Origin of the sequence: Tepidibacillus sp. HK-1, from assembly GCF_001748485.2 — a bacterium.
GTDB classification, from domain to species: Bacteria; Bacillota; Bacilli; order Tepidibacillales; family Tepidibacillaceae; genus Tepidibacillus_B; species Tepidibacillus_B infernus.
The window spans coordinates 1-169,775 of the sequence record NZ_BDGM02000004.1 but is presented as its reverse complement, the minus strand read 5'-3'; the positions used below and the strand labels follow the sequence as shown (position 1 = coordinate 169,775).

Below are 169,775 nucleotides of genomic sequence, written 5' to 3'. Positions count from 1 at the left end.
CGCAATTTGGTAAGGTAATGGCTGAACTCGGTATAACTCATATCAAAGCAATGACCCCGCAAGCCAAAGGGCGTATTGAACGTCTTTGGGGTACTTTTCAAGACCGTTTAGTTATCGAACTTCGATTACTTGGTATTTGCACTTTGGAAGAGGCCAATCGAGTACTTCCAGAACTGATCCAAAAACATAATCAAACTTTTGCTATTAAACCCCAGGAAGCTGGGTCTGCCTACCGTCCTCTACCTGAGGGGATGAATTTAGAGTATATCTTTACTGTTCGAAGCTACAGACAAATTGGGTCAGGCCAAACCATTTCCTATAATGGGAAGTGGCTCCCTTTGGTATGCTGACCCGTTAGAGCACCCCTACAGGGGTGTTTTCCCCTGTAGGGTCAGTATTGGGTTTCCAAAGGGAGCAGAGCCTCGCCGTCAAGGGTGGGTGGATATTATATACTAATACGCTAATAATTAACCAAGGAATATGACATTTTCATAGAACAATTAAGGTGACATTTTCACTGACGATTGACATTTTTAATTCCAAGGTTTCTGACGATGAAAATAGGGAGACCAAAAACAGCCTCCCTACTTGGTATAAATTTGGGTTTTCCCCAAAAACTATTGACGTAATTGACGTAACACAGTTTGTAGGATCCCACCATTGCGATAGTATTCTACATCTACTACACTATCTAAACGAGTTAATACTTCAAATTCAAATTGGCTGCCATCTTCACGTGTTCCTACAACCTTTAGCATTTGGCCAGGTTTTACATCATTGTCTAAACCAAGAATATCAAAGGTTTCTGTGCCATTAAGATTTAAGGATTTCCAGCTTTGACCGTCGACAAATTGAAGTGGTAATACACCCATACCAACCAAATTACTACGATGAATTCGCTCAAAGCTTTCAGCAATGACTGCTTTCACGCCTAAAAGGTTCGTTCCTTTTGCCGCCCAGTCACGGGAACTTCCAGTACCATATTCCTTACCAGCTATAACGACCAATGGAATTCCAGAAGCTTGATACTTCATTGATGCATCATAGATCGACATCACTTCATTGTTTGGTAGATATTTGGTTACTCCTCCTTCTGTTCCTGGAGCAACTTGGTTACGAATACGGATATTTGCAAAAGTACCTCTCATCATCACTTCATGATTACCACGACGGGAACCATAGGAGTTAAAGTCTTTTGGATCCACTCCATGTTCAATTAAATACTTACCAGCAGGACTATCTTTCTTAATATTCCCTGCAGGTGAAATATGGTCTGTAGTCACAGAATCACCAAGTAAAGCAAGTACTCTTGCTCCTTTAATTTCTTGAATATCGTCAAGCTCTGGGCTTAACCCTTCAAAGAATGGAGGATTTTGAATATAGGTCGATCTTTCATCCCACTCATAAAGTTTTCCTTTTGGAACCTCAATTTTGTTCCAACGCTCATTTGCTGTAAAGACTGAGCTATATTGTTTGCGGAAGATTTCTGGATTCATTGATTTAACGATCGCCTCTTGAATTTCTTGATTTGTCGGCCAAATATCTTTTAAATAAACAGGCTGATTGTTTTGATCATAGCCAATTGGATCTTTTGTTAAATCAATATCTACCGTTCCAGCTAACGCATAAGCAACAACTAATGGTGGTGAAGCAAGGTAGTTTGCTTTTACTTGTGCATGAACACGTCCTTCAAAGTTACGATTGCCTGAAAGGACAGAAGCAACCGTTAAGTCATTTTCTTCAATTGCTTTACTTACTTCATCTGGCAAAGGACCACTGTTACCAATACATGTGGTACAACCATAGCCAACAATATCAAAACCTAATGCTTTAAGGGATTCCATTACTCCAGCATTATTTAAATAGTCAGCAACGACTCTTGACCCTGGAGCTAATGAACTTTTAACATAAGCTGGTTTTCTTAGTCCGCGTTCAACAGCTTTTTTGGCAACAAGTCCAGCACCTAACATTACACTTGGGTTAGATGTATTGGTACAGCTAGTAATGGCAGCGATTACAACAGATCCAGTGCCCAACTGAGTCTTTTCGCCATTTGGATGAGTTACTTCAACTGTTTTCTCAATGTCACTATCAGAAAGGCCTAAACCACCTTTATCAATCGGGTTACGAATCGCTTTATTCCATGCTTCCTTCATCTGAGCCAACTCAATGCGATCTTGAGGACGCTTTGGACCTGCTAAGCTAGGAACAACAGTAGATAGATCGAGTTCAAGCGTATCTGTAAAAACTGGGTCTTCCATTCCATCAGTACGGAACAAGCCTTGTGCTTTTAAATAGGCCTCAACAAGATTAATTAACTCTTCATCACGGCCTGTTAGTCTAAGATAATTTAAGGTTTCATGATCTACTGGGAAGAATCCCATAGTTGCACCGTATTCAGGAGCCATATTTGCCACTGTTGCACGGTCAGCAAGACTAATATTACTTAATCCATCCCCATAGAATTCAACAAATTTTCCAACAACGCCTTTTTTACGGAGCATTTCGACAACAGTTAGTGCTAAATCGGTTGCTGTCGCTCCCTCTGCTAATTGACCTGTCAACTTAAAACCAATTACATCTGGAGTGACAAAATATAAGGGTTGACCAAGCATTCCTGCTTCTGCTTCGATACCGCCAACACCCCAACCAACGATTCCTAAACCATCGATCATAGTGGTATGGGAGTCAGTACCCACTAAACTGTCAGGGAAAACAATCGTTTCACCATTTTCCTCTTTTGTCTGAACCACTTTTGCCAAGTACTCAAGGTTTACTTGGTGGATGATCCCTGTTGCTGGCGGTACAGCTCGGAAATTATCAAATGAATCTTGTGCCCAACGCAAAAATTTATATCTTTCTTCATTACGTTCAAATTCAATGTTCATATTGTATTCTAATGCATCTTCACTACCAAATCGATCTACCATGACAGAATGATCAATGACTAGATCTACAGGTACTAATGGGTTAATTTTTTCAGGATCCCCACCTACATCAGCCATCGCTTTGCGCATCGCTGCTAAATCAACGACTGCAGGGACACCGGTAAAATCTTGTAATACAATACGAGCTGGTTTAAATGGAACTTCTTTATCCTTTCCAGCCCCTTTGTCCCAATTTGCTAGTTGCCTTACATGTTCTTCTGTAATTGCTTTTCCATCAACTTGACGTACGGCTGCCTCAAGCAATACCTTGATGGAAAATGGAAGTTTGGATACCTGTCCTATTCCTTTTTCTTCAAGGGCTTTGAGAGAATAGTATTTGTACGTTTTATCTCCTACTTGCAATTCGGAACGAACAGTGAACACATCTTGGTTTGCCATAACCGCTTTCCCTCCCTGATTAAACTTTGAAAAGATTAGTTTTACTGTATGAAACTAAGTTTCTTTTCTATCTGTATCGACTATATTATACATGTTTTTTGGCAATTCGGACATATCTTTTTTTTCATAATTTTTATTTTTCCAATATTCTTTACGCTTTTATATCGTTTCTGTATAATTTTTATTAGTGAAAACTAAATTTTATACTATAAAACTTAGTACTCAATTGATAGTGATTGGAGCGAACGAAATGGAAGGGCAACCATCGGAAAAAAAATCAACGGTTCGGGCAGTAGAACGTTCATTAGATATTCTTATGTGTTTTGTGGACGAAACAGAATTAAGTCTAACTGAAATAGCAAAACGAATCGCTCTCCATAAAAGTACGGTATTTCGATTACTTCATACGCTAGAACAAAAAGGGTTTTTAATTCGCAATCCAGAGACAGAAAAATATCGTTTAGGCTATCGAATCTGGGAACTCTCTTCAAATCTAATGGGATTAAACGACCCTGCCACTCTTTTATTACCGGAAATGGAGCAATTAAGAGACTTACTTGGAGAAACGATTAGTCTATATGTTAGAGATGGTTATGAGAGGATTAGAATTCAGTCAGTAGAAGGAAATCAATCGATTCGTAGAGTTGCCCCAATTGGTGCAAGGATGCCTCTTTCCGTTGGTGCCTCGAGTAAAATTCTACTTGCTTATGAAGATTTAATAACTAAAGAAAGTCTTCTGAAGCAACTTGAAACATTGTATGGCATAAACACCAATCTCTTTAAACAACTTCTAGAAAAAATAAAACAAAATGGTTATGCTACTAGTTTTGAAGAACGAGAAACAGGGGCAGCCGCGATTTCCGTCCCCATTTTTAACCGTTCTGGCAAATTAGTTGCAGCCCTTTCAGTGTCAGGTCCAATCAATCGGCTAACTCTGACTAAAATGAAGGAAATGGTTCCAATCTTAAAAGAAACCGCCGTCAATATGGGAAAAAAGGTGAGGTAACTATGAAAATCTTCCTATCATCGATAAAAGGATAGCCAATCCGCTTCCAAAGACTGAACTAACAAAATTGACCAGATCATTATTCATCCATCGCCAGCCATGGTGATGGATAGTTTTCTTATGGCAATGTTCTTCCTTTTCTGTTACCTTCCCGCATACTTGACAGAGATAATGTGCTTGAACAGTTGCTCCCAATACACTATCAAATAGTGCCCCAGCAACTCCACTTAAGCCTGTAATTAGCAAAAAAGGAACCGACCCGATGACTAAGGAACGATGTTCAATCCATAAGAGGAGCAATGCTATAATACTAATAAAGAAGGAACCACTGATAGAGCCAACCACGCCTAATGCAGAAACCGCTCCAGATGTCCCTTTCTCTACCTTCTTTCCATTTAAAATAAAACGTGGTTTTACTTTACTTAATACCCCAACTTCTGTTGCCCAAGTGTCTGCATTGACTGTGGCAATCGTGGCCACAAAGCCAATATAAATCCAGTCATCTTGTAAAAAGTAGCCTAAGATTGCTAAAATTGCAGCCCATCCCCCATTCGCTAATGCTTGCCATACATCCCTATTCCCTGTTTTTTCAAAAACTTCTGCGATCGGATCTTTTTCTCTTTTGCGGTAGAAGGATAGCAGACTTGAAGAAACAAAAAAGAAGATGAGTAAAAGATACCAACTCATTTGTTGCCCAAAACCAAAAATAGTAGTTCCAGTTAAAACTGCACCAACCACTCCACTTTTGGACAATGCTTGCTTTTTAAACCCTATATAACCAGCGATAGAACTAAATAAAAATCCTAAGATAAACATTTTCATTTGTGTTTCTCCCTTCTACCCGTTAACACTTATCTCACTTTATTAATTCAAACTAATTGTCTATTCTATTAGTCTATCTATCTAAAATAAAAGATTTTATCCCAAGGTTAGACATCAACTGCTTTAGCTCTTCAGCCATCATTTCATTCGTTCTAAAATCACTAAATCACTTGAACATTCACTCCACCCATATCCCAATCTATCATAAGAAATGACGGATGTGAACTGAGCGACTTTGGGTTGAACTAATCTTAAAAATCATTAATTATTTCATTAACAGTAAAAATCCGCATGAAACCTTGGCTATTGCTATAATTTGGATTATATATAGCCAAACATGTTATCATGCGGAAAAATGTAAGCGTAAATAGCTTAAGGATGTTTTATTTTCTTGTAGGTATAACTGCACCCTTTGATGCTGATTCTACATTATTACGATACTGAAACAAGTATCCAGTAACATTTTCATTAAAATTATATCTTTTATCCGATTTCATACGTGCGCTAAAATCTACATCCAGTGCATCAATTCGACCTTTATTAACATCTACAGAAATAAGATCTCCATTTTTTAAATATGCTATTGGTCCATTATCTGCGGCTTCTGGGCAAATATGCCCGACAAAACAACCATTATTAGAACCAGAGAATCTCCCGTCTGTAATCACACATACTTTATCTCCTAGGTTCATTCCTACCAAAAGTTTCATAGCCTTATACATTTCAGGCATTCCGGGTCCGCCTTTAGGTCCTTCATTCCGTATTACAACAACTTCTCCCTCTTTTACTTCACGGTTTCTAATTCCTATAAGTGCCTCTTGCTCACTTTCATAGATTCTCGCAGGCCCGGTAAAGCTTAGCGCATTTTCGGGGATAGCTGATGGCTTCGTAACTGCACCATCTGGAGCTAAATTCCCATTTAAAATGGCAATTCCTCCATGTATATGTGCCGGTTGATCGATAGTATGGATGACATCATGGTTATAGTTTTTACATGTCTTTAAGTTTTTCCCAATTGTTCTAGTTGTACAGGTCAGGCAATCTAAATTTAACTGCTCCTTTAATTCGTACATTACAGCCTGAACACCACCAGCTTCATAAAAATCTAGAAGTGTATATTTTCCAGCAGGAATCATTGCTACAAGGTGAGGAATATTTTTACTGATTTCGCCAAACTCAAAAATATCCATATCAATCTCTGCTGCATAGGCTAATGCCAAAAGATGTAAAACAGTATTTGTAGAACCACCAATAGCAGAATTTACTTTAATTGCATTTTCGATTGCTTTTTTGGTAACGATATCTTTGATATGGATATCTTTTTTAATTAGTTCCATAACCGTTTTTCCGCTTTCATAGGCTACACTCAAACGTCTACTATATACGGCGGGAATAGCTGCACTGCCAGGCAGAGATATTCCCATTGCTTCAGCAAGGCAACTCATCGTGTTTGCTGTTCCTAGCATTGCGCATGAACCGATTGTTGGAACAGCATTATTCTCTATCCAGTCGAATTGTTCTTGATCAATAATTCCGGCCTTCAAGGCGCCTTCTGACTGCTGAATAAAGGAATGATCGATAAATTCGCCGCCATATGGGTTTCCTTCTACCATATGTCCTGGCAATGTTGGACCTCCGTTAACAAAAATTGTCGGAAGGTTTACCCGCATTGCACCAATCAGCATTCCTGGAATAATTTTATCGCATGATCCCAAAAGGACAAGACCATCGAGCCTGTGTGCCTCCACCATAGCCTCGATATCATTTGCGATCATTTCTCTAGTGGGCAGGATATATTTCATTCCCTTATGCCCCATCGCAATACCATCGCATGCGCCGATTGTACCAAACTCTACAGCCATACCTCCCCCAGCTGAAATCCCCTCTTTCACCCGCTGAGTCATTTGTTTTAAAATTGCATGTCCCGGGCATATTGAGTTAAAAGAATTTACGATTCCAATAATTGGCTTTTTTAATTCATCGTCACTGAAACCGCTGGATTTATAAAGAGCTCTTACATTTGCCCATTCCGGACCCTCTAAAATATCGCGACTCCTCCAAAACATGTTTTTACCCCTTTTTCTGAATGTTATAAACAAATAGATTAAATCAAAGATGCATATTTAAGAATGGTTAGTAATTCTTGCCTCTTTTCCTCACTTAAAGGTCTAGCAGGCGGTAAAACATAAGTAGAAATATCAATTCCTCTCATTTTTGTCGCTTCTTTAACCACGTTCACAAAAGGGGAATCTAACTTATACATTAGCGGTAAGAATGCTAATCTTTGATGTAATTCAATCGCCTTCTTAAAATCTTTATTTTGAAAGGCTTGGTAGATACCTATAGTTAATTCTGGCGCAAAATTTCCACTAGCCGAAATCGCCCCATCACCACCAAGTGAAAGGGTATTTAATAAATGATCATCAAAACCAGCCAAGACTGAGAAGTATGGATATTTTGTTTTAACTTTTAATATCATCTCACGAATATGCCCTGCAGTATCTACGGTTTCTTTGATACCAACAATATTGGGGTATTTTTCAACTAGCTTTAAAACGATCTCTGGGGTTAGATCCTGTCCTGTTAAATTTGGGAAATTATACAGAAGAATTGGAAGCTCTGTATTGTTTGCTATATCGCCATAATGATCTAATAAATTCCTATCAGTTAATGGCCAATAATAAGGGTTAATTATAACAACACCGTCTGCTCCAATTTCTTTAGCATGTTGATTTAATGCTATTGTTTCACGAGTATTTGTTCCGCCTGTTCCAATTAAGACAGAGACTCTTCCATTGACATAGTTTGTAGCGAATTCAGCAACTTCTTTACGCTCCTCAAAAGACATTTGGCTGAATTCTCCACCACTACCTAAGAAAAATAGTCCGTTTACTCCTGATTCGATTAAGAAATCAATAAGTCTTCCCATTCCTTGGCGGTCAAGCTGTAATGAATCATCAAAAATCGTTGACACCGGAGGGATTACACCATAGAACTTCCTTTCCATTCTCCTCACTTCCCCTACTCTTTATCTTTTAGATCTAGCTTATTTCTTAATTCCCGATTGACTAAATAAGTTGGGAAATATCCAGATAATACATCTGCAACGTTCTGAGCTGTCTTACGTTTTAATTCAATTTCAGACTCCTCCGAGTACCAGGCTACGTGAGGAGTAATAATTACATTTTCCATTTTCAAAAGTGGATTATCTTCTTGGATTGGCTCGAATTCTAATACATCTAATCCTGCTCCCGCAATCTTTCCTTCTTGTAATGCACGAATTAAAGCTGCTTCATCAATAACAGATCCACGGGCCGTATTTACAATAAATGCTTCTTTTTTTGCAAGATTAAATTGCTCATCACTAATCATGCCTCGAGTACTATCCATCAGTGGAGCATGGACCGATATGTAATCTGATTGTTTAAAGAGATCATTTAATTCAACAAGCTCAACGTTAAGACCTTTTGCTACTTCTACTGGAACATATGGATCATACGCTATGATATTTAAACCAAATGCTTGGGCTTTCTTTGCTAAGGTTTGTGGAATTCGACCTAATCCTACTAATCCTAATGTTCTTCCTCTTAAACGGAAAACAGGTTTCCCTAAATTGAAATTCCAAACGCCATTTTTCACTTCATGATTTAACTTTACTACTTTACGTGCAAGTGCCAATAATAAAGCAAAAGCATGATCCGAAACCTCATCCATGGAATAATCGGTTACGTTACCAACAACAATTCCTTTTTCAGTAGCCACATCCAAATCAATTGTGTTGACGCCTACACCATAGCGAGCAATGACCTTACAATTTTCAAGGTTTTCAATTACTTTTCGTGTGATTGGTGCATATTGATTGATAATTCCATCTGCATCTTTACATGCTTCAATGACCTCTTCTTCTGTCTTACATTGAACAGCGACAAATTCCACATCTAAAGAAGCGAGTACTTCCTTTTCTGGCTCAAGTGTTTGAAACTCAAAATCTGTAACGACAACTTTAAACTTCTTCAAACTTTTCCAACTCCTTAAAGTAAAATTTTCATCTCCATTAGCCTAATAAATAAAGCAATGGGGAAATGGTTAAAATGCTAAGTAATGTTGTAATGAGTGTGATACTAGAAACCAATTCAGGCTCTGTATCGAATTGTAAAGCATACATCACTGTGTTCACCGCAGAAGGCATGGCAGATGTGATCACCAAAACTTTTTCAAGTAAAGGATCCATCGTCATAAATTGAACGATGAGATAAGCAATCAAAGGGGACAAGAACAGTCGAATAACAACACCAACCGTAACCTTTTCCCACTGAAAATCCTTTAGTTGAATAACTGCAAGCTGCATACCTAAAATCAGCATCACAACTGGAATCGTGGCATCTGCCACTAAATCAATTGCAGATAATATATTTTGGGCGATTGGAACATGTAACAATTGAAATCCGATTGCGATCACTACTGCATATGTGGTTGGCATTGCCAAAACCGATTTTACTGCTGTTTTTATTCCTGCTTTTCCTCTGGCAGCATAATAAACACCAAAGAAATTCATCATGATGGCATGTAATACTAATAAAGAAACCGAATAATGGAATCCAGCCGTACCATATGCAAACAAAATAATCGGTGCACCGTAATTCCCTGAATTCATGAAAGCAGTAGATAAAATCAAACCACTTTCCACAGAACGAGGAGTTTTCCGAATTAAGGTATATCCTTTCGTAATGAAAATAAGTAAAAACATGAGAATAAAAGAAAAAATGACAATGTTCATATATTGGATATTCAGTTGCGTTTTATAAAAAGTTAGAAATACAAGACCGGGAATCAAGATATAGAGTGCAAAAGTTGAAATCGCCCGAATGTCTAATTTTTTCCATTTTTGAAACCCGAACCCGGCTATGAAAATCAGGAGTACGGGCAATACGACCTCAACAAATATTTTCATCTGTTATTACCACTCAGCTACCGTTCCATCGGCATGTCGCCATACTGGATTTTTCCAGTTGTGTCCAACCTCTGCCATCTTCTTTACGTATTCCTCATTTACTTCAATCCCTAAACCAGGTCTTTCAGGAATTTTTACAAACCCATCCTTATATTCGAAAACAGAACGATCGACAATATAATCTAATAAGTCGTTGTCTTTGTTATAATGAATGCCTAAGCTCTGTTCCTGAATAAACGCGTTATGAGAAACCGCGTCCACCTGTAAAGATGAAGCAAGTGCGATTGGACCGAGTGGACAATGAGGAGCTAATGCAATATCATACGCTTCTGCCATCGTCGCAATCTTACGTACCTCAGTAATTCCTCCTGCATGTGAAAGATCAGGCTGAATAATATCAACATATCCCTCCGCAAGGATTCTCTTATAGTCCCAACGAGAAAACATTCTTTCCCCTGTTGCAATTGGAATATTGGAGTGATTCGCAATATCTCGTAATGCATCAAGATTTTCTGCTAGAACAGGTTCTTCAATAAACATTGGACGGTATGGTTCTAATTCCTTTGCAAGAATTTTTGCCATTGGTTTATGGACACGCCCATGGAAATCAATTCCAACACCAAAATCTTTGCCCCCAACTTCACGGACTGCGGCAATACGTGCAACAGCTTGGTCGATTTTTTCATAGGAATCAATATACTGTAATTCTTCTGTCGCGTTCATTTTAACAGCAGAAAAGCCAGCTTCCTTTGCTGCTCTAGCTGCTTCAGCTACATCATTTGGTCGGTCTCCTCCTATCCAACTATACACACGAATCGAGTCGCGAACAGAACCCCCTAGTAACTGATAAATAGGAGCATTATGATATTTCCCTTTGATATCCCAAAGTGCCTGATCAATACCAGAAATGGCACTCATCAGAATAGGGCCACCACGGTAAAATCCCGCACGATACAATACGGTCCAATGGTCTTCAATTTTAAGTGGATCTTTCCCTATTAAATAGTCACTTAATTCAGCAACCGCAGCTTTCACTGTACTTGCTCGACCTTCAACTACTGGCTCTCCCCAACCTACGATTCCCTCATCTGTCTCGATTTTTAAAAATAACCACCGAGGAGGAACAAGGAACGTTTCCATCTTTGTGATTTTCATTAAATTACTCCTCCCCACGAGCTTTCTTTATGAGTTTGACGAATTGTTCAGCAGTTTCTGTTAATACCTCATACCGTTCTTCAGCAATTGCCTGCTTGTTTAGTAGGGTTCCCCCTACCCCAACAGCTACAGCACCATTTTTGATAAATTGCTCGACATTATCTAAGGAAACACCACCAGTTGGCATCATTGGAATATGTCCAAGTGGTCCTTTTAATTCACGGAGGTAATTCGGTCCTAGTGAGCTTGCTGGGAAGATTTTAAGTAAATCCGCTCCAGCTTGATATGCTTTTACAATTTCAGTTGGTGTCATTACACCTGGAATTGATATTTTCCCATAACGAATAGTCAATTCAATCGTTTTTTCATCAATAATTGGTGAAAAAATAAAATCTGAACCTACATCTATTGCTGTTTTTGCAGTTTCTGCATCAAGTACGGTTCCAGCACCAACAAGTACCTTTTCTCCAAATTCCTGTTTTATCTGCTCAATCATTCTAAATACACCAGGAGTGTCAACCGTAATCTCTAATGCTCCAACACCTCCCTCTACAAGAGCTGCAGCAATCGATTTAATCTGGGAAGGTTTTGGTCTACGAATAACAGCCACTAATCCTGAATCCATTAGACGTTGTAAATTTTTTAACTTTTCCACAATAAATACACCTCTTTATCTTTTAACATCTTGTAAATCAGTGCGACCCTTTATCATTTGCTCAACCTCGTCATTAGAAGGAAGACCTTCTACATCACCGTTAACCCCAACAACGATAGCACCAACAGCATTTCCACGTTTTACTGCTTGAGCTAGAGGTTCATTACGTAAAATACCACTAATAACACCTGCAGCAAAACCATCTCCTGCCCCAACAGGGTCAACAATTTGTGTTACTGAAAAGCCTTCTACATAACCTTTCTCATCATCTGTTTGATAATATGCGCCTTTTTCCCCAAGCTTAATAATGATCGTTTTGCCTTTACCAATAGATAATTCATTTGCAATTTCTTCTGGTGTAATCTTTCCAGTCAATAACTCTCCCTCATCTAAACCAGGGAGAATAATATCAGCTGCTGCTGCAATTTTTGTTAATACTTCTTTTGCTTCATCTTTATCCCATAATTTAAGACGAATGTTAGGATCAAAGGAAATGATAACATTATGTTTCTTCGCTATTTCAATTGCCTTAAAAACAGTATCTCGACTTGAATCACTTAAGGCAGGAGTAATTCCAGTTAGGTGGAGGATTTTTGCACTGGCAATATAATCTTCATCTAAATCAGTTGAGTTTATTAAGCTAGCTGCAGAATTTTTACGATAATAGAAGACACGAATATCAGTTGACGAACGTTTTTCCTTAAAAAATATCCCTGTAGGTGCCTCGTTCGTATAAATACAACGTGAAGTATCAACTCCCTCGCCGCGAACAAACTTCTGAATATAGCGACCAAAAGGATCATTACCTAGCTTACTAAACCAACCGACAGTGTGACCTAGTCTTTGTAGACCAATTGCTACATTTGATTCGGCTCCCCCAATCTGCTTTATAAATTTATGATTATATTCTAGAGGAAGCATCTGTTCAGGGTTAAATAGAACCATTGTTTCACCGAATGTTACTACATCGAATCTTTTCATAAATAAAGTCCCCCATATCTATCATTATGTCTATTTATAAAAGAAAACTATTCTTCAGAATAGGTTTGGAATTACCAAAGAAATCCATGGAACGAAAAGCATGATGATTAGCCCAAGTATTAAAGTTAGGACAAATGGGAAGATTGATTTCGATACCCGTTCAATTGAGAGTCCAGAGATACCTGATGCTACAAAAAGATTTACTCCAAGAGGTGGTGTCATCATGCCAATTTCAGCACCAACTACTAGTAGAATACCAAAATGAATAGGATCAACACCTAATTGCGTAAGCACTGGCAAAAATAACGGTGCTAAAATAATAATGATCGACAAAGTCTCCATAAATGTTCCTACAAATAATACGAGTGCAGTGATTAATAAGAGAATAATATATTTATTATCAGACATTCCTAAGATTAGATCAGCTAATTGATTAGGTACTTGATACATGGTAACTAATTTCCCAAATGCCGTTGCAGTACCAAGAATAATCATAACGGAACCTGTAATCATTGCAGATGAAATAAGTGTTTTAGGTAGATCTTTCCATTTTAACTCTTTATATATAAATAGACCAACTATTAAACCGTAAACAACTGCAATAACAGCAGATTCAGTTGGTGTAAATACACCACTATAAATTCCCCCAAGAATTATGACTGGTGCCATTAACGCCCAAAAGGCTTCTTTTGAAGCTTTTAGTAGCCTACTTAAACTAAATTTCACACCAGTACCAACATAACCTCTTTTTTTAGAAGTATAATAAATTAAAATAATCATTAATCCTGCTAAGAAAATACCTGGCACAAATCCAGCTAAAAACATATCTCCAATTGAAACACCTGTCACAACACCATATATAATCATTGGAATAGATGGAGGAATGACGATTCCCAATCCACCACCTGAACCAGCAACAGCTGCTGCAAAATCTTTACTGTAACCTCTTTTGATCATTGCTGGAATCATAATGGAACCAATTGCTGCTACAGTGGCAGGACTAGATCCAGAGATTGCAGCAAAAATAGCGCTCGATAAAATTGTTACAATCCCGAACCCACCTGTAATATTCCCCATCATTTCTTGAGCAACGTTAATAATTCTTTTAGATAATCCACCCGTTTCCATTAAGGCTCCTGCCAAAATAAAGTAAGGAACTGCCATGAGAGGGAATGAATCAACCGCAAGGAATGATTGCTGGGCAATAAATGATGCCGGAATACCTCCAACAAATAACGCAGCAACTGTCGCAATGCCAATTGAAAAAGCAATTGGAATTCCAATTAATAATCCAATAATTAACGTTACACCTAGCACAACTGATGCAGACATATACTCACCCCTCTATCGCTCTTTGAAGTTTTTCTTCATCTGTTAAATCTGTATCACTACGAAAACGTCCTACTATTCCTTGTAGCACACGAAATGCAATTAAGAAAAATCCAAAAGGAATAATTATATACACTAACCCCATTGGTAACTGAACTGCCGGGGATAATTGTCCATGACCAGAAATCAACACAACTAAATTATAGCCATAATAAGCAACCAATAATGAAAATGCAATCCATAGTAAATCAGAAAGTAAACCAAACCATTTTGAAACCGCTCTTGGAAATAATTGATCGATAATTTCAACACGAATATGACGACGGTGTTTTGCAGCCATTGCCGCGGAAATATAAACTAACCATACAAATAAATAACGTGATATTTCTTCAGACCAACCTAATGATAGATGAAAGACAAAACGGGACAAAACTTGTACAAATGTTAATATGACCATTAAAGAGAATAAAACGACGACAATTGATTCTTCAAAATAACGGTCAATCTTTTTAAGTATTGACATCGATATTTTCCTCCCTTCAAAAGGATCCGTATACTTACCCAAATCTTAGAGAAAAGACGGGAAGGGTCGCTTCCCGTCCTATCCTTAAATTTTTCACTCTTAAAATTACTTACTAGCTTCTTCTACAGCAGCTTTTACTTTTTCAATAACGTCTTTACCGATTTTATCAGCGAATTTCTCAACTGCAGGGTCAGTAATAGCTTTCATTTCTGCACGATCTTCTGGAGTCACTTCAGTTACAACCATACCTGCTTTCTTTAAGTCTTCAAGGTATTTTTGATTTGCTTCGCGAACTAATTGTCTCTCATAGTCTCCAGCTTCTTGAGCAGCTTTAACAAGGATTTGTTGTTCTTCTGGAGTGGATTCATCCCAGAACTTTTTGCTCAATAATACAACGAATGGACTATAAACATGATGAGTAGTAGAAAGATATTTTTGTACTTCATTAAACTTTTGTAAGTAGATTGTTGCAACAGGGTTTTCTTGACCGTCAATTGTTCCTTGTTGCATAGCAGTAAACACTTCAGCAAACGCCATTGGAGTTGGGTTTGCACCTAAGGCTCTAAATGCTTCCAAATGAAGTTGGTTTTCCATTGTACGAATCTTTAAATCTTTAAAATCTTTTGCACTAGCAACAGGAACTTTATTATTTGTTAAATCACGGAATCCATTTTCCCAGTAAGCTAATCCTACCATACCTTGAGCAGGTAACTTATCTAATAATTCTTTTGCGATATCGCTTTCAAGTAAAACTTTGTCAGCAACTTCTTCACTTGGGAAAAGAAATGGAATATCAAAAACAGAGAATTCAGGAACAAAGTTTGCAATAGGTGCGGTAGACGGAATTGTCATTTCTTGAGTTCCTAATTGTAACGCTTCCATCATTCCGCGGTCGTCGCCTAATTGGCTACTATGATATGTTTCAAATTTAATAGAACCGTTTGTTTCTTTTTCAACAATTTCTTTCATTTTTAATAAAGCTAAATACTGAGGATGTTTGTCATTAAGACCAATACCAGCACGAATAATCCTTGCTTTCCCAGCCTCTTTACCACTATCTGCTGTTTTGGTTACTTCACTAGACCCACAACCTACAAGTGATAATGATACAAGTACTAAGGCAATCATTAAAGATAATAACTTCTTAAACATAGATAAATTTCCCCCTTGTGTAAGTAATTAGTTATTACTAAAAAACTTTAAGTTATGATGATTATCCGTTTCGTAACCCTTTACAAAATAAAGAACAATATCTTTTGTTAATAATTATCTTTTCTAGCTAATGTTGAATCTCTTAACAGTAATGTTGGCTGAAAACGATAAATTTGTGGCTGTGAATTTTCAATCTCTGTTGTATTAATTCTTTTTAATAGGATTTCAGCAGCTTTCTTGCCCATTTCAAAAGTTGGTTGTGATATTGTCGTTATTGCAGGGTCAAAAATGTTAGCAAACGGAACTTCATCAATGCCGATAACCGACAAATCCTTAGGAATTTTAAACCCCTTTTCTTTTACAAACTTTAGAATCTCCAAAAGGGATCGATCATTCCCGGCAATCAGTGCGGTAGGCGGTTTCTCCAATGTAAACATTTTTTCAAGCCCATAATAAATCCTGTCAATCTCCAGCCCCTTAACATAACTTTCATTTATTGTGAGATTATACTTTTGAAGCGCTTTCTTGTAACCATTTATTCTCTCAATACGTGGAGTTATATTGTTTTCAAGAGTAGGAGTAATAATCCCAATTTTTTGATGACCATTTAGTACAAAATGTTCTACAGCTAACATTGAAGCGCTTTCATTGTCAAGTAAAATTGTATCTACATTAACTTCTTTCACAATTCGGTCAACAAAAACGATAGGATATTGCTCATTAACCATTGATTGGTACAAATCAATATTTCCGCCTGTAGGAAAAATGATTATTCCATCGACCTGCTTTGCTCTTAACATGTTAATATAATTTTGTTCCTTATGCGGATCATCATCTGCATTGCATACAATCACATGGATTTCATTTTCATGACAGGTATCCTCAATTGCACGAATGACTTGGGTCGAAAAAGAATGGAGAATATTCGCAACAATTACACCGATTGTTGAGGTTCGCTTTTGTTTCAAACTACGAGCCACTATATTGGGTTGATAAGCTAACTGACGAATGGCTTGTTCAATCCTCAGTTTTGTTGCTTCCCCCATATAGTCATATCTTTTATTTAAGTACTGAGATACTGTGCTCTTTGAAACATCAGCAAGCTTGGCTACATCGGCCATCGTTACTCTCTTCATAGTAATCTCCCTTAAATAAATCGATTTACTAAATCGGTTTAGTAGCTTTATGATTTTAGTATAATAAAAATGTAAGCGCTTTTCAATACATTTTTTTATACTTTAAGTGAGATTGAGAGTAAATTTATTTTCACTACATTTATATTATCAAAAAAAATTCAATCAGTCGATTGTTTTATGAAAATTTTTTTATAATAAAAATGATAATATAAATCCAAGTTTCACTTATAACTTATCTGTATATAAATCCCTTATTTTTCCATTTCGACTCAATCTTTTTCTAAAAAATGAAAAGTCCGTGAAAATTGCAGCCAATGGAAAATAACTCTTTGTTTTTTTGCCTTTACACTTTACAATGGAAATACAGAGGTAATACATACAACTTTAGACAATACCCAGAGGAGAGTCGTCTATGAAAAAACTTGCTAAAACGAAAACCACTATTTGCCTGTTATTTCTATCTATCATCTTTATATTGACCTCTTGTTCTCCCAGTAATTTATCATCTAGCTTTATTTCTGACAAAAAAGATGTAGGAAAACAAGTAACCAGTAAAGAACAAGGCAATACAAATCAAGAACAAACTACTAAAGATGAAAATGATCAAAACAATGGAACCGACCAAAGTGAAAATATAGACCAACCTACAACCCCTGAGCCAACAAAACCAGCTTTTACCTTTGAATATCCAGATGCTGTTCGTGGAATCTATGTTACTGCCCATTCTACTGGAAGCTCCCGTTTCCCTAGCTTACTCTCTTTAATTGACAAAACCGAATTAAATACCATGGTGATTGATATTAAAGATGATTACGGCAATATTACATTTAAACCTGATCATCCAGCTTTTGAACCTTATAGTAAAACTATTATTAAAGATCCTAAGCAGTTAATAAAGACGCTTGAAGAACATAAAATTTACCCTATTGCGAGAATTGTTGTCTTCAAAGACTCTACCCTAGCAAAAATGAAACCAGAATTATCCTTTATTGATAATGGTTCTGTATGGAAAAATGGTCGTGGGGAATCCTTTGTCAATCCATTTCTTAAAGAGGTTTGGAAACATAATGTTGAAATCGCCAAAATGGCTGTTGAATTAGGCTTTCAAGAAATTCAGTTTGATTACGTAAGATTCCCTGAAGGCTTTGAAAAACGCGATAAAACACTAACATATTCAATGGGTGAATACAAAGGTCGTAAACCAACTAAATTTATCGAAATAGAAAAGAACTATCAAAAACAACTTGAAGATTACAATCAAAAGTTAGAAGAATTACAAGCAGGTTATGATCAATTGGTTGAAGAACAAAACCAATTAAAAACAACACAAGCAACAGAAACAGAAATTAAAAAACTAGATGAAATGATTACAATAAAGGAACAAGAATTAAAAGAGTTACAAAGTAAAAAACCAATTGGTCCTGTGTTTACAGATCGTGAGCGAGCTACTCAATTACGTGTAGATGCAGTTACTGATTTTGTCACATATGCAAAGAAAGAATTAGAACCTTACAACGTGAAAGTAAGTGTTGACATTTTTGGCTATTCTGCTACCCTACCTGAAGCACCAGGAATTGGCCAAAACTTTAGTAAAATTAGTAGCAATGTAGATGTGATTAGTTCAATGATTTATCCTTCCCATTGGGGACCAGGTTATTTTGGAATTAGTAAACCCGACTTATACCCATACCAATTAGTTACTGAATATACAAAAAAGGAAAATGAGGTTTTAGGTAAATTAGGGGATAAGAAACCTGTTTCCCGCCCTTGGATTCAAGATTTTACTGCTTCATGGCTAGGAAAGGGAAATTATAAATCCTATGGCAAAAAAGAGATTGAAGAACAAATTAAAGCTTTAAAAGACAATGGAATAAATGAATTTTTAATTTGGAATGCTTCGAACAAATATACACCAAACGTAGATTATACACCGTAGGCAAACCCAAAAACAACAAAACGAGACCAATTATAGGCTCGAAGAAAGACATGGATGACGGAGCAGATTTGCAAAATACAATTCTCTATTATTATTCCAAACCATTTAAATCAACTTGATTTGGCAAAACAAATTTATAATTTTCTTGTTCAAGCTTGTTTAAAATTTGATCTAATGCTTTGGCAGTGACCTCTTTATCATGCATTAAGATATTTGCTCCATCATGGATCGTCGAAACTGTCTGTTTTACCACATCTTCAGGATTTTTTAACTCCCAATCTAAAGAACCAACACTCCAATTCATCGGTTGCATCTTCTCTTCTTTTAACACCTTATAAGTTTCTTCTGAATAAATGCCAAATGGTGCTCGGAAGTACTGAGGTTTTTCCCCTGTAATACTTACAATTAAATCATTCAATTTGACAATCTCATTCCTAGTTTGTTCTGGAGTCAGATTTCTTAAATTATTATGTTCCCATGTATGGTTGCCAATGAGATGACCGCGTTTTTGGATCTCCAATAAATTGTTTTTAAACTTTTCTGCTTTCTTCGGGCTTGGTTGATAATTGTACCCGTAATTAAAACCATTAATAAACCAGATAGCTTTTGCGTTATATTTATCTAATACATTTAATATTTCTATTGTATTGTCTCCAACTGGCCCATCGTCAAAAGTAAGTAAAACGATCTTTTGTTCTGTTGGTTTATTTGCTTGGATTTTAAATGTTTTTGGATTGACGACATAAACATTTTGATCAGTTTGCGTTTGTTGATTTACTTCTTGACCTTTTCCTTGATTACTAGCCTGATTATTTTCTTCTTCAGTTACTTGATTTGTTTGTTTATTTATTTGTCCTTTGTCCGTTTCTACTGTTGAATTCTCATTTTCCTTCGGTTGAACTGGAGCTGTCGTATTGTTAGAGCAGGCAGACAAAAACAGGGTAAAGAGTAGGATAAAAAGTAGCAGATGTTTTTTCATGGTGTTTCTCCTCTCAACTAAGTATGTATGTGTTGTCTACTCTATTTTAGCACAAGGAAGTATTTCCCATTGTAAAAATTTTAATGATTTTTTCATTATATAAATGAAAAAGAGTAGCACTTGAAAAATGCTACTCTTTGAGATGTTACCTTGTTGTAATGTTCATTAAAATTTTTTTAATTAAAATTTTAAATTATAAAATGCTTGTTTACCACCAAAACGGCTGATGTAGGATAATTCATCTTCGATACGAAGTAATTGATTGTATTTTGCCACACGGTCAGTACGGGAAGGTGCACCTGTTTTAATTTGACCTGCATTGGTTGCAACCGCAATATCAGCAATGGTGGAATCTTCAGTTTCACCAGAACGGTGAGAAATTACTGCTGTGTATCCTGCCCGTTTTGCCATCTCAATGGCATCGAAGGTTTCAGTTAATGTCCCAATCTGATTGACTTTAATAAGAATGGAATTACTTGTTCCCATTTCAATCCCTCTAGCTAAACGTTCGGTATTTGTAACAAATAGATCATCGCCAACCAATTGGACTCTTTTACCCAAACGTTCAGTAAGCTTCTTCCACCCTTCCCAATCATCTTCAGCAAGACCATCTTCGATTGAAATGATTGGGTATTTGTTTAATAAATCTTCATAGAAGTCGATCATTTCGTCAGTGGTTTTTACGACACCTTCCCCTTCCAAATGATACTTACCATCTTTGTAAATCTCAGTTGAAGCCACGTCTAATGCAAGATAAACATCTTCGCCTGCTTTATAGCCTGCTTTTTGAATCGCTTCAAGAATGGTTGTAATGGCTTCTTCATTCGATGAAAGGTTTGGTGCAAAGCCACCTTCATCACCAACTGCAGTATTTAAACCTTTTGCTTTCAATACTGATTTTAAGTTGTGAAAAATTTCAGCACCCATCCGTAATGCTTCACGGAAGTTTTCAGCACCAACTGGCATAACCATAAATTCTTGAATATCTACGTTATTATCTGCGTGTTTACCACCATTTAAAATATTCATCATTGGTACAGGAAGGGTTTTTGCATTAAATCCACCTAAGTACGCATATAAAGGAACCCCTAATGCATCAGCAGCTGCTCTAGCTACAGCTAAAGAAACACCAAGAATTGCATTTGCTCCTAGTTTCCCTTTGTTAGGTGTACCGTCTAATTGAATAAGAAATTCATCAATGCCCACTTGGTCAAGCGCATCCATACCAATAACCTCAGGTGCAATAATGTTATTTACATTTTCAACGGCTTTAAGTACCCCTTTACCAAGATAACGGTCTTTGTCCCCATCTCTTAATTCTACCGCCTCATGGGCACCAGTAGATGCACCTGAAGGAACAATCGCTCTACCAAAGGCACCAGATTCTAATACCACTTCAACTTCTACCGTTGGATTTCCGCGTGAATCTAATACTTCGCGTGCATAAACATCAGCAATAATTGTCACAATCATACACTCCCTATAAAATAATTGATTTTCCTGTCATCGCCTCAGGCTGTTTTATACCCAATAACTTTAACATCGTTGGTGCTACATCTGCAAGTACCCCACCATCACGTAATTCAACACCTTTTTTCGTTAAGATAAAAGGTACTGGATTTGTTGTATGTGAAGTAATTGGATTTCCTTTGTCATCAATCATGTGATCAGCATTTCCATGGTCAGCAATCACAATGGTTACTCCCCCTTTTGCAAGGATTGCCTCCACTACTCTACCCAAATTCTCATCTACCGCTTCGATTGCCTTGATGGTGGGTTCCATCTTGCCTGAATGGCCAACCATATCTGGGTTTGCAAAATTGAGAATGATCACATCATGGTTTTCAGCTTCTATTTCTTTTACAACTGCATCAGTCACTTCATAAATACTCATTTCAGGTTTTAAATCATAAGTTGCAACCTTTGGTGAAGGAATTAAAATCCTTGTCTCACCTTCAAATTCGGCTTCACGACCTCCACTAAAGAAATAGGTGACATGTGGATACTTTTCAGTCTCGGCAATCCGTAATTGCTTTAATCCTTCACGACTTACGATTTCTCCAAAGGTATCATCCAAGTTCGTAGGCTTATATGCAACATAGCCTCCTACTGTCTCACTAAAATGTGTAAGAGTCACATAATATACATCTTTGGGGAAACTAGGACCTCGATCAAATCCGCGAAAATCACTGTTCGTAAACACTTGCGAAATTTGAATCGCACGGTCTGGTCTAAAATTAAAGAATATTACTGCATCTTCTGATTCAATTAATCCTACTGGTTTATCATTATCATCTACAATGACTATAGGCATAACAAATTCATCAAATACGCTTTTTTCATAGGACTCGCGAATTGCCTTGATTGGATCTGTATAATGTGGGCCATCTCCATAAACCATGGCACGATAAGCTTTTTCAGTTCGTTCCCAACGCTTATCACGGTCCATTGCATAATAGCGCCCTTGAATGGTTGCGATTTGTCCAACTCCAAGTTCATTCATTTTTTCTTGAAGCTGGCGAATATATTCAATCGCACTATCTGGTGCAACATCACGTCCATCAAGGAATGCATGAACAAAAACTTGCTTTACCTCTTCCTTTTTTGCTAATTCTAATAGAGCAAATAAATGATCGATGTGACTATGCACACCACCATCAGATACTAAGCCATACAAATGCAACTTTTTGTTTTTTTCTTTTACGTGCTTTATTGCATTGAGAAAAACTTCATTTTGGAAGAAAGTACCTTCTTCAATTGACTTTGTGACTCTTGTTAATTCTTGGTATACGATCCGCCCTGCGCCAATATTTAAATGACCTACTTCCGAGTTTCCCATCTGCCCATCTGGTAAGCCAACAGACAACCCACTCGCTCCAAGTTGAGTATGTGGGAATTCACTCCAATATCGATCAAAATTAGGTTTTTTTGCTTGAGCTATCGCATTTCCATTAACTTCATCACGTAGTCCAAACCCATCTAAGATGATAAGTGCTACTGGTTTTGGTCGAGTCATCTCGGGTTCACTCTCCATTCTATTGTTCGTTTGTTTTCGCACCCTTAACTAACGCCATAAAGGAGTTAGGTTCTAAACTTGCCCCTCCGACCAATGCTCCATCAATGTCTGATTGAGCCAGAAAAGAGACTATATTCTCTGGTTTCACACTTCCCCCATATTGTATGCGAACCTCGTTAGCCACTTGTTGATCATATTGATCAGCAACGACTGAGCGAATATAGCTAATCACTTCATTTGCATCTTCTGCTGAAGAAGACTTTCCTGTGCCAATAGCCCAAATTGGCTCATAAGCAATTACGAGTTGTTTTACCTGTTCCGAGGAAAGTCCAACTAAAGCTTTTTCCGTTTGTTCTTTCACGATTTCTTTTGTTTTGCCTGCTTCTCTTTCTTCTAACTTCTCTCCGACACAAACGATCGGTGTAATTCCATGCTTATAAGCAGCATGAACTCTTTTGTTTACCGTTTCATCTGTTTCACCAAACATTTCTCGACGTTCAGAATGACCGATAATGACATATTGAACATCTAACTCTTTTAGCATCAAAGGGCTAATTTCACCGGTAAAAGCTCCATTGTCTGCCCAATGGATGTTTTGAGCCCCAATTTTAATTTGACTTGGAAGAGAATCCTTTAATATAGCTAAATCCGTATAGGGCACACATAATACTGCTTCAACACCGTCAACAGAGAAATCTTTGACTTGCTCAATAAAGGATTTCGTCTCAGCTCTATTTTTATTCATTTTCCAGTTTCCTGCAATAATTGGAGTGCGCATTTGATCACCTATTCCTTATCATTTAATGCTACAACACCTGGTAGTTCTTTACCTTCCATAAATTCCAAGGAAGCACCGCCACCAGTAGAAATATGAGTCATTTGATCGGCTAAACCTGCTTTTTCAATCGCTGCAGCAGAATCACCACCACCGATAATGGTCGTCGCATTTGTATCTGCCATTGCTTGGGCAATTCCATTTGTACCTTTAGCAAATCGATCCATTTCAAAGACCCCCATTGGTCCATTCCAAACCACTAATTTGGAATTTAGAATCACCTCACGATATAATTCTACTGTTTTTGGACCAATATCTAGAGCTTCCCAATCAGCCGGAATTTCTTTAATATCCACGATTTTTGTATTTGCTGTTTCGGAAAAATCATCAGCAACAACTGCGTCTACTGGCATCAAAAAGCGGACATTATTTTCCTTTGCTTTTTCGATAAAAGACTTCGCCAAATCTATTTTGTCTTCTTCTAATAGAGATTTTCCGATCTCATATCCTTGTGATTTGATAAAGGTATAAGCTAATCCTCCACCGATGATTAGGTTATCTACCTTCTCTAATAGATTTTCAATTACTCCGATTTTGTCCTTTACTTTTGCACCACCGATAATGGCTGTAAAAGGACGCTCAGGGTTGGATAAAGCCTTACCTAAAAACTCGATTTCCTTTTCCATTAAAAATCCTGCCACTGCTGGAAGATATTTAGCAATTCCTTCAGTTGATGCATGTGCACGATGTGCTGCACCAAACGCATCATTTACATAGACATCAGCAAGTTCTGCAAAAGCTTTGGCTAATTCAGCGTCGTTTTTCTCTTCTCCTGGATAAAAACGGACATTTTCAAGAAGAACAACATCGCCTTCATTCATCTGATTGATCAAAACTTTTACATCATCACCAACTGCTTCATCAGTTTTCTTTACTTCTTTACCCAGTAGTTCAGAAAGCCTTATCGCAACAGGGGTAAGCCGCATTTCCTCTACTACTTTACCTTTTGGACGGCCTAAATGGCTAGCTAGTATTACTTTACCACCTTGTTCCATGATATATTGAATCGTCGGAAGTGCTGCACGGATACGTGTGTCATCAGTGATCACACCATCTTGTAATGGGACATTAAAATCGACTCGACAAAAAACCTTTTTTCCTTTTAGATCGATATCACGAACCGTCTTTTTGTTCATATGTATCCCTCCTATATGCAGGAAGGGAGAATTTAATCATTCTCCCCTTTAATTGTTAAAACCTGACTCTGACTTTTCTCTGATTAAATACCTTTTTTTGCAATATATGCAGCTAAATCGACAACACGGTTAGAATATCCCCATTCATTATCATACCAAGAAACCACTTTAACCATGTTTCCTTCCATTACCATGGTTGACAAAGCATCAATAGATGAGGAATGTGGATCATGATTATAGTCAATCGATACTAATGGTTCTTCGGAGTATTGTAAAATACCTTTTAGTTCTCCCTCTGCAGCTGCCTTCAATGCTCCGTTTACTTCTTCAACGGTAACATTCTTATCTAATTCAGCAACTAAGTCAACAACAGAGACGTTAGGAGTTGGTACACGCATTGCAAATCCGTTTAATTTTCCTTTTAATTCTGGTAATACAAGAGCAACTGCTTTAGCAGCACCTGTCGTTGTCGGAATAATCGATTCAGCTGCTGCACGAGCACGACGATAATCCTTATGTGGTAAGTCTAAAATTTGTTGGTCATTGGTATAAGAGTGTACAGTTGTCATTAAACCGCGTTTAATACCAAATTTCTCATGAAGAACTTTGGCAAATGGTGCTAAACAGTTTGTTGTACAAGAAGCATTTGAAATCACATGGTGGTTTGCAGGGTCATATTTTTCTTCGTTAACTCCCATTACAATTGTGATATCTTCATTTTTTGCTGGTGCAGAGATAATCACTTTTTTAGCGCCTGCTTCTAAATGTTTTGCTGCATCTTCACGATTTGTAAAACGTCCAGTTGATTCAACGACTAATTCTACTCCAAGCTCTTTCCATGGTAATTGCGCTGGATCTCTTTCAGCAACAACTTTTACTAATTTACCATTTACTTTAAAGCCACCTTCAACGACTTCGACGGTTGCATCCAGTTTACCGTGAACTGAATCATACTTTAATAAATGAGCTAGCATCTTTGCATCGGTTAAATCGTTCACAGCAACAATTTCAATTTCAGGATGATTTAGAGCTGCTCTAAAAACATTTCTTCCGATTCGGCCAAAGCCGTTAATACCTACTTTAAGCATAATATTTCCTCCTCATTCTGTTTTTTATTGTTATTATGAAGAAACAATACTTTTCTAATCACCGACAAAAGTGATGAAAAGTAAAGTTTCAAATAAACAAGCAAGCAAGCAAGCAAAAAACTAAAATGTTTAAATGCAACTTATATTTGTTGTAAAATCTCTCTAGCTGCTCCCTCATCAGTTACTAAAATGGGTTTTAAATTATGTCTAAGTACAGAAAGAATGGGATTGGCTTTACTTTTACCACCAGCAACAGCAATCATGTGAGGAATATGCTGTAGATCATCTAGGGTAAGACCAATGGTTTTCATTTTATAGACAATTTTACCTTCTTGATCAAAGTAATAACCAAAAGCTTCACCTACGGCATGTTTTTCTTCTAGTAAATCTAGAATTTCCTTTGGTACATTTCGCCGAATTGCCATAGTGTTAGCTTGCCCTATCCCGTGAATAACCATTCTTGAAGAACGTATAACACTGAGTAATTCCTTTACATAATCCTCATTCATTAAAGAATGATAAGTACTTTCACTTAATTGTTCTGGCACATGGAGTAAACGATAAGAACCGTTGGTTTTTTTTGCCATAGTCGATACCAAGGTATTTGCTAGGTACTCGTGATTCTCTCCCATTCCTCCTCGCGCAGGAACAAATAAGACAGAAGGCAATGGCGGTTGTTCAGGCATCATATAAGCGACCTCCGCAATTGTTGATCCTCCGGTTAAAGCCACAATATCCTTTTCATTTACCAATTGTCGAATAAGCTGAGCAGCAGCTCTTCCCATTTCTTTTTTAACCAATTCGTCTTCATCTGCGTTCCCTGAAATAACAACCACTTCAGGAAGCTGCAATTTTTCTTTTAATTGCTGTTCCAATTGATAAAGACCAAATAAATTTTTGATATATGGGGATACTTCTTCTAGAACTTCGTATCCTTCTTGACTTACTTTCATGCCACTTGTTTCTACATCGATTAAACCTTGTTGTTTCAAAAAATCAATTTCGGCTCTCAATATTCGTTCAGTAAAACCTAAAGATTGAGACAAACTTCGTCTTCCTATCGGTTGCATCAAGGATATATGATGTAGAACCTTATAACGTTTTTGCATTATTTCAAGTACATCTGGTACTAATTTCATTTGGAGTTGTAATAAATCCAAGACGAATACTCCCCTTTGGTCTAAAATAGTCCCACCTTTACATATTATGTCCCGCAGACTCCAAAAAAAATTCACTTCCCTTATATAATCATAACGAGAAATGAATAAAATCGCAACCCCATTTTCAAAATCTTTTACGTTTTGAAGAAGACAAGATACCTAGTTCATCCCGATATTTGGCTACTGTCCTTCTTGAAATTTCAATCCCTTCTTGTTGTAATAACTCCACAATTTTTTGGTCAGATAGTGGTTTTTGTTTATTTTCCCTCTCGACCACTTTCTTTATTAATTTCTTAACATTTTCAGCGGATGTCACTTCACCACTACTTGTTGTTACCCCAGTATTAAAGAAATATTTTAGCTCAAAAATACCAATCGGGGTCTGAACATATTTTTGATTGGTAGCTCTACTTACTGTAGATTCATGGACACCAATTTCTTCTGCAATTGTTTTTAATGTTAAAGGTTTTAACTGTTTCGTTTCAAAAAACTGCCTTTGATATTTTAAAATGGCATTTGTTACTTTATATAAAGTATTACGCCTCTGTTCAATACTTTTAACTAACCATTCTGCTGCATTAAGTTTGTCTAATATATATTTACTTGCTTCTCCTTCTTGCCCATGAGTTTGAATGTATTGCCTGTAGTATGAGTTAATTTTAAGCCTTGGTACTAAGGTATCATTTACAATGACGATATATTCCCCCTCTATCTTTTCAATTGTAATATCAGGAAGGATATATCGAGCTGTTCCATTTTGAAAACCATAGGCTGGTGAAGGATTTAATGTTTTAATAAAATCAGCACATTGTTGCACCTCAAGCAAACTAATCCCAAGGGCTTGTGCGATTTTTTGAAACCTTTTCTCTCCTAAGTCAGTTAGATGATGACTAACTATTCTAATCGCTTTCTCATCAATCGGATCCATCTTCTTTAATTGGAGTAACAGGTTCTCTTGTAAATTTCTTGCCCCCACACCTAGAGGTTCTAAAGAATGGAGTAGAGTTAGAGCTTGTTCAATTTCAGATAGATTTACTTGAAGTTGTTTGGCTAAATCAATTAATGGAATTGTTAAATACCCAGAATCATCTAAATTACCAATAATAAATTTCAAAATGTGAAATTGTCTATTGTCAATCGCTAAAAAGCGCGCTTGTTCTAACAAATATTCTTCTAAAGTAGCTGTAGGAGTCGCAATGCGATCCCAAATATTAAACTCCTCCTCATCAGCCTTCATAACACCAAATGATTTACGGCTGTTTTGGTAAAAAAACTCGTAGCGTTCCATTTCTTTATCTTCTATATCAAAAACAGGGTTTTCTACAATTTGTTGATGTAGATATTCTGTTAATTCTATGGCTGGAAATTGCAGGATCGTGATCGCTTGACGCAATTCAGGTGTCATGATTAACTTTTGAGTTTGTTGTTGGTATAAACCATAACCTAGTTGCATGATGATCCCCTACTATCTTGATTTATTTACTTTATAAAGGTATAATATAATTTGCATTTGCGCTCGTAGCTCAGTTGGATAGAGCACTGGCCTCCGGAGCCAGGTTTTGCGGGGGTTCGAGTCCCTTCGAGCGCACCATTGACAATTCTTCGCACTACGTCGATTGTACATCATTGTTCGAAGAAAATTGTAGTACTGTTAAGTGCACCATTATTAATTCAAACCTTCAATGGAAGGTTTTTTTATTTTCCTTTTTTAAAAACGTATTCAAAAATACTACCTAAGTTTATTTTAACAGAAAACGGGTAAACTAAGTGAAGGAAAATGATTGAAACTTATTGTTTGACCTTTTTTGACCATTGAGGTATGATATGAATAGGTTGAGCATATTTTATTGATAATGATTCATTGAGAGGAGGACTTTAGATTATGAGTTACTTTATTCCTTATGTCATTGAACAAACAAACCGTGGGGAAAGAGCCTACGATATCTATTCCAGATTATTAAAAGATCGAATTATCTTCTTAGGAAGTCCAATTGATGATGCGGTAGCAAACTCAGTTGTTGCCCAACTTCTGTTTTTGAATGCTGAAGATCCTGAAAAAGATATTAATTTATATATCAATAGCCCTGGTGGATCGATTACAGCAGGTATGGCTATTTATGATACGATGCAATTTATTAAACCAGACGTATCCACAGTAGCCATTGGTATGGCAGCATCAATGGGAGCCTTCCTATTAACTGCAGGTGCAAAAGGCAAACGTTATGCTTTACCAAATGCAGAAGTGATGATTCATCAGCCTTTAGGTGGTACCCAAGGGCAAGCAAGTGATATTGAAATCCACGCAAAACGAATCATCGAGATGAAGAAAAAATTAAATGAGATTTTGGCAGAACGTACAGGTCAACCTCTAAAAAAAGTGGAAAGAGATACAGACCGTGATAATTTCTTAACTGCTGAACAAGCCAAAGAATATGGTCTAATTGATGACATCATTACCACCATTCCGAAATTAAAGTAAAAGGGTTTATATATTCCAACGCGCTCCGTTGTCCGTGTATTTCTCTTAATGAAAAATAAGGTAAGAAATACACTCCCAAAAGTCGCTGCTTATGGAATATACAAACCCCGAAATGATAGAGGAAAGCGCCACAGGTTATTTTCATGTGGCACTTTTTTTATGTTCATCTATTCATTTTCAAAATTAAATAATGGTGTACTTAAGTACCTTTCTCCAGTGTCTGGTGCAATCACAACGATATTTTTCCCTTTGCCAAGACGCTTTGCAACTTGTTTTGCTGCATAGACTGCGGCACCAGAAGAGATTCCTATCAAGATCCCTTCAGTTCGTGCTATTTCTCTTGCTGTATTAAAGGCTTGTTCTGTTGTCACTTGAATGATCTCATCATAGATTGCAGTATTTAAAGTATCAGGTATAAAACCAGCACCTATCCCTTGAAGCTTATGTGGACCGGGATTTCCTCCAGATAAAACTGGAGAATCTGTTGGTTCAACTGCTACTATATGTATAGTTGGATTCTTTTCCTTTAAGACTTCCCCAACTCCTGTAATGGTTCCACCTGTTCCAATCCCAGCAACAAACCCATCAATTTTGCCATCCATTTGCGAATAAATTTCTTGGGCAGTATTTAATCGATGAGCTTTTGGATTGGAAGGATTTTCAAATTGCCTAAGTAGAAAATACCCATGTTTTTTAACCAATTCGTTTGCCTTTGTTATGGCCCCTTTCATTCCTTCTGCCCCAGGGGTAAGCACCAACTTCGCACCATACGCGCGTAACAAATTTCTTCTTTCTATACTCATCGTATCTGGCATCACAAATATAGCACGATATCCTTTTGCAGCAGCAACCATTGCTGCACCAATTCCCGTATTCCCACTGGTAGCTTCAATAATCGTATCTCCCGGTTTGATTTTTCCTTCTGCTTCGGCATCTTCGATCATTTGTAGAGCAATCCGATCTTTTACACTTCCACCAGGGTTAAAAGATTCTAATTTAACAAAAATATTGGCATCGTCATCTCCAACATGCTGCAATTTAACTATTGGAGTGTTCCCAATCAATTCCGAGATATTTTTTACAACATTCACGTTTACAAGTCTCCTTTTTTATAGTTTGAGGTTATTAGTATAGTAAGACTTCTATGATTCTATGTCAATTTCATGACCTCCTTGGAAGCACAATCCGAAAACTTTCGTGGATCCCATGGATATGAAAAATGAGCTATGACGATTTCATCACAGCTCATTACATTTTTAATACCTTAGCTTTCTTTACTTAATAAAGTCGCTAAGTTTTCTACAGCTTGCTCTTCATCGGAACCATCGGCAATAATCGTGATTTCTGAACCACTGTTAATGGCCAAGCTCATAATTCCCATAATACTTTTTGCATTTACTTTCTTATCTTCTTTTTCTACGAAAATATCTGAGGAAAACTTATTTGCTTCCTGAACAAATAATGCTGCAGGTCTTGCATGTAAACCCGTCTTTAATTGAACTGTTACTTTTTTAGATATCACAAAAATCCCTCCAATTAGATCCATTTTCTATATTATACATGGAATTACAAAAATATTACAAATCTGCTTTAAGTTTATTTGCAATTTCTTCTATTTTTCTTAAACGATGATTGATTCCTGACTTACTTACTTTTCCACTAGGAATAAGATATCCCAGTTCAGCAAGGTTTAATTCTGGATATTGTAATCGAACTTCGGCTACCTCCTTTAATTTTGTGGGAAGGTTTTCAAGTCCCATTATTTTATCGATCAATCGAATATTCTCTATTTGTCTCATTGCTGCACCAACTGTTTTGTTTAAATTGGCTGTTTCGCAATTTACAAGACGATTTACGGAATTTCTCATATCTTTTACAATACGTATATCCTCGAATTTGAACAAAGCTTGATGTGCGCCAATAATATTTAAAAACTCCGTTATTTTCTCCCCTTCTTTAATGTACATAAAATAACCCTTTTTTCTTTCAATCCACTTTGCATTTAAGTCGAATTCATTCGCTAGTTGGCACAAATCTTCAATATGCTCTTGATAGCTAGAGGAAATCTCTAGATGATAAGAGGCACTTTCAGGATGATTCAGAGATCCACCTGCAAGAAAAGCACCTCGCAAATAAGATCGCTTACAACATTCATTTTGGATAATCTCACGCTTAATACCGGGATAAAAGGAGAATCCCTCTTCTACAATCGCTAACTTTTTTAGCACCATTTCTACTTGCTGAGGAACTCTAACCACATAAATGTTGTTCTTTTTCAATCTCATTTTTTTTCGAACCAATAATTCAGCATGAAGGTGAAAGATTTGTTTAATCATCGAATAAATTTTTCTTGCAATTGCAGCATTTTCGGTCAAAATATCCAATACAACCTTTTGATTCGTTAATTGAACACTACCGTTCATTCTAACAAGAGCGGATAGTTCAGCAATCATGCAAGAATCATCTTCACCATTTACATAGGTTAATTCTTTTTTTGTTTCGGCGGCAAAGGACATTGTGACCACCTCAATCCTGAATCCTCAATTGCCAATTTAATTACGTCGTTATATTTGATGATGCAAGATTTTTATAATACTTTTGCTAAGTTTCTCAGCATCATGTCTTAAATAGGTATGATAATTAACAAAAGATTCTGCAACGACACGATAACCTGCTTGTGTAAGAAGTTGTTTATCAGAAGCCACTGGAATTGCATTCTCTGCCCGATATTGTTGCTTAATCTCTTCAGAGATTTCCCCTTCATTAACGATAACATAATCGATAAATTTTTGGCCAACATGTTCTTCAATCGCATTCACATGATCAACGGCAGAATAATGATCTGTCTCACCAGGTTGAGTCATTACATTACAAATATATATTTTTTTAGCTTTCGTTGAAAGAACTTCTTCCTTTATGCCATTAACCAAAAGATTCGGAATAACACTCGTATATAAGCTTCCAGGCCCGATGACGACAGCATCTGCTTGCTGAATAGCCAATATCGCATCTTCTAACGGTTTTACATCAGTAGGATTGATAAAAACTCGCTTAATCCCTCGATTTTGTGCGGCTAATGGTATATTAGATTCCCCATTTATGATAGTTCCATCTGTTAATTCTGCAGATAAATGGACCTTTTGCAGGGTTGCAGGTAAAACCTGTCCTTTTACAGCTAAAACACGACTTAGTTCCTTAATAGCCAATACAAAATCCCCAGTTATTTCTTGCATCGCTGCAATCAATAAATTGCCTAAACTATGTCCAGCTAGCCCCTCACCTTGTTGAAAACGATGCTGCAATAATTTTTCTAGTAAAGGCTCAGTATTTGCTAGCGCAATCAAAACGTTACGAATATCTCCCGGAGGAAGCATATTTAATTCTGATCTTAACTTTCCAGAACTTCCTCCATCATCAGCGACGGTTACGACTGCTGTTAAGTCTAAGTTTTGTTTTTTTAAACCTCTTAACATCACAGATAGGCCGGTTCCTCCACCAATCACGACTACCTTAGGTTGTAATTCTCCCATTTCACACCTCTATTTACGATCCTTCTCTATGTCTCGATGATTTGTACTTACATGCCATTCGGATTGTAAAAACTTCGCAATGTATTCTGTGATGGCCACAGAACGATGCTTACCACCAGTACAGCCAATTCCGATCACAACCTGACTTTTTCCCTCTTGTTGGTATTTAGGAACTAGGAAGGTTAATAAATCCATCAGTTTATTTAAAAACTCTTTTGTTTCAGGCCACTTCATCACATAATCATAAACCGGTTGATCTAAACCTGTTTGCGGACGAAGGGAATCGATATAATGGGGATTTGCTAAAAAACGAACGTCAAAGATCAGATCAGCATCAATTGGCACACCATATTTAAAACCAAACGACATCATGTTTACACTAAACCGATTTTGGTCAATGTCAGAAAATCTTGTGATCATTTTCTCTTTTAATTCGCTGGGTTTTAAAAGACTTGTATCAATAATTTGACTTGCTTTCCCCTTTAACTCGTCTAACAGTTTACGTTCAGCCGTTATCCCTTCAATTGGTGATGATTCATTTGATAGCGGGTGGCGGCGTCTCGTTTCCTTATACCTTCTGACCAATGTTTTATCATCTGCATCTAAAAACAAAATTTGATAATACAGTTTATCAGATTGCTCTAAAGCTTCTAGTGCATCAGATAAGGTTTCGAAAAATTCTCTACCTCTTAGGTCAATCACCAGTGCAGCACGATTGATTTTTCCACCTGATTGCACCATTAAGTCAACAAACTTAGGTATTAAAACAGGGGGTAGATTATCCACACAGTAAAAACCCAAATCTTCCAAACTTTGGATGGCTACCGTTTTCCCAGCACCTGACATACCAGTAATAATAATTAAATGAAGAGGTCGAGATTCACCCATTTAGAGTCACATCCCTTAATTAAAAAAAATTCGACTTAATTTATATATTATAATGTTTTTTTCGCCAATTGAAAACTAAGAGAATCATTTTACCAAAATCAGTGAACTGTATGCAGGTAATTCAATCTCTACTTGATGATCTTTATCCTTTACCTTTGTTGAAGAATCACTCATGAATAAGGCTTTTTTGTATTCAGCTTCTTTTCCCGTAAGTGTTAAGGATTTTGGTTCCTTGCTTATATTGTGAATCATTAACATCGAATCTTCATTGAGGGATCGTTTAAATGCAACGATTCCTTTTTCACTGACATTAACTTCTTCTACTTCCCCTTTGATTAGTACATCATAGGACCTACGTAAATGGATCATCGTTTTATAATGATTTAATAGTGAATTCTGATCATTTAATTGGGTTTCAACAGATGGTGCATCTTCCCCTGTATTATAAAAGGATCTCTCCCAATTAGTTTGGCCTTTGCCCTCTTGAGCGTTATACCATTGCATTGGCTCACGAATATATTCATCTGGTTTTTTTCCTTGCATGCCAATTTCTTCACCATAGTAGATGAAAGGTGTTCCCGGTAAGGTTAATAGAATAGAGGCTGCCATTTTTGCATGCTCAACATTTCCATTTAATTGACTCATCACTCTATCCATATCATGGTTCGTAAGGAAAGTAGAATCAATATAGTCTTTAGATTTACTTTGGTAATACTTTCTTACGCGTTCGAGATAAGTAACAATCCCTGCATCATCCTCCATTTGAACAGAAGAAATGATTTTACTTGATAAATCAAAATCAAAGGCAGAATGTAGGCCATCTTTTAAATAAGGTGCAACAACTGTTGCTGGTGCCCATACTTCTCCCACAAGGAAAACATCCTGCTTAGCTTGTTGCATTTCCTTGCGAAATTCTTGCCACCACGCATAATTTTTCTCTTTTTCCTGATCAGGATAGATATGTTTTGCAGCATCTAGTCGAAAACCGTCTACACCTATTTCAGTGAGCCAATATTTTCCTACCTTCTCAATTTCTTTTCGCACTTCTGGATTGTTAAAATTCAAATCAGGCATTCCTTCCCAAAAGACTCCATAATATTTGTTGTCTCCAGCTCCATGCCAAACTTCTTGACCCCATTCCCCACGTTCAGAAAGGTTTGTCTTTTCATCAGCCCAAAGATACCAATTCCGATATTTACTATCTTTAGAAGAAAGAGCATCCTTAAACCATGGGTGTTCTTTGCTTGTATGATTCACAACCAAATCCATAATGACCTTAATATTACGGTCATGCGCTTCTTTAATAAATTGTTTAAAATCTTCTATTGTTCCATAATCTGGATTAATACCATAATAATCAGTGATATCATATCCATGGTAACTAGGTGAAGGATTGATCGGCATTAACCAAATTCCCTCTACTCCAAGCTCCTTTAAATAATCTAGCTTCTCTGTCATTCCTCTAATATCACCAATTCCATCCCCATCAGAATCATAGAACGATCTTACAAAGATCTCGTAAAAGACAGAATTAGGCCAAGCGCTACCCAATTGATCAGATGGTTTTATTGCATTTTTTGGGTTTGCCTCTTTCATCCCAACCCATAACATTAAAGATGAAAAGCCGATCACTATTACCGATATAAAAATTGAAATTGCTAAAAAAACTTTATAACGTTTAGACAAATTCATTACCCCCTTAAAAGCAGCTATGGAATTGTATTTTGCCTTTTTTTCCTTGTGTTGTAAAATACATTTTGTATACAATGTAGACTAAAATCGTGCCCAAACGATTTGTTCGAACACGATTTTAAGTTAAAACAATATGATGATTAACCTTTATTTGCCCCAGCTGTAACACCTTCAACAATATATTTTTGTAAAAATAAGAACAATATTGTTACAGGAACCGCAACAAGAACGGCACCAGCTGCAAAATTAGTAAATTCTGTATTCCCCCGACCTGTTACCATCTCAAATAATCCAATAGCTAATGTCTTGTTCTCATTGGAACGAATCACCAATCGAGCAAAGATGAAATCCATCCAAGGGCCAATGAAATTAGTTAATGCGATAAAGGTAAGAATTGGGAAAGATAGCGGCATCATCACCTTGAAGAAAATCTGGGTATGTGTCGCACCATCAATCTTAGCCGCCTCTTCAAGGCTTCTAGGTAAACCATCAAAATAGCCTTTCACCAACCAAGCACCAAATGGGATAGAACCGCCAGCATATACAAGAATTAAACCCCAGTGATTATCCAAAAGCCCAACTTGAAGTAATAAAATATAAATCGCGATCATTCCCATAAATCCAGGGAACATTTGTAATACTAACATCGCCATTAACCCTTGACGGCGACCTGGAAAACGAAAGCGAGAAAAGGCATATGCCGCTGTTACAACAAGGAACGTAGATAAAATCATATTTGCAGTTGCTATTTTTAAGGTATTCAAATACCATTTTGTATAATCTGTTTCCGTTAACATGTATTTGTAATGAACCAAAGATAAATTATCCGGAATAAATTTAGTGCTAAATAATGTATCTCCTGGATTTAACGATCCGATAATTATCCAAACTATAGGATAAAGAACGAAAATCGCAGTGATAATTAAAATTAGATAGATAAACGCCACAACTATTTGCTCTTTTAGTCTCGCATTTTTCATCATTGTATCATATCCTCTTCTTTAAATGCTTTAGTTCTACTGAAGTTCCAAATTGATAAAGAAGCAACGACGAAGAAAATTAAGATTGAAACAACAGAGGCCATATTAAATTGACTTTGTTCCAACGTTAACTTATAGATCCAACTAATTAAGATATCGGTAGAACCCGCAAAGCTATAGTTTACATTTACTGGCCCACCACTAGTTAATAGATAAATTAAGTTAAAGTTATTAAAGTTTCCTGCAAAAGACATAATGAGTAGTGGCGCGGTTGCAAATAAAACTAATGGCATTGTTAACTTCCAGAATTTTTGGGAACCTGATGCTCCATCTACATCAGCTGCTTCATACATCTCTTTGTCAATCCCAGTTAGAACCCCAGACATTAAAGCCATCCAATAAGGGAATCCAAACCATATATTTACTATAACCAAGGTAACTTTTGCCCAAAGCGGATCTGATAACCATGGAATCATCGGTAAACCAATATCAACTAGCATTTTATTTAATGGACCAAATTGGCCATTAAAGATGTTTCGAAAAATTAAAATTGCAATAAATTGAGGGATTGCCCATGGTAAGATAAAGATCGTTCTCCAAAAACGCTTCATCTTTACCTTTTTGTGGTTAATCATGACAGCATAGATTAAACCAACAAAATAAGTGGTAAATGTGGCAATAATCGCCCAAATTACATTCCAGATGGCTACACCATAAAATGTGCCACTCCAACTCTTCATCTTGAACAGATCAATAAAAGATTTAAAACCTACCCAATCAACTAATGATTTAGGAGGTAAATGATAAGGTCCGGAGTAGTTTGTAAATGCGATCAATACCCCGAATAAAAGTGGTAGTATTGTTAAAAAAAGCGTAAAAAGAACTGCAGGTGTTAATAAAAGATAAGCATATCCATTTTCCCAAGTATTCCTAATGCTTTGTTTGAAAGTAAAAACCGGTAATCCCAAATCACGTCGTTTTCCATTTTTATAAGCGTCTCGCACATTGAAATAATAAACACCAATAAATAACAATAATACAATTAAGAAGATAATCCCTTCAATCATTAAAAAGATTGAATGGTCTCCTTGTACAACAATACGGCCACGGACTCGTTGTTGAGGGGTTTCTCCTAAGGTATAAATCCCCCACATTCCTCGAATGAATGAATTTGACCAAAAAATCAATACATAAAGTTCTAATAAAGCATACATAATCCCTTTAGTATACTGTTTATTATAAATCTGTCCTAATCCCATGAATAAAACAGATAGCCAAGCACCCCGTTTTGCATGTTTCGGTATGAAGGTAGCCTGGTTGGTTTGCGAATTCATCGTTGCTTCGCCACCTTTCTAAATACATTTAATTGAAGAGCCAATGTCCTTTTATGGTACATTGACTCTTGAGTTTAAGCGAATTTATTTATTCGTGTTTTGGGTTGCAATTCCTTCTTTAATTTGTTGTACTGCTGCATCTAATGCAGTTTTCACATCTGTATTATCATTCCAAATGGTAACAAAGGCTGCACCAGCTGGAGTCCATACAGATTGCATTTCTGGGATATTAGGCATTGGAATAGATCTCTCAGCTTGTTTTAAGAACCCAGCTGTAATTTCATTATCTTTAATTTCTGGTTTTTCAATTAACGATTTACGTGGTGGTAATTCACCAGTCATTTCATAGAATTTTAATAACATTTCTTCACTGCTCATAAATTTAGCTAATAAAGAAGCAGCATTAGGATATTTTGTATAAGCATTTACAAATGCAGCTTGGATTCCAGAGAAAGAAGTTGGGTATTTGCCATTGTCTAATTTTGGAAGTGGTGCTACACCAAAATTAACACCAGCTTGACGGTGTGCATCAACTGCCCATGGACCATCCATGTTAAACATCAATTTACCCTCATTAAATAAAGACTGTTTAACATCATATGTCATATCTTCATTTTTAAGTGGAAGAATTTCGTTATGAATACGTTGTAATAATTGACCTGCTTTAATAGCTCCTTCACTATTTATACCAAGATCAGATGGGTCTGTATTGTTTTGACCAAATACATATCCATCATAACCTCCAATTAAAGAATAAACAAAGTAGAAATTACCAACTTCCATCATAAACCCATATTTATTTGCTTTAGGGTCTGTAAACTCTTTGGATTGTGCAATGAGTTCATCCCAAGTTTCAGGAATCTTCTTCACTAAATCTTTATTATAGAACAATGCATAGGTTTGAATCGCTGTTGGGTATCCATATAATACTCCATCAGATGTTGTACCAGTAATCGCTGCATCCATAAAGTCATTTTGGTATTCTTCTGGCCAGAAGTTTTCTAAAATCAAACCTCCAGAAATCAATTCTCCTAAATGGTCATGAGGTGCTACGAAAACGTCTGCTCCTAATCCGGCAGGCCCATCTGTTTTTAATTTACCAGGTGCGTCTACACGGCCTACCTCTTCATACTTAACAGGAACCCCATATTTCTTTTCAAATTCTGATGCAACAAACTTCGCCCACTCACCAGCTTTATCGCCAGATTCCCAAAGAACTAATTTTGCTCCTTCTTCAGGTTTAATCTCTTCCGTTGCTGCTTGATTTTGCTGATCATCTGCTGGTTTTGTTGTTGGCTCTTCCTTCGTACCGCTGCCACATGCAGCGAGTGAAAGGACAAGAGCGAACACAAGCATTAAACTTAAAAACTTTTTCATCTTGACCCCACCTATCCTTTTTAGTTTTTTTGAATAATGCTTTTTAAGAACCTAGGATATTAAAAGGCATTATTCTCTTTAACAAAAGCCTAAAGGCTTTTGTTATTAAAAACGCTTTCATTGGAACTGAAAAAATATAAGTAATCTAGGAAAACGATTGCACAAACCTATAAAAAAATTTAAACTCAGTTTAAACGAAAGTGTAAGGCAAACGTTTTCATAGCTTTATTATAAATCAAGTTTGTCTATTTGGGAAGGTTTATTTTTATAAAAATTTTATTCCAACTTTTAATTCTTTATCACACTTTTATCATAATTATCCTGTATATTAAAATTGTCCCTTAAAGCCCCCACTTTAAGGAAAAGGAATCACATCAAACAAAGAAGCCATACATTTTGTATGGCTTCGCCCTTTTTCTCCTTATTCTTTAATCAGAAAAAGACTCGGATGACCGGAGCGCGCTGTAAAACGAAATTTCCCTATAAGAAGCGAAAAAGCGATGCCGCCCCGATCATCCCTGCATCATTTCCAAGCTGTGCAGGAACAATCTCTATAGAATCTATGATATTTTTCAATCCATGTTCATGAAAAGCCTGTTTAATCGGATTAAACAAAATATCTCCTGCCCTAGATACACCACCACCAATAATCATGATTTCTGGGTCTAATAAATTAGCAACCGTTGCTAGTGCTTTGCCTAATAAAGATCCCGCACGATTCACAATTTGCATAGCTTCGTGGTCACCAAGTTTCGCTGCATCAATCACACTTTTCGCCGTGATTTCATCCATTTTATCTACATATTGTTCTGTTAAGAGTGATGGTCTTCCTTGTGTAACGACCTCTTTTGCTTTACGAATCATTCCTGTTGCAGAAGAAACTGTTTCTAAACAGCCATAATTACCACATCCACACTGGATTCCTTCATCTGAAATAGGAATATGTCCCAACTCAGCAGCCATCCCTTTCTTTCCATGAAGAATCTTTCCGTCTATGATGATTCCACCACCAATTCCTGTACCGATCGTTGCCATTACGATATGTTTATAGCCTTTCCCTGCACCTACCCATGCTTCCCCAAGCGCAGCGATATTCGCATCGTTTTCAATTTTAACAGGAATATTCAGTTTTTCTTCAAGCTGTTTTTTTATGGCCACATCTTTCCACCCTAAGTTGGGAGCTAAACGAACAATTCCTTGTTCCATATCTAGTAACCCGGGAATTCCAATTCCTATTCCTTGGACTTGGTCAAGGGCAAAGCCCTGATCTTGAACTAAGGTTTTTGCATATTGAACCATATCTTCGATGATGGCATTTACGCCTTCTTTTGTTCTTGTTGAGATTTCCTGATGGGATAGTAGCTCTCCTTCTGTGGAAACAAGTCCCATTTTTATGCTTGTTCCTCCAAGGTCAATTCCGATTAAGATCGTTTGCTTTGACATCTTTCATCACCATTTCTTTATCTATTTTTGACCATCATACAATTGAACGTCGATTTTAGTCAATGCATGACTCAAGCTTTAATTGGTTCTAAGAAGTGATCAATCGAATAAGAAATTAATTGATAATCAGGTGTATATACAAATTTTCCAGTTATGATTTCACTAGAGTGTAAAATATGCTTTAAGTAAATATTATCTCCATGAGCCTTTGGTAATTGGAGAACTTCTTCAATTGGCTTCCACTCTAGATTTCCTTCCTTACAAAAAGGATTGAGTTCACCTGAAAAGCGGTCTGCATAGTAAGTAAACATCATCCACTCTTCGACAATCTCTTCTTTATCTTTTATAACAATGGTAAATACCCCTCTTAATTGAGGGTTTTCTAAATGTAAATGTGTCTCTTCGTAAAACTCTCTATTGATCGCTTCCTGAATACTTTCATTTGGCTCCATCTTTCCACCAGGTACAACCCACCAACCTCTTTTAGGCTTTTGTAGCATTAAAATTTGGTTTCCTTTTTTTAAAATACAATTGGTTACTCGTTTCAAAATCTTCAACCCCTTCGGGAATTCTATTGCAATTACAATTCCCTCTATTATATTAACAGTTTTTTTAACGTAACACAAAAAGGGCATGGTAAGTTTACCATGCCTAAAAAATATATATCTATAGAAAAGGGGGTCAATTCATATTCTTAGTATAATCCCATAATATTTCACTTATGTTACAAACGGATTAAAAGTTTGTTACATCTTTACTTTTCTAACTCATCATTTAATTTATCAATATAGTGTTGTGCTTGCATTGCAGCAATGCTTCCATCCCCTGTAGCCGTAACCACTTGGCGAAGCGTTTTTTCTCTTACATCACCTGCAGCAAAAATACCTGGAATTTTTGTTTCCATCACATCATTGGTTAAAATATAGCCTGCCTCATTAGTAATTCCTAAGTTTTTAAATGGTTCTGTAAGTGGCACCATTCCTACATAAATAAAGACTCCTTGGCAAGGAAAGTCTATTTCCTCTCCTGTCTCTTTATTTTTGATGCGCACGCCTTCTACACGATTTTCCCCTTTAATCTCTTCAACGGTTGAATTCCAAATATATTCGATTTTTTCATTTCTAAAAGCACGATCTTGGAGAATTTTTTGTGCCCTAAATTCATCACGACGATGAACAATCGTTACTTTTGAAGCGAATTTTGTAAGATAAAAAGCTTCCTCAACAGCTGAATCTCCGCCACCAACAACCACTAATTCACGTCCCTTAAAGAATGCACCATCACAGACTGCACAATAAGATACCCCACGACCTGCTAATTCGGTTTCACCTGGAACTCCTAGCTTACGTGGTTGAGCACCAGTTGCGATAATCACTGTTTTAGTCTTTATTTCTTTATTGCTCAATTTAACTGTTTTGTATGGATGTCCATCCACAATTTCTTTCACATCACCATAAGCATACTCAGCACCGAATTTCTTTGCATGATCTAACATTTTGTTAGATAAATCTGGCCCAAGAATACTTTCATACCCAGGGTAATTCTCAATTTCTTCTGTATTGGCCATTTGTCCACCAGGGATTCCGCGTTCAATCATAACCGTGGAAAGATTTGCTCTTGATGTATAAACAGCTGCCGTCATACCTGCAGGCCCAGCACCAATAATGACAACATCATATACTTTTTCTTCACTCATTTGTTAAACCTCCCTCATTTATATAAATATAAAATTTTAAATTAGAAGAACATCTTATATATTAACGATTTTTTATTTATTTGTCGAGTACCCATGGGGGTATAAGGGTAGTTATTATCCAAATCTAATAGCTTTACTTTATATTCCCTGTAAAATAGGTTTCCCAGAAAAATGCAAGATAACCCAGAAAAGTATGTAGATTTCCTCTTGTAGGGATTCATGTTAAGTGAACTACCCGCCACCTACGTTTCGCTTAGAGGTGGAGGCTTCTAAGGTAATCGCACCTAACGGTACGAAATTTACTTAGCTATCGAGCCTGTTCCATGCTCTATTTATGATTATACTAACAGTCGCAATCCTTCACGCTTGATATTGATAGAAGCGTTCCAATCTCTATCTGCCACAAAACCACAATCACAATCGAATATGCGCTCAGAAAGAGATAGAGACTCCTTTACTTGACCGCAACATGAACAAGTTTTGGATGATGGAAACCACTTATCTATTTTGATAAGCTTTTTCCCCTGCTCCTCTAACTTGTATTGGAGAAAGGTGGTGAACATGCCCCAGCCATTATCATGGACACTTTTGCCAAAATGGAGGGCTTGAGACATCCCTTTCATGTTGAGGTCTTCGATAACCACGCAGTCATACCGTTTCGCTAATTTGTGTGATTCCTTGTGTAGAAAGTCTTTTCGTTGGTTCGCAATTCTTTCATGTAGCTTCGCTACTTTCAGACGCTGTTTGTGCCAACGATTAGAGCCTTTCTTTCTGCGTGATAGAATACGCTGTTCCTTCGCTAATTTTCCCAAGGCTTGGCGATAGAAACGAGGGTAATTGGCTGTCTTACCTTCTTCGCTATCGACGAATAAGCCATTCATGGAAAAATCTAATCCTTTCCGTTGACCACGTTGGTTGTGTAGGACTGTCTCGCCTTGCGGCTTTTGAACTTAGGAAATTCAACACGACCAGAGAAGAAGTTTTGGTATGCCTTCTGCAAATTCAGTTGAGCGTTTGCCAACGCAAGGCTATCGACTTCTTTGAGCCATGCAAACTCCTTTTTGTACTTGGCAGGAGTCGGGAATTTTTGCTTTTTCAAGGCTTCTTTGTCGTCCTTGAACTTCTCATATGTTTCCTTTCGTTCAGCCAACATTTTATTGTAGACGAAACGAACGCAACCGAAGGTTTTCGCAAGAAATTGCTCTTGTTCTTGTGTTGGGTACAGACGGAACTTATAAGCTTTGTTTGCCATATCGAATCACCTCGCTTCAATGGGCGCACCACCCGTTGTGAGTAAGCAAAAGCTTCTCAACATCGTGATTCCATTCTACTTATATCATAGCAAAAAAAGACAACTTTAGGCTACGCCTAACCGAAATTCATCTCCCACTTTCACTGGTGCTGGCACACCTTCACATTTAGAAGTGGGAGACTTCTTTCGGAGGGAAGTTAAAAACGGGCTTAAAGCCCGTATTAACCGTTTTTCAATTGGTTAAGGGCTTTCGTTTTAATACTCACCTGAAGGATTGCCCTTAATTCTTGAACGTGTTTTGATATGGTTTGTTTGGACACTTGATACTTCATAGTAAGGGCTTCAAAAGAGATTGGTTTTTGATGAATTATGGCCACTAGATATTCTAAAGCAGCCACCCATCCTTTCACCTTTCTAATTTGTGGAGTATCGGGCTGAGTTTTACTGATGAACTCATACCATAACATCTTGGCATCATATACCTCCATAATGCTATAGTTTAATTTCATAAATTTTTCAGTCCACTCCAATACTTCTAGCCAGCTTTGTTTCCACTTCCGAAAATCCGGGGTTTGCCGTTCAAATTGAACTACCTTCCCATTGATTTTGACTAGATAAGGGGGTTTTGCTCTCATTTCCTCTAAAGCAGTAACCGCCTTCTTTTTTAATGAAGTAGATTGTTGTTCATCTAAAAGGAAATCTCTTAAGATTTCTTCAGCTTTATGGCAATCTAAAAGCCCAAGCCCAAGCAAAATGACTTCCTTTATCTCATCATCGCCATTTTCAATCGCCCATGTGAGAGATGATAAAATAAAGGGATCTTGTTTTAAAAGTTTAGGTTCTTGTTTAAGCAGATTGATTAACTCTTCAAATGGTAATTCATAGTGGTAAGTGAATACGGGAAATGTCAGTTCCACTTTATGTTTTTCAACCTGAGAAAGTAGGTCTAAATAAAACCTTGCAACCATAGACTTAGAATCTATTTTTAAAATCTGCTCCCACCATTTTTGAGCATAGGTATATCGCTTCGTATTGAAGGCTGCCATTGCAGCATAATGAAGTAAAACAGGGTCATGCTGTTTAAAAACATTTATCGATCGGCTAAAATGCTCAAAAACCTTTTCATGTTCTCCTAAAATAGCAAAGGTCGTTGCAAGTTTGTAAAGCTGTTCTGGGTGAATAGGATAAACCTTCTTTAATAACTCAAGCACTTGCTTCAATTGCTCTAATTCATCTGTCTGTTGATAAAAAATCGCCAAATTACAAAGGGCATGAATATTCGCATGATCATGTTCCAAGACGATTTTTGTTTGTTCAATAGCATTATGTGTATTTCCAATATAAAAATAAGCCAATGCTAAATTGTTTCTAGCAGCTAAAAAATCAGGATATTCTTCAAGAAAATGTTTAAATTGCTTAATCGCTTCATAAAATTTTCCTTCTTCTAGCAAACTTTTGATCCGATGATGGTGGAGTAATAATTCCTTTTGCTCCTCGTCTTCCTCAAATTCTATTTGCTCAATCTCCATAGATAAATACTCAACCATTTCTAGCGCTTCCTCAATATACACACCATCTGGCTCTGCCTCTATATAGTTTTGAATATATCGATATGCAGATTCCATATCTTCCATATGCGCATAATTATTAGCAAGGTAAAAATAGCACTCTGTAAGGGTTGGATCTAGTTTTTCAACAATATGAAGTAAAATATTATTTGACTCGGGAAAACGCCCCATTTCCGATAATAAGCCAGCAATATTTAAAAAGTGAATCGGATTATTCGGTTCAAAATCTACTGTTCTCCAAAAATACTTTAATGCCTTCGTATAATTGTTACGATCAATTTGTCTCATGGCCCGTTCAAAGAAAAAATTGGCATTAAAAGACATTGGAATAATTTTATCCCCTTTTGGGTGAGCGGATGTACGATAGTTTTTTTTCATCTGTATCCTCCAGCTAAACCGCAGATTCATTGAGATAAGTATATCACATTCGATTTTAAACCTCCACGTTTCAGACAGAATTGTGTTTTGCATAAGTCGGCATGGATGACGGAGCGCGTTGTAAAACACAATTCTCCTTTCCTTAGACACCTAAGAATTGTGTTTTGCATAAGCTGCGACCTTCAGGAATGCCCTTCTCTCCTTTTGATTTTAATTCATAGAAGGGCATGGATGACGGAGCGCGTTGTAAAACACAATTCTCTTACAAGGATACCATGATTCTTTGTCTTTCAGTAAAAGTTGCAATTTGTTGAACGCCAAACTCTTTGAGTAACTTTCGTCCCTCTTCTACCCCTACATGAACATGCTCTGGCAGATGTGCATCAGATCCTAAAGTAAACGGAATCTCTAAATCAACTGCTTTTTGAATAATACTAGGAGCAGGAAATACTTCCTTTACAACTTTAAATAATCCGGAAGTGTTCACTTCCATTGCCATACCACTTGCTTTGATCACTTGTAAGGTTTCATCAATGATTGGACTAATATCCTTTTCGGGAGCATGTCCATGTTTTTTGATTACATCAAAATGGCCAACGATATCATATAACCCAGATTTTGCAGCCCTTTGAACCGCTTGGTAATATTCGGCGAAAATCTCTGAGATTGGCTTTTTTCTCCAACCCTCCATCTGCCTACTATCCGAATGATCCCATTCACCTAAGAAATGAACAGAACCAATAATATAATCAAAAGGATATGGAGAAAGAAGCTTTTCGATCTGCTCTTCATATCCTTCTATATAATCTCCTTCTAAGCCAAGTTTGATCTCAATCTGGTTTTGATATTCTGCCTTTAAATCAAGCACTTCTTTTACATATTCTTCAAGTTCATCAAGTTCCATCGCACTTCCGGGATATATTTTTTCTTTTGGCAGATGAATAATTGGCATATGGTCAGATAATCCAATTTGCTGGAGTCCAACTTTAATCGCTTGCTCTACGTAATCTCTTAACACCCCTGTTGCATGCCCACAGCGTTCGTGGTGTGTATGATAGTCGACAAACATCTGTATCACATCCTATTAACATAGAATTAAACTCATACCAAAAATTGCGTTTTGCTCGGCATGGATGACAGAGCGCGTCGCAAAATGCAATTCACCTTTCCTCTTTTTTTTGGAAATTGCGTTTTGCATAAGCAGCGACCTTCAGAAGTGCCCTTCTCTCCTTTTGATTTTAATTAATAGAAGGGCACGGATGACAGAGCGCGTTGCAAAATGCAATTTCCCTATAATTTTGGTTTACGCTCATATTTTTGATCCTGGTTTTGCCCTTGATGCCTTTGTTTTAACTCTTTCATTACCTCATCTAATTGAATACCCTTTGCCTGAAATAGAACAAGTAGATGATAGAGTAAATCACTTGCTTCAGCAATGAGCTCTTGGCGATTCTCATTCTTGGTGGCAATGATTACCTCACTCGTCTCTTCGCCGACTTTTTTCAAAATTTTATCGATTCCCTGATCAAAAAGATAGGTAGTATAGGAGCCTTCTGGTCGTTCTTGATCACGCCTTGCAATCAGCTCAGCTAAATCCTCTAAAATGTTGCTAGATTCTCCCTCTTCTTTCTCACCAAAACAGCTATAAGAACCTGTATGGCAAGCAACACCTACCTGTTCAACGAAAATGAGTAATGTATCTTGATCACAATCTAATTTGATATCCTTTACTTTTTGGATGTGTCCCGAAGTTGCTCCCTTATGCCACAACTCCTGTCTAGAACGACTCCAAAACCAAGTTTCTTTCGTTTCAAGCGTTTTTGTCAAAGATTCTTGATTCATATAGGCGACCATCAAAACCTGTTTACTGTCGTTATCTTGAACCACTGCAGGAATTAGCCCTTTTTCATTCCACTTTATTGTATTGATATCATTCTGGTTCATCGAACAATGACTCCTTTTTTTCGAAGCGTTTCTTTTAATTCAGGAATTTTCACTTCTCCATAATGAAAAATAGAGGCTGCTAATGCTGCATCAGCTTTTCCTGCTTGAAAGGCCTCATAAAAATGTTCAGCATTTCCTCCGCCACCAGAAGCGATGACTGGAATGCCTACTGCTTCAGATACCAATCTGGTCAGTTTTAGATCAAACCCTTGTTTTTTCCCATCTTGATCCATACTGGTTAACAGGATTTCCCCTGCGCCTTTTTTTTCTACTTCTTTTGCCCATTCTATCACTTTTAATCCAGTCGCTTTTCTCCCGCCATGGGTAACGACCTCGTAATCTTCCCATTCATCATTATATCTAGCATCAATCGCTACGACGATACATTGGTTTCCAAACACTTTTGCCCCTTCAGTAATCAATGTAGGTTGTTCTACTGCTTTCGTATTGATCGAGATTTTGTCTGCACCTGCCCGCAGGATATTTCTCATATCTTCAACAGAACTGATTCCTCCTCCAACGGTGAAGGGAATTGAAATAGAGGCAGCTGTTTTTTCCACGACTTCTATCATTGTTTTTCTTCCCTCATAGGTTGCGGAGATATCTAAAAAAACGAGTTCGTCTGCTCCGGCTTCATCATAAACCTTAGCTAATTCTACAGGATCACCAGCATCTCTTAACTGTATAAACTGAATCCCTTTAACCACTCGCCCATCCTTCACATCAAGGCAAGGAATAATTCGTTTTGTTAACACACCTGACCCCTCCTACTTACCCATCATTTCTTTGAGAGAGATTTTCCCTGTATACAATGCCTTTCCTACGATGGCACCAACGACACCATCAGGCTCTAAAGTTTTTAATTTAAAAAGATCTTCTGGAGAACTCACTCCTCCAGATGCTATCACCTTTGCTTTGGTTTTTAAAGCAAAATTCTGTGTTGCTTCCACATTGGGGCCGGATAGTGTTCCATCCTTAGCAATATCGGTAAAAATAAAGGTTTGAACTCCAAGTTCAGCCAACCTTTGTCCTAATTCAACCGCTAGAACTTGGCTTGTATCAAGCCATCCCCGTGTAGCCACAAAGCCATCTCTTGCATCGATTCCCACCACAATCGCTTCAGGATTTAGGGAAAGTGCCTGCTTTAATAATTCTTCATTTTCTAAAGCTGCTGTGCCAAGAATTACTCGGTTGATCCCTAGATTTAGATAATCCTCAATCGTATCTAAAGTACGAATCCCTCCACCTACTTGAATCGGGATCTCTACATTTTTTGCTATTTCACCAATCAGCTCCATCTGAACTGGTGCTCCTACTTTTGCCCCGTCCAAATCAACTAAATGAAGCCATGCTGTTCCTTCTTTTTCCCATCTTCTTGCCATCTCGATAGGATCGCCATAGGTCGTTTCTTGCCCATAATCCCCTTGAAATAATCGGACACATTGTCCACCACGAAGATCAATCGCAGGATAAATCGTCCAACTCATGCTTCCACACTCCATTTCGCAAACTGGTTTAAAAGAGTCATTCCGACTTTTCCACTTTTCTCCGGGTGAAATTGCATCCCAATTACTTTTTCTCTACCAACAACAGCTGGAACCTTCCCATAATAATCCGTTGAAGCCAACAATAACGAAGAATCTTCTAACTCTACAAAATAGGAATGAACAAAATAGACATGACCTAATTCAATATCCGTAAATAATGGGTGATCTTTTTCTTTAATCAATTGATTCCATCCCATATGAGGAATTTTAAAATTTCCTTCAAAACGTTTGACATGGCCAGAAAATACACCTAATCCCTGATGAAACCCATGCTCATTACTTGTACTAAAAAGCAATTGCATCCCTAGACAAATCCCTAAGAATGGTGTTCCTTGTTCAACCACTTGATGAATAACAGGAACCAATTCTTTTCTCCTTAGGTTTTCCATTGCATCGCCAAACGCCCCAACACCGGGTAAGATCACCCCACTGCTATTCAAAATTTTCTCTTTTTGATCTGTAGCAAAGGCAGCATATCCTAACCGTTCCAACGCTTTTTGTACGCTATGCAGATTTCCCATTCCGTAATCAATAATTGTAATCATCACAGTACTCCTTTACTTGAAGGAATTCCCTTTTGTTTAGGATTGATTTGGGTCGCTTGATCCAAACTTCTACCTAATGCTTTAAAAATCGATTCAATCATATGGTGGCTATTTCGGCCATAGTGTACAATTGCATGTAAAGTAATTCTTGCTTCCAAGGCAAATTTCCATAAAAATTCATGGAAAAGCTCAGTCGCAAATGTTCCGATTCGGCGATCAGGCAAGTCGATTCGATATTCTAAATGAGATCTATTACTGATATCTACGATTACTTGACCTAAGGCTTCATCCATTGGGACAAAACTCATGCCATAACGCTGGATTCCTTCTTTAGAACCTAGGGCCTCTCGAAAGGCTTGACCTAAGCAGATCGCAATATCTTCAACAGTATGATGGTCATCAATCTGTATATCTCCTTTTGCTTTTACTGTTAAATCGAACTGTCCATGCTTACTGAATAAATCTAGCATATGCTCAAGAAAGGGTACACCCGTATCTAATGTTGTTTGTCCCTCTCCGTCTAAATGGATCGTAACCTCGATCTCCGTTTCATTGGTTTTCCGATAAATCGTTGCTGTACGTTTGCTATCATTCATTATTTTCACCTTCCAATCGTACTTGAATGGCACGACCATGTGCATGTAAACCTTCTTGTTCGGCTAGAGCGATGATTTTGTTCCCATGACTAAAAAAAGCTTGTTTACTATAAAAGATAATGCTTGATTTCTTCATAAAATCATCGACATTCAGTGGCGAGGAAAAGCGGGCCGTTCCACTAGTCGGCAGGACATGATTAGGACCAGCAAAGTAATCACCTACTGGCTCTGAACTATACCTTCCCAAGAAGATTGCCCCTGCATGCTTCACTTTGGCCAGCCAGTCAAAAGGCTGCTCAACCATCAATTCTAAGTGTTCAGGTGCCAACAGATTCACTTGTTCAAAAGCCTCGTCTAAGTGGTTGACGACAATAATTCCACCATATTGATCAATCGCTTCCCTTGCAATTTTTTCTCTAGGTAAGGTTTGTAATTGACGTTCCACTTCTTTTTGCACTTCTTCTGCTAATGAAAATGAAGGAGTGAAAAGAATCGAAGAGGCCATCGGATCATGCTCTGCTTGGGATAGCAAATCCGCTGCGATATAGATAGGGTTTGCAGCTTCATCTGCAACAATCGCAATTTCACTAGGTCCTGCGATCATATCTATCCCTACTTGGCCAAAAACTTCTCGTTTTGCTAAGGCCACATAGATATTTCCTGGACCAACAATTTTATCGACAGGTTTGATCGATTCTGTACCATATGCCAAAGCGGAAACTGCCTGTGCCCCACCTATCGCATACACTTCTTTTATCCCTAAAATCTTTGCTGCTAATAATACATGAGGATGAATGGTTCCCTCTTGATTTGGCGGAGAAACCATGACAATTTCTCCTACCCCAGCCACTTGAGCAGGGATGGCATTCATTAACACAGAGGAAGGATAGGCAGCAGTTCCACCTGGTACATAAATACCCACGCGATCCATTGCCGTTAAACGTTGTCCTAAGATTGTCCCATCTTCTTCTGTCATAAACCAAGAATCTTTCTTTTGTTTTTGATGAAAAGCACGAATTCTTTCAGCTGCTTCTTGTAATGAACTGACAAATAGTGGATCTTGGTTTTGATCAGCTTGTTCGATTCGTTCGAATGGTACTTGTAATTGTGTTAACTTCACCTTATCAAAGGCCTCAGTGAAAGCAAAAAGGGCTTGATCCCCTTTTTCTCTAACCTGACGAATAATATCAAGAACCGCATTTCTTTTTGCTTCTGTATCTTCTCCAACTTCCCGTTGTTTAAATTCAGCATAATTCCGATAGATTTGAATCATCAACCATCACCCCTAAATGACCTCAGATAATCTTTCAATAATCTCCTTAATTTTTTCCTGTTTCATCCGATAGCTCACTTGGTTGGCTATCAACCGAGTGGTAATATGAGCGATCGTTTCCATTTCTACTAAGCCGTTTTCTTTCAATGTCCTTCCTGTAGAGACAATATCTACAATTCGATCAGCTAAACCAATAATTGGCCCCAATTCAACAGATCCATGAAGTTGAACCACTTCGACTTGTTTTCCTTGTTCACGAAAATACTTTTCTGCCACACGTGGGTATTTACTCGCAATTCTAGGTACGATCTCATGATTGATCGTTTGCGGTAACCCTGCAACTGACAAGCGGCAAGGACTAATTTTCAAATCCAATAATTCGTATACTTCACGTTCAGTTTCCATTAAAACATCTTTACCAACGATGCCAATATCTGCGACCCCGTATTCCACATAGGTTGGGACATCCATCGGTTTGGCCAGAATCCATTCTACTGCCTCACCCTCAATGGTCAAAATTAATTTACGTGTATCTTCTAAGTCAAAAGGTATAGGAAGCCTAGCTCTTTGCCAAATCTCCATTGCCTCTTCCATAATCCTTCCCTTTGGCATCGCAATGGTTAATATATCCCTTTTCATCTTAAGCTTCCTCCTCTCCAATAAATGTGATGATTTCTATAGGATATTCTAAACTTTGTTTAAAAACTTCTTTTTCATTCTTTTCGATCCGGTGGGTTTCCACCATGATCTGTTCTTCTCTTCTTAATTTAAACGCATAGCTTAAGGCCTGATCTCGATGTGCCTGATCATAGATTACTTTTATTCGTCTTTCCGTCGGTAATTGAACCTCTGAAACATCTAGAATCCGATCCATATGCAAACCAAAACCCGTTGCAGCTAAGGAATTATCGAAAGCTTTTAATAAAGTATCATAACGACCCCCACTGAGAATGGGAAAACCAATCCGTTCCGTTGTTCCCTCAAACACCATACCAGTGTAATAGTCCAAATGGGGTACAAGTGTAAGGTCGAACGTAATATAGGTCTCTACATCATACAGTTTTAATAATTTCCATATTTCTACCAATTCACTGATCGCTTGTTTTGCTTGATAAGACACGGCAATGTTTAAGGCTTGCTCTAGCATAGCTCCATCACCTTGAAATGATAATAAAGATTGGAGTACTTTTTGCCCTTTTTCCGAATCTACAAATTCATCAACAAGTTGTTGATACCCTACCATATTTTTCTCAGAAAGTGCTTCTCTCATTTTTGTTTGGACTTCTTGATCAGTTACCCATTCTGCTAAAACTCCTTGTAGAAATCCGGTATGGCCAATAACCAAACGAAAAGCCCCTACTTTAACTTGTTTCAAAGACTCGATCGCTAAAACAAGAACTTCAGCATCTGCATCAGGCGTTCCTTCTCCAATCAACTCTACACCAGATTGATAGAACTCTGCAGCTCTTCCTGCCTCATGCTCTTGAGCTCTAAACACATTAGAATGATAAGAAATACGGTAGGGTAAATCTTGATTTTTTAATAAAGAAGAAACCACTCTACCTATTGGCGCTGTCATATCAGGACGTAATACTAATGTATGACCTAATCGATCAAGTAATTTAAAGGTCTTATTGCTTGGAATGGCACTTGCTTTGCCAACTGTTTCATCATATTCTAAGGTTGGTGTAACAATTTCCTGATATCCCCATCTATGAAATAATCCTTGTAATTGATTTTCCATCCATCTTTTTTTGGCTGTTATGTTTGGTAATAAATCTCGAAACCCGATTGGTTTCTCAAAGCTCTGTAGTTTACCCATCCTTTTTCACCTTTTCTAAACGTTCTGTTTACTTTAGTTTGCTACCAAACTAAAGTATTTTATAAAAGTCTATCACCAGAGGACACAAAGGTCAAGAAGAAAGTTTTCACTAGAGTTTCCTCTTTCTCCATTCTTCCCTTTTACTTGTTATCTATATTCTGATAGAATAATCATATAATAATTGTAGATAACATGATTGGAGGTTATTGAATATGATTATAAAACCCTCAACAACGCTACGTAACGACTATAACGCTATCGCTCAACTTGCCCATGAAAAAGCAGAACCGATCTATATCACACGAAATGGCGAAGGTGATCTTGTTGTAATGAGCATTGATGCCTTTATACGTAGAGAGGCCATGCTTGATCTACGTGAAAAACTATTAATTGCAGAAGAACAACGCCTTGCAGGGGAACCAACCATTTCACTTGACGAAGCATACAAGCACTTAAAGGAAAAAATTAATGGAAAGCTATAAAGTAGAGTTACTTCCTTCTGCTTATTCAGATTTAGACGAAATATTCGACTATATTATGATAGATAACCCTCAGGCTGCAGCTAATATGCTGGAAACTATTATAGATTCTCTGCGTCGTCTAGAAAATTATCCACATTCAGGAAAACTGCTACATGAACGTTCTTTAATAAAATTCAACTTTAGAATGATAATTGTTGACCCTTATATTGTCTTCTACCGTCTTATAGATAACAAAATTCTTGTGTATCGTATACTACATGGTGCAAGAAATTACTCACAGATTTTGAAAAATCAAATAGAATGAAATAAAGGGCCACCCTAAAGGTAGCCCTAATTTATTATGTTTTTATTCTACTTCAAGATTACCCCTTGATAGCCAGCCAGTTTTACTTTTACCTTGCCATCTTTTACAGGATAAGTCTCTTTGGTTAATAAGTCTTTTACCTTGCCTGTCTTTTTCGCAACTGGGATCTCTACCTCTTGTTCTTTTTGTAATGAATTGATCACAACAACGGCTGATTTACCTTCATAGTTTCTTGCAAAGGCATAAACCTGATTGATCTCATCGATGAGAACCGTTTCTACATCTCCATGGGTAAGTTCAAGATTGGATTTGCGAATCTGAATCAATTTCTTGTAATAATCAAAGAGATCACGATTTTGTTCCTTTTCATCCCAGACATAGGTCTTACGGCAATCTGGATCGTTCTTCCCTGTCATCCCAATTTCAGTGCCATAGTAAACCATTGGCATTCCGATATAGGTCATTTGGAATAAAGCGGCTAAACGTAACAATTCTTCTTTTTCACCAACAGAGGTTAAAAATCTCTCTGTGTCATGACTATCAATTAAGTTAAACATCGCATAATTGGCTTGATCGCGATATTTCATTCTTGCCTTTGCTAGTCTTGCATCAAGGGTGCTTACACCAATATTTCGTCTAGCAAAGAAATCAAAGATCGCTTCTCTAAATAAGTAGTTCATGACAGAATCATATTGATCCCCTTCTAACCATGGTGCAGAATCATGCCAGATTTCGCCAATGATTAACGCCTCTGGATTCGCTTCTCTCACCACTTTACGGAAGACCCTCCAAAAATCATGGTCAACTTCATTGGCCACATCTAAGCGCCAACCATCAATTCCCGCTTCTTCAATCCAATAACGAGCCACATTTAATAAATACTCTTTTACTTCAGGGTTGCTTGTTTTCAACTTTGGCATCGTCCATACATCATTGGCAAAGGTCTCATAATTGGGGTGTGGTTCTGTTACAATTGGGAAACTTTCAATATAGAACCAATCTTTATACTTAGACTTTTCTCCATTTTTGACAACATCTTGGAAAGCGAAAAAATCATAACCACAATGATTAAAGACAGCGTCAAAGATCACTCTTATTCCTCGTTTATGACTCTCTTTAACCAATTTCTTTACTGTATCTAAATCCCCAAAATGAGGGTCGATTTTATAATAATCAGTCGTATTGTATTTATGATTAGAAGGTGATTCAAAAACAGGTGTCATATAAATGACATTGACGCCTAAATCATCTAAATAAGGTAGCTTTTCAATCATTCCTTCTAAATCACCGCCAAAGAAATTATGAGGAGTAGGTTTGCCACCCCATGGCTCCACATTTTCCGGGTCGTTTTTAGTATTGCCATTGGCAAAACGTTCAGGGAAGATTTGATAAACAATCCCTTTTTTCACCCATTCTGGTACCTCGAATAAATCCTGTTCATTAATAAATGGAAATTGGAAATCGCCTACCGCAACACGTTCATTTGCAATTCCCTTATCCCCATACCAAACTTCAGAACCATTTGCTTCTAAATAAAAGGTATAGCGAATTCTTCTAGTTTTCGATGGAAGATCACAAGAAAAATAATCAAATAAATCATCAGAAGCGACCTTTTTCATGCGCAAAGGAACATCATGCTCAATTGGTTGATATCGATCACCATGTAAGACAGTCACTTGTTCTACATCTCCTTTTTTTGCACGAATCCGGATCCGCAAAGTATGACCATCAATTGGAAAAGCAAAGCTACCATAAGGTTGATGAAAAATAGATTCTAATAACATCAACAACACTCTCCTAACCCTTGAGATATTATTTTAAAGCAGGAGGTAAACCCCTGTCTAACTCAGAAATTTTTCTAACCATGTTAAAATAGGTTTAATTAATTTATTGGCTAGATTGCCTAATCACTAACTTGGTTGGAACGATAATTTTTTCTGGTTCTAGATTAGAGTCATCAATTAAAGCGAATAATCTGCTTGCCGATTGGTAACCTAATTGAAATACAGAAATATCGACTGAAGATAGAGATGGCGATGATAACTCAGCCATCGCAAAATTATTAAAACTAATGACAGCAACATCCTCTGGTATCTTAAATCCTTTCTCTTGCAAAGCTGCTAAAACCCCAAGAGCAATCAAATCATCCGTGACTAAAATTGCGGTTGGCGGTTCTGCTTGTCCAAAGCAATGTTCAATTGCTTCATAACCGGCTTCCTTGCTAAATTCCACAAATGAGACGCAGGATTGGTCAAAAGGTAATCCTTTTTCCAATAATGCTTGTTTAAATCCAGCTAAACGATGCCTTGTCACCACTAACTTGTTGGATCCACCAATAAAAGCGATCCTTCGATGCCCTAATTCAAGCAAATAGATTGTTGCAGCCTTTGCAGCTTGAATGTTGTCATTGTCCACATAGTTAACCAATTTTTGCTCTTCTTCATTTTCTTGTTGAGGGCTGCCGATTAAGACAAAAGGAAAGTTCCACTTAATTAGCAATGAGATAAATGGATCATTGATTCGGGAGCTAAGCAATACTACTCCATCTACTCTTTTTCCTAAAACCATTTTTGACAAGGTATCCAATTGCTCATCATGGGTTGTTCCTGTGCTCATCAACACCATATAGTCCCTTTCATGGGCTGCAACACTAATGCCTCTAATTACCTCAGGGAAAAAAGGATGCATAAAAGCTTCTTCAGAAGCCCTTGGCATCATAATCCCAATCGTGGAAGTAGAATTAGCAACCAAACTTCTTGCATTAAAATTAGGATGGTAGCCTAATTCCTCCATCGCCTCCCTCACCTTTTTCTTGGTTTCAGGGCTGATTCGAGGATTGTCTGCAATGACCCTAGATACGGTACTTGGTGATACACCACAGACCCTTGCAATATCTTTAATCGTAACAGACATAAAAATAACACTCTCCTGTAAACGGTATCAATTTATTTTAATTTAATTCAAACGTTTGCATTATTTTTATTATAGAATACTTTACAGCAAATTGAAAGAAAAAAAGAAATGCCTTTCTCTGATATTCTTTCAATCAAAGAAAGGCATGGATGACGGAGCAGCGTTGTAAAACGCAATTCCTTTTCCTTTGACACTTTAGAATTGCGTTTTGCATAAGCAAGCGACTTTCAGGAATGCCTTTTTCTCATCTTCTTTTAATCCGAAAAAGGCATGGATGACGGAGCAGCGTTGTAAAACGCAATTCCTTTATTTAGAATACTGATAAACTTTTTCTATTGTATGGCCGATTTGTTGCCTTCGCTGAATCTCTTCTTCCCGATAAGACCGTATGTCACCCCTCATTGCAATCTCTTGATGAAGAAGAGAGGCAAATGTGTTGATTTCAGTCTTTAAACGCTCGATCTCAATTTCCTTATCAAAGGAGAGATGAATACTCTTTATCCCATAGATTTGACACATTTCTGCCAAAGCATCCTTTGCCATTCCTTCAGGCATACATTTAAAAGGATAAAGATGCACAATTCCATCTACCCCATCATGCTCTATATGGTGTCTTGCATGGGCTACTGTCGGTTGTCCGTCTCCACCAACTTCATGTTCAAGGAAAGGTTTGGCCATAGGCTCTCTTACCCAACGGTTAGGGGAATATAACCCTTTTTCTGTAAGCCCTTGTAGGATTGGTTTTAATAGCGGATGTTTCTGAATAAAATGAGCTTTAAGTCCTTTAAAGGCACCACGAATAAAATGGCTTAATCTCATTCCTTCCACTGCTTCAATCCCTAACATTCCTAGTAAATTATCAACAGTCCCTCGATTGGCAAAGGAGGTTAGGGATACATAAATTTCTCCAACTACAACGACCTTTGGCTTTATTTCCTGATCCTGTTCTATTTGTTCTAACTCTTTTAATGCTTTTTCCTTCACTTGTAAGATTTCAGGAATGGTATGAACCTCATCCAATCGTCGGATCCATTTTCTTAATATTTGCGTCGTAGTTCCTCTTTTTGTTTCATGAGCCCGTACGATTAATGCTTTGTTTTGCAAATCCTCATAGGCCAACAATTTTTCCCAACCCGGCCAAACCAAGTTTTTCAACATTTTCAATAACTGAGTCTGCACTTTCATAGCCTGGATTACATTTAATTCCTGTTTATGTAGGAATTGTTCAAGACTTTTTACCAAATGAGCTAAGCGATCATGAGTAGCCAATGTAGATACTTGTTGTAAAAAGGCAAGCAAGTTTCTTCCTTCATTATCTAAAGTAAACATTTCTAGAGTATGTCCATATTTTTGTAAAATAGGTTGATACTCTTTTAATAAGGCTGGTTCCCCTGCAATCGCATACCAGCCAAATGTACAAGGTCCTTTTCCTCTCGCCATCAAAATGATGATCCTTCTCGGTTCAACTTGACCCCCTTTGATGTTTGCCTGCTCTTCTAAATCGTTTACTACTCGATCTAACGTTTGTCGAATACTTCCCATACTTAAAGCAAAAGGAGAACAGGTTTCTGTATAATGAACATTTCCTTTAATGATTGTTTCTTCATTTACAGGTTTTGGGGGATAGAGAAAATCGCTTAATCCTAACTGATGCCAGATATCCTTAAGAATTAGGCCAATCCCATCTCCCATATATGGCCAGATGAAAAGTGGTTTCTTCTCCTTTGGTAAATGTTCTTCATTCTTTAAGGTCACTGGTTTTGATGCTACTGATATATGAGAGATCATATCTTGAATTCCCTCTAACTTTTGAATCCTTTCATCTCTTTTTTGCTGTAGAAATCCTAAAATGGTTTCGTATCGGGTATGAAAACCGACACCACCTGTTTGCTCATCAAATTTAAAAGTCCAACATGCTTTGCCTTGATCCGAGATATATTTAGCAAAATATTCAACTTGAAAGGCATCTGGATGACAACCAAAGCTGCCAACCAGAATAAATCCGTCTACATGATCGATCATTTTATCGATAAAGGCCTGCCCTAAACGATGCGTATCATAAAAACCATTTACATTCTGGTAATACGGTTGTAATTCCCAAAAAGGAAGGTCTTGCATCGTGATGACAGAGACGCCTTTTTTCGTAAAATAGATTTTAACATCTGCAGATAATGCGGAATCCTCAACTAAATAATTTCTTCCTACTAATGCCAGACGAACCTTTGTAGGATCTTTAAGTAATTTTAGATATCGATCCGATTGTTTTTCAATCACATCTTGATATGCTTTTTTAAATACCTGGTCAATTTCTTTAAATTCATCATTTCTAGAATCAGACCAATCTCTTTTCATTAAAAAGGCTAATTTTTTTGCCTTCTTCCACTGAAAAAGATCTCCATAAACATGAGCACAAACCTGTCTTAAATGGTTTTCATCTAAAGAATCGATTTCAGGTGCAATCACTCTTGGGAAATGGTCTCCTTTTTCCGCCAACCTTTCGACTATTTCTTCGTTCATCAGCAGATTTAAATGTTCTTGATGTCTATAATTGCTTTGCTTTAAACGGTATCCCGTGATACTGCTTAGGGAACGAATCACAACGCCATCCAAATCACGATATTTTGCACAAGTACTTGAATCATCGTGTTCTCCTTTGATAATTGGTGTTAAAAGAACATCAATCTCAGGGTGTTCATGAATCAGTTGATAAATATGCCCAATATAGACTCGAAGGGGTAAACAATAATCTGCACTCGCGATTGCGCTTGCCGCTTCAATCATATTTGGCTTGGTTACCGTACTTTTAATCATAGGAATATCCATCAATTCTAAAAAACGTATAAGCAGCTTTACTGCCACATATTTCCCTGTAAAGGCAGTGGAAATTCCGACGATAGGCTTACTTTTATCAACAACCATCTATGCCAACCCCCTTTCAAGCAATAATGTTTCGATGTGTTTTTTTGAAGCGTCATCCTCAATCATTCCTTCAAACAGCCCAAAATCACAGTTGATTGATTTATAGCCAGCTATTGGCTGATCATCCTCTAATAAAGTAATCACCCCATGACAGGTTCGATCACATGAAGGATGCTTACACGTTAATGTCCTCGTGTGATATGTAGAAGAGAGAATTGTATCAAACCCTTTAAAACTTGAATTCATACCTTTTGCATATGCATCTTTTGCTAGGAGGGCTGCTCCTAATGCACCTGCACCAACAACTAATCTTCGATCCTTAGCAATAATGAACTCTTCTTCAGAAAGCTGTAAAGTTTCTTTAAAAGCATGTTGAATCGCTTGGTTTAAAAACGTTCCTCCTTGAGCCACAATCGGTACAGATAATACCTTTCCTTTGCCGATATCAGATAAATAGGTTCTACAAATGGAATAAGCAAGCCCCATCAATAAATCTTTAGTAGGAAAGCCTGCCCGTGCTTTATGGATGATATCTGATTCGCCGAAGACCGCACAACGTCCTGATATTCTCGCTGGTGAATGAGAAGTAAGCGCAATTGGACCAAATTGATCCAAAGGAATCTCAAATCGCTTAGCAATCGCTTCAATAAAAGCTCCTGCACCTGCTGCACATTTATCATTCATTGCAAATTCAATTCCGTGGTCATTGATCACAATAATTTTCGCATCATTTCCACCAATATCCATAATCACCTTCACACCAGGTACCATATATTGAGCCCATGTGGTATGTGCTAAGATTTCCGTTACCTTTACATCAGAGGTATATTTAGCCTTTGTGGTAATCATATCTCTAGCTAATTCCCCTGCACTCCCTGTTGTTCCAACACCTCCTAAGCTTTCTCCTAATGGTAGGTGTTTTTTTAGTTCAATCAAGGCAGCTTGAATCGCTTTAATTGCATCTCCAGAAGTTTCAACTGAACCAACAGAGATGATTTCTATTCCGGTTTGTGTCCCTTTAATTAATGCGTATTTCGTCCCTCTTGACCCTCCATCGATCCCAGCAAAATAAATACCATCTATCGATCTTACATCAGAATGGAGTGATCTTTCATTGTTGATCACGATTTTACTCTTTTCACGATGAATCGGAATTTTAATGTTTTTCTGTGATTGCGGGATTTCTTTGACATTTTTAGCTTGGAAGGCACCTTCACATCTGCCACCCAACGTGTCTAAAATATGGATCCCTTCCTCACTTTTTTCAAGAGGTTGAGACAATTCACAAGCATTTTGACAACCATGGCAATAACGAATTTGGCTATCAAAATCTCGAATAAAGAAGTCCTCTTTAAAAGAAGTTTGATTAGCAGAATCTTTTTTTTCTTCCAATACGATGGCGGCCATTCCTAAAGCTCCAACAATGTCATGATAAGGTGGAATGATGACTTCCACACCTAAATGATGTTCAAAAGCCCTTTTTACTCCTTGATTAAAGGCTACTCCACCTTGAAAAACAATCGGGCTAGGCAAAGGAACATCTTTTACAACATTTTTAAGGTAATTGGTTACCATTGCATCACAAATTCCAGCTAAACGTTCAGCTAATGGCACACCCTTTTGTGTCAAATGACGGAAATCCCGTCTAGAAAATACGGTACAGGTCGAATCAATTCTAGCAGACTGCATAGCTTCTAACGCGATAGGGCCAAATTGATTTAAAGAAATACCTGCTTCATCGGCAATTTGTTTAAGAAACTCCCCAGTCCCAGCAGAGCAAATCGTGTTCATATTAAAGTAAACAGGGACATTTGCTTTATCAAACACAATCACTTTTGAATCTTGTCCACCAATTTCAATAATGGTTCCTATTTTATCGATAGGTTCTTTGATTCCATTGTTTTCTATTTTTACTAAACCTTTTTTTATTAAGTGTTGGATACCAACAGAATGGGCAAAAATTTCCGTTTTGGTTAAATCCCCGCCAATCATGTGACGATTTAATTCCCGGCCGCTACCTGTTAACCCGATTCCTCCCACTTGATATTGAGGAACACTTTCAAGATAAGTGCGAAGGGCATTTTTCACAGCATCCACTTGGCTTGGGAACTGATCGTGACGAAGATATAGAGAGGTTCCTATCAACTCACCATCTCTTGAGATTCCAGCTACTTTTACCGTTGCTGAGCCAATATCCACTCCGATATAAACCTTATCCATTTTCACACACCTTTTTCTTATCCATATTTACCTATTCATCAATCAATAATTTATTTTACCCATTCTCCCTCTATTTTAATACTATTATAAAAAATAGTGTATTACGACGAGCTCCGTTGTACGCCTCTTTGTATGTAATACACAATTTAGTTACTTTGTTTTAATTAAGAAAAGGTTTGTATATTCCATCGCGCTCCGTCATCCGTGCCCTTCTATGAATAAAGATTACGGAGAGAAGGGCACTTCTGAAGGTCGCTGCTTATGGAATATACAAACCCTTAAATGACAAATGGAAGAAAGTTATACTTTCTTAATCTTTAAAAAAGGCCCCAAAACTTGGGACCTTGTAGGTAAGTAATAGAATTTTAAATTTTCCTATAAGATATGTGTCAGGAAAAATCCACTAATTAAGACCGTACCAATCACTGCAGACCAGATAGCCATGTTCATCAATTTAGTTGCATTATACTTCGCCGATAAATCCTTTTTAGATAAGATAAATCCAAGTATAAGGAATAATCCGATAGTGAAAACTCCATGTGTTACCCAGTGATGGCCTGTAAGAGAAGCCATCCAGTCTTTAAATGGGGTAACCATTTCTTTGAAAATCATCAGCACTGCATTAAAAATATTTGCGACTGCAAAGGCTATTCCAAAGCCGATGGTTTTCTGACTTAACCCTTGATTTTCCACTTTAACTTCCATTCTGATCTCCTCCCTCCTATTGACCTAATAGACCTAGTTTTACACCTTTAGTAATCATGGAACCCATGCCCTCCATACCAAAACCAAGGACGATAGAAATAATGGCAACAGATATTGCTAATTTTTGAATATGCTTATTCCCAATTAATTTATCACTATAGGCAATGATTGGAAGAACCATACTAGCAAGTAGAAGGATAAAGAAAATATGTTCCTTTGCTTCCATGAAGAAAGCATGTGCTGCAGGGAACGATCCAGCTTTAATAATGAACTTGTCACCTACATCTTGTGCTCCATAATAAACCCAATACCACCATCCGCCAACAATGTAAGAAATCCAGATAAATACTGATGATAAAACACTTACGATTCTTAGCCTTTTGATATTCTTTTCATTCACATTTAAAAGTTCTACAAGTGCCCAAACAGCCATAATAATTCCCCATACACCAAACATGACATGAGGCATTGTCGTAAACACTTTAAACATAGCGTACCCCCACTTTCATTTATTAATATTAAGGAGCTCCTTGTGACTTTATTATCTCATGGCTTAAAAAAGACCACTAGTGAAGGTCCTCTCTAAAAAAAAAAGGAACAATGTCCCTTATTTTCTCAGGACATTGTTCCCATTAGCACGTTACTCATTTAAATGATAGCGAACAGCAAAAGCGGCTGCTTCTGCGCGATTATTCACTTCTAATTTAACTAATATTTGGCTAACATAGTTTCGAATCGTCTTTTCACTTAGAACCATCGTCTCTGCAATTTCTCGATTTGTCTTTCCTTCAGCTATCAAACAAAGAACCTGTCTTTCTTGATACGTGAGTTCATTTATTTTTTTCGCTTCTTCCGACTGACGTATTTTCCTTAGTAATTTTGTTGTAATCGTTGGATCAAGAAGAGATTTCCCTTCAACGACTGCTTCAATAGCACGAATTAAATCCTGGGAACAAATCTCTTTTAATATATAGCCACTAGCCCCCGCCTTTACAGAATCATAGATCGCCTCTTCATCATCATGAGAAGTGAGCATAATCACATAGGTAGAAGGTTGAATTTTTAAGATTTCCTTGCATGCTTCAATACCGCTTTTATGTGGCATTCGGACATCCATTAGAATGACGTCCGGCTTTTTTTCAATAGATAAAGCGATTGCTTCATCTCCACTGGCTGCTTCCCCCACAATTTCAATTCTAGGATAAATCGTAAGTAAGCTTTTTAGACCCATCCGTACCATTTCACTATCATCCACTAGCAGCAATTTGATCTTCTTGTCCATTTTCCATCCTCCCCTCATTTTTAACTTGTAATGTGAGCCTTGTCCCTACTCCTTTTACTGAAGAAATGATTAAACTCCCTCCAATAGACTGGGCACGAAATCTCATATTTTTTATTCCTTGTCTAAAAAACTCTGGCTCCTCCTTTTCTATGTATCCTTCTATATTTCCCATTCCTGTTCCGTTATCTTCTATTTCAACCTCATATTTTTTGCGGTTTCCTTGGACCGAAATCATGACTTTTGATGCGTTTGCATGGCGCAAAACATTACTCAAAGCCTCTTTTACAATATAGTAGATTTGCACTGTTTGCGACAAAGGAGGATCTTCACCTTGGAAATCATATTGGAATAGAATCTGCAATTCATGTTTAATATCCATTTCCTCGATTAAACGTTTTATTTCTTCTTTCATCGTTGCCTCTTGATTTACTGGCATTTTCAATTTTTTGATATATCCCCTAATCTCTCGAATCAGATCATTTAGTCTTTTTACAATCACTTGTAGTTCAATGGCTGATTGTTCGATTTTATTTTCTTTATTATCGGTGAGAAGCATGTTACGGACTCTTTCCAATTGAAGCCCCGTAGCATAAATGGATTGAATCATTCCATCATGAAGGTCCCTAGCAATCTTACTTCTCTCCTCTACCACCGCTTTCGTTTTTTCTGCTTGATAGAAATAGTTTTGATATTCCAGATCAAATACTTTTAAAATTTTCAGAATAAAAAAGGCCATTAGAAAAGCACTTAACCCTCTAAATAATTCAATCGGAATTCCTGTGGTATGAAAGAAAAGATCTGAGTTAAAGAGAATCGCTGGAAGAACTGGTGCGTAAGGAACAATCAAACCACCAGCTAAAGCATAAGAAGCAACGGAGCCCATCGCCAAATACAAAATTCGTGTCATAGAAGGAACACCAAAACTTTGAAATTGTCTTTTTTGTAAAAATAGGGCATAGCTGCTTATTGCTCCCCCAGGAAAAGCTAAGAGGTAACGAGCCCAGATATCACTAATTGCAAACCACCAGTCTTGATTCTTTTCATCAACAAAAATCGGCTCAAGGAAAATAAAATGAGAAAACCATACTAATAAGACAAACATTGGGATGAATAAAAACTTACGATCCCATTTTTTCGTTTGAATAAGCAAATGCATACCAAAGTAAAAAAGGAAAAAGAAGGAAATGGCATTGATAATAAATTGGATAGACTCTAAAACGTAGATTTGTGAAGCGTTTAAATAGCTCTTTTGAAGAGGAATAAATGCAACTCCCCAGTCAGCAATTCCATGCAAAATGCCAAATAAGGCTAGATAATATAAACTTTTCGCCAAATAAAAATGACTGTGAACGGTATTTTTTAATAGAATTCCAAAACCCATAAGGAAAAAGGTAAGAGGATAAACAAAAGAAATAACCACATGATTCGTTTCAAAAAATGTAGCTAGGATAGACAAAAATTCCTCCCCCTTAGAAATAGACATTATATCAATTTCCTCTTTTTGTCATTATATCATTACAATTTGCTTTAATATTCGTCAATTTTGTGAAATCACAGACTATTTATTTAACATTCTAATGATTCTTGCAGGATTTCCTGCAACAAACGCATTGGGAGGAACGTCTTTCGTCACGACGGCGCCAGCAGCAACAACAGCATAATCACCAATCGTTACGCCAGGTAAAATCAAGGAATTGGCACCAATCATCACATTTGAACCAATATATACATCTCCCAATCGATATTCTTCAATTAAATATTCATGGGCTAAGATTGTCGTATTGTAACCAATAATCGTATTATCACCAATGTGAATTTTCTCAGGGAACATGGTATCCATCATCACCATTAAAGCAATTGACGTTTTCTCGCCAATTTCCATCTGCAGAAAAGTGCGATAAAGCCAATTTTTTACAGGTAACCACGGAGTAAACCGAGCAATCGTAATCACGATAAAACTCTTCATGACCTTCCAAAAGGAAACGGTTTGATATACTTGCCATAAAGAATTGCTACCTTCTACAGGATATCTCTTAGTTTTCCTCATCTACTTTCTTCGTTCCCTTCACAATATTGATTAAATCACGAAAATCGTATAGCATAAAATCCGGATGATATTGCTGTAAAAATTCTGGACCTTTGATACTCCATGCTACACCAACAGATGTAATGCCTGCATTTTGAGCTGCTTGAAGATCATATTGGGAATCGCCTACCATCAATGTGGTTTTAGGGTCTGCGCTTAGTCTCTCCATTGCAAGTAGCACAGGCTCTGGTGCAGGCTTATGCAACTCTGTATCTTCGTATGTTACAATGGTATCCATCAGCACATCTAAGCCAAATAATTTTAAACCCATCATGACGGTATTTTTCATCTTCGTCGTGACAATCCCCAATATTGCTCCTTCTTGTTTTAGAAGCGCTAGTACTTCCTTCACATGAGGAAATTCCATGACCATTTCATCATGGGTTCTTACATTATGTTCCCGATAAACCTCGACCATTTGTTGAGCCGTTTCTTTCTCCCCAAACTGTAACATTTGTTCATATAAGGGGCGACCCATATGGGGAATGATCGCTTCACGAGTATATTTTCCAGGATAAAATTGTTCCAATGTATATAAAAAGGAGTTGATGATCAACTCATTCGTATTAATAATCGTTCCATCTAAATCAAATAGTAAAGTCTTATATTTCACTTTACTTCTCCCTTCACCACAAGTTCAGTATGAGTAATCAGCCTTTGCCATACTTTAGCTGTAAGCATGGTAATCACAAAGGCAACGGCCACACGAATGAGCAGCAAAGGAATCACATTGATACCTAAAGGAATAAAAATCAACGTATCCTCAATCACCGCATGACTAGCAACTAGAAAAATAGACAAAAGATATAAATCCCGTTTTGAGAAATTTTCTTCTTTCGAACTCTCAATGATGACTCCAGCACCATAAGCTAATCCAAAAATCAATCCTGCCAATAATGGAACAGATGTCTTCCCGGATGAAAGTCCTAAAACCCTTGTTAAGGGTTCTAACCATTTGGAAATATATTGAATTGCATGTAAATCCTTTAATAGTTGAATGCCTAACATGAGGGGAAATACGATTAACGCAATTTGCCAAATGCCAAGTAACGCTTTTTTAAAGGCTAATAAGCCGATACCAATCCAAGTTTCAGGTTGTTCTTGAACGGCCGCAACCATTCCATAATGGGCCGAATTATCTCCTCCACGCCAGAGAAGATAAACAAGAATTCCAGCAGCAAATGATAATCCAATACGTAAGGAAATTGGAACGATCGCCTTAACACCAATTTTTTTAGCCACAACGGTTTCAACCAACAAATTATGAGCAAAGCTTAACATGATCGCTAATATAAAAACGTTTTTTACTGTTAAATCTAAAGACAAAATGGCTCCTATTGCCGCATAAAGATTTAATAAATAGCCTAATGCAAGTGGGATTGCAGCTTCACCAGGTAATCCTATCCATTTCATTAACGGTGTAAAAAAAGAAGTGACCCAATGAATCACTGGGGTATAATTTAAAATTGAAACAATCATCGTGATTGGAAAAACGACTTTTCCTAAAACCCAAGTGGTATGAACACCCGACTTTAGTCCTTTGCTCCAAGTTTCTTTCGTATTCATCTTACACTCCCCCGTTGCTCCTTACCCTTGTTTAATCTTCATATCGTGCTGGCCGAACTGTTTTATATTTTCGAATCCACATAGCAACTAAAGCTAGAAGTACTAATACGACACCAATCAATTGAGCAATACGAACATTTCCATAAGCCATTTCACCTGGTTCAAAATAGATCGCCATAGGGGACCAGAGAATTTTCATTAAAGAAGCTAACCATGTTGGCCCGTCAAAAGCTAGACTGTCTGTTCTTAACCCCTCGATAAAAAAACGACCAATCGAATACCAAATAAAATAGCTTAAAAAAACCATTCCTTGAATCGGATTTTTCTTTCTATACCAAACCAATAGAATCACACCGATGATATTCCAAATCGATTCATATAAAAACGTAGGATGATAATATACACCACCAATATTCATTTGGTCAATGATAAATTGCGGTAAATGAAGATTCTGCAAAAATTCTAAACTCACAGGTCCACCGTGTGCTTCTTGATTCATAAAGTTGCCCCAGCGACCTATCGCTTGCCCTAATAAGATACTTGGTGCCACCAAATCAGCCAACTTTAAAAAAGAGATATTTTTTACTCTAGCAAAAATATACCCTGTTAAAATCGATCCGATCAAAGCCCCGTGTATCGCAAGCCCACCTTTCCAGATCGCAATAATATCCTCAGGGTGCTCAGAATAATAGTCCCATTGAAAAAGTACATAATAAGCCCTTGCTCCAATGATTGCTGCAGGCACCGCATAGATAAGTAAATCCATTAGCAGGTCTGCATTAAAACCAATTCGCTTAGATTCCCAAAGAGCGAGTAGCAAACCAAATATGGCAGCTGAACCTAAAATAATTCCATACCAGTGAACTTTTAATGGCCCAAGTTGAAAAGCAATTGGATCAATAGCTAATGTGAACATTCATACCCCTCCATATTCGTTAGTCGATTTCTTCTTCCATGGCCTCCGTTAATCGTGAAGTAAACTCTTTGGCAGCATGATACCCCATTAACTTTAAACGGTAATTCATCGCAGCAACTTCAACGATAACAGCTAGGTTTCGGCCAGGACGAACTGGGATTGTAATTAAAGGAATCTCTGTATCCATAATCTTCATCTTTTCTTCATCTAATCCTAACCGCTCGTAACTCTTATCCTTATCCCACATCTCCAAGTTAATCACTAAAGTAATCTTTTTATGAATTCTTACCGCTCCTGCACCAAATAACGTCATTACATTGATGATCCCTAGTCCTCTAATTTCTAATAAGTGGCGAATTAACTCCGGTGCTGTTCCGATCAATTCATTTTCAGCTGTTTGTCTAATCACTACTGCGTCATCCGCAACCAAGCGATGACCACGTTTTACTAATTCCAAAGCTGTTTCGCTTTTACCAATTCCACTGCCACCAGTAATCAAAATTCCTACACCATAGACATCAATCAATACACCATGAATCGTCCGGGTAGGGGCTAGTTGGGCCTCCAAATAATTCGTTAATTTACTGATAAAACGAGTGGTATTTAATGGCGTTTTTAGAATCGGAATTTTCCTATCGCAGGCTACCTCCAATAATTCATCTGGTGCTGGCATATCACGAGCAATGATGATGCAGGGTGTATCATCTTGACATAATTGTTCCATCCGCTCCCTTCTCACATCGGAAGGAAGTCCATTAACAAAGGTGATCTCTGTTTTTCCCAAAATTTGTACCCTTTCAGAAGGGTAATATGTAAAAAAACCTGACAATTCTATTCCTGGTCGACTAAGATCGCTTACAGTAACCAATCGGTCTAGATCCGTATCCTTACATAATAATTCTAAGGAAAAATCCTCTAATAAATCTTTTACTTTTAATTTTTTGTCCATTTTATCACTCCACAACATTGTATCCAATGAGTCCTTAAGATAACCCACAAAAGTAACGACTTCCTTCGAAGCTTATTCCGATTACTTATGCTGGGTCCCGTTATAATAATAGCGACTGATGATAATCAGTCGCTTTTAAAAAATCATAATCTTATTATAAATGATTTTTGATTCAATTGTAAAATTAGAAAATCGCATCTTCACTATCTTTATCAAAGATATGAATTTTGTTCATATCTAATGCCAATTTAACTTGGCTTCCTGCCCTTAATTGAGTGCGGGCATTAATTCTTGCTGTCACAGAATCTTTACCAATTCCAGATAGATATAGGTACATTTCCGAACCCATGTTTTCTGCTACATCGATCGTTGCTGTGAATTGACTTTGTGGTGAGGATTCTAAGAAGATAGGTTCGTCATGGATATCTTCTGGACGAATCCCAAGGATAATTTCTTTACCTGCATAACCTTTATCGCGAAGAATTTTAGCTTTTCCTTCAGGAATTTGTAAAGTAATGCCTTCTGTTCTAAAGAAAAGCATATCTTCTTTTCCTTCTAATTTACCAGGAATGAAGTTCATCGCTGGTGAACCTATAAATCCAGCAACAAAGATATTTTTTGGATGATTATAGATTTCATTTGGTGTATCTACTTGTTGAACAATACCATCTTTCATAACCACAATCCGATCACCCATGGTCATCGCTTCTGTTTGATCGTGTGTAACATAAACAACGGTTGTTTCAAGACGCTTGTGTAGTTTACTAATTTCTGTTCTCATTTGTACACGCAATTTAGCATCTAAATTAGAAAGTGGTTCATCCATCAAAAATACTTTAGGTTCACGAACAATCGCTCTTCCTAAGGCAACACGCTGTCTTTGTCCACCAGAAAGCGCTTTAGGTTTACGATCTAATAAATGTTCGATATCAAGAATTTTAGCAGCTTCATGAACTCTTTTCTTGATCTCATCTTTGCTAAATTTTCTAAGTTTCAAACCAAACGCCATGTTATCATAAACAGACATATGAGGATATAATGCATAGCTTTGGAATACCATCGCAATATCTCGATCTTTAGGCGCTTTATTATTGACTAGTTCATCGCCAATATAAAGCTCACCCTCAGAGATTTCCTCTAATCCAGCAATCATCCGTAATGTTGTTGATTTACCACAACCAGATGGACCAACAAGCACTAAAAATTCTTTATCTTGAATTTCCAAATTAAAATCTTTTACAACTTCTACATCACCATAACGTTTGTAAATATGATTTAATGTTACCTTTGCCATAAAATTCCCCTCCATTCTGTATTACTTTCATTCTAGCCTATCTTTGTAAGCGTTATCTATGCGCAAATCTTACAATTTTTTCGCATCAATTCTGTGCATTTTGTCCATCATCTTTGTTTAACATCATTATGATTTTAGCAATTACCGCATCCTCAAATTTTTTTACATCAAGATTTGTTGCTTGCTTAATCTTTTCCAAACGATATTGTAGTGTATTACGATGGATATACAACCTTCTGGCAGTCTCACTCATATTTAAATTTTCTTCAAAAAATACCTCTAAAGTCTTATTTAACTCCGGATCATTTGACCACTGTAATGGTTTAAAAAGTTTTAAACTATCTTCAGGGATTGAAAAAATAAGTCGTTCAAGCTGATGAGTCCAAGGTAATAATAGATCAACCTGCTGCCACAGTCTCATCACCCATTTTTCATCAAGTAGTAGATGTCTTCCCTCTTTTATTAAATCTTCTATCTGATCAATAGGATAGTGTAATCCTATTTTTATTTCTTCTTCCCATTCATTTTGAATCATTGCTTGTAAACCATACGCAAACTCTTCTAATTCAATAGATTGGTGATAGGGTAATTTTAATTCAAGATTTGAGATCACGATCATTAACATGGTTTCAGAGATGGTTACTTCAAAGAAATCGAATTCTAAATACGAATGAAGCAATTCAATCAAAGAATGATCCCATTCACTATGGCGCTGTTTGATAAAAAGAATCGGAATCCACCCTTGATTCCAATTCTTAACTTTACTTACCCATGCGGGAATTTCAATCATTGTAGGTCGTGTATTGGTGTAGCTCTTATCCATCCATTGTTCCTTTAGCCATTCTTGCAAACGAGTTTGCTCGGGATCCTCATTTAGGAGATTTTCTTTTAAATAAGCTATCATTTCTACAATTTCTTTCTTTGTAAAGTCTTGCTTTTCTCGTGGTAGGCGTAAATAAGTACGGATATGATCCTTTTCAAACAAAAATATATCATGATTATTCTTTTGATCTTTTTCCTTTTCGGTTGTTGCTGAAACAGAGTAAATCTCTATTTCCATTCTTACTCACCCCTACTCCTCATTCAAAACAAACTTCTGCAACACTTCCCATACCCCATGGTCATTATTCGTCTTTGTCACATAATCGGCCAATGCCTTTATATCTGGATGTCCATTTCCCATAGCTACTCCTAACCCAGCCACTTCAATCATATCCCGATCATTATAACTATCCCCAATCGCAATTACTTGGTCCATAGTGATCCCTTTGCTTTTGGCTAAGTATTGAATAGCTTGTCCTTTCGATGCCTCTCGATGAGAAATCTCTAAGAAATCTGGTTTCGATATGGTAACATGGGCCAAATCCCCATACTTTTTCTGCCACTCCTTTTCCATTCCCTTGATCACTTCTGGTTCATCAATGGTAATGATTTTTAATGGCTTAGTTTGAAGTTTATCCATGGTTTCAATCAAATCATCTACTTTTTTAAAAGGAACATTTGAAGCCTTACTATATTTCTCCACATATTTATTATGACTTTCAACAATAAGTTCATCGTGTAAATAGATTTGAATATGTTTGTTTTGTTGTCTAAGTTCTTGAATCACTTGAATCGTTAAGTCATATGGTAATAGTCTTTCATACAACACTTCTCCACTAAGGACATTTTTAATGAGTGCACCTTGATAGGTAATAATGGGTACATCGAGCTGAATTTCTTTCGCATATTGAGCTGCAGACTGAAACATTCGGCCTGTTGCTAGTGTCACAGTCACTCCTTTTTTAACAGCTTCTTGTATGGCTTCTATCGTCTGTGGAGAAATTTTTAGATCATCTCTTAATAACGTATCATCTAGATCGATCGCTACTAGTTTGTATTTCATCTATCTCCTACCTTTCTATCCTTTTATCGCCATATATTTCTAATTTTTCTTTTTCCGTTCCTAATTTGATGATTTTATTCTGATGATCAACAAAGACGACTTTAGGTTGATGATCTTTAGCTTCTTGATCATCTAACCAACCATAAGCTATAATAATCACTACATCTCCTGGTTGTACCAAACGTGCGGCAGCTCCATTTAAACAGATGGTTCCGCTTCCCTTCTCACCAGTAATCACGTAAGTTTCAAAACGAGCCCCATTATTATTATTCACAATTTGTACTTTTTGACCAGGTAAAATATCTGCTGCCTCCAATAAGTCTTCGTCAATCGTTATACTTCCCACATAATTGAGATTCGCTTCAGTTACAATGGCTCTATGGATTTTTCCTGTCATCATTTCTCTAAGCATTTCCTATACCTCCACAATCATATTGTCTATTAACCTAGTTGTTCCAAATTTAACGGCAAGTGCAATCAATACCTTATGATTGATCTCCTTTACTTCCTCAAGGTTTTCGCCATCAACAATAGAGACATAATCAATATTGGCTAATGGTTGTTGTTGGATCATCATTTCAATTTGCTTTTTTAACCTCATCGCATCCCGCTCACCTTGTTCAATCCTTTCCTTCGCCATATTTAAAGCATGGAAAAGAACAATGGCTTGTCCTCTTTCTTCGGAATTAAGATAAACATTGCGTGAACTCATTGCCAATCCATCTGCTTCTCGTACAATCGGACAAACCACTACCTCTACATCTATATTTAGATCCTTCACCATTCTCTGAATGACAATCACCTGTTGAGCATCTTTTTGTCCAAAATAAGCACGGTCAGGATTTACAATATGAAATAATTTATTCACGACTGTAGTCACGCCCAAAAAATGACCCGGTCTTGATTTTCCACATAATGTTTCCGTCAATTGTTTTACTTCTACATAGGTATTAAATCCTTCTGGATACATTTCATTGATTCCAGGTACAAAAAGTACATTTGCGCCTGCTTCCTGAGACAATCGTATATCCTGTTCTATATTCCTTGGATAACGTTCAAAATCTTCACCAGGGCCAAACTGACGAGGATTAACGAATATACTCACCACGACCAAATCATTCTCAACAGCTGCTCTTCGGATCAAGGAAAGATGACCCTCATGCAAATATCCCATGGTAGGAACAAAGCCTATTTTCTTCCCTTCTTTCCGCATTTCTTTCAAATATGATTTCATTTCTTGAATGTTTTTATAAATCTCCATATTATTTTCCCCCATACAATTGAGATATTGAGATTCGTTCCGAATGAAAGCAATGTTCTTCCCTTGGAAAAGTTCCTTGTTTTACCTCTTTTATATATTGAGAAACAGAATCTTTGATCGTTTGACCAATTTCTGCATATTGTTTTACAAATTTGGGTATATTCCCATGATAAAATCCTAAAAGATCATGAGTGACTAATACCTGCCCATCACAGCCAACACCAGCCCCTATCCCTATGACTGGAATCGAAAGCTGTGAAGAAATCATCGTTGCTAATTCAGCAGGCACCATCTCCAATACGAGGGAAAAAACCCCTGCATCTTCAAGAGCTTTAGCATCTTCAAGCAATTTCCTAGCTTCATTTTCAGTTTTTCCTTGTACATAATATCCACCCATTTGGTGAATAGACTGCGGAGTAAAGCCTAAATGGCCCATCACAGGGATACCCGCTCTTATAATCGCTTTAATCTCTTCTATGATTTCTATACCACCTTCTAATTTTACTGCTTGAGCATGTCCTTCTTGAATAATCCGGCCCGCATTTTTGACGCTTTCTTTGATCCCCATGTGATAGGATAAAAATGGCATATCTCCGATCACAAGCGCTTGATCTACCGCTCGGCTGACGGCTTTTATATGATGAATCATATCCTCCATCGTCACTTGTGTTGTATTTTCATAACCTAATACAACCATTCCTAATGAATCGCCTACAAGTATTCCATCGATTCCACTCTGATCTAATAATTTAGCCGTGGGATAATCATAAGCTGTCAACATCGTGATCTTCTGTCCTTCTTGCTTCATTTTACGAAAAGTTGCTATTGTGTTTCTTTTTTTCATTAGATATTAGCACCTCCTTCATTTTTTCAGCCGAATCAGATGTAATCCGCCTTCCCCGTTTTGCCAGGTCTATCGTTAAAAAACCCATTTGTTGGTAAAGATCAAGCCAGGTTTGGTCTACTTCCCCAAGTACTTCCAAATGCTTTTCTAGTGTACACATGTCACCCCTAGAAATTGGGCCAGTTAAAGCCTTTTCCGTCCCTAAATCGATCACTCGATCGATCGTTTTTTTCACAAGGGGCTCAATTAAGTCTTTTGTTTGATTTTGTTTAAAACCAGCAGTAGTCAGCATTTGGACACCTATATCTACTAATGTGACTAAATAATTTGATAGAATGGTTGCTGCAGTATGATATAAGGCCTTTACATCTGTACGAATCTCCATCCATGAATTTCCACATTGATCTAAAAGAGATTTTAATTCCCCTAACTTTTTCCCTCTTCCTTCTATTGTAAATAAAACAGATTGAAGATCAATAACAGCTTTTTCTGGATCGCTAAAAGAAAGCATAGGATGTAATGAACAAACCGTAGCCCCATGATCCCATAAAGAAGATAGCAAATTAGAAGTATGTAAGCCACTCAAATGAAATACTATCTTATTTTCCCATACAATCGGTAAACTAGCCAGTTTTTCAGATATGCTTGCAATTTGATCATCGTTCACTGAAATAGCTATTAGATCTGAGTCTTTTACCAACGCTTCCAATTCTTGATAAGCCATACTTTTGCTTTTGCTCGCAGCCTTTACTGCATGTTGATAGGTACGAGTATAATATCCTACCACTTGAAACCCCTTACGATACCAATATTCACCTAATGACGTACCCACTTTTCCTGCTCCAATAAATCCAATCTTCAATTCATGACCCCCTTCCTAACTTTAATAAAATTTAAAACAGGCGAATATACATACTCTTTTATCTTGTAATGAAATGAAAGCTCTCTTTAGTATTAAAGAAATAACCACCTGATTGGTGGTTATTTCTTATCTTGTGCCAAACCATTTAAAATCACCTTAATAATCCAACTCACAGCAATCCCTCACTAATCTTCTTGAGGCATAATGAACATCGCTATGATATAAACGATAATCCCTGGGAAGGCTGCAGAGAGTACAGATATCAACACATATAATAATCGAACAACCGTCACATCCACATCAAAATAATCTGCAAGTCCTCCTAGTACCCCAGCAATCATCTTATTATTTCTTGATCTTCTTAATTTTTTCATATTACAATCACCCTTTCCCACCTTTATCTATTCATACGTTTCTACTCGAAAATAATTTCAACCTTTTCATGTTTTTCTTCATCTCTGACATCGACAATCGAGCCAAATTGATCTGTTTCAATCACAGTGATCACTCGTTTTTAGGAAGTAGCTTGTGCGTACTCCCGAATTCTTTCTTCTGCCCGTCTTCTATCTCTTTCTAGGATTGGTTTTAAATATTTTCCTGTATAAGATTCTTCTACCTCTATGATTTGTTCAGGGGTACCTTGAGCAATGATGATCCCTCCCCCATCACCACCTTCAGGTCCTAAATCGATGATGTAATCAGAGGTCTTGATGACATCTAGATTATGTTCAATCACAAGTACAGAATCACCATTATCTACAAGTCTTTGCAACACCTGTAATAGTCTAGCAATATCATCTACATGAAGTCCAGTCGTTGGTTCATCAAGAATATATAAGGTACGACCATTACTACGACGATAAAGTTCAGAAGCTAGTTTCACCCGCTGGGCTTCTCCTCCAGATAAAGTAGTGGCAGGTTGTCCTAATTTAATATATCCCAAGCCAACATCAAACAAAGTTTGTAACTTTCGCTGGATACGTGGAATGTTTTTAAAAAACTCTAGCGCATCTTCCACCGTCATATCGAGTACATCGGAAATCGTTTTTCCCTTATATTTCACTTCTAACGTCTCCCGATTGTAGCGTTTACCCTTACATACCTCACAAGGAACATAGACATCAGGGAGAAAATGCATTTCAATCTTAATGATTCCATCCCCACGGCAAGCCTCGCAACGGCCACCTTTAACATTAAAACTGAAGCGGCCTTTTTTATACCCGCGCACCTTTGCTTCTTGGGTATTTGCAAAAACATCACGAATATCATCAAACACACCTGTGTACGTAGCAGAGTTTGACCTGGGAGTACGCCCAATTGGTGATTGGTCAATATCGATTACCTTATCTAAATACTCGATTCCCCGTAATTCTTTATATTGTCCTGGCTTTTGTTTTGCACCATTTAATTCTTTGGCTAATGTTTTATATAGAATTTCATTAACCATCGTACTTTTACCAGATCCAGATACACCAGTTACACTTGTAAAGACCCCCAGTGGAATTTTTACATTGATATTCTTTAAATTATTTTCCTTTGCTCCCTTTATTTCTAACCATTTTCCATTTGGTTTACGACGTTCAACTGGGACAGAAATAAATTTCCTTCCACTTAAATATTGACCAGTTAGAGAATTCTTATCTGCCATGATCTCTTTTGGCGTTCCCTTCGCGATGACTTGTCCTCCGTGAATTCCTGCCCCTGGCCCAATATCAATAATGTAATCAGCAGCTAACATGGTATCTTCATCATGTTCTACTACGATAAGCGTATTCCCTAAGTCCCGCATATGTTCTAAAGTTCTAATCAGTCGATCATTATCCCTTTGATGTAAACCAATACTTGGTTCATCTAAGATATAGAGCACTCCCATTAAACTAGAACCGATTTGGGTTGCAAGACGAATCCGCTGAGCTTCACCTCCAGAAAGCGTTCCAGCAGCACGGCTTAAAGTTAAATAGTCTAAGCCTACATTCGCTAAAAATCCAAGCCGTGATTTAATTTCTTTCAAAATAAGATGAGCAATCGTTTGTTCTTTTTCTGTTAAAGTTAAATTCTCAAAAAAGATTAATGCATTCTTGATCGAAAGATCTGTAACATAGGCTATATTTTGACCGCCAACTTGTACTGATAAAATTTCTTTCTTTAATCGAGCCCCTTTACAGGTTGGACAAGGATTATGACTCATAAACTGTTCGATATGGTCTCTTGTATAGTCAGAAACCGTCTCTTTATACCTTCGTTCCAAATTAGGAATAACCCCTTCAAATGGAACATCTGCTTCTCTCACTTGACCAAATTCATTTTCATAACGGAAATGGATTTTTTCTCCTTTACTTCCATGTAAAATTAAATGTAATTGTTCTGCACTTAATTGATCTACAGGAGTGTTCATATCAATACCTAAGTGGTTACAAATCGATTCTAGCAACTGTGGATAATAGGTAGAGCTAATTCCTGCCCATGGTTCAATCGCCCCTTCGGCTAAAGTCTTTTTGGGATCAGGAATCACTAAATCCGGGTCTACTTCCATTTTGCTTCCTAACCCGTCACATGTAGGACAGGCACCATACGGACTATTAAAAGAAAACATCCTTGGTGATAACTCATCCATACTAAATCCACAGATTGGACAAGCCAATTTTTGACTAAATAAAAGCTCTTCCTCGCCAATGATTTCCACAATCACTTTGCCATCAGCCATCTGCAATGCTGTTTCTAATGAATCGGCTAACCTTGTTTGAATATCAGGCTTTAAGATAATGCGGTCAACAACCACTTCAATTGTATGTTTCTTATTCTTCTCAAGCTTGATTTCTTCACTGACATCTAAAACTTCTCCATCGACACGGACACGAACAAATCCCTGCTTTTTGATATCTTCTAAAACCTTACTATGCTCCCCTTTTCTCCCCTCTATGACTGGAGCAAGAATCTGCATTTTCGTCCGCTCTGGATAACTCAATAACCGGTCTACCATTTGTTCAATGGTCTGTGCACTGATTTCTGTTCCATGAACAGGACAATGTGGTTTTCCGATTCGTGCAAATAATAGACGTAAATAATCGTAAATTTCCGTAACCGTTCCAACAGTAGAACGAGGATTTTTGCTAGTGGTTTTTTGATCAATGGAAATAGCGGGGGACAATCCATCTATAGAATCCACATCCGGTTTATCCATTTGACCTAAAAACTGTCTAGCATAAGCTGATAAAGATTCCACATAACGGCGTTGCCCTTCAGCATAAATCGTATCAAAGGCTAAAGAGGATTTCCCTGAACCACTTAACCCAGTCAATACGACAAATTTGTCACGGGGAATCGATACATCAATATTTTTTAGGTTGTGAACCCTTGCTCCTTTTATTTCAATCTTTTCTTGTGGCATTATAGTTCCCCTTCCACTTTCAATTCCATGATGAGATCACGTAATTCTGCTGCTTTTTCAAAATGGAGTTCTTTAGCAGCAGCTTTCATTTCTTGTTCTAAACGCTCAATCATTTGAACTCTTTCCTTCTTACTCATTTTTCTCTGTTTTCCTTGACCATAATCAGCCTTTTGCTCAGCAACCTTCACTGCTTCGATCACATCGCTCACTTTCTTACGAATGGTCATAGGAACAATGTGATGTTCTTTATTATAAGCGATCTGAATGTTACGACGTCGTTCCGTTTCTTCTATCGCTCTTCTCATTGAATCGGTGATTTTATCCGCATACATAATCACCATGCCATTAGCGTTTCTCGCTGCCCGGCCAATCGTCTGAATTAAAGAGGTTTCAGAACGTAAAAACCCTTCTTTATCTGCATCAAGAATTGCAACCAATGAAACTTCTGGTATATCTAAACCTTCTCTTAAAAGGTTGATTCCCACAAGAACATCAAACTCTCCTAGTCGCAATCCACGTATAATTTGCATTCGTTCCAAGGTTTTAATATCTGAATGAAGGTATTTCACCTTGATACCAATTTCCTTTAGATAGTCTGTTAAATCCTCTGCCATCTTTTTCGTTAAGGTAGTCACCATGACTCGTTCTTCTTTTTCGATTCGTAAATTGATTTCACCAATTAAATCATCAATTTGTCCTTTAATTGGGCGAACATCAATGACAGGGTCTAGTAACCCAGTTGGACGAATAATTTGTTCGATTACTTCTGGGGCATGTTCCAATTCATAGGGTCCAGGTGTAGCCGAAACATAAACGATTTGGTGAATGTGCTTTTCAAATTCATCAAACCGTAGAGGCCTGTTATCCAAAGCGGAAGGCAAACGAAAACCATGATCGACAAGTACCTGTTTACGTGCCCTATCTCCATTGTACATTCCCCGAATTTGGGGAATCGTTACATGGGATTCATCGATCATCATTAAAAAATCATCAGGAAAATAATCTAACAAGGTGTTAGGAGTAGAACCAGCAGGCCTTCCTTCTAAATGCCTAGAATAGTTCTCAATTCCTGAACAAAATCCAACCTCTGCCATCATTTCCAGATCATATCTTGTTCTTTGTTCTAAACGCTGGGCTTCCAATAATTTTCCTTGATCTCTTAATTCTTTTAATCTAGCGTCTAATTCCTCTTCGATATTTTTAAGTGCTAATTTCATTTTTTCTTCTCTTGTTACGAAGTGAGAAGCAGGAAAAATCGCAATGTGATCCCGGTCACCAATAATTTCACCTGTAAGCACATCGATTTCCCGAATTCGTTCGATCTCATCGCCAAAAAACTCGACACGTACCGCTTGTTCACTACGAGAAGCCGGAAAGATTTCAATCACATCGCCACGAACTCGGAAGGTCCCACGAGTGAAATTAATATCATTTCGCTGATATTGAATATCCACCAATTTTCTTAAGACTTCATTTCGCTCTCGTTCCATTCCTACTCTTAATGAAAGAACAAGCTCTCGATACTCTTCTGGAGATCCTAATCCATAAATACTTGACACACTAGCGACAATAATAACGTCCTTTCGTTCAAATAAAGCACTTGTTGCAGAGTGGCGTAATTTATCGATTTCATCATTGATGCTTGCATCTTTTTCAATATACGTATCCGTCTGTGGAACATAGGCTTCTGGTTGGTAATAATCGTAGTAACTTACAAAATATTCAACAGCGTTATTAGGGAAAAACTCCTTAAATTCACTAGCCAATTGAGCAGCAAGCGTTTTATTATGAGCAATCACTAAAGTTGGTTTATTCACTTGAGCAATCACATTGGCCATCGTAAATGTTTTTCCTGTCCCTGTTGCCCCTAATAGTACTTGGTGTTGTTTATTTTCTTTTATTCCCTGAACTAAAGCTTCAATTGCTTTAGGTTGATCCCCTTGTGGTTTATACTCTGATTGTAGTTGGAAAACTTGGTCCATCCTCAATATCTCCTTGTCAATCACACATATAAATAAATTATATCATATCTATAGTGAAAACGAAAAGAACAAATGTTCCTTGAATGGTCAAAAAAAAACGAGCTACTTGTTTTTAAGCAGCCTTTGTCTACTTCTGATTCTATTCTTGGAAAAAATCTACTTTTTAAGCCCCACGGAAGATTTTTTCCACTTTCTGTCTAAATAATTTCAACAAATTATGATCTTCCATTTCGATATAATAGGGTGCTTCGTCATCGGGAGCTAAGATGATTCCTAATTGATGATGATCGCCCTCATAAAGGGAATGTTGAACCAATTTGATATGTCCTGAAAGATTAATGATTTCTAGCTTTGCAAAGGCTGATTGACTTTGAAGAGCCTCATAAAGCCCTCGTTTATCAGTAACTGGAATGCCATTCACTTTTTTTATCGTTTCACCCGATTTGATCCCCATTCTTGCCGCTGGACTTCCCGGGATCACTTCTAGAACTCTTAGACCATCATTAGGATGAACAAAAAGCACACTTCTTTTTGCTTCTGCCCTCTTCCCAATAAGTCTTAATCCTTCATGAGCTAGTGCTGCAAAAAGAGCAGCAATGATTTGAAGGGGTAGCCAATATTCTGCAGCAAAAGCTAGTCCAAATAAAAATACGCTATAAATTATTAAGTGTTTTGAAGCCACTTTGCTTTTTTCAACAGATGTATAAACAGTAGTAACATCTGAATAACCAATGATAGCTGGAACTGGTAAAATCGTTAGACTTGATGCCCCACCAATCAAAGGCCACCAAGTAGAGGATAGCTCGATTCCTTGACTTGAATCACCAGTAGAAACAACTAAAAATAAGGGTAGTAGCCAAAAAGCTTGAATATGTTGCCCCCCTATCAATTTTCCTCTTTTGGTTTCAATGAATAAGGGTGTCGATGTTTTTTCAGCTTGCAAGCGAATGAGAAATGCCTCGATCAAATGTAAAATGGCAACGATGGCGATAAGAGAGGGAATATGTAATTGAGTCACCATCTCCCAAAATGGTTTTAACCAAACTATTTCTGGTGTTGGAAAAAGTCGCATGATACCTGCTAATAGTCCTAATATCCCTGCCGCATAGGAAAGACAAAGAAAGCGAATATGAAAAAAGATTAAAATCGCAGTAATTAACCAAACGATTCCCATCTCATATGGGTGAAATACTACGCCTAATGACATCATCAAACCTGATCCAACTACACCACCAATCAATCCATATCCGAGAGAACCTAGCACTTCTAAGGAAACTGAATGAATCCGAGAACTAAATAAGGCTCTTTCCAATATCATTTGTCTTCTATATTGAAGGATGATCAGAATCAAACCAATATACAACATAGGCTGTAAAAAAAGAAAAGGTATTTTCTTGATCAGTTCAATTAGCAGTTCCATTCATATGACTTCCTTCCCTTGATCATTTTGCATAAAATAGCCAATGAAAAATACCACATCATCCTATGTGGTATTTATTCGATACTTGGATTTCGATTTCCTGCTTTTCTATTTTATTGCTTTTAATAATGTTTCAATGGCTACTTGAAGCTGCAAATCATTTTTTGGATCTCTAATTCGTTCAATGATTTTATCTTGAAGCTTGTTAGCAGTGACTTGATCCACTACACCACTTGCGTTTAATCCATTTGCTTTTTGGAAGGCTTGAACAGCTAAGACTGTCTCTTGATCAAAGTACCCATCAGTTCTTCCTGTTTTATAGCCTAACCCATTCAATATAATCTGTAGATTTTTCACATCATTACTATTTGTATCTCGTTTTAATTGAATATCTTCTGGAAATGGTGCTGCATGGAAATATTCAGGCTGTTCCATCTTCACATCAGGTTGAATTCCCTTTTGATGAATCCAATTTCCATTTGGTGTTAACCATTTTGCAACTGTCAATTTAACATTACTGCCATCCGAAAGTTCAAAAGGATTCTGTACCGTACCTTTACCAAAGGAAGGCTCTCCAACGACTGGGTAATGTCCAGCCTCTTGTAATGCAGCTACTAATATTTCAGCAGCACTGGCACTTCCACCGTTAATTAGAGAAACAATCGGGTAGCTTGGTTGTTCCATTTCAGAATGATATTGTTCTCTTTTTTTGTTACGGTCCTCTACTTGAACAATAATCCCTTTATTTGGGACAACTAAATTCCCAATCTCTAATACACTCTGTAGGTATCCACCGGGATTCCCGCGAACATCAATAATTAAACCTTTAATACCCTTGCTTTCTAAGTCTTTTAAAGCCTTTTTAAATTCCGCTGCTGTATTCTCACCAAAATTCGTAATTTCAATTTTACCCAATGTTCCTTTTTTGGAAGAAATCGTGCTTGAATAAACGGTTTCAATTGGAATTTCATCACGTATTACAGTTATCTCAATTGGTGCCTCTATACCTGGGCGAACAATTTCTAACACTGCTTTTGTCCCTTTTGGTCCTCTAATTTTGCTAACCGCTTCGATTAAATTAAGCCCTTCTAAAGACTCGCCATTCACTTTAATGATTTGGTCTCTAGGTCGAATTCCTGCTTTTTCAGAAGGACTCCCTTTTATTGGCGCGATCACAGTGATTTTACCATTTTCAATCGTTACCTCTGTCCCAATCCCTTCAAAAGAATCATTTAAACTTCCGAAAAAATCCTTAGATTCTTTCGCATCCATATATGTGGAATGTGGATCATTTAAGGACTGAACCATACCTCTAATTGCCCCATCGATTAGTTCGTTTCCATTTTTCTTTTCAACATATGATTGTAATATGGTCTGATAAACATCAACTAGTTTATTCATCTCTTTCGGAACGGATTCAGTTCCAGATGGTTGGTTTATCACGATTCCATTCCCATCAACAACCATTGCAGTGACCAAACTACTTAGTACAATTGATAGTACAAGTAGGATTAATAATGTACGACCCTTAACCATCAATTCCACGCACCACCTTCGTTAGACTATTTACATTATATGATGGGCATGTACAAAATATGAAGTTATTTTTTTAAATAATTCCATGGATTGACAGCCTGTTTATTTTTCTGAACCTCAAAATGTAAATGTGGACCAGTAGAACGTCCAGTAGAACCAACTTCAGCAATTTTTTCTCCTTTTTTCACTTCTTGACCTACTTTTACTTTAATTCCACCATTTCGTATGTGTCCATACAACGTCCAAATACCACTCCCATGATCAATCATCACTGTATTCCCGTAACCACTCACATAAGTAGCAAGGATAACAACCCCATCATCTGCTGCAACAATATCTTTTCCTTGTGGGGCACCGATATCAATTCCGTCGTGACCAGTCTTTTTACCAGTTATAGGATGGATTCTCAAACCAAAATCTGAAGTAATTCTAGTACTAGCAGGTAATGGCCAAGCAAACTTCCCGCCACTATATTTAATATTTAATTTATTTTTTTCCCTTAATAAAGCAGCTTCTTTTTCAGCTAATTCTTTTACTAGATTTTGTTCTTCTTCTTTAAATTCAGCTAATTCTTGTGCCTGTTGGTTGAGTGAGGCAATTTTCACCTTTCTTTCTTCTTTCTTAGCAACTAATGTTTTTCTTAAATTCTCGGTTTCTCCAAATAACTGTTCCAATCTAGCTAATGAACGTTCAATCTCTTTTTTCTTCTCCACGATTGTGTTACGGTCTTTAATATTTTCTTCTAGTATTTTTTTATCTGAATCTACTATTTTTTGTAGGATATTAAATCTTTGTAAGAAATCTGAAAAACTTGTAGCCCCTAAAAGAACATCAAGGTAATCAACATCTCTATTACGTGCCATCAATCGCACCCTTGTTCTTAATAGATCGTCCCGTTCTTCTACTCTTTTTTCTGCTAACTCTAATTGATTAGCAGCTTCCTTTGCTTGAGTGGTCACTTTTTCAATTTGACCTTCTAATGTAAAAATTTTATTTTCTGTTTCGTTAATTTGTGTCTCTAAGGAAACAAGCTCTTTTTGAATGCTTTCTTTTGTTGAATTAATTTGCTTTATTTGCTTGTCAATGTTTCTTGCTTTATTTGCAGCCTCTTTCTTTTTTTGCTGAATTTGTTGGATCTGCTTGTCCAATTGCTGCGATTTGCTCACGGCTTTAGTTTCAATCATCGGGAAACTGATAGAAAAAAATAAACTTAGTGTTAGAACCAATGACAGCCATCGTCTTTTATCCATCTATTTTTTCTCCTTCCTCTCCCATTTTTCATTCTTCGTTTTCAATTCTCAATTCTCAATTCTAAAAATCCTTAAATTTTTAGGAATCGCCGCACTGACATCATACTTCCCCAAATTCCAATAAATGCCCCGATTACAACTAAGATTAGTGAAATTTGATAAGTTAATGGATATACTGGTAAAAACTTAAAGAATAAAAATGATAGATTCACTTTGTCCAATAGAGTGCGGTAACCTATGTATAAAAGAATGATTGGGCCAATCGAACCTAAAACCCCTAGTAAAAATCCTTCAACAAAAAATGGCCAGCGTATAAACCAATTTGTTGCTCCTACCAGCTTCATAATCTGAATTTCTCTTCTTCTGGCGTAAATCGTAATTTTGATCGTATTCGAAATTAAGAACATTGCTGTAAAGGCTAAACCAAGCGTAAAGGCCAAGCCAATGTTTCTCACCCATTTTGTGACAGCAAATAGTTTCTCAACAGTAGCTTTTCCATAATCTACATTAGAAACCATTTGGATTTTTGCAATTTTTTCTGCAACCTGTCCAGTGGTCTCGGGATTAAATGCACGAACTTGAAAACTATCGTATAGCGAATTTTCTTCATCAAAGCCTTCTAACAGATAGGCATCTTTTCCTAAACGTTCTTTTAGTTGTTTTAAAAGTTCTTCTTTGGAAATGAAAGTAACGGATTTAACCCCATCCATATTACGTATCTCGTTTTCAATTGCCTTAATTTGTGCATCTTTTGCATTTAGGTCTAATTCGACAGTAATTTCAACCTGGTCTTCAATAATCTTTGTCATATAATTCACATTCATAGCAAGTAAAAGAAAGACACCTAATATGAGAAGGGTAATCGCTACCGCACTTACTGATGCAAAGGTCATCCAACCATTTCTGCCAATATTTCGAAAGCCTTCTTTTATATGTCGTCCTACTGTATTAAGATTCATAGCCGTATTCACCTCGCTGCTGATCCCTTACAACACTTCCATTCTCGATCGCAATAACCCGTTTTCTCAACTTATTCACGATCACTTTGTTATGCGTTGCCATCACAATCGTTGTTCCTCGGAAATTGATTTTTTCAAATAGGTCCATAATTTCCCATGAAGTATCAGGGTCAAGATTACCTGTTGGTTCATCAGCAATAATCACGGAAGGGCTATTTACCAATGCTCTTGCCAATGCAACTCGTTGTTGTTCCCCACCTGATAATTGATTTGGCATAGCATTCATTTTTTCTTTTAAACCAACTAATTCAAGAACTTCAGGCACGCGTTTACGAATCAGTTTTTTTGGCGCCTCAATAACTTCCATTGCAAAAGATACATTTTCATATGCCGTTAAATTGGGTAACAAGCGATAATCTTGAAATACAACACCAATATTACGACGAATTTGCGGAATTTGTCGTTCTTTTAATTTTTCAACATTAAATCCATTTAAAAAAATTTGACCTTTCGTTGGGCGTTCTTCTCGATACATCAATTTAATAAATGTCGATTTACCGGCACCACTAGGGCCAACAACATATACAAATTCACCTTTGTTAATCTTAATATTTATGGCTTGTAAGGCATTAACACCATTCGGATATGTTTTCCAAACATCAAACATTTCTATCATAGTTTCACTTCTTTTCCTTATAATCTTAGATGGTGAAATTCATAAGTGGATTTTTATTCTTTTCGACATATCTCCAAAAAATCCTTTAAAAATTTTCAAGAAATATATGCTTTCCCACCCTCATTTTTCCATTAGCGACACTTTTCTAGTATTTATCTCATTATTTTTGTGAGAAAAAATATTTCCCGGGAAAAAAATGACGAAAAAAGTAAATATGTACAATAACCCAACACTCACAAATAACGCTACTGGATTCGTCAAAGTTTCTGGCAACTTTAGACAAAAAAAGACCTCTACATTTTTTACATAGTAGAGATCCTTTTACTACATTAATTATTTAATAGATTTTCTTTATGCTATTTTTTAAACTTCCACCTGTTGACTTGGTTGAATGATAGGATAGGATTTTTTCATTTGCATGGCTACAACTGCTGCAACAATCGCTTTAATTAGATCTCCTGGAATAAAAGCAAGGTTAGAAATAAGCGCTTCGTATATATTCAACTTGGCCACGACAGCTAAATAAGGAATCCCAATCGCATAAACGATGAGAATACCACCAATGACATGAAAAAGAGTCAACTTCCAAACCTTAAGATTTTGCCATGAACGCTCTACTAATAAACCTATGACAAACGCTGCAATTGGCCAACTTAAAACATATCCACCTGTTGGGCCAAGCAAAACAGATATACCTCCACTTCCACCAGACAAGACTGGTGCTCCTACCGCTGCTAAAAGAACAAGAACGAGCATACTTAAACCACCTCGTTTAGCTCCTAATACTGATCCTGCCAACATCACGCCTAAGGTTTGCGCAGTAATCGGTACAGGTATAAATGCAAGTGGTATCGCTGGTAAATAACCAAGTACGGCAACGACCGCAGTAAATAATGCTACATACATCATCTCTTTTAATTTCATCTTTCGTCCCTACCTTCACATCTAATTATCATTGATTGTTTCTAAAAATTTGGAAATCTTTAACTCTAGCATAAAGGTAGGTTCATTATTTGTCAACTTAATTTTTGTCAATAGTTAACATTTTAATTTTTTAAAGAACAACTTGGCTTATGCCAAGCGTTGCACTTGTACTTTCCTAAAGTGAAAAAAGGTTTGTATATTCCATTGCGCTCCGTCATCCGTGCCCTTCTATAAATAAAGATTAAGGAGAGAAGGGCACTTCTGAAGGCACACAAAGTGTACAAGTCGTGCTACACAGCTAAAGCTGCTAGTCACGCTATGTCGCAGCTTATGGAATATACAGACCCCTAAATGACAAATGGAAGAAAGTTATACTTTCTTAATCTTTGAAAAAAGACTGTTCCTCCACAGGAATAACAGTCCTTTCTATAAAAATAAAAATATAATTGCAATTGTACAATTTAGCTAAAGAATCCTTGTAAATCTTGTAATTTTGTTTTTGCCTCTTCAATTTGAACAAAAACCGATTCCTTTGCTGTGCCACCATATGATGATCTTGCATTCACCACTTGCTCTGGTTGTAATTTTTCGTAAATGTCCTTTTCAACTTGATCTGAGAAAGCATGATACTCTTCTATGGTTAAATCAAGAAGATATTTCTTTTGTTCAATACAATAGAGTACGGTTTTACCCACGATCTCATGTGCTTGACGAAATGGAATTCCCTTTGTTACAAGATAATCAGCATAATCTGTTGCATTAGAAAAGTCCTCTTTCACCGACTTCGCCATTTTTTCCTGATTTACCTTCATCGTTTCAACCATAGGTTTCATTAAAGCAAGTGCCCCATCTAAGGTCTGAACCGTATCAAACATTCCTTCCTTGTCTTCTTGCATATCCTTGTTATAGGTTAAAGGCAGTCCCTTTAATGTGGTTAGCAAAGAAATCAGATGCCCATATACTCTTCCTGTTTTCCCACGTACCAATTCAGCTACATCTGGATTTTTCTTTTGTGGCATAATGCTACTTCCCGTACAGAAGGCATCATCAAGTTCTACAAACTGAAACTCTTGACTAGACCACAAAATCAATTCTTCAGAAAGTCTAGATAGATGCATCATCATTAAGGAAGCATGACTTAAAAATTCAACGATATAATCCCGATCACTTACAGCATCCATACTATTTGCATAAATTCCTTGAAAACCAAGTAGGTCTGCTACTTGCTTTCGATCGATAGGGAAGGTGGTTCCAGCTAACGCTCCTGCTCCTAAAGGCATTAAATCGATTCGCTTCCAACTATCTTGAAGTCGTTCTAAATCCCTCAAAAACATCGAAACATAGGCCATTAAATGATGGGAAAATAGAATCGGTTGAGCCCTTTGCAAATGGGTATAGCCAGGTAAAATAATATCAATATTTTCCTCCGCTTTTTGAATAAATCCTTCAATCAACTCTGCTAGTCTTATACCAAGCTGTTTAACCCATTTCTTTAAGTAAAGATGCATATCTAAAGCAACTTGATCATTGCGACTTCTTGCCGTATGAAGCTTTCCGCCAACAGGCCCAATCTTTTCAATCAACCGTTTTTCGATATTCATATGAATATCTTCAAGGGCAATTGAAAATTCAAATTGCCCTTCTTCAATTTCCTTTTTAATCTCTTTTAAACCACGGATGATAAGATCCATCTCTTCTACTGTAATAATGCCTTGTGTTGCTAGCATGGTGGCATGAGCGATACTTCCTTGAATATCCTCCTCTGCTAACTTATAATCAAAGCCAATCGAAGCTGTATATTCTTCAACTAAATGGTTTGTCGATTTAGTAAAACGTCCACCCCATGCTTTTTTACTCATTCTCTTTCCCCCTGTGAACCTTTGCAAATACTTTTGTTGGTAAACCAAATAAGGTGATAAAACCAACAGCTGCTTCATGGTTGAATTGGTCATCGGCATTATATGTCGCCAATTCATAGGAATATAGAGACTCTTCAGAACTACGACCTACGACGGTTGCGTGGCCTTTAAATAGTTTCACTCTTACTTTACCTGTTACCATCACTTGGGTAGAATCAATGAATACTTTTAAGCTATCCATGAGTGGTGAGAACCATAATCCTTCATAAATCATATCGGCCACTTTTTGCTCAATGATCGGCTTAAAGTGGGCCATTTCCCTTGGATGAACTAAGCTTTCTAATGCCTGATGGGCAGTAATCAAAACGGTTGCCCCTGGCGTTTCATAAATCTCTCTTGATTTAATCCCGACAAGACGATTCTCTACATGGTCAATACGACCCACCCCATGTTTTCCAGCAATTTTATTCAATTGCAAAATAATCTCTTCCATCGGTAGAACTTCTCCATTTAAGGCAACAGGCTTCCCTTTTTCAAACACAATCTCTACTTCTTCAGGTTGATCAGGGGCATCTTGAATCGATGAAGTGAGTGCATAGGCTTCTTCAGGTGGTGCTACCCATGGATCCTCCAAGACACCTGCCTCACAGCTTCTTCCCCACATGTTCATATCAATGCTAAACGGATTTTCTTTTTGAACTGGAATTGGAATCCCATGTTTTGCCGCATATTGAATTTCTTCATCCCTAGACATTGCCCATTCTCTTACAGGAGCAATGATTTTAAGGTCTGGCGCTAATGCAGTTACTGAGACATCAAAACGTACTTGGTCGTTTCCTTTCCCTGTACAACCATGAGCAACAGCAACAGCCCCTTCTTCTCTAGCCACCTTGACTAGCCATTTGGCGATCAATGGACGAGATAAGGCAGAAACCAAAGGATATTTTCCTTCGTACATGGTATTTGCCTTTAATGCTGGCAAAATAAACTCTTCAGCGAATTCCTTCTTCACATCCACTACATAAGATTTAATCGCTCCAACCTTTAAAGCCTTCTCTTGAACAAAATCTAAATCCTTGCCTTCGCCCACATCCATAGCTAAAGCAATAACATCATAATTATATTTTTCCTGTAGCCATTTAATCGCCACAGAAGTATCTAAACCACCAGAATAGGCCAAAACTACTTTGTCTTTTGCCATTAACAAAACTTCCTTTCATCTCACTCTTAAAGAGTGGTATTATTATACTTTTATATTTATTCATATAAAAGTATAATAATACAACATAGACAAAAAATAAAGACCTAAATCATTTTTATTTTAAAGAATTGTGTGTTGCATAAGAGGCGGACAACGGAGCTCGTTGCAATACACGATTCACCTCTTAATAAAGTCACTGTGAATTGTGTGTTGCATAAGAAGCGACCTTTGGAGCCTCTTTATCACCTTTTGTTTTAATCATATAAAGAGGCGGACAACGGAGCTCGTTGCAATACACAATTCACCTAATGAAAGCTGTTAAAATAGCTTTGTGAGCATGTAGTCGATTCTCTGCCTCATCAAAAACAACAGAATTTGAGCCTTCAATGACCTCATCAGTTACTTCTTCTCCCCGATGGGCAGGTAAGCAATGCATGAAAAGATGATCCTTTTCTGCTGCTTTTAATAACTGAGAGTTGACTTGAAAACCTTTAAAGTGTTCTAATCGAAGCCGTGTTTCTTGTTCTTGCCCCATACTGGTCCAAACATCAGTATAGATGATATCAGCCCCGATTACCGCTACTTGAGGGTCATTGATCACCTCTAGTTTTCCCCCATGACGATTGGCTTCTTCCTTTGCCAATTGAATCACTTTGGCATTAGGTTCATACCCTTTTGGACTTGCCACTACCACATCCATTCCCAGTTTAGTCCCAGTAATCATCAAAGAGTGTGCCACATTGTTCCCATCCCCGATATAGACTAACTTTAATCCCTGCCATTTTCCCTTATGTTCATAGATCGTCATAAAATCAGCAATCGCTTGTGTGGGGTGGAAAAGATCAGATAGACCATTAATGATTGGGACTGTAGAATATCTTGCCATCTCAATCAGTTTTTGTTGTGAGTCAGTCCTCATCATGATCCCATCCACATAGCGTGATAAGACTCGGGCTGTATCGGCGATGGTTTCCCCACGGCCAAGCTGAATATCCTGTTTACTTAAGAATAGTGGATAACCACCAAGCTGAACCATTCCTACCTCAAAAGAGACCCTTGTGCGCGTAGAGGATTTTTCAAAGATCATTCCTAATGTTTTTCCAGCAAGAGGTTTAAAAGGAACCCCTTTTTTCAACTTTTCCTTTAAATCGATGCCTAGTAAAATAAAATATTCTATTTCTTCCTTTGAAAAATCGGCTAAGGTTAAAAAGTCCCTCCCATTAAAATCAAAAGGTCGTTGATCTTCTATTTTGGCGATACTCATAAAGTTCCTCTCCTCTCATTGTTCCTTTTGTACGATATTCTGTTAATGTTCTAGGTTGGAGAAAACGAGAGTCAGGATTTGAACTCACCTTTGCTAATGCTTCTTCTAATGTCCAACCTAAGCTTAAAATTTCCCCAGTTGATTTCATTTCAGGCCCAAGTAAATCAGTTAGACCTGGTAATTTACGATTAGAAAAAACAGGGGCTTTCACTGTATAAAAAGGATTTTCCGGAAGTACTCCTAGCGGATAAGGTAATTGCTTTAAACATTTTCCCAATTGGACTTGGGTTGCAATTTGGATCATCGGAATCCCTGTAACTTTGCTGATGACAGGTATGGTTCGCGATGCCCTTGGATTTACCTCCAAAACATAGATATGGTTGCCATCGACAATCATTTGAATGTTGACTAAACCAATGAAATTTCCATGCTTTAATACCTTTTCTGCCGCTTCAATCACTTTCTTTTTTTGAATCGTCGTCAAAGAAAAGGGTGGTAATACAGCCGTACTATCTCCCGAATGAATACCTGCTGGTTCCAGATGTTCCATGATCGCTGGAATGATCCAATCTTCTCCATCTGAAACAGCATCTACCTCTACCTCTTTCCCTGAAATATAGCGATCGATTAGTAAAGGATAGAAAGATTGGTCAGATAAAGAGAAAGTTAATTGATCTAAATAATGTTCCAGTTCCTGTTGATTCTCAATGACTCTCATCCATTGCCCACCGATCACATAGGAAGGACGAATTAAAATAGGATATCCAATTTCGGTCACAGCAGGAAGGAGTTCTTCCATTTTCCAAACGATCTGCCCAGGGATGGGTTCAATCCCTGCATGAAACAAAAATTGATTAAACTGTTCTCGGTCCTCCATTTGATCAATCGTTGCAATTGGAGTTCCTAGTAAGGGAAAATAAGGTTCAAGTTGCTTAGCTAATTTTAGCCCTGTTTGCCCACCAACTTGATAAACAACGCCATCCACCTGTTCTTTTTCCAAAATGGGTAACACATCTTCCAATGTTAAAGGTTCCATATAAAGGCGGCTAGACATATGATAATCGGTGCTTACCGTTTCAGGATTATCGTTAATCATAATAGATTGAATTCCCTCTTGTTCTAATGTCAGAGCCGTATGAACAGCACAATAGTCAAATTCTATTCCTTGGCCAATTCGTATCGGACCTGAACCAATCACCGCCACCTTTTTCCCTTGAAGAGGGGATTCGTCGTCTGTTCCTAACCTACTAGAATAAAAATAGGGGGTTTTTGCTTCAAATTCCCCTGCACAGGTATCGACAGACTTATAGCTTGGTAGAATGTTTTGTTGTTTCCATAGGCTCCATAATTCAGCATCGGAAAGGTTAATCCCTTTAGCCAACAATTGGTCAGAGATTCCTTTTCTTTTCAATGTTTTCAATCGTTCAAGGTTCACTTCAACTTGATTCTTTTTCCAATCGTTTATTTCTAACTCCATCTCCACCATTTTCTTAAACTTATGAAGAAAGAAAGGATGAATATTGGACCAACGATGGATCGTTTGCATACTTATTCCTCGATGAAACGCTTCTGCAATCAGAAAAATTCTCTGATCGTCTGCCTGTGTAATCCCTTTTTCTAATTGTTCGTCAGACCATGTTACATAGGTTTCATCAAGTAAACCAACTTTTCCAATTTCTAAGGCACGAATTGCTTTGTAAAAGGCTCCTTCAAAGGTTCGATCAATCGTCATCACTTCCCCTGTTGCTTTCATTTGTGTTCCCAATTGACGATGAATATAAGGAAACTTATCAAAAGGCCATCTAGGGAATTTAATCACGACATAATCTAATGCCGGTTCAAAGCTAGCATAAGTATGTTGTGTGATCGGATTTTTAATTTCATAAAGAGAATAACCTAAGGCCAATTTGGTGGCAATCCTTGCAATGGGATAACCTGATGCCTTCGATGCCAAAGCACTAGAACGGCTAACACGAGGGTTGACTTCGATGATATAGTATTGTTCTCCATCTGGATGCAATGCAAATTGAATATTACATCCCCCAATGATTTCTAACGTCTCTATCACTTTTAATGAGACTGTCCGAAGCATCTGATATTCCCGATCATTTAAAGTTTGCGATGGGGCGATCACAATGCTATCCCCTGTATGAATTCCCATTGGGTCAATATTTTCCATATTGCAAACAATAATGCTATTCCCTTCTTGGTCTCGCATCACTTCATATTCAATTTCTTTCCAACCTAGTAAACTCTTATCTACCTGAATTTGATGAATAGGACTTTCTTCGATTCCACTTGTGGCCACCTTGCGCAATTCTTCCTCTGTCTCTGCTTTCCCTCCACCTGTTCCTCCTAATGTATAAGCGGGGCGAACAATCACAGGAAAACCAATTTCTTTGGCAAAATTCACTGCCTCTTCTACATCACCCGTAATGATGCTCTCTGGGATCGGTTCACCGATTTTCTCCATCGTCTGTTTAAAAAGCTCTCGATCCTCCCCTTTTTGAATCGAGGTAATTGTGGTTCCAAGCAAAGGGACTTGATACTTCGTTAAGACTCCTGCTTTTTCAAGCTCTATGGCAAGATTAAGGCCTGTTTGCCCACCTAAAGTAGCTAACAAGCCATCTGGTCTTTCGCGTTCTATAATTTTTGTTACCGACTCTACACTAAGTGGTTCAAAATAAACATAATCTGCAATTTCCTGATCGGTCATGATCGTTGCTGGGTTATTATTTACCAGTACAATTTCAATTCCTTCTTCTTTTAAAGCCATACAGGCTTGTGTACCTGCATAATCAAATTCAGCTGCTTGCCCAATCACAATAGGGCCAGAACCAATAACTAATATTTTGCGATAGTTTTTACGAGATTTGGGCATATTGTTTAACTCCTTTTTCTACGCTACATAGCTGAACAAATGTCTTAAAGATCTCGAAAGCCTCAATCGGCCCTGGATGTGCTTCTGGATGGAATTGCACGGATTGAATCGGGAGAAAACGATGCTTCATCCCTTCTACAGATTGGTCATTCACATTTTGATGGGTCACAATAAAATCTGTCTTCTTTAGTGATTCATCATTTACTACATAACCATGATTCTGTGAAGTCATCCATACTTGATTCGTTTCAAGGTTAATCACTGGGTGATTTACACCACGATGGCCAAATGGTAATTTTTCTGTATCTGCCCCAAAAGAAAGTGCTAGTAACTGATGGCCTAAACAGATGCCAAGGGTTGGAAAAGAAGTGACCAATTTTTTAATCTCAGGTAATAATGGAGTAAGCTCTTTTGGATCCCCTGGGCCATTAGATAAAAGAATTCCATCTGGATTTAATTTCAAGATTTCCTTTACTGGATAGTTGTAGGGAACCACTGTCACGCTGCATCCTAAACTTTTCAACGAATCAATAATCGAAAATTTTGCCCCATAATCGATTACCACCACATGTGGCCCTTGGTTCGGGTAAAAAAGGGGAATTCTCGTACTCACCTGATCTACTAAAGGAAGTAGATTAATTCTTGAAAATTTCTGATCGTCTTGTTCTTGTAGCTCCAGTTTTCTTTTCCAATCAGCCAATAAAGAGGAATCCAAGGTCTTGCTGATCATCCCCCTTAAAGAGCCATGTTTGCGGATCAGCTTTGTTAATTCTCTAGTATCAATCCCTGATAAACCAGGAATCTGATATTTCGCTAAAACCTGTTCAAAGGTTTGGTTATATTGAGGGTGGCTAGGTTCTTTACATAACTCAGCAACGATCACTCCAGCAACCTGAGGACGGATGCTTTGGTCATCGATGGTATTGATTCCATAATTACCGATTAAGGGATAGGTAAAATTGACAATTTGCCCTGCATAGGAAGGGTCAGTAATCACTTCTTGGTACCCTGTCATTCCGGTTTGGAACACCACTTCGCCACTTTGCTCTACCTCTGCTCCAAACCATTCCCCTTCAAACCAATCTCCTGTCTCTAAGAAAAGATAACCCTTCATTCATTTCACCTCCTCATTTTTGCCAAGCCTCAATGCTGCTGATTAAGCGGTCAATCCCTTGTTCCACTTCTTCTTTACTAATATTTAATGGGGGTAATAATCTGAGTACATTTGGTCCAGCTGTAAGGACTAGCAACCCTTGCTCCTTCGCCAATCCAACTAATGGGGCAACAGGTTTTTTCCACTCAATACCAATCATTAAACCTTTCCCTCTTACTTCAACATAATCAGGGTATTTTTTTAATTTTTGTTGTAGTTGTTCTTTTAAATCATCCCCAATCTCTTTAACATGGGAAAGGATTTCCTTTTTTTGTAGTGTTTCAATGGTTGCCAATGCAGCCGTTGTTACAATAAAATTTCCACCAAAAGTAGAACCATGGCTTCCAAGAGAAAAAGCTTCTTTCGTTTTCTCGCTCCCGAGCATGGCGCCAATTGGAAAACCACTGCCTAATCCTTTTGCTAAGGTAATAACATCAGGTTTGATTGGATAATTTTGGAATCCAAACCACTCTCCTGTTCTTCCCATTCCTGTTTGTACTTCATCAACCATCAATAAAATGTCATGTTCTTTTGCTACTTGTTCCAGATGGCTTAACCAAATAGAGTCGGCTTGATAAATTCCACCTTCTCCTTGGATCACTTCCAGCATAACCGCCGCAGTTTCATGGGTGACTGCCTTATCAAACGCTTCTATATCTCCATAAGGAATCGTCACAAAGCCATAAGGCAATGGATCAAAACCATCCTTTACCTTCATTTGCCCTGTAGCCGTCAATGTGGCTAAAGTTCTGCCGTGAAAGGATTGTTGAAAAGTAATGATTTGATACCTTTGTCTATTTTTTACTTTTTGTTGGTAACGTCTAGCCAATTTAATGGCTGCTTCATTTGCCTCAGCACCACTATTTCCAAAGAAAACATAATCTAGGCCACTTATTTCGGTTAATTTCTTAGCCAATTCCATCTGGGGTGAAATCGTAAATAAATTGGATGTATGCCAGATTTGGTCTAGCTGTTCGATGACTTTTTTCTTTACTTCCTCTGGAACATGGCCTAGTAGGTTGACGCCAATACCCGAAGTAAAATCTAAATAACTATTTCCTTTTTCATCCCAAACCCAGCACCCCTTTCCTTTTACAGGGCGAATCATACCTTCCGGATAAGTAGGAAAAACTGCACTCATCAACCAACCGCTCCTCTCGCTTTATAGATTTTTGTTCCGACTAACTGATGGTCAATCACTTTAGTCAAAATCCCTTTTTCTCGCCCATCCAAGATATAAACTTCGTCAATCCCATGATCTAAACATTGTAAAGCGGCCTCCACCTTGGGAATCATACCACCTAATACATGTTGTTCTGCAATCAAGTGATCGATTTCTTCTCTTGTTAAAAGATGAAGGACTTTCCGCTTTCCTTTTACCGTTTGATAGATTCCAGGAATATCTGAGACCATCAATAGCTTTGAAGCGTTTAGTTGAGTAGCGATTGCTTGCGCTACAGTATCTGCATTGATATTATAAATCTGTCCTTTTTGATCCATTCCTAACGGACTAATGACAGGAATCGTATTTTGGAATTGTAACTGACTGAACAAGTGGCAGGAAATTTGTTTTATTTTCCCTACATAGCCTAATTGAGGGTCTAATGGCTCTACTTCAATCATATGTTGATCAATTCCACTTAAGCCTATGGCATTACCGCCAGCCATTTGAATCATTTTGACAATCTCTTTGTTTTCTTTTCCATTTAACACCATTTGCACCACTTCTAAGGTTATCCCATCTGTTACCCTTAACCCATTGATGAAAGAAGAAGTAATCCCTAGCTTTGCAAGCATTTGGTTAATGGCAGGGCCACCACCATGTACGATAACAGGAAACCAGCCTTGGTCGATCAGTTTGACTAACTCCTGATAAAACTCAGCAGATAACTCTCCTAACACACTTCCACCAATTTTAATCACAATGACTTGTTTTGCATCTAGGGCATGTTCGGAATTAAGATTACGTACGGTATGAGGCATTGATTTTGACATAGTCATAGGTTAAGTCACACCCCCAAGCAGTTGCAGATTGCTCTCCTTGGTTTAAATCGACCAAGATCTTTACTTTATTTTCCTTAAAAGATTGAGTCACAGCTTCTTCTTCATAATTCATGACGATTCCTTTTTGTACAACAAGGGTATGACCAATCGTAATATCTAGTTGTTTCTCATCGACGTAAAATCCGCTATTGCCGATCGCCATCACTACGCGGCCCCAGTTCCCATCTGCTCCAAACACAGCAGTTTTTACTAAATTGCTGCCCACGATTTTTTTCGCAATCACTTTAGCCATTTCTTCAGTAGCTGCTCCTTGAACAACCACTTCAATCAGCTTTGTCGCCCCTTCTCCATCTTGGGCAATCATTTTGGCTAATTGTTCTGATACATAATGAAACCCATGAACAAAAACAGGCCAGTCTGGATGAGCTTCAGTCAATTCTGTATGGCCTGCAAAACCATTGGCCATAACGAGAACCATATCATTTGTTGATGTATCTCCATCCACTGTAATCATGTTAAAGGTTTGATCTGTCACATGATGCAATAAACGTTGAAGTACATCAGGATGAATCTTAGCATCAGTGGTAACAAAAGCTAGCATCGTAGCCATATTCGGATGGATCATCCCAGATCCCTTTGCAGTACCCCCAATCGTCACCGTTTTTCCTTCGATTTCAATCTCAACCGCTAATGATTTTGCAAAGGTATCTGTTGTTAAAATCGCTTCTGAAAAAGATGATCCATTCTCACCAAGTAGATGAGGTAATTGCTCGATTCCAGCAAGGATTTTTTCGATTGGTAATCTTTCTCCAATGACACCAGTGGATGTAACGGCTACTTCCCAAGGGGAAAGTTGAAAAGAATCAGCAACTGCATTTCTCATCATCAATGCATCCACCATTCCTTGCTCCCCTGTAAAAGCATTAGCATTCCCACTATTTACGACTAACGCCCGTAATGTAGATCCTTTTGCCAAACTTTGTTGGGTCACTTTCAAAGGTGCCGCTTGAAAGGCATTGGTCGTGTACACGGCTGCACTTACAGCAGGCCCTTCTGAGAGGATTAGCCCTAAATCTTTTCTCTTTTTCTTAATCCCACAATGAATTCCTACTGCTTGAAAACCCTGTGGAGATGTCACATCCCCCTCTTTGACCGTTTTCATCTTAAAATTTGTCATCTTAATCATTCTCCATCCCCCTTTCTTTTACCTCTACCCTTAAGATAACCCCTATCCCATTATAAAAATGAAAAGAAAGTAATACTATGTTTGTTCTCACGGATAGATAGGAACAAACCTCAATCCTAACTCCTGTTCCCAACCCATCATCAGATTTAAATTTTGAACCGCTTGCCCTGCGGCTCCTTTCATTAAATTATCAATGGCTGAAAAAAGAATCAGTATTTTGGTCCGTTGATCTAAGAAAATCCCAATATCACAATAATTGGAACCAACCACTTGTTTAGTTTCAGGGTATTCCCCGCTAGGACGAACGCGGATAAAAGGTTGGTTACCATAATCTTCTACGTAATATTGAACCAATTCTTCTTCTTTATATTCCTTTTCAAGGTCTAGATAAATCGTTGACAAGATTCCTCTTGTGATCGGTAGTAAATGGGTCATCATTTGTACCGTAACCTGATGGCCACTGAGATCTGTTAATACTTGTTCAACTTCAGGAATATGCTGATGCCTTCCCACTTTATATGCTTTAAAATTATCGTTGACTTCTGAAAAGTGTGTGTTTCGCGAATAACCCCGACCAGCTCCTGACACCCCTGATTTGGCATCAATAATCACCGATTTAATCGGCAACTTCCTTCTATATAATGGAGCTAAGGCTAATAAAATACTTGTAGCATAACATCCTGGATTGGCAATATAATTGGCTTCCTTAATCTCTTTCGGAAACACTTCAGATAACCCATAAACCGCTTGTTGCAAAAGAGATGAATCAGCTGCCTCTAGATGGTACCATTGCTCATACTGTATTGGCTCTTTTAAACGCAAATCCCCAGAAAGATCGATCACTTTAAATCCTGCCTCAAGAAATTGGGCACCAAGTTCTTTACTTACCCCAGAAGGAGTAGCTAGAAAAACCACATCATTTTCTTTTTTGAGTTCAACTATTTTCTCTATGGTAAGATCAGATAATTTTTCAATCGGTGACTCCAAGAGATGACGTAAATGAGGATAGATTCTGTCGATCGATTCACCCTCTTGACTATGTACATACAAGTGGTGAATATTTACTTTGGGGTGCTGTAATAAGATTCGAATCAGTTCTACCCCACTATAGCCACTTGCCCCAACCACGATCACATTCAATTCATCCATCCTCCCTGATAAATATTTATAAATATCTTTGAATTATTATACATCCGTATTTTTATAAATTCAATTGTTTTTTTATACAAAGCTTGGTCTTTTTTAATAAGTTTGTTCACGCTACACAGCCACAGCTGTTAGTCGTACTATGTCGCTGCTTATGGAATATACAAAACCAAAAAAAGGTTGAAATTTGCAAGAACTCGTTTCTTGCAATTTCAACCATATTAGAGATATTCGAACTAACAGATTCTTGGTAGAAGCATACCAGATAGGCGGTCTAGACGCCGGGTGCTTCCAAGCGGCGTTCTAAGAAAAAGCCTTCCTTTTCCTTTTCCTTTGCCTTTCACTATCACCTTACCTATCACTTTGGCTTCTTTTCCTATTTCATATTGATGTAAAATGGAAAGAACTTTTTCCTCATCCTCTTTTCCTACAATAAAAATGACCTTCCCTTCATTTGCCAAATAAAATGGTTCATAACCAAGGATATCGCAGGCCCCTTGTACTTCTCTTCGTACAGGAAGAAGCATTTCATCGATTTCCATAGTGATGTTAAAGTCTTCACATATCTCCACAAGTGTTGTAGCCAAACCACCTCGAGTGGGATCTCTCATGATCCGAACATGATTGACTGCTTGTAAAACCTCTGCAATCATATGGTTTAACGTAACACAATCACTTTGAACTTCTGTTTGAATTCCTAAGTCTCCTCGAGCAGAAAGGATAGCAATCCCATGATCTCCTATTGTTCCACTAATGACGATCGAATCCCCTTCTTGCATCGATTCAGGTTTTACTGTATGATGTTCGTCAATCCAACCGATCCCTGTTGTATTGATATAGAGTCCATCTGCACTTCCTTTTTCAACTACTTTTGTATCCCCAGCTACGATTCTTACATCTGCTTTTTTCGCTTCTTCTACCATCGACTGAACGATTTTTTTCAGATCAACAATCGGAAAGCCTTCTTCGATGATAAAACTAGTAGTAAGAAACTTTGGTGTCGCTCCACTTACTGCTAAATCGTTTACAGTTCCTGTAACGGCTAACTTCCCAATATCTCCGCCTGGGAAAAAGAGAGGTTTAATGACAAAACTATCTGTGGAAATGGCAATCCTTGAATGTGCTATAGAAAGAATGGCTGCATCCAATTTCGCTTGTTCTTGATGACCAAAGGTATCTACAAATACTTCCTGAATCAGTTGGTGGGCTAATTCTCCCCCATCCCCGTGGGCTAAGCTGATTCGATCATTCATAATTATTCCTCCCTCATATATTGATAGTGGGCAGCACAGGTTCCTTCACTAGATACCATGCATGGCCCAATGGGATGAAGAGGGGTACAAGCTTTATTAAAAAGAGGACACTCCTCAGGTGTAATAATCCCCCGAATGATTTCCCCACACCGACATGCGGTTTTACGAGGTTCTCCTACTGTCATGTTAAATCTCTTCTTCGCATTTAAGTGGGCATATTCTTCCCGCAAATCAAGACCACTGTTTTTGATGATCCCGATTCCCCGCCATGCTTCATCACTCAGCGTCAAATACGTTTCCATCAGTTTCTGGGCCACTTGATTGCCTTTATCGGTGACGATAGTTCGATGATCATTGATAATCTCTGCTTTTTCTTGAAGATGCAATTGTAAAAGTTTATAGATACTACTTAACATTTCTACTGATTCAAACCCACTGATTACACCAGGGATCTGATATTCATCCACAAGATATTGATAACTATTTTTTCCTAATACAATAGATACATGGCCTGGTAATAGAAATCCATCGATCTTAACAACCTCAGATTCTAGTAAATGACGAATGATTGGTTCTACCAATTTCGTGGTTAACCACATGGAAAAGTTTGTAATTCCTTCATCATCTGCCATCTTCAGGGCAACAGTAAGAACAGGAATTGTGGTTTCAAACCCGATTCCTAGAAAAACGACTTCCTTATCTGAATGCTTCTTAGCGATTTCCACTGCATCGACAGGGGAATAAACGACTCGAATCTCTCTTCCTTCTGTTTTCGCTTCCATCAGCGAACGTTTCGTTCCTGGAACCCTGATCATATCGCCAAAGGTACAAATAATTCGATTTTCCCCTTCCGCCAATTGGATCATTGCGTCAATCGATTTTTGATCGGTCACACAAACGGGGCAACCAGGACCAGAAATAAGCTTCACATGATCCTTTAACGACTTTTTAATCCCCGTTCTTGCTAAAGCCATCGTATGGGAACCACATACTTCCATGATCGCTGGAAGTCTTCCATATTTATCTTTATATAAATTCGCTAAGTTCATCACTTTTGCTAATAATTTTCGACTTAACTCAGGGTTGGAGGATTCATTCAGAATCTCTAGCATCAGCAAGCGTCCTCCATTCCTCAATGCTGACCTTTGCATATTCTTCGTCAACGATCGACATGGCTTGTCCTGCATGAACAACCACATATTCACCTACTTGTACTTCAGGAACAAAGATAATACCTACCCTCATTTTTGACCCCATGACATCCACTACTGCCGTATATTCCTCTTTTTCTATTACTTTTGCTGGAACCCCTACACACATTTCCTTACTCTCCCCCTTTTAAATCCTTTCATTCGAATCTCTATTGATAGCATTTGCCGCGACGATTAACTGACCGAATGCAATTCCCCCATCATTACAAGGAACCTTTTTATGGGTATAAACTTCAAAGCCTAGCTGCGAAAGTCTCCTTTTCATTTCACTAGTTAAAAATGGATTATGAAAACTGCCCCCTGATAAAACCACTTTTCGGTTCCAGTCTGTTTGGAAACTGGAGACCTGTACAAGTGCCTCCACAAGAGCAGTAACCACCGTTTGATGAAACAGCTGAACGATCTCAACCACTGGTTTCTTCTGCAAAATATCCTGTGTTATATGATCAATCATTTTGGTAAAATCAATCTCTAGTCCCTGATCCCCATTTTCTTTAATTTCAAAGGGGTAGGATTCTTGAATCGTGATTTCTTCAGGCATCATTTCAGACAAACGGATTGCTGCTTCACCATCATAGGTGGAAATATGACAAATGCCTAACATGGCACTAACAGCATCAAACAAACGGCCACTTGTTCCTGCCAGTGGCGTATTGACCTTCTTTTCAATCATCTTTTTTAAAATATCAATCTCGTATTCTTTCTCTTTAAAAAGTTGATTTGCTAGTATTACTCCTTTTTCTCCTAAATAACCAATCATCATCCCGACAGCATTGCGCCAAGGCTCTTTAATCGCTTTTTCCCCACCTGGGAGGGGAGTATAAGTAAGATGGGCTAGTCGCTTAAAGGAACGGGCGTCTCCGTAAAGGATTTCAAAACCCCAAATATTACCATCTTCACCATAGCCAGTACCATCTAAAATGATCCCGTACACAGGTTCAGTCAGCTGATTATCCTCCATACACGCCACATGATGAGCATGATGATGTTGCACTTCAATCATCTTCCCCTGCATGTCCTCCGCCAATCTTCTCGTTGTAAACTGGGGATGCATGTCTATAGCGATCACTTTTCCTTGAGTTCCCATCCATTTCATGAGATGGTGAAATTCATTCTTAAAAAAATCGACAACCTCCAAGTGATCCATATCCCCAATGTGAGGTCCTAAGAAGATCTGCTCATGTCTGCCAATGGCAAAGGTATTTTTTTGCTGCCCACCTAAAGCTATCACATCATGGACAGGCTGCTGTGTTGAGATTGGATCAGGAACATAACCTCTTGAACGCCTTAGAAAAGTAATCTCACCATCAATGACCTGAACCACCGAATCGTCTAAAGGATGTAAAATTTCTCGATTCGTGGTAAGGATAAAATCTGCAATTCCCTTTAATCCTTTTCGTGCTTCCTCATCTTTATAAAGAATCGGCATTCCTGATGGATTGGCACTCGTCATCACCAATAAACGAAGGTCTGGATCATCGAAGAGTAGATGATGTAATGGCGTATATGGAAACATGACCCCGAGTGTCTTTAAGCCTGGAGCCAAGTTTTTAGGCAACTGGTTATGCTGCTTTTGCATTAATACGACAATCGGTGATTCGGGCGATTGAAGGGTTTCCTTTTCTTTTGGTCCAATATAACAGAGATCCCTAACGATTTCCATTGAAGCAGCCATTACAGCAAGGGGCCGATTTGGCCGTCGTTTTCTCTCCCTTAGACGAGAGATTGTCTCCTCATTCAAAGCATCACAGGCTAGATGATAACCCCCTAGGCCTTTGATCGCAACAATAAAGCCTTGTTTTAACAACTGTTGTACTTTTTTGATCGCTTGATCACCTTTCCCTATACCTTCTCCATCGATGGATAATAATTCAACATCTGGCCCACAAGAAACGCAAGCAACCGGTTGAGCATGATGACGACGATTATTAGGGTTCTCATATTCCTCCTGGCAGGACTCACACATCTCAAAAGATGACATGACCGTATAGGGACGATCATAGGGTAATTCAGAGATAATCGTATACCGGGGGCCACATTGGGTACAGTTGATAAAGGGATAACGATAGCGAAAGTTGGTTGGGTCTTTCATCTCCCGTAAACAATCTTCACATACCGCCGAATCGACGGGAATCACTAAAGAGGACTTCCCCGTTCGTTCACTTGGAATAATCATAAAATCTTGATATCCCTTAGGATCCATTTCTACAACATCAATAGAATCCACTCTAGATAACCTTGGAGGATGGAGCTTAACTTCATCAATCATTTGTTGAAGGGATTCTTCCTCCCCCTCCGCTACGATTCGTACCCCATCCATATTATTTTGAACAGTTCCCTTGATGTCATATTTTTCAGCTAATTGAAAGATAAAGGGGCGAAATCCCACCCCTTGAACCCTTCCTTTTATCGTTAATTTGCTGGCTTTAAGCATTTTTGATAAACACCCCTGATCCAATTGAGCCATTCTTCTAGTCCTTCTTCTGTCTTCGATGAAAGTTGGATCAATTTCGATTCAGGGTTAATTCCTTTTAAGTCTTCGATTGCTTGTTGTACATCAAAATCTAGATAAGGAAGCAAATCAATTTTATTTAAGACAACCAATTCTGTTCTACGGAACATCACTGGATACTTTGGAATCTTATCATTTCCTTCTGGAATACTCAAAACCACCACTTTATGGGCTTGACCTAGATCATAACCAGATGGACAAACCAGGTTACCTACATTCTCAATAAATAAGATATCTATATCATCTAAATTAAATTCAGGCAACACTTTTGCTACCATTCTTGCATCTAGATGACAACCACCATTGGTGTTGATTTGTACTGCTTTTGCTCCTAATGCACGTATACGATCCGCATCTTTTTCTGTAGCCAAATCTCCTTCGATGACACCAATGCGAAATTCACTGGATAAAGCCTGTACAGTTTTTTCCAATAGCGTCGTCTTTCCTGCCCCAGGTGAACTCATAATATTGATCACTAAAGTTCTACTTTTTTGAAACTGCTCTCTATTAAATTCAGCGGCCTTATTATTATTTGATAGAATGTCTTCCTCTAGAACGATTTCCATCTCCCTTTCCCCCTTTGTAAAGATGGTACACAACTTTAACACATTGCTTTTCGTGGTTTGTATACTCCACCCCTATACAAACCTGTCTAATTTCCTTTATAGGATTTCACTTTAAACGTTTCCCCAGCGATCAACTTGCCACTCGGAAAGTTACATGCAGGGCATACCGCAATCCGTTGTTCTGGCATATATTCTAATTCACAGATCACACATATGGCTTTTGCTTTCTCGTGAATGATGGTTAGTTTTGCATTCTTGTTTAAGAAATCAATTCCCTGAGATTTGTACACATCAAAAGCCATTTCCAATGCGTCTGGTAGTGCATTACTCAATTCTCCTACGATTAAATCTACTTCTTCTACTTTTTTGATATTCCTCTTTTTCGCATCTTCTTCTATCAAATGGAGGATATCACCCATCAAAGCCATCTCATGCATCTTGATCCTCCTCTTTTCTTTACATTTTCTCTATTAAAACAAACCACTTACCATCCTTTTCTTTTAAAGGGTAAAATTTTGGAATGAATTGGCCCTCATTCTTTTCAATGAAATATTGCTTATTGCATGCTAGACAGATCAATTTCTTTTCAAAAGGAATCCACTGAATGAAGGCATGGCAAATTGGGCAAGTTTTATCAAGAGCTTTCATCTCTTCCCCATTAGAATAAAGGCTAATCGAACGATTTTCTAAAAAAAGATCCTTAACCCCAATAAACGCTTTTGGATGAAGATGTCCAAGAGAGTGCCACTTCACCCCAGTCATCTCATCAAACAATTGATCGATCTTCTCAACGTCCTCTTCAATTAAAGGAGAAACAAACTCTTTTACAGCCTCTAAAAGGCTCTTTTTCATCTGAGATAAGAACTCGGCACGATTCACAAACTTTCACTCCAAATTTGAACCTGTTGAACGACTTTTTCTACCAGCTTTGGCAATTGTTTTTGAACCGTTTCTGATAATTCAAGACCTAATTGTAAGGAATAAGGCTGGATACCGAACATGATCATTTTTTCCGGTAATCTTTCCCGAAGTTTGGCTGCAGATAATACTTCTTGAAAACCCACTTGATGAATTGACATTTTGATCCCGTAATACTTTGGTATTTCCTCATTCTCAATCGTTATTAATTCCCCTGCTAGTTTCCCCGCATTGATCGCATCAATAATAATCAAATAATCAGCTTCCTCAACAGGTTCTAATAATTTGATTCCATCCGTTGTCCCTTCTACGATCTCAAGATAGGGTGACTCTGGTAGAGCTTCACGTAAATAGGGAAGAATATGCACACCAACACCCTCATCTGAATAGAGGGTGTTGCCAATGCCAATAATAATGATTTTTTTTGCTTTTTTTTCTTCAGTCATCATCTGTTACACACCTTCAGTCTCTTAGATCGCATTCAGACTTATAACCTGTGAAAATAGAAGATACCGTTCCGTTCCTTGTGAGCCAATCTTCACGAAATGCCATATAAATATGAATCACCATAAACACCATAAATCCCCATGCCACTAAATGATGCCAAGATCGAACGGAAAAACTATCTCCACCAAAAAGGTATGGAACCCAAGAGAAGAATTTCCCCCAAAAGGATTCTGGATTGGGTTCAAAATATAAATAGTATCCAGTAAACATCATGATGAGTGATCCTGTGCCAATAAAGATCCAGTAACTTAATTCAGCCAAGGCATTATGACCAATATAATGTTTTTTCTTATTTTTTAGGAATAAATAAAATTTTATCGTTTCAAACGTACCTTTCCAAAACTCTTTTCGTAACGGGTTTGACTTTGCATATTGATTCCCAACAAAAACCCAATAGAACCGGACAAGTAAATTGATCGTAAAAACAAAAGCAGAAAAAAAGTGAATATAACGAACCCAGCCCATCAAGAAAGAATAGTAAGCTTCTTCTTGAACAGGCGCAGCTACAAAAGGATGAGCAATATAGACTCCGGTAATCATTAAAATGATAATAGCTAGTGCATTGATCCAATGGAAAATACGTACCGGAAGCTCCCATACATATACTTTAGTACAGTTTCCTTTCATATTCCTGCTAACATGGTTTGGGTCAAAGGTAAAATCAGGCTGATACCTTGGGATTGGATTTGGTTCAGTAGGGATCGACATCAAACTTCCCTCCTAATAACCTATTTTCAGTTCGGTCATTTTTTGATTTTCTAAATCTGTCAGATGAACGGCACAAGCCAAACATGGGTCAAAAGAATGGATAATCCTTAGAATTTCGATCGGTTGTTCAGGATCTAAAACAGGTGTCCCCCTTAAAGCCGCTTCATAAGCACCCACATTTTGGTCCTCAATTCTTGGAGAAGCATTCCAAGTCGTAGGAACAACCGCTTGATAATTTTTTGTCTTGCCATCTTCAATTTCAATCCAGTGGCCTAACGAACCGCGAGGAGCCTCCATCCAACCTACACCTTTTGTTTGTTTTGGCCATGTACTTGGTTCCCACTTTGTACGGTCAAATGTGGTTTGATCCCCATTCTTGATATTTTTCAATAGTTCATCCATATCATTGCGTAACCAGTTGGAAATGAGAACTGTTTCAAGTCCTCTCGCAACCGTTCTTCCTAAGGCAGACTGTAAGGCACTAATCGGTAAATCTAATTTTTTCAAAGTACTATCGACAATATCGACAAACTCTTCTTTGCCTAGTGCATATCCTACTAACATTCGAGCCAATGGACCTGTCTCCATCGGTTTGTTCTTCCAACGAGGAGATTTTAACCAACTATATTTATCATCCGTATTTAAATTTTTATAAGGTGCTTTTGGACCACTATAATTTAATGTGGTTTCCCCTTCCCAAGGATGTTTTGCACCTGTTCTTTGACCATCATAGGTATACCATGAACGATCAATAAATTCTTTAATTTGTTCTGGGTCTCTAGGATCTACATCATATACCTTGCTTAAATCGCCATCTAGAATGACACCTCGAGGCATACGATAATCCTTCACTTCTTTCCAATCGCTGGTAGAGAAATCCCCATAAACCAAGTAATTGTTTAATCCTCCACCATAGGTCCAATCTTTATAGAACGAACCAATCGCTAAAAGATCAGGAATGTAGACCTTGTTCACAAACTCTCTTGCTTCATCAATCAGTTGAGAAATATAGGCTAATCGTTCTGCATTCACTCCTGTATCACTATTGATATCGATTGGAGTAGCCATTCCACCTACCACGTAAAATGGGTGTGGATTCTTTCCTCCAAAAATCGTTTGGATTTTTACTACTTCTTTTTGCCAATCTAGTGCTTCTAGATAATGTGCTACTGCTAGTAGATTTACCTCAGGTGGTAACTTATAAGCGGGATGACCCCAATATCCGTTAGCAAAAATACCAAGTTGTCCGCTATCCACTAATTTTTTAATTTTATTTTGAACCTCTTTAAAATAACCAACAGATGATTTCGGCCAATCAGAGATCGATTGAGCAATACGACTTGTCTCTGCAGGGTCTGCTTTTAATGCATTGACGACATCCACCCAATCTAAGGCATGTAAATGATAAAAATGAACGACATGGTCATGAACAAATAATGTTTCATTCATCATTTCTCTGATTAAATGAGCATTTCGCGGGATATGAATATCTAACGCATCTTCAACTGAACGAACGGAGGACAAGGCATGAACCGTGGTACAAACCCCACAGATCCGTTGAACATAGGCCCAGACATCTCTTGGGTCTCTGCCTTGGACAATCAGTTCAATTCCCCTTACTGATGTCCCAGAACTAAAAGCATCTTTAATCACCCCATCATTAAAATCTGCTTCAATTCTTAAATGGCCTTCTATTCGGCTAACCGGATCGATCACTAATCGCTCCATCTTTATTCACCTCTATTTATCGAGTTTTCTTGTTTTTTTGGTTCTTTTTTCATTGCGGTAATAGATGCATGAACAGCGATACCTGCTAGTGCAGCCCCAGTTGCATAGAGACCAACTTTCTCAGGATTGATCGTCGTTTGTGTACCAGGGATTTCTGACTCACGAACATAGAAAGGCCCATTATCCCAGAATTGATTTTCTGTACAACCAATACATGGATTACCTGATTGAATCGGGAAGCTTACCCCACCATTCCAACGAATTTGCGCACAAGAACTATATGTAGTAGGGCCTTTACAACCAAGCTTATATAGACAATAGCCTTGTTTTGCCCCTTCATCATCAAAGCTTTCTGCAAACAGGCCTGCATCAAAATACGCACGACGGTTACATGTATCATGAATCCTGTGTCGATAGAAAGCCTTTGGTCTTTTTTGACTATCTAGTTCCGGAATTGTTCCAAAGGTGATAATATGTGCGATCACACCAGTCATCACTTCAGCGATTGGTGGACATCCAGGAATTCGAATCACTGGTTTATCTTTGATTAAATCAGTCACAGGCACTGCATGGGTCGGATTTGGTTTTGCTGCTGCAATTCCACCCCATGAAGAACAGCTTCCATAAGTAATCACCGCCATTGCTCCCTTTGCTGTTTCGAGCAGAAGTTCTTTTGCGGATCTACCACCAATCATCAAAAAGTCATCGTTTAAAGGAATACTTCCTTCTACAACTAAGACATACTCCCCATTGTAGTTTTCAAGGACACTTTGACGGGCAGTCTCAATATGGTGACCGGAAGCGGCGGATAAGACTTCACTGTATTCTAACGAAATCATCTCTAGTAAAACGCTTTCAACCTTAGGATGAGTAGAGCGAATAAATGATTCAGAACAACCTGTGCAATCTTGCATTTGTAGCCAAATGACTGGTACGCGTTTTTTTGTTTCCATTGCCTTCACTACAACATCCGTTTGGGAAAAACTTAAACCCATTGTGGCAGCCAAACCGGTACACATCTGTAAGAAACGCCGACGAGAAATCCCCCTTTCAAGAGCAGATTCTAAAATCGTTTTCTCTCCATCCATTCTTTTACTCCTCCATTTTTCTAGAATGATAATAATAACACTTATGATTATAAAAAAGTTGTATCGTATATTAGTTCACCAATTGTTCATAATCACTGCATATAGCTAATATATTTATATTAAAAATGATTCGATAGTATATGTATATTCCTACACCAAACATTTTATATTAAATTCTCTAAAAATAATAGATTTTTTTGAATTCGCTTTCAATTTTTTCAATTAATCTTTATAATAATTTTAAAATGATATATTTCTTCACTATACGAAATGAGGGATTTAAGTGGAAGTGGGCTTTTTAGAAGTGTTAATGATCGGATTTGTCCTTGGAATGAAACACGCCATTGAGCCTGACCATATCATCGCTGTCTCAACGATTGCCAGTCAAAGTAAAAGTCTTTGGCGATCTTCATTAGCAGGCGTTTTCTGGGGAATTGGCCATACGGCAACGATTTTTATTGTTGGCATCTCTTTTATTTGGATAAAAGGGGAAATCCCTGTAACATGGGCCATGTCCTTAGAATTTTTAGTTGGGATTATGCTTGTCGTTCTTGGAGTCTCAACGATTCTTACCTTCAAGAAAAATAAGATTCATGTTCATCATCATGAACATAATGGGATCGCTCATATACATTTTCATGATCGTCACGATTCTCATGTCCATCCAAAAGACGAAAAGAAGCTTTCCTATTTAAAATCTTTAATGATTGGTTTTATTCATGGACTAGCAGGCAGTGCAGCTATGATTATTTTGACAATGTCCACCGTACATAATCCCATAGAAGGAGCCATTTATATTATCGTTTTTGGGGTGGGAACAACGATTAGTATGTTATCCTTTACTACCCTAATCGGTATTCCTTTTGTTTTAAGCGCAAAACATATTCAGATGAATCAATCCTTAACGATTTTTGCCGGGGCATTAAGTATGATATTTGGATTCTATTATATGTACAATTTGGGGATTACTGAGGGTTTGTTTAGCATGTGGGTGCAATAAAGAAAGTAAGACTGCTTACTCATTTTGGAGGTAAGCAGTCTTTTGCAATTTCTATACAGTCCTATTGATTCACGATTTCTTTTGCTTTTTTGATGATATGTTCAGCAGTTAGTCCGTATTTTACTAATAACTCATCTGGTTTACCAGATTCTCCAAAGGTATCTTCTACACCGACGCGTTTTACAACAGTTGGTGCGTATTCAGTAACCACTTCAGCTACCGCACTTCCTAGGCCACCATAGATATTGTGTTCTTCGGCAGTAACGATTCCCTTCGTTTCTTTCGCTGCTTGAATTATGATATCCTTATCAATTGGTTTAACGGAAGACATGTTGATCACTCGGGTAGAAATCCCTTCTTGATCAAGCTGTTTTGCTGCCTCGATCGCAGGACTTAGCATGACACCCATCGCAATGATCGTAACATCCGTTCCCTCTTTAACAACAGTTCCTTTACCAATCTCAAATTTGTAATTCTCATCAAAAACAACTGGAACCGCTGGGCGACCTAAGCGAATATACATCGGGCCATCGTAATCAACAGCCGCATGAATCACTTGCCTTGTTTCTTCAGCATCTGCTGGTACAATGACAGTCATATTAGGAATCGCTCTCATCATCGCAATATCTTCGACTGCTTGGTGTGAAGCACCATCTTCTCCTAGAGTAAGCCCAGAGTGGGTAACCGCGATTTTTACATTTAACTTAGGATAGCAAATGGAATTTCGAATCATATCGCCCACTCGTAATGTTCCAAATAGAGCAAAGGTGCTAACGAAAGGAATTTTCCCTGTTGTTGCTAAACCTGCAGCAGTACCGATCATATTGGCCTCGGCTATTCCCATATCAAAGAATCGTTCTGGGAACTTTTTGGCGAAGTCGATCGTTTTGGTGGATTTCGCCAAGTCAGCATCTAAGACAATCACATTTGGATTTTTTTCTCCCACTTCTACTAATGCTTTTCCATAGGCATCACGGGTTGCAATCTTAGTCATTTTGCTTCCCTCCATTCAATTCTGCTAATGCTTGCTCCAATTGTTCAGCATTTGGTGCTGTTCCATGCCAACCTACTTGATTTTCCATAAAGGAAACTCCTTTTCCTTTAACCGTATTAGCAATAATCATCGTTGGTTTCCCTTTGGTTTGTTTTGCTTCTTGAACAGCCGAATCAATTTGATTCAAATCATGGCCATCAATTATGATTACATGCCAGCCAAATGCACGGAATTTTTCGTCGATTGGGGCTGGGTTTATAATTTCATCGACTTTACCATCAATCTGTAAATGATTGTAGTCGACGATGGCTGTTAAATTATCTAATTTATAATGTCCAGCTGCCATGGCTGCTTCCCAAATCATTCCTTCTTGTAACTCTCCATCTCCAAGCATTGCGTAGACACGATAATCCTTTTGATCCAACTTTCCAGCTAATGCCATCCCATTGGCAGAAGACAATCCTTGACCAAGGGAACCCGTACTTTGTTCTACTCCAGGAAGCGATTTACGACTTGGGTGTCCTTGAAGGCGAGAGTTGATTTTTCGGAATGTCTTTAATTCATCCTTTGGAAAAAATCCTTTTTCTGCTAATGCAGCATAAAGAACTGGACTAGCATGTCCTTTACTTAATACAAAACGGTCACGGTCTGGATCTTTAGGGTTCTTAGGATCAATGTTCATCTCATGAAAGTATAAATAGGTTACGATATCTGTGGCAGATAAAGAACCACCAGGATGTCCAGAACTTGCTTCAGCAACCATTTTAACAATTTCTTGACGAATGGTATTGGCTGTTTTCTTTAATGAAGCCAAAGTTTGTTCATCTAAAGCCATTTTTATCCCTCCAATTTTTATGTTTTTTATAGATATATTTTGTGGTTTATTTTAAACATTCTCTAATTCTTATATTAATACCTTTTACGTTCTAGAGATTCTACTACGTAAATAGGCATCAATAAATGCATCAATTTCTCCATCCATCACCGCGTTCACATTTCCCGTTTCCGTATTGGTACGATGATCTTTGACCATCGAATAAGGATGGAAGACATAAGAACGGATTTGACTTCCCCAACCAATTTCCTTTTGTTCTCCACGTAATTCTGCCAATTGTTTTTCTTGTTCTTCGATTTGCTTTTCATATAATCTTGCTTTTAATAGTTTCATCGCTTTTTCCCTGTTTTTAATTTGGGAGCGCTCTGATTGGCAAGTTACAATAATATTAGTAGGTAGGTGTGTAATCCTTACCGCTGAATCGGTCGTATTGACATGCTGTCCTCCAGCGCCACTGGAACGGTAAGTATCTATTTTCAGATCCTCTGTGCGAATTTCTATATCGATTTCATCTTCAATTTCAGGTAAAACATCAACAGAACTGAATGAAGTATGTCGTCGTCCTGAAGCATCAAAAGGAGAAATACGTACCAAACGATGAACTCCTTTCTCTGCTTTTAAGTAACCATAGGCATTGTGGCCTTTAATTATAAGAGTTACACTTTTAACTCCTGCTTCTTCACCTGCTAAATAATCTAGGACTTCTACTTTATACCCATGATCCTCAGCCCAACGAGTATACATTCTCAGTAGCATTGAAGCCCAATCTTGAGACTCTTTACCACCTGCACCAGGATGAATCTCTAAGATGGCATTGTTTTTATCATATGGATCGTTAAGCAATAATTGTAATTCAAACTCAGAAAACCGCTTGCTAAGAGATTTCATACTTTTTTCAAGCTCAGCAAGCATTGCTTCATCATTTTCCTCTAAAGTTAATTCAAGCATCACTTGAATATCTTCAAATTGTTGCTCAAGGTCTGTCATTTGCTCAGTTAATTCTTTCAATCCGTTGACTTCACTAATCACTTTTTGAGCCGCATCATTATCATCCCAAAAATCGGGCTTAGCCATCACTTCTTCTAATTCTTGTATTCGGCTCTTTTTTTGATCAATGTCAAAGAGACCCCCTGATTTCTGCTAAACGCTTAGCCATCTTTTCTAATTCATGTTTTATTTCGCTTTCTGTCAGCATCTACTTCACCTCTTAGGTAAAATTCACCTTTCCATTCTAACATAGTTTGCCCATTCCTCCAACAAATAATGGAGATGTAAAAGAACCAAGTAGAATTTCTACTTGGCCACGATCAAATTATGCTGTTGCGCCATGACAGTGTTTATATTTCTTACCACTTCCACATGGGCAAAGGTCATTTCTTCCTATTTTTTCAGCCGCTTTTGCTGGTTTTTTCTTCGTTTGTTCACCTTTTGTATCTACCGCTTGACCCACTGCGACAGCTTCTCTTTGTAAGTTATTCTGGATTTGTGCCTTCATGATATAAGTGGCCACTTCTTCCTCAATCGCTTGAATCATTCCCTGGAACATTTCAAAGCCTTCCATTTGGTATTCACGCAATGGATCAGTTTGTCCATAAGCACGTAAATGAATACCTTGACGCAATTGATCCATCGCATCGATGTGATCCATCCATTTACTATCTACTGCACGTAATAGAACAACCTTTTCAAACTCTCTCATATTTTCTCCAAGTTGTTCTTCACGTTCTTGATATTGTTGTTCTATCCTTTGACGGAAAAGCTCAATGATCTCTTCAGGTTCTTTCCCCCAAATATCTTTTTCCGTAATCGTTCCTTCTTTTAAGAAAGTCCGGTTTGATTGTTCAATAATCGCTTTTAGATCCCATTCTTCTTGGACAAGCTCTTCAGGGCAATGAAGGTGTACCAAACGTTCTACATAGTTCATGATCATACCAATAACCACGTCACGTAGATTATCGCTTTCAAGCACTTCGCGACGTTGACGGTACATCACTTCACGTTGTTGGTTCATCACATCATCATACTGTAAGACAGTACGACGGATATCGAAGTTTTGTCCTTCTACTCGTTTTTGGGCCGATTCAATTGCCCTTGTAACCATTCGGCTTTCAATTGGTTGGTCTTCTTCCATTCCCAACTTATCCATCATACCCATGATATGCTCTGAACCAAATCTTTTCATAAGTTCATCTTCAAGTGAAAGATAGAATTGAGTAGAGCCTGGATCTCCCTGACGCCCTGAACGACCACGAAGCTGGTTATCGATTCGTCTACTTTCATGACGTTCAGTACCAATAATATGGAGACCTCCAAGCTTGGAAACTCCGTCTCCTAAAACAATATCTGTACCACGGCCAGCCATGTTTGTTGCGATTGTAATAGTTCCAGGTTGGCCTGCTTTTGCTACAATCTCTGCTTCTTGGGCATGGAATTTTGCATTCAACACATTATGAGGAATGCCTTTACGCTTTAACATTTCAGATAAAAGCTCAGACTTTTCAATCGAAGTAGTACCTACTAACACAGGTTGTCGCTTTTGATAGCGATTAACAATTTCATTTACAACAGCTTGGTATTTTGCCCTCTCTGTTTTATAAATCACATCAGGCATATCTTCACGGATCATTGGCATATTCGTTGGAATCACCACAACGTCTAAACCATAGATCTTTTTAAATTCTTCTTCTTCTGTTTTAGCTGTACCCGTCATTCCCGCTAGTTTTTGATACATTCTGAAGTAATTTTGTAAGGTGATCGTAGCAAGTGTCATGCTTTCGTTTTGAACTTGAAGTCCTTCTTTTGCTTCGATCGCTTGATGAAGTCCATCACTATAACGGCGGCCATGCATCAAACGGCCAGTAAATTCATCAACGATAATCACTTCTCCATCTTGCACCACATAATCTCGGTCACGTTTCATCAACACTTTTGCTTTTAATGCCTGAGTAATATGGTGATTTAATGTGATATGATTTGTATCATATAAGTTATCAATTCCAAAAGATTTTTCTGCTTTTTCTACCCCTTCATCTGTAAGAGCAACAGAATTGGATTTAATGTCCATTGTATAATCTTCTATTTCTTTTAGGCGATTGACAAAATGAGCAGCAGCATAATAAAGATCCGTAGATTTTGCTGCTTGCCCAGAAATAATTAAAGGTGTTCTTGCCTCATCGATTAAGATGCTATCCACCTCGTCAATAATCGCATAATTTAAAGGTCTTTGCACCATTTGTTCTTTATACAAAACCATATTGTCACGTAAATAGTCAAAGCCAAATTCATTGTTAGTTCCATAGGTGATATCTGCTGCATAAGCTTCTTGCTTCTCTTGGGCAGATAGATCATGAATATTTAGCCCAACAGTTAATCCAAGGAATTCAAACACTTGCCCCATTTGATTACGGTCACGAGTTGCAAGATATTCGTTAACAGTCACCACATGTACCCCTTTACCTTCAAGGGCATTCAGATATGCAGGAAGGGTGGCGACCAAGGTTTTTCCTTCCCCAGTCTTCATTTCAGAAATTCGGCCTTCATGGAGAACAATCCCACCTAAGATTTGCACATCAAAATGGCGCATTCCTAATACGCGCTTTGCTGCCTCCCGCACAACTGCAAATGCTTCTGGTAATAAATCGTCTAATGTTTCGCCTTTTTCTAAACGTTGTTTAAATTCCGCCGTTTTATCTCGAAGTTGGCTGTCTGAAAGTGTACTAATAGTTGACTCCAACTGATTCACTTGATTGACTATTTTATTTAAACGTTTAATTTCCCTATCGTTGGTATCACCAAAAACCTTTTTTACCAATCCAAGCACGGGAACATCTCCTCTCAGAGAACAAAAATATGTTCATTATTTCAACAATATCAAATTTTATTTTATCATGTTTTGCGGTATAAAAGTCAAATTCTCCTATAAAATACTAGATTTATTTTTTCCATATCGCCCGAATTTAGCCAAAAAACACCTTTATCTTTTTTAAAAAATCCTCTATTTTAAATTAACGAGAAAAATACATATTAGTTTCATTAGCTATACAGAGATATATCATTTTACGATAACCTGATGGAATCAATCTAACAATTAGGGTATAATTAATTCGCTCATTATTTTTTTAAAAAAAGATATACAAACACGTGTTCTTGTTATATAATATTTTTAGCAACTACTGTACGGCATAAAACCTATTTTAAAAATGAATTGAAAGGAGGCATAACCGTTGGAACAGGAAATTTTAATGCAAATCATGGATAAGCTTACACAAATGGATAACAAAATGACATCTATAGAAGACAGAATCACAACTATAGAAGATAGAATGACATCTATGGAAGACAGAATCACAACTATAGAAGACAGAATGACATCTATGGAAGACAGAATCACAACTATAGAAGACAGAATGACATCTATGGAAGACAGAATCACAACTATAGAAGACAGAATGACATCTATGGAAGACAGAATCACAACTATAGAAGACAGAATGACATCTATGGAAGACAGAATCACAACTATAGAAGACAGAATGACATCTATGGAAGACAGAATCACAACTATAGAAGACAGAATGACATCTATGGAAGACAGAATCACAACTATAGAAGACAGAATGACATCTATGGAAGACAATATCAGTCAACAATTCCAAGTCGTTTATCAGAAACTAGATACTATATCTAAACAAGTTGCAGATAATACGGAACAAATTAACCAAATCGGCTTTCTTTATGCAAAAGTCGAAAAAAGGGTTGACCAATTAGAAACGGATGTAAAATTAATTAAAAAAGTATTGGCTCTTTCTTAAAAAGCCCTCAAATAAAAGGTTTATATATTCCATCGCGCTCCGTCATCCGTACCCTTCTATGAATAAAGATTAAGGAGAGAAGGGCACTTCTGAAAGCACACAAAGTGTACAAGTCGTGCTACACAGCTAAAGCTGCTAGTCACGCTATGTCGCAGCTTATGGAATATATAAACCCCTAAATGACAAGTGGAAAAAACCAGACTAAAGCATTAAATCGCTTTGGTCTGGTTTTATTTTACTCACTCTTTATTTTTTAAAATTCTGGCTCAATTAACGCATATTTTCCATCTTTACGTTTATAAACAACATTCATCTCATCTGTTTCTGCATTAGAAAATACGAAGAAATTATGTCCTAACATATTCATTTGTAAAATGGCTTCTTCTATATCCATTGGTTTAAGGTTAAATCGTTTGGTTTTAACAACCTTAAAATCATCTTCCTCTTCTTCGGAAACTTTTCCATTTGGCTCTTCTTTAAATAAGGTCTTTAGGCTACCTTCTTGTCTAAATTTTCGGTTGATCTTTGTTTTGTGTTTTCTGATTTGTCTTTCAAGCTTTTCTACAACTAAATCAATAGCTGCGTACATGTCTTCACCAGACTCTTCCCCTCTTAAAACGACCCCAGGGAGTAATACGGAAACCTCGACCGTATGCAGATCTTTTACTACCTTCATGGTTACGTTTACATCTGAGGTAGGCGGAGTATCAAAATACTTCTCAATGCGACCTACTTTCTTCTCTACATATTCTCTTAATGCTTCGGTCACTACAATGTTCTCTCCACGAACGTTAAATTTCATGGTAAACTCCTCCTTTCATAGTTATATTTATTCCCTGTTTTCAGCAAAAATCCTTCTTTGATTTTTAAAAAAAGTATAGAAAAATATGTTACGGTTTGTAATATTACAATGCGCTCCTTTATCCATGCCTTTCTCTGAATAAAGAGTAAGGGAGGAAGAAAGTTACACTTTCTGCATACTAAATAAAACCCCTCTATAGGTATAGAGAGGTTTACGTTATCAATGTATATGTAACCTAAAAGGGATTATAACTTGATAACATTTGCAGCTTGAGGTCCACGATCTCCCTCAACAATGTCAAATTCAACAGCTTGACCTTCTTCTAAGGTTTTGAAGCCTTCGCCTTGAATGGCTGAAAAATGAACAAATACATCGCCACCATCTTCTCTTTCAATGAATCCAAAACCTTTTTCTGCATTAAACCATTTAACTTTTCCTTGCATCTACTGACACAATCCTTTCATCAATAAAATCCGAGAAATTTCTCTCCATTTGAATATAACACTGTAAGTTCCATACAGTCAAATGGATTTTGAGATCTTTCCCCATTTCTATTTTTTCAAAAAGATTACTTATTTATACTTAATTTACCTCTTATGATCTCTTACTTTATAGAACCTTGCTTAAGAAAGACTGTGTTCTTGGATTTTGCGGATTGGAAAAAATATCCTCTGGTGAACCTTGCTCGACAATTTTTCCTCCATCCATAAAAATGACTCGATTGGAGACCTCGCGAGCAAAACCCATTTCATGGGTCACCACAACCATTGTCATTCCTTCCTTCGCTAACTGCTTCATTACTTCTAACACTTCGCCAACCATTTCTGGGTCTAAAGCAGAGGTTGGTTCATCAAAAAGCATGACCGTTGGTTCCATAGTTAAAGCTCTAGCAATGGCCACCCGTTGTTTCTGACCACCAGATAATTGGTCTGGATAAGTATCCGCTTTTTCCAAAAGCCCAACTTTTCCTAAATACTTTTTCGCTATCTCTTCGGCCTTTTCTTTAGGCATATTTAATACCTTAATCGGAGCAATGGTTAAATTATCCAGCACTGTCATATGAGGGAATAAATTAAAATGCTGAAAAACCATACCCACGTGGGTTCTAACCATATTTAGATTAACCTTAGGATCAGATAAGTCATCACCATTAACGATCACTTTCCCTGCTTGAAACTCTTCTAAACGGTTTAAGCAACGTAAAAAGGTACTTTTCCCTGAACCGCTTGGACCAATCACGCAGACAACTTCCTTAGGGTGAATATGAACATCAATTCCCTTTAACACTTCAAGTTGATCATATTTTTTATATAACCCTTCAACCTTAATCATTGGAAAACTTCCTTTCTAACCCTCTAACCCCACGGGATAAAATCAATGTTAAGATTAAATAAATCGCAGCAATCGTTAAGTATGGCGCAAATGTTGTAAATGTATTTTTAGCGGTCATTTGGCCGGCATAGGTTAATTCAGGTGTTGCAATAACTGCTAATAAAGAAGAATCCTTTAACAAAGCGATAAATTCATTTCCTAGAGGAGGTAACATTCTTTTGAAAGCCTGAGGTAAAATAATATACCTCATGGCTTGTCTATGACTCATTCCTAAAGAACGAGCTGCCTCCATTTGCCCTTTATCAATCGATAAAATACCTGCTCGGAAAATCTCAGCTACATAAGCACCGGAATTTAAGGATAAGGCAACAAAGCCGGAAAAAATCGCAGAGGGTGATTGGTCCCCAAAAAAGGCCGGTAACACCGCAAAATGGACAATTAAGATTTGTACATATAATGGGGTACCTCTAAATAAATCCACATAAATACGGCTAAATAACTTATAAAAGCGATTTTGAGATAGTTGTCCCAAGCCAATAAAAAGGCCAATGATCGTCCCAAAGGAAACCCCCACTGATGTTAGAAGAATGGTGTACCCTACGCCACGGAAAAACCAATATCGATACTCAAATACTGCACTCCATTCATTCATCATAAACCCTCTTTTCACGCACTGAACGATAATTCATATCGTTAGTTATTATTCAGCAAAATATTTATTGTAGATCTCTTGATATTTGCCATTCTCTTTAATTTTCTTTAATCCTGCATTTAATTGATCTAACAATTCTTGATTTCCCTTTTTCACCATCAAACCATAAAATTCTTTTTCAAATCGGTCATCTTTCACTACTTTAAGGTTTTTGTCAGGGAATTGTTTTAAAAATTCTCCTAATACTGCATTATCACCAACTACTGCAACAATCCGTCCAGTTAACATATCATTAACTGCAGTGGGTAAGTCTACATATCCCTTTGCACCTGCATAATCTTTACCAAATACCTTTTGAACAGCTTTTTCACCTGTTGTTCCACTTTGAAAACCAATATTTTGTCCTTTAAGATCATCAACAGAAGTTACGGTTGAATCTTCTGGAACTAAGATATATTGTGTTGCTTCAAAATAAGGCTCTGTAAAATCGTAACTTTGCTTGCGCTCGTCATCAATCGAAATTCCGGCTGCGCCAATATCTGCTTTCCCTGTAGAGATCGAATTCATCATTGGATCCCAGCCTACGTGTTGAATATTCACTTTAAATCCTTGTACTTCAGCAATAGCATTCACTAAATCCATGTCAAATCCGACAACTTCTCCAGATGGTAACGTAGATTCAAATGGCGGAAAGGTTGCATCTGTTACCACTGTATAGGTTTTTGTACCCTCTTTCGCCTGATTTTCTGTTTTATTTTCTTGGCTTGCACCACAACCGATCAAGCCAATACTGCCTATGATCAAAATAAGTGATAATATTCCTATTTTAAAATTTCTTTTCACTGTAGTTCCCCCTTGTTAGCATATTTGGTTACAATGATAATTTATGAATAACTTTTTATTTTTATCCACCCGAATGATTATACATACATTAGAATAAAAAATCAATAGAAAAGTTTGTATATTCCAATGCGCTCCGTTGTCCGTGTTTTTCTAGGAATAAAACATTAGGAGAGAAAGTACGTTCTTTAGCAAAAAAAAAGAACAGGCTTGCTATTTTACAACACGTAAAATGACAAGCCTATTTTTTACCCTATCATGAACTCGTACAAAACCTAGCTAAACGACCTATATTTACTCAGCAAAATATTTGTTATAGATTTCTTGGTATGTTCCATTCTCTTTAATTTTCTTTAACCCATCCTGTAATTTAGACAACAATTCCTGATTTCCCTTTTTCACGATGAAACCATAGTATTCTTTTTCAAAAGCCTCATCTTTCACTAATTGTAGTTTTTTATCGGGATTCTGCTTTACGAACTCTGCTACCACAGCATTATCCCCTATAACGGCTGCAATACGTCCTGTAAACAAATCGTTCACAGCTGTCGGTAAATCGGCATAGCCTTTTAATCCTTTATAATCCTTACCAAAGATATTTTGTGCAGCTGTTTCCCCAGTCGTTCCACTTTGGAAGCCTACATTTTTTCCTTCAAGGTCTTTGGCAGAAGAAATATTTGAGCCCTCAGGTAATAAAATTAACTGTGTGGCTTCAAAATATGGATCTGTAAAATCATACATTTCTTTACGGTCATCACGAATGGTGATTCCTGAGGCTCCAATATCTGCGTTGCCGTTTTCAACTGCCTTTAACATCGCTTCCCAGCCAGTATGTTGAATTTTGATCTTAATCCCTGATGCTTCAGCAATGGCATTCATCAAATCAATATCAAAGCCGACGATTTCCCCAGATGGTAATGTCATTTCAAATGGAGGAAACTCGGCATTGGTAACCACTACATAGGTTTTGTCTTCAGCGGTTGTTTGTTCTGCATTTTGATCTGCAGCTTGACCTTGATCTGTCTTTTCTGTTGGTTGACTGGTTGTACTTGTACCACAACCTATCAACCCAATAACTCCTAATAGTAAGATGATAGATAATAATGCCATTTTTATCCCTTTACTTTTCAAATAAAAAACCCCCTCTTAATGTTCAAAAACAATTTGTTTGTATTTTGTATATGTATTATTATACATATATACGAATAAATATCAATCACTTTTTTGTAATTAAATTTTATACGATTAAATTGATCTTATTCACAAACCCTCTTCATTATCTACAAACCTATCCACAAGCTTTATCCCTTTATCCCTACTTATTCACAGAGTTATGCACATTATCCACAGGTTTTTGTTCACATTGTGCACAAGAATAGGCGTTCTTTTAAGGGAATATTAAGAAAATTTTAATATACAAACCTTTAAATGACAAGTGGAAGAAAATTATACTTTTTTATCTTTAATAAATAGAATAAAAAAAGATCGGTTGAATTTAACCAATCTCTGCAATACTGTTAGCTAATTTCTATCATTGTTTTTTACCTTTCAATTAGCCTAAGATTACTTTTTTAATCTGAGCAATATCCCGTTCGTTTTGTAGTATCTTGGTATGAGCGAATTCAATATCTACATTTTGAGTAGACAACATTTTAGACATTTCATCTTGGTTTTGCTTAATCTCTTTGATATCTTGTTTCATCCCAGCGATATCTTGTTTCATTTCATTCATTTCTTGTTTCATTTCATTCATATCTTGTTTCATTTCATTCATTTCTTGTTCCATTTCTTCTAAATGAGAATTAGTAGCACCTACAATCCCTATCAATTGTTGAATCATATGATCTTGATGATCTAGTCTTCGATTTATCCGCTGATCCATTTGATTAATTAAATCATAAATCCCCTTTAGTTCTTCACTCATCGCCATCATCCTTTTCCCCATTTTCCTTCTTAATTATATCATATTTTGGACAGATAGGGGCTTTATAATGGTTCGTTTTACTAAGACTCTAATGTTGTAAATAAGGTTTAAATGCCTCTTGAACCTTTTTTGACCAATCCAGATAGTGAGGAAATAGCTGTTCTTTTAGTGTATCTGCTAGTAGTTGATAGTTTCCTTCCTCTTGGTAGGTTAAAACCTGTTCAAAAATAGGGAGAAAATCATCAAAGGAACGGATCGAATCATGAACCTCCCGATCAATTTTCTTCATAATGTTCCAAGACAAAAAATTGGCTTCTTGAATCGACTTAAAGGCATCAATACAATTGCTAAAGATGGTCACATCCAAATGACTTTCTTTCTTGATGCGAATCGAAAGGTATTCAATACCTTCATCACAGATTTGCAACATTTCAATATAATGGTTTAAAAAGATCACCTGATTATCTTGTAAAACAGTATCATCATAATAGTGATCGTCATCATTGTGTTCATGATGATGATTATGCTCATCTTCGTGGTCGTGGATGTGTCCCATCATTTAATCCCCCATTATTTGCGTTTATCAAAAAACATCCCATCAAACGAGACAGAAACGACCGTTTGTGCATACTTTTGTTGAACCATTTTTTGCTGACGTATCTGTTTAAGATCTGCCTCAATCTCATCATATCGTTTTTTTAATAGCTCATCAATCGAATGATTAAGTTGAATAATTTTCCCCCCTAGTATTTTTTCTTCATCGTCCAACACTTTTGGCAACTTGGATATGAGTTCTTCGCGCCGATCTAGAAATTGATTGATTTGTTCAATATAGGCGTCCCTTTGCTCTTTTTGCGGCTGGATGAGTAAATATTGATAGAATTGATTTGCTACCTCATATAATTGTTTTACCAGACTCACTAGATTTGTCCACCTTGGCCATATTGGATTCTACGGTTGATTTGAATCACTTCTTTCCAAGTATCGCGAAATTCTACCACATAACCTTCTACTTCATTTAGTATTTCGATATCATTTTTTAAGTTGGCTTCAATTAAACGGTTTAGTATATAGTCATACATTTGCATCATATTTTTGGCCACTTCATAATCCATGTTTAGAGAAATCATCAATTCACGGATAATGTTTTGCGCTTTGATTAAGTTCGTGTTCTTCTCCTCAAACTTATGATCAACAATCGCTTGTTTGGCATGCTTGATAAACTTCAAACAGCCATTATATAACATCAAGGTTAGCTCCCCAGGCGAAGCGCTATTGACTGTATTTTGTTGATAGGCTTGGTATGGATTCTGGATTGACATACAATCACTCCTTCGTTAACTATTGTAATCCCCCACCAAATTGTTGCATGAGATAAGCCGATTGTTGATTAGCCCGTTGAATCGCTTGTTCCATCGCTGTAAATTGGCGGTAATATCGATCTTCAATCTGAAGCAAACGATCTTGAAAAGCATCAATGCTTTTATCGACTCGGTCTAAATCTTTGCCAATAGTATACTGGCTGTTAGCTAAATAGGTATTTCCAGCTTTTGCTTCAATATTTGACATCGTATTTTTTATGGTGTCGCGAAGTCGTTCTGCAATCCCACTTTGGTCAGACACTAATTTTCCATTGGCATCTTTTACTTCTTTATTAAATAAATCATAAATGGCCATTGGATTTTGGGAAATCGCATCCCTTAATTTAGCCTCATCCTTCAGAATCAACTTTCCTTTATCCGTATAACTACTAGATGTCTCAATACCAATACTAGCTAGTTGATTGACCGTTACATTTTGTCCTTTTTTTGCATCATAATAGGTTCCAGTCAGACCAGTTACTGGACTATAAATATCTAACCTCATTTGATTTAATCCACCTGAAAGAATCGAATCATTGCGAATTAAACCACTTTTAGCCTTTTCTTCCCATAACTCAATTTGCTTCTCCGACATGTCCTGTTTTTGTTCATCTGTTAAAGGGAGATAATCTCGATAACGTTCCTGCGAAATCTTATCATTGATCTTGCCGATGATCTCGTTATATTTATCAATAAATTTGACCACAGAATCAAAAATGGCATCAGTATCTGTTGTGGAAGTAAGAGTTACAGGTTGAACAATGCCAGATGAATCAACCGTTGTATTTTTTAAGGTATATTCATAGCCATTGATTTGAAAAGTATTAGAAGTTCTTTCCATAGACATACCATTAAATGTAAATTTGGCATTTTGCCCAGTTTGACCTATAGAATTACTAGCTGCTATGTCACTATCTGCCGATAAACCGAGTACGCTTGTCATAAAGTTATAGCCATTGGTATCGGTATCCATTATTTTTATTTCAGGTAGGTTTGCTGCATCACCTGTATTTTTAGCCGAAAGAACCACTTTCCCACTTTTTGAATCATAAAAGGCATTCACATCTAATTTTTTATTGATTTCACTCATCACTTGATTTAAACTCATCGTATTCGGGTCAACAGTGATTGATTTTTCTGCGACCGAACCGTCGGACTGAATCGCCTGGATATGAATATTAAATGATGTTGTTGGTAGATTAGCCCCATTGACCAGATTATCCTTTTGATTTACTAATAAGTCATCTGGATTAAAGTTTTGATTACTTCTTATATCCCCAGCACTCCACATAGAAGCAGCTTTTGCTAATTGTGAAACACCAATCTGTGTATTGATGTCTGTAGTACCATTTATATTTTTAGCGGTTACAGCACTCTCATTGGAACTAGAAATCACCTTTTTTAAAAAAGTACTTTGTCTGCCAATTCCATCCGTTTGTGTCACACTAATAAATTGATCTAGCTCTGTTAAAAGTTTATTCATCTCTCGGTAATCATCACGTTGCCATTCTAGGAATTGCTTCTTTTGTGTCAGTTTATTTAAAGGCATTCGTTCCGCCTTCATCAAATCCTTAATAATACTATCAATATCGATTCCAGAAGCAAGACCACTAATTCTCATTACCATTTTATTCACCCCTACCTTTAAATTTTACGATCGACAATTAATCCCATATATTCCATCATCGAAGCATACATATCTAAGAATTTTTTCGGTGGGATCTGTTTAATCACTTCATTGGTCGTTGTATCGACGATCTCCACATAATATTCGTTTAACTTATCATGTAACTGAAACTTAAGGGATGTATGAGCTGGTTCTAAAAATTGATTAATCCCCTTAATCGTCTTTTCGATTTGTTCTTTGTTGACCTCTTGTTGATTTGATACTTTTACATTCTCTTCAACAGAATTTTCAACCTGTTCTAAAATTGGCCTCTCTTGAGTTTTGCTTTGCATTGGAAGGGCAGACCGTAACGATGAAATCCGATCAATACTCAAAACCATCACATCCTTCTATTCATCACAATTCTTACTATTTATATCGGAAGGTTTTATCGATTTTTTTACATTTTTTTTATTATGTTAGAATTATGGCGGATTCCAATATAGGAAAGGTATCAGGAAAATATACTATTGATTTTAAAAAACAGCATGGGGAAATTCGGTGAATATGAAGTAGAGATAGCGTAGTGCTACCTCTTTTTATGACTAATTCTATAAATTAAATCAAAATTCAGATACATTTTTTAAAGGATTATTTAATAGAATTTCAACAATTTTAAGATCAAATTCTGTGTCAATATCTAAAGAGCGTTCCTTAGGCATAATATATGGAACAGTTTCATTTGTTAAGAAAGTTTTTGATTCTACTAATTTTTCAGTTTTTGCTATATATATAGCACCATTCAATACGTAAACTTTAGGAGATTCTTGTCTTCTATTTATTATCTTATCTTGACTAAGAACTGCAACCATTTTATCATTCTCAATTGCGTACATCCAGTAAGGACTTTTATCAGCCTCATTTACTGTAACACAATAATCATATAGATTTCGTAAACACTTTTCTATGCATCCATCAATATCATCTACTCTACGTAAAGGGGAGGTTGGTTGCAACAGGACAATATAATCAAACCCATGTAACGTCTCTATAGCATGAAGTACTGGATCAATTCCAGGAGTATCATCTCTTGCTAATTTTTTTGGGCGTACAAAAGGAACCTCACAATCATATTCGTTCGCTACTTGAATAATCTCTTTATCGTCAGAGGAAAGAATTAACCGATCAATATATTTCGATTTTCTTGCTTCTTCAATTGTCCATGCAATAAGGGGTTTCCCTGCTACTTCTCTAATATTTTTCCGAGGAACTCCTTTTGAACCACCACGAGCAGGGATTATTCCTAATATTCTCTTTCCATTTAACATTAAAACACCTCATTATATTCCTTATTCGCTCTCTTGAAATCATCTAATCTACCAATATCTAACCAATATTCTCTAATTGGGAATACTAGAGATTCTAATCCTCTATTAATGATATTTTCAAATAAACTTGGCATATCATAGAATTGATTCTCAGGTATCATAGGCAAAACTTCTGGATTTAAAACATAAATTCCAGCACTTACAAAATAGTTGTTAATAGGTTTTTCTTCTATAGTAAGTAAACGATGATTATTAATTTTTACTACACCATATGGAATTTGATAACTAAACTCTCTAACACACATAGTGGCTTGACCTTTCATATTTATATGAAAGTCTATCAATTGTTGGAAATTAATTTTAGTCAATATATCTCCATTCATAACAATGATTGGTTGATTAGGTATATCATTAATAAGACTTAATGCTCCTGCCGTTCCTAGTCTTTTATCTTCGTATAAATATCGTATTTCAATTCCCCATTTAGAGCCATCACCAAAATATTCTTTTATCATTTCTGCTTTATAATTAACGGATAAATAAAACCGATGAAACCCTTGATCAATAAAATTTTCTATTATTGTTTCTAAAATAGGTTTACTTCCTACTTTAAGTAACGGTTTAGGTGTATTCTCAGTTAATGGTTTCAAACGAGTTCCTAGTCCTCCTGCCATTATAACGACCCAATTATCATAAGATTTGACTCCGACAAGATTATCTAAAAACTTTACACTTCTTAGCATCCCATTTTCATCAATAATAGGAATATGATGAATTCTATTTTTTTTTAAAATTGATAGAATATACTTATCGTCATCACTTACTTTCGCCGTAATTGGTTGTCGATTCATAATTTCAATAACACTTGAATCAAAAGAGATACCTTTTAGAATTCCCCTACGGATATCACCATCCGTAACAGTACCCAATAATCTCTGGTGATTATCTACTACTAATGCAATTTGCAGTGCCCCTTTGTCTAGGATTTCAATCGCATTTAAAATTGAAGTATACGGACCAATCAAAATGCTTCTCCAATCTCTCATTTCAATACCTCCCTAGCAGGTACCCCTACAACGGTAACATCTTTCGGTACATTCCTAATAACTACTGCCCCAGCTCCTATTAAACAGTTTTTACCTAAAGTAATTCCTTGAATAACTGTGGCACCTGTTCCCACATGTACTCCATCTTCGACTTTAATTCCTCCAGATAATGTTACTCCCGGTGCCAAATGCACATGTGACCCTATTTCACAATCATGATCAATTGAAACTTTTGTATTTACAATCGTATTTTCCCCAATTCTAGTTCCTGATTGAACAATTGACCCTGCCATAATTTGTATGCCCTCAGAAAGTTCAATATCATTAGCTAGAACCGCAGAAGGATGAATTACATTAGCAAAAATATACCCTTTTGATTTGAAATGCTCATATAATTTTTGACGCTTTTTTGTATCCCCAATGGATCCTATTCCGTTTACAAGTCTAATTTCCTTAGGATTGTACTTAAATACTTCATCATCATTCCCAATTACTTTGAATCCAAATAGTGTGTTTTGATTATGGTTTGGTAAAGCAATCCCCAAAATATCAGCAGATTGAATCCTTAAAATTTCAATTAATACTTTTGCATGCCCACCGCCACCAATTACTATAATAGGATAATTCATGGCCTCACCATCTCATTAGCTTCATAATCTTTATCTGAAGTTTTATTTAGCCAATCCCAATAATGCATAGGAGAAATTCCATTACCTGGTCTTTTTACAGTTAGATTTTTTTCAGTAAAATGTTCTCCTTTTTTAATCTTTGTAGCTGCAATCAAACTTTTTCGAACAACCGTTTTATTATTTAATTCAGATAAAGTAGGACTTTTTATCGGGGAGCCTAAAGCTATTTCTACTTGTCTAATTGATCTTATCATTTCTTTCAATTCATCAGGTTCTAACGATGCCTTATGATCTGGCCCAGGTAGGTTTTTATTTAAAGTAAAATGTTTTTCTATTATTCTTGCTCCACGCGCCACGGCTGCTATTGGTATAGCAATTCCGGTAGTATGGTCAGATAATCCTACAGGTAATTGAAAGGCATGTTTTATTGTATCCATTGCTTTAAGATTTACTTCATCAAACGGTGCAGGGTATTCAGAGGTACAGTGAAGTAAAGTGACTTTTTCTTGCAAAACCTGTTGGCCTTCAATTCTAGCATAGGCTTTTTGAAAAACCTCTAATGAAGGCTCTTCATTTAAGTTTGTATAGCCATAGGCTAATACACTAAGAGCTGCTTCAATTTCACTAAGCGAACTCATTCCAGTTGATAGAATCACAGGTGTCCCTGTTTTAGCAATTTTTAATAATAAAGGTGCATTTGTAATATCACCTGAAGAAATTTTAATTTTTGACAAATTTAATTGAGTTGTCAAAAATTCTGCACTTTCTAGATCAAAAGGAGTTGATAAAAATTCAATTCCCTTTTCGTCAGCATAGTCTATTAGGATTTTATGAGAAAATTCATCCAATTCTAGTTTTTTTAACATATCAAATTGAGATTCATTATTGTCTGTTGTTTTTTTTTGATAATCTGCTTTAGGCGCATTTTTTACTGATATTTTATTCGCTTTAAAAGTCTGAAATTTTATTGCATCTGCACCAGCTTCTACCGCAATATCTACAAGTCTTTTAGCTAATTCTAATGAACCATTATGATTAACACCCGCTTCAGCAATGATAAATGTGCGAGGATGAGTTTGTATCATTTTACATTCACCTCAAAAAAATGTTTCTTAAGTAACAGCTTGTAATCTCTTATTTCCTTTAAATGTTTGACAATACGATTTGAACTACTTCCATCTCCGTAAGGATTAATTACATTAGAGCAATCTAAATGAAAGGCTAAATGTATAGTTTTTAGAATCTCCTCTTTAATTGGTTCAGTATTGATAACTGAAGAAGCTTGTAATCTACCTTTTTGCCGATCTCCAATATTAACAGTTGGTTTTTTAAAAGAAGGCACTTCATAAAGTCCACTAGAAGAATTACCTACAACAGCATCAACATGTGATATTGTACTTAAATATCGAAGTTGACCTAATGAATTATAGGCTTTTGCATTTGGATGAGATAAAATAAAATCGTCAATCATTTTGATTAAAATTCGCCCGTCTGAATCGGCATTGGGCTTAGTAAAGATAAGGCCTACATCTGCCCCTAAAGAATCTAGAGCATCCAATAGTTCGTGAAATTGGCGTAATGCAGGTTGATCGTCTAAAGTTACTGGATGGAAAGTAATTAAGAGATTTTTATCCTTTAGTTTAAAATCAAGTGATCGTTCTACTTCTGATCGACTTAGTAATTTTAGACGATTAATTTGATCCAACCCTGGGCTTCCCACATTATAGATATGTTTTGGATTTTCCCCGAGTTGCCTAACTCTCTTAGCTGCTTCCTCATTTGTAACAAAATGCAAATGAGACATTTTTGTAATACTATGGCGAATTGCTTCATCATACGCCCCCTCCGTCGTATCACCGCCAGCAATGTGTGCAATTGGAATCTTTGCAACCATAGCAGCTTGGGCAGCAGCTAAAATTTCATATCTATCGCCTAACAATACCATAAGATCAGGTTTTAAGCGTTCTAGTGCGTCTGCAAAACCTATAATACCTAGACCAATTGATTTCGCAATCCCTACAGATGTATCACTTGATAATAGCATTTCTACCTTCTCATCTACATTAAAACCATCTTCTTCAATTATTTTATAAGTTAAACCAAATTCAGGGGATAAATGCATACCAGTGACAATAATCTGAAGGTTCATTTCTTCATCTTGCTGAATTTCTTTCATCAACCAATAAAGTAAACCGTACTCTGCCCGACTGCCTGTTACCACACATATCTTTCTTTTAACCATTGCTTCCTCCTAAATTAGGACTACTAGGAATATTAATCAAACGTTTTTCAATATCTTCTGCTACAGATACATCCATTGTAGGGTATTTTTGAAACATAGGTAATTTATGCATCAAAGTCCATGCTGGACGGGTCATAATTCCGTTACTATTCGTCATTTCTAATAACGAATCTCGATAATAACTTTTTTCCCTGTCAAGAAGTAATACATTTAGCCAATAGTTACTTTTAGCAAATTCTGGCTCAGTAAAAAAGGTTATCCCATCAACCTGAGTAAAAGCCTTTTTATATTGATTAGCCAAGGATCTTTTTTTCTCTAAAAAAGTAGGCAGTTGTTCTAATTGGGCACATCCTAATGCGGCATTTATATTAGGGAGTCGATAATTATACCCAACTTGATCATGGTCAAATTTCCATTTATGAGGTAGCTTTGCGGTTGTTGTAATATGTTTTGCTTGTTTAGCAATGATTTCATCATTTGTTAATATTGCTCCACCACCTCCGGTGGTAACTACTTTATTACCATTAAAACTTAATGCGGAAATTTTCCCCCAGTTTCCTGTATGCCGCCCTTTATAATAGGCTCCTAAGGACTCCGCTGCGTCTTCTATTAATTCTAGTTTATATCTTTTGCACACTTCAACTAAAGGGTCTAAATCTACAGGATGTCCAAAAGCATGCATTGGAACAACAGCTTTAATCCTTCTTCCACTGAGTTTATTAAAACAGCCATCAGGCCGAACATTTACAATCTCTTTAAGATAACCTTCTAATTTATGTGGATCTAAACCTAGAGTTTTTTCTGATATATCTACAAAATGTGGAATAGCTCCTAAGTATTTAACAGCATTTGCTGTTGCCACAAAAGTCATATCTGGGATTAACACTTCATCATTAGACTTTACACCAACGAGTTTCAGGGCAATATGTAAAGCTGCCGTTCCATTAACCGTTGCAACCACGTATTTTACTCCTGTTAATTCTGCTAAAGCATGTTCAAAACGATTAACATATTGCCCCACAGAGGAAACCCATCCAGAATCTATACATTCCTTGACATAATTCCATTCGTTTCCACCAAAAAACGGTTCATGTAACGCGATAAAATCTTTATCTTTGGGCAATACACTTTTTAAAGTATCTATGATGGTATTTAGATCAAAATTTTTTTTCATATGTTATAAATCCCCGCTTTGTAGCGATTTAGATTTTCAAGATTTGTAAACCAATTGATTGTTTCTTTTAAACCTTTTTTAAATCCTTTAACCCCACCATAATGTGGTTCCCAGCCTAATAATTCTTTAGCCTTCCTATTATTCGCCCATAAACGTTCAACTTCACTTTTTTCAGGTCTCATACGAATATTATCTGTTTCTATCTCTATTTCTTTTCCCATTAGTTCAGCTATTAGGTGGGCAGTATCACCAATCGATATTTCAAAACTACTACCTATATTAATAACCTCACCAATTGATTCATCTGATTTTGCTACCGAAATAAAACCTTGTACAGTATCTTTTACATAATTGAAATCGCGTGTAGGATGTAAGGCACCTAATTTAATTTTTCCTTCTCCTTTAGCAATTTGGGTAATTATCGTTGGAATAACAGCACGTGCCGATTGTCTAGGACCATAAGTATTAAAAGGGCGTATTATCGATACAGGCGTATTAAAAGATTTATAAAAAGAAATAGCGATTTGATCAGCACCTATTTTTGATGCAGAATAAGGAGATTGACCCTGTAAAGGATGTTCTTCATCAATTGGAACATATTTTGCTGTGCCATATACCTCACTTGTTGAGGTGTGAACTACTTTTTCAATACCAAGTTCACGAGCTGCTTGTAAAATATTTAAAGTTCCTTTTATATTGGTATCCACATAGGTATCAGGTGAATGATAAGAATAGGGTATAGCAATAAGAGCGGCTAAATGAAAGACAATATCACAATCTTTCATTGCTTGTTTTACACCATAGGGATCCCTTATATCCCCCGAAAAAACCTCAATACTGTTTCTAATTTCGATTGGAGATTGGTCTAACCATCCCCATGAATTAAAGGAGTTATATAGTACAAACGCTTTCACATTATTTTCTCTTCTAACCAATTCCTCAACTAAATGAGAACCAATAAATCCATCTGCACCAGTAACCAATATTTTTTTTCCTTTAAGATTCACTAGAATATCCTCCATAACTCTTTTTATTTTAATTATCGGTTTTTTTTATGTTATTTTTAAGTTTTTTATTTAGTAAAATACGTAAAACTTATATAAAATCTCCTTTTGATATTCTTGAAAATGCTGATACCAAAATTATGTTAAACTCCAATATAGGAAAGATATTAAGAGATATGTACTGACTAAAAAAAATAGCGTAAAGAAAGTAAGAAATTCAAAAGAAGTTCTTCTAGACTTAGAAAATTATACTATTGACTAAGAAAGTCAACATAGGGGAAATTGTGCTGGATGTAAAGTAAGAGGTAGCATAGTGCTACCTCTTTATAATATCTCTAGCTTAAGCTTTCATTGAAGATGATTATTTAACAACTGGTTATGAAAATTTTTTATATGTTTAAGATATCCTGTAAAAATTTCTTTTAATTCATACTGTAATATATCTGATAATAAGACATGATCACCATTTTTTATTGCGAGTTCTAATTCCCTAAGGGCATCCGATAGTGTTGAAAGTTGTATCTCACTCATATAATTATCATTTGCAGACTTTATAAGATATAAGCCATCAAATAACCAATGAACCCCATCTATATAATCTTTTAAGGTATTTAGAGCTTTTTCATTATTTGCCATTTGAAACTGCTCAGTTATTAGATCAGATGCTTTTATAAGCTTTGGCAAATAGTCGTCCATTGATTCTATTAAATCTATGATTTGTTGTTTCATTTTCCCACTCCAATATCATATTTGTTCTAATATTACCTTCACTTTATTTGCCATACTATTTAATTCCTTATAAAAATAGTAATTCTTCTCGGCAATACTAACATCTTTTTTTTCATCATCAGTTTTTTTTCTATTTTTCCAGAATTCCATTTTTATCATCAGTGGTTGTTTTATGAAATAAAGTATTAAATCTTTATCATTTAATTGATGAATCTTCCTATCTACTTTGTTTAATTTAACCAAAAGTTTGTTTATCTTTTTATCATCAGACTTATTATTTATTACCGTTTCCAATAATTCTTTAGAGATTTTTTCTCCTTTTGAACTATACTCTATGAAAGTCGAAACTACATTCTTTATTTCATCAATTTTTTCTTCACTATTCACTTTCATTGTATCATTTTTATTTTCAATGATAATATCAGAAATCATAGCTTCTATATCAGTCTCTATTGTACAAAATTTTTCAATAAATTTTTGAAATGAAATAGGCTTTGTTCCTTTAATCTTAGCTCCTTTTAATGTAGCATTGTATACATGATCTAATTTTTTTACATCCAGATAATCTTCAAACCATTTTTTCATACCATAATAGACATAATCTGTAAATAATTTACTTCCATCATTAGATTCAATTGTAAACAAATTCCTGTTATTATTTTTTATTGAATCTAAGCTTTTCCTATGGTTATGCCCCTCTGGATGTGAATATCCACCAGTATAGCCTAGATCTTGGCCAATAAAACAAATTGGGCCACTTGAAATCCTGGTAGCTATATCTAATACACCATTAGCAACAGAAGAACCTTGATATACCGTTCCAGTTTCAAATCCAATCATTTCATTATACCAATTATATATCCCAATACCAGTAGGCTGAAACACTATTTTAGGTCCCAAATATTCGTCTAAAATTTTATAATGAAGGTGAGGAGAGTAGAATAATGGTCTATCCCTATTTTTCAATTTTTTAAAATGATTGTAATTCTCTAAGTCGCCATCTATAGAAACAATAATATGAGGTTTTATATTGTACTTTTCCAATATTGTAATAGCTGAGCCTGAACAAATTATAATCGCACGGTTATGTATTGTTTTTAAATAGTCTATCTCTTCTTTTAGTGACGGACCAGCAGAAACAATAATCACGGGCGAAGTAAATTTGTCTTCAAATACTTTGAACGGGATTGAATCTATTGCATGCTTCAAATTTCGAAGATAATTCTCTTGCCATTTCTCCGAAAAAAAAATTCTAGTGTTTAAATCTATTTTATATGACATGATAGCTTCTTCTATTATTTTAAGAATACTTTTAATTTCTTCATTAAATAGTTTATCGTAATGGTGGGAAATGTTAATTTTATAGGGTCTAAACTGTTGTCTATTAAATCCTTCTAAAATTGATCTTATCCCATTATAATCGGTCCCTATGTGAATAAATACTTGCTTATTATTTATTAAATCAGTAAGATCAACATTTTGAATTGCTAATTGAAATATTTCTTTAGAAGGTTCTATAATTATCATATAGTCTTCTTTATCCATTTTTTTTAATAAAGATTTTGCATGATAACCTAATCCTAAACCTATTAAGATAGAAATATTTCCTTCCTCATAAAAGGAATCAGCCCAACGTTTCGCTTCATTTACGGGATCATATTTACTGTGAAAATAGTATTGAGCGTCATTATTAGTGAATTTAATAGTAGGATTTTGATTTTTCCCCATTTCAACCACAAAATAAGTTTCATCATCAATTATTTCAAAATCCATATATTTTTTTTTATAAGCAAATAAATTTCTTTCATAGATATCCAATTCAATAACCCCCTTCCATTTTAATAAAAAGACCAAAGGAGATCCCTTTGGTCTTTTTTTATTATTAAAGACTAACGGAGTAATTGAAGAACTCCTTGAGGTTGTTGATTGGCTTGAGCTAACATAGATTGGGCTGCTTGCATTAAGATATTATTCTTAGTAAATTCCATCATCTCTTTAGCCATATCTACATCACGAATTCGTGATTCTGCTGCAGTCAAGTTCTCTGAAGATGTTCCTAAATTGTTAATCGTATGCTCTAAACGATTTTGAACAGCACCTAATGAAGATCTTTCTTCTGATACTTGCTTAATCGCTGCATCAATACCAGCTAACTGTTTGTCAAATGAAAGAGCAGTATTAGCAAAACTCGTAACGTTAATACTTGCTACTTTTACACCACTGCCTAAAGCAGATGCTGACATTGTACTAAGTGTTACCTCAACGTTTTGACCTTTATTAGCACCAATTTGGAATGTAATACCAGTAGTTGCATAACTACCTTTTAGAAGAGTTTTTCCATTAAACTCAGTTCTATCGGAAATACCAGTTATTTCTGTTGCTAATGCATCAATTTCATCCTGTATAGCACTTAGATCTTCACTAGCATTTGTTCCGTTATTTGCTTGAATAATTAATTCTCTCATTCTTTGAAGAATACTATGTGTTTCATTTAAAGCACCTTCGGCAGTTTGGATTAAAGAGATGCCATCTTGTGAGTTACGTTGTGCTTGCTCTAAACCACGAATTTGTGAACGCATCTTTTCGGAAATCGATAGTCCTGCAGCATCGTCTCCAGCACGATTAATACGATATCCTGATGAAAGTTTCTCCATGGATTTAGCAGACATTACATTGTTGTTACTTAATTGACGGTACGTGTTTAATGCGGGAATATTGTGATTAATTCTCATTTTATTTTCCTCCTTGAAAAGTTGTTTTTTCACATCCTTGTGATATTGTAAGCATTCATTCGGCCGCTATGAATCACTTACTCTATTATTTGTATCGAATAAAAATAGAGAGGTTTTTCCTCCTGTTTTAAGCTAAATATAAGTTATTATCGTTAATTTTCTAAGTTTTTCTCTTATTATCTCTCTAATTCATCTTATTTTTATTTTCAAGTTCAACAAATGCATTTAGTAGATCAATCGATAGATTTTGTTTTGCTGCTAATTTATTTTCTTCTTGTATCGCTATATAGATTTCTTTCCGGTGAATATCAATATGTTTGGGGGCATTAATTCCTAGTTTAATTTGCTCACCTTCAATGGCAACCACTGTTATTTCAATATCATGCCCTAGCATGATCGATTCGCCTTTTTTTCTAGTTAAAACTAACATTCTATTTAACCCCCTCTTTTACTTGTTGAGGGAATAATGGTGTTTTGGTTAAATAATCGGTTTCGTGAAGAATGATTTGTTTGGCCTTTTTATTTTTTATATTGATAATAATGGGAGCCTTTAAATTCATCGTCGCCTTTTTAAAATTCTCGGGTATAGATAAAATTCCCCAAACCGCCACTTCATTAACATCTTTAATCTCTAATTCTGCTATACTCTGTTCATCCAATTCAAATTCATAATTGGGATAAAATGAAAATGGATTGGCAATGACAAATGCTAGATTTACAGTATGGATCGATTGTAAAAAGGCTAATGGGTTCTCCTGATCGGGTTGAAACAGGATAAACTGTTTCTCCTCTTCAAAGCCTGGGATTCCTTTCTCAAAATGAAGAACATCTGATTCGTTATATTCCAATACTCCAAAACGGGTCGTTTCGATTTTTGCCATATTAACATCCCTTTCTATACATTTTATTTTAACATTCATGTTGGTTTGTATATTCATAAGCAGCGACTTTTGGGAGTGTATTTCTTACCTTATTTTTCATTAAATAGAAATACACGGACAACGGAGCGCGTTGAATATACAAACCAGAACATCTACGAACAAATCAAAAAATGCTATAGAACCTACTATAGCATTTCGTTACTTACCAATATAAATCCTTTCAATGTTAAATTCTTTGATCAATTTTTGGTGGTAAAATCTCAATTGAGTTTCTTTGTAGCATATAAATGTTTAGTTTCCCTGGAATATAGTCTATAACCGGTTTGTTAGGTTTTACTTCTATATCTACCTTTCCTCTATACCACTCAATATCTAGTCTACCTGGTATGACGCGAATATCCACATTATCGTATGAAGGTTCTCCCTCATAATAAAACTCGTAGAATTGAATCGAGTTTTCCTTTGCCATCTCAGGAATAGGATCTTCTTTGATATGAATCGCTGCGAGTCGGTCTCCTTTTTCGGCAATTTTGGCAATCGTATCTAACACAATTCGCTTTGTTTCATGATAAATAACCTTTTGCAACTCTAATGGTGGCCTTTTTCCCAATGCACTCCAAGCTTTTGTTTGATCAATTTGGACCTGTGGATAGGTATGTTGAACCTCCATTTTAGCTGGCTCTTGTTGGATCGAAACCTCTGCTTTTGGTTGTTCGATCTGCAATGTTGCTCTTTTCGAGTCCATACCGATTTTTGCATAGGTTTGGCGAATTTCAATCTGAGGAATTTTCATCTCTAATTCACCATTTTATATTATCTTAGAAAATCAATTAAACTAGGCCGAATAATTCTAGCACCTGTAGATAAGGAGGCCTGGTAAATGTTTTCTTCTGTTTTCATATTAATGAGCAGTTCAGCCATGTCCGCATCTTCAGTTTTAGACAATAATTCTTGTAAATTGATATTCGTATTTTCTAAACGGTTTTTCATTAAATCGATCCGATTGGAACGGGCGCCAATTTCTGCCCATTTCTCCATGATCAAATCTAATCTGGAATCTAATTGTCCTAATGATTGACTAACACCTTGCTGATCATTATTATTTAAGGCATCTCTTAAATCAGCTAATACTTTAAACGCATTGGTAGGATCATTTTGGTCCCCAAATAGATCTGCACCAGAAATATTGACTGGAATTATCGTTCCTATTCCAACTTCAAATTGAATGACACCAGCATCAGGGGTTACCGTTTCTGCCGTTCCAACCGCATATGGTTTCACATCAGTCATTTGTCCATTAAATACGTATTTTCCATTAAACTGGCTATTTCCAATCTGAACTAGTTGCTCATATAATTGATTGACCTCTTGACCTAATGCTTGCATCGCCTGAACAGGAGTTGCACCATTGGCTCCTTGAACCGCTAATTCTCTTGCCCGTTGTAGAACATCATTGGCCTCATTGATCATTTTATCGCCATATTCAAGCCAAGAAATAGCTGAATCTACATTACGCTGGTATTGCTCGTTAGAAGCTAATTCGCTGCGGTAGCGTAAAGCAAAACCTAATCCTACTGGATCATCTGAGGGTTTATTGATCACTTTTCCAGTAGACATTTGGTTTTGAAGCTTTTCTAAGCGGGTTAAGTTATTATTCAGGTTGCGAAGCATTTGTGAATTTAACATTCCCTGTGTTACTCTCACCATCGATCCCTACTTTCTATCTATTAACGGCCGACAATACCCATACCATTTATTACTTTATCTAACATTTCATCAATCGTTGTAATCATCCTTGCTGAAGCATTATAGGCATGTTGGAACTTAATCAGATTTGCCATTTCCTCGTCTAAAGAAACACCACTCACTGATTCTCTACGACTATCTACCTGTTCAACCAATACTTTTTGATTCTCAGCTTGTCTAGTTGCTTCCTGTGCTTTTACTCCTAACTGGCCAACCATTGAGCGAAAATACTCATCAAAGGTGCCTTCTCCACTTACTGCGTTATTGGTGTTATCAAAGGTAATAGAAACATTTCGCATCTGACCAATCCATAAGGCAAGTTGATTGTTCCCTTTCACTACTTTTTCTACAGGGGGATTGGTGCCATCATTATAAGTATAGGTCCTCGTGGAGGCAGCTATATTTCTCACATCTGCTGTAATATCCGGATTAACTTGAATGTTATTCGCAGTAAAACTTCCACTGCCATCTTTGGTTGTAAAGAATAGGCCACCTGCTTGTAGTGGATCTTGAAGGGTATAACCTAATTGGTGTAACCCATTTATCCCCTTTATTATTACAGTTATATCACTTGTTACTGTACGTTGATTCGCATCCCCTGTATAGGTAACGGTAGTTCCATCCGTTTTTGTTAAAGTTGTCCCATCAGGTAAAATTGTCCCAGTAGGTATGGTTAATTCAAATTCTCCTTCGACGAGTCCCTTGACCATCGCATCCATTTGTGCTTGGAAATCTTGCACATACTGATCTCGTGACAAGAGATATCCATGTATTTCCCCACTGGTTAGGTCTGCTGGTAATGCATTTGCATCTAACACGGTAGGTACATTGATACCGTTCACTAATTCGGTATTTCCCATTTTGATGGTGTACCCATTTGGCGCATTGATCACATCAATATTGACTAACTTGGACAATTGGTCTGTGAGAAGATCTCGTTGGTCCCGCAAATCATTGGCTTGATCTCCTAAACCTTCTACTCTAAAAATTTCTTTATTCAAGTTCGCAATTTGTTTGGTTAAGGTATTGACTTCTGTTACTTTGATATTGATACTTTCTGTTAAATCGTTTTTTAAATCTTGCAATTTACTGGCTACATCGTTAAATGCATCTGCCATCGCGCCTGCCCGTTCCATGACAACTGAACGAGCTGTAAGGTTATCGGGTTGGCCCGCTAAATCCTGCCACGCATTCCAAAAATCATCTACAACCGAGCGAATTCCATAATCTGATGGCTCATTGACAATCGCTTCTAATTTTTCTAATGTATCCTGACGAATGGTCCAATCGCCATAGTCTTTGTTTTGGTTACGAAATTGTTCATCAAGGAAACTCTCCCGAATACGGCGAATATTGGAAAAATCGACCCCAGTTCCTAATTGTCCAGGGGCAGTGCTATGGGAAAGTCCTGGTGCTTCAATAGGCTTAGAAGCTACAAAATCGACCATCTGCCTTGTGTATCCTTTGGTATTGGCATTTGCAATATTATGTCCGGTTGTTTGGATTGCCGTTTGTTGAGCAAACAATCCTCGTTTCGCTGTTTCTAATCCATGAAATGTGGAACGCATACTTCCACTCCTTTATGCTTTTTGATCAAAAATTCCTCGATTTGGCATTGTTGATTGTTTGGTTGTTGGTTTCGAGTAGGTAAAGGCTTGTTTAGGTTGTTCTGTAAGCATTTCTAACGTATGAGAAACGTAATCTAAAGATTGATAAATCAATTGCGTATTTAATTCGTTATATCTTTTCACTTCATCAATGGCATCAGATAACTTTTGATGGATTTCTTGTAATTGTGCCTTTTCCTGCGAAGAAGTTAATAGCTTTAATAAATCAGACATGGAGAATTCCTGTAAGACAAATCCTCTGTCCTCAAAAAATTGGCCAACGATTGCCTCTCGTTCCTCTTCCAATTTCCCCATTTTTTTTATCCAACGCGCTTCAAGTTGAGTGATTTTGGCCAATTCATCAATATCTCCGTCAATCAGCACTTGTTTTTTACGTTTTGCCATCTCTACCATTTCCATATGAGATTGATAGATCTCACTGAATACTTTCATGAGATTTTGAAATGGAGCCATGATTACCCCTCGCTTCAATTGCTTTTTTAAACCACTCTCTATTTAAACCACTTTAGGATTTTTTCTGCTACTTTTCCTGAATCCACTTGATAGGTTCCATTTTTAATTTGGTCTTTAATTTGGTTTATCTTTTCTTCACGACCTACATCTTTGGTTTGTTCTAATAAAGCTTTTGCCTCGTCCGAAATGTTAATTTCATCTTTTTTTGATTCTGTCTTTTTTAATTGCCGTTCCTTTTGGTTGATTTGTTGTTGATAGCGATTGATGCCTTGGATTCGATTGATATCGTTTATTTTCATTGTTTTTTCACCCCTAACATACTAAATGCCGATAATGAAGGTTTACCTTCATTATCGGCAGGATTCCTTTATTTATAAAAGTTGAAATTTAACGAAATTGATTTGATTTCCTTCGGATTTCTCATTTATTCTGGTGTTTTCTATATAAACTATGATTATCCTGTTTATCACTATTTTAATTTTCCTTTATTATAATATCCTAATCCTTTATCTTTGTTCTTTTCTTCTGCTTCTTGTTCTAAAACATGTTTAATCCCATGTTCTAGTCTACCACGACATTGATTACATAATCTACCTTCTTGAATGATCGTACCACAGGACTCACAAGGATATCCCATATTTGGCGCATCAGCGATCGAAATACGTCCTTCTCGGATAAATTTGGTGATTTGTTTAATAGTGACTTCAGTGGCCTCGCTTAACTCATAAATGTTTGCCCCTTTATGTTCACGTAAATAGTCAGCACAACGTTGATATTCTTGATCAATCTCTTTCTCACAAGCAGGGCAAACTTCTTTTACCCCTGCTACATAAAGCTTTCCACATCGCGGACAATTCGAAAGCTTCCCAACCATCGGTCTTCCCCCTAATTCTCCTTTTTTCTTACTCTTAGTTTATCCAAAAGTTTCAATTTTGTCATGAGAAATTTAATCTTTCAAGGAATGCCTATCATACTGCACGGGTTAAAGTTAAACTATATACCTGATTTACTCCAGCTCCCTTTAATGTCTGGGCACATTCTTCTAAGGTGGCTCCTGTGGTATAGATATCATCAATCAACAAAACGTTTTTATCTTGCAAATTGACTTCTACTAAAGGTTCCATAATAAAGGCACCTTCTATTTGTTTTAACCTTTCCCATTTTCCATGCTTACTTTGTTTTTCTGTCTCTTTGATACGCTGTAATAAGGAATAGACTGGTTTCCCCGTGAAAAAGGAAAGTTGACTGGCTAATTGTTCTGCTTGGTTAAAACCTCTTTCCTTTAATCGGCTGGAATGTAAGGGTACAAACGTAATGAAGTCGATGTCAACATCTTTATAGTAGTAATCGTAGGCAATTTTCAGTAAGTAGCTAAAAATTTGAGATAAGCTCTCTTTCCCTCTATATTTGTACAAGGCAATGTTCTCTTTCATAAAATCATTATATAATACTGCACTTCGATTAAAGGTAAGTGCATGATTAGCATCTATGCAATCGTGGCAAAGCAATGTTCCCTCTTGTATGGGTAAAGGTTCTTCTTTATCAACAGGGATTTGGGGATCTATCGGCTTATGACATTGGTAACAGTGGTTTAAAGGGATCACTTCTAGTTCATTTTTACATGTCATACATAGGTGTGGGAGATGTAACATCTTCTGTAATACATCATGAGAATGGGACTGAATTGGCTTTTCACATAACAAACAACGATGCTCTGGATAAAATATAGCATTGAGATAGGATTTTAATAGATTTGTTCGATGATCCCCTATGACATCACGTCCGAAAAATCGGATCATTCAGGTTTAATCTCCTTATGTAACGCTTTATAAAACGCTAAAATATTAAAATAACTTGTCCCAAGATCACCCAAAGTCCCTCTTTTAGCAGATAGGACATCAATTGCTGAACGTGTTGGCGATATTTTAAAAACAGAGATAATCAGATCGCTTTTCCATAAAAGGTTTTTCTTTTCTACCATAATTTCTCCACGTTCTTTATCGATGTGGAAAACCTTCCAATCTGGTTTACTATTGATCACTCTGGTGACGGCTTCCATCACCTTATCAAAACGTTCTTTATAATAACGGGTTTTGAGTTGAGGGGATTTTGCCCTTTCACTTGTTTCCTCTTGATTTTTCCATAATCCAGTGATAATACGTAAAATTGACATTGATTCAAAACTCCTTCTCATTCCTTCGTTATTTTAATTCTAATTATTATCCCTATCATACTGGAACAAGCAAAATGTTTCAAATCCCTTTGGCCAATCGATTCATCCTTTCGATCTGTTTTTTGGCTTTGAGCATTGCATTGGTTTTATATTCTGCCAAAAACCAAACGATCCCTGTTGGGTAATTGGCAGATCTACCTACTCTTCCCGCAATCTGAACTAAGGTGGCTTCATCAAAGATAGTAGACTCTGCTCCGATCACCAAGACATGAACATTGGGTACAGTTACTCCACGTTCCATAATCGTCGTGGTAACTAGAAATTGAATCTCCCCGTTTCGAAAGGCCTCTATCTTTTCATCTCTTCCACGGTCACTAGCATAAACACCTGCAATCGTTTCATCTGGAAACCATTGTTTAAGCTTTTTCGTCCAAATGGGAATATCTCGTACATTTGCGATAAAGATAAAGGCTTGTCCTTTTTGTACCTTTACCTCATCGATAAATCTTCTAATCAGCTCATCTGGATTGGCTTGAAATATTACCTTTTCTTTTTTAGGAATTCTTTCAATCTGCGGAACTGGTAGAGGATGATGATGGTAACGAATGGGTAGGATAACCGAATCAATTTCTTTTCGCTGTACTCGATCTAACCATTTATTTGAGGGAGTAGCTGTCATAAAAATCATTTTCCCCTCTTCTTTCAACGCTCGTTTTACCACAAATTCTAGCATTGTATCATTGTGATAGGGAAAAGCATCCATCTCATCAACAATCACAAGATCAAAAAACTGAACAAACCTCATCGTTTGATGGGTTGTTGCCAAATAGAGTTGCCCACGATTCCACTTTTCTTCGCTTCCCCCATACAAACTGACAATAGCAACACCGGGAAAAGCACTTCTAAAGCGAGGGGATAACTCCTTGATTACATCCTTTCGTGGCGAGGCTAGCAAAATCCGATTGCCTCGTTTTAAAGCATTGTAAACGACAGGAAAAATCATTTCTGTTTTTCCTGCACCAGTTACAGCCCAGATTAACAACTCTTTAAACTCTTTACTATTTGCAAACCGTACAGCATGGTTAGCAATATGTTCTTGGTGTGGTGACAGTTGAAGTGTAAACGAGGGTAAATCAAGAGAATGATCTTGTATAGCCAGTTCAGAAGCTGAGAAGTGAATGAGTGGGGTACAGGTTTTACTTCTACCCATCGTTATACAAGATTCGCAAGTAGCACAGTGTTCTCCACAACTGGCACAAGGTTGTATCATCACCTTCTCCGTTGAACCACAGCGATGGCAAACTAGTGGTGGAGTTAAGATTGTGCGATTAGATTGTGGAGCTGAAACACCTGAGGAGATATTGATTTCATTTAAAAGATAGCCTACTTGAAGGTAGTTGGATAGTTCGGTTATAGAAGTTAAATGAGAACTCGTGTGATGTTTTTTAAGTAAGGTTATTATTTCTTCAAGTAACAACTGTTTTCCTTCCACAAAGGGTATTATTTCTTGCTTCCATTCCTCATACTTTAAAAGAATATGATTAAATCCCTGATAGGTTGCTCTTATAGAGAAAACATCATTCCTTGCGAACGTATACTTTTCCCCACTTTCTCTGCTTTTCCAAAAAAGTAGACTCCTTTCTACTAGCCTACTTTCCTTACCTTTGTCTAGGGAATCTCGATAAGCCATCGCATGGCCGATTGACATCAATGAGCCAATCACGACTAATTCCTTTATTCCCTGTTCATACCAGTACATTAAATCAATATCAAGATTTAAAGTGATGTTCCAACTCATTTTTTGGCCTAATTGAACACCATATACTTGAAATTTCATGATTTGCGTGCTCTCATATGCAAAATATATTCTTTCACCATATATCCAACAATTTGTGGGATTGCGATAACTAAGATCGTTGCGATAACCGTTTGCTCGAATTTTTCCTGTGAAGGATCTTGCAGCAAGATCAGCCATAATGTAGCAACAGTTAAAATCCCAATTCCTGTGCTCCCTTTCCTTGGAAAGTTAACAGATACATAAAGGACAGGAAAAAGATAGAGATAGGGAAATAAAAGACTATGAAACCCTCCACTAATCCAAATCGTGATCATTGTAAAAAAGAAGAAACTCAAATAATACATAGGGGATCGGTACACAATCGGATCTTGTTTCATTTGCTGATTCATCAGATAAAGAGTGGTGAGTGCAATGATAAGGTTAAAAACCATCAATATTTTTAAATAGGAAGATAAATAAAACAGATCAATTAGGCCTAATAAACCATAGATGATAAAAAGGACTGTATTGATTCGATCTAATTTTTGGTTTAGGTTAAACATCAACATCACTTCCAGTTTAATTATTCTACCCTATACCATGTGATACCAATTGTACCTGGCCCTGTATGTGCCCCAATTACTGGACCAAAGTCAGATATATTTACCTCTACATTGGAGTAGGTTTCTTTAATCTTGTTTAAAAGCTCTTCAGCTTCTTCGATCACATTTCCTTGAATCACTGAAACCTTAAATTTTCCACCATTTTTGAGATCTCCATCAAGTAGTTGTAAAATACGTTCAAACGCCTTTTTCTTGGTGCGAACCTTTTCAAAAGGCTCTAATTTTTTATCCTGAAAATAGATGATTGGCTTTATTTTTAGTATACTACCTACAATCATTTGCGCCGCATTTAATCGGCCACCACGGTGCAAGTGGGATAAATCGTCAACGACAAAATAAGCCTTGATATTTTTCACAATCCATTCAATTCTTGACTTGATCTCTTCTAGCTTTTTACCTTCTGTAACCATTTGTGCTGCTTCAATCACCATAAAACCTTGGGCATAACAAGCGATTTCCGAATCAATCACTTCTACATGAATCCCCTCTACCATATTTGCTGCAGCAAGCGAGGTATTCATCGTTCCACTTATTCCACTGGATAAATGAATAGCAATTGCTTCATCATATTCCTTTGCTAATTCTTCATATAGCTTCACAAAATCACCAATGGCTGGCTGAGAAGTCGTAGGCAATTCTTGTTCCACTTTTAACATGTCATAAAAATCTTCAGTCGACAGATCCAACCCTTCTCTATAGGACCTAGTACCAAAGTTAATCGCTAATGGTACAACATGAATATGATACTTCTCAATGATATCCTTTGTTAAATAAGCTGTACTATCAGTAACCACTGCTATTTTTGCCATAAATCCTCCTATTTTTAACCTGTTTCATAGACAGAAACCCGGTTTCTCCCTGCTTGCTTAGAGCCAAAATACATCGCTCGATCCGCATGGCGAATTAAGTCGTTCACAGAGCTAGCCATATCAGGATAAGAAGCAATCCCAATACTTGCTGTAACTTGTATGATAATTTCAGCTTGCCTATCAATGGAATTGGTCAACTTAATGGGATGATGTTGGATCGCATAACGAATTCGTTCAGCAATCACTTTTGCCTCTTCATGATCGGTATTTGGCGCAATCACCGTAAATTCTTCCCCACCATAGCGAGCGATAATGTCCTCTTTTCTTGTATATTCTTTTAGTAAATTTGCAATTATTTTTAAAACTTCATTTCCTGCTAAATGGCCATAACGGTCATTCACCTGTTTAAAATGATCGAGATCAATGATCAATAAACTTAGCTTTTCTTCTTTCATTTTTGATTCCTGTAATTTATCCTGAAGCAATTGGTCAAATGCCCGATAATTATATAACCCTGTAAGCTCATCCAATTTACTTTTCTCTTCTGTTTTTTTATACTTTCTCGCATTTTGGATCGCTACAGCGGCTTGACTTGCTAAAATTTTTGCAATGGTTAAATCTTTTTTTGAAAAATGATATTCCCTTGCACTTCCTAAAGTAATCACTCCAATCGTCTGCTGATTCCATACCATTGGCACAGAGAGTAATGAGCGGTTATTTTGAATATAGTCTGGCTCAACCTCTAATGTAAAAAATTCTGCATGACTACCTACAATTTCTCCTTCTCTATTGTTTGCTACTCGTCCTGTTAGACCTTCGCCCACTTTGATCGAAAAATCCTGATAACGGGACTCTTCGATTCGAGTGCCATCACTATGTTCAATCGAGATTGGATTTAATTTGATTCCATTGGTTAAAAAGATATAGCTATAATCAAAAGAAAACAGTTCCCTGATTGCCATTTGGAGCGAACTGACTGCCTTATCTAGATTTAATTCCGAAGTAAAAGAAGCAGATATTTTATTTAGAGCTTGTAACTGCTGATGAGAATGGCGCAATTCACTATAGATTTTAAATAAATGCGAAACAATAAGAATAGGAAAGACAACGAAAATCATCCCATTTTGTCCATATGTTGCTTTAACCATATACATCAGAACGCCTAAAGGCAAAGTTAGTAAAAGTGTCGCTGCATCCCAAATCATATCCTCTGTAAACATCGGAACGCGATTTAAAGAAATGAACCTACGAATTAAATATAATATAAAATGATTGACAAGAAAATAGCTAGCACTATAAATGAATATAGGGGTTAGCTGAATCCATAGCTCGGAAACACTAAATTGAATCTCTCCTCCAAAAAGGAAAAAACTAAAACCTGAAAGAATAGAGATCCAAATAAACATCATATTACTTAGTAGAATTCTAGGGATGGTTCTTTTTTCTGGAGAAATTAACAGGGTGACTAAAAAAGCAACTTGGGTAAGCCAAACCTCGACCACTAGGCCATAGTCTAAAAAAACAGCGATTGAAACAGCAAAGGTAAATGAAATAAAGATCCCACCAATTTTTAGTGGCAAACTATTAATCAATACCATTAAAAAAAGGTAGACTAAGATCATGTTGTAATCTTCTAATTGGATTGGGATCCATTGAGTATAGCTTACCCATAGCAAAGTGGTAATCGAAAAAAGAGAAAAGATCATAAAGGCCATTTTTTGGTTCTTTAGACTCATTCACATCAACTCTTTAACTTTTCTAGGACTATTGTCCGCATTTAACCTAATTATATGACAATTCTAACTCTTTTTCATTAAAAATCAATCAATTTTTTCCATACATTTTAAAATATCCCCTATTTTGACATGTTTCGACATTATCATACCTGCTTTCAATTCAAGCACATCAGTTGCCTGAGATACCCATTTGCCTACTCTCCATGGCATCATCTTTTCCTCAACTGCTACAACTTGGTATGTTTCTTCGAAAGTTAGCGAGCTATCACGTCCGCTCAACTTCTTTAAATAAATCACATCGATAGGGAACCTCATCCAACAGGTGTGAATTTGCTTGGTTTTCGTTAACCATAGCCCTTCAACTTCATCCAATGTTGGTTTGAACATGAGACCTATGAAACGGGTATAAAAAGAGTTGGCCATTAAAATATCCTGACCAACTTTTTTGTTTGAGTCTGTTTTTCGGACTGTAATTTTTTTCACAATCATCATCCTTACTTTAATAAGGTATTCATAATATTGATTACGGCAGGACCTAAAATAATAATAAAGATCGCCGGAAAGATGAATAACACCAATGGAAAAAGAATCTTAATCGGTGCTTTCATTGCCTTTTCTTCTGCTCTTTGTTTCCGTTTTTGTCGCATATCCTCTGATTGAACGCGGAGAACGTTTCCGATCCGAATGCCCAACTGATCTGCTTGTATGATCGAACCTACAAATTGAATCATATCTTCAACACCTGTTCTTTCGCCCAACGCTTTTAGTGCCTCTCGTCTTCCCTTTCCCATTTTGATCTCTTGCAAGGTTTTATATAATTCATCGGATAGAATTCCCCTTGTTTTCTCAACAACTTTAGACAACGCCGCATCAAATCCTAAACCTGCTTCAACGCTTACCGTTAAAATATCTAATACTTCAGGTAGTCCCCGTACAATTGCCTCCTTACGTTCCTCTTTCTTTCTGTTTAAATAGAAGATTGGAAGAAGATAACCTAATATCCAGCCGACAAGTGGAAAAAGAAGCTGGTTCATTCCTGCTTCTTGCGAAAGCCCAACCATTGTAAAAACTCCACCAAGTCCAAGCCAAAACAAGCTCCGCCATGTCATCCATTCTTGTAAGGTTAAATGATGGGGATAGCCAGCTAGATTTAATAATTGATGCTCCCTCTTTTTCAAGGAATACGGGGTCCATTTTATCACAGACTTTCCCATCTTTTGTAGCAAGGGTTTAACCATTCTTTCTTGAAAAGGTAAAGAATAAGGGTCTTCCTCAGACTTTTGCATTCGATCTTCAACAATATTCATAATTCTTTTAGCGACCTTGAGGCGATGGTTAAACATAAGTTTTAAAATAGTAAACGTAATAAAAGCAACGGTTCCACCCACAATCAATAAGATCATTTGCTGAGACATGGTTTACACCTCAATATTGATTATTTTTTTAATCAGAATCGCTCCGATGAGCTGACCTAATATAGCAGCTCCTAACATAGCCCAACCAATCGGATTGGTGAATAAAACGCTCATGTATTCAGGATTGGTCATTAGTAGAAAAACCCCTAAACCAATAGGTAAAATCATAAAAATCATCATCGACATTTTTCCTTGTGCGGTAAGAGACTTAATCTCTCCTTTAATGCGAATTCGCTCGCGGATGGTTTCTCCTATTGTATCTAAAATTTCTGCTAGATTCCCACCAACTTGACGTTGGATCAACATCGCTGTAATAATTAAATCCAAATCTTTACTCTCTACCCTTTGGTTAAAATGAGTTAAGGCCTGCTCTGTACTCACCCCTAATCTCATTTCCTGTAACATCCGTTGAATCTCTTCGGATAAAGGAGCAGCCATTTCTCTTGACAGTAACTCTAGGGATTGAATCAGTGAGTACCCAGCCTTTAAAGAATTGGCCGTCATGCTGATCATATCTGGTAATTGGGACTCTAGTGCAGCCTTTCTTTTTCGTTTCTTCGCCTTTAACCAAATAAAAGGAACATACCAGGAGAGTAAACCTAGCCATAACCCTCTTTCTATATTACCGTCAGCTAAAAATACACCTAAGAACGCTCCTACTAGCGTCGAAATCAATACAAAAATCATAAACTCTGAGGATTTCATCATAATGTTTGCTTTTTTTAATTCAAGTTGAATTCGTTGATCCAGTACCTGAATCCATTTCACCCGGCTTAACCCTTTCCAAATGAAAGAATAAAGGGCAAATCGGGAGTCCTCTTTTTTATTTTTGTGAAGGTCTACTACTTCTTCATGCCATTCATTGCTTTCAATCTCTAGTACCCGTTTTCGTATCCGATTTCTTCTCATCTCTAAATAACGACTAAGCCATAGCATAAAGATGAAGTTAAATAAAAATGTAACAAGTAGGACAAGCCATTTCATCGTCATTCACTCCAATCTTACCCACAAAGTGACGAACTCTTTCACCGCTGGAAGAGGTCTGTGGTAATAGGTATCCCTGATGTTTGAATGCTTTCAAAGCATTTCGGAACAATTCCAGTAGGTTGAAATGAACCAACCACTTTTCCGTTGATGTCCTTACCTTGTTGCTTGTACACAAAAATATCCTGCATGGTGATGACATCTCCTTCCATGCCAAGCACCTCTGTAATTTGAGTAATTTTACGACTACCATCCTTTAGCCGGTTTTGTTGGACGATCAGGTCTATCGCAGATGCAATTTGCTCTCTAATCGCCCGAACAGGTAAATCCATACCAGCCATCAATACCATTGTTTCCAAACGGGATAACATATCCCGTGGTGTATTGGCATGTCCTGTAGTTAAAGAACCATCATGACCAGTGTTCATCGCTTGTAACATATCCAATGCTTCACCACTTCTGACTTCCCCTACGACAATTCGATCAGGTCTCATCCGTAAACTGTTTTTTACGAGATCCCTCATCGTAATCGCACCTTTCCCTTCAATATTAGGGGGACGTGTTTCAAGTGTAATGACATGGTCTTGTCGCAATTGGAGTTCTGCTGCATCCTCAATGGTTACAATTCTTTCATCAGCTGGGATAAAGGAAGACAACACATTTAACGTCGTGGTTTTACCACTACCCGTTCCTCCCGAGACCACAATATTTAGCCTTGCCTTTACTGCAGCTTCAAGAAATCTAGCCATCGGCTCAGTTAATGTACCAAATCCAATTAAGTCTTCAATTTGAAAAGGATCCTTAGCAAACTTACGAATCGTGATACTTGGCCCTTTTATTGCCAGAGGTGGGATAATTGCATTGACCCTTGATCCATCTGGTAATCTAGCATCAACCATCGGTGAACTTTCATCAATTCTTCTACCTAAGGGAGAAACAATTTTCTCGATGATTCGCATCACATGGGCATCATCTCGAAATTGAACAGGTACCCGTTCAAGTCTCCCTTTTCGCTCTACATAGACTTGTTTAGCATGATTGACCATAATTTCAGAAACTTCATCATCTTGTAATAAAGGGTCAATCGGGCCAAATCCCTTCATTTCAGCAATCATCTCTTGACAGATGGTCTCCCGTTGTTGCCTTGTTAATGGTTCTTCCGATTCTTGCAAAATTTTTTCGATCAGCTGTTTAATTTTATCCCACTCTTCTGTAGATGAATCATCATCTAATGATTCCTTCCCAAATTCCTCCAAAATTTTTTGATGGATCGTTGATTTTAATTCTGCATAAGGATCCTCTTGGAGAATAACTTCTGAAGTGGAATGCTGTTTTTTTAGTTGCTGAATACCATCCTTTCGTTGTTCACCTTGAAGTCGTTGTAAAAGTGACATCAGCTATCCCCCTTACTTTCCTATTTCCTTTTCCTATATCATTTGACTTTACTCTATTCTATGCTCTTTTCCGACTCCATAGAAACCGCTTTGTCCATGATTCTGATTTCTGCCTGTCATCCTCTGCAAGAATTTGTTCTATTAATTTACTCATCTGTTTCGCCCATCGACTATTCGGCTTCATCTCTAATAATGGTTCGCCACGATTAATTGACAAATCCGCATATTTATCTTCTGGTAATAAACTATAGGGCTCCATTCCTAAAGCGGTTTTGATATCCTTAGGCTTCACCCCTGTATCTAAGTCAGCCCGATTGATAATTAGACGAACACGATCTGTTGGATAATTTAATGTATCCATCACTTCAAGAACAGTACGATTATGCCTTAATACAGGAACATTTAGTGTATTCACAAGCAAGGTGAAATTGGATTGATCAAGTGCAAGGACTGGATCAGTAATCTGTGCAGGAGTATCAACAATAATATAATCATGGGTTTCACGTAAAAGTCTTAAGATCTTTTCAATGTGTTTTCCTGTAATCATTTCACTTTGTTCAGGTTGAATGGGAGCTGGAAGAATACGAATCCCTGATTTGGTTTCTAATAGATAAGGTAAAAGCGATTCGGCATCAAGTCTATCGATCTCTTGAACGACATGGTAAATCGTTTCTTTCACTTTCAGATTAAACATTGCGGCCACATCGCCAAACATCAAATCCAAATCTAAAATCACTACTTTTTTGTGCAATTGATTTAAACCAACGGCCAAATTGGTAGCAATTAAGCTTTTCCCAACTCCCCCTTTTCCACTAAATACAGTAATGATTTTCGGACTTTGGACATAGCCTTGCCCTAACACTTGGTTAGCGTACACTTGGATATTTCTCTTTTGGTTCCGCTCATATACCTCTATAATCGACTGAATCAGTTCATCAGGAGAAAAAGGTTTGACCAAAAACTCTTTTGCCCCAGATAACATCGCTTTGCGAAAATAATCGTGCTCACCCTGAACCGAAATCATAATCACTGATGCAGTGGGGCATTTTAAACTAATTCTTTCTGCAGCTTGAATACCGTCCAAATCAGGCATATTGATATCCATTAAAATAATGTCTGGCTTATATTTACATGCCATATCAATTGCTTGAAAACCATTGGCTGCTTCTCCCACAATATCGATTCGACTTTCAAAGGATAAGATTTTTCGAATATTTGTCCTTGTATCTTCAGTATCGTCAACGATTAACACACGAATCCAATCTCCCATTATTGATTCCTCCTATGGTGTAAAGATATTGTCCTTCGTCGTTCCTGATGTGGATAGATTGCCAGCATCATTGATGGGTCGAAGCATCAAACGAACACTCGCTTTTTCTTCTGTAAATGTGACTTTTTCCGCATCTTTTGGTGTAATGGCAATCGTAATCGTTTGAATCTCTTTCTTTTCTTGGCCTTCAAGATTGTCCGTCTTCTCACCAACCGCCAAAACTAGCACATTTTGTAGGATCATTTTTGAGATATCTTTTTGTGTTGGATTGGTTTCTGCCGTATACGTTCCGATAATATCCACATAGTCACCAGGCTCTACCAAGCCACCTATGCCCATCACTGGGTTGTACTGTAGAGTTAACGCACGATATCCCTTAGGAATGGAGTAAGCTAAATGTGCCTTTTGATAGGCTTCATCTGCTAGTCGTTCATGAACAATGGGTTCATTTACGTAAATCGTTTCTTTTACGACTTGTCCAATTACTTCTTCAGGCTTAATATAACTAGATGAAGGGATTGTACTCGTTTTTAACGCTTTTAACTCGATCATCTCTTCTGTAATCTTCGTTTTTGGTTGAATCGTAACTTTTGCAACGACTACCTTTTTCGTAGGTTCAATTTGTTGGCTAACCGCTTCTACTTTTGCTAGATACAGATAGACTAAGCCTGTGGCAATGATTCCCATAATTAAAGCGATTAGTAATAATTTGCGGTTTGTGACTTCCATTGTTTTCTCCCCTAACTATCTCACTAATTTTACGGCGTATAAACCAAATTGATTTTCACCAGAACTAATCCAATCCCCTGAATAAAGCGTTTTGATAAAACGTCCGGTAATCCGTGACTCATTCCCATTTCCCGTAAATCCTTCTAAGTAAAAAGCTGCAAAACCAACAATGGTCACTTCGTTTCTACCATTAACATCGAGACTATCAATCACAGGTAAATAGAGAATCCGGTTGCAATCTCTTGGTGCCGTTTGATAATCCTCACATAAGTCGTTTCCAGCCTCCGACTCCATTCGGTCTTCAATCCCTTTTCTAGTTGGGCCAGACATATTACCTGTCTCAGTTGGAATCTTCATACCAATCTCTAATTTTCCTTGATAGCCATTTTTTAAATTTTGTAGGTAATTAGATGCCCCTGTTCCTCCTAAGGCTAATGCTCCAAAATTACCATTGGTTGCTTCAGTCGGGTCATATTTTAAAGTGTATAACTCACCATAATGAAAGGATTGCTGAACGACTCCTAGAGGAACAAAGCCGTAGCCACCTGAAACTTGCTTGATTTGCGCGGTGGAAGAAGCGGTGATCGTCTTTTCCTTAAAACCGATCGCTTTAGCAAAGAAGAAAGGAACGGTTCTTTCACCCTTCACAGTGACTTGATTCTGCTCAAGGTCAATGATCACTTCTGGTTGATTTACCCCATTCTCATTGGCATATTGTATTGCTATAGCTTTCGCCTGATCTGGATCTTTAACCAGCTCTTGTACACCTGCAAGGGCTGCAGCATCTAGTGCATCCCCTAATCTTTGGTTTTCAATCATGAGATAGCCGATATCTACGACTAAGGCTGCCATGGCTAATAAAATGGTCATAAATAATAACAAAAGAACAGCAACACTACCTCTTTCATTCAATTCGCATCACCGTCTTAGCCGTAATAGGAAAAGGATTAGGTAATATATTTCTCCATAATGGGGCAAGCAGTGGAACTTTGTAATCAATGACCACTGAGATTCGTTCTCCCCGTTCTCTTGAAGATGGAGAAGGGGAAATACTTAAGGAAAGATTATTTTGGTCTAAAACCTCTGTTTTTTGCTCGACAATTTGGGTGATCTCTTGGTCTGTAGCCCAAACAGATCCATTCCTTGCACCGTCTCTTGTTGCGTTTTGGATCACCAAATAGGAAAAAAAGATATGGCCAAACTCTAGTATTCCTAATAGAAGAAGCAATAGAATAGGAAAAACCAGCGCAAACTCTACCATTGCTTGTCCTTCTTCTTTTCGTTTAAACCATTTATAGAATGGACCTTTCATAGAATTTGACTCCCTTCGAAGCATATTCCGATCACTTTTTGCGGAGCACTATAATAGTTCAAGTATAACTTCGCTAATTGCTTTAATGAAGTTAAACTTTGTTATGCGGAAGAAAAGAAAGTCCTACTCGTAGAAGTAGGACCTTAAGGGTTGATAAGGATATTTCATTAGAGCTTTATTATGGTGCAGTTGTACCACCTGAAGTACTACTAACATCACCTGCTACTTTGTTAAATAAATCTTTTAGATTACCTCCCATAGTAGTAAGTGCAACAATGACTACCACTGCAATTAAAGCAATAATCAATCCGTATTCTACCATTCCTTGTCCTTTTTCATTTTGCAGTGCTTCCTTTATGTTTCTTTTCACGTGATGTTGTTTCACCCAAAGCTTCATTAAAGCATTTTTCATTTTACTTCCTCCCTATCGAAATTGATTTACTTAAGAGCTTGTCCAGTTTGATTACTTATTCCCATTATATCGGTACAAACAAGATCAATCATCCAACTGAATGCCTGTTTTTGGATAGTCCGATTCTCATTATTTTGTTAATTGATCATCAATTGTTCACTATTCCAGTGTTTAGGTACTAGGCTATTTATCCTGTCAAGCCTTTTATATGTTGAAATGAGGCTTTTTATTACCTTAGACATAGGTACAAAATAGGCCCACAAATCGGCATTTTCCTGAAAAGCTATTTTCGATTACTTTTGTGGGATCCCATTGAAAACAATCTTTTTCTCAACTAAGTAGAGATTTTTCTGAGGCTTTGTCACAGGTGGAGGAAGTGGTTAAATCAATCACGACAGGATTCTCTCCTGTTTCCTTACTTTTTGTTACCATCTCAAGTAAACAAAGCGCCACGTCTTCCTCAGGTTGAAGATCTACAATCTCAATCTTCGTTGATAAGGATAGATGGTATAAAATAATCAATGTATCATCAGTAGAACCAAGATCAAGAATCGTGAAACGTCTGATTCTCCCCTTTAACCATCCCGATAAGGAAATCGATCGGATGACCCACTCTATCGTCATTTGATTGTTTTTCACCACAATAAAATAATGATCGACACTGTTTTTATTTTTATTTCTATTAAATTCAATGATCATCACACTTACCATCAATAAGGTGGCTAAAAATAAGAAAAGCATGATGACACCTCCTTAATAGAGTATATGCCATCATGCCAAACCTAGTGAATTTTCCATGAAATTGTGCAGATTAAGATAGAATAACCCAGCCATTTTTAATCCCTGCAATCACTGCTTGTGTCCGGTCTGTACATTCCATCTTTTGCAAAATACTACTTACATGATTTTTAACCGTTTTTTCACTGATAAATAGCTTTTCACCAATCACACGATTGCTATTTCCCTCAGCCATTAATTGTAATACTTCCAATTCTCGTTTGGTTAATAACATACGCCAATCGGGCATCTTTTCCATGATGGGTTCTGGATGGGAAAGAGGGTGGAAGCCATCTGTTTGTTCCTTTACACTTAATCTGCGATATTCTTCAATCACTTTTCCTGTTACTTGGGGATGTATATATGCACTACCATCGGCAACAGCACGAATCGCCTCGATCAATGCTTCTGCTTCCATATCTTTTAGTAAATATCCTGACGCTCCCGAACGTAACGTCTCAAACACATAGCCTTCATCATCATGAATGGATAGAATCAAAATCTTTGCATTGGGGTATTTTTCTTTAATCCTCTTTGTCGCCTCTACGCCACTCATATTAGGCATATTGATGTCCATGAGAATCACGTCAGGAAGGATTTCATCGTATTGGTTTAAAATACTCTCCCCATCAGAACATTCGGAAATAACTTCCATGTCCTCTTCTAAATTAATAATTCGTTTGACCCCTTCACGGAATAATTTGTGGTCATCCGCAATCAAAATATTAATTTTCGTTTTCTGAACCATCGCTTATTTCCCCACTTTCATTTACTGGAACTCTTATCTTTATCGTTGTCCCTTTATTCTTTATGGATTGAATCTCAAGATCACCCTCTAAAAGATCAACCCTCTCCTTCATTCCCATCAGGCCGAAATGACCCTCTTTTTGTTTTTCCTGTTCCTCTTCATCAAAGCCAATTCCATTATCTTTTACAGAAACCTCAATTTGTTCAGATTGAAATTCAACTTTAACTACTGCTTTTGTAGCTTGTGCGTGTTTTACCACATTATTTAAAGCTTCCTGAACCAAACGGAAAATCGCAACCTCCATTCCTGAAGGCAATCTTCGCTCTCTACCTACAAGACTAAGATCGATGTCCAAATTGTCTCTCTTTGCCATTTCTTGAATATATTTTCGCAGCGTAGGAAAAAGCCCTAAATCATCTAAAGCCATTGGTCTTAAATCAAAAATAATTTTACGAACATCTGCCAAACTTTGCCTTACCATAAATTTCAGGTCTTTTAATTCCTGTATTGCCTGATCCATCTGCTTCACATTCATGAATCGTTCAGCAATCTCCGTTCGCAAGACGACATTAGCCATTGACTGAGCAGGACCATCATGGATCTCCCTTGCCACCCGTTTTCGTTCTTCTTCTTGAGCTTGAATGATTTTCAAACCAAACATTTGCTTATATTGGGCAGACTCTACCGCTTCGGACATTTTAATAATATCCCCAGTCAAATAATCTGAAACAACGCCTATTTGTGTGGCCACTACCTCAGCTCGCTCAATCGTCACATTAATATTTTTTAAACGCATTTGTAATTCATTTCTTAGTATCTTAAGATTTGCTTCTCGTTCCCTAGCCATTAATAAATCAATTTGTAGCTGATTTGCTTCTTCATATGCTTTTTGTATGTCAGATTCTTTATATAATTTAAAATTACGACTCACATCTGCTAAATTAGTCCTTGCCCTACGATACCTTGCCTCTAATTGATCTACCTCATCTATCACCTTTTTTGTTTCTTCCCGTAAAGCCTCTAGCTTCCGTAACAAATTTTCCTTTTCTGAACGAGCATCTTCGGCAATTTCGAAAATTTGTTCCTTACTTTGATCAATCGCTCTAATTGTTTTATGTAAGATTTCTTCAAGCTTATAACCGTCAAGTTTTGATGATTTCAATGAATGTCACACCTCATCATAGGCTGGTTTGTTCTTATTTTAACATAATTTGTCATCCTTCACGTCCGCTATCTGTACTATTACGTTAAAAACAAATAGGACTTTAGGACTATTTATCGCTTTTCTAAAGCAAACAAAAATTCAATCCTATTCTATAACTTCCTTGCCAAATTGAATAATGGTAAATATGACCAATTAAAAAAGGTTTGTATATACTTATGGAATATACAAACCCTCATTACTAGCCATAATACTTTTTGTTAAATGACACGAATCTTAGGAACTACTTTTTCTAAGATTTCTGTAATCACAGCACTTCGATTGGTCTTACTTTCTTCTGCAATTTGATCTAGTTTTTCAATCATGGCTGGATCTAAACGGATACTAATGATTTGTTTGGGTGGTGTTTTTTCAGGCTTCTTATTAATCACGATCACGACAAAGTCCCTCCTAACATATATACATTCTTATCCTGTATTTTATATGTATCACGTTAAAAATACTGTCGTAATCCGCCTTAGAAAAACCACTATTTTTGTCGAAAAAAGTTTAATCATCGCTAAACCTGAAATCTCTTTATGAGTTGCTGAAGATCGTTGGCCATCTGGTGAAGCATGTTCGCTGTTGCTGTAATTTGTTCCATCGATGCTCCTTGCTCCTCACTAGCTGCTGCAATTTCTTGGGAGTAGCTCGATGTTTTATCAGCAACTGATTTTATCATTGCAGATGATTTAGCCATTTCTTCGACCTGTTCTACCGTCTGGCTCGCTTTTGAACTGGTTTCCGCAATTAAAGAAGACATTTCGCTGTTGGACTGTTGAATGGCTTGGAAAGCTAGTTGGGCTTGAGTGACATGGTTCATCCCTTGGTTTACTTCTTGCTCTCCTTTTTCCATTGAAACCACCAGCTGTTTCGTATCTTCTTGTAATTCGCGAATCATTTGTACAATTTCTTTCCCAGCATCAGCAGATTGCTCAGCCAGTTTTCTAATTTCATTTGCCACAACGCCAAAACCTCGTCCAGCGTCCCCAGCTCTTGAAGCTTCAATCGCTGCATTTAAAGCCAATAGATTTGTCTGTTCAGCAATCGATTTAATTACCTCAATCACTTTTTCAATACTAGCATTCTTTTGCCTTAAGGTAGTCACATAGGTTCCTGTTTCTTTAACCGTTTGATTCACCTTTTTCATTTGTCGAATGGTTTCATCAATAACATAAGTTCCTTGTTCTGCTGTTTCCATCGATTGTTGAGAAGCAACATAAACGGATTGTGTTTTTTGGTTCACTTCTTTGATTGTTTCTACTACTTGGAACAATGTTTGTTCTGAACCTTGAAGCATCTGAACCTGTTTTTCCATTCCTTCTGCTACACTAGCGGTCGTTGTAGCCACTTGTTCTGCAGCAAGGGCAACTTCAGTTGAAGTATGAGAAAGTTGTTCAGCAGTATCGGTCACTTGCAATGAACTATGCTGAATATGTTGGATCAACTCCTTTAGAGAAGAAAGCATCTCATTAAAATTCTTTGCCAATTCTCCAATTTCGTCTTTATTTTTAATGGAAAGGGGGCTAAGATTTAGATTACCATTGGTGATTTCGCCAACGTGAGCAGTTACTAATTTTACCGGTTTCGAAATACGAATGGTTATTGAATATGCAATGATACTTGCTCCAACAATTCCACTTGGAATAATAGCTAAAATTAACACTTTTACAAAATTTATCTTCTGATGAACAATCTCCAAGATCTGTGCTGTATCATGGCCTTGATTGACTAATTCTGTTACCACGCTGCCCATACTAATAATGTTATAAAGAATAATAAGAACTGCAATAAAAAACATCACCATAATCGAAGCAAAACCTAAAGCTAATTTTTGGCCAACTTTCATATCAAGACCCCTTTTCCCTAAACTAGTTCATTTTGTGCAATTCAATATCATCATACTTTATTTAAGGACTGTTTTAAATCACAAAGTGAGCTAATTAGCAAAATTTCACTGAAAATTAAAAAAAGTTTGTCGAATATTGTCAGAAGGACAAGGGTGGCATATACAAACTTAACTTAAAGTGGATAGAAGGGTAGAAAGGTGAAAAAATCCTTCCCAGGTATAAGGGAAAGATTTTTTTATGAGTAATTGAATTTGCCATTCACTAATCCTGGGGATGATTTTATCTGTTATTTTACTCACTAATTCTGCGGAGATTTCTACTTCCATAAAGCTCAAATATTTGGTCATGAATATCTCTAGAGTGCTTAGAGATTATTGTCGGTTCAAATTCAGCTTTACGATCCCTAAAAATTTTTAAATCAAATTCCAGCATTTCCTGAAGAACATCCTTAAACATGTCCTTTAGGGTGCTCTGAATATCCTTTACGTATGTTATCAGAACTGTCACCATTGGCAGTATTTTGGGATCATGCATGTTTCCAAGAATCTAAGAGTTTATATCTCCGCAGCGTGAGCCACCGTGTGCCCCTGTGTTCGATTTTTGGCAGCCAAGATAGGGAGTTTATCCTTCTGCCAAATTGAAACCGAATTTGACGGCTTTGTGCGGGAAATCATCAGATGAATTATTCGGCAGCAAATTGCCCTTAATCATCCCTGTTTACAGGGTGAACCATGGGGTCGAAAACCATGCAGGTTAAAGGAGCAGGGTCGCAGGGCTTCCCCAGCGCGGTTCACATTAGCCCGCAATGCAGGGCGGAGGGCATGTGAAATCGGGAGCGGAATTGGCTTAACGATGTCTCAAACGGATCATAAGTTTATCAATACTTTTCAAGAAACTCTTTTGGTGTAAGTATCTCAGGTCGCTCAATTTCTATATCCTTAAAATCCTTGTCTCCTGTAATTAGAATGTCAACATCAGCCAGTATTGCTGTGTGTAAAACCATATAATCTTTGTCGTCCCTAATTTCAAATAACGGAGTTCCATCATAGCTCTTTGGCGAATATTCCAGTTCATAAGATAATGCTGTTAAAAATTTCTCAATGGCTTTTATTTTGTTTGGAAATTTTCTTTCAACTACCGATTTCAATTCTTCAACAACATACGTTGAAAGCACCAATGTATAATCTTCTGCCACTTTCTCTATCAATCGGCTTAGGTTTTCACTTCGAAAAAGTATAGCCGAAATAAGAACATTTGTATCAAGCATTATTCTCATGGCTGTTTCCCCTATTCCTCTTTTCTAAATTGTTTTACCAAATCAACAACATCCTCTTCTGTTTCCAAACCCACACGCTCAGCCTCTCCATCAAAGGCTTCCTGTACCTCACGCAGAGCAACCTTAGTTGAGTTTTCCATTACCACCTTACCATTTTCCTCGATGAAAATAACTTTGTCTCCGTCCTTTAAATTGAGCTTCTTCCTGATGTAAATCGGTATTGTTATCTGACCTTTTGCAGTAATTTTTGCAAGTTCCATAAATTAAGACCCCTTTCTGTGAATTCCATGTATTCCTTACTTTTATTATATGCCATTTTAAAATTTTTATCAACAAAAGACAAGGCCACATCAGCCCAAACTGTGTGACCCTATTTTTAATTAATAAAGTTTTTTAGACTTATTGAGAACTTATCATAGATGTCTTTTTGAAAATCAGCTAAAAAATCCTTTACAGCAATAATAATATCTTGTATACAAAGATTCGTCGCTATATTGCCTTTTCCCCAAATAGAAGTAACTACCCATGTTTTATCATTTTGGGGGTTGAATTCAATGATTTCTCCTTCACTGTAATCCATTGTTTCATATACAAAATCTTGAAATATACCTTTCTCAATTTTTCCTAACCATGCTGAGATAGCTATAGCAAATTCGAGTAAAAGTATATAATCTTCTTGGAAGAAACTATTGCCATTAATATCAATATTTAGGCTCCCTTCAATATCAGCCAATAGTTTCCTATTGTTAGTATCAATCAGTCTGCCGCTTTAAAAGCAAATTGAGAAGCTTCTTTTAAAATACTCTTACCCGCGCCCTCAGGTGGAAGAATCTATATCTCAGATTAAGGTTGGAAACCTGTATTCAATTTCAAAAATTATGGCATAATTTCAATACTGTGCTATAACAATCATTACTGTTCTTCTACAACATGATCCTCAACCACAAAGGGACGATACTCCGTCTTGTTCTTCATCATGCCGTAAACAATGTTTACTAATCGGCGCATAATACAGACCAACGCCTGTGATTTTGTTTTACCTTCGCTGATTTTACGCTGATAATAGGAGTAAAATATAGGCTGATTCGGCTTTCCTGTCTTTGGAACCGTGACCATGGATACCGCTAGAAAATAAAATAATCCGTGCAGCTCAAGGTTACCTTGTTTTGAGCTTTGCTCCTTGCCTTTGCCGCCGGAACTGAACTTTATTGGTGCAATTCCTGCATAACGAGCCAGTTTATCAGCACTTGGAAAACGGCGTATGTCACCGATTTCGGCAATCAGCTTACTTGCCGTGGCAATGCTAACACCTGGTATTGTTGTGAGTTTATAGTCAAAATACCTCAGCATCTTTTCGATTTCACAATCGACCAGGGCTATTTCTTCCTTTTGCTGCTCAAGACAACGCGCAAGGCTTTTGGTGATAAAATCTCTTGATTCCTGATATTCCCATATCGTATCACCATCATTATGGACACATTAAAATATCAATTCAATCTTACTTTTCGTTGTATTGAACGCAATTGCTTTAAATTCTTCAAACAGTTCATCAACGGGTTTATTCCGCAGATAGATGGGTGACGGATAGTGTTTCCAAAAATACTGCGCCGTCTTCCGGTCAATATCACAAAAAAATCTATGGTAGCTTGGGTAAGCAACAGAAACCTGCTCATGCAAACCGTTTTTCAGCCGAATACCATCTTTGACAAGGGTATCCCGGCGGTTGACCAACTGGGACAGCGTCCAATGGTTATCCTCCGGCTTGGCGTCGGGCAGGGTGTGAAGCTGATTAATCAGCACTGTCGCTACGCAATAGGCGTCGTGCTCGTCGTTCTTTCTCATCATGGGCGCACTTTTGCGCTGGTCATAGGCTAAGGACGGATTAACATCCTTCACTGTATAGCCTTTTTCAATCAGCCAAACGGCAAGGCTTCTGCCGTAGCCATAGGCATTTTCCAAGCCGTAAATAGGGGATAGGCCCAGCTTTACAGTCATTTTGTTTACTCGTTTTGCCAGCTTATTAAATTCACTGGGCTTGTTTTCGATAACAATTACATCTAATTTCTCATTCCAGCAATTCACCAAAACAGCGGTATGAGTATCCTTATGCAAGTCCATACCGACATAGAGATAGTTTTCTCTTTTCTGCATATCATCCCTTCTTTTGTCCTGCATCCACTTCAAGCTCCCAGCACCGGCAACCTCAGATGATAGCGTTAGTCTTTTCAGACCCGCAAGGGCGCGACAGCCTATCTACCGCAAGACTTACAGTTTCAAACAGGTTATTTGCTTTGGTGTGTGATGTTAACTCTGTCTGAAACGGATTGCAAGTCATTTCTGCGGTATATTTATATAGCGAAGTGAAAAGCATCAACATGCAGAAAAAAGAAAACGAGGGATTTTTCCGGGATAATTTCTTACCCCCTTACCCCCCCTCTGGCGCAAATTTTACCATAGAACAAATTTTGTGTAAATCCATGGTTCACCATGAATCATGGGGTACAAGCCGATTTATAAGTTCGTTACCGGCAGTCTGCAGAAGCTGTGCGTTCCATATATGCCCTCGTTATCCGGCACACAAATGTTTAATGCCAAGGCAAGCTTGCTAATATTGTTGTCTGGCAACGTGAGCCACTGTGTGCCGCTGTGTTCAATTTTGGTAGCCATCATAAGGTGTTTGCCCATCCATCGGAAAAGAGGACGAATTTGACGGCTTTGTGCCGGAAATCATCACATGAATTATTCGGCAGCAACTTGCCCTTAATTCTCCCTGTTTACAGGGTGAACCATGGGGTCGAAAATGATGCAGGTTAAAGCGCCGGGGTCGCAAAGCTTCCCCGCTCCGGCTCACACCGCCCCGCAATTCGGGTCGGAGGACAAATTCCTTCGGGGTCGGATTTGCATCCATGGAGTCACAACCGGGGTTGTGCTATACAGAAATCCGCATTTGTCAAGGAACATATCGGGGTCATTGCTGACCCCGATAGCATAGATATTAAGCCCAACCAAACTGGGTAAGGTACACTTTTAGGTGTCTGTCCTAACCCAAAAACAGACTTATGAAACAATTTCGAAGGTCTCTATAAACGTACGCTTTACACTTGTCCAAAGAGCATATAAGGGTCAAGCTCGACTCCTATGCCCATTTTCTCTTGAGTCGTTCAACATCTCTTTCATTTCCTGAATCATACGTTAGCACTATTTCATCATCAACCTCAGGCCATTTATCAATTGCATTTGTATATCCCTCCAGCATGGAAATGAAGCCATTTTTAATGTAGAGTACAAATCCAACTGCTCCATCAATTCCGTTTACACTTCCGTCAACATCACCAATTTGAAATGACTTTCCATCTATGCACAAATCATTTCTATCTTGTTGTAGAAATGTAGTAAAAAAACCAACATCAGAATGCTCTCTTGATATGACTTTGGATGATTTGTACTGCTCTCTAAGTCGGATTAGTACATCATTATTACCAGCTAATAACATTTCCATTAATTTTCTTTCAAGGTTCTCATATGTCATAAATCAGCATCCCCTTTCATCAAGGAATAAAGGCGGTTCCAATTTTGACCTGCCCATCTATTACAGTTCCTCTTACAGTGACATTCACACCATTAACATTAACGACAATATCTTTAAAATTACCTGTAACATTGTTTGTGTTTACATATTTTTGCGTAGCACTCTCCAAAGCATTAAATGCTTTTGTCTGGTCGCCACCATATTTTTTCAATAAACCTCCAAGATTATGCTCAGATTTTCCAAATATATGGTTAAGCTTATTTGGATCAACACTCTTCCCCGCACCCTTTTTGATAATATCATCTAAAGACTTAATAAATTCTTTAAAAGATGATGTGACTTTTTTAGTTAAGCTACCTATTGCTTTTAATCCACTTTTTACAGCTTGTTTTCCTATAGAACCAACACCGAATAGTACTGAATCAACTATAAAATTTCCTAGCTCATCATTTTGTACGTTTCCACCATAAATTTCTGGACGAATTTCTTCAGGAACAGCCTCACTGCCATAGGATGAATATAAATTCTTATAATATTGTGTATAAATTGTTCCATACTTTCTTACAATGCCATCGGCTTCCATTCTAAATCTTGGGACATTTTTAAATGTAGTCGCCATCTCTATCTGATATAATGTTTGACTGTCGACTACTCCTGTTTCAGCTAGATTGAATTTATCTTGAAGTTTAATGACCCCGCTTTTTGTTTCGTTTCCATACCATCCATCTACTAGTAATTCTGTCCCTAGGATTTTACTTAGTTGCGATTGTATTATTTTTGTTTGCGCTTTTTGCTTTTCGTTTGGTGCCATACTGGTATATTGTAAAAGCACCTTATTTCCTTCAGTTACTCTACCATTTACTGTGCTAATAGAAATGATGGTTTGGTATTGGCAGGTGGTTTACCATATGTTATTTCTATTTGTTCTTTCCTAGCAAGAGCCATATCTCTTGCAGATATTTTGTTTACATAATGATAAATGTTTAGATCTGAGTATTCGACTAGTTCATAATTGTAAGAGTCTAGTAATAGGTCCTCTGATCCTGTCTCTTCGTCAACTATTTTATCCCATACTACTCGATGGTGTACATAGTCCCATTGTTCATATACGCTTTTTTTATAATATTCATAGTAGTATTTTTGATCCCTTTCTTTTCGTTGCAATTGCCAACCTGTATCTCTCGAGTAATAATCAATGAAATCCCAGAAATTCACAACTAATCTTGAACTACTTTCACTTTCAGAATAGTGTGAGGATCTATTCCTTACCCACTCTGGAACATGTCCGGTTGGGTCCCACATGTTGATGGGGTTGTTCATGACATAGGCGTATCGATTTTGGCTTAATGGATTAGCTAATGTTCCTGGGTAGGTGTCTGCACTCATGAATCGGCCTACCACTGGATTGTACATTCTTGCATTTAGGTCGATCAGTCCTGTTTTTTCATCATATTCTTGTCCTGTAAAAGCGATTCTGTTGTATGGTGCGGTGATTCCTGTGAAGATGCCGCCAAAGGCATCATAGCGATATCTTTCGATGATGTCTCCATGACGATCGGTTAGTTCACTTACTGTATTTAAACCATCATACTGATAATACATCAGGCCACCAGTGGTTTTTAGTTCAGGATCGTGGCCAGGTTCTGCTAATCCGTGTAAGCCAAACATTTTTCTTGAGACCACTTGATTCATTGACCCTAGGTAATATTCGGCATAGGGAGAGCCCTTATCTCCATATTCTTTGAGAAGAAGGTTACTTAGTCCTTCATACTGGTAACGGGTCTTGGTGATGTCTAATCGATTCGGGTATTGGCCATTTTTGTAGATCCCTAGTTTTAGGCCTTGACCAGGGTTGTTATATTTGGAATAGCCATTGCCCTTTCCATTGTTCTTTGATGAACCATTTCCTTTTCCGTTCGTTTGTGCTTTTTCGTTTCTTTTTTCTTGGCCTTTGCCATTGTTTTCTTTGAATTGTCCTTCTCCTGGTTCTTGGGTGTAATCCCATGTTGCTTCTTCTCGGTAGATTTTTCTCCCCATCGCATCATATTGGTATTTGGCATAGCTTTCATCTTGATAGAGGACTTCCGTTAGTTGGTTGGCTCCGTTGTAAAGGTATTGAATCTCCCCTCTATCTCCATTTTCTTGGATGAGATTACCTGCTCCATCATAGGAATATTTATTGTCTCCTGCTTGTATTAACTGGTCAGCAGCATTGTACTTATACTGGATGGTTCCTTGATCGTTAGTCATGGATAAACGGTTTCCAACGGCGTCATAGGTATACTGAACCTTGCTTTGTGGCTCAAGGAGATACCCTGGACGGTCAATCAGATAAAATGGTTCAGTTTCTTCAAAACCTTCTCCATATAGGGCATTATCTTGTGCTTTCTTCCCTTTTCCTTTGGCTTTATCAGAATTGCCATTGCCATTATTAAAGACTAGTAATTCAAATTGATAAATGAAACCATTTCGTTCGATGCTTGACGTAAGATTGTTTTTTACATTATTGCTCTTTTCTTCGTTCTTATCAGTGTTCTTGCTATTGTTAGTGCGCCACGCATGGCGATTAACTAGACGGTGAAAGTCCGTTATGGGGGTATGTAGCAACCAACCATTAGCCTAAGGCAAGGGTGTCCATCGTGAGGTGGAATCTGAAGGAAGCCGGCGGCAAAG

The 169,775-nt window shown here is 37.2% G+C and carries 159 protein-coding genes, 1 tRNA gene and 3 pseudogenes; 9 read left to right on the top strand and 154 right to left on the bottom strand.

Annotated features, from left to right (window positions below; genetic code table 11):
* Nucleotides 1-329 (top strand): annotated as a pseudogene (locus BEN26_RS14235) (ISNCY family transposase); the annotation flags it as partial.
* A gap of 288 nt (nucleotides 330-617) precedes the next feature.
* Here the strand turns inward: BEN26_RS14235 and acnA are convergent.
* Nucleotides 618-3,326 carry an aconitate hydratase AcnA gene (gene acnA / locus BEN26_RS03415; RefSeq protein ID WP_069800879.1) on the bottom strand — a complete coding sequence of 903 codons (2,709 nt, stop codon included), beginning with the start codon at nucleotides 3,324-3,326 and terminating at the stop codon, nucleotides 618-620.
* A gap of 250 nt (nucleotides 3,327-3,576) precedes the next feature.
* Here acnA and BEN26_RS03410 point away from each other — a divergent pair, with 250 nt between their 5' ends.
* Nucleotides 3,577-4,332: an IclR family transcriptional regulator gene (locus BEN26_RS03410; RefSeq protein ID WP_069800881.1), complete on the top strand. Its 756-nt coding sequence runs from the start codon at nucleotides 3,577-3,579 to the stop codon at nucleotides 4,330-4,332.
* On the opposite strand, the gene BEN26_RS03405 is transcribed toward BEN26_RS03410, so the two are convergent.
* The 12 genes from BEN26_RS03405 to BEN26_RS03350 all read right to left on the bottom strand — a co-directional run bounded on the left by BEN26_RS03405 (nucleotide 4,333) and on the right by BEN26_RS03350 (nucleotide 17,036).
* Nucleotides 4,333-5,154 carry a DUF92 domain-containing protein gene (locus tag BEN26_RS03405; RefSeq protein ID WP_069800883.1) on the bottom strand — a complete coding sequence of 274 codons (822 nt, stop codon included), beginning with the start codon at nucleotides 5,152-5,154 and terminating at the stop codon, nucleotides 4,333-4,335. It abuts the gene before it with no gap.
* A 383-nt stretch (nucleotides 5,155-5,537) separates the two neighbouring features.
* Nucleotides 5,538-7,220 (bottom strand): dihydroxy-acid dehydratase, encoded by a 1,683-nt coding sequence (gene ilvD, locus BEN26_RS03400; protein WP_069800884.1) that lies wholly within the window; start codon nucleotides 7,218-7,220, stop codon nucleotides 5,538-5,540.
* A gap of 38 nt (nucleotides 7,221-7,258) precedes the next feature.
* Entirely contained in the window at nucleotides 7,259-8,161 is a 903-nt protein-coding gene (locus BEN26_RS03395) for a dihydrodipicolinate synthase family protein (RefSeq protein ID WP_069800886.1), read from the bottom strand.
* Nucleotides 8,162-8,175: 14 nt separating this feature from the next.
* Nucleotides 8,176-9,171 carry a C-terminal binding protein gene (locus tag BEN26_RS03390; RefSeq protein WP_069800888.1) on the bottom strand — a complete coding sequence of 332 codons (996 nt, stop codon included), beginning with the start codon at nucleotides 9,169-9,171 and terminating at the stop codon, nucleotides 8,176-8,178.
* A gap of 37 nt (nucleotides 9,172-9,208) precedes the next feature.
* On the bottom strand, nucleotides 9,209-10,105 hold the full coding sequence (locus BEN26_RS03385; protein WP_069800890.1) for an AEC family transporter: 897 nt from the start codon (nucleotides 10,103-10,105) through the stop codon (nucleotides 9,209-9,211).
* A gap of 6 nt (nucleotides 10,106-10,111) precedes the next feature.
* The gene (dgoD, locus tag BEN26_RS03380; RefSeq protein ID WP_069800892.1) at nucleotides 10,112-11,260 is read right to left on the bottom strand and encodes a galactonate dehydratase; all 1,149 of its coding nucleotides are present in this window, start codon (nucleotides 11,258-11,260) and stop codon (nucleotides 10,112-10,114) included.
* A 4-nt stretch (nucleotides 11,261-11,264) separates the two neighbouring features.
* The gene (locus BEN26_RS03375; protein ID WP_069800894.1) at nucleotides 11,265-11,915 is read right to left on the bottom strand and encodes a bifunctional 4-hydroxy-2-oxoglutarate aldolase/2-dehydro-3-deoxy-phosphogluconate aldolase; all 651 of its coding nucleotides are present in this window, start codon (nucleotides 11,913-11,915) and stop codon (nucleotides 11,265-11,267) included.
* 15 nt (nucleotides 11,916-11,930) lie between these two features.
* Nucleotides 11,931-12,896, bottom strand: coding sequence for a sugar kinase (locus BEN26_RS03370; RefSeq protein ID WP_069800896.1), 966 nt, complete (start codon nucleotides 12,894-12,896; stop codon nucleotides 11,931-11,933).
* A 54-nt stretch (nucleotides 12,897-12,950) separates the two neighbouring features.
* Nucleotides 12,951-14,228 (bottom strand): TRAP transporter large permease, encoded by a 1,278-nt coding sequence (locus BEN26_RS03365; RefSeq protein WP_069800898.1) that lies wholly within the window; start codon nucleotides 14,226-14,228, stop codon nucleotides 12,951-12,953.
* 4 nt (nucleotides 14,229-14,232) lie between these two features.
* Nucleotides 14,233-14,748: a TRAP transporter small permease gene (locus BEN26_RS03360; RefSeq protein ID WP_069800900.1), complete on the bottom strand. Its 516-nt coding sequence runs from the start codon at nucleotides 14,746-14,748 to the stop codon at nucleotides 14,233-14,235.
* Between the two features lie 105 nt (nucleotides 14,749-14,853).
* Entirely contained in the window at nucleotides 14,854-15,900 is a 1,047-nt protein-coding gene (locus BEN26_RS03355; RefSeq protein ID WP_069800902.1) for a TRAP transporter substrate-binding protein, read from the bottom strand.
* Between the two features lie 107 nt (nucleotides 15,901-16,007).
* Complete coding sequence (locus tag BEN26_RS03350) at nucleotides 16,008-17,036, bottom strand: substrate-binding domain-containing protein (RefSeq protein WP_069800904.1); 1,029 nt, start codon at nucleotides 17,034-17,036, stop codon at nucleotides 16,008-16,010.
* A gap of 412 nt (nucleotides 17,037-17,448) precedes the next feature.
* On the opposite strand from BEN26_RS03350, the gene BEN26_RS03345 reads away from it, so the two are divergent.
* Entirely contained in the window at nucleotides 17,449-18,972 is a 1,524-nt protein-coding gene (locus BEN26_RS03345) for a putative glycoside hydrolase (RefSeq protein ID WP_084818897.1), read from the top strand.
* Nucleotides 18,973-19,063: 91 nt separating this feature from the next.
* Here the strand turns inward: BEN26_RS03345 and BEN26_RS03340 are convergent, their stop codons facing one another.
* The 8 genes from BEN26_RS03340 to rpoN all read right to left on the bottom strand — a co-directional run bounded on the left by BEN26_RS03340 (nucleotide 19,064) and on the right by rpoN (nucleotide 28,639).
* The gene (locus tag BEN26_RS03340; RefSeq protein WP_069800906.1) at nucleotides 19,064-19,951 is read right to left on the bottom strand and encodes a polysaccharide deacetylase family protein; all 888 of its coding nucleotides are present in this window, start codon (nucleotides 19,949-19,951) and stop codon (nucleotides 19,064-19,066) included.
* 180 nt (nucleotides 19,952-20,131) lie between these two features.
* On the bottom strand, nucleotides 20,132-21,424 hold the full coding sequence (gene eno / locus BEN26_RS03335) for a phosphopyruvate hydratase (RefSeq protein WP_399167873.1): 1,293 nt from the start codon (nucleotides 21,422-21,424) through the stop codon (nucleotides 20,132-20,134).
* 7 nt (nucleotides 21,425-21,431) lie between these two features.
* On the bottom strand, nucleotides 21,432-22,967 hold the full coding sequence (gpmI, locus tag BEN26_RS03330; protein ID WP_069800907.1) for a 2,3-bisphosphoglycerate-independent phosphoglycerate mutase: 1,536 nt from the start codon (nucleotides 22,965-22,967) through the stop codon (nucleotides 21,432-21,434).
* Nucleotides 22,968-22,986: 19 nt separating this feature from the next.
* Entirely contained in the window at nucleotides 22,987-23,745 is a 759-nt protein-coding gene (tpiA, locus tag BEN26_RS03325; protein ID WP_068726043.1) for a triose-phosphate isomerase, read from the bottom strand.
* Between the two features lie 8 nt (nucleotides 23,746-23,753).
* Nucleotides 23,754-24,938 carry a phosphoglycerate kinase gene (locus BEN26_RS03320; RefSeq protein WP_069800909.1) on the bottom strand — a complete coding sequence of 395 codons (1,185 nt, stop codon included), beginning with the start codon at nucleotides 24,936-24,938 and terminating at the stop codon, nucleotides 23,754-23,756.
* Nucleotides 24,939-25,021: 83 nt separating this feature from the next.
* On the bottom strand, nucleotides 25,022-26,029 hold the full coding sequence (gene gap / locus BEN26_RS03315) for a type I glyceraldehyde-3-phosphate dehydrogenase (protein WP_068726046.1): 1,008 nt from the start codon (nucleotides 26,027-26,029) through the stop codon (nucleotides 25,022-25,024).
* A gap of 137 nt (nucleotides 26,030-26,166) precedes the next feature.
* Entirely contained in the window at nucleotides 26,167-27,165 is a 999-nt protein-coding gene (locus BEN26_RS03310; protein WP_069801076.1) for a sugar-binding transcriptional regulator, read from the bottom strand.
* A gap of 145 nt (nucleotides 27,166-27,310) precedes the next feature.
* Entirely contained in the window at nucleotides 27,311-28,639 is a 1,329-nt protein-coding gene (gene rpoN / locus BEN26_RS03305; protein WP_069800911.1) for an RNA polymerase factor sigma-54, read from the bottom strand.
* 59 nt (nucleotides 28,640-28,698) lie between these two features.
* Between rpoN and BEN26_RS03300 the strand changes: the two genes are divergently transcribed.
* Together BEN26_RS03300 and clpP are read left to right on the top strand one after the other, a co-directional pair.
* A tRNA-Arg gene (locus BEN26_RS03300) sits at nucleotides 28,699-28,777 on the top strand.
* 291 nt (nucleotides 28,778-29,068) lie between these two features.
* Nucleotides 29,069-29,665, top strand: a complete 597-nt coding sequence (clpP, locus tag BEN26_RS03295) for an ATP-dependent Clp endopeptidase proteolytic subunit ClpP (RefSeq protein ID WP_068726051.1) — start codon at nucleotides 29,069-29,071, stop codon at nucleotides 29,663-29,665.
* A gap of 167 nt (nucleotides 29,666-29,832) precedes the next feature.
* Here clpP and cysK read toward each other — a convergent pair whose 3' ends face one another.
* The 23 genes and pseudogenes from cysK to BEN26_RS03180 form a co-directional block, all read right to left on the bottom strand.
* Nucleotides 29,833-30,756, bottom strand: a complete 924-nt coding sequence (gene cysK / locus BEN26_RS03290) for a cysteine synthase A (protein WP_069800913.1) — start codon at nucleotides 30,754-30,756, stop codon at nucleotides 29,833-29,835.
* 173 nt (nucleotides 30,757-30,929) lie between these two features.
* Nucleotides 30,930-31,187: an HPr family phosphocarrier protein gene (locus tag BEN26_RS03285; RefSeq protein ID WP_235589103.1), complete on the bottom strand. Its 258-nt coding sequence runs from the start codon at nucleotides 31,185-31,187 to the stop codon at nucleotides 30,930-30,932.
* 55 nt (nucleotides 31,188-31,242) lie between these two features.
* On the bottom strand, nucleotides 31,243-32,181 hold the full coding sequence (gene whiA, locus BEN26_RS03280) for a DNA-binding protein WhiA (RefSeq protein WP_069800915.1): 939 nt from the start codon (nucleotides 32,179-32,181) through the stop codon (nucleotides 31,243-31,245).
* A gap of 48 nt (nucleotides 32,182-32,229) precedes the next feature.
* Entirely contained in the window at nucleotides 32,230-33,195 is a 966-nt protein-coding gene (locus tag BEN26_RS03275; protein ID WP_069800917.1) for a gluconeogenesis factor YvcK family protein, read from the bottom strand.
* A 9-nt stretch (nucleotides 33,196-33,204) separates the two neighbouring features.
* Nucleotides 33,205-34,083 (bottom strand): RNase adapter RapZ, encoded by an 879-nt coding sequence (gene rapZ, locus BEN26_RS03270; RefSeq protein ID WP_069800919.1) that lies wholly within the window; start codon nucleotides 34,081-34,083, stop codon nucleotides 33,205-33,207.
* 84 nt (nucleotides 34,084-34,167) lie between these two features.
* Nucleotides 34,168-35,769 (bottom strand): alpha-amylase family glycosyl hydrolase, encoded by a 1,602-nt coding sequence (locus BEN26_RS03265; RefSeq protein ID WP_255421846.1) that lies wholly within the window; start codon nucleotides 35,767-35,769, stop codon nucleotides 34,168-34,170.
* Nucleotides 35,770-35,915: 146 nt separating this feature from the next.
* Entirely contained in the window at nucleotides 35,916-36,758 is an 843-nt protein-coding gene (locus BEN26_RS03260; RefSeq protein ID WP_069800923.1) for a sugar ABC transporter permease, read from the bottom strand.
* Complete coding sequence (locus tag BEN26_RS03255) at nucleotides 36,755-38,089, bottom strand: sugar ABC transporter permease (protein ID WP_069800925.1); 1,335 nt, start codon at nucleotides 38,087-38,089, stop codon at nucleotides 36,755-36,757. Before BEN26_RS03255 ends, BEN26_RS03260 begins: the two co-directional genes overlap by 4 nt.
* A gap of 84 nt (nucleotides 38,090-38,173) precedes the next feature.
* The gene (locus tag BEN26_RS03250) at nucleotides 38,174-39,466 is read right to left on the bottom strand and encodes a sugar ABC transporter substrate-binding protein (RefSeq protein WP_069800927.1); all 1,293 of its coding nucleotides are present in this window, start codon (nucleotides 39,464-39,466) and stop codon (nucleotides 38,174-38,176) included.
* A gap of 480 nt (nucleotides 39,467-39,946) precedes the next feature.
* Nucleotides 39,947-40,909 carry an ROK family glucokinase gene (locus tag BEN26_RS03245; RefSeq protein WP_069800929.1) on the bottom strand — a complete coding sequence of 321 codons (963 nt, stop codon included), beginning with the start codon at nucleotides 40,907-40,909 and terminating at the stop codon, nucleotides 39,947-39,949.
* 71 nt (nucleotides 40,910-40,980) lie between these two features.
* Nucleotides 40,981-41,457 (bottom strand): NUDIX hydrolase, encoded by a 477-nt coding sequence (locus BEN26_RS03240; protein ID WP_069800931.1) that lies wholly within the window; start codon nucleotides 41,455-41,457, stop codon nucleotides 40,981-40,983.
* A gap of 206 nt (nucleotides 41,458-41,663) precedes the next feature.
* Complete coding sequence (gene trxB / locus BEN26_RS03235) at nucleotides 41,664-42,605, bottom strand: thioredoxin-disulfide reductase (protein WP_069800933.1); 942 nt, start codon at nucleotides 42,603-42,605, stop codon at nucleotides 41,664-41,666.
* 338 nt (nucleotides 42,606-42,943) lie between these two features.
* Nucleotides 42,944-43,857 (bottom strand): annotated as a pseudogene (locus BEN26_RS03230) (RNA-guided endonuclease TnpB family protein).
* 221 nt (nucleotides 43,858-44,078) lie between these two features.
* Entirely contained in the window at nucleotides 44,079-45,803 is a 1,725-nt protein-coding gene (locus tag BEN26_RS03225; RefSeq protein ID WP_069800935.1) for a tetratricopeptide repeat protein, read from the bottom strand.
* Between the two features lie 262 nt (nucleotides 45,804-46,065).
* Nucleotides 46,066-46,872: a histidinol-phosphatase HisJ gene (gene hisJ / locus BEN26_RS03220; protein WP_069800937.1), complete on the bottom strand. Its 807-nt coding sequence runs from the start codon at nucleotides 46,870-46,872 to the stop codon at nucleotides 46,066-46,068.
* 221 nt (nucleotides 46,873-47,093) lie between these two features.
* Nucleotides 47,094-47,747 carry a bifunctional phosphoribosyl-AMP cyclohydrolase/phosphoribosyl-ATP diphosphatase HisIE gene (gene hisIE, locus BEN26_RS03215; protein ID WP_068726086.1) on the bottom strand — a complete coding sequence of 218 codons (654 nt, stop codon included), beginning with the start codon at nucleotides 47,745-47,747 and terminating at the stop codon, nucleotides 47,094-47,096.
* Entirely contained in the window at nucleotides 47,744-48,502 is a 759-nt protein-coding gene (gene hisF / locus BEN26_RS03210; RefSeq protein ID WP_069800939.1) for an imidazole glycerol phosphate synthase subunit HisF, read from the bottom strand. The genes hisIE and hisF overlap by 4 nt, the downstream gene beginning before the upstream one ends.
* A 12-nt stretch (nucleotides 48,503-48,514) precedes the next feature.
* Entirely contained in the window at nucleotides 48,515-49,234 is a 720-nt protein-coding gene (gene hisA, locus BEN26_RS03205; RefSeq protein WP_069800941.1) for a 1-(5-phosphoribosyl)-5-[(5-phosphoribosylamino)methylideneamino]imidazole-4-carboxamide isomerase, read from the bottom strand.
* Entirely contained in the window at nucleotides 49,231-49,839 is a 609-nt protein-coding gene (gene hisH / locus BEN26_RS03200; RefSeq protein WP_069800943.1) for an imidazole glycerol phosphate synthase subunit HisH, read from the bottom strand. Before hisH ends, hisA begins: the two co-directional genes overlap by 4 nt.
* Nucleotides 49,839-50,435 (bottom strand): imidazoleglycerol-phosphate dehydratase HisB, encoded by a 597-nt coding sequence (hisB, locus tag BEN26_RS03195; protein WP_069800945.1) that lies wholly within the window; start codon nucleotides 50,433-50,435, stop codon nucleotides 49,839-49,841. Before hisB ends, hisH begins: the two co-directional genes overlap by 1 nt.
* Entirely contained in the window at nucleotides 50,428-51,708 is a 1,281-nt protein-coding gene (gene hisD, locus BEN26_RS03190; RefSeq protein ID WP_069800947.1) for a histidinol dehydrogenase, read from the bottom strand. The genes hisB and hisD overlap by 8 nt, the downstream gene beginning before the upstream one ends.
* A 12-nt stretch (nucleotides 51,709-51,720) precedes the next feature.
* The gene (hisG, locus tag BEN26_RS03185) at nucleotides 51,721-52,347 is read right to left on the bottom strand and encodes an ATP phosphoribosyltransferase (protein WP_069800949.1); all 627 of its coding nucleotides are present in this window, start codon (nucleotides 52,345-52,347) and stop codon (nucleotides 51,721-51,723) included.
* Nucleotide 52,348: 1 nt separating this feature from the next.
* On the bottom strand, nucleotides 52,349-53,530 hold the full coding sequence (locus BEN26_RS03180; RefSeq protein ID WP_069800951.1) for an ATP phosphoribosyltransferase regulatory subunit: 1,182 nt from the start codon (nucleotides 53,528-53,530) through the stop codon (nucleotides 52,349-52,351).
* A gap of 212 nt (nucleotides 53,531-53,742) precedes the next feature.
* Here BEN26_RS03180 and BEN26_RS03175 point away from each other — a divergent pair, with 212 nt between their 5' ends.
* Both BEN26_RS03175 and BEN26_RS03170 read left to right on the top strand, forming a co-directional pair.
* A complete protein-coding gene (locus BEN26_RS03175; RefSeq protein ID WP_069800953.1) occupies nucleotides 53,743-54,012 on the top strand; it encodes a type II toxin-antitoxin system Phd/YefM family antitoxin in 270 nt (89 codons plus the stop codon).
* On the top strand, nucleotides 53,999-54,316 hold the full coding sequence (locus BEN26_RS03170) for a type II toxin-antitoxin system RelE/ParE family toxin (protein WP_069800955.1): 318 nt from the start codon (nucleotides 53,999-54,001) through the stop codon (nucleotides 54,314-54,316). Before BEN26_RS03175 ends, BEN26_RS03170 begins: the two co-directional genes overlap by 14 nt.
* Nucleotides 54,317-54,363: 47 nt before the next feature.
* Here BEN26_RS03170 and BEN26_RS03165 read toward each other — a convergent pair whose 3' ends face one another.
* The 49 genes from BEN26_RS03165 to BEN26_RS02925 form a co-directional block, all read right to left on the bottom strand.
* On the bottom strand, nucleotides 54,364-56,100 hold the full coding sequence (locus BEN26_RS03165) for an alpha-glycosidase (RefSeq protein WP_069800958.1): 1,737 nt from the start codon (nucleotides 56,098-56,100) through the stop codon (nucleotides 54,364-54,366).
* 103 nt (nucleotides 56,101-56,203) lie between these two features.
* Nucleotides 56,204-57,229 carry a LacI family DNA-binding transcriptional regulator gene (locus BEN26_RS03160; protein ID WP_069800960.1) on the bottom strand — a complete coding sequence of 342 codons (1,026 nt, stop codon included), beginning with the start codon at nucleotides 57,227-57,229 and terminating at the stop codon, nucleotides 56,204-56,206.
* 306 nt (nucleotides 57,230-57,535) lie between these two features.
* Nucleotides 57,536-60,148: an acyl-CoA dehydratase activase-related protein gene (locus BEN26_RS03155; protein ID WP_069800962.1), complete on the bottom strand. Its 2,613-nt coding sequence runs from the start codon at nucleotides 60,146-60,148 to the stop codon at nucleotides 57,536-57,538.
* A complete protein-coding gene (locus BEN26_RS03150) occupies nucleotides 60,149-62,368 on the bottom strand; it encodes an acyl-CoA dehydratase activase (protein ID WP_069800964.1) in 2,220 nt (739 codons plus the stop codon). It abuts the gene before it with no gap.
* Nucleotides 62,369-62,743: 375 nt separating this feature from the next.
* Nucleotides 62,744-63,073, bottom strand: coding sequence for a hypothetical protein (locus tag BEN26_RS03145; RefSeq protein WP_069800966.1), 330 nt, complete (start codon nucleotides 63,071-63,073; stop codon nucleotides 62,744-62,746).
* Nucleotides 63,074-63,089: 16 nt separating this feature from the next.
* Nucleotides 63,090-63,563: a hypothetical protein gene (locus BEN26_RS03140; protein WP_069800968.1), complete on the bottom strand. Its 474-nt coding sequence runs from the start codon at nucleotides 63,561-63,563 to the stop codon at nucleotides 63,090-63,092.
* Nucleotides 63,564-63,713: 150 nt separating this feature from the next.
* Nucleotides 63,714-64,355 carry a response regulator gene (locus tag BEN26_RS03135; RefSeq protein WP_069800970.1) on the bottom strand — a complete coding sequence of 214 codons (642 nt, stop codon included), beginning with the start codon at nucleotides 64,353-64,355 and terminating at the stop codon, nucleotides 63,714-63,716.
* Nucleotides 64,321-65,811 carry a sensor histidine kinase gene (locus BEN26_RS03130; RefSeq protein ID WP_069800972.1) on the bottom strand — a complete coding sequence of 497 codons (1,491 nt, stop codon included), beginning with the start codon at nucleotides 65,809-65,811 and terminating at the stop codon, nucleotides 64,321-64,323. Before BEN26_RS03130 ends, BEN26_RS03135 begins: the two co-directional genes overlap by 35 nt.
* A gap of 102 nt (nucleotides 65,812-65,913) precedes the next feature.
* Nucleotides 65,914-66,402: an acyltransferase gene (locus tag BEN26_RS03125; protein ID WP_068726117.1), complete on the bottom strand. Its 489-nt coding sequence runs from the start codon at nucleotides 66,400-66,402 to the stop codon at nucleotides 65,914-65,916.
* The gene (gene ppaX, locus BEN26_RS03120) at nucleotides 66,389-67,054 is read right to left on the bottom strand and encodes a pyrophosphatase PpaX (RefSeq protein ID WP_069800974.1); all 666 of its coding nucleotides are present in this window, start codon (nucleotides 67,052-67,054) and stop codon (nucleotides 66,389-66,391) included. Before ppaX ends, BEN26_RS03125 begins: the two co-directional genes overlap by 14 nt.
* Nucleotides 67,051-68,007, bottom strand: a complete 957-nt coding sequence (locus tag BEN26_RS03115) for a nucleoside recognition domain-containing protein (protein ID WP_069800976.1) — start codon at nucleotides 68,005-68,007, stop codon at nucleotides 67,051-67,053. Before BEN26_RS03115 ends, ppaX begins: the two co-directional genes overlap by 4 nt.
* A 31-nt stretch (nucleotides 68,008-68,038) precedes the next feature.
* Nucleotides 68,039-68,923, bottom strand: a complete 885-nt coding sequence (gene lgt, locus BEN26_RS03110) for a prolipoprotein diacylglyceryl transferase (protein WP_069800978.1) — start codon at nucleotides 68,921-68,923, stop codon at nucleotides 68,039-68,041.
* A 19-nt stretch (nucleotides 68,924-68,942) separates the two neighbouring features.
* Nucleotides 68,943-69,872: an HPr(Ser) kinase/phosphatase gene (gene hprK / locus BEN26_RS03105; RefSeq protein WP_069800980.1), complete on the bottom strand. Its 930-nt coding sequence runs from the start codon at nucleotides 69,870-69,872 to the stop codon at nucleotides 68,943-68,945.
* 184 nt (nucleotides 69,873-70,056) lie between these two features.
* Nucleotides 70,057-71,166 (bottom strand): ABC transporter ATP-binding protein, encoded by a 1,110-nt coding sequence (locus BEN26_RS03100; RefSeq protein WP_068726128.1) that lies wholly within the window; start codon nucleotides 71,164-71,166, stop codon nucleotides 70,057-70,059.
* An 85-nt stretch (nucleotides 71,167-71,251) separates the two neighbouring features.
* Nucleotides 71,252-72,226 (bottom strand): PucR family transcriptional regulator, encoded by a 975-nt coding sequence (locus BEN26_RS03095; RefSeq protein ID WP_069800982.1) that lies wholly within the window; start codon nucleotides 72,224-72,226, stop codon nucleotides 71,252-71,254.
* A 12-nt stretch (nucleotides 72,227-72,238) separates the two neighbouring features.
* On the bottom strand, nucleotides 72,239-73,051 hold the full coding sequence (locus BEN26_RS03090) for a Cof-type HAD-IIB family hydrolase (RefSeq protein ID WP_069800984.1): 813 nt from the start codon (nucleotides 73,049-73,051) through the stop codon (nucleotides 72,239-72,241).
* Nucleotides 73,052-73,058: 7 nt separating this feature from the next.
* The gene (gene panD, locus BEN26_RS03085; protein ID WP_069800986.1) at nucleotides 73,059-73,463 is read right to left on the bottom strand and encodes an aspartate 1-decarboxylase; all 405 of its coding nucleotides are present in this window, start codon (nucleotides 73,461-73,463) and stop codon (nucleotides 73,059-73,061) included.
* A gap of 3 nt (nucleotides 73,464-73,466) precedes the next feature.
* Nucleotides 73,467-74,312, bottom strand: a complete 846-nt coding sequence (panC, locus tag BEN26_RS03080) for a pantoate--beta-alanine ligase (protein WP_069800988.1) — start codon at nucleotides 74,310-74,312, stop codon at nucleotides 73,467-73,469.
* 1 nt (nucleotide 74,313) lies between these two features.
* Nucleotides 74,314-75,156: a 3-methyl-2-oxobutanoate hydroxymethyltransferase gene (gene panB, locus BEN26_RS03075; RefSeq protein ID WP_068726138.1), complete on the bottom strand. Its 843-nt coding sequence runs from the start codon at nucleotides 75,154-75,156 to the stop codon at nucleotides 74,314-74,316.
* Nucleotides 75,122-76,018, bottom strand: coding sequence for a Rossmann-like and DUF2520 domain-containing protein (locus BEN26_RS03070; RefSeq protein ID WP_069800990.1), 897 nt, complete (start codon nucleotides 76,016-76,018; stop codon nucleotides 75,122-75,124). The genes panB and BEN26_RS03070 overlap by 35 nt, the downstream gene beginning before the upstream one ends.
* Nucleotides 76,019-76,203: 185 nt before the next feature.
* A complete protein-coding gene (locus BEN26_RS03065) occupies nucleotides 76,204-76,392 on the bottom strand; it encodes a PspC domain-containing protein (RefSeq protein WP_068726142.1) in 189 nt (62 codons plus the stop codon).
* A gap of 140 nt (nucleotides 76,393-76,532) precedes the next feature.
* Nucleotides 76,533-79,406 carry an excinuclease ABC subunit UvrA gene (uvrA, locus tag BEN26_RS03060; protein ID WP_069800992.1) on the bottom strand — a complete coding sequence of 958 codons (2,874 nt, stop codon included), beginning with the start codon at nucleotides 79,404-79,406 and terminating at the stop codon, nucleotides 76,533-76,535.
* The gene (gene uvrB / locus BEN26_RS03055; RefSeq protein ID WP_069800994.1) at nucleotides 79,406-81,388 is read right to left on the bottom strand and encodes an excinuclease ABC subunit UvrB; all 1,983 of its coding nucleotides are present in this window, start codon (nucleotides 81,386-81,388) and stop codon (nucleotides 79,406-79,408) included. The genes uvrA and uvrB overlap by 1 nt, the downstream gene beginning before the upstream one ends.
* A gap of 163 nt (nucleotides 81,389-81,551) precedes the next feature.
* Entirely contained in the window at nucleotides 81,552-82,808 is a 1,257-nt protein-coding gene (locus BEN26_RS03050; protein ID WP_069800996.1) for a PDZ domain-containing protein, read from the bottom strand.
* A gap of 108 nt (nucleotides 82,809-82,916) precedes the next feature.
* Nucleotides 82,917-84,344 (bottom strand): S41 family peptidase, encoded by a 1,428-nt coding sequence (locus BEN26_RS03045; RefSeq protein WP_069801077.1) that lies wholly within the window; start codon nucleotides 84,342-84,344, stop codon nucleotides 82,917-82,919.
* 65 nt (nucleotides 84,345-84,409) lie between these two features.
* Complete coding sequence (locus BEN26_RS03040) at nucleotides 84,410-85,594, bottom strand: murein hydrolase activator EnvC family protein (protein WP_069800997.1); 1,185 nt, start codon at nucleotides 85,592-85,594, stop codon at nucleotides 84,410-84,412.
* A 71-nt stretch (nucleotides 85,595-85,665) separates the two neighbouring features.
* Nucleotides 85,666-86,553 (bottom strand): permease-like cell division protein FtsX, encoded by an 888-nt coding sequence (gene ftsX / locus BEN26_RS03035; protein WP_068726154.1) that lies wholly within the window; start codon nucleotides 86,551-86,553, stop codon nucleotides 85,666-85,668.
* A complete protein-coding gene (ftsE, locus tag BEN26_RS03030; protein ID WP_069800999.1) occupies nucleotides 86,543-87,229 on the bottom strand; it encodes a cell division ATP-binding protein FtsE in 687 nt (228 codons plus the stop codon). Before ftsE ends, ftsX begins: the two co-directional genes overlap by 11 nt.
* 363 nt (nucleotides 87,230-87,592) lie before the next feature.
* Complete coding sequence (locus tag BEN26_RS03025; RefSeq protein ID WP_069801001.1) at nucleotides 87,593-88,153, bottom strand: biotin transporter BioY; 561 nt, start codon at nucleotides 88,151-88,153, stop codon at nucleotides 87,593-87,595.
* Between the two features lie 461 nt (nucleotides 88,154-88,614).
* A complete protein-coding gene (gene argH, locus BEN26_RS03020) occupies nucleotides 88,615-90,012 on the bottom strand; it encodes an argininosuccinate lyase (protein ID WP_069801003.1) in 1,398 nt (465 codons plus the stop codon).
* Nucleotides 90,005-91,213, bottom strand: coding sequence for an argininosuccinate synthase (locus BEN26_RS03015; RefSeq protein ID WP_069801004.1), 1,209 nt, complete (start codon nucleotides 91,211-91,213; stop codon nucleotides 90,005-90,007). The genes argH and BEN26_RS03015 overlap by 8 nt, the downstream gene beginning before the upstream one ends.
* 301 nt (nucleotides 91,214-91,514) lie before the next feature.
* Complete coding sequence (gene argF / locus BEN26_RS03010) at nucleotides 91,515-92,477, bottom strand: ornithine carbamoyltransferase (RefSeq protein WP_069801005.1); 963 nt, start codon at nucleotides 92,475-92,477, stop codon at nucleotides 91,515-91,517.
* A complete protein-coding gene (gene carB / locus BEN26_RS03005; protein WP_069801006.1) occupies nucleotides 92,440-95,358 on the bottom strand; it encodes a carbamoyl-phosphate synthase (glutamine-hydrolyzing) large subunit in 2,919 nt (972 codons plus the stop codon). Before carB ends, argF begins: the two co-directional genes overlap by 38 nt.
* A complete protein-coding gene (locus BEN26_RS03000; protein WP_069801007.1) occupies nucleotides 95,342-96,472 on the bottom strand; it encodes a carbamoyl phosphate synthase small subunit in 1,131 nt (376 codons plus the stop codon). Before BEN26_RS03000 ends, carB begins: the two co-directional genes overlap by 17 nt.
* A 13-nt stretch (nucleotides 96,473-96,485) precedes the next feature.
* On the bottom strand, nucleotides 96,486-97,652 hold the full coding sequence (locus tag BEN26_RS02995) for an aspartate aminotransferase family protein (protein WP_069801008.1): 1,167 nt from the start codon (nucleotides 97,650-97,652) through the stop codon (nucleotides 96,486-96,488).
* Nucleotides 97,652-98,512, bottom strand: a complete 861-nt coding sequence (gene argB, locus BEN26_RS02990) for an acetylglutamate kinase (RefSeq protein WP_181482172.1) — start codon at nucleotides 98,510-98,512, stop codon at nucleotides 97,652-97,654. The genes BEN26_RS02995 and argB overlap by 1 nt, the downstream gene beginning before the upstream one ends.
* Nucleotides 98,475-99,701: a bifunctional ornithine acetyltransferase/N-acetylglutamate synthase gene (gene argJ / locus BEN26_RS02985; protein WP_069801010.1), complete on the bottom strand. Its 1,227-nt coding sequence runs from the start codon at nucleotides 99,699-99,701 to the stop codon at nucleotides 98,475-98,477. Before argJ ends, argB begins: the two co-directional genes overlap by 38 nt.
* Before the next feature lie 87 nt (nucleotides 99,702-99,788).
* Complete coding sequence (argC, locus tag BEN26_RS02980; RefSeq protein WP_069801011.1) at nucleotides 99,789-100,850, bottom strand: N-acetyl-gamma-glutamyl-phosphate reductase; 1,062 nt, start codon at nucleotides 100,848-100,850, stop codon at nucleotides 99,789-99,791.
* Nucleotides 100,851-101,083: 233 nt separating this feature from the next.
* Complete coding sequence (gene hypE / locus BEN26_RS02975; protein WP_069801012.1) at nucleotides 101,084-102,100, bottom strand: hydrogenase expression/formation protein HypE; 1,017 nt, start codon at nucleotides 102,098-102,100, stop codon at nucleotides 101,084-101,086.
* 2 nt (nucleotides 102,101-102,102) lie between these two features.
* Entirely contained in the window at nucleotides 102,103-103,212 is a 1,110-nt protein-coding gene (gene hypD, locus BEN26_RS02970) for a hydrogenase formation protein HypD (protein ID WP_069801013.1), read from the bottom strand.
* Nucleotides 103,193-103,420 carry a HypC/HybG/HupF family hydrogenase formation chaperone gene (locus BEN26_RS02965; RefSeq protein ID WP_069801014.1) on the bottom strand — a complete coding sequence of 76 codons (228 nt, stop codon included), beginning with the start codon at nucleotides 103,418-103,420 and terminating at the stop codon, nucleotides 103,193-103,195. Before BEN26_RS02965 ends, hypD begins: the two co-directional genes overlap by 20 nt.
* A gap of 18 nt (nucleotides 103,421-103,438) precedes the next feature.
* Nucleotides 103,439-105,745 (bottom strand): carbamoyltransferase HypF, encoded by a 2,307-nt coding sequence (gene hypF, locus BEN26_RS02960; protein WP_069801015.1) that lies wholly within the window; start codon nucleotides 105,743-105,745, stop codon nucleotides 103,439-103,441.
* Nucleotides 105,724-106,389 (bottom strand): hydrogenase nickel incorporation protein HypB, encoded by a 666-nt coding sequence (gene hypB / locus BEN26_RS02955; RefSeq protein WP_068726183.1) that lies wholly within the window; start codon nucleotides 106,387-106,389, stop codon nucleotides 105,724-105,726. Before hypB ends, hypF begins: the two co-directional genes overlap by 22 nt.
* Nucleotides 106,390-106,475: 86 nt before the next feature.
* A complete protein-coding gene (locus BEN26_RS02950; protein WP_069801016.1) occupies nucleotides 106,476-106,826 on the bottom strand; it encodes a hydrogenase maturation nickel metallochaperone HypA/HybF in 351 nt (116 codons plus the stop codon).
* 19 nt (nucleotides 106,827-106,845) lie between these two features.
* On the bottom strand, nucleotides 106,846-107,268 hold the full coding sequence (locus tag BEN26_RS02945) for a hypothetical protein (protein WP_069801017.1): 423 nt from the start codon (nucleotides 107,266-107,268) through the stop codon (nucleotides 106,846-106,848).
* Nucleotides 107,265-107,756 (bottom strand): HyaD/HybD family hydrogenase maturation endopeptidase, encoded by a 492-nt coding sequence (locus BEN26_RS02940; RefSeq protein ID WP_399167824.1) that lies wholly within the window; start codon nucleotides 107,754-107,756, stop codon nucleotides 107,265-107,267. The genes BEN26_RS02945 and BEN26_RS02940 overlap by 4 nt, the downstream gene beginning before the upstream one ends.
* 13 nt (nucleotides 107,757-107,769) lie before the next feature.
* Nucleotides 107,770-108,441: a Ni/Fe-hydrogenase, b-type cytochrome subunit gene (gene cybH / locus BEN26_RS02935; RefSeq protein ID WP_399167883.1), complete on the bottom strand. Its 672-nt coding sequence runs from the start codon at nucleotides 108,439-108,441 to the stop codon at nucleotides 107,770-107,772.
* Nucleotides 108,442-108,534: 93 nt separating this feature from the next.
* A complete protein-coding gene (locus tag BEN26_RS02930; RefSeq protein ID WP_069801018.1) occupies nucleotides 108,535-110,250 on the bottom strand; it encodes a nickel-dependent hydrogenase large subunit in 1,716 nt (571 codons plus the stop codon).
* Nucleotides 110,251-110,252: 2 nt separating this feature from the next.
* Nucleotides 110,253-111,338: a hydrogenase small subunit gene (locus BEN26_RS02925; RefSeq protein WP_069801019.1), complete on the bottom strand. Its 1,086-nt coding sequence runs from the start codon at nucleotides 111,336-111,338 to the stop codon at nucleotides 110,253-110,255.
* Between the two features lie 283 nt (nucleotides 111,339-111,621).
* On the opposite strand from BEN26_RS02925, the gene BEN26_RS02920 reads away from it, so the two are divergent.
* The gene (locus BEN26_RS02920; RefSeq protein WP_069801020.1) at nucleotides 111,622-112,338 is read left to right on the top strand and encodes an urease accessory protein UreH domain-containing protein; all 717 of its coding nucleotides are present in this window, start codon (nucleotides 111,622-111,624) and stop codon (nucleotides 112,336-112,338) included.
* A gap of 61 nt (nucleotides 112,339-112,399) precedes the next feature.
* Here the strand turns inward: BEN26_RS02920 and BEN26_RS02915 are convergent, their stop codons facing one another.
* From BEN26_RS02915 to secA2, 4 genes are all read right to left on the bottom strand, one after another.
* Nucleotides 112,400-113,332, bottom strand: coding sequence for a transketolase family protein (locus BEN26_RS02915; RefSeq protein WP_069801021.1), 933 nt, complete (start codon nucleotides 113,330-113,332; stop codon nucleotides 112,400-112,402).
* Nucleotides 113,325-114,167: a transketolase gene (locus BEN26_RS02910; RefSeq protein WP_069801022.1), complete on the bottom strand. Its 843-nt coding sequence runs from the start codon at nucleotides 114,165-114,167 to the stop codon at nucleotides 113,325-113,327. The genes BEN26_RS02915 and BEN26_RS02910 overlap by 8 nt, the downstream gene beginning before the upstream one ends.
* A gap of 84 nt (nucleotides 114,168-114,251) precedes the next feature.
* Nucleotides 114,252-115,362 (bottom strand): peptide chain release factor 2 gene (prfB, locus tag BEN26_RS02905; protein WP_181482171.1). Its coding sequence is split into 2 segments (ribosomal slippage): nucleotides 114,252-115,286 and nucleotides 115,288-115,362, totalling 1,110 coding nucleotides; the frame shifts between segments, so codons are not numbered across the junction.
* Between the two features lie 117 nt (nucleotides 115,363-115,479).
* Nucleotides 115,480-117,987, bottom strand: coding sequence for an accessory Sec system translocase SecA2 (gene secA2, locus BEN26_RS02900; protein WP_069801024.1), 2,508 nt, complete (start codon nucleotides 117,985-117,987; stop codon nucleotides 115,480-115,482).
* A 403-nt stretch (nucleotides 117,988-118,390) separates the two neighbouring features.
* Between secA2 and BEN26_RS02895 the strand changes: the two genes are divergently transcribed.
* Nucleotides 118,391-118,978 carry a tropomyosin gene (locus BEN26_RS02895; RefSeq protein WP_181482170.1) on the top strand — a complete coding sequence of 196 codons (588 nt, stop codon included), beginning with the start codon at nucleotides 118,391-118,393 and terminating at the stop codon, nucleotides 118,976-118,978.
* Between the two features lie 253 nt (nucleotides 118,979-119,231).
* Here BEN26_RS02895 and hpf read toward each other — a convergent pair whose 3' ends face one another.
* From hpf to BEN26_RS02610, 57 genes and pseudogenes are all read right to left on the bottom strand, one after another.
* Complete coding sequence (gene hpf / locus BEN26_RS02890; protein ID WP_068726209.1) at nucleotides 119,232-119,780, bottom strand: ribosome hibernation-promoting factor, HPF/YfiA family; 549 nt, start codon at nucleotides 119,778-119,780, stop codon at nucleotides 119,232-119,234.
* 245 nt (nucleotides 119,781-120,025) lie between these two features.
* Nucleotides 120,026-120,223 (bottom strand): cold shock domain-containing protein, encoded by a 198-nt coding sequence (locus BEN26_RS02885; RefSeq protein WP_068726213.1) that lies wholly within the window; start codon nucleotides 120,221-120,223, stop codon nucleotides 120,026-120,028.
* Between the two features lie 166 nt (nucleotides 120,224-120,389).
* Nucleotides 120,390-121,112: an amino acid ABC transporter ATP-binding protein gene (locus BEN26_RS02880; protein ID WP_069801026.1), complete on the bottom strand. Its 723-nt coding sequence runs from the start codon at nucleotides 121,110-121,112 to the stop codon at nucleotides 120,390-120,392.
* Nucleotides 121,105-121,764, bottom strand: coding sequence for an amino acid ABC transporter permease (locus tag BEN26_RS02875; protein WP_399167815.1), 660 nt, complete (start codon nucleotides 121,762-121,764; stop codon nucleotides 121,105-121,107). Before BEN26_RS02875 ends, BEN26_RS02880 begins: the two co-directional genes overlap by 8 nt.
* Before the next feature lie 48 nt (nucleotides 121,765-121,812).
* The gene (locus tag BEN26_RS02870) at nucleotides 121,813-122,607 is read right to left on the bottom strand and encodes a basic amino acid ABC transporter substrate-binding protein (protein WP_255421845.1); all 795 of its coding nucleotides are present in this window, start codon (nucleotides 122,605-122,607) and stop codon (nucleotides 121,813-121,815) included.
* Between the two features lie 291 nt (nucleotides 122,608-122,898).
* Entirely contained in the window at nucleotides 122,899-123,735 is an 837-nt protein-coding gene (locus tag BEN26_RS02865; RefSeq protein ID WP_255421844.1) for a basic amino acid ABC transporter substrate-binding protein, read from the bottom strand.
* A gap of 421 nt (nucleotides 123,736-124,156) precedes the next feature.
* Nucleotides 124,157-124,528: a hypothetical protein gene (locus BEN26_RS02860; RefSeq protein WP_181482169.1), complete on the bottom strand. Its 372-nt coding sequence runs from the start codon at nucleotides 124,526-124,528 to the stop codon at nucleotides 124,157-124,159.
* An 88-nt stretch (nucleotides 124,529-124,616) separates the two neighbouring features.
* Entirely contained in the window at nucleotides 124,617-125,084 is a 468-nt protein-coding gene (locus BEN26_RS02855) for a DUF8042 domain-containing protein (RefSeq protein ID WP_069801028.1), read from the bottom strand.
* 14 nt (nucleotides 125,085-125,098) lie between these two features.
* Entirely contained in the window at nucleotides 125,099-125,449 is a 351-nt protein-coding gene (gene fliT / locus BEN26_RS02850; RefSeq protein WP_069801029.1) for a flagellar protein FliT, read from the bottom strand.
* Nucleotides 125,449-125,850, bottom strand: coding sequence for a flagellar export chaperone FliS (gene fliS / locus BEN26_RS02845; protein ID WP_068726226.1), 402 nt, complete (start codon nucleotides 125,848-125,850; stop codon nucleotides 125,449-125,451). The genes fliT and fliS overlap by 1 nt, the downstream gene beginning before the upstream one ends.
* A 19-nt stretch (nucleotides 125,851-125,869) precedes the next feature.
* Complete coding sequence (locus BEN26_RS02840; protein ID WP_069801030.1) at nucleotides 125,870-127,516, bottom strand: flagellar hook-associated protein 2; 1,647 nt, start codon at nucleotides 127,514-127,516, stop codon at nucleotides 125,870-125,872.
* 17 nt (nucleotides 127,517-127,533) lie between these two features.
* Nucleotides 127,534-127,890, bottom strand: a complete 357-nt coding sequence (gene flaG / locus BEN26_RS02835; RefSeq protein WP_069801081.1) for a flagellar protein FlaG — start codon at nucleotides 127,888-127,890, stop codon at nucleotides 127,534-127,536.
* A 228-nt stretch (nucleotides 127,891-128,118) separates the two neighbouring features.
* Nucleotides 128,119-128,823 (bottom strand): acylneuraminate cytidylyltransferase family protein, encoded by a 705-nt coding sequence (locus BEN26_RS02830; protein ID WP_069801031.1) that lies wholly within the window; start codon nucleotides 128,821-128,823, stop codon nucleotides 128,119-128,121.
* Complete coding sequence (locus BEN26_RS02825) at nucleotides 128,823-129,869, bottom strand: nucleotidyltransferase family protein (protein WP_069801032.1); 1,047 nt, start codon at nucleotides 129,867-129,869, stop codon at nucleotides 128,823-128,825. The genes BEN26_RS02830 and BEN26_RS02825 overlap by 1 nt, the downstream gene beginning before the upstream one ends.
* Nucleotides 129,866-130,498, bottom strand: coding sequence for an acetyltransferase (locus tag BEN26_RS02820; RefSeq protein WP_069801033.1), 633 nt, complete (start codon nucleotides 130,496-130,498; stop codon nucleotides 129,866-129,868). Before BEN26_RS02820 ends, BEN26_RS02825 begins: the two co-directional genes overlap by 4 nt.
* Entirely contained in the window at nucleotides 130,495-131,583 is a 1,089-nt protein-coding gene (gene neuB / locus BEN26_RS02815) for an N-acetylneuraminate synthase (protein WP_069801034.1), read from the bottom strand. The genes BEN26_RS02820 and neuB overlap by 4 nt, the downstream gene beginning before the upstream one ends.
* Entirely contained in the window at nucleotides 131,580-132,740 is a 1,161-nt protein-coding gene (neuC, locus tag BEN26_RS02810) for a UDP-N-acetylglucosamine 2-epimerase (RefSeq protein WP_069801035.1), read from the bottom strand. The genes neuB and neuC overlap by 4 nt, the downstream gene beginning before the upstream one ends.
* Nucleotides 132,733-133,914 carry a LegC family aminotransferase gene (locus tag BEN26_RS02805; protein WP_069801036.1) on the bottom strand — a complete coding sequence of 394 codons (1,182 nt, stop codon included), beginning with the start codon at nucleotides 133,912-133,914 and terminating at the stop codon, nucleotides 132,733-132,735. Before BEN26_RS02805 ends, neuC begins: the two co-directional genes overlap by 8 nt.
* Complete coding sequence (locus BEN26_RS02800; RefSeq protein ID WP_069801037.1) at nucleotides 133,911-134,936, bottom strand: NAD-dependent 4,6-dehydratase LegB; 1,026 nt, start codon at nucleotides 134,934-134,936, stop codon at nucleotides 133,911-133,913. The genes BEN26_RS02805 and BEN26_RS02800 overlap by 4 nt, the downstream gene beginning before the upstream one ends.
* 330 nt (nucleotides 134,937-135,266) lie before the next feature.
* Complete coding sequence (locus tag BEN26_RS02795) at nucleotides 135,267-135,647, bottom strand: DUF8042 domain-containing protein (RefSeq protein ID WP_069801038.1); 381 nt, start codon at nucleotides 135,645-135,647, stop codon at nucleotides 135,267-135,269.
* A gap of 15 nt (nucleotides 135,648-135,662) precedes the next feature.
* The gene (locus tag BEN26_RS02790) at nucleotides 135,663-137,465 is read right to left on the bottom strand and encodes a motility associated factor glycosyltransferase family protein (RefSeq protein WP_069801039.1); all 1,803 of its coding nucleotides are present in this window, start codon (nucleotides 137,463-137,465) and stop codon (nucleotides 135,663-135,665) included.
* A 71-nt stretch (nucleotides 137,466-137,536) separates the two neighbouring features.
* A complete protein-coding gene (hag, locus tag BEN26_RS02785) occupies nucleotides 137,537-138,379 on the bottom strand; it encodes a flagellin Hag (RefSeq protein WP_069801040.1) in 843 nt (280 codons plus the stop codon).
* Between the two features lie 184 nt (nucleotides 138,380-138,563).
* The gene (csrA, locus tag BEN26_RS02780) at nucleotides 138,564-138,809 is read right to left on the bottom strand and encodes a carbon storage regulator CsrA (protein ID WP_069801041.1); all 246 of its coding nucleotides are present in this window, start codon (nucleotides 138,807-138,809) and stop codon (nucleotides 138,564-138,566) included.
* 1 nt (nucleotide 138,810) lies between these two features.
* On the bottom strand, nucleotides 138,811-139,260 hold the full coding sequence (fliW, locus tag BEN26_RS02775) for a flagellar assembly protein FliW (protein WP_084818900.1): 450 nt from the start codon (nucleotides 139,258-139,260) through the stop codon (nucleotides 138,811-138,813).
* 226 nt (nucleotides 139,261-139,486) lie between these two features.
* The gene (locus BEN26_RS02770; protein WP_069801042.1) at nucleotides 139,487-140,053 is read right to left on the bottom strand and encodes a DUF6470 family protein; all 567 of its coding nucleotides are present in this window, start codon (nucleotides 140,051-140,053) and stop codon (nucleotides 139,487-139,489) included.
* 20 nt (nucleotides 140,054-140,073) lie between these two features.
* Nucleotides 140,074-140,967 (bottom strand): flagellar hook-associated protein FlgL, encoded by an 894-nt coding sequence (flgL, locus tag BEN26_RS02765; protein WP_308789514.1) that lies wholly within the window; start codon nucleotides 140,965-140,967, stop codon nucleotides 140,074-140,076.
* 20 nt (nucleotides 140,968-140,987) lie between these two features.
* The gene (gene flgK / locus BEN26_RS02760; RefSeq protein ID WP_069801043.1) at nucleotides 140,988-142,574 is read right to left on the bottom strand and encodes a flagellar hook-associated protein FlgK; all 1,587 of its coding nucleotides are present in this window, start codon (nucleotides 142,572-142,574) and stop codon (nucleotides 140,988-140,990) included.
* A gap of 12 nt (nucleotides 142,575-142,586) precedes the next feature.
* Complete coding sequence (locus tag BEN26_RS02755; RefSeq protein ID WP_069801044.1) at nucleotides 142,587-143,087, bottom strand: flagellar protein FlgN; 501 nt, start codon at nucleotides 143,085-143,087, stop codon at nucleotides 142,587-142,589.
* A 38-nt stretch (nucleotides 143,088-143,125) separates the two neighbouring features.
* Nucleotides 143,126-143,386, bottom strand: coding sequence for a flagellar biosynthesis anti-sigma factor FlgM (gene flgM, locus BEN26_RS02750; protein WP_068726252.1), 261 nt, complete (start codon nucleotides 143,384-143,386; stop codon nucleotides 143,126-143,128).
* A 170-nt stretch (nucleotides 143,387-143,556) separates the two neighbouring features.
* Nucleotides 143,557-143,961, bottom strand: a complete 405-nt coding sequence (locus BEN26_RS02745) for a TIGR03826 family flagellar region protein (RefSeq protein ID WP_068726254.1) — start codon at nucleotides 143,959-143,961, stop codon at nucleotides 143,557-143,559.
* 94 nt (nucleotides 143,962-144,055) lie between these two features.
* Nucleotides 144,056-144,886 carry a ComF family protein gene (locus BEN26_RS02740; protein WP_069801045.1) on the bottom strand — a complete coding sequence of 277 codons (831 nt, stop codon included), beginning with the start codon at nucleotides 144,884-144,886 and terminating at the stop codon, nucleotides 144,056-144,058.
* Complete coding sequence (locus BEN26_RS02735; RefSeq protein ID WP_069801046.1) at nucleotides 144,883-145,260, bottom strand: DUF1499 domain-containing protein; 378 nt, start codon at nucleotides 145,258-145,260, stop codon at nucleotides 144,883-144,885. The genes BEN26_RS02740 and BEN26_RS02735 overlap by 4 nt, the downstream gene beginning before the upstream one ends.
* A gap of 79 nt (nucleotides 145,261-145,339) precedes the next feature.
* Nucleotides 145,340-147,097 (bottom strand): ATP-dependent helicase ComFA, encoded by a 1,758-nt coding sequence (locus BEN26_RS02730; protein WP_069801047.1) that lies wholly within the window; start codon nucleotides 147,095-147,097, stop codon nucleotides 145,340-145,342.
* Nucleotides 147,094-147,600, bottom strand: coding sequence for a hypothetical protein (locus tag BEN26_RS02725; RefSeq protein WP_069801048.1), 507 nt, complete (start codon nucleotides 147,598-147,600; stop codon nucleotides 147,094-147,096). The genes BEN26_RS02730 and BEN26_RS02725 overlap by 4 nt, the downstream gene beginning before the upstream one ends.
* 20 nt (nucleotides 147,601-147,620) lie before the next feature.
* The gene (locus tag BEN26_RS02720) at nucleotides 147,621-148,469 is read right to left on the bottom strand and encodes a DegV family protein (RefSeq protein ID WP_069801049.1); all 849 of its coding nucleotides are present in this window, start codon (nucleotides 148,467-148,469) and stop codon (nucleotides 147,621-147,623) included.
* Between the two features lie 14 nt (nucleotides 148,470-148,483).
* Entirely contained in the window at nucleotides 148,484-150,205 is a 1,722-nt protein-coding gene (locus BEN26_RS02715; protein ID WP_069801050.1) for a sensor domain-containing diguanylate cyclase, read from the bottom strand.
* Nucleotides 150,206-150,289: 84 nt separating this feature from the next.
* On the bottom strand, nucleotides 150,290-150,688 hold the full coding sequence (locus BEN26_RS02710) for a DUF192 domain-containing protein (RefSeq protein ID WP_068726266.1): 399 nt from the start codon (nucleotides 150,686-150,688) through the stop codon (nucleotides 150,290-150,292).
* Nucleotides 150,689-150,699: 11 nt separating this feature from the next.
* Nucleotides 150,700-151,620: a type II secretion system F family protein gene (locus tag BEN26_RS02705; protein WP_069801051.1), complete on the bottom strand. Its 921-nt coding sequence runs from the start codon at nucleotides 151,618-151,620 to the stop codon at nucleotides 150,700-150,702.
* Nucleotides 151,621-151,623: 3 nt separating this feature from the next.
* Complete coding sequence (locus BEN26_RS02700) at nucleotides 151,624-152,604, bottom strand: type II secretion system F family protein (protein WP_069801052.1); 981 nt, start codon at nucleotides 152,602-152,604, stop codon at nucleotides 151,624-151,626.
* Between the two features lie 41 nt (nucleotides 152,605-152,645).
* A complete protein-coding gene (locus tag BEN26_RS02695; RefSeq protein WP_069801053.1) occupies nucleotides 152,646-153,998 on the bottom strand; it encodes a TadA family conjugal transfer-associated ATPase in 1,353 nt (450 codons plus the stop codon).
* Between the two features lie 58 nt (nucleotides 153,999-154,056).
* On the bottom strand, nucleotides 154,057-155,268 hold the full coding sequence (locus tag BEN26_RS02690; protein WP_068726277.1) for a CpaE/TadZ family protein: 1,212 nt from the start codon (nucleotides 155,266-155,268) through the stop codon (nucleotides 154,057-154,059).
* A gap of 12 nt (nucleotides 155,269-155,280) precedes the next feature.
* Nucleotides 155,281-155,997 carry a Flp pilus assembly protein CpaB gene (gene cpaB, locus BEN26_RS02685; RefSeq protein WP_068726279.1) on the bottom strand — a complete coding sequence of 239 codons (717 nt, stop codon included), beginning with the start codon at nucleotides 155,995-155,997 and terminating at the stop codon, nucleotides 155,281-155,283.
* A 15-nt stretch (nucleotides 155,998-156,012) separates the two neighbouring features.
* A complete protein-coding gene (locus BEN26_RS02680; RefSeq protein ID WP_069801054.1) occupies nucleotides 156,013-156,909 on the bottom strand; it encodes a pilus assembly protein TadG-related protein in 897 nt (298 codons plus the stop codon).
* A complete protein-coding gene (locus BEN26_RS02675; protein ID WP_069801055.1) occupies nucleotides 156,902-157,309 on the bottom strand; it encodes a TadE/TadG family type IV pilus assembly protein in 408 nt (135 codons plus the stop codon). Before BEN26_RS02675 ends, BEN26_RS02680 begins: the two co-directional genes overlap by 8 nt.
* Before the next feature lie 178 nt (nucleotides 157,310-157,487).
* Nucleotides 157,488-157,721 carry a Flp family type IVb pilin gene (locus BEN26_RS02670; RefSeq protein WP_161937327.1) on the bottom strand — a complete coding sequence of 78 codons (234 nt, stop codon included), beginning with the start codon at nucleotides 157,719-157,721 and terminating at the stop codon, nucleotides 157,488-157,490.
* A 330-nt stretch (nucleotides 157,722-158,051) separates the two neighbouring features.
* On the bottom strand, nucleotides 158,052-158,462 hold the full coding sequence (locus BEN26_RS02665) for a hypothetical protein (RefSeq protein ID WP_068726287.1): 411 nt from the start codon (nucleotides 158,460-158,462) through the stop codon (nucleotides 158,052-158,054).
* 70 nt (nucleotides 158,463-158,532) lie between these two features.
* Nucleotides 158,533-159,246, bottom strand: a complete 714-nt coding sequence (locus BEN26_RS02660) for a response regulator transcription factor (RefSeq protein WP_069801056.1) — start codon at nucleotides 159,244-159,246, stop codon at nucleotides 158,533-158,535.
* The gene (locus BEN26_RS02655) at nucleotides 159,224-160,408 is read right to left on the bottom strand and encodes a sensor histidine kinase (protein WP_069801057.1); all 1,185 of its coding nucleotides are present in this window, start codon (nucleotides 160,406-160,408) and stop codon (nucleotides 159,224-159,226) included. Before BEN26_RS02655 ends, BEN26_RS02660 begins: the two co-directional genes overlap by 23 nt.
* 260 nt (nucleotides 160,409-160,668) lie before the next feature.
* Nucleotides 160,669-160,845, bottom strand: a complete 177-nt coding sequence (locus BEN26_RS02650) for a ribbon-helix-helix protein, CopG family (protein ID WP_082732505.1) — start codon at nucleotides 160,843-160,845, stop codon at nucleotides 160,669-160,671.
* A 122-nt stretch (nucleotides 160,846-160,967) separates the two neighbouring features.
* Nucleotides 160,968-162,296, bottom strand: a complete 1,329-nt coding sequence (locus BEN26_RS02645; RefSeq protein ID WP_069801058.1) for a methyl-accepting chemotaxis protein — start codon at nucleotides 162,294-162,296, stop codon at nucleotides 160,968-160,970.
* An 878-nt stretch (nucleotides 162,297-163,174) separates the two neighbouring features.
* Nucleotides 163,175-163,573 carry a putative toxin-antitoxin system toxin component, PIN family gene (locus BEN26_RS02640; RefSeq protein WP_068726300.1) on the bottom strand — a complete coding sequence of 133 codons (399 nt, stop codon included), beginning with the start codon at nucleotides 163,571-163,573 and terminating at the stop codon, nucleotides 163,175-163,177.
* Between the two features lie 11 nt (nucleotides 163,574-163,584).
* Nucleotides 163,585-163,833 (bottom strand): AbrB/MazE/SpoVT family DNA-binding domain-containing protein, encoded by a 249-nt coding sequence (locus BEN26_RS02635; protein ID WP_068726303.1) that lies wholly within the window; start codon nucleotides 163,831-163,833, stop codon nucleotides 163,585-163,587.
* A gap of 116 nt (nucleotides 163,834-163,949) precedes the next feature.
* Nucleotides 163,950-164,330, bottom strand: a complete 381-nt coding sequence (locus tag BEN26_RS02630) for a DUF7878 domain-containing protein (protein ID WP_483887672.1) — start codon at nucleotides 164,328-164,330, stop codon at nucleotides 163,950-163,952.
* Nucleotides 164,331-164,485: 155 nt separating this feature from the next.
* Nucleotides 164,486-165,724 (bottom strand): annotated as a pseudogene (locus tag BEN26_RS02625) (IS110 family RNA-guided transposase).
* Between the two features lie 985 nt (nucleotides 165,725-166,709).
* On the bottom strand, nucleotides 166,710-167,102 hold the full coding sequence (locus BEN26_RS02620) for a hypothetical protein (protein ID WP_069801062.1): 393 nt from the start codon (nucleotides 167,100-167,102) through the stop codon (nucleotides 166,710-166,712).
* Nucleotides 167,103-167,121: 19 nt separating this feature from the next.
* A complete protein-coding gene (locus BEN26_RS02615; RefSeq protein ID WP_069801063.1) occupies nucleotides 167,122-167,934 on the bottom strand; it encodes a peptidoglycan-binding domain-containing protein in 813 nt (270 codons plus the stop codon).
* A 26-nt stretch (nucleotides 167,935-167,960) separates the two neighbouring features.
* Nucleotides 167,961-169,709 carry an RHS repeat-associated core domain-containing protein gene (locus BEN26_RS02610; protein WP_069801064.1) on the bottom strand — a complete coding sequence of 583 codons (1,749 nt, stop codon included), beginning with the start codon at nucleotides 169,707-169,709 and terminating at the stop codon, nucleotides 167,961-167,963.
* Between the last annotated feature and the right edge of the window lie 66 nt (nucleotides 169,710-169,775).

Excerpts from the sequence above, each read along its gene's own strand:
- acnA (WP_069800879.1), bottom strand. The coding sequence starts at position 3,326 with ATGGCAAACCAAGATGTGTTCACTGTTCGTTCCGAATTGCAAGTAGGA.
- BEN26_RS03410 (WP_069800881.1), top strand. The coding sequence starts at position 3,577 with ATGGAAGGGCAACCATCGGAAAAAAAATCAACGGTTCGGGCAGTAGAA.
- BEN26_RS03405 (WP_069800883.1), bottom strand. The coding sequence starts at position 5,154 with ATGAAAATGTTTATCTTAGGATTTTTATTTAGTTCTATCGCTGGTTAT.
- ilvD (WP_069800884.1), bottom strand. The coding sequence starts at position 7,220 with ATGTTTTGGAGGAGTCGCGATATTTTAGAGGGTCCGGAATGGGCAAAT.
- BEN26_RS03395 (WP_069800886.1), bottom strand. The coding sequence starts at position 8,161 with ATGGAAAGGAAGTTCTATGGTGTAATCCCTCCGGTGTCAACGATTTTT.
- BEN26_RS03385 (WP_069800890.1), bottom strand. The coding sequence starts at position 10,105 with ATGAAAATATTTGTTGAGGTCGTATTGCCCGTACTCCTGATTTTCATA.
- dgoD (WP_069800892.1), bottom strand. The coding sequence starts at position 11,260 with ATGAAAATCACAAAGATGGAAACGTTCCTTGTTCCTCCTCGGTGGTTA.
- BEN26_RS03370 (WP_069800896.1), bottom strand. The coding sequence starts at position 12,896 with ATGAAAAGATTCGATGTAGTAACATTCGGTGAAACAATGGTTCTATTT.
- BEN26_RS03365 (WP_069800898.1), bottom strand. The coding sequence starts at position 14,228 with ATGTCTGCATCAGTTGTGCTAGGTGTAACGTTAATTATTGGATTATTA.
- BEN26_RS03360 (WP_069800900.1), bottom strand. The coding sequence starts at position 14,748 with ATGTCAATACTTAAAAAGATTGACCGTTATTTTGAAGAATCAATTGTC.
- BEN26_RS03355 (WP_069800902.1), bottom strand. The coding sequence starts at position 15,900 with ATGTTTAAGAAGTTATTATCTTTAATGATTGCCTTAGTACTTGTATCA.
- BEN26_RS03350 (WP_069800904.1), bottom strand. The coding sequence starts at position 17,036 with ATGAAGAGAGTAACGATGGCCGATGTAGCCAAGCTTGCTGATGTTTCA.
- BEN26_RS03345 (WP_084818897.1), top strand. The coding sequence starts at position 17,449 with ATGAAAAAACTTGCTAAAACGAAAACCACTATTTGCCTGTTATTTCTA.
- BEN26_RS03340 (WP_069800906.1), bottom strand. The coding sequence starts at position 19,951 with ATGAAAAAACATCTGCTACTTTTTATCCTACTCTTTACCCTGTTTTTG.
- eno (WP_399167873.1), bottom strand. The coding sequence starts at position 21,424 with ATGATTGTGACAATTATTGCTGATGTTTATGCACGCGAAGTATTAGAT.
- gpmI (WP_069800907.1), bottom strand. The coding sequence starts at position 22,967 with ATGACTCGACCAAAACCAGTAGCACTTATCATCTTAGATGGGTTTGGA.
- tpiA (WP_068726043.1), bottom strand. The coding sequence starts at position 23,745 with ATGCGCACTCCAATTATTGCAGGAAACTGGAAAATGAATAAAAATAGA.
- BEN26_RS03320 (WP_069800909.1), bottom strand. The coding sequence starts at position 24,938 with ATGAACAAAAAGACGGTTCGTGATATCGATCTAAAAGGAAAAAAGGTT.
- BEN26_RS03310 (WP_069801076.1), bottom strand. The coding sequence starts at position 27,165 with ATGAAATTAGTACCAGATGTACTTGAAATAATGCAAAAACGTTATAAG.
- rpoN (WP_069800911.1), bottom strand. The coding sequence starts at position 28,639 with ATGCAACTAGGTTATGGTTTATACCAACAACAAACTCAAAAGTTAATC.
- clpP (WP_068726051.1), top strand. The coding sequence starts at position 29,069 with ATGAGTTACTTTATTCCTTATGTCATTGAACAAACAAACCGTGGGGAA.
- whiA (WP_069800915.1), bottom strand. The coding sequence starts at position 32,181 with ATGTCCTTTGCCGCCGAAACAAAAAAAGAATTAACCTATGTAAATGGT.
- BEN26_RS03275 (WP_069800917.1), bottom strand. The coding sequence starts at position 33,195 with ATGGGAGAATTACAACCTAAGGTAGTCGTGATTGGTGGAGGAACCGGC.
- rapZ (WP_069800919.1), bottom strand. The coding sequence starts at position 34,083 with ATGGGTGAATCTCGACCTCTTCATTTAATTATTATTACTGGTATGTCA.
- BEN26_RS03260 (WP_069800923.1), bottom strand. The coding sequence starts at position 36,758 with ATGATGAAAAATGCGAGACTAAAAGAGCAAATAGTTGTGGCGTTTATC.
- BEN26_RS03255 (WP_069800925.1), bottom strand. The coding sequence starts at position 38,089 with ATGAATTCGCAAACCAACCAGGCTACCTTCATACCGAAACATGCAAAA.
- BEN26_RS03250 (WP_069800927.1), bottom strand. The coding sequence starts at position 39,466 with ATGAAAAAGTTTTTAAGTTTAATGCTTGTGTTCGCTCTTGTCCTTTCA.
- BEN26_RS03245 (WP_069800929.1), bottom strand. The coding sequence starts at position 40,909 with ATGTCAAAGCAAACGATCTTAATCGGAATTGACCTTGGAGGAACAAGC.
- trxB (WP_069800933.1), bottom strand. The coding sequence starts at position 42,605 with ATGAGTGAAGAAAAAGTATATGATGTTGTCATTATTGGTGCTGGGCCT.
- BEN26_RS03225 (WP_069800935.1), bottom strand. The coding sequence starts at position 45,803 with ATGAAAAAAAACTATCGTACATCCGCTCACCCAAAAGGGGATAAAATT.
- hisJ (WP_069800937.1), bottom strand. The coding sequence starts at position 46,872 with ATGTTTGTCGACTATCATACACACCACGAACGCTGTGGGCATGCAACA.
- hisIE (WP_068726086.1), bottom strand. The coding sequence starts at position 47,747 with ATGAACCAGAATGATATCAATACAATAAAGTGGAATGAAAAAGGGCTA.
- hisA (WP_069800941.1), bottom strand. The coding sequence starts at position 49,234 with ATGAGTTGGACGATTTATCCTGCGATTGATCTTCGTGGTGGACAATGT.
- hisH (WP_069800943.1), bottom strand. The coding sequence starts at position 49,839 with ATGATTACAATTATTGATTACGGAATGGGAAATCTGCATAGCGTACAA.
- hisB (WP_069800945.1), bottom strand. The coding sequence starts at position 50,435 with ATGAATGATAGCAAACGTACAGCAACGATTTATCGGAAAACCAATGAA.
- hisD (WP_069800947.1), bottom strand. The coding sequence starts at position 51,708 with ATGATTCAAATCTATCGGAATTATGCTGAATTTAAACAACGGGAAGTT.
- hisG (WP_069800949.1), bottom strand. The coding sequence starts at position 52,347 with ATGAAAAGGGATATATTAACCATTGCGATGCCAAAGGGAAGGATTATG.
- BEN26_RS03180 (WP_069800951.1), bottom strand. The coding sequence starts at position 53,530 with ATGGGTAAACTACAGAGCTTTGAGAAACCAATCGGGTTTCGAGATTTA.
- BEN26_RS03175 (WP_069800953.1), top strand. The coding sequence starts at position 53,743 with ATGATTATAAAACCCTCAACAACGCTACGTAACGACTATAACGCTATC.
- BEN26_RS03170 (WP_069800955.1), top strand. The coding sequence starts at position 53,999 with ATGGAAAGCTATAAAGTAGAGTTACTTCCTTCTGCTTATTCAGATTTA.
- BEN26_RS03165 (WP_069800958.1), bottom strand. The coding sequence starts at position 56,100 with ATGTTATTAGAATCTATTTTTCATCAACCTTATGGTAGCTTTGCTTTT.
- BEN26_RS03160 (WP_069800960.1), bottom strand. The coding sequence starts at position 57,229 with ATGTCTGTTACGATTAAAGATATTGCAAGGGTCTGTGGTGTATCACCA.
- BEN26_RS03155 (WP_069800962.1), bottom strand. The coding sequence starts at position 60,148 with ATGGTTGTTGATAAAAGTAAGCCTATCGTCGGAATTTCCACTGCCTTT.
- BEN26_RS03150 (WP_069800964.1), bottom strand. The coding sequence starts at position 62,368 with ATGGATAAGGTTTATATCGGAGTGGATATTGGCTCAGCAACGGTAAAA.
- BEN26_RS03145 (WP_069800966.1), bottom strand. The coding sequence starts at position 63,073 with ATGGAAGTTAAAGTGGAAAATCAAGGGTTAAGTCAGAAAACCATCGGC.
- BEN26_RS03140 (WP_069800968.1), bottom strand. The coding sequence starts at position 63,563 with ATGTTTAAAGTGTTTACGACAATGCCTCATGTCATGTTTGGTGTATGG.
- BEN26_RS03135 (WP_069800970.1), bottom strand. The coding sequence starts at position 64,355 with ATGGACAAGAAGATCAAATTGCTGCTAGTGGATGATAGTGAAATGGTA.
- BEN26_RS03125 (WP_068726117.1), bottom strand. The coding sequence starts at position 66,402 with ATGAGGAAAACTAAGAGATATCCTGTAGAAGGTAGCAATTCTTTATGG.
- BEN26_RS03115 (WP_069800976.1), bottom strand. The coding sequence starts at position 68,007 with ATGAATACGAAAGAAACTTGGAGCAAAGGACTAAAGTCGGGTGTTCAT.
- lgt (WP_069800978.1), bottom strand. The coding sequence starts at position 68,923 with ATGTTCACATTAGCTATTGATCCAATTGCTTTTCAACTTGGGCCATTA.
- hprK (WP_069800980.1), bottom strand. The coding sequence starts at position 69,872 with ATGGACAAAAAATTAAAAGTAAAAGATTTATTAGAGGATTTTTCCTTA.
- BEN26_RS03100 (WP_068726128.1), bottom strand. The coding sequence starts at position 71,166 with ATGGCAAAGGTAACATTAAATCATATTTACAAACGTTATGGTGATGTA.
- BEN26_RS03095 (WP_069800982.1), bottom strand. The coding sequence starts at position 72,226 with ATGGAAATAGAGATTTACTCTGTTTCAGCAACAACCGAAAAGGAAAAA.
- BEN26_RS03090 (WP_069800984.1), bottom strand. The coding sequence starts at position 73,051 with ATGAAATACAAACTAGTAGCGATCGATCTAGATGATACGTTATTAAGA.
- panD (WP_069800986.1), bottom strand. The coding sequence starts at position 73,463 with ATGCTTAGAGAAATGATGACAGGAAAAATCCATAGAGCCATTGTAACT.
- panC (WP_069800988.1), bottom strand. The coding sequence starts at position 74,312 with ATGGAGATTTATAAAAACATTCAAGAAATGAAATCATATTTGAAAGAA.
- panB (WP_068726138.1), bottom strand. The coding sequence starts at position 75,156 with ATGAAAAAAAGAAACACAATAGCAACTTTTCGTAAAATGAAGCAAGAA.
- BEN26_RS03065 (WP_068726142.1), bottom strand. The coding sequence starts at position 76,392 with ATGAAAAAATTAAGAAGATCAAGAAATAATAAGATGATTGCTGGGGTA.
- uvrA (WP_069800992.1), bottom strand. The coding sequence starts at position 79,406 with ATGCCACAAGAAAAGATTGAAATAAAAGGAGCAAGGGTTCACAACCTA.
- uvrB (WP_069800994.1), bottom strand. The coding sequence starts at position 81,388 with ATGGACCAAGTTTTCCAACTACAATCAGAGTATAAACCACAAGGGGAT.
- BEN26_RS03050 (WP_069800996.1), bottom strand. The coding sequence starts at position 82,808 with ATGGAACTGCTAATTGAACTGATCAAGAAAATACCTTTTCTTTTTTTA.
- BEN26_RS03045 (WP_069801077.1), bottom strand. The coding sequence starts at position 84,344 with ATGGTTAAGGGTCGTACATTATTAATCCTACTTGTACTATCAATTGTA.
- BEN26_RS03040 (WP_069800997.1), bottom strand. The coding sequence starts at position 85,594 with ATGGATAAAAGACGATGGCTGTCATTGGTTCTAACACTAAGTTTATTT.
- ftsX (WP_068726154.1), bottom strand. The coding sequence starts at position 86,553 with ATGAATCTTAATACAGTAGGACGACATATAAAAGAAGGCTTTCGAAAT.
- ftsE (WP_069800999.1), bottom strand. The coding sequence starts at position 87,229 with ATGATAGAAATGTTTGATGTTTGGAAAACATATCCGAATGGTGTTAAT.
- BEN26_RS03025 (WP_069801001.1), bottom strand. The coding sequence starts at position 88,153 with ATGAAATTAAAAGAGATGATGTATGTAGCATTATTTACTGCGGTCGTT.
- argH (WP_069801003.1), bottom strand. The coding sequence starts at position 90,012 with ATGAGTAAAAAAGCATGGGGTGGACGTTTTACTAAATCGACAAACCAT.
- BEN26_RS03015 (WP_069801004.1), bottom strand. The coding sequence starts at position 91,213 with ATGGCAAAAGACAAAGTAGTTTTGGCCTATTCTGGTGGTTTAGATACT.
- argF (WP_069801005.1), bottom strand. The coding sequence starts at position 92,477 with ATGAGTATCGCCAAAATAGAAGATCAACGACCTTTTGATTTTAATGGG.
- carB (WP_069801006.1), bottom strand. The coding sequence starts at position 95,358 with ATGCCCAAATCTCGTAAAAACTATCGCAAAATATTAGTTATTGGTTCT.
- BEN26_RS03000 (WP_069801007.1), bottom strand. The coding sequence starts at position 96,472 with ATGAAGGGTTATCTTTTCTTAGAGACAGGAGATTGGTTTGAAGGGGAA.
- BEN26_RS02995 (WP_069801008.1), bottom strand. The coding sequence starts at position 97,652 with ATGAGTGCAGTTTTTCCTACTTATCCGGAAGGTATGATTCGCCCTGTA.
- argB (WP_181482172.1), bottom strand. The coding sequence starts at position 98,512 with ATGACTATGTCAAAATCAATGCCTCATACCGTACGTAATCTTAATTCC.
- argJ (WP_069801010.1), bottom strand. The coding sequence starts at position 99,701 with ATGATTAAGATGACAAATTTTAAGATGAAAACGGTCAAAGAGGGGGAT.
- argC (WP_069801011.1), bottom strand. The coding sequence starts at position 100,850 with ATGGATGAATTGAATGTGATCGTGGTTGGGGCAAGTGGCTATAGTGGG.
- hypE (WP_069801012.1), bottom strand. The coding sequence starts at position 102,100 with ATGAATGATCGAATCAGCTTAGCCCACGGGGATGGGGGAGAATTAGCC.
- hypD (WP_069801013.1), bottom strand. The coding sequence starts at position 103,212 with ATGCTAGAGATTCTGAATGAATCCTCCAACCCTGAGTTAAGTCGAAAA.
- BEN26_RS02965 (WP_069801014.1), bottom strand. The coding sequence starts at position 103,420 with ATGTGTGTAGGGGTTCCAGCAAAAGTAATAGAAAAAGAGGAATATACG.
- hypF (WP_069801015.1), bottom strand. The coding sequence starts at position 105,745 with ATGCTTAAAGCCAGCAAATTAACGATAAAAGGAAGGGTTCAAGGGGTG.
- hypB (WP_068726183.1), bottom strand. The coding sequence starts at position 106,389 with ATGGAAATCGTTCTAGAGGAAGACATTCTATCAAATAATAATAAGGCC.
- BEN26_RS02950 (WP_069801016.1), bottom strand. The coding sequence starts at position 106,826 with ATGCATGAGATGGCTTTGATGGGTGATATCCTCCATTTGATAGAAGAA.
- BEN26_RS02940 (WP_399167824.1), bottom strand. The coding sequence starts at position 107,756 with ATGATGACTGAAGAAAAAAAAGCAAAAAAAATCATTATTATTGGCATT.
- cybH (WP_399167883.1), bottom strand. The coding sequence starts at position 108,441 with ATGAAAGGAAACTGTACTAAAGTATATGTATGGGAGCTTCCGGTACGT.
- BEN26_RS02930 (WP_069801018.1), bottom strand. The coding sequence starts at position 110,250 with ATGGAGCGATTAGTGATCGATCCGGTTAGCCGAATAGAAGGCCATTTA.
- BEN26_RS02925 (WP_069801019.1), bottom strand. The coding sequence starts at position 111,338 with ATGGATGGAGAGAAAACGATTTTAGAATCTGCTCTTGAAAGGGGGATT.
- BEN26_RS02915 (WP_069801021.1), bottom strand. The coding sequence starts at position 113,332 with ATGACTAAGATTGCAACCCGTGATGCCTATGGAAAAGCATTAGTAGAA.
- BEN26_RS02910 (WP_069801022.1), bottom strand. The coding sequence starts at position 114,167 with ATGGCTTTAGATGAACAAACTTTGGCTTCATTAAAGAAAACAGCCAAT.
- hpf (WP_068726209.1), bottom strand. The coding sequence starts at position 119,780 with ATGAAATTTAACGTTCGTGGAGAGAACATTGTAGTGACCGAAGCATTA.
- BEN26_RS02885 (WP_068726213.1), bottom strand. The coding sequence starts at position 120,223 with ATGCAAGGAAAAGTTAAATGGTTTAATGCAGAAAAAGGTTTTGGATTC.
- BEN26_RS02880 (WP_069801026.1), bottom strand. The coding sequence starts at position 121,112 with ATGATTAAGGTTGAAGGGTTATATAAAAAATATGATCAACTTGAAGTG.
- BEN26_RS02875 (WP_399167815.1), bottom strand. The coding sequence starts at position 121,764 with ATGAATGAATGGAGTGCAGTATTTGAGTATCGATATTGGTTTTTCCGT.
- BEN26_RS02860 (WP_181482169.1), bottom strand. The coding sequence starts at position 124,528 with ATGAGTGAAGAACTAAAGGGGATTTATGATTTAATTAATCAAATGGAT.
- BEN26_RS02855 (WP_069801028.1), bottom strand. The coding sequence starts at position 125,084 with ATGGGACACATCCACGACCACGAAGATGAGCATAATCATCATCATGAA.
- fliS (WP_068726226.1), bottom strand. The coding sequence starts at position 125,850 with ATGTCAATCCAGAATCCATACCAAGCCTATCAACAAAATACAGTCAAT.
- BEN26_RS02840 (WP_069801030.1), bottom strand. The coding sequence starts at position 127,516 with ATGGTAATGAGAATTAGTGGTCTTGCTTCTGGAATCGATATTGATAGT.
- BEN26_RS02830 (WP_069801031.1), bottom strand. The coding sequence starts at position 128,823 with ATGTTAAATGGAAAGAGAATATTAGGAATAATCCCTGCTCGTGGTGGT.
- BEN26_RS02825 (WP_069801032.1), bottom strand. The coding sequence starts at position 129,869 with ATGAGAGATTGGAGAAGCATTTTGATTGGTCCGTATACTTCAATTTTA.
- BEN26_RS02820 (WP_069801033.1), bottom strand. The coding sequence starts at position 130,498 with ATGAATTATCCTATTATAGTAATTGGTGGCGGTGGGCATGCAAAAGTA.
- neuB (WP_069801034.1), bottom strand. The coding sequence starts at position 131,583 with ATGATACAAACTCATCCTCGCACATTTATCATTGCTGAAGCGGGTGTT.
- neuC (WP_069801035.1), bottom strand. The coding sequence starts at position 132,740 with ATGGTTAAAAGAAAGATATGTGTGGTAACAGGCAGTCGGGCAGAGTAC.
- BEN26_RS02805 (WP_069801036.1), bottom strand. The coding sequence starts at position 133,914 with ATGAAAAAAAATTTTGATCTAAATACCATCATAGATACTTTAAAAAGT.
- BEN26_RS02800 (WP_069801037.1), bottom strand. The coding sequence starts at position 134,936 with ATGGAGGATATTCTAGTGAATCTTAAAGGAAAAAAAATATTGGTTACT.
- BEN26_RS02795 (WP_069801038.1), bottom strand. The coding sequence starts at position 135,647 with ATGAAACAACAAATCATAGATTTAATAGAATCAATGGACGACTATTTG.
- hag (WP_069801040.1), bottom strand. The coding sequence starts at position 138,379 with ATGAGAATTAATCACAATATTCCCGCATTAAACACGTACCGTCAATTA.
- csrA (WP_069801041.1), bottom strand. The coding sequence starts at position 138,809 with ATGTTAGTTTTAACTAGAAAAAAAGGCGAATCGATCATGCTAGGGCAT.
- fliW (WP_084818900.1), bottom strand. The coding sequence starts at position 139,260 with ATGGCAAAAATCGAAACGACCCGTTTTGGAGTATTGGAATATAACGAA.
- BEN26_RS02770 (WP_069801042.1), bottom strand. The coding sequence starts at position 140,053 with ATGAAAATTCCTCAGATTGAAATTCGCCAAACCTATGCAAAAATCGGT.
- flgL (WP_308789514.1), bottom strand. The coding sequence starts at position 140,967 with ATGGTGAGAGTAACACAGGGAATGTTAAATTCACAAATGCTTCGCAAC.
- flgK (WP_069801043.1), bottom strand. The coding sequence starts at position 142,574 with ATGCGTTCCACATTTCATGGATTAGAAACAGCGAAACGAGGATTGTTT.
- BEN26_RS02755 (WP_069801044.1), bottom strand. The coding sequence starts at position 143,087 with ATGGCTCCATTTCAAAATCTCATGAAAGTATTCAGTGAGATCTATCAA.
- flgM (WP_068726252.1), bottom strand. The coding sequence starts at position 143,386 with ATGAAAATAAACGATATCAATCGAATCCAAGGCATCAATCGCTATCAA.
- BEN26_RS02745 (WP_068726254.1), bottom strand. The coding sequence starts at position 143,961 with ATGGTTGGGAAGCTTTCGAATTGTCCGCGATGTGGAAAGCTTTATGTA.
- BEN26_RS02740 (WP_069801045.1), bottom strand. The coding sequence starts at position 144,886 with ATGATCCGATTTTTCGGACGTGATGTCATAGGGGATCATCGAACAAAT.
- BEN26_RS02735 (WP_069801046.1), bottom strand. The coding sequence starts at position 145,260 with ATGTCAATTTTACGTATTATCACTGGATTATGGAAAAATCAAGAGGAA.
- BEN26_RS02730 (WP_069801047.1), bottom strand. The coding sequence starts at position 147,097 with ATGAAATTTCAAGTATATGGTGTTCAATTAGGCCAAAAAATGAGTTGG.
- BEN26_RS02725 (WP_069801048.1), bottom strand. The coding sequence starts at position 147,600 with ATGTTTAACCTAAACCAAAAATTAGATCGAATCAATACAGTCCTTTTT.
- BEN26_RS02720 (WP_069801049.1), bottom strand. The coding sequence starts at position 148,469 with ATGGCAAAAATAGCAGTGGTTACTGATAGTACAGCTTATTTAACAAAG.
- BEN26_RS02715 (WP_069801050.1), bottom strand. The coding sequence starts at position 150,205 with ATGAGTCTAAAGAACCAAAAAATGGCCTTTATGATCTTTTCTCTTTTT.
- BEN26_RS02705 (WP_069801051.1), bottom strand. The coding sequence starts at position 151,620 with ATGTCTCAGCAAATGATCTTATTGATTGTGGGTGGAACCGTTGCTTTT.
- BEN26_RS02700 (WP_069801052.1), bottom strand. The coding sequence starts at position 152,604 with ATGAAATGGCTTGTCCTACTTGTTACATTTTTATTTAACTTCATCTTT.
- BEN26_RS02695 (WP_069801053.1), bottom strand. The coding sequence starts at position 153,998 with ATGTCACTTTTACAACGACTTCAAGGTGAACAACGAAAGGATGGTATT.
- BEN26_RS02690 (WP_068726277.1), bottom strand. The coding sequence starts at position 155,268 with ATGGGAGATTGGATTCGTGTGTTAATCGTTGACGATACTGAAGATACA.
- cpaB (WP_068726279.1), bottom strand. The coding sequence starts at position 155,997 with ATGGAAGTCACAAACCGCAAATTATTACTAATCGCTTTAATTATGGGA.
- BEN26_RS02675 (WP_069801055.1), bottom strand. The coding sequence starts at position 157,309 with ATGAAAGGTCCATTCTATAAATGGTTTAAACGAAAAGAAGAAGGACAA.
- BEN26_RS02670 (WP_161937327.1), bottom strand. The coding sequence starts at position 157,721 with ATGAAAAATGCTTTAATGAAGCTTTGGGTGAAACAACATCACGTGAAA.
- BEN26_RS02665 (WP_068726287.1), bottom strand. The coding sequence starts at position 158,462 with ATGCTTTTCTTATTTTTAGCCACCTTATTGATGGTAAGTGTGATGATC.
- BEN26_RS02660 (WP_069801056.1), bottom strand. The coding sequence starts at position 159,246 with ATGGTTCAGAAAACGAAAATTAATATTTTGATTGCGGATGACCACAAA.
- BEN26_RS02645 (WP_069801058.1), bottom strand. The coding sequence starts at position 162,296 with ATGAAAGTTGGCCAAAAATTAGCTTTAGGTTTTGCTTCGATTATGGTG.
- BEN26_RS02640 (WP_068726300.1), bottom strand. The coding sequence starts at position 163,573 with ATGAGAATAATGCTTGATACAAATGTTCTTATTTCGGCTATACTTTTT.
- BEN26_RS02635 (WP_068726303.1), bottom strand. The coding sequence starts at position 163,833 with ATGGAACTTGCAAAAATTACTGCAAAAGGTCAGATAACAATACCGATT.
- BEN26_RS02620 (WP_069801062.1), bottom strand. The coding sequence starts at position 167,102 with ATGACATATGAGAACCTTGAAAGAAAATTAATGGAAATGTTATTAGCT.